Origin of the sequence: Mesorhizobium sp. B2-5-7, assembly GCF_006440875.1 — a bacterium.
In the GTDB taxonomy this organism is placed as follows: Bacteria; Pseudomonadota; Alphaproteobacteria; order Rhizobiales; family Rhizobiaceae; genus Mesorhizobium; species Mesorhizobium australicum.
This window is the reverse complement of sequence record NZ_VFUO01000004.1, coordinates 326679-557364: the sequence shown is the minus strand read 5'-3', so window position 1 is coordinate 557364 and position 230686 is coordinate 326679. Positions and strand designations below refer to the sequence as shown.

At 61.5% G+C, this 230686-nt stretch carries 192 protein-coding genes and 2 pseudogenes (2 of these 194 only partly in view); 125 read left to right on the top strand and 69 right to left on the bottom strand.

All coding sequences use genetic code 11. The features are described 5' to 3' along the window. The 3 genes from nadE to FJ543_RS20575 all read right to left on the bottom strand — a co-directional run. A protein-coding gene (gene nadE, locus FJ543_RS20585; protein ID WP_140614629.1) for an NAD(+) synthase crosses the window boundary here: on the bottom strand, positions 1–812 show its 5' portion. 172 nt of this gene lie to the left of the window's left edge; 812 of the gene's 984 nt are visible here — the first part of the coding sequence; it begins with the start codon at positions 810–812; its stop codon lies beyond the left edge, outside the window. Next, positions 809–3538, bottom strand: a complete 2730-nt coding sequence (locus tag FJ543_RS20580) for an AMP-binding protein (RefSeq protein ID WP_140876731.1) — start codon at positions 3536–3538, stop codon at positions 809–811. Before FJ543_RS20580 ends, nadE begins: the two co-directional genes overlap by 4 nt. A gap of 727 nt (positions 3539–4265) precedes the next feature. Continuing rightward, a complete protein-coding gene (locus FJ543_RS20575; protein ID WP_140876849.1) occupies positions 4266–7418 on the bottom strand; it encodes a GAF domain-containing protein in 3153 nt (1050 codons plus the stop codon). A gap of 398 nt (positions 7419–7816) precedes the next feature. On the opposite strand from FJ543_RS20575, the gene FJ543_RS20570 reads away from it, so the two are divergent. Both FJ543_RS20570 and FJ543_RS20565 read left to right on the top strand, forming a co-directional pair. Continuing rightward, a complete protein-coding gene (locus FJ543_RS20570; RefSeq protein ID WP_140876729.1) occupies positions 7817–8059 on the top strand; it encodes a hypothetical protein in 243 nt (80 codons plus the stop codon). Between the two features lie 111 nt (positions 8060–8170). Beyond that, positions 8171–8455 carry a hypothetical protein gene (locus FJ543_RS20565; RefSeq protein WP_140876727.1) on the top strand — a complete coding sequence of 95 codons (285 nt, stop codon included), beginning with the start codon at positions 8171–8173 and terminating at the stop codon, positions 8453–8455. A 16-nt stretch (positions 8456–8471) separates the two neighbouring features. Here FJ543_RS20565 and xth read toward each other — a convergent pair whose 3' ends face one another. After that, on the bottom strand, positions 8472–9257 hold the full coding sequence (xth, locus tag FJ543_RS20560; protein ID WP_015316408.1) for an exodeoxyribonuclease III: 786 nt from the start codon (positions 9255–9257) through the stop codon (positions 8472–8474). A 334-nt stretch (positions 9258–9591) separates the two neighbouring features. Here xth and FJ543_RS20555 point away from each other — a divergent pair, with 334 nt between their 5' ends. The 4 genes from FJ543_RS20555 (at position 9592) to FJ543_RS20540 (ending at position 12911) form a co-directional block, all read left to right on the top strand. After that, positions 9592–10518: an NAD(P)/FAD-dependent oxidoreductase gene (locus FJ543_RS20555; RefSeq protein WP_140660815.1), complete on the top strand. Its 927-nt coding sequence runs from the start codon at positions 9592–9594 to the stop codon at positions 10516–10518. 110 nt (positions 10519–10628) lie between these two features. Then, positions 10629–11654, top strand: coding sequence for an alpha/beta hydrolase (locus FJ543_RS20550; RefSeq protein WP_140876725.1), 1026 nt, complete (start codon positions 10629–10631; stop codon positions 11652–11654). A 43-nt stretch (positions 11655–11697) separates the two neighbouring features. Beyond that, positions 11698–12228, top strand: a complete 531-nt coding sequence (locus FJ543_RS20545; RefSeq protein WP_140725922.1) for a DUF1003 domain-containing protein — start codon at positions 11698–11700, stop codon at positions 12226–12228. Positions 12229–12518: 290 nt separating this feature from the next. After that, positions 12519–12911 carry a response regulator gene (locus FJ543_RS20540; protein ID WP_140876722.1) on the top strand — a complete coding sequence of 131 codons (393 nt, stop codon included), beginning with the start codon at positions 12519–12521 and terminating at the stop codon, positions 12909–12911. Between the two features lie 339 nt (positions 12912–13250). On the opposite strand, the gene FJ543_RS31505 is transcribed toward FJ543_RS20540, so the two are convergent. The 4 genes from FJ543_RS31505 to FJ543_RS20520 form a co-directional block, all read right to left on the bottom strand. Then, positions 13251–13427 (bottom strand): hypothetical protein, encoded by a 177-nt coding sequence (locus FJ543_RS31505; protein WP_157163632.1) that lies wholly within the window; start codon positions 13425–13427, stop codon positions 13251–13253. A gap of 173 nt (positions 13428–13600) precedes the next feature. Continuing rightward, a complete protein-coding gene (locus FJ543_RS20530) occupies positions 13601–14194 on the bottom strand; it encodes a sigma factor-like helix-turn-helix DNA-binding protein (RefSeq protein WP_140876720.1) in 594 nt (197 codons plus the stop codon). A gap of 377 nt (positions 14195–14571) precedes the next feature. Next, positions 14572–14808 carry a hypothetical protein gene (locus tag FJ543_RS20525; protein WP_015316415.1) on the bottom strand — a complete coding sequence of 79 codons (237 nt, stop codon included), beginning with the start codon at positions 14806–14808 and terminating at the stop codon, positions 14572–14574. A 19-nt stretch (positions 14809–14827) separates the two neighbouring features. Continuing rightward, complete coding sequence (locus tag FJ543_RS20520) at positions 14828–15562, bottom strand: Crp/Fnr family transcriptional regulator (protein ID WP_015316416.1); 735 nt, start codon at positions 15560–15562, stop codon at positions 14828–14830. A 73-nt stretch (positions 15563–15635) separates the two neighbouring features. Between FJ543_RS20520 and FJ543_RS31500 the strand changes: the two genes are divergently transcribed. Both FJ543_RS31500 and FJ543_RS20510 read left to right on the top strand, forming a co-directional pair. Beyond that, a complete protein-coding gene (locus tag FJ543_RS31500; protein ID WP_041163349.1) occupies positions 15636–16052 on the top strand; it encodes a hypothetical protein in 417 nt (138 codons plus the stop codon). Positions 16053–16299: 247 nt separating this feature from the next. Further along, positions 16300–19641 (top strand): DEAD/DEAH box helicase, encoded by a 3342-nt coding sequence (locus FJ543_RS20510; protein WP_181174022.1) that lies wholly within the window; start codon positions 16300–16302, stop codon positions 19639–19641. Between the two features lie 280 nt (positions 19642–19921). On the opposite strand, the gene cyoD (FJ543_RS20505) is transcribed toward FJ543_RS20510, so the two are convergent. The 5 genes from cyoD (FJ543_RS20505) to FJ543_RS20485 all read right to left on the bottom strand — a co-directional run bounded on the left by cyoD (FJ543_RS20505) (position 19922) and on the right by FJ543_RS20485 (position 25091). Beyond that, entirely contained in the window at positions 19922–20338 is a 417-nt protein-coding gene (cyoD, locus tag FJ543_RS20505; RefSeq protein ID WP_140614624.1) for a cytochrome o ubiquinol oxidase subunit IV, read from the bottom strand. Then, on the bottom strand, positions 20335–21021 hold the full coding sequence (gene cyoC / locus FJ543_RS20500; RefSeq protein ID WP_140876718.1) for a cytochrome o ubiquinol oxidase subunit III: 687 nt from the start codon (positions 21019–21021) through the stop codon (positions 20335–20337). Before cyoC (FJ543_RS20500) ends, cyoD (FJ543_RS20505) begins: the two co-directional genes overlap by 4 nt. Next, a complete protein-coding gene (gene cyoB, locus FJ543_RS20495; protein WP_181174028.1) occupies positions 21018–23021 on the bottom strand; it encodes a cytochrome o ubiquinol oxidase subunit I in 2004 nt (667 codons plus the stop codon). Before cyoB (FJ543_RS20495) ends, cyoC (FJ543_RS20500) begins: the two co-directional genes overlap by 4 nt. Before the next feature lie 2 nt (positions 23022–23023). Next, the gene (cyoA, locus tag FJ543_RS20490) at positions 23024–24040 is read right to left on the bottom strand and encodes a ubiquinol oxidase subunit II (RefSeq protein WP_140876714.1); all 1017 of its coding nucleotides are present in this window, start codon (positions 24038–24040) and stop codon (positions 23024–23026) included. A 181-nt stretch (positions 24041–24221) separates the two neighbouring features. Beyond that, positions 24222–25091 (bottom strand): MBL fold metallo-hydrolase, encoded by an 870-nt coding sequence (locus tag FJ543_RS20485; RefSeq protein WP_015316424.1) that lies wholly within the window; start codon positions 25089–25091, stop codon positions 24222–24224. Between the two features lie 313 nt (positions 25092–25404). Here FJ543_RS20485 and FJ543_RS20480 point away from each other — a divergent pair, with 313 nt between their 5' ends. Further along, positions 25405–26574 (top strand): hypothetical protein, encoded by a 1170-nt coding sequence (locus tag FJ543_RS20480; RefSeq protein ID WP_015316425.1) that lies wholly within the window; start codon positions 25405–25407, stop codon positions 26572–26574. A gap of 58 nt (positions 26575–26632) precedes the next feature. Here FJ543_RS20480 and FJ543_RS20475 read toward each other — a convergent pair whose 3' ends face one another. Genes FJ543_RS20475 through FJ543_RS20465 form a run of 3 tightly spaced genes read right to left on the bottom strand, consistent with a single transcriptional unit; the run spans position 26633 to position 29527 of the window. Next, entirely contained in the window at positions 26633–27154 is a 522-nt protein-coding gene (locus FJ543_RS20475) for a ferritin-like domain-containing protein (protein ID WP_015316426.1), read from the bottom strand. Positions 27155–27188: 34 nt separating this feature from the next. After that, on the bottom strand, positions 27189–28352 hold the full coding sequence (gene glf, locus FJ543_RS20470; protein WP_015316427.1) for a UDP-galactopyranose mutase: 1164 nt from the start codon (positions 28350–28352) through the stop codon (positions 27189–27191). Between the two features lie 2 nt (positions 28353–28354). Beyond that, the gene (locus FJ543_RS20465) at positions 28355–29527 is read right to left on the bottom strand and encodes a glycosyltransferase (protein ID WP_015316428.1); all 1173 of its coding nucleotides are present in this window, start codon (positions 29525–29527) and stop codon (positions 28355–28357) included. A 358-nt stretch (positions 29528–29885) separates the two neighbouring features. Between FJ543_RS20465 and FJ543_RS20460 the strand changes: the two genes are divergently transcribed. After that, positions 29886–30803: a hypothetical protein gene (locus FJ543_RS20460; protein WP_015316429.1), complete on the top strand. Its 918-nt coding sequence runs from the start codon at positions 29886–29888 to the stop codon at positions 30801–30803. Positions 30804–30982: 179 nt separating this feature from the next. After that, a complete protein-coding gene (locus FJ543_RS20455; protein WP_015316430.1) occupies positions 30983–31828 on the top strand; it encodes a manganese catalase family protein in 846 nt (281 codons plus the stop codon). A 65-nt stretch (positions 31829–31893) separates the two neighbouring features. Here FJ543_RS20455 and FJ543_RS20450 read toward each other — a convergent pair whose 3' ends face one another. Further along, positions 31894–33477, bottom strand: coding sequence for a M20/M25/M40 family metallo-hydrolase (locus FJ543_RS20450; RefSeq protein ID WP_210243706.1), 1584 nt, complete (start codon positions 33475–33477; stop codon positions 31894–31896). A gap of 405 nt (positions 33478–33882) precedes the next feature. Here FJ543_RS20450 and FJ543_RS20445 point away from each other — a divergent pair, with 405 nt between their 5' ends. The 3 genes from FJ543_RS20445 to FJ543_RS20435 are packed head-to-tail and all read left to right on the top strand — an operon-like array spanning position 33883 to position 35719. After that, positions 33883–34494 (top strand): hypothetical protein, encoded by a 612-nt coding sequence (locus FJ543_RS20445; protein WP_015316433.1) that lies wholly within the window; start codon positions 33883–33885, stop codon positions 34492–34494. Next, positions 34491–34883, top strand: a complete 393-nt coding sequence (locus FJ543_RS20440) for a phage holin family protein (protein WP_015316434.1) — start codon at positions 34491–34493, stop codon at positions 34881–34883. The genes FJ543_RS20445 and FJ543_RS20440 overlap by 4 nt, the downstream gene beginning before the upstream one ends. Further along, complete coding sequence (locus FJ543_RS20435) at positions 34880–35719, top strand: DUF3618 domain-containing protein (RefSeq protein ID WP_140876710.1); 840 nt, start codon at positions 34880–34882, stop codon at positions 35717–35719. Before FJ543_RS20440 ends, FJ543_RS20435 begins: the two co-directional genes overlap by 4 nt. A 168-nt stretch (positions 35720–35887) precedes the next feature. Here FJ543_RS20435 and FJ543_RS20430 read toward each other — a convergent pair whose 3' ends face one another. The 4 genes from FJ543_RS20430 to FJ543_RS20415 form a co-directional block, all read right to left on the bottom strand. Further along, entirely contained in the window at positions 35888–36364 is a 477-nt protein-coding gene (locus tag FJ543_RS20430) for a GNAT family N-acetyltransferase (protein WP_015316436.1), read from the bottom strand. A gap of 28 nt (positions 36365–36392) precedes the next feature. Next, positions 36393–37067, bottom strand: coding sequence for a LysE family translocator (locus FJ543_RS20425; protein ID WP_015316437.1), 675 nt, complete (start codon positions 37065–37067; stop codon positions 36393–36395). A gap of 229 nt (positions 37068–37296) precedes the next feature. After that, on the bottom strand, positions 37297–38151 hold the full coding sequence (locus FJ543_RS20420; protein ID WP_041163351.1) for an alpha/beta hydrolase: 855 nt from the start codon (positions 38149–38151) through the stop codon (positions 37297–37299). After that, positions 38151–39242 (bottom strand): flavodoxin family protein, encoded by a 1092-nt coding sequence (locus tag FJ543_RS20415; RefSeq protein ID WP_140614613.1) that lies wholly within the window; start codon positions 39240–39242, stop codon positions 38151–38153. Before FJ543_RS20415 ends, FJ543_RS20420 begins: the two co-directional genes overlap by 1 nt. 603 nt (positions 39243–39845) lie before the next feature. Here FJ543_RS20415 and FJ543_RS20410 point away from each other — a divergent pair. The 3 genes from FJ543_RS20410 (at position 39846) to FJ543_RS20400 (ending at position 42837) form a co-directional block, all read left to right on the top strand. After that, entirely contained in the window at positions 39846–40595 is a 750-nt protein-coding gene (locus FJ543_RS20410; protein WP_015316441.1) for a Crp/Fnr family transcriptional regulator, read from the top strand. A 467-nt stretch (positions 40596–41062) separates the two neighbouring features. Further along, positions 41063–41494 carry a DUF2231 domain-containing protein gene (locus tag FJ543_RS20405; RefSeq protein ID WP_140660832.1) on the top strand — a complete coding sequence of 144 codons (432 nt, stop codon included), beginning with the start codon at positions 41063–41065 and terminating at the stop codon, positions 41492–41494. Then, complete coding sequence (locus tag FJ543_RS20400) at positions 41491–42837, top strand: sorbosone dehydrogenase family protein (protein WP_140660833.1); 1347 nt, start codon at positions 41491–41493, stop codon at positions 42835–42837. The genes FJ543_RS20405 and FJ543_RS20400 overlap by 4 nt, the downstream gene beginning before the upstream one ends. Before the next feature lie 652 nt (positions 42838–43489). Here FJ543_RS20400 and FJ543_RS20390 read toward each other — a convergent pair. The 4 genes from FJ543_RS20390 to FJ543_RS20370 form a co-directional block, all read right to left on the bottom strand. Beyond that, positions 43490–44209, bottom strand: coding sequence for a Crp/Fnr family transcriptional regulator (locus FJ543_RS20390; protein ID WP_140790257.1), 720 nt, complete (start codon positions 44207–44209; stop codon positions 43490–43492). Between the two features lie 444 nt (positions 44210–44653). After that, positions 44654–45001 carry a hypothetical protein gene (locus FJ543_RS20380; protein WP_015316447.1) on the bottom strand — a complete coding sequence of 116 codons (348 nt, stop codon included), beginning with the start codon at positions 44999–45001 and terminating at the stop codon, positions 44654–44656. A gap of 158 nt (positions 45002–45159) precedes the next feature. Beyond that, on the bottom strand, positions 45160–45576 hold the full coding sequence (locus tag FJ543_RS20375; RefSeq protein WP_015316448.1) for an HD domain-containing protein: 417 nt from the start codon (positions 45574–45576) through the stop codon (positions 45160–45162). 49 nt (positions 45577–45625) lie between these two features. Continuing rightward, the gene (locus FJ543_RS20370) at positions 45626–45937 is read right to left on the bottom strand and encodes a GFA family protein (RefSeq protein WP_140725916.1); all 312 of its coding nucleotides are present in this window, start codon (positions 45935–45937) and stop codon (positions 45626–45628) included. A 517-nt stretch (positions 45938–46454) separates the two neighbouring features. Between FJ543_RS20370 and FJ543_RS20365 the strand changes: the two genes are divergently transcribed. From FJ543_RS20365 to FJ543_RS20355, 3 genes are all read left to right on the top strand, one after another. Beyond that, positions 46455–47438 carry an ABC transporter substrate-binding protein gene (locus FJ543_RS20365; RefSeq protein ID WP_140715593.1) on the top strand — a complete coding sequence of 328 codons (984 nt, stop codon included), beginning with the start codon at positions 46455–46457 and terminating at the stop codon, positions 47436–47438. 95 nt (positions 47439–47533) lie between these two features. Further along, entirely contained in the window at positions 47534–48337 is an 804-nt protein-coding gene (locus tag FJ543_RS20360) for an ABC transporter permease (RefSeq protein ID WP_140660837.1), read from the top strand. 122 nt (positions 48338–48459) lie between these two features. Further along, a complete protein-coding gene (locus FJ543_RS20355; RefSeq protein ID WP_167331150.1) occupies positions 48460–49218 on the top strand; it encodes an ABC transporter ATP-binding protein in 759 nt (252 codons plus the stop codon). 89 nt (positions 49219–49307) lie between these two features. Here FJ543_RS20355 and FJ543_RS20350 read toward each other — a convergent pair whose 3' ends face one another. Continuing rightward, positions 49308–50927 carry a GMC family oxidoreductase N-terminal domain-containing protein gene (locus FJ543_RS20350; RefSeq protein ID WP_140876708.1) on the bottom strand — a complete coding sequence of 540 codons (1620 nt, stop codon included), beginning with the start codon at positions 50925–50927 and terminating at the stop codon, positions 49308–49310. A 383-nt stretch (positions 50928–51310) separates the two neighbouring features. Here FJ543_RS20350 and FJ543_RS20345 point away from each other — a divergent pair, with 383 nt between their 5' ends. The 5 genes from FJ543_RS20345 to FJ543_RS20325 are packed head-to-tail and all read left to right on the top strand — an operon-like array spanning position 51311 to position 56212. Continuing rightward, positions 51311–52585 carry an NAD(P)/FAD-dependent oxidoreductase gene (locus FJ543_RS20345; protein WP_140876847.1) on the top strand — a complete coding sequence of 425 codons (1275 nt, stop codon included), beginning with the start codon at positions 51311–51313 and terminating at the stop codon, positions 52583–52585. Between the two features lie 34 nt (positions 52586–52619). Beyond that, entirely contained in the window at positions 52620–53036 is a 417-nt protein-coding gene (locus FJ543_RS20340) for a RidA family protein (protein WP_015316456.1), read from the top strand. A gap of 5 nt (positions 53037–53041) precedes the next feature. Next, positions 53042–53716, top strand: coding sequence for a DUF1028 domain-containing protein (locus FJ543_RS20335; protein ID WP_140876706.1), 675 nt, complete (start codon positions 53042–53044; stop codon positions 53714–53716). A 20-nt stretch (positions 53717–53736) separates the two neighbouring features. Then, positions 53737–55227 carry an aldehyde dehydrogenase gene (locus FJ543_RS20330; RefSeq protein ID WP_140876704.1) on the top strand — a complete coding sequence of 497 codons (1491 nt, stop codon included), beginning with the start codon at positions 53737–53739 and terminating at the stop codon, positions 55225–55227. 49 nt (positions 55228–55276) lie between these two features. Then, a complete protein-coding gene (locus FJ543_RS20325; RefSeq protein WP_015316459.1) occupies positions 55277–56212 on the top strand; it encodes a LysR family transcriptional regulator in 936 nt (311 codons plus the stop codon). Positions 56213–56227: 15 nt separating this feature from the next. On the opposite strand, the gene argE is transcribed toward FJ543_RS20325, so the two are convergent. Then, positions 56228–57385, bottom strand: a complete 1158-nt coding sequence (gene argE, locus FJ543_RS20320) for an acetylornithine deacetylase (RefSeq protein WP_140876845.1) — start codon at positions 57383–57385, stop codon at positions 56228–56230. Positions 57386–57609: 224 nt separating this feature from the next. Here argE and FJ543_RS20315 point away from each other — a divergent pair, with 224 nt between their 5' ends. Together FJ543_RS20315 and FJ543_RS32305 are read left to right on the top strand one after the other, a co-directional pair. Then, entirely contained in the window at positions 57610–59679 is a 2070-nt protein-coding gene (locus tag FJ543_RS20315; RefSeq protein WP_140876702.1) for an FAD-dependent oxidoreductase, read from the top strand. A 220-nt stretch (positions 59680–59899) separates the two neighbouring features. Further along, positions 59900–59986, top strand: a pseudogene (locus tag FJ543_RS32305) (SDR family NAD(P)-dependent oxidoreductase); the annotation flags it as partial. Between the two features lie 56 nt (positions 59987–60042). On the opposite strand, the gene FJ543_RS20305 reads toward FJ543_RS32305, so the two are convergent. Then, a complete protein-coding gene (locus FJ543_RS20305) occupies positions 60043–61365 on the bottom strand; it encodes an MFS transporter (RefSeq protein WP_041163728.1) in 1323 nt (440 codons plus the stop codon). 206 nt (positions 61366–61571) lie between these two features. Between FJ543_RS20305 and cyoA (FJ543_RS20300) the strand changes: the two genes are divergently transcribed. The 9 genes from cyoA (FJ543_RS20300) to FJ543_RS20260 all read left to right on the top strand — a co-directional run bounded on the left by cyoA (FJ543_RS20300) (position 61572) and on the right by FJ543_RS20260 (position 70621). Then, positions 61572–62753: a ubiquinol oxidase subunit II gene (cyoA, locus tag FJ543_RS20300; RefSeq protein ID WP_140876698.1), complete on the top strand. Its 1182-nt coding sequence runs from the start codon at positions 61572–61574 to the stop codon at positions 62751–62753. Positions 62754–62763: 10 nt separating this feature from the next. Continuing rightward, positions 62764–64761 (top strand): cytochrome o ubiquinol oxidase subunit I, encoded by a 1998-nt coding sequence (gene cyoB, locus FJ543_RS20295; RefSeq protein WP_140876696.1) that lies wholly within the window; start codon positions 62764–62766, stop codon positions 64759–64761. Then, on the top strand, positions 64758–65390 hold the full coding sequence (gene cyoC / locus FJ543_RS20290) for a cytochrome o ubiquinol oxidase subunit III (protein ID WP_210243705.1): 633 nt from the start codon (positions 64758–64760) through the stop codon (positions 65388–65390). The genes cyoB (FJ543_RS20295) and cyoC (FJ543_RS20290) overlap by 4 nt, the downstream gene beginning before the upstream one ends. Continuing rightward, a complete protein-coding gene (gene cyoD, locus FJ543_RS20285) occupies positions 65387–65764 on the top strand; it encodes a cytochrome o ubiquinol oxidase subunit IV (RefSeq protein ID WP_140876692.1) in 378 nt (125 codons plus the stop codon). The genes cyoC (FJ543_RS20290) and cyoD (FJ543_RS20285) overlap by 4 nt, the downstream gene beginning before the upstream one ends. Continuing rightward, positions 65761–66567, top strand: coding sequence for an SURF1 family protein (locus FJ543_RS20280; protein ID WP_140876690.1), 807 nt, complete (start codon positions 65761–65763; stop codon positions 66565–66567). The genes cyoD (FJ543_RS20285) and FJ543_RS20280 overlap by 4 nt, the downstream gene beginning before the upstream one ends. Continuing rightward, complete coding sequence (locus FJ543_RS20275; RefSeq protein WP_140876688.1) at positions 66564–67916, top strand: ATP-binding protein; 1353 nt, start codon at positions 66564–66566, stop codon at positions 67914–67916. The genes FJ543_RS20280 and FJ543_RS20275 overlap by 4 nt, the downstream gene beginning before the upstream one ends. Then, positions 67906–68442: a response regulator transcription factor gene (locus FJ543_RS20270; RefSeq protein ID WP_140793973.1), complete on the top strand. Its 537-nt coding sequence runs from the start codon at positions 67906–67908 to the stop codon at positions 68440–68442. The genes FJ543_RS20275 and FJ543_RS20270 overlap by 11 nt, the downstream gene beginning before the upstream one ends. Positions 68443–68671: 229 nt before the next feature. Next, positions 68672–69280 carry an isochorismatase family cysteine hydrolase gene (locus tag FJ543_RS20265; RefSeq protein WP_015316470.1) on the top strand — a complete coding sequence of 203 codons (609 nt, stop codon included), beginning with the start codon at positions 68672–68674 and terminating at the stop codon, positions 69278–69280. 78 nt (positions 69281–69358) lie between these two features. Beyond that, the gene (locus tag FJ543_RS20260) at positions 69359–70621 is read left to right on the top strand and encodes a DUF763 domain-containing protein (protein WP_140876686.1); all 1263 of its coding nucleotides are present in this window, start codon (positions 69359–69361) and stop codon (positions 70619–70621) included. A gap of 11 nt (positions 70622–70632) precedes the next feature. On the opposite strand, the gene FJ543_RS20255 is transcribed toward FJ543_RS20260, so the two are convergent. Both FJ543_RS20255 and FJ543_RS20250 read right to left on the bottom strand, forming a co-directional pair. Next, entirely contained in the window at positions 70633–70833 is a 201-nt protein-coding gene (locus FJ543_RS20255; RefSeq protein ID WP_015316472.1) for a KTSC domain-containing protein, read from the bottom strand. Positions 70834–70903: 70 nt separating this feature from the next. Then, positions 70904–71341 (bottom strand): GFA family protein, encoded by a 438-nt coding sequence (locus tag FJ543_RS20250; RefSeq protein WP_140876684.1) that lies wholly within the window; start codon positions 71339–71341, stop codon positions 70904–70906. 167 nt (positions 71342–71508) lie between these two features. Between FJ543_RS20250 and FJ543_RS20245 the strand changes: the two genes are divergently transcribed. Then, entirely contained in the window at positions 71509–72120 is a 612-nt protein-coding gene (locus FJ543_RS20245; protein WP_015316474.1) for an alpha-ketoglutarate-dependent dioxygenase AlkB, read from the top strand. A 160-nt stretch (positions 72121–72280) separates the two neighbouring features. On the opposite strand, the gene FJ543_RS20240 is transcribed toward FJ543_RS20245, so the two are convergent. Next, complete coding sequence (locus tag FJ543_RS20240; protein WP_140876682.1) at positions 72281–72958, bottom strand: DUF1236 domain-containing protein; 678 nt, start codon at positions 72956–72958, stop codon at positions 72281–72283. A gap of 123 nt (positions 72959–73081) precedes the next feature. Further along, positions 73082–73867: an SDR family oxidoreductase gene (locus tag FJ543_RS20235; protein WP_140614593.1), complete on the bottom strand. Its 786-nt coding sequence runs from the start codon at positions 73865–73867 to the stop codon at positions 73082–73084. Between the two features lie 98 nt (positions 73868–73965). Between FJ543_RS20235 and uxuA the strand changes: the two genes are divergently transcribed. After that, positions 73966–75150, top strand: a complete 1185-nt coding sequence (gene uxuA / locus FJ543_RS20230) for a mannonate dehydratase (RefSeq protein WP_140660852.1) — start codon at positions 73966–73968, stop codon at positions 75148–75150. Between the two features lie 319 nt (positions 75151–75469). Continuing rightward, entirely contained in the window at positions 75470–76816 is a 1347-nt protein-coding gene (locus FJ543_RS20225) for an FAD-binding oxidoreductase (RefSeq protein WP_015316478.1), read from the top strand. 162 nt (positions 76817–76978) lie between these two features. On the opposite strand, the gene FJ543_RS20220 is transcribed toward FJ543_RS20225, so the two are convergent. From FJ543_RS20220 to FJ543_RS20205, 4 genes are read right to left on the bottom strand one after another with little or no spacing between them, the layout of a single operon-like run. After that, on the bottom strand, positions 76979–77776 hold the full coding sequence (locus tag FJ543_RS20220; protein WP_140715572.1) for an N-formylglutamate amidohydrolase: 798 nt from the start codon (positions 77774–77776) through the stop codon (positions 76979–76981). Next, positions 77776–79098 carry a glutamine synthetase gene (locus tag FJ543_RS20215; RefSeq protein ID WP_140876680.1) on the bottom strand — a complete coding sequence of 441 codons (1323 nt, stop codon included), beginning with the start codon at positions 79096–79098 and terminating at the stop codon, positions 77776–77778. The genes FJ543_RS20220 and FJ543_RS20215 overlap by 1 nt, the downstream gene beginning before the upstream one ends. Further along, positions 79095–79742, bottom strand: coding sequence for an isochorismatase family cysteine hydrolase (locus tag FJ543_RS20210; protein WP_140660856.1), 648 nt, complete (start codon positions 79740–79742; stop codon positions 79095–79097). The genes FJ543_RS20215 and FJ543_RS20210 overlap by 4 nt, the downstream gene beginning before the upstream one ends. After that, positions 79739–80677 carry a MurR/RpiR family transcriptional regulator gene (locus FJ543_RS20205; RefSeq protein ID WP_140715566.1) on the bottom strand — a complete coding sequence of 313 codons (939 nt, stop codon included), beginning with the start codon at positions 80675–80677 and terminating at the stop codon, positions 79739–79741. Before FJ543_RS20205 ends, FJ543_RS20210 begins: the two co-directional genes overlap by 4 nt. A 158-nt stretch (positions 80678–80835) precedes the next feature. Here FJ543_RS20205 and FJ543_RS20200 point away from each other — a divergent pair, with 158 nt between their 5' ends. From FJ543_RS20200 to FJ543_RS20185, 4 genes are all read left to right on the top strand, one after another. After that, the gene (locus FJ543_RS20200) at positions 80836–81876 is read left to right on the top strand and encodes an ornithine cyclodeaminase (RefSeq protein ID WP_140715564.1); all 1041 of its coding nucleotides are present in this window, start codon (positions 80836–80838) and stop codon (positions 81874–81876) included. A 253-nt stretch (positions 81877–82129) separates the two neighbouring features. Next, positions 82130–83149 (top strand): isopenicillin N synthase family oxygenase, encoded by a 1020-nt coding sequence (locus FJ543_RS20195; protein WP_140876678.1) that lies wholly within the window; start codon positions 82130–82132, stop codon positions 83147–83149. Positions 83150–83433: 284 nt separating this feature from the next. Further along, on the top strand, positions 83434–84123 hold the full coding sequence (locus tag FJ543_RS20190) for an SDR family NAD(P)-dependent oxidoreductase (RefSeq protein ID WP_140614586.1): 690 nt from the start codon (positions 83434–83436) through the stop codon (positions 84121–84123). Between the two features lie 400 nt (positions 84124–84523). After that, the gene (locus FJ543_RS20185; RefSeq protein WP_015316487.1) at positions 84524–84775 is read left to right on the top strand and encodes a DUF768 domain-containing protein; all 252 of its coding nucleotides are present in this window, start codon (positions 84524–84526) and stop codon (positions 84773–84775) included. A 64-nt stretch (positions 84776–84839) separates the two neighbouring features. Here FJ543_RS20185 and FJ543_RS20180 read toward each other — a convergent pair whose 3' ends face one another. From FJ543_RS20180 to FJ543_RS20170, 3 genes are all read right to left on the bottom strand, one after another. Further along, entirely contained in the window at positions 84840–85958 is a 1119-nt protein-coding gene (locus FJ543_RS20180; protein WP_140715560.1) for a P1 family peptidase, read from the bottom strand. Between the two features lie 4 nt (positions 85959–85962). Next, positions 85963–87594, bottom strand: a complete 1632-nt coding sequence (gene xseA / locus FJ543_RS20175; protein WP_140715558.1) for an exodeoxyribonuclease VII large subunit — start codon at positions 87592–87594, stop codon at positions 85963–85965. A 72-nt stretch (positions 87595–87666) separates the two neighbouring features. After that, positions 87667–88623, bottom strand: a complete 957-nt coding sequence (locus tag FJ543_RS20170) for a LysR substrate-binding domain-containing protein (protein ID WP_140614583.1) — start codon at positions 88621–88623, stop codon at positions 87667–87669. Positions 88624–88858: 235 nt separating this feature from the next. Here FJ543_RS20170 and FJ543_RS20165 point away from each other — a divergent pair, with 235 nt between their 5' ends. Next, on the top strand, positions 88859–89149 hold the full coding sequence (locus tag FJ543_RS20165) for a DUF1127 domain-containing protein (protein ID WP_023771371.1): 291 nt from the start codon (positions 88859–88861) through the stop codon (positions 89147–89149). Between the two features lie 160 nt (positions 89150–89309). On the opposite strand, the gene FJ543_RS20160 is transcribed toward FJ543_RS20165, so the two are convergent. From FJ543_RS20160 to FJ543_RS20145, 4 genes are all read right to left on the bottom strand, one after another. Continuing rightward, positions 89310–90341 carry a DUF937 domain-containing protein gene (locus FJ543_RS20160; RefSeq protein WP_140876675.1) on the bottom strand — a complete coding sequence of 344 codons (1032 nt, stop codon included), beginning with the start codon at positions 90339–90341 and terminating at the stop codon, positions 89310–89312. 88 nt (positions 90342–90429) lie between these two features. Then, positions 90430–91803: a glutamate--cysteine ligase gene (locus FJ543_RS20155; RefSeq protein WP_140725629.1), complete on the bottom strand. Its 1374-nt coding sequence runs from the start codon at positions 91801–91803 to the stop codon at positions 90430–90432. Positions 91804–91947: 144 nt separating this feature from the next. Further along, positions 91948–92682: a 16S rRNA (uracil(1498)-N(3))-methyltransferase gene (locus FJ543_RS20150; protein WP_015316494.1), complete on the bottom strand. Its 735-nt coding sequence runs from the start codon at positions 92680–92682 to the stop codon at positions 91948–91950. Between the two features lie 31 nt (positions 92683–92713). Further along, positions 92714–93361 (bottom strand): hypothetical protein, encoded by a 648-nt coding sequence (locus FJ543_RS20145; protein WP_015316495.1) that lies wholly within the window; start codon positions 93359–93361, stop codon positions 92714–92716. Between the two features lie 87 nt (positions 93362–93448). Here FJ543_RS20145 and FJ543_RS20140 point away from each other — a divergent pair, with 87 nt between their 5' ends. Together FJ543_RS20140 and FJ543_RS32210 are read left to right on the top strand one after the other, a co-directional pair. Then, positions 93449–94147 carry a type 1 glutamine amidotransferase gene (locus tag FJ543_RS20140; RefSeq protein ID WP_140876843.1) on the top strand — a complete coding sequence of 233 codons (699 nt, stop codon included), beginning with the start codon at positions 93449–93451 and terminating at the stop codon, positions 94145–94147. Positions 94148–94436: 289 nt separating this feature from the next. Continuing rightward, entirely contained in the window at positions 94437–94568 is a 132-nt protein-coding gene (locus tag FJ543_RS32210; RefSeq protein WP_013893872.1) for a hypothetical protein, read from the top strand. Between the two features lie 66 nt (positions 94569–94634). On the opposite strand, the gene FJ543_RS20130 is transcribed toward FJ543_RS32210, so the two are convergent. Genes FJ543_RS20130 through FJ543_RS20120 form a run of 3 tightly spaced genes read right to left on the bottom strand, consistent with a single transcriptional unit; the run spans position 94635 to position 97408 of the window. Then, entirely contained in the window at positions 94635–95408 is a 774-nt protein-coding gene (locus tag FJ543_RS20130) for a metallophosphoesterase (protein WP_140876673.1), read from the bottom strand. 34 nt (positions 95409–95442) lie between these two features. Continuing rightward, positions 95443–96579 carry an alpha-hydroxy acid oxidase gene (locus tag FJ543_RS20125; RefSeq protein WP_015316498.1) on the bottom strand — a complete coding sequence of 379 codons (1137 nt, stop codon included), beginning with the start codon at positions 96577–96579 and terminating at the stop codon, positions 95443–95445. Between the two features lie 25 nt (positions 96580–96604). Continuing rightward, on the bottom strand, positions 96605–97408 hold the full coding sequence (locus tag FJ543_RS20120) for an FCD domain-containing protein (RefSeq protein ID WP_015316499.1): 804 nt from the start codon (positions 97406–97408) through the stop codon (positions 96605–96607). Between the two features lie 207 nt (positions 97409–97615). Here FJ543_RS20120 and FJ543_RS20115 point away from each other — a divergent pair, with 207 nt between their 5' ends. The 4 genes from FJ543_RS20115 (at position 97616) to glcF (ending at position 103370) form a co-directional block, all read left to right on the top strand. Further along, positions 97616–98938, top strand: coding sequence for a DUF3422 family protein (locus FJ543_RS20115; protein WP_015316500.1), 1323 nt, complete (start codon positions 97616–97618; stop codon positions 98936–98938). Between the two features lie 155 nt (positions 98939–99093). Continuing rightward, positions 99094–100590, top strand: coding sequence for an FAD-linked oxidase C-terminal domain-containing protein (locus FJ543_RS20110; protein WP_140876671.1), 1497 nt, complete (start codon positions 99094–99096; stop codon positions 100588–100590). 238 nt (positions 100591–100828) lie between these two features. Then, positions 100829–102034 carry an FAD-binding protein gene (locus FJ543_RS20100; RefSeq protein WP_140660868.1) on the top strand — a complete coding sequence of 402 codons (1206 nt, stop codon included), beginning with the start codon at positions 100829–100831 and terminating at the stop codon, positions 102032–102034. A 10-nt stretch (positions 102035–102044) separates the two neighbouring features. After that, positions 102045–103370: a glycolate oxidase subunit GlcF gene (gene glcF, locus FJ543_RS20095; RefSeq protein ID WP_140876669.1), complete on the top strand. Its 1326-nt coding sequence runs from the start codon at positions 102045–102047 to the stop codon at positions 103368–103370. An 8-nt stretch (positions 103371–103378) separates the two neighbouring features. On the opposite strand, the gene FJ543_RS20090 is transcribed toward glcF, so the two are convergent. Next, complete coding sequence (locus FJ543_RS20090; RefSeq protein WP_140715542.1) at positions 103379–104299, bottom strand: bifunctional 5,10-methylenetetrahydrofolate dehydrogenase/5,10-methenyltetrahydrofolate cyclohydrolase; 921 nt, start codon at positions 104297–104299, stop codon at positions 103379–103381. A gap of 289 nt (positions 104300–104588) precedes the next feature. After that, on the bottom strand, positions 104589–105335 hold the full coding sequence (locus FJ543_RS20085; protein ID WP_140876667.1) for a L,D-transpeptidase: 747 nt from the start codon (positions 105333–105335) through the stop codon (positions 104589–104591). 212 nt (positions 105336–105547) lie between these two features. On the opposite strand from FJ543_RS20085, the gene FJ543_RS20080 reads away from it, so the two are divergent. After that, the gene (locus tag FJ543_RS20080; RefSeq protein ID WP_015316506.1) at positions 105548–106186 is read left to right on the top strand and encodes a DNA-3-methyladenine glycosylase I; all 639 of its coding nucleotides are present in this window, start codon (positions 105548–105550) and stop codon (positions 106184–106186) included. Between the two features lie 11 nt (positions 106187–106197). Here FJ543_RS20080 and FJ543_RS20075 read toward each other — a convergent pair whose 3' ends face one another. Continuing rightward, complete coding sequence (locus FJ543_RS20075) at positions 106198–106449, bottom strand: hypothetical protein (RefSeq protein ID WP_140876665.1); 252 nt, start codon at positions 106447–106449, stop codon at positions 106198–106200. 249 nt (positions 106450–106698) lie between these two features. On the opposite strand from FJ543_RS20075, the gene hisS reads away from it, so the two are divergent. The 4 genes from hisS to FJ543_RS20050 all read left to right on the top strand — a co-directional run bounded on the left by hisS (position 106699) and on the right by FJ543_RS20050 (position 112232). After that, the gene (gene hisS / locus FJ543_RS20070) at positions 106699–108375 is read left to right on the top strand and encodes a histidine--tRNA ligase (protein ID WP_140876662.1); all 1677 of its coding nucleotides are present in this window, start codon (positions 106699–106701) and stop codon (positions 108373–108375) included. A gap of 178 nt (positions 108376–108553) precedes the next feature. Continuing rightward, on the top strand, positions 108554–109672 hold the full coding sequence (locus FJ543_RS20060; RefSeq protein ID WP_140876660.1) for an ATP phosphoribosyltransferase regulatory subunit: 1119 nt from the start codon (positions 108554–108556) through the stop codon (positions 109670–109672). Further along, positions 109669–110367 carry an ATP phosphoribosyltransferase gene (gene hisG, locus FJ543_RS20055; protein ID WP_015316510.1) on the top strand — a complete coding sequence of 233 codons (699 nt, stop codon included), beginning with the start codon at positions 109669–109671 and terminating at the stop codon, positions 110365–110367. The genes FJ543_RS20060 and hisG overlap by 4 nt, the downstream gene beginning before the upstream one ends. Before the next feature lie 92 nt (positions 110368–110459). Further along, on the top strand, positions 110460–112232 hold the full coding sequence (locus FJ543_RS20050) for an AMP-binding protein (protein ID WP_140876658.1): 1773 nt from the start codon (positions 110460–110462) through the stop codon (positions 112230–112232). Positions 112233–112239: 7 nt separating this feature from the next. Here the strand turns inward: FJ543_RS20050 and FJ543_RS20045 are convergent, their stop codons facing one another. Beyond that, the gene (locus FJ543_RS20045) at positions 112240–113784 is read right to left on the bottom strand and encodes an alpha/beta hydrolase (RefSeq protein ID WP_041163730.1); all 1545 of its coding nucleotides are present in this window, start codon (positions 113782–113784) and stop codon (positions 112240–112242) included. A gap of 174 nt (positions 113785–113958) precedes the next feature. Between FJ543_RS20045 and FJ543_RS20040 the strand changes: the two genes are divergently transcribed. Next, the gene (locus FJ543_RS20040; protein ID WP_015316513.1) at positions 113959–114600 is read left to right on the top strand and encodes a class I SAM-dependent methyltransferase; all 642 of its coding nucleotides are present in this window, start codon (positions 113959–113961) and stop codon (positions 114598–114600) included. Positions 114601–114616: 16 nt separating this feature from the next. On the opposite strand, the gene FJ543_RS20035 is transcribed toward FJ543_RS20040, so the two are convergent. Continuing rightward, complete coding sequence (locus FJ543_RS20035) at positions 114617–115291, bottom strand: TetR/AcrR family transcriptional regulator (RefSeq protein ID WP_140725594.1); 675 nt, start codon at positions 115289–115291, stop codon at positions 114617–114619. Between the two features lie 103 nt (positions 115292–115394). After that, positions 115395–116339 carry a nucleoside hydrolase gene (locus FJ543_RS20030; protein ID WP_015316515.1) on the bottom strand — a complete coding sequence of 315 codons (945 nt, stop codon included), beginning with the start codon at positions 116337–116339 and terminating at the stop codon, positions 115395–115397. 102 nt (positions 116340–116441) lie between these two features. Here FJ543_RS20030 and FJ543_RS20025 point away from each other — a divergent pair, with 102 nt between their 5' ends. The 4 genes from FJ543_RS20025 (at position 116442) to FJ543_RS20010 (ending at position 120194) form a co-directional block, all read left to right on the top strand. Continuing rightward, positions 116442–117455: a 2OG-Fe(II) oxygenase family protein gene (locus FJ543_RS20025; RefSeq protein ID WP_140876656.1), complete on the top strand. Its 1014-nt coding sequence runs from the start codon at positions 116442–116444 to the stop codon at positions 117453–117455. Between the two features lie 80 nt (positions 117456–117535). Continuing rightward, complete coding sequence (locus FJ543_RS20020) at positions 117536–118393, top strand: ABC transporter substrate-binding protein (RefSeq protein WP_140660879.1); 858 nt, start codon at positions 117536–117538, stop codon at positions 118391–118393. 56 nt (positions 118394–118449) lie between these two features. Continuing rightward, the gene (locus tag FJ543_RS20015; protein WP_140876654.1) at positions 118450–119391 is read left to right on the top strand and encodes an amino acid ABC transporter permease; all 942 of its coding nucleotides are present in this window, start codon (positions 118450–118452) and stop codon (positions 119389–119391) included. Continuing rightward, a complete protein-coding gene (locus FJ543_RS20010; RefSeq protein ID WP_140876652.1) occupies positions 119388–120194 on the top strand; it encodes an amino acid ABC transporter ATP-binding protein in 807 nt (268 codons plus the stop codon). Before FJ543_RS20015 ends, FJ543_RS20010 begins: the two co-directional genes overlap by 4 nt. A 19-nt stretch (positions 120195–120213) precedes the next feature. On the opposite strand, the gene FJ543_RS20005 is transcribed toward FJ543_RS20010, so the two are convergent. Continuing rightward, positions 120214–121122 (bottom strand): hydrogen peroxide-inducible genes activator, encoded by a 909-nt coding sequence (locus FJ543_RS20005; protein WP_140876650.1) that lies wholly within the window; start codon positions 121120–121122, stop codon positions 120214–120216. Positions 121123–121299: 177 nt separating this feature from the next. On the opposite strand from FJ543_RS20005, the gene katG reads away from it, so the two are divergent. After that, entirely contained in the window at positions 121300–123510 is a 2211-nt protein-coding gene (katG, locus tag FJ543_RS20000) for a catalase/peroxidase HPI (RefSeq protein ID WP_140876648.1), read from the top strand. Between the two features lie 69 nt (positions 123511–123579). On the opposite strand, the gene FJ543_RS19995 is transcribed toward katG, so the two are convergent. Continuing rightward, the gene (locus tag FJ543_RS19995) at positions 123580–124257 is read right to left on the bottom strand and encodes an MIP family channel protein (protein WP_140614553.1); all 678 of its coding nucleotides are present in this window, start codon (positions 124255–124257) and stop codon (positions 123580–123582) included. Positions 124258–124573: 316 nt separating this feature from the next. On the opposite strand from FJ543_RS19995, the gene FJ543_RS19990 reads away from it, so the two are divergent. The 6 genes from FJ543_RS19990 to FJ543_RS19965 all read left to right on the top strand — a co-directional run bounded on the left by FJ543_RS19990 (position 124574) and on the right by FJ543_RS19965 (position 130907). Further along, positions 124574–125863, top strand: a complete 1290-nt coding sequence (locus FJ543_RS19990) for an RsmB/NOP family class I SAM-dependent RNA methyltransferase (RefSeq protein ID WP_140876646.1) — start codon at positions 124574–124576, stop codon at positions 125861–125863. Between the two features lie 72 nt (positions 125864–125935). Next, positions 125936–126388 (top strand): TspO/MBR family protein, encoded by a 453-nt coding sequence (locus FJ543_RS19985; RefSeq protein WP_224623095.1) that lies wholly within the window; start codon positions 125936–125938, stop codon positions 126386–126388. A 98-nt stretch (positions 126389–126486) separates the two neighbouring features. Further along, the gene (locus FJ543_RS19980) at positions 126487–126945 is read left to right on the top strand and encodes a PaaI family thioesterase (protein WP_015316525.1); all 459 of its coding nucleotides are present in this window, start codon (positions 126487–126489) and stop codon (positions 126943–126945) included. 105 nt (positions 126946–127050) lie between these two features. After that, positions 127051–127719, top strand: a complete 669-nt coding sequence (locus FJ543_RS19975; protein WP_015316526.1) for a 5'-methylthioadenosine/S-adenosylhomocysteine nucleosidase — start codon at positions 127051–127053, stop codon at positions 127717–127719. 55 nt (positions 127720–127774) lie between these two features. Beyond that, positions 127775–129337, top strand: a complete 1563-nt coding sequence (gene guaA / locus FJ543_RS19970; protein ID WP_140876644.1) for a glutamine-hydrolyzing GMP synthase — start codon at positions 127775–127777, stop codon at positions 129335–129337. A 316-nt stretch (positions 129338–129653) separates the two neighbouring features. Beyond that, positions 129654–130907: a tyrosine-type recombinase/integrase gene (locus FJ543_RS19965; RefSeq protein ID WP_064994668.1), complete on the top strand. Its 1254-nt coding sequence runs from the start codon at positions 129654–129656 to the stop codon at positions 130905–130907. Here FJ543_RS19965 and FJ543_RS19960 read toward each other — a convergent pair. Continuing rightward, entirely contained in the window at positions 130888–131142 is a 255-nt protein-coding gene (locus FJ543_RS19960; protein WP_084016063.1) for an AlpA family phage regulatory protein, read from the bottom strand. The two genes, FJ543_RS19965 and FJ543_RS19960, sit on opposite strands and share 20 nt — an antisense overlap. A gap of 510 nt (positions 131143–131652) precedes the next feature. Here FJ543_RS19960 and FJ543_RS19955 point away from each other — a divergent pair. The 8 genes from FJ543_RS19955 (at position 131653) to FJ543_RS19920 (ending at position 140451) form a co-directional block, all read left to right on the top strand. Next, positions 131653–133113 carry a sugar ABC transporter substrate-binding protein gene (locus FJ543_RS19955; RefSeq protein ID WP_224655862.1) on the top strand — a complete coding sequence of 487 codons (1461 nt, stop codon included), beginning with the start codon at positions 131653–131655 and terminating at the stop codon, positions 133111–133113. 62 nt (positions 133114–133175) lie between these two features. Then, on the top strand, positions 133176–134132 hold the full coding sequence (locus FJ543_RS19950) for a sugar ABC transporter permease (protein WP_084016024.1): 957 nt from the start codon (positions 133176–133178) through the stop codon (positions 134130–134132). 11 nt (positions 134133–134143) lie between these two features. After that, on the top strand, positions 134144–135004 hold the full coding sequence (locus FJ543_RS19945) for a carbohydrate ABC transporter permease (RefSeq protein ID WP_064994671.1): 861 nt from the start codon (positions 134144–134146) through the stop codon (positions 135002–135004). Then, the gene (locus FJ543_RS19940) at positions 135001–135942 is read left to right on the top strand and encodes a ribokinase (protein ID WP_064994672.1); all 942 of its coding nucleotides are present in this window, start codon (positions 135001–135003) and stop codon (positions 135940–135942) included. Before FJ543_RS19945 ends, FJ543_RS19940 begins: the two co-directional genes overlap by 4 nt. Further along, complete coding sequence (locus FJ543_RS19935) at positions 135939–136712, top strand: glucose 1-dehydrogenase (RefSeq protein ID WP_064994673.1); 774 nt, start codon at positions 135939–135941, stop codon at positions 136710–136712. The genes FJ543_RS19940 and FJ543_RS19935 overlap by 4 nt, the downstream gene beginning before the upstream one ends. Further along, positions 136705–137499: an HAD-IIA family hydrolase gene (locus FJ543_RS19930; RefSeq protein ID WP_064994674.1), complete on the top strand. Its 795-nt coding sequence runs from the start codon at positions 136705–136707 to the stop codon at positions 137497–137499. The genes FJ543_RS19935 and FJ543_RS19930 overlap by 8 nt, the downstream gene beginning before the upstream one ends. 27 nt (positions 137500–137526) lie before the next feature. Then, positions 137527–138642 carry a sn-glycerol-3-phosphate ABC transporter ATP-binding protein UgpC gene (gene ugpC / locus FJ543_RS19925; protein ID WP_064994675.1) on the top strand — a complete coding sequence of 372 codons (1116 nt, stop codon included), beginning with the start codon at positions 137527–137529 and terminating at the stop codon, positions 138640–138642. A 39-nt stretch (positions 138643–138681) separates the two neighbouring features. Then, entirely contained in the window at positions 138682–140451 is a 1770-nt protein-coding gene (locus FJ543_RS19920; protein ID WP_064994676.1) for a phosphoenolpyruvate hydrolase family protein, read from the top strand. Here FJ543_RS19920 and FJ543_RS19915 read toward each other — a convergent pair. Beyond that, positions 140443–140898 carry a hypothetical protein gene (locus FJ543_RS19915; RefSeq protein ID WP_140692109.1) on the bottom strand — a complete coding sequence of 152 codons (456 nt, stop codon included), beginning with the start codon at positions 140896–140898 and terminating at the stop codon, positions 140443–140445. The two genes, FJ543_RS19920 and FJ543_RS19915, sit on opposite strands and share 9 nt — an antisense overlap. 336 nt (positions 140899–141234) lie before the next feature. On the opposite strand from FJ543_RS19915, the gene FJ543_RS19910 reads away from it, so the two are divergent. The 3 genes from FJ543_RS19910 to FJ543_RS19900 are packed head-to-tail and all read left to right on the top strand — an operon-like array spanning position 141235 to position 144969. Further along, positions 141235–142386: a Tm-1-like ATP-binding domain-containing protein gene (locus FJ543_RS19910; RefSeq protein WP_245322047.1), complete on the top strand. Its 1152-nt coding sequence runs from the start codon at positions 141235–141237 to the stop codon at positions 142384–142386. Beyond that, complete coding sequence (locus FJ543_RS19905; protein WP_064994677.1) at positions 142373–143206, top strand: phosphoenolpyruvate hydrolase family protein; 834 nt, start codon at positions 142373–142375, stop codon at positions 143204–143206. The genes FJ543_RS19910 and FJ543_RS19905 overlap by 14 nt, the downstream gene beginning before the upstream one ends. A 20-nt stretch (positions 143207–143226) precedes the next feature. Continuing rightward, entirely contained in the window at positions 143227–144969 is a 1743-nt protein-coding gene (locus tag FJ543_RS19900) for an FAD-dependent oxidoreductase (protein ID WP_064994678.1), read from the top strand. A gap of 143 nt (positions 144970–145112) precedes the next feature. Here FJ543_RS19900 and FJ543_RS19895 read toward each other — a convergent pair whose 3' ends face one another. The 3 genes from FJ543_RS19895 to FJ543_RS19885 all read right to left on the bottom strand — a co-directional run bounded on the left by FJ543_RS19895 (position 145113) and on the right by FJ543_RS19885 (position 149238). Beyond that, positions 145113–145793 (bottom strand): HAD hydrolase-like protein, encoded by a 681-nt coding sequence (locus FJ543_RS19895; RefSeq protein WP_064994679.1) that lies wholly within the window; start codon positions 145791–145793, stop codon positions 145113–145115. 23 nt (positions 145794–145816) lie between these two features. Beyond that, positions 145817–147397: a hypothetical protein gene (locus FJ543_RS19890; protein ID WP_224655860.1), complete on the bottom strand. Its 1581-nt coding sequence runs from the start codon at positions 147395–147397 to the stop codon at positions 145817–145819. Positions 147398–148968: 1571 nt separating this feature from the next. Beyond that, a complete protein-coding gene (locus FJ543_RS19885; protein ID WP_140876642.1) occupies positions 148969–149238 on the bottom strand; it encodes a helix-turn-helix transcriptional regulator in 270 nt (89 codons plus the stop codon). Positions 149239–149418: 180 nt separating this feature from the next. On the opposite strand from FJ543_RS19885, the gene FJ543_RS19880 reads away from it, so the two are divergent. From FJ543_RS19880 to FJ543_RS19855, 6 genes are all read left to right on the top strand, one after another. After that, entirely contained in the window at positions 149419–149760 is a 342-nt protein-coding gene (locus FJ543_RS19880) for a DUF6634 family protein (protein WP_140876641.1), read from the top strand. Then, positions 149729–151318, top strand: a complete 1590-nt coding sequence (locus FJ543_RS19875) for an AAA family ATPase (protein ID WP_140876639.1) — start codon at positions 149729–149731, stop codon at positions 151316–151318. Before FJ543_RS19880 ends, FJ543_RS19875 begins: the two co-directional genes overlap by 32 nt. A gap of 227 nt (positions 151319–151545) precedes the next feature. Continuing rightward, a complete protein-coding gene (locus FJ543_RS19870; RefSeq protein ID WP_181174019.1) occupies positions 151546–152601 on the top strand; it encodes a hypothetical protein in 1056 nt (351 codons plus the stop codon). Between the two features lie 91 nt (positions 152602–152692). After that, entirely contained in the window at positions 152693–153451 is a 759-nt protein-coding gene (locus FJ543_RS19865; protein WP_140876635.1) for a metallophosphoesterase, read from the top strand. A 515-nt stretch (positions 153452–153966) separates the two neighbouring features. After that, on the top strand, positions 153967–155898 hold the full coding sequence (locus FJ543_RS19860) for a hypothetical protein (protein WP_140876633.1): 1932 nt from the start codon (positions 153967–153969) through the stop codon (positions 155896–155898). A 51-nt stretch (positions 155899–155949) separates the two neighbouring features. Next, positions 155950–156858 carry a carbohydrate kinase gene (locus tag FJ543_RS19855; protein WP_140876631.1) on the top strand — a complete coding sequence of 303 codons (909 nt, stop codon included), beginning with the start codon at positions 155950–155952 and terminating at the stop codon, positions 156856–156858. Between the two features lie 39 nt (positions 156859–156897). On the opposite strand, the gene FJ543_RS19850 is transcribed toward FJ543_RS19855, so the two are convergent. Next, the gene (locus tag FJ543_RS19850) at positions 156898–157395 is read right to left on the bottom strand and encodes an NADAR family protein (RefSeq protein ID WP_140876629.1); all 498 of its coding nucleotides are present in this window, start codon (positions 157393–157395) and stop codon (positions 156898–156900) included. A gap of 35 nt (positions 157396–157430) precedes the next feature. Here FJ543_RS19850 and FJ543_RS19845 point away from each other — a divergent pair, with 35 nt between their 5' ends. The 6 genes and pseudogenes from FJ543_RS19845 to FJ543_RS19820 all read left to right on the top strand — a co-directional run bounded on the left by FJ543_RS19845 (position 157431) and on the right by FJ543_RS19820 (position 163974). After that, entirely contained in the window at positions 157431–157790 is a 360-nt protein-coding gene (locus FJ543_RS19845) for a helix-turn-helix transcriptional regulator (RefSeq protein ID WP_181174018.1), read from the top strand. A gap of 102 nt (positions 157791–157892) precedes the next feature. After that, complete coding sequence (locus FJ543_RS19840) at positions 157893–159011, top strand: hypothetical protein (RefSeq protein WP_140876626.1); 1119 nt, start codon at positions 157893–157895, stop codon at positions 159009–159011. Between the two features lie 18 nt (positions 159012–159029). Continuing rightward, the gene (locus FJ543_RS19835) at positions 159030–160922 is read left to right on the top strand and encodes a hypothetical protein (RefSeq protein ID WP_140876624.1); all 1893 of its coding nucleotides are present in this window, start codon (positions 159030–159032) and stop codon (positions 160920–160922) included. Positions 160923–160998: 76 nt separating this feature from the next. Beyond that, positions 160999–162093 carry a hypothetical protein gene (locus FJ543_RS19830; RefSeq protein WP_140876622.1) on the top strand — a complete coding sequence of 365 codons (1095 nt, stop codon included), beginning with the start codon at positions 160999–161001 and terminating at the stop codon, positions 162091–162093. 306 nt (positions 162094–162399) lie between these two features. Continuing rightward, a pseudogene (locus FJ543_RS19825) lies at positions 162400–163463 on the top strand (IS3 family transposase); the annotation flags it as partial. Positions 163464–163788: 325 nt separating this feature from the next. Then, positions 163789–163974, top strand: coding sequence for a hypothetical protein (locus FJ543_RS19820; protein ID WP_140876621.1), 186 nt, complete (start codon positions 163789–163791; stop codon positions 163972–163974). A 155-nt stretch (positions 163975–164129) separates the two neighbouring features. Here the strand turns inward: FJ543_RS19820 and tatA are convergent, their stop codons facing one another. Further along, positions 164130–164396, bottom strand: a complete 267-nt coding sequence (gene tatA / locus FJ543_RS19815) for a twin-arginine translocase TatA/TatE family subunit (RefSeq protein ID WP_140876619.1) — start codon at positions 164394–164396, stop codon at positions 164130–164132. Positions 164397–164745: 349 nt separating this feature from the next. Here tatA and FJ543_RS19810 point away from each other — a divergent pair, with 349 nt between their 5' ends. The 14 genes from FJ543_RS19810 to FJ543_RS19750 all read left to right on the top strand — a co-directional run bounded on the left by FJ543_RS19810 (position 164746) and on the right by FJ543_RS19750 (position 200681). Continuing rightward, positions 164746–174609 (top strand): hypothetical protein, encoded by a 9864-nt coding sequence (locus tag FJ543_RS19810; protein WP_140876617.1) that lies wholly within the window; start codon positions 164746–164748, stop codon positions 174607–174609. Further along, on the top strand, positions 174609–180107 hold the full coding sequence (locus FJ543_RS19805) for a hypothetical protein (RefSeq protein ID WP_140876615.1): 5499 nt from the start codon (positions 174609–174611) through the stop codon (positions 180105–180107). Before FJ543_RS19810 ends, FJ543_RS19805 begins: the two co-directional genes overlap by 1 nt. Before the next feature lie 188 nt (positions 180108–180295). Continuing rightward, positions 180296–180640: a hypothetical protein gene (locus FJ543_RS19800; protein WP_140876613.1), complete on the top strand. Its 345-nt coding sequence runs from the start codon at positions 180296–180298 to the stop codon at positions 180638–180640. Positions 180641–180702: 62 nt separating this feature from the next. Beyond that, positions 180703–181224: a hypothetical protein gene (locus tag FJ543_RS19795; protein WP_140876611.1), complete on the top strand. Its 522-nt coding sequence runs from the start codon at positions 180703–180705 to the stop codon at positions 181222–181224. 307 nt (positions 181225–181531) lie between these two features. Continuing rightward, positions 181532–184744, top strand: a complete 3213-nt coding sequence (gene drmD, locus FJ543_RS19790) for a DISARM system SNF2-like helicase DrmD (protein WP_140876609.1) — start codon at positions 181532–181534, stop codon at positions 184742–184744. Continuing rightward, positions 184741–187518, top strand: a complete 2778-nt coding sequence (locus tag FJ543_RS19785; protein ID WP_210243704.1) for a DNA methyltransferase — start codon at positions 184741–184743, stop codon at positions 187516–187518. Before drmD ends, FJ543_RS19785 begins: the two co-directional genes overlap by 4 nt. Then, positions 187491–188756: a type IIL restriction-modification enzyme MmeI gene (locus FJ543_RS31725; RefSeq protein ID WP_210243703.1), complete on the top strand. Its 1266-nt coding sequence runs from the start codon at positions 187491–187493 to the stop codon at positions 188754–188756. The genes FJ543_RS19785 and FJ543_RS31725 overlap by 28 nt, the downstream gene beginning before the upstream one ends. 10 nt (positions 188757–188766) lie before the next feature. Next, positions 188767–189420 carry a hypothetical protein gene (locus tag FJ543_RS19780; RefSeq protein WP_140876607.1) on the top strand — a complete coding sequence of 218 codons (654 nt, stop codon included), beginning with the start codon at positions 188767–188769 and terminating at the stop codon, positions 189418–189420. A 97-nt stretch (positions 189421–189517) separates the two neighbouring features. Then, positions 189518–191020 carry a hypothetical protein gene (locus FJ543_RS19775; protein ID WP_140876605.1) on the top strand — a complete coding sequence of 501 codons (1503 nt, stop codon included), beginning with the start codon at positions 189518–189520 and terminating at the stop codon, positions 191018–191020. After that, complete coding sequence (locus tag FJ543_RS19770; protein ID WP_140876603.1) at positions 191017–193596, top strand: hypothetical protein; 2580 nt, start codon at positions 191017–191019, stop codon at positions 193594–193596. Before FJ543_RS19775 ends, FJ543_RS19770 begins: the two co-directional genes overlap by 4 nt. Before the next feature lie 91 nt (positions 193597–193687). Next, the gene (locus tag FJ543_RS19765; RefSeq protein ID WP_181174017.1) at positions 193688–194785 is read left to right on the top strand and encodes an XRE family transcriptional regulator; all 1098 of its coding nucleotides are present in this window, start codon (positions 193688–193690) and stop codon (positions 194783–194785) included. Between the two features lie 9 nt (positions 194786–194794). Continuing rightward, positions 194795–195310 carry a hypothetical protein gene (locus FJ543_RS19760; protein ID WP_140876599.1) on the top strand — a complete coding sequence of 172 codons (516 nt, stop codon included), beginning with the start codon at positions 194795–194797 and terminating at the stop codon, positions 195308–195310. Further along, positions 195307–198825, top strand: coding sequence for a DISARM system helicase DrmA (drmA, locus tag FJ543_RS19755; protein ID WP_140876597.1), 3519 nt, complete (start codon positions 195307–195309; stop codon positions 198823–198825). The genes FJ543_RS19760 and drmA overlap by 4 nt, the downstream gene beginning before the upstream one ends. Beyond that, the gene (locus FJ543_RS19750; RefSeq protein WP_140876595.1) at positions 198822–200681 is read left to right on the top strand and encodes a DUF1998 domain-containing protein; all 1860 of its coding nucleotides are present in this window, start codon (positions 198822–198824) and stop codon (positions 200679–200681) included. Before drmA ends, FJ543_RS19750 begins: the two co-directional genes overlap by 4 nt. 215 nt (positions 200682–200896) lie before the next feature. On the opposite strand, the gene FJ543_RS19745 is transcribed toward FJ543_RS19750, so the two are convergent. Further along, a complete protein-coding gene (locus FJ543_RS19745) occupies positions 200897–201406 on the bottom strand; it encodes a hypothetical protein (protein WP_140876593.1) in 510 nt (169 codons plus the stop codon). 704 nt (positions 201407–202110) lie between these two features. Here FJ543_RS19745 and FJ543_RS19740 point away from each other — a divergent pair. The 15 genes from FJ543_RS19740 to FJ543_RS19665 all read left to right on the top strand — a co-directional run bounded on the left by FJ543_RS19740 (position 202111) and on the right by FJ543_RS19665 (position 219808). Further along, on the top strand, positions 202111–202341 hold the full coding sequence (locus FJ543_RS19740) for a hypothetical protein (RefSeq protein WP_140876591.1): 231 nt from the start codon (positions 202111–202113) through the stop codon (positions 202339–202341). A 480-nt stretch (positions 202342–202821) separates the two neighbouring features. Then, positions 202822–203652: a hypothetical protein gene (locus FJ543_RS19730; RefSeq protein ID WP_140876587.1), complete on the top strand. Its 831-nt coding sequence runs from the start codon at positions 202822–202824 to the stop codon at positions 203650–203652. Between the two features lie 10 nt (positions 203653–203662). Then, positions 203663–205963 carry a DDE-type integrase/transposase/recombinase gene (locus tag FJ543_RS19725; protein ID WP_140876585.1) on the top strand — a complete coding sequence of 767 codons (2301 nt, stop codon included), beginning with the start codon at positions 203663–203665 and terminating at the stop codon, positions 205961–205963. Then, entirely contained in the window at positions 205957–206952 is a 996-nt protein-coding gene (locus tag FJ543_RS19720; RefSeq protein ID WP_140876583.1) for an ATP-binding protein, read from the top strand. Before FJ543_RS19725 ends, FJ543_RS19720 begins: the two co-directional genes overlap by 7 nt. Continuing rightward, entirely contained in the window at positions 206949–208937 is a 1989-nt protein-coding gene (locus tag FJ543_RS19715; protein WP_140876581.1) for a hypothetical protein, read from the top strand. The genes FJ543_RS19720 and FJ543_RS19715 overlap by 4 nt, the downstream gene beginning before the upstream one ends. A gap of 226 nt (positions 208938–209163) precedes the next feature. Then, the gene (locus FJ543_RS19710; protein ID WP_140876579.1) at positions 209164–210192 is read left to right on the top strand and encodes a LacI family DNA-binding transcriptional regulator; all 1029 of its coding nucleotides are present in this window, start codon (positions 209164–209166) and stop codon (positions 210190–210192) included. Between the two features lie 188 nt (positions 210193–210380). Beyond that, the gene (locus tag FJ543_RS19705; RefSeq protein ID WP_140665925.1) at positions 210381–211394 is read left to right on the top strand and encodes an SIS domain-containing protein; all 1014 of its coding nucleotides are present in this window, start codon (positions 210381–210383) and stop codon (positions 211392–211394) included. 37 nt (positions 211395–211431) lie between these two features. Continuing rightward, complete coding sequence (locus FJ543_RS19700) at positions 211432–212754, top strand: ABC transporter substrate-binding protein (RefSeq protein WP_140727089.1); 1323 nt, start codon at positions 211432–211434, stop codon at positions 212752–212754. Between the two features lie 4 nt (positions 212755–212758). Continuing rightward, positions 212759–213718 (top strand): sugar ABC transporter permease, encoded by a 960-nt coding sequence (locus FJ543_RS19695; RefSeq protein ID WP_224527425.1) that lies wholly within the window; start codon positions 212759–212761, stop codon positions 213716–213718. Between the two features lie 5 nt (positions 213719–213723). Further along, entirely contained in the window at positions 213724–214575 is an 852-nt protein-coding gene (locus FJ543_RS19690) for a carbohydrate ABC transporter permease (RefSeq protein ID WP_140876839.1), read from the top strand. 19 nt (positions 214576–214594) lie between these two features. Beyond that, positions 214595–215449, top strand: a complete 855-nt coding sequence (locus FJ543_RS19685) for a sugar phosphate isomerase/epimerase family protein (protein ID WP_140876577.1) — start codon at positions 214595–214597, stop codon at positions 215447–215449. After that, positions 215446–216312: a PfkB family carbohydrate kinase gene (locus FJ543_RS19680; RefSeq protein WP_140713841.1), complete on the top strand. Its 867-nt coding sequence runs from the start codon at positions 215446–215448 to the stop codon at positions 216310–216312. Before FJ543_RS19685 ends, FJ543_RS19680 begins: the two co-directional genes overlap by 4 nt. Position 216313: 1 nt before the next feature. After that, positions 216314–217729, top strand: a complete 1416-nt coding sequence (locus tag FJ543_RS19675) for an FAD-dependent oxidoreductase (RefSeq protein WP_140876575.1) — start codon at positions 216314–216316, stop codon at positions 217727–217729. A gap of 156 nt (positions 217730–217885) precedes the next feature. Then, a complete protein-coding gene (locus FJ543_RS19670; RefSeq protein ID WP_140876573.1) occupies positions 217886–219382 on the top strand; it encodes an aldehyde dehydrogenase family protein in 1497 nt (498 codons plus the stop codon). Positions 219383–219532: 150 nt separating this feature from the next. Continuing rightward, positions 219533–219808 (top strand): hypothetical protein, encoded by a 276-nt coding sequence (locus tag FJ543_RS19665; protein WP_015316720.1) that lies wholly within the window; start codon positions 219533–219535, stop codon positions 219806–219808. A 159-nt stretch (positions 219809–219967) separates the two neighbouring features. On the opposite strand, the gene FJ543_RS19660 is transcribed toward FJ543_RS19665, so the two are convergent. After that, entirely contained in the window at positions 219968–220468 is a 501-nt protein-coding gene (locus FJ543_RS19660; protein ID WP_140876571.1) for a peptide deformylase, read from the bottom strand. A gap of 10 nt (positions 220469–220478) precedes the next feature. Further along, positions 220479–221555, bottom strand: coding sequence for a CaiB/BaiF CoA-transferase family protein (locus FJ543_RS19655; protein WP_140876569.1), 1077 nt, complete (start codon positions 221553–221555; stop codon positions 220479–220481). 105 nt (positions 221556–221660) lie between these two features. On the opposite strand from FJ543_RS19655, the gene FJ543_RS19650 reads away from it, so the two are divergent. Further along, on the top strand, positions 221661–222683 hold the full coding sequence (locus tag FJ543_RS19650; protein ID WP_140713849.1) for an LLM class flavin-dependent oxidoreductase: 1023 nt from the start codon (positions 221661–221663) through the stop codon (positions 222681–222683). A gap of 49 nt (positions 222684–222732) precedes the next feature. Beyond that, entirely contained in the window at positions 222733–223380 is a 648-nt protein-coding gene (locus FJ543_RS19645) for a ThuA domain-containing protein (protein WP_140617827.1), read from the top strand. 1 nt (position 223381) lies between these two features. Here the strand turns inward: FJ543_RS19645 and FJ543_RS19640 are convergent, their stop codons facing one another. Together FJ543_RS19640 and FJ543_RS19635 are read right to left on the bottom strand one after the other, a co-directional pair. Beyond that, positions 223382–223801, bottom strand: coding sequence for a VOC family protein (locus FJ543_RS19640; protein ID WP_140876567.1), 420 nt, complete (start codon positions 223799–223801; stop codon positions 223382–223384). A gap of 58 nt (positions 223802–223859) precedes the next feature. After that, positions 223860–225887: an amidase gene (locus FJ543_RS19635; RefSeq protein ID WP_140876565.1), complete on the bottom strand. Its 2028-nt coding sequence runs from the start codon at positions 225885–225887 to the stop codon at positions 223860–223862. Positions 225888–226045: 158 nt separating this feature from the next. Between FJ543_RS19635 and FJ543_RS19630 the strand changes: the two genes are divergently transcribed. Beyond that, complete coding sequence (locus tag FJ543_RS19630; RefSeq protein WP_181166341.1) at positions 226046–226279, top strand: hypothetical protein; 234 nt, start codon at positions 226046–226048, stop codon at positions 226277–226279. 74 nt (positions 226280–226353) lie between these two features. Further along, positions 226354–226554 carry a hypothetical protein gene (locus tag FJ543_RS19625; protein ID WP_140876563.1) on the top strand — a complete coding sequence of 67 codons (201 nt, stop codon included), beginning with the start codon at positions 226354–226356 and terminating at the stop codon, positions 226552–226554. A 41-nt stretch (positions 226555–226595) separates the two neighbouring features. Here FJ543_RS19625 and FJ543_RS19620 read toward each other — a convergent pair whose 3' ends face one another. After that, positions 226596–227822: an alpha-D-ribose 1-methylphosphonate 5-triphosphate diphosphatase gene (locus FJ543_RS19620; RefSeq protein WP_140876837.1), complete on the bottom strand. Its 1227-nt coding sequence runs from the start codon at positions 227820–227822 to the stop codon at positions 226596–226598. A 169-nt stretch (positions 227823–227991) separates the two neighbouring features. On the opposite strand from FJ543_RS19620, the gene FJ543_RS19615 reads away from it, so the two are divergent. Beyond that, the gene (locus FJ543_RS19615; protein ID WP_140876561.1) at positions 227992–228279 is read left to right on the top strand and encodes a hypothetical protein; all 288 of its coding nucleotides are present in this window, start codon (positions 227992–227994) and stop codon (positions 228277–228279) included. Between the two features lie 94 nt (positions 228280–228373). Here FJ543_RS19615 and FJ543_RS19610 read toward each other — a convergent pair whose 3' ends face one another. After that, positions 228374–229036 carry a hypothetical protein gene (locus FJ543_RS19610; RefSeq protein ID WP_140876559.1) on the bottom strand — a complete coding sequence of 221 codons (663 nt, stop codon included), beginning with the start codon at positions 229034–229036 and terminating at the stop codon, positions 228374–228376. 590 nt (positions 229037–229626) lie between these two features. Between FJ543_RS19610 and FJ543_RS19605 the strand changes: the two genes are divergently transcribed. Continuing rightward, positions 229627–230187, top strand: a complete 561-nt coding sequence (locus FJ543_RS19605; RefSeq protein ID WP_224622612.1) for a GNAT family N-acetyltransferase — start codon at positions 229627–229629, stop codon at positions 230185–230187. A gap of 40 nt (positions 230188–230227) precedes the next feature. Here the strand turns inward: FJ543_RS19605 and FJ543_RS19600 are convergent, their stop codons facing one another. Next, on the bottom strand, positions 230228–230686 hold the 3' end of the coding sequence (locus FJ543_RS19600) for an aminopeptidase (RefSeq protein WP_140876557.1). Its footprint extends 564 nt past the window's final position; 459 of the gene's 1023 nt are visible here — the last part of the coding sequence; its start codon lies beyond the right edge, outside the window; the stop codon is at positions 230228–230230.

Genomic DNA, 230686 nt, shown 5'->3' with positions numbered 1-230686 from the left:
TCCGTCTGATGATAGGGCAGGGCGAAGTAGAACTCCTCCTGGCTCTGCGCCATGGAGAAGGTGTCGGTCGTCGGCGGCCTGCGCCGGATCTCCCCGTCCACACCGAGATATTCCGCCAGTTGATAGACCTGCGTCTTGTAGAGGTGGACGATCGGCATCAGGTCAGCGATTCCGTCGCCTTGCTTGACGAAAAAACCCTGATCATATTCGAGGCGGTTAGGCGTACCCGCCACCGCATAGCCGAGACGGTCCGCGTGATAGTACTCAGTCATCTTGCGAATGCGCTGCTTGTAATTGGTCGCGGCCACTATCTGCAGATAGGCCGCTCCTGACAGGCGCACGGTATCGATCTTCCCCTGGGGATCCTGAACGGTGAGACGGGTGATATTGAGGCCTTTGCTCTCCAGCACCGAGGTCAGCACCAGCTTGCATTTCCACCCTTCGCCGTAGTCCGGAACAACGGTGCGAATGGCCTCTATCTGCCGGCTATAGGCACCGATGGCGTCGAGCGCCGGCGCAATGTCCTCGGCGATGGTGTCGATGCCCAGCTGACCGGCGATAACGCGCCCCAGCCTCAGCGAGTCCCCGGACGAGTCACGCTCCGGCATGAAGATCCCGAGCACCCTGTCCTTGCCGAAGGCAGCCACGCACAACGACGCGACCACCGAACTGTCGATGCCGCCTGAGAGCCCGACCACCACTCCGCGCCGGCGGAGCGTGACCAATACCTGCTCGCGCACGGATGCTACGATGCGGTCGACCTCCGCGGCCGCATCCAGTGCCAGAACATCCTTGCCGAACCGCGAAGTCACGCGAAGCTGCCTTTCATGGTTGAAGACTCGGCCGGCGAATAAGTGCGAGCGACCGCCTCCTCGATCAGCGGACGATTGACGCCGATGTGCGGCTCGACGACCAGATCAATGTGGTTGCCGGCAATCGGGATGACCTGCAGGTCCGCGAACACCCGATCCCATCCGATGGCAAGAGGCATTCCCGGTCGCGCGCAACGGAACAGCGTTCCGGTGATCGGGAGCACCGTTCTTGGCTGTTCCAACCAACGGAAGAAGGCCTGCGCACGCAAGACTTCCTGCAGCTCCAGCTTGATGCGGAAGCTGGTTGCGTTGAATTGTCCTCGGGAAAAGTGGTCGATGGCTTGGGCAAGACGAGCTTCCTGGCCGACCTTGACCGTGAGCTTCGCCAAAACACGGCAAGCCATTCGATAGGGTGACATGCGGTTGGATCGGACCCGGCGCAAGGTGCGGGTGATTGTCTCCCAGGGACGGCTCCGCTCGCCAGCCAGGCTGGTGTCGAGGATACCGACAAACTTCACGGACCTTCCCTCCTTCAGCAGGCGCACGGCAACTTCGAATGCGACGGCTCCGCCGAGCGAGTGGCCGAGTAGCCTTACATGGCCTGACGGCTGGATGCGGTTGATCTGTTCAAGCGCGGCGTCCACCATGGCGGCAAGATCGTTCTGACCGCTGAGAATCGTCGCGAGGTTGGGATATCTTATCGGACGGACCGTTGCGACTTTGCCCATGGCTGAGGCGAAGGCTGCAAGACTAGGCCCATAGCCCACGGAGCCGGGAAACAGAAAGAGAAAAGGCCGATCATGCTCCAGAACATGACCGGGCGCATTGCCGGCTTGTGCGGACGCGACCGCGTTGACCATCGCCTCGGCGCTCATCCCGACGGTAAATGCCTCAAGATCCAGTTCCTGGCCGATTTCGTTCTCGATCTCCATGACGCAGTGGAGCAGCTTCAGCGAGTCCCCTCCCGCTTCATCCCATCGCCCGACGGCTGCCCGCGTGTTGAGGACCCTGGTCCAGGCATTCTGCACTGCTTGATGGGCCTTGAGATTGCTGCCTGAAATCGGTGGATCGGCAACTTGGGTAGGCTTCTTGGCCAGAAGATCCATTTTCCCGAGTTTCGCCACATCTATTTTTCCGCCCGCCAGGCGCGGAATGTCCTCTACCCTGTGGAGCCGAAGCGGCCGCAGTGGCGGCGGTAGCGTCTTTGCAAGCAGCTGGCGAAGGTCGTCGGCGAAGGCCGGACCGGCGGAATTCCTGGGGATCGCGAAAGCGACCAGTTCGTTGGCCTCGGTCACGATCGTCACCGCATCCTCGACTGACGAGGCGGAGCGCAGGATCCTCTCGACTTCGGCCGGCTCGATGCGCCGACCGTTGATCTTTATCTGCCGCCCCTTGCGGCCGACGATCCTCAGCAGGCCCCGATTGTCCAATTGGACGAGATCGCCGGTCGCGAATATCCGTTGACTTGGATCATCGGGATCCGCCTCGGCAGGGATGACGGTGCCGTTTTCCCAGTGGCCGAGCAAGACGTAGGGGCTCTTGATGACGAGTTCCCCGCTTCCGCCCCGCGGTACGCTGTCACCGTCCTCGTTGACGATCGCAAAAGCTATTCCTGGCAAGAGCCGGCCGACCGGCACGGACGTTTGGTTCTTTGGTTGAACGCGAGGCAGAAACCATTGTGACCCGGTCGTCTCGGTTGACGAGTAGCCGATCTGTACGAGGCAATGAGCAGGAATCGCCTTTCGCAAAAGGGCAATGTCGGTCCAAAGCACTTTCTCGCCGCCGACGCGGACCACCCTGAGCGATCCGAACGCATCGGCGGGGGCATTGGCCATGAGGGCGCGAAGCAGCGCGGGCACGAGGTAAGTAAGCGTCGCGCCAACCTGCTGCATTCGCTCGCGAACCGCACGCAGACCGATCGCTTCCACGTCGACCATATGCAAAGTGGCGCCGCACAGGACCGAAGTCAGGATTTCTCGACAGCCGGCTATGGTGGCGGGCCCGGTCAAGGGGAGGAAGACATCGTCGGAATTGATGTGACACGCATCGGCATATTGGTGCACCCGCCAGAGCAGGCTGCGCTGGCTGTTGACTATACCCTTGGGAGATCCGGTGCTGCCAGACGTGTAAAGAACCATCGCCGGTGCATCGACGGACACGGCAGGCAATTGCGTTGATGACAGCCGCTCCGTCGACGCGGGGCTGGCAGTCACATCGATCCACCGTATGTCCTTGGGTAAACCCGCATGCCGGTTTCCAACGCCAAGAATGGCGCGGAGCCGCGCGACGCCCACGATCTCGTTGACACGGGCGATTGGGTCCCGGGCGTTGAGCGGGACCGAAATCCTTCCCGCCGCCATGCTTGCCAGGACAGCAACGATGTACCAGACGGAGTTTGGTTGATAAATTCCGATCGGCTGCCCCACGGGAACGACGGCAGCGATCCGGCGGGACAGGACTTCGACGGCAGTTGCAAGCTCGAAGTACGACAGTTGATTCACGCCGTCATGCACAGCGGCTTTTTCGGAATATTGGGCCGTGACTTTCTTGAGCTGATCGGCAATCCCGACATCCGCAAATGCCGGCCCCAACTTCTGATGAAGGCGCAGCGCCGGGCCACCTTGATCCAGGGCGTAGGCCGCGACGTCTATCCATCTGCGGGAGGGCCGAGAATCCTGGTGATGGTCCTGATCCGCTGCTGGTGCATTCAAATACGCCGGGAGCATGGCTTGCCTGGGTTTACGGTTGATACCCGGTTATGAGCTTGCAAGAGGGGGAATTCATCGATCATTCTGATGATGAACAAGGCACGGAAAGAGATTAGGCGTCGGGTTTCCTTGCCACGGGCGCAGCGTTGGAACCGATCCGCTGTTGATCTGTTGTTTACCCAGCGTGGAGATGTCCCCTCAACTCCTAGCCGATCGCCCGCTGCACTCCCCCGAGGCAGTGGGCTTTCTTTTTCAATTGGAAATCGCGGGCTCTCGAACAAGCCTGTCAGGCGAGATGAGCCGCTGCTGTAAATAGGATTTAGCGTCTTCCCGAGAGACCTGGAGGCTTCCGTCAGGTGCTGTCCTTGTATGACTTCGCCGCCTCATCGATCTTGCGCCAATCGTTGCCGTGGCGACGTACCAGCTCCCTTGCCTGAGCGGGCGACAGGTCATGCGTTTCGACGACATGCCGGACCTCCGCGTCCTCGCCCTTCAAGGGACGTGTACGACGCCTCTTGGTCGGTTGATCCCCCATTTCTCCATCTCGCCTTGACACGATCGTTTCCTCCGGTGTCGCAAACAAGCTGCGAGTAGGGAAAAGGTTTCACTGTTGGGTGCACGAAGCCCCAATAGCCTCTGCGGTACGGCAGTTGTCTTGCCGAAGGCATCAATTCCGCCCAAGCGCCGTGTCCCGTAAAGCAACTGAAGCGGAGAGAGGATTTGGTGTGCCTCGGGCAGTGACCATTCACTTGCGATCCAGCACCTTACGGATCTTCTCTGCCAATTCGTCAATCGTATAGGGCTTGGTCAAAAGCTCCGTTCCAAAATCAAGTGTGCCGTTGTGGACAATCGCGTTTCGTGTGTAGCCGGTGGTGTAGAGCACTTTTAGCGACGGGTGCATGCTCTTGACCTGATCCACCAGTTCCCGGCCGGACATCTCCGGCATGACGACGTCAGTGAACAGAAGCGACGGCACTTGCCCGCTTGCGACGGCCGCCAGCGCGTCCCGCGGCCCTTGCATTTCCAACACGGAATAGCCCAGTTCCCGCAGCGCCTCCGCAGCCATCAGCCGGACGCGATCTTCATCCTCGACAACCATGATGATCTCGTCCTCACTGCCGGGGTGCTCGCCCGCCACGGACTCGGCCGGGCTGTCGACCACGTCGCCGTGCGAGCGCGGCAGATAGATTTTCAAAGTGGTTCCGATACCCTGCTCGGAATAGATCTTGACGCTGCCGCCGGACTGGCGAACAAATCCATAAACCTGGCTGAGCCCCAGCCCGGTGCCTTTGCCAACCCCCTTTGTGGTGAAGAACGGATCGAAGGCTCTGGCCAACACGTCAGCAGTCATGCCGGTTCCGGTGTCCGTGACAGCTATCATCACATACTGGCCGGAGGGTATTGCGTTTTCTCTCGCATACCGGTCGTCGACATGGGCATTGGATGTCTCGATGGTCAGCCTTCCACCAGCGGGCATGGCATCCCGCGCGTTGACGCAAAGGTTGAGCAACGCGCTTTCCAGCTGCCCTGCGTCGACTTCCACATGCCAAAGTCCCGCGGCGAGCACGGTCTCGATTTGGATTGTCTCCCCAAGCGTCCGGCTCAGCAATTCACTCATATCCGAGACGAGGCGATTTGGATTCAGGCGCTTGGGCGCCAGAGGTTGCTGGCGAGAGAAGGCAAGCAGCCGCTTGGTAAGTTCTGCAGCACGTTGGGCTCCATCGATCGCGCCGGTCACGAACTGGTGGACGTTGGTATCGCCGTTTCTGAGCTTGCGCTGCACAAGGTTCAGTCCGCCGATGATGACAGCCAGCATATTGTTGAAGTCGTGCGCGATGCCACCGGTAAGCTGTCCGACAGCTTCCATCTTCTGGGCCTGCCGCAGGTGCTCTTCTGCTCTGGTGCGTTCGGCGACTTCGTCCATGACACGTTGTTCAAGGGTGCCATTGAGCGTCTGCAGCGCCTTGAACAGTCGAGAATTGTCGATTGCCGTCGCGGCATGGCCCGCAAGCCCCAGCAAGGCCTTCTCTTGCTGTTCGGCGAAGACGCCGATCTCTGCATGACCAAAGAAGAGGCCGCCCAGCACCTCTCCCGAACGCGAGACGACCGGTACCGCAAGATAGGAACGCACTGGCAGATAGCCCTCCGGCATTCCCTTGCGGGGCCAGTTCTTGCCGTAGCGGGGGTCGGCGAGGATGTCGTCGGAGCGCACCACGCTTGTCCCGCGGAAAGTGGGGTCGAACACCGCCGTGTTGCGAGGCATTGGAAATTTTTCGAACGCGGAGCGAGGTGCGCCCGACAGGGCGTAGAGCATGTAGCTGTCGCCCTTGTCGTCGATCACATTGTAGAAGAAAGCTCCGAATTGTGCGCCCGACAGCGCTACGCCGGCATCAGTTACCGTTTGAACAATCCGCTCCACGTCGAGCTCGGCCGCTACCGCGGCAGCGGTGACGTTCATCATCTGAAGCTGATGCTCCACCCGCTTTCGCGCGGTGATATCCATGACGGTACCAATGAAGCGGACCGCGCGCCCTGACTGGAAAAGCGACTCGCCCGCTGCCGCAATCCAGCGTTCCTTGCCGTCGTGCAAGCCGACCGTCCGATATTCGATGTCGTAGCGGGAAGACGTGCCCGGCGCGAGCGCCTGGCGTACGGCCTCGTCGGCGCGGGCCCGATCTTCTGGATGAATACCCGCCAGGAACGCGCTTTCATATGTTACCTCCGCGTCTGGCGGGAGGCCGAAAAGGGCTTTGCACCGGTCATCCCACCGCAGCGCCTTGGTGACGGGATCGTAGTCCCAGGTCCCGATAGCCGCTGCGTCCGTGGCAAGCCGGAGGCGCTCCTCACTGGCCCGGGCCGCCTGTTCCGAGCGAACGCGCTCGATGTGAGCCCAGGACCGCTCCGTCACCTCCGTCAGCAAGGACAGTTCGCGCTGTGACCAGACGCGGGGCTGCTTGTCGTGAATGGCCATCAGGGCGGTCAGCCGGCCCTGTTTTACCAAGGGCATGCAGATGGTTGCCGTTATGCCGATGTCCTGAAAGGTCTTTGCCTCCTCGGGTGCAATTTCCTCGAGGTTGTTGTTGATGATGAGCGGCCGATTGGCGCTGAGATTGGTGACCGCCAGGCGACCAAAATCGGTAAGACTGTAATACCCTCTGATGCTGGGCGAGCCGGGTGCGCTCCAGTCGCCACGGATGGTGAAATGGTCCCGGTCCTGCTCCATGTCGGCGTAGGCGCAAATCGAGACGGCAAGATGTTCGCCCAACAGACGAGTGGTGATCGCCATGACGGCGTCGGCGTCGGCCGCGAGGGCAATCTCCCTTCCAAGACGGTCGAGAAAAGCCAGGCGTTCGGCGTTCTCACGCAGCGCTCGCTCAGCGCGAAGCCGCTCTATGGCGGTACGCGTCCGGTCCGCCACTTCCGAAATAAGGGCGACCTCCTCCTTGGCCCAGCGTCTGGGCGCGGAGTGGTTCAGGTATAGCAGCGCCACCAAACCGCCATGCTCGGTAACCGGCATGTTGATGACGGATTGGGCGCTGATGGCTTTGAGAGCCTCTGCATGGTCCCTTGTTCGCGGGTCTGTCTCGGCATTTTCGAAGACAACGGTGTCGCCCCGCTTCAAGTCCTCGATATACGAGCCGTAGTTCCTGAAATTCAGGGTCCCAGCCAGGCTTTTGATGCCTGGCGCGTTCCAATCCCTCTCGATCGTGATGGTTTCTTTCTCAAGATCGATCGTGCCGTATCCGGCTCGGCTGACATCGAAATGTCTCCCTACCAGTTCCGCGGCTGCGTGGGCCAGTTCGGCAGGATCAGTAATCTCGCGAATCCGGTCGCCCAGCGCCGCCAACAGCTCGAAGCGTTGCAGTTCAGATTGACGATCGCCTGAAGTGACCCCCATATCGCCCCCGTTTTGCCCGGACTGGATAATGCAGTTGACGGCCAAGAGTTCCATTGCGGCCCGCACGCTTCTTTGACGGGCAGGCCGGCGGTTCGCGCGAACACCTTGAGTGACACACGACGAGACGCGGCTTGAACGGCAAGAAACATCTACGATGTCCCTTTGGTCGCCTTGAACTTTAGAACACTCGCGGTTCCAACGGTCGTGCGACTTCCATTGGGCGTAGCGATAGCCGCGTCACTATACGCAATTGGATCTTTTGTGCGCGAACTTGCCTCGGTCCATCATAGGTTAGCGACACGTCGCGCGCTGTGCCGCATAAGCGAGAGGTCAGCGGGCATGTAACGGGCTCCGCTGCTTGGGAGACCATCGCACTCTCGCTCGTTTGGAGACGCTTGATGCTTGACCGACCCATTCGCACGGATACCCTCTACCCGAATGACCTGGACACGCTTCGCGCGGTCTTCGACGCGATGTGCCAGGAGTTTGCCATTTTGCCGGACACCGCGGCGGCTCACTCCATCGCGAGAGAGCTGATCAGGCTGTTCCAGACCGGGATCACGGAATCGGCCATGCTGATGATTGCCGTGCGCGCGCGTTGGCAGGACGACCGGCAAAGGGACGCCAGCAACGCTGCCTGACCTCTGCCGATGCAGGGGCGCACAATCGGTGCATCCTTTTCGAAACGGTGGCGTTGACCGTCACCCTGCCAGCAATGGCCGATCCGTTATCACCACCGACAGGAGGGATCGATGCCGAAATTTCGTTTCGAGTTTATCGAGGTCATGTCCCAGCCTGCAATCTTCGCCGACATGGCTGATCGGGATGAGGCCATCAAAGAGGCGAAGCGCGCAGCCAAGGAGGCCATGCTTGACGGAATTATCGATGGCGCGGACCCGACCAGCTGGGTGACGAAAGTCTACGACGAGGCGGGTTATCTCGTCGTCACACTTGGATTCCAGGATCTGGTCGCCGCCCCCGAGGATTCGCAACGATTAAGAGAGGCGGACGAACCTGGCGTCATGCGGTCTGGCTGAAGCCCGATGTCTCGGTTCACCGGGGCCAGTCGAGTTCGATCCAGGCTGGCGCGTGATCGCTTGGCTTGTCCCATCCCCGTACCGTCTCATCCACGCCCGCGCCGGCCAGCCTGTTCGTGAGCGAGGGGCTCACGAGAAGATGGTCCATGCGAAGGCCGGAACTGCGGTCGTAACCGCCCCGATAGGAAAAATTCCAGTAGGTATAGACGCCTCTCTCGGGACGGATCAGCCTGACGGCGTCGGTCCAGCCATCGGCAAGCAGGTCGGCGTAAGCCTGTCGGCTCTCCGGGAAGTAGACGGCGTCGCCCAGCCATCGTGCCGGAACCGCGGCGTCGATCGGCGCCGGCACCACGTTGTAGTCGCCGCAAAGCAGGCTGGCGGGCGCGTCCTTGATCAGGAGCCGTCCGTAGTCGATCAGCCGCTCGAACCAGCGGAGCTTATAGTCGAACTTCGGACCAGGCGCCGGGTTGCCGTTGGGTAGGTATAGGCAACCAACGACGAGACCGTCGATCTCCGCCTCGATGTAACGGCTATGCGTGTCATCGGCGTCACCGGGCAACCCGCGCCGACGCTCATGCGGCTGCTTGCCCCGAGCGAGAATGGCTACGCCGTTGTACGACTTCTGTCCGTGCCATATCGCCCCGTAGCCGGCGTTGCTGATGGCATCGGCAGGAAACTTTTCGTCCGATGTTTTCAATTCCTGGAGACAGATGATGTCGTGGTGCGTCTCACCCAGCCATTTGAGCAGAACCGGCAATCGACCGTTGACGCCGTTTACGTTAAAGGTAGCGACCCGGATCATCTGAAGCCTTGAGGCATCCATTCATAAAATGGCGCTCCCCGTTTGAGCGAGTTCGGCAGCGCCCTTTGTCGGCGGCCTCAGCTCTTCACTCATATCATTCATGGCCTGCGAGCCGCCCGACGTCGTTTGAGGACGAGGTCAGCGGTTGTGTTTCGCAGGTGCTCACCTTGTCCGTCAGGATTAACCCCGAAGCGGTAAGAAGGTTTCGACGCCGAGCAGGACCGGTGTGACAACGAGATCGAAGCTCTCTGGCTGCGGCTGAAGCCGGCCGGGCTTATGCGGTCTCTCCGCGTGTCGTTCTGGAACATCGAACGAACCAGATAGTTCGCCGCTGATGGAGCAAACCTGCGGTGAAAGCCATGCCGGTCACCCGCTCGCCGACGCTGAAGATGTGCTGATCGTCGGAGGCGGGCCAGCGGGACTGACCGCGGCCCAATATCTCGCCCGTTTTCGCCATCGCGTGCTGGTGGTCGATGCCGGCCAGCCCCGTGCCGCTCTGATCCCGAAAAGCCATAACTGTCCGGGCTTTCCCGAAGGGATAAGTGGCCCCGACCTTCTCGATCGGCTTGGCCGCCACGCGAGCTTGTACGGAGCAACCTTGATGCGGGGGCAGGTGTTTTCGCTGGCCGCTGGCGAGGGAGGCTTTGATGCTGAGACCTCGATCGGCGCAATCCGCGCGCGTAAGGTTTTCCTGTCGACCGGGATTGTCGACACGACACCCGAATTGCCCCGCTTGGCGGAGGCAATTGCGGCCGGTGTCGTTCGGCTTTGTCCGGTGTGCGACGGATATGAGGTGATCGACCGGAAGATAGCGGTCGTGGGGCAGGGTGACAGAGCCTTGCACGAGGCCATTTTCCTCAGCCGATTCACACCACACGTAACGATGCTGGGGACCCACGCATCGGACTTTTCAACCAGCACGCGTCGCGCGGCGGGCGAAAGAGGGATAGTCATCCGTCACACTCTCGACAGGCTCAGCCCGGCTGCTGACGGTTGTGCGGCGATTTTGCAGGATGGAGCGACCTGGCGCTTCGATGCAGTCTACGCGGCCTTGGGATGCAAGGTGCGCTCGCACCTCGCCCTGGCCGTCGGCGCGAGATGTTGCGCGGAGGGCTACGTCACGGTCGATGAGCACCAGCAGACTTCCGTCGCCGGCATGTACGCCATCGGCGACGTTGTGAAAGCGCTGAATCAGATTGCGGTCGCGTTTGGACAAGCTGCCATCGCCGCGTCCCATGCCCATAGAGAGCTTACCGCCTAGGCCGTTTGAGCCGGCTACAAAGCGTCGTCTTTGTCCAGCGGAACAAGCCGCCACTCCGAAGGTTTGGGCAGGCAGGGCACCGGGCAGGGCAGTTGCTGGCAGGCATGGGCATGGCGTTCGACAGGGATGGACCGAAGCTATCGACCGTGCTGCTCATCGCCGCATTGTCGGCACTTGCCGGGTACAATCACGCCCGCGCCAAACGTGCGCTTGTTGGCCGGGCGCACGGCAATGTCATGGAGGTTGACGGCCTTCGCCTGCATTTTATCGAAGCCGGCACCGGCATGCCGCTCATTCTGCTGCATGGAAACGGATCCATGGCACAGGATTTCAAGTCGAGCGGCATCTTCGATCAGGCGGCAAAAACCTATCGGGTACTCGCATTTGATCGGCCGGGCTTCGGGCGAAGCACGCGGTCGCGCGGCCGGCGGTGGTCTGCCCGCGACCAAGCCGATCTCATACATGCCGCCGCCGGCAGGCTGGGTATCGAGAACTACATCGTGCTTGGACATTCGTGGGGCGCTTGGGTAGCCCTCGAATTGGCGCGCAGGCATTCTCATTCGGTTGCCGGCGTCGTGCTGGTCTCCGGCTATTACTATCCGCCGCCGCGGCTTGATCTTGCGCTGGCCGCCCTCCCGGCTCTGCCATTCGTCGGCACCGCGTTTCGCCACACCTTGCTGCCGGTGCTTGTGAGGCTTGCCTGGCCTTGGACGATGCAGAAGATCTTCCACCCAGCGGATGTCGCTGCCGACTTCGCCGTTCTCGCAAAAGATATCGCCAGCCGCCCTTCCCAACTGCGGGCGGTGTGTTCGGAATCGGCATCGATGCTGGCGGCGGCCCTGCTGACGAAGGCCAGCTACACGGACATTGGTGTCCCGACAGGCATCCTGGCGGGTTCTGGAGACCGGCTGTTCGACGCCGAGGGGGAGGCACGACGCCTGCATGCGGAGGTCGGTGGGTCCCTCCTCGACGTCGTTGAGGGCGCCGGCCATATGGTTCATCAGAGCGCCCCGGGGGCGGTGATCGCCATGGTGGACACGATTGCAGGACGGCACTCCTCGTCTGAAGAGACCGGCGGCCATGAGCCCGCGAGTTCAGGCGGTGCAGCCTCGCCGGACGTGCCAGGCGGGCGATGAGCAACGCTCGGATGACATTGGCCGCCAAACCGGGCGTTCAAAAATGAACGATCAGCATCCCGCCGACATGCAGTCGGTCCTTCAGCAGAACATACAGGCTCTGGTCGACCACAGGCGACAACAGGAGGAGCACCAAGGCGTTCAGGTGCGAATTGCCGGCATCATTTCGCGCTTCGCGGGAAGCATGCCTTTTGTCTATTTGCATCTCGCAATTCTGGTCGCCTGGATCCTTGCGAACCTTGGCCTGATACCGGCTGTCCCAGCTTGGGACCCAACTTTTGTGATCCTGGCCATGGTGGCTTCGGTCGAGGCGATCTTCCTGTCCACCTTCGTGCTGATCAACCAAAACAGAATGGCCGAACACAGCGAGCGCCGAGCGGAGCTGGATCTGCAGATCAGCCTTCTCAACGAGCACGAAACCACGAGGCTCATCGAAATGGTGGCTGCTTTGACGGAGCGCCTCAATGTCTCCACACCGGCCGATCAGGAGCTGCCGCAACTGGCCGAGAATGTCGATCCCCGGCAGGTGATGACGGAAATCCAGCAAGCTTCTGGAGATCAGGAGAAATCTTGAGCAAAAACGAAATGCCCCGCATTGGAGGCGGGCTGCCGCGGAGGCTAATCGAATAAGAGCCTACATCCAGAGGAACATTCGCTGCACTTCAAGGTTCGGTCGCGGGCCTACAATCCTCCCTTGTCTTGGCCTTCGAGGCTGTCGAAGCAGCTTCAGCCCGTCTCGGCTTTCCGAGGCGGGCTTCTCATGACTCCGCCGCGAGGTCGCGGTGACAACAGGCCGATGCGTGTCATATGGAACCAAGTTGACGCCGAGATCGTAGTAGCGGTGGCGACTTGGGGATATCCCGGATGAGCGATGGCGTTGTTCTGATCGTCGAAGACGAGACGATGATACTGCTCGACCTCGAGTCAGCTTTGGAGGAGGCTGGCTTTCAGGTCGTCGGCGTTCGAAATGCTGCCGAGGCGCTGGCGGCCTTCGACCCCGATCCCACCAGGTTCAAGGCCGTGCTCACCGACATCCGTTTGGGGCCGGGACAATCCGGGTGGGAGATCGCCCGGCATTTGCGTAGGGCCAACTCGACCATCCCAGTTGTCTATATGAGCGGCGACAGCGCGGTACACTGGGGAGCGGAAGGAGTGCCCAACAGCATTATGATCACCAAGCCCTTCTTTCTGCCGCAAATCATAACCGCCGTTTCGCAGCTTTTAAACGCTCGGCAAGCCCCAGAAACTCACACCTAGCGCTGATAAGCTTTTTCTCCTTCCACGAAAATCCATGGAACATTCTGTCCCGACCAGCGTTAGGGCGCGCCGGAGAATCCTTATTGTAGGTTTCTTGCAGCGCATGGGCGGGATGAAATGCATAGGGATGCCTATACCCCATCGGAACTTGCCGTACTGAGCCGTGTCCTTGCACGCAGCAATCTCAAGAACGAGACTGAAGCCGAGAGAGAACGGCGCGCATCGCGCATCCTTGCTTACTACCAAGCCGGGATCACGGACGAGAACGAGCTTGAACAGCTGTCCCGGCAGCCGCTGGGAAGATGACGACTGAGCGTCCGTGTCTCGGCAAGCATGCATTTATTCGTCGAGCTTTCGGTCGAGTTCGTCGAGCAACGACCGATGCTCGCGCGGCATGTCCGCATCGGTCGGTAGGTCCAGCAACTGGCGAAGCTGGCGACGGCTGGCGTCCGATGCAATCCACTGACGTATGAGACGGGCTATGGCCTTCTGTTGCGCCTTGCCGATTTCTTCCATGTTGGGAACCCGAACTTGTCCGAGGGTCGAACTCGGCGGATCCCCTCATGGTTCCCTGTCATGCATAACAAACCTGCGGTTGAGCTATGGGCCACCTCAAGGCAAGCGATGTGTGGCTGCCTGAAAGGCATCCCGAATTTTTTGCCTTGAACACGGCCGCGCTTTGCTCACCATCAATTCGATATTTCAGGCGTGGCTTCCGCCGGGACACCCGACAGGACAGCCATTCTTGTCCTCGCATCCTGTATCCGGCCCTTGATGGTGGCTGTGTCGCAATCGCAGATGTCGGCGGCGTCTTCATAGGACAGTCCGAGCATGCAAACCAGAACGATGGCCTGCCGCTCCGGATCCGCCAGGAGGTCAATGGCACGCGCCACCCTGGGGCCGGCTTCCATCTGTTCCTGTGTGTCCGTGGCAAAAGGTTCTGACAGGCAGCTCGCCGGTCCTCGAGGCTGGGGGGCTGTGCCTTCAAGCCTGGCCAAGGAAGCCCTACGCATGGTGGCGAAGATCCAGGGCTTTACCCGGCTTCCGTCAAGACCATCGAGATCTGCAATCCCTTTGACCAGTGTTTCTCGGACAAGATTGTCAGCTTCGTCGATGCTGCCGCTGAGCGAACGTGCGAATGCCCGCAATGCGGGAACAAGGTCGACCAGGTTCGTCTGTTCGCCAGAACCTGGCAAGGACGATCCGCCAGGGTCGGTAGCGGGCTGTGTCTGCTCCGCAAGCGCCGGATCGGACGCGTTGAGCTTGCGATGGTGGTCAGCCATCACACCGATCCTCCAGGGACATGGGACCTCTTTCGTGTCGGTCTGATCTGGTGGGGTGAAGGGTCCAAGAAGCGACAATTGCCATGTTTTGCTCCAGGCTGATACTCGGGCCCGTCATCAGCAGGGTCCTGCGTGCGAGCAAGGATGCATTGTCCCCCGGCACGCACAGACCCAATTAATCCGGTCGCCGACTAGGCGCACTTACATAGATTAAAGCGCCCACCCGCTTGCATTCATGGATCTACTCCATGACCGAGCGCTGAGTGATCTATGGCTCGCGGCTTTGGATATATGTCGGCTCGATGCCCGTCCGATGGGCATGTTGAAGCTGGTTGGGTGGGGGGCTGATCCGATAATGGCGCGAAAATCGGCCGAATTCATCTCATCAATTTGATCTGAAGCGAGAGGCTTAGCCGCAGAACCTTGTCGCCATTTTCATCACGCACCTCGACAAACAATTTCTGGCCGTCGACGCTTTTCAATGCGTCTCTCGTAAGATCGATAAGGCCTTCGAATCCGACTCGGCGCACCTCTTCCAGGCCAGCGCATTCGACACCTATCTCATCCTGCAAGACCAAATCGCGATCGCCGGTGTCAAAGAAAAATCGTGCCATGGGAGAGCTTCCGTCACCACTAATCTGCCGGGTTCTTTTGATGCAGGTAAGTCGTGTCGAAATCCCCTGCGTGAGTGAGGCCGGGCCAGTCGATTGCATGCATTCTCGACCCCGTGGTGGCGATCAGGCCTTCACGTCGTAGTTCCTGAAGCATTCGGTTGACGTGGACCGTTGACAGACCCAATGCGTCGCCAAGTGCGGCTTGGGTTATGGGAATATCCGCAATGTGATCTTGAATGCGTCCCACCGCCCGCAAGCGAAATATGAGTTCGCACAAAATGTGAGCCATGCGGGTGTAAGCCTCACGTCTTCCAACGTTGGTGACCCACTCCCTGTACATCGCGGCGTCGATCAGCGTCGACCGCCAGAAAGCGGTCGCGATGCGAGGGTGCTGGTCACAGATGCTGCGTAGAACATCGTGTCGCATGAAGCCCACTCGGGCCGGCGTCATGGTCGAGAAATTACAATCCATGACCGACAGATGCAGCCCGTGCAGATCGGGAATGTCCCCGGCCACGAAGAAAGACGTGATCTGTCGCTTTCCTTCGCTTGTGTATTTGGTGGACCCGACCAAACCATCCAGGACGACAAACGAGTAAACAGGATGGTCACCCTCACGCACCAGGTCGTGGTTGGCCGAAAAATCTTTCTCCTGAATCGGTATGCTTTTCAAAACCGCGATTTCGGCTTCTCGAATGTCCGAGATGGTCTGAAGCTTGCGGATAAGTACATCCGAGGACGAAGAGGGGGACAAAATGGCTACCTAGCTGATGTTGCCCACCGAACTTTTATCCCAGCCAAAAGTTCCGGATGGCGGTGAAATCCGAATGAGCAGAACCTGGTTTGCCAAAGGCGCGATCAAAACCGCAGCCCACGGAACAAACGCACCCACGGCTTTGTACGTTTTCATACCTAACGCCGCTCCGCCGGAACGTAGGGTAGGCATTCGCGGTTACGTCGGACTCTTCGGGGAGTTCGCCATGGATGAGCCTAAGACAGCTTTCATTGATCGCCTGATCAAGGAAACCAGCGTCAGCGAAAAAGACGCCCGCGAACTGATAGCCCTGCTAGGGCTCAATTGGTCGTCCTTGGTCCGGGAAGCGAAGCTCCTGAAGCCACAGGCCCACGGTGCCTCTTATATGAGCGTGGACGGCGGCGGCGTCTCTGATTTCCAAACGAATTCTAACCAGGTCTCCGAGCAAGGCGGCCATTCTAGCCCGCTGGTCGGAAAGGCTGACACGTAGCGCCCGCGCTATTACGAGTTCGTTCAAAGTCCTTGTGGAGATTCTGGAAGCATGGCCGGCTAAACGGCCATCGTCGGCGGCGGTGACTGCTGCCAACAGAAGCGGCTCATCGAGAGCCGCATCGTTGGCGCGTTGCTCCATAGAACGCAAGACCGCGCGCGCTGCCACTGCCTGCAACACTTTAATCCGCGCCTCAGGAACGGAGTGGTCCCACTGACGTTCTCGACGGTGGCAAGGTGAGACCTCAGTGAACAGACCCATTTCGCGGACGGAAATCATCGAAGAAATGGATCACCCGTCGAATGACGGGGACCTCGCGAGAGACCAGGGCGCCTCGCCTTCCGCCGCAATCGCGGCGGCGCTGGCCGACTCCCTTGAGAGCGGTCCAAACAAGCATATTGTCCATATAGCCGCCTCGGAACGCAGTGCCGAAGAGACCGCTGCGGCTTTGCGTCAGTTTCTGCCGAGCGCGGACGTCATCTTCCTGCCGTCCTGGGATTGCCTGCCTTACGACAGGGTATGGCCGACACGCGCCAATATGGGGCGGAGGCTTCGCGCTCTGCATGAGATCGCAAGCGAGCCCAAACGTCCGCGCATCGTGGTTCTGTCGATCGAGACTACTCTCCAGCGGGTGCCGCCCGCACCAGTCATTGCTGGCGGTTTTACAATTCTGGAACTCGGACAAGAGTTCGACCCGGATGGTTTCCGAACGAGAGCAGAGGCGATTGGATACGGTGTCGACGAAAGGGTCGACGAACCGGGCGAGATAGCCTTTCGGGGCGACCTCATGGACATATTCCCTGCTGGCGCCGATCACCCGGTTCGCGTCGTCATCGGTACACATAGCTGCATCCGGGAACTCAAGACCTATGACCCCATCAGCCAGCTTAGCGAACAGTCGCGCGAGTCGGTCACGGTTGGGCCAGCATCCGAGCTGATTTTCGCAACGGGGGATCATCCTGAGTTGGCAGCGATGCGCGCGACGTCGATGGAAGAACGCCTCGTCGCGTTGTACGGCAGCATGCCGTCGGTCTTCGATGTGGCATCCGGCGCCTGTGTCTCCATCGCGGAAGGTCTCGAAGGCGCGCCGCTCGACCGCTTCCTGGGCCTGATCGAAGATGCTCGTGGTGCAAGGAAGGAGGTTGCCGCGCCCGCCAAACCCTTGCCGGAACAGTTTTACCTGTCGCGTCAAGAATGGGACGTCGCAGTCCGTAAACGCCACGGCACGAGTCTCGCCGTTTCTGCCGCGCGAGTTCCCAAATTCTTCCAGCAGGCGCGATCCGGGCATCGGTTCGCCGAATTTGCGGAAAGGCAGACAAGGTCGGGTGTCACCGTGGCATTCGCGGGCGAGGCCTCCGAACTGCAGCGAGCCGATCGTCTGCTCGATCGGAAGCTTGGTCGGCGAATGGGGGAAGTGGCGGACTGGCCGCGGATCCGTTCGGCCCCAAGGGGCTCTCTTCTCAAGGCCGAGATCGTTCTCGACGAAGGCTTTGTCGACGAGCAATCTGGCATCGCGGTGGTGGCCGCGGCCGACCTGTTTGGCCACGCCTTGAAAGCAAACGGCAGCGCGGCCACCAGCATACTCGAACCCGAGTTGCGCATTGGCGACGTCGTCGTCCATGAGGACCATGGCCTCGCCATGCTGGCGGCGGTCGAACAGGTCGAGTTGGCCGGTCAGCAGCAGGATGTCGTCAGGCTGGAATATCAGGACGGAGCTTCCTTGCTGGTTCCGATCGGTGAGTTTGGGCGGATATGGCGCTACGGCTCGGAACCCGGTGCAGTGCCGCTGGATCGCTTGAACAGCGATGGGTGGCTCAACCGACGCAAGGCGGCGCTGCGCGATATCGACAGGCTGGCCAAGCGCTTGAGGGACCTTGCCAATGCCAGGTCCAGCCAGCCTGCCGCGATCATAAAACCCTCTCGCGCCGACCTTGCCCGGTTCGCGGCGCGGTTTCCCTATACCGAGACTCCCGACCAGGCTGCCGCCATCCGCGACGTGCTCGGCGACCTGTCGTCGGGGAGAACAATGAATCGCCTTGTCTGCGGCGACGTCGGCTTCGGCAAGACAGAGGTGGCCCTGCGGGCCTGCGCCGCCGCGGCCCTCTGCGGGAAGCAGGTGGCGGTGATAGCGCCAACAACGGTGTTGGCACGTCAGCACTACGAGACGTTCAGCAGAAGATTTGCGGGAACCGGCCTCGACGTCGCCCACCTCTCGAGAATGGTCGGAGCGGCGGAGGCGAGAGCGGTGAAGGAGCGGCTGCGGAGCGGTCAGGTCGCGGTGGTTGTGGGTACCCAGGCCCTGGCGGCCAAGAGCGTCAGCTTCGCCAATCTCGGGCTGCTGGTGATCGACGAGGAGCACCGGTTCGGTGTCAAGCTGAAGCAGGCGCTGCGGAACATGGCGCCCCGCCTTCATACGCTGAGCATGAGCGCCACGCCGATACCGCGGACGCTGCAATCGGCGATGTCAGGCGTCCAGGAGGTCAGCGTCCTCAACTCTCCGCCCGCCAAAAGACGTCCCGTTCGCACCATCCTAGCGCCCTTCGATCCAGCTTCGGCAAGAGCCGCCCTTTTGCGCGAGTTTCGTCGGGGCGGACAGAGCTTCCTGGTGGTTCCGCGCATCGAAGACATCGATCCGGTTCGCCTGCAGCTAAACAGACTGGTGCCGGAACTCGCGGTCAAGACGGCGCACGGCGAAATGAAAGGGAGACAACTGGACGACATCATGGTCGGGTTCGCTAACGGTGACGGCGACGTCTTGTTGAGCACTGACATCATCGAGAGCGGCCTCGACGTGCCGCGGGCCAACACCATACTGATCTGGCGAGCGGACAGGTTCGGTCTGGCACAGCTGCACCAGCTTCGCGGCCGGGTCGGAAGGGGGGCGGTGCAGGCTATTGCTCTTCTTCTGACCGAGCCTGGCATCGAACTGGCCGAAGGCACAAAAGCCCGACTTTCGACCATGATTGCGCTCGATCGGCTTGGCTCCGGCCTTGCGATCAGCCAAAGGGACCTCGACCTGCGCGGGGCAGGAGACCTTTTCGGCGAAGATCAAGCCGGACACATGAAGCTGATCGGAGCAGGCCTTTACCAACATTTTCTGCAGCGGGCGGTCTCGCTGGCTGCGGGAGGGGCCGATACCGACAAGCAGCTTGCCGACATCAACGGCGCCGGAAAAGGGGCCTTTCCCGAAAGTTACGTCAACGAGCCGACGGTGCGCGTCAGCCTCTATGCGAGGCTGTCTCGTTTAGCTGCCGAGACGGACCTCGATGCATTCGGCGAAGAGCTTGAGGACCGCTTTGGAGACATGCCCGGCGAAGTGGCGGATTTACTGGAACTGACCAGGTTGCGCATAGCCGCGGCGGACCTGGGCATCAGCAAAGTCGATGTGGGACCAGAAGGGATCGCGATTACCTTCCGCAAGAAGCCGGTGGCATCAAAATGGCGCTTTAAAAACGCACAGGGCTTCGAGTTCCGCAACGGCCGGCTGATTTTCAGGCCCCCGATCCAGTCTCGCGGCTCAGGTATCGATGCCGTACGCTCGGTGCTCGGTGCCTTGCGTGCAGCCCGGCCGGCGCGGCGCCGCCCATGATGGGTTCGCTCGGATCACCGGTTCCAGATCGTGGGGAAAGTCCGGCGCTTCGATGGGCAGTTCGTCAGCCGGCGTTCTTTCCCTTTGAGTCACGGCCGGAAGCATTTCGGCGACCTCGATGAGGATATCCTTGACGAAGTGATTGATCTGGGCGCCCATCTACCGCGAGCCTGTTGTCTCCGATGGCGTCCGAACTTGCTGCCCGAACCAAAGTTCCCGCCTGAAACGCGTGACGAGGCGAGCGAAAGTCAGCTAATGCCGTGTCCGGCGTGCGGTTCGCTCAAGGCATCACTCCGGCTTGATGGGCCGTCATGGCAGCCATGTTCTGATCCAGATGGGCCATGATCCAGACTGAGCCCAGAACCACCAGCGCCACGATCAGCACGCCGAAGGCCAGGGCCAGGACGTTGTTGGTGTTGTCCGGTCCGGTCGTCAGGTGGAGAAAGAAGACAAGATGCACCCCCATCTGCGCGACAGCGAGCACCACCAGAGCCGAAATCACCGCCGGCTGGTAGATCAGGTTGGTCTGAGCCGCCAGGAACGAAGCAATCGTCAGCAGGATGGCCAGGCCGAAGCCGAGCAGGTAGCCAGAGAGGCCCCCCGCCATTTCGTGCTCGGTTATGCGTTCCTCGCCCGGCGCTGAATCGCGGCGGTCTGGCGTCTCGCCGGCCCCGCTCTCGCCCCCGATTTCGGTCATGGCGATACTCCTAACAGATAAACCAGGGTGAAGATTGCAACCCAGATGATGTCGAGCGCGTGCCAGAAGAGCCCGAAGCAGTGGAGCCGCCGCAAAATATCGGGTCGAAAACCCTTGACCCACAGCTGCGCCATCATGGTGCCTAGCCAGAGCAGGCCAAGTGCGACGTGGGTCCCGTGGCAACCAACGAGTGCGAAAAAGGCTGAAAGAAATGCACTTCGAGACGGGCCTGCCTGCTCGCCGGCCATCGCCGCGAACTCCTGCACCTCCAGGAGCAGGAAGGCTGCCCCGAGCAGGCCCGTAACCAGCAGCCAGAACTGGGTGGCAGCCATCGATCTGCGGTGGCTCGCGAGCGTTGCCAAGCCGCAGGTGAAGCTTGAACTGAGCAGAAGGCCCGTTTGCACCGCAACGCGCGTGGGTTCGAACAGATCCTTGCCGGTCGGTCCGCCGGCGGTTGCCTTGGCGAGCACGGCATAGGCGGCGAAGAAAGCCGAGAACATGATGATGTCGGACAGCAGAAAGATCCAGAACCCGTAGGCAACGGTGACGAACTTCGACGCAGGGCCGCCCTGTCCGTGGCCCGTCGCGGATCTTGCACCATGGCTGCCGGTGCGATTGAGCCGGTATTGGTCGCGTGTCTGGCCGTCGGCGCTGATGTCGCTGGTGAAGGCGTGATCGCTCATACCGGACGTTCCCAGCTGCGCAGGAAGGCAAGCCGCGCGGCTCGGCCGTTTCGGTCTATTCGCGCGACCTCATCGGCGGGGATCTCGTAGTCGCCATGATCGCGCCAGGCGAAGACGACGAAGGTGGCGTAGGCGCCGATGAAGCCGACGATCGCCAGCCACCAAATGTGCCAGATCAGCGCGAAGCCGATCAGCGTACTGAAGAAAGCGGTGACGAAGCCCGTCGGGCTGTTGCGCGGCATCTCGATAGGCTCGTACGCGGCCTCCGTCTCCGCGCTCTGCTCCTCGATCCCCCGCTGCTTGATGGTCCAGTAGGGTTCTTCGTTCTCGACATGTGGCAGCCGCGCAAAGTTGAAGGCGGGTGGAGGGGAGGGTGTCGACCATTCCAGCGAACGCCCATCCCACGGGTCGCCGGTCTCGTCGCGAAGCTTGTCGCGATGCCGGATCGAAACCACCAGCTGCATGATCTGCAGTGCGGCGCCGATGATCATCACCAGCACGCCGAACGCGGCCACCACCAGCCACGGTGCCCAAAGATCCATGTCGATGTGCTGAAGGCGCCGCGTCATGCCAAGCAGGCCGACGATATAGAGGGGCACGAAGACCAGCATGTAGCCGACCAAGGTGACCCAAAACGCCGCCTTCCCCCAACCTTCGTGCAACCGGAAGCCGAATGCCTTGGGGAACCAGTAGGTGAAGCCGGCAAAGGCGCCGAACAGCACGCCCGAGATGATGACGTTGTGGAAATGTGCCACGAGGAAAAGCGAGTTGTGCAGCACGAAGTCGGCGGGCGGGACGGCTAGCAGAACGCCGGTCATGCCGCCGACGGTGAAGGTGGTGACGAAAGCCAGCGCCCAAAGCATGGGCGTGTCGAAGCGAACGCGCCCGCCATACATGGTGAAGAGCCAATTGTAGATTTTTACGCCGGTGCCGACGGCGATGACCGAGGTGGCGATGCCAAACGCGGCATTGACGTCGGCACCGGCGCCCATGGTGAAGAAATGGTGCAGCCAGACCATGAACGAGACGATGCAGATGAACATCGTCGCCGCGACCATCGAACGATATCCGAACAGCGGCTTTGACGAGAAGGTCGAGAAGATCTCGGAAAAAATCCCGAAGGCTGGAAGCACCAGGATGTAAACCTCGGGATGGCCCCAGGCCCAGATCAGGTTGACGAACATCATCTGATTTCCGCCGGCTTCGTTGGTGAAGAAATGGAAGCCGAGATAGCGGTCCAGCGTCAGCATCGCGAGCGTGGCGGTGAGGATCGGGAAGGCCGCGACGATGAGCAGGTTGGATGCCAGCGATGTCCAGCAGAACATCGGCATGCGCAGATACCCCATTCCCGGCGCACGCATCTTGAGGATGGTCGTCACCAGGTTCACGCCGGTCAGCAGCGTGCCGACGCCGGAGATCTGGATCGACCACAGATAATAGTCGACACCGACGCCCGGCGAGTAGGTGGTTTCCGACAAGGGCGCATAGGGCAACCAGCCGGTGCGCGCGAACTCGCCGATGACAAGCGAGATGTTGACCAGCAGGGCTCCGGTAGCCGTCAACCAGAAGCTGACTGAGTTGAGCGTCGGAAAGGCGACATCGCGGATGCCAAGCTGCAGCGGCACGACGAAATTCATCAGGCCGATGATGAAGGGCATTGCCGCGAAGAAGATCATGATCGTGCCGTGCGCCGAAAAGATCTGGTCGTAATGCTCGGGCGGAAGGTAGCCTGGACCGTGGATGGCCAGCACCTGCTGCGTGCGCATCATGATGGCATCGACGAAGCCACGCAAAAGCATGAGCATCGCGAGCACGATGTACATCACGCCGATGCGTTTGTGGTCGACCGAAGTTATCCACTCGCTCCACAGATAGGGCCAATAACCCTTGAGACTTATCCAGCAGAGCACCGCTGCCGCGGCGAGGAACACCGCGAAGGCCGCACCGAGGGGGATAGGTTGGTCGAACGGAATCGCCGACCAATCGAGCTTGCCGAGCATCGTCATTCTCCCCCTTCTGCCTGCTGGTGGTGCGCAATGGCCGCCGCTCGTAACGCCTTCGGACTGACCTGTGGCTCACCGCTGCCGCCACTTTCAGCGGGGCCGGGGCCGGGCGGCAGCGTCTGCTGAACAACCGCTTCGAACAGCCCGGGCTGCACGTGGCCGAACGAAGCCGGCGGCAGGTTTGTGCTTTGCCGGGCGAGCTCGCGGTAAGCGTCGGCGTTGAGCACGCCGCCGCCACCACGCAACGATGACGTCCAGCGGGTGAACGCATCAGGCGAAACCGCGGTCACGCTGAAGTTCATGTCCGAGAAGCCGTCGCCGCTGAAATGCGCCGACTGACCGAAATAGCTCCCCTCGCGGTCGGCCTGCAGATGCAACTCGGTCTGCATGCCGTTCATGACATAGACCATGCTGCCAAGCTGAGGCACGAAGAACGTGTTCATCACGCTGGCCGAGGTCAGCTTGAAATGCACGGGAACGCCGGCCGGGATGACCAGCTGGTTGACCGCCCCAACTCCCTGCTCGGGATAGAGGAACAGCCATTTCCAATCGAGCGCCACCACTTGGATGTCGAGCGGTGGCTGCGCCGAGGCGATCGGTTTGCGCGGATCGAGGTGATAGGAACCGTAATAGATCAGTCCGCCAAGGAAGAGGATGGTGAGCGTCGGAATCGACCAGACGATCAACTCGATCCGGCCTGAATAGGTGAATTCCGGGTCGTAACGGGCATTGCTGTTCGAGGCGCGGAATTTCCAAGCGAAGGCCAGCAGTGCGATCAGCGTCGGAATGACGATCACCAGCATCACCGCCAGCGAGTTCAAAAGGATCGTGCGATTGCCCGCGCCAATTGGCCCTTGCGGGTCGAGCACGCCCCCCGCGCAGCCGGGCAAGAATGCGGCTGCGGGTATCCAGAGCAGCGAACGCGCCGGCTTGAAGGTGGGTGGCAATAACAGTGGCTGCGCCACGCATCTCGGGGAGGACACGTCGTGAGGGCACGCGTTCTTCGCGTTTTCCATCTAAGTCTTCCCTGACGCAGAATTCGAGATACGCCCGGTGTCGCCTGCCGCCCAACGAACGCCTAACTGGCGCCTGTGACGTTTGTTCCGCCGCCGCCCGTCTTGGGCCGCCCGGGCGGCAAAGCCGGCGCGTTTTTGACAGATCTTGAGAACCGCAGCAGAGCGCTGCGCTCGGACAGGCTCAGCTATTTGGAACCGTCGCCGGCTCGCGCACGAATTTCATCTTCGGCGGCACGGCAAACTCCGTGAACCGATCAGCCAGGCTGTCAAGAGCTTGACGCATGCCCATGCCAGCCGCCGCCGCCCCATGTCCACTGATGACCATCTGCGGCTTCAGCGCGGCCAGGCGCTTCACCGATCTTTCCGCCGCATCCCAGTCCGGCGTGAAATAGCGTGGCGGACCGTGCATCTCGAGATCCTGAACGGCGACCTCATAGACCGACTCCTGGCCTGTGGTGATGAAAGCGTCCCCTACGATCAGCGAGCGGTCCTCCTCGCGCCAGAGCGAGATATGCCCCGGGGCGTGTCCTGGCGTGTGCAGCCACTGCCATCCGGGCATTCCGGGGATCGAACCGTCGGCCGGCAAGAGTTCCAGACGGTTGCCAAGATCGATCGGCCCGCGTGGAAATAGCGGTGAGAGCAGCGCCATCAGTCCACCGCCGACCCAGGGGTCCGGCGGCGGATAGGATGTGGTCCCGTCCAGATAGGGGCGCTCGAGCGGGTGCGCGAAGACAGGCACGTCCCACGTATTCGCCAGGTCCAGAACCGTTCCCACATGGTCGAAATGGCCGTGCGTCAAGATGATCGCAGCCGGCCGCGCGTCAATCCCGAAGCGCTTCTCCGCCACGGCAAGGATGCTGCTCCGGGACGTCGGCAACCCGGTATCGATCAGCACCCATTTCCGGTCTCCGCTGCCCGGTGCGCCGAAGAACACGACATTGACGATTGCCAGCCGCAAATAACCCAGATCCGGTGCGATGCTCCAAGCACCGTCGCCACGATCCTCGCGCCTGGCGTGGTCGATATCGGAAAGTTGAATTTGAACGGTCATGTGATCCCGTGCCTCTGTTGTTTGCCGGGCAGCCGGTCGAGTTAAGCGACGCCGGTGCTACATCGCCCCGAACTTGGCTCGAGCCTCCTTGTTCCTGATGTCGCCAATCGCCACCCAGCTCGCGGCTGGTCGACCACCGGAACAAAGGCTCGGCCAGTCGGTTCGGCTTTACCCCGCTCAGGCAGGATGAGGGGGCAGCTGAGCTGAGCAATGGGACGCGGCTTGCCTGATCGGATACGGCGTTTCCCCAAGGCAATTCGCGGTCCAAACAGGGCGGCCGAGTTTGAAACCGACTGCCCAAAGGAGACTTCGAATGGACGAAGTGGAACGCACGGACGGGCACGAAGTGGGTGAGTCGGCTCCGAAAGCTTCGCGCTTTGCCAGTTTTTTCATGGCGGGCTTTGAGTGCTCCTCGCATCGGCGCAAGGATGGCGTCCGCCTCGACCTTATTCGTGCGACCTCGCATAATTTGCATGCCCTCCGCGACTACCGGGCCTGCGCCGAACTCGGCCTGCGCACCATTCGCGATGGGCTACGCTGGCACCTGATCGAAACCGCTCCCGGAACCTATGACTGGTCAAGTTGGATGCCTATGGTCGAGGCAGCCCAATCGGCAGGGGTCCAGGTCATCTGGGACATCTTCCATTATGGATCCCCGGATCATGTCGATCAGGGGTCCATCCAGTTCATCGATGCCTATGCCTCGTTCGCGGCGGAAGCCGTGAGGGTGTACCGTTCGATAACCGGAACATCGCCTCTGTTGTGTCCGATCAACGAAATCTCCTTCTTCGCCTGGGCCGTCGAGGTCGGCTATTTCCCGCGCGTAGGGCCGAACAAGCGGGGATGGTTCAAGCGGCACCTCGTCAAGGCTGCCATCGCCGGTGTTCGTGCAATGCGGGAGGTCGATCCGGCATGCGGATTTGTCTGGGCCGAGCCGCTCATCCACATCGCGCCTCGCGACCGGACCCGCGGCGAACGGCGCCGCGCCGAAAACGCCCGACTGGGACAGTTCGAGGCCTACGACATGTTGCTGGGCCGCGTCGAACCCGAGTTGGGCGGCAGCGAGGATGTTGTCGACGCCGTGGGCCTGAACTTCTACCCACACAATCAATGGTACATAAATGGACCGACCATTCCGATGGGGCACCACGAGTACCGTGCTCTGTCGGAAATGCTGATCGAGGTCGCTCATCGATACGGCAAGCCGATGTTCATTGCCGAAACCGGCTCGGAGGGATCGGGCGGGGCGGCTTGGCTCCACTATGTCTGCGACGAGGTGCGTGCGGCGATAAAACTCGAAGCGCCGATCGAGGGTATTTGCCTGTATCCGATAACCGCTTACCCCGGGTGGGATAATTCCCGACATGCGGAGGTGGGATTGTTTTCCGTCATCCAGGCGGATGGCACGCGACGCCTCCGCCAGCCCGTCGCGGACGAACTGGTTCGGCAGCAAGATCTGTTCGCACCAAACCGGACGCGTTGAAGGAGCGGCCGGCAACCAGGCGGGGGCGGCGTTGTGGATGCCGCCCCTGGCCGTTGGATCAGCTTTTTGCGGTCTCCCCCGCCGCGCGCAACTTGGCGTACCGCAGGGTCACGTCGCTCAGATTTTCCTTAAGCCAATCGGCCATCGCTTCCTCTTCGCTCAGATTTTGCTTGAGGACCGTTTCGGCATCCTGGAAGCCGCCGGCCTCGGCGAGCACCAGGAGCGAATTGTAGGCAGCGATCTCGTAGTTCTCGAAGGCGAAATTCGCTAGGCTGTTCTTGATGATCTCGTCGCCTGCCATCGAGTGTCCCATGGCAGCCATGCTGCCAACCATCGACAGGGCCGTGTCCTTGAGAGTCGAGTGCTCTTCATCGAGACCCTCCAGGACCGTCTCGAGCCGAGTGATCTGGCCCTCGGTCTCTTGAATATGCCGGCGCAAGCGATCAGCCACCTCAGGATAATTCTCGATACGCTCGACCTGTGGTTTCATGATCGACAGCGCTTGGTTCTCCATGGCATGGGCGTTGCGCAAGCCAACAATGAATATCGAACGGCTCTCCGAGTTGAAGTTTGTATCCATCGCAATTCTCCTTCTGTTTTCTGCCGCGGTTAATTCAGCTCCCATGTGCGGGAGAACTCGCCACCAGTCCGGCCAGGGACGTCCTTCCAGTGCCCGCCCATTCCGGCAGACTTTTCTGGATGCGAGCGAAAGTGGCCAGAGCCTGTCCGACCACCTGGTCCATGTTGTAGTAGCGGTATGTTGCCAGGCGGCCGACAAACCACACGTCGGGACAGGCTGCGGAGAGCGCTTCGTAGCGCTTGTAGAGGGCTTCGTTTTCGGCTCGCGGCACCGGGTAGTACGGGTCGCCGATATCCGTCGGGTATTCGTAAGTCAGGCTGGTCCGCGCGTTCTGCTGGCCGGTCAGATGTTTGTACTCCGTGATGCGGGTGTAATCTTGCGTCTGCGGATAATTGACAACGGCAACCGGCTGAAACTGCTCGCGGTCCAGGGTGACGTGCTCAAAACGCAGCGAGCGATAGGGAAGATGCCCAAGCTGCCACCCGAAATATTCATCGATTGGACCGGTATAGATCATCCGCCTGAACGGAATCTTCTCACGGATTTCGCGGAAATCGGTCTGCAGCATGATCTTGATGTTCGGATGGTCGAGCATGCTTTCGAACATCCTGGTGTATCCGCCGGCCGGCATTTTCTGGAAGCTGTCGCTGAAATAGCGGTCGTCACGGTTGGTCCTGGTCGGCACTCGTGCCGTCACCGACTTGCTCAGTTGACTGGGATCGACGCCCCATTGCTTCCTGGTGTAGCCACGGAAGAATTTTTCGTAGAGCTCGCGGCCCACCGTGCTGACAACGACATCCTCGGCCGTGCGAACGTCCTCCACAGTCTCGCGTCGCGACGCGAAGAATTCCTCCAACTGGGCCGAGGTCAGTTCCAGTCCATAAAGGCTGTTGATCGTGTCGAGATTAATCGGGATGGGAACGAGTTTCCCGTCCACCGCCGCCAACACCCTGTGCTCGTATGACCGCCACTCGGTGAACTGCGACAGGTAGTCCACGATCGCCTGGCTGTTGGTGTGGAAGATGTGCGGACCGTAGCGGTGGATCAGGATGCCGGCTTCATTGTAGCAATCATACGCATTGCCGCCGACATGGCCGCGACGATCTACCAGCAGGACGCTTTCGTGACGCTGCGAGGCTATCCTTTCGGCAAGCACGCTGCCGGCAAAACCCGCCCCGACGACCAGCCAGTCGAACATGGCTAAGCGCTCCTGCGAAGAGGGACGATTTTCTTGCGTTCATGGGCGCGCTCGATGTGAGCCGCCATGGCATTCCATGTTCGCTCCCAGGAGGTATCCGCAAGGTAGGCGTCGACTTGTTGCCGGAGCATCTGGCGCGGTCGCGAAAGAGCCGAGCGGAGCTTGGTTTCCAGATCGTCGCTGTCGGCGATTTCCACCAGCCCGGCAGCGCCGTAGCTGCGCACCACGTCCACGATCGCCGTCGAGACTACCGGCAGCCCTGCCGCGAGGAACTCCGGCGTCTTGGTCGGGCTGATGAAGCGGGTCGCTTCATTGAGGGCGAACGGCATCCAGCCGGCATCCCAATGGCGCAGGTAGTCGGGCAGATCGCGGTAGGCTTTCCCGCCCAGCCAGTGAAGGTTCTCGGCGCGCGGCAGGCTTGCAGCGTCGATCTTGACCACCGGGCCGAGCATGACGAAATGCACGTCCGGCATGGTCTCCGCCGCCTGGGCCACGAGATCGACGTCCAGCCGCTCGTCGATGACGCCGAAATAGCCGACCCTCGGGTGAGGAATGCCGGCCTGATCGGCCGGGTCTTTTCCCGGCTTCCTGGCCTTGTGAAAGTGGTTCACGTCGATGCTGCTCGGAAAGGGATAGATCGCGTGATGCAGGTGGCGCTTGGTCTCGAACAAGCTCAGGCCGCCGGTGAAAACAAGATCGGCGCGGTGCAGAAGCGCCTTTTCCATCTGCCTCAATTCAGGCGGCGCATTCTTGAACGCCGAGAGTTCGTCCATGCAATCATAGACACATATGTCAGGCTCAAGGTACTCCGTGAAGCGGAGAGCCATTGGCGTATAATACCAAGCGATCAGCCGGCTGTGCGGCATAGAAGCGATTGTCTGCTGAACAAATCTGCGCTGCGTGGCATCTGATTTCGCGGCCGACGTGCCGACCGGGAGCACTGGTGTCACAATCAGAATGTTTGGCGAGGCCTCGCTCGTCCGCATTAGCGGCTGCGGCAGTTCTTCAAAGACAGGTTCTTCAAAGTAGACAACCCTCTGCTGCATGGATGCGAGTGTGAGGATATGCTGCGGGCGTTGATGAACGAAGTTCCACCTTAAATGAGAGAAGCAAACCAGTAGATTTTGCCTGCCAGCCTGTTTACTGACGGTGACCCTGCCCAAGGCTGCTTCCATTGAGATATTCCTTTTATAGACGGTGGTTTGTGTTTCGACTAACATTTGTTAATCGGGGATGAGGGAGAACTAGACTTCGGTTTCAGCTCCTAACTTTCGGGTAGGTGAGTTGTTCCAAGGTGAAACGGAGAGCCTCGGTCGCCGCTTCGGATTGGACGAATGCAAAGCGCCGGCTGCGCGGAGGCAGACTGGCTGTCTCAAATGGCGGTCATCGAAACTGCCCCGACCAAGTTTGCTGGTGGAGAACCGCCTTCGCCGTATTTGCGTTGAACTTGCTGGCTATAAAATGTGCCGGACATCAACTTGATTCGCCCGCGGCTTGGGCGGGTCCGGGGCAAGGGCAAATTCCGGGGCTAAGATGAAGATCGACTTCGATACCAACGTGTTTCCGCTGTTCCATCCGCAAAGCGTGGATGATCTCAAGGACCCATGCCCCGTCTTCGATGGCAGGCTGTGGCATGTGTTCGGCTCAAGCGGGACGGTGACGACCGAGACGTGGAGGATCCTGCACGCCACGGCCCCCGACCTCTATGGGCCTTGGACCGAGCACGAAGCGATCGAGCTTCCCATCAACGGGACCGGGGTCGCGGCTCCGGGCGTCATCCACGAAAGTGGCGTCTTCCATATGTTCATCCAGACCGAGTTCATGAAATCCGGGGGCCGCTGCGAGCATGCGGTTTCCAACGACGGCTTCCATTGGGTGGTTCTCAGCCCGGCCATTCTCGCCATCCCCGACACGGAAGAGGATGGCATCTACGATCCGCATCCGGCGGTCATTGGTGGCAGGCGCTATCTCGTTTACTCTGCCATGCCGAAATTCAACAGGGTGCCGCAGCCCGACATCTATCTCGCACGCAGCCAGTCCGACTCGTGGTTCGGGCCGTGGAAGCGGATCGGCAAGATCCTCGATCATGCTGATGTCCCTCATCACAATACGAGAGAGGACCCCGACTATGAATGGGGCATAGAAGGTGCCCAACTGGTCGAGTTGCCGGATGGCCGAGTACTTCTGAACGCCACTTGCTTTCTTCCAAATGGCCTTCGTGGGAATCGCCAGCGCGTGTTTTTTGCCATCGCTGACGAGGTTGCCGGACCTTACGTGTCGATAGGCCCGGTACTCGAACCAGGCCAGCCGGGCGAGAACGGTCATTCAACGGTGATGATCGAAGGCAGCCAGCTTTCCCTGTTTTACCAAAGCCGGGTTGCCGCGACCGACCACCGGTGGCGCTACGGCTTGGCCCGATGTGACGTGGCTCTGTTTTCCAAGGTTGCATGATCCTGGTCTGCCGGCCGGCACGACTGCGTTCGACCGGCCGGAGCGGCTGTCGTCGTCGTGCAATTGAGTTCCGTTGACACGAGGCGATCCGTTGCCAGTTCTTTCCAAATTAAACGCCTACCCGGGCGGAACAATGCTTCCGGGCTGAGGTTCGGCTGACTTCAAACGGAGAGTCAGCCATGTATTACACCGACAAGAAATTGCAGTTCCCGGTTCGAGTCGAGACGCCGAACCCAATCTTTGCACGCGCCTTACAGCAGGCCATAGGCGGAGTGGAAGGCGAAATTCGTGTCGCCTTGCAGTATTTCTTTCAGGCGTGGGGGTGCCGTGGACCGGCCAAGTACCGCGACCTGCTGTTGAACACAGCCACCGAGGAGCTCGCCCATATCGAGATGCTGGCGACCGCGGTCGCGCTCAATCTCGAAGGGGCACCGCTTTCGCTGCAGGAGGACGTGTCGTCCGATGCGGTCGGCGGCTCTGTCCTCAACGGGATGAATTTCCGTCATATCTTGTCGACTGGGCTCGCCGCCCTGCCGGAAAACTCCAACGGTGTTCCCTTCAATGCTTCGCATGTTTATGCCAGCGGCAATCTTGCCGCCGATATGGTCGCCAACGTAACCGCGGAAGGAAGCGGACGCGTGCTTGCGACCCGCCTCTACAACATGACCAACGATGCTGGAATGAAGGACATGCTGTCATTCCTCATTGCGCGCGACACCATGCATCAGCAGCAGTGGCTGGCGGCGATCGAGGACATGGGGGGCCTGACCGCGTCTCTGCCGGTGCCCAATTCCTTCCCGCAGGAGAAAGAGCGTCAGGACGTATCCTATGCCTTCATCAACTGTTTCATCGAAGGTGTAGCACCGGCGCAGGGACGCTGGAGCGAAGGCCCGTCGATGGACGGCAAGGGCGAGTTCTCCCTGGTGCCCGGCGCACCGATGGGCGAGGAGCCAATGCTTTCGCCGCCACGGCCAAGCTCTGGTGCGCAGAGTGAGCAGATGTTCGACAGGAAGGCAGCCGAATAGTCATAGTCGCAGCCGAAGGCGGCGGCCAAATGGGGGCCGCTTCCGCTTTGTGCCGTTCGTACTTGTCAGGTCGCGTCGGGCCGAAGGATCCTGGCGCAGACATCGCGAATGAGCTGCGGCAGGACGTCGAACGCATAGCCGACATGCAATCGTTCGAGCGGCGTGTGATAATCGCGTCCCCACGGACCGATGTTGATTGTCGGTATGTTGGCCAGGGCTCGCGTGAGGGGCCAGCGCACGCTGTCTTTCCAGGCTGGTGTGTTGCGGGCGACGACGTCGAGGGAGGACTCGGCCGCTTCGCCAAAGAAGCTCATGTCCGAAATCCCGGCGAAATAGTCCGCGCAGGTGACCACGTTGCCATAGCGAGCCGCTGCCTCGTCGGCCACCTCGACGGCAGCGGCTCGCAGCCTGGCGGCTGCCGGCTGCGCGGAAAGGTTCGTCGGCAGATAGGGAATGGATCCGAAGCCCGTCACGATGGCTGGTCCGGCCAAGCGGCTGAGTTTCCAGGCCTGCTCGGTTATCAATCGGCACTTCTCGGGCAGGGGCTGGTCGCCGGCGGCGATCGAAGCGGAAACAGCTTCGAGCCGCATCCGCTCCGGTTCTTCGAGACGCGCCAGCAGAGTCTCATACCGATGGACCGGGATCGATTGCACCATCTCCAGCAGACCTGTTTCGTGCTGAGCGGAGACGCGCCGCCGGAGCTCCTGTAAAAGACGCGAGGCCGCTTCGGCGCATAGGCTGTCGAACCGGTCGAGCACCTCACTGGGCGCCCGGCGATAACTCAGCACATTGAAAGTGGCATGGGCGGTCCGCGGTGTCGTGACATCATACCCCGTCTTTCCGTCCCGAATCCCGAGCAGGCTGGGCGGGGTGCCGGGTTCGGTGCCGCACATGTCGGTGAGCTCGGGCGCCCATTCGATCCGCGCGGCGATTGCCGCGGCGATCGCGCCGGCATTGAGGCCATTCAAGGGAAAGCCGCTATGTGTGGGAACACCAACCACGCAGGCGGCCGGAAGCAGCTTGCCGACGGTTCCCAGAGCGATGACGCGACCCTTGCTGCCGTCGCCATCATCCGCGATCGCATCGAGATTGATCACCGCGAGCAAATCGAGGTCGCGCTCTTTACAGAGTCCAGGCAGCATCTGCGCCGCCTCGCGGGCGCCGGCGGAATTGTTCTCCTCGTCCGGCACTGCGATAAAAAGCAGATTTCCAGCCGGCTTTGCGCTTTCGGCAAATTCGGCGCATACGGCCAGCCCGGCTGCAAGGCCCGTCTTCATGTCCAGAAGACCGCGCCCGGCAAGGAACTCCCCGCCCCCGAAATCATGGTGGGCCAGAATGGCGGCTGGAGCGTTCGCGGCGACGAGGGAACCGTGCAACGCCTTTGTCAACGCGTCGGGCCGAGTGGCCAGAGGCTCCAACTGTCCGTAGTCGCTTGTCCCGACGGTGTCGTAGTGACCGGTCAAGAGCACGGTCGAGCGACCAGTGCCGCGCAGGAGCATCGCCACGCAGTGACGGCCGTCCTGAGGTCCGACCTCGATCGTCCAGACCTCCGCGTTCTGAAATGCCGTCTCCTCTCGGAGTTCCGCCGCCAGCCACGGGCCGAAGGCAGCCTCGCCGTCCGTGCCGGTGACGCTCTTCTGCTCGGTCAACCCGATTGCCCATCGCCGCGCGCGACTGGACAGCGTCTCGATAGGGTTGCGGGTCATTGCGATCCTGCCATTCGGGTGGGAACGGTGGATCCTATCCTGGTCAAGCGATTTCTCTCAAGCACACTTCGGCGGTGGCTCAGTGGAATCCACTTGGAAGGTATTCGTGCTCAGAGGGGAACTCCCGGGCCGGGCAGCTCGTCTCGATGACGGACTGGCGACGCTCTGGACCGGTTCTTCCTGCATTGCTCTTGGATCGCAAAAAGCTCTTCGCCGACGGAACATCGCAGGGTCCATGAAGTTGGGCTGCCAAGGAGGAACGTGCCATGAACGGTGTCATTTATCTTATCGGCCTCGTCGTTGTCGTGCTCGCGGTCCTCTCCTTCCTCGGTTTTCACTAGGTGACCCATGCAACGTAATGACGGCCAGGGCCGTAAACACACTGATTTCGACAAGGCGACAAGCGACGTCTCCGACAGACTTGGCCGGGAAAAAGAGCGCGCGAGCGAGTTGCTTCACGATGCTCGCGACGGACTGACCCGCAAGGCTGGCGACTACGCGACAGAAGCCACGCAGGTTATTTCGGACAAGGCGGAGGAGGCGCAGCGCGACATAGGATCGAGCTTGGCGGCGTTGGGCGGCGCGTTGCGCGCGGCCAGCGAGCATCTGGCCAACAATGATGAAAGGACCGCGTCGAAATTTGCCCTGGACGCCGCTGGCGGGCTGGAGCGGCTTTCCTCCTCGTTGAAACAAAAGCCGTTTGGCCAGGTGCTTGAGGATGTGCAGTCTTTCGGCCGGCAAAACCCCGGTGTCCTGCTTGCCGGGTCTGTACTGGCCGGATTGGCGCTGGGTCGGTTCATCAAGGCTTCCCCGCCCAGAAGCCCCGAAGCATCTCGAAGTGCCTCGGGTGGTGCAAATTCGCAGACCGGCGAAGCTGCTGGTTGGTCGGCCGATGGGGCGCAAGGATTCGGCGGCGGTGTTGACGATCTGGCCACGCAGTATGGGGAGCAAGACAGATGAACACTCAAGATAATCCCAGCCTCGCGACCCTGGTGACCGACTTGGCGCAAAACGTCACCACGCTGGTGCAAACCGAAGCCAGGCTTCTGCGGGCGGAGCTCTCTGAAAAGTTTACCAAGACGGGAGCTGGCGCCGCCGAGGTGCTGGGCGGGGCCATCTGCCTGCTCGCGGCTCTGCTCGTGCTGCTTCAGGCACTGGTCATCGCATTGACGCGGGCAGGGCTGGGGGCCGGGTGGTCCTCCCTGTTGGTCGGCGTGGTGGTGGCAATTCTTGGCGTCATTCTGCTGCGCACCGGCATGGCAAGCATGGCGCCTTCCGAACTTACTCCCGACCGAACCCAGGAACAGCTCAGGCGCGACGCGACTGTGATCAAGGAACAAGTGAGATGACCGAGAAATCCGCAGCCGAACTCGAACGCGAGGCCGAGGCCGCGCGCGCCAGGGTGGTGGAGACCGCCGAATCCATTCGAGGCAAAATGACACCGGGACAATTGCTGGACGAATTCACCGGCATCTTCTCTGGAGGAGAGAGTTCGGCAATGCTCAACAACCTGAGAACGCAGGTCAGGGACAATCCCTTGCCCGTGACCATGGTGGGCGCCGGTCTGGCTTGGCTGATGCTGGGCAGCGGTCCGTCGAACGGCAGCCGTCGCCCGGCCGGCTATACGGCGCCAACCCCGCCCAGCGGGGATGACGAGGCGGAGGGCGGCGGCTTGGGCAGCACGCTCTCCGGAACCGCTGAATCGCTCACGTCGGCCGCAAGCAGCGCTGGCGCAGCCATATCGGGCGCAGCAAGCGGCGTCGCCGAAGGGCTGACGAGCAACGCCGCCAGCGCAGGATCGACGGCTGGCGACATGGCTGCGAAAGCCAGCCGCTCGGCACAGGAGCTGTTGAACGATCAGCCCCTCGCCGTTGCGGCGGTCGGTCTCGCCATCGGCGCCGCGATAGGCGCCATGTTGCCCCATACCGCAATGGAGGATGAGCAGCTGGGCGGCTATGGCGAGAAGCTTCGCAACACCTCGGAGACCATGCTCGAGCAAGGCCTCGATCAGGCCAGGCAGGTTGCCGCGGACGCCTATGAGACGATCAAGCAGGAAGCTGGACGGCAGGACACACAAGCAGGCACGGTGGCCGACCAGATTGGTGAAATCGTCAAGTCCGCGGCCGACACGACGGAGCAGTCCGTACGGGAACGGCTCTCTCTCCCGTCGGAACAAAAATCCTAGCCGAGGATACTGGAGCCACCGCAACGATGGGCGATTCTCGCAAGGCAAGGCGGGAGCTTCAACCCGATTGGCAGTGGGGGCTCCGCCACTTCAGCAACCACGATCGGGCGCTTCGAATGAAGCGCCGCCTTCGATACAACAGCTCGCCAAAGGGTTGTAGCGCCATTTTCAGAGCTCTTTTCGCAGGAAGATGCGCGCCGCGCCAGGAATGCCAAATTCAACCCTGCCAAATTCCTCGTATCCGTGGCGAACATAGAAGCCAGGTGCTTGGAAGCTGCTGGTCTCGACCACGGCGCGGGCGCAGCCACGCTTTCTTGCCTCTGTTTCAACGGCTGACAGGAGCCGGCTGCCATACGACTTTCCTCGTACATCCTCAGCCACGAAAAACATGTCCAGGAACAACAGTCCAAGCTCAGTCCTGCCCCACAAACCCCCAAGGACCTTTCCCGAGGCATCCCGCACTATGGCGCCGATCGGCATTCGATCCGCGACGCCGGACTTGGCCACATTGTAGCGATAGAGCGCAGCGCCCGCTTCTGCCTTGGCATCCCCGCCGGTTTCAACCAACTCGATCAGGAGATCCGGCTTCCGTGCTGCGCGGCTCGCTGAACATGCCCAGTCTGAAACCTGCTTCGATCTTGTCATCGTTGGATCTGCGGAGGAGACTTTGGCTTCACTTGCCGGCCCCGCCGCCCACGGCCATTCGAATGCCAAGGCCGACAATGAAGCAGCCCGCTATCCGTTGTTGCCAAAGTCTCACGCGGGGTCGACGCATGACCCATTCGCCGAGCACACCAGAAGCAACCGCATAGGTCCCCAGGACCAAGACGCCAGTCAATTTCTGGGTCGCGCCGAGCATCAGCATCTGGAACCAGACAGAGCCACGGTTCGGATCGACGAACTGAGGCAGGAAGGCGATCATGAAGGTCATGGGCCAAGGATTGATGAGGTTGGCTATCATACCTTCCCGCATCGCGGCGAGCGGCCCGACGCGCTCGACGCAATCGAGATCCAGATCGCTTTTCGTGTCCGAGAGCAAACTTATGCCCAACCAGACCAGATAGGCTGCTCCAGCCCAACGGAGCGTGTCAAATGCCAATGGCGATGCACGCAAGAGCGAGGAGACACCCAGGGCGACCAGCGGCAGTTGCACCATGCCTGCGCCCAATGTCATTCCCACGACCGTGAACAACGCCACGCCACGGCCTTGCCCGATGCCACGTGCCATGACCAGCATGCTGTCGGGCCCAGGCGGCATCTGCAACAGGATCACGGTGCCGAGAAAGGCGAACCACAGATTGGGATCGATCTTACACCTCCTTGGCCCAAGCCTATTTGGTGCGTTCAATGGTGGCCCCCTGTCCCGGCAAGCGGCGACATCCTTGCCGGCGCGATCGCCCCTGGCGCCGTCTGGCCGGCCTTGTCAGACCGTATGGCGAGCCCCTGCTCGATGAGAACTCCGTCGCAAGGCGATATTTCCGGCCCGGAGCATGCGGCATTTTTCTCGGCGTCACAATTTTCCAAAGGGAGATTTGTTCCCGGGGAACGAACGCTGCGTGTCATCCGGCAGCGGCTGTTCAAGCAAGGAAGTCCAGGATCGCCTTTGCCAACAGGTCCGGTGCTTCTTCGGCGACATGGTGGCCGCTGTCGATGCCTCGGCCCTGCAGGTGCCGGGCCCATGGGCGCCAGATCGCCAGCACATCACCATAGAGCCGTTCAAGATCGTCGCGCAGCGACCACAGGACAAGCGTTGGGCATTCGACCCGGAGCCCTCGGGCGCGATCCTCCGCATCGTGCCGGCGATCGATCGTGAGCCCGGCCCGGTAGTCTTCCAGCATGCCATGCACGACATGCGGACTGCTGATCGCCGCCTGATAGTCCTCGAAGTTTTCTCTGCCCATCGCCTCGGCCGATCCGCCATACCAGGCCTGCGGATCGACATTGATGGCGCGCTCGGGCTTGTCTGGCTGGGCAAAGAAGAACCAATGCCACCACTCTGTCGCAAAGCGGCTGTCGCAACGCTCCAGATGCTCAAGGACCGGAATGCCATCGATTTCGACAAGGTGCGAAATACTGGCAGGATGATCCATCGCCATCCTGAACGCGGTAAGGGCGCCACGGTCATGCCCGGCGACGGCGAAACGATCAAAACCAAGCCTGTGCATGAGAGCCACGCAAATGCCGGCCTTTGCCCGCTTTGAAGATCCCGCGCTTTCCCAGGCATCGGCCGGGACGGACGATTGCCCGAACCCCGGCAGGTCCGGGCAAATGACGGTGTGATGTCTTGCCAGGATCGGCGCGACGCGATGCCATGTGGTGTGGGTTCGCGGGTGCCCATGCAGGAGCAACACTGGCGGGCCAGCCCCACCATGGCGCACGCGCAATGTCGCATCCGCAAGCTTGACGATCTCCAGGCTAAAGCCGTCGAACATCATTTTTGCCGAGGATCGGTCAGCGACTGTCCAGCGGCGACGAAAGTGCCCTCCTTCCGAGCGACCGCAGCGGCCAGAAGCGTACGCGCCGCGTTTCGGACTTCTTCCTGCAGGTCCATGTCGTCGTCGAGCTCGTTGTGGCTGGTAGCGTATGGCTTCCAATAACCGGTGTAGCGGTCGAGTTCGGCCTTCGGCCCCGCCGGGACCATTTCGATCGATTTCAGCCAATCCGATAAAGAGCGCCGGACGTTTTCGGCTCCCTCGGTATCGCCGTGCACGATTACCGAGAAGAGCCGGCCGGCAAGGTGCCGGGGATAGTCCCATCCCTCGAGTTCCAGCGCCTTCGCCTCCCGCGCCTCCTTGCCGTGCGTGGAACTAGGATCGGGATTGCCGCCATCGGCGCATACCAGACGGTCCATCATCAGCTTCAGCGGCGAGGTGGCCTGATACCAGTGGACAGGCGTTATGATCATCACCGCATGGGCGGCAACCCACATTGGATAGATCTCGTTCATCCAGTCCTGCGTCTGGCCGAGCGAATGATTTGGATAGCAGGAGCAAGGCCAGTGACAAAGCGCGGCAGCGGTGGAGAAGCAGGCCTTGCAAGGATAGATTTTGCGGCCGTATTCGGCGGCCAGCCGGGACAAATCCAGGATCTCGACTTCCGCGCCGCCGGCCTTGAAAATCTTCCGGGCGATTTCGACAAAACGATAGGATTTGGACATCTCGCCGGGGCAGGTGTGCTCGCTGCGCGGCGATCCGTTCACGATCAGGACGCGGCGTCGTTTGCCCAGCTCGTTCATGCGCTTTGCGCGCTCGATTGCTTGTCTGGCCTCGAGCCAATCGACCGCCAGATCGTAATCGGGATCGGCGAAGCCACGGCCCGCCTTTCGGGTCCGCGGGCTCTTCCTGGAATCCCTGTAGGCCTGCCAGGCGACCTCCGTTATCCGCTCGATGTCGGCGGCCAGGGGCTCGAACGCCGGATCATTGAACTGTTCGCCATAGCGACGCTTGAAAGCCTGTTCGTCCAGGCGGGGGCTGGGCATGCCCTTGCGCGGTTCTGGCGCGCCGCGCTTCAGCCAATCGAACATGGGGTTTCACCTCTGCATGGAAAGCGATCCAAGCTCAAACGCGGCAAACAGGCACGGCGTTCCGAACGCGCCATAGCCATGATCTGCAAGGACTTTTGGGCGAGTACAAAACAAGGCGCGCCGGAATCACCCGAGCCGGCGTGTTTCGAATTGATTCGCCAAGTTCGGTACGAAGGCGTACACAAAGAGGTCGTCAGCAGCACGATCCGGGCGTTGACGCTTGGGAGCGACCATCGCACTCCTGCCCCAGCGTGAGGCTAGGATGTCATGACGAAAGACCCTGAGCGCCCCGGTCTGGCGCCCGAAGCCGTTCGTACACTTGCCCGGGAATCGGGCGCTACGGAACAGCAGATACGTGACATAGTGTTGCTGGTAGGGTTCGACCGCTCTTCGATCCTCAGGGAAGCTCGTCTTCTGGCGAAGGATGGATAGCCGACAAAACTTGCGATTTGTCCACAGCAGCTATTGTCGGTTTCATACCGACGCGGCCGCCTGCCTAGTGCTGGCCGGGTGGGACAGTTTATGTTTTGCCACCGTCCCCTCGTTCGAGGGGCGCGGCCGGCCGAGAGATCCCAGTGCTCTTGCCCAAGTGGAGAGCGTCTCGTGGATCCCAAGATTCTGCAGGCCAAGAGCGAGTTGTTGCGCCGAATGAGCGTGGCCGATTTCGAGCGGCTGCGGCCGCATCTCGAAAGTGTTTTTCTGGAGTTGCGCTCGCCGTTGGAGATCGAAGGCCAAAAGATCGAAGCTGTCTATTTCCTGGAGAGTGGCATCGCATCGGTCGTCGCCAAGACTGCGGGAACGGCTGAATCAGAGGTGGGAATAATCGGCTTCGAAGGCATGACCGGTTCGGCGCTGATCATGGGCGACGATCTGGCAAGCTTCGATTGCTACATCCAGTCGACGAGCGAAGCGATACGGATGAGCGCCGCGCCGTTCGTCGAAGCCTTGGAAGAGAGCCCTACCTTGCGGCCGTTCCTGTTGCGCTACGTCCAGTACCTCCATGTCCAGACCAGCTACACGGCGTCGATCAACGCGCGGCACAGCCTGGAGGTCAGGCTGGCGAGATGGCTTCTGATGTGCAGCGACCGAACCGTCGGCGACAGGCTTATGATAACCCACGAATTCCTTTCCGTCATGCTGGGCGTCAGGCGCCCCGGGGTTACAGTGGGGCTTCAGACAATCGAGAGCCATGGCTACATCCGTGCCCGCCGCGGCGAAATCACGATCCGGGATCGGAAAGGTCTCGTGGCGCTGGCACGGGAATCTTACGGCCCTCCCGAACTGCAATACCGTCGGCTGGTCGGGGACCTCGGTTCAAAGAACCCTTCGAGGCAGGACCGCCCGCCCAGCTGACCGCCATCATGCCGGCATTGCAGGGCGAGGATCGCGGAAGTGGCCGACGCGACGATGCCGGTGACGGCACATTGCCTAAGCCCGCATCGGCCACTGCGGCATGATTTGGGGATGCCGCCTGGTTAATCTAGTCATCTGCCAATGACTGACAATAAAGGGCCAAGGCTCGGTAAGAAACGTACGAAGCCGAACCTAATCTCACTGACGGGAGGCGATACGGGCCCTGCTCATCTCGCACACGGAATGGAACTGGCGTCCCACCGCTTGCCAGGCAATGTTACTCGCGCTGCGGACATTGCGAACTTGAATTCCCGGAGCACACCGCGCTTCGCGCCATTCACCGGCGACAGCGATCGGCATTGGTCAGGGCAATCACAAGTCCTTGAACGCGAACAGTTCCCGGAACATCTCAACTTCAGGTTTGTTTGAAGCCCAGATGCCATCTGGAGCAGGGGCGGAGAAGATCCGTGGCCAATTCGCGATCGATACCGGTGGTCGTCGGCCGTCCGATCCATCGGACACCGATGGCGGTCGCCAATGCCTGTTTCATCGGCACGCTGCTGACCGACCTCACCTATTGGCGAACGGCGGAGATGATGTGGGCCGATTTTTCCGCATGGCTGCTGTTTGCCGGCCTCGTGATGGGCGCTCTTGCGGTGCTTGCGGCGCTTTTCGATCTCTTCACCCGTCGAATTCTCCGTACGCACGGAGCCTATCTGCTCGGCAGCCTGGTGGTGCTTGTGCTGTCGTTCTTCAACGCGCTGGTGCACAGCCGTGACGCCTGGACGTCGGTCGTGCCGACAGGGCTCATCCTCTCCGCGGCGGCCGTGATCGTCTTGGTTCTCGTGTGGTTGCTGGAATGGAGCACCGGCCGCAGCCGCGTCGAGGTGCTCGAATGAACGCCCTGCGGGTTTCGAACACTCACATCCGGCGTGCCCTTGGGTTCGGTCTCATGTGCGGATCGCTTTTGGCATTGCCCGCCTGCAGCAACGACGACCCAGACCCAAGCGGCCAGGTCGGGCCAAATCCGACACTGCCTGAACCAACGCAATATCTTGTTCCGCCCATGCATGTCGCTTCGGTCGTCGGCTGGAAGCAGGACGAGAAACCAACGGTCGCGAAGGGTTTGCAGATCCAGGCATTCGCCAAGGGATTGAAGCATCCACGCTCGCTCTACACCTTGCCGAACGGTGACGTTCTGGTGGTCGAGTCCGTGGCGCCGCCCGGCGCCGCGATCAAGCGTCCGAAGGACCTGATCATGGGCTGGATCGAGTCCATGGCGACGTCGGGCGGCGGCACCGAGGGAAGCAACCGCATCACGCTGTTGCGTGATACGAACGGCGACGGCGTGCCCGACGTGCAGGATGTCTTCCTCGATCATCTCAATTCGCCCTTCGGCGTAGCCCTGGTCGGCAACGATCTCTACGTCGCCAACACGGATGCGATCGTGCGTTATCCCTACACATCCGGCGAGACCAAGATCACCGCGCCAGGCACCGTGCTGACGCCACTGCCCGGCGGCCCGATCGATCATCACTGGACCAAGTCTCTCGTCGCCAGTCCGGACGGATCGCTGCTTTATGTCGGTGTCGGCTCCAACAGCAACGTCACCGAGAACGGCGTCCAGGCGGAAAAGGATCGCGCCGCGATCTGGGAGGTCGACAGGGCGACAGGCCGTTCGCGCATTTTCGCAAGCGGGCTGCGCAATCCCAACGGCTTGAGCTGGGAGCCGCAGAGCGGAGCGCTGTGGGCCGTCATCAACGAGCGCGACGAACTCGGCCCCAATCTGGTTCCCGACTACATGACTTCGGTCAAGGACGGCGCGTTTTATGGCTGGCCCTACAGCTACTATGGCCAGCATGTCGATCCGCGGGTGATGCCGCGGCGGCCGGACCTGGTCGCCAAGGCCATCCCTCCGGACTATGCACTGAGTTCCCATGTCGCGCCCCTGGGACTGGCATTTTACACCGGCACCAACCTGCCCGAATCCTATCGCAATGGCGCCTTTGTCGGCGAACATGGCAGTTGGAACCGCAAGCGCTTCAACGGCTATAAGGTCGTTTTCATACCGTTCAATGGAGGTCATCCTGACGGTAAGCCTCAGGACGTCGTCACCGGTTTCCTTGACAATGACAACAAGGCACATGGGCGGCCAGTGGGCGTTGCCGTCGACAAGGCGGGCGCGCTGTTGATTGCGGACGATGTCGGAAACACGGTCTGGCGCGTGACCGCAGCTCGGTAGTTATCGGATTGTATGCGCAGGAAGCCCGGTAGTGAAACTGATCCTCACGCTGTTATCGGCGGCGTAACCTATACTGAGGACTCAAAGCATGCGTTACCCGGCACTCGCGATAAGTCGAGAGGAACAAAGGTCGCGCCGCCTTGTTACCGATGATGGCGCGCTATTATTTTGATCTAGTCGACAACGGAACCTCCTACCCGGACACTGAAGGAACCGAGCTTCCGAGCTTGGGGGCAGCTGAGGATGAGGCGGCAAAGGCGTTGCTCGAAATAGCAAAGGACCAGATGCCTGAAGGCAATTTCCGAGAGGTTGCCCTGCATGTCCGTGCTGGTGCTAGCAAACCCCACGTATGGTAAAGGTAACGTTCGAACTGGTGCGCAACGGATCTGATCGCGATGGACCCGTGGGAACCTGACTACTTCCTCAATGAAAGTGCGCGCCTATATCAACGGAGGGCGGCGGCACAGATTGCCGATCTTCGCTCGAATATTGAAGACACGCGGCGCGTAATCGAGGAATCGCGCAAGCTGCTGGACCGGCTTTCCGCCAAATCAGGCGCTATCCACCCGTAGGGAATGACAAGGCCCGCTCGTAACGCGGGCCGCTTGAGTTGTGGTGGAGCAATCCGCCTCATAACTGAGTTCAAGGCTGCTCATCTCGGTTCGTTGTTGATGCTCAGATAGGTAGGGTCGAACTCGGCAAGCCTGGCAAGCTGGTCCCAGTCCAGAATGGTGACCATATGGTTCGTCCAGGTGATTACCTTGATCTTCTTCAAGCCTCCGATCACCCGGTTCATGTGCACGACCGACAACCCAAGCACGTCGGCCATTTCAGTCTGTGACAGCGGTAGATGGAAACTCATGCCGCTGGTGCGTTTCACCGCCTGCAGACGTACGAACAGTTCGCAGATGAGATGGGCCAGATGCGAGGTCCTGGAGCGGCGGCCCATTGCCACGATCCATTCGCGATGTATGGCCCCATCGACCAGCGTATCGAGCCACAACAGCCGGGTCAGGTGAGGGGCCTGTTCCGTAATGGCTTTCAGCTTGTTGTGGTCCGCGTACATCACCCGGCAAGGCGACAGCGCGACGATACCGTGATCCATGGTCTTGAGCAAAAAGGCGTGGAGATCGACGAAGTCGCCGGGCACCTGCAAGGACGTGAACTGCCGGCCGCCGTCCTCGAGCACCTTGTAGCGTGCCGCCAGGCCATCCAGCAGCATGGTGCTATAGGTTGGCCGGGACCCCGCTTTGACCACATCTTGCCCCTTTTCGAACTCGCGTCCGAAAACAACCGTTTCGGCCAGCAAGACCTTCTCGACGTCCGACAGAGTGTCGTGCTGGCCGAGTTGCAGATAGAGGGACTCTAACATCATAGCCTCGAGGCGATCGGGGTTGAAACGCCGATCGCCAGATGTCCTGGACGCAAGGATAGCAGCCGGACCTTAGGCCTTCGGAAGATGGCGGACCCTATCATCGGCAGCCTGCGCGTATTCTGGCGCAAGCGCCGGAGCGGGAACCACCAGTGTCGCTGGGTATTAGCACGCCAGAGGTGTCCAAGGCTGCCCCGAAAATGAAACGGTGTCATTTCGATCTCTATAACGGTCATGGCCCCGTACCCAACGACGGCCAGCCATTTGAATCGCGAGAACAGGCGAGGGCAGAAGCCATTCGCATCTCGCAGGAAGTCGCTCGCGATGAAATGCCGGATCGCGACCTGGTCAACATACCGGCAAGGTGCGCAATGAGGCGGGCGCCCAGGTGTTCGAGGCATCGCTTTTCCTGACCGCCGGGTGGAGCGCGTGACCTTGATGCGGTCAGCGTAGGAGTCGCTGTGGAATTTGCACCACATTTTCCGATCCGGGCAGCTCAAAGGCCATGGCGAACCGACGCAAGGAAGCCATTTCCACGATCAACTCTTCGATCGAACGATCCGGCAATCCCGTCTTCACTTTCTGCCTTACCCTTGCTGTGAGTTCATGAACGCGGACAGGCACGAAAAGCGCGCTGTCGTCCAGCAATCTGCTGATTTCGATCACCACATCGGCGTCAATGTCTTTCGGCAATTCCCGCATGGGCGTCACCTTGGTCTCGAAGCGATCCGAAGGCAGCCAGGCATTGCGCATCAGAGGGCATGCCGGACGCGGATCGATCATCGGATTCATAAAACCACCCACCCAGCGTGTCACTAAAAACGTTGGTACGAAAATTACCAAACGGGTTGGTTCCCGTAATCCATGTATTTTGGCATCGCGCGACTACAGGCACCGTCCAGTGGCGCTTGTCGCATGCCAGGACGCGATTGCCGCCAGCATCCCGGCACTCACTTGGTGAACTCGTCGTCAAGAATGCGCAATGCTTCTTCATACTTGGCCGTGGATGCTCCGATCTGCTTTGATTGCCAGATATTGTCGGCCAGATCCGCCCGTTTTACCGGCAGCGCCAATGGGTTCGAGGCGGCCCGGCGTACGAATGCGAAATAGTCCTCGCCTTCTCTGCGTGTCATGGCGTCGACCGCGGCGGCAATCGTCGGTCCAAAGCCCGCCTCTTCGAGCTTGGCCCGGCTCCAGCCTTCGCTTTTTTCCAGGACATCGTGCAGATAGGCGACGACTTTCTGATCTATCGTTTCGACGGCGTCGACCACTCGACGGCAATGATCGATATAGGGGCCTCCTGTCTTGTCATGCTGCGATGCATGCGCCTGCTCCGCAATCTTGGCCGCCCGATAGAAAATACTCATCACATCCATCTCCGCCTTTTCGCCAGCGAGCCGCGTTGCTTTCAGGCACCTACCAGCGTTCCTCGGTTTCGCGGTGCGGCAAGTCCACGCCGCAGCAGACCCAGCCAAGCCGCTGCCCTGATCCGTAGTTGTAGCGAGGCTCCAGCCGCGCTGGATCGTCGAATGTGCCGACATGCAGCGCGATTTCCCCCGGCGAGACGTCATAGGCAAGGCTGAGCGGTGATCCGCAGGCGGGACAGAACCCCCTTTGGGCGATTGGCGAAGATCGGCGATAGGCGGGAGTTGCGTCGATCCAGGTCAGGTCTGGCGAAGGGACCCACGCCAGGACCGCAAATGCACTGCCGGTCGCGCGCCGGCACATATCGCAATGGCAATAGTGCACTCTCGGTTCGCTTGTGACGTTGAAGCGAATCCGGCCGCAAAGACATCCGCCGTTCAGTTCCACCTTGGCTCCAGTCCGATGAGCCTGCGTTTCGGCAGGCTCTCCAATCGCGTGTGGGCAGCTTCGTTCATCTGGCGAAAACGTCGGCCGCCCTCGTCGGTTCCTGTGCCCCGCAGGAGGGGGTTCGCGCACGGGGCTCTCGTTTTCTCGAGCGCTGCGGCATTGAGGCCGCTTCTGTCGGCGACCCTGCGGAAAATGGCCAGCCAGGTCCAGAGCCAGGCCGCCGATCGGCTATCGAGCCGCTTCGGTTTCGACGAAGCAATGGGCAGAAAAAGACTTCTTTTTGCGATCCGGCCCGGATGCTCTGTTGCAAACCTTAGAACACGCAAGGCTCGCTGGGAGGCGACGCCCAAACAAGAGCGGCTGCCGAAACGCAACCGGCATAGGCCGCGAGAATGAGGCCGATGCCGGCAACAGCCATAGGGGAACCACGACAATGAAGACATTTCGAAACTGCCTGATGGGCGCGGTCGGCGCAGGCCTGCTGGGCCTGGGGCTTGCAGCTCCCGCCAATGCGGGCGCCATCCGTCTCGGCATGACGACCTGGGTAGGTTACGGGCCGCTGTTTCTTGCCCGCGACCTCGGTTACTTCAAGGAGGCCGGCGTCGACGTCGACCTGAAGGTCATAGAAGAATCAGCGCTTTACATGGCTGCGGTCGCCGGCGGCGATCTCGATGGCGCCGCCTCCACCGTAGACGAGCTGATGAAGTACCGCTCGGACGACCTCTGCTTCAAATACGTCCTTGCACTCGACGACAGCCACGGCGGTGATGGCGTCGTCACGCAGCCCGACATCAAGTCCCTCAAGGATCTGAAGGGCCAGCAGGTGGCCTTGAACGAGGGCTCCGTTTCCGAATTCTGGTTCAACGTGCTCCTGAAAAAGGAAGGCATGACCGAGGACGACGTTACCATTACCAACATGACCGCCGATGACGCGGCGACCGCCTTCATCGCCGGCCAGGTTCCCGCCGCCGTGACGTGGGAGCCGCACCTCACCGAGGTCCGCAAGGGCGGCAAGGGAAAGGTGTTGATCGATTCCACGACCACCCCTGGCTTGATCGTCGACGTGATCGCCCTCAAATGCGATCTGATCGAAAAACATCCCGAGGACGTAAAGGCCCTCGTCAAGGGCTATTACAAAGCGGTTGAATACATCAAGACCAATCCGGAAAAGGCCTATGAGATCATGGCCAAGGGCATTGGCGGCTATCTCGAAAAGCCCGAGGATTTCGCCGCCGGTGCCAAGGGCGTGCGCTATTACGATCGCGATCGCAACCTGGAATTCTTCGGTATGCCGGAAAAGAGCGAGGCGTCCGAGCTGGTGAATTTCGCGCAGGACATCTGGGGCAAGGCCGGCAAGCTCAAGATGACGATCGACGCGAAAACCATCCTCGATACCGACTTCATCAGGGAACAATGAGCCTTCGAGAAACCGGGGTCGGTCCGCTTGGGCCGACCCCTGTTTACCGACAGGCCGGAGCCTTCTCGCTTCAGAAAATCAACGGAGGCCATGCCATGGCACAGAGGCGGACGGCGTGGACACGCCTGACGACCCCATTCGCCAACATTCCCGCCAGCACGGCAACGACACTCGCGCTGGCGATGTGGGTGGTCGTGATCGGCGGCTGGGCGCTGCTGTCCTATGGCCGCGTCGTGCCGAACATGTTCCTGCCGACGCCCGGAACCGTGCTGCAGACGACCTATCGCATGTCCCAGGACGGCAGCCTTTTTTACCACACTTTCACCAGCGCCAAGGTGGTGATCCTGGGCTTCATCGTCTCCTCGCTGATCTCGGTGCCGCTGGGGCTGTGGATGGGGACCTATCGGGTGGTGCAGGCGCCGCTGGAGCCCTTGGTCAACTTCATCCGCTACCTCCCTGTGACCTCCTTCGTGCCCCTGTTCATCCTTTGGATCGGCATCGGTATCGAACAGCGCATAGCGGTCATCTTCTTCGGCACCTTCTTCCAGCAGCTCGTGATGATTTCGGACTGTGCGCGCAGCGTCTCCAGGGACCTGGTCAACGCCTCCTACACTTTGGGCACCAAGCGCAGCGAAGCGGTGTGGCACGTCATTTTCCCGGCCGCGCTTCCAGCCATCCTCGACACGCTTCGCGTCACCATGGGCTGGGCCTGGACCTATCTGGTCGTGGCCGAACTCGTCGCCGCGTCGAGCGGCCTCGGCTATATCAGCCTGAAGGCGATGCGAGGCTTCCAGGTCGATGTGATCTTCATGGCAATCGCCGCGATCGGGCTTCTGGGCCTTATCACCGACACGGCGTTCCGCATCATCCGGGCCAGGGTCGCGCCATGGGCATCCTGATTTTGAACGCAAGCTCGCAAACCGCAGTCGGATCAAGGGTAGCAATGAGCGAGACCATAAAGGCGAACGATCTGGCCGGCACGGCCGCGACGACCGGCGATCCGCGCTCGACCGGCACGACGATGGCCGTTGAGGACGTGACATTGCGTTACGGCGACGCCAACGGCGTGCTGGCGCTGGACGATGTGTCGCTGAAGGTGGCCAAGAACGAATTCTGCGTCATCGTCGGCCCCTCGGGATGCGGCAAATCGAGCCTGCTCTACCTTGCGGCCGGCCTCAACGACGCGACTTCAGGCAGCATCAAGGTCGATGGCAGGGAAGTGATCGAACCGGGTCCAGACAGAGGCATGGTGTTCCAGAGCTACACCTTGTTTCCCTGGCTCACCGTGCGCGCCAACATCGAGTATGGACCCAAGCGCAAAGGCCTGCCGGCGGGGCGGCGCAAGCAGATCGTCGACCAGTATCTCGACGAAGTCGGCCTCGCGCCGTTTGCCGACCACTACCCCGCCCAGCTTTCCGGCGGCATGAAGCAGCGCGTGGCGATCGCGCGCGCCCTTGCCAACGATCCGGCCGTTCTGTTGATGGATGAGCCCTTCGGCGCCCTCGACAGCCAGACGCGCGGCACCATGCAGAAACTGCTTTTGCGCGTCTGGGAGCGGCAGCAAAAGACGGTGCTGTTCGTTACTCACGATATAGACGAGGCGCTGGTCCTGGGCGATCGCGTCCTGGTGATGACGGCCCGGCCCGGCAAGATCAAGGCGGAGATCAAGGTCGACATCCCAAGGCCGCGTTCGATGGATGTGATCCTCGAACCCGAGTTCATCGCCCTCAAGCGCCGCATCCTCGGCCTCTTGCACGACGAGATCGATGAGGATCATTGAGAGCAATCTCGAGGAAACACAAACGGTCGTCGGCAGGTCGGCGTTGCCAACGCTGAACTGCCGACAATGTTGAAAGGCGGGGCGGGTCCTTACCTTTCGCCGCGATACGCCGAGCCCAGGATCATCTCCGAGCACTTCTGTCCGATCATCATGCTTGGCGCGTTCGTGTTGCCGCCGATCAGCTTCGGCATGACTGACGCATCGGCGACCCGGAGACCGTCCACGCCTCGCACTTTCAGCGTCGCCGGATTAACGACCGCCATCGCGTCCGTCCCCATCTTGCAGGTTCCGACAGGGTGGTAGACGGTCAGAGCTTCGGCGCGCAGATAGGCCAGGATCTCGTCGTCGCTTCGAACATCCTTGCCGGGAAGCATCTCCTTGCCACGAATGTTATCGAACTCCGGCGCGGCGAGAATCCTGCGCGCGATCTTGATGCCTTCGACAAGCACTATGGCGTCGTCCTCGTCCGCGAAGAAGCGGTGGTCGATGAGAACGTCACGGCGAGAACTGTCCCGTGACAATTTGATCTCGCCAACGCTTTTAGGCCTGAGAACGCAGGTGTGAACGGCGTAGCCGTGGCCATATTCGATGAGCCTGCCGCGATGGCTGCGATAGCCCGGCACGAAGTGGAACTGAATGTCGGGCAGGCCGTTCGCATGCCTGGTTTTGGCAAAGCCACCGGCTTCGACATAGTTGGTGGTGAGGATTCCCTTGCGGCGCGCGAAATACTGGAAAGGCGCTGCCGCAATGCGGGGCAGGTTGGCAAACGACAGGCCGAGCGTCCTGATGCTCCTGGAGCGCACGGTGATCATGCCGTCGACATGGTCCTGCAGGTTCTTGCCGACACCTGGTAGATCGAGAATCGGCGTGATGCCGATCTGCCGCAGCTCGTCCGCGGGGCCAATGCCGGATGCCATCAGGATCTTGGGCGAGTTGATGGCCCCGGCACAGAGCACGATCTCGCGGCCAGCCGCGAGTATTTTTTGCTCGCCGTCGTGGCGCACCCGCAGGCCGGTGGCGCGCCCTTCGGCGATGACAAGGTCGACCACCTCGCATGCACTGAGCAGCGTCAGGTTCCCGCGATGGAGCACCGGACGCATGAAGGCGGTAAAGCTGCTGAAGCGCTGGCCCCGGTTCTGGGTGACGTTGTAGATGCCGAGGCCGAACTGGCTCTCGGCGTTGAAGTCGTCGTTGGCGGGCAGGCCGGCATTTTTGCCGGCCTTGACGAACATGCTGGAAAGCATGTTCGGATCGCGCGGATTGTCGACCATGAGCTCGCCGTCCGTGCCGTGATAGTGTGGGTCCTGGGCGATCAGGTTGCGCTCCAGCTTCCTGAACACCGGCAGCACGTCGCTGTAAGCCCAGCCGGTGCAGCCGAGCCCGGCCCACTCGTCATAGTCCTGCGCGGCACCGCGAATATAGACCATCGAGTTGATCGAACTCGATCCGCCCAGCGCCTTGCCCCGGTTGACCGGAATGCGGCGGTTGTTGAGATGGGGCTGCGGCACGCCGACGAAACAATAGTCGTAGTTCGGGTTGCCATAGAGCGACAGAATGCCCGCCGGAATCCTTACCCGCAGGCTGTTGTCGCTGCCGCCTGCCTCTACCAGGCACACCCTGACCGACGGATCGGCGCTCAGCCGATTGGCCACCACGCATCCGGCCGAACCCGCGCCGACGACAATGTAATCATAGCTCTCAGTCTTCATGCCAGCCCCTCGAGAATGCCGGCTCGTGGCATTGCCGAACGGGCCGCTGCGAGGCTGCATCCTGTTCCGCAACAATTCCGTGCCGACACGTGCCCGGCTTCGCGGCCAGCTCATGCGGCGCTGCGGATCCGGCCGCTGAAACTGTAGATGCGTCCATCGGCACGAGAAATTCGGAAATGGTTACGCGTGACTTCGGAGATTCGTTATGGGCGCCCACGGGCACGTGCTGCTACTTGTGAGCGCCAATGGGGAGGCGACCGGATGGCGCACGGCCTGTCCGGAACACGGCGAAATGGATCTCCCGGGGCTGCGTTTGCCGGCCGGCGGAAATCGGTTTCATCGCGTGCGGCGGGAGCTGTCGGATGGTCAGAAAAGGACTGGGCATGTCGGTTGAGACGATAGACACGCTTGTCGTTGGTGGCGGCCAGGCTGGGGTGGCCATGAGCGAGCACCTGAGCAAATGCGGGGTGCCGCATCTCGTTCTCGAACGCGGCCGCATCGCCGAGCGCTGGCGCTCGCAGCGGTGGGACTCCCTGGTTGCCAATGGCCCGGCCTGGCACGACCGCTTCCCGGGCATGGAATTTCCTGTGACAGGCCCCGATGGCTTTCCCTCCAAGGAAGAGGTCGCCGACTATTTTGTCGCCTACGCAAAGCAGATCAATGCGCCGGTCCGCTGCGGCGTCGAGGTCAGGCTTGTGCAAAGAAACATCGGGCGGCCCGGATTCCGTGTCGAGACGTCCGATGGCGTGATCGAGGCCAACAGCGTTATCGCGGCGACCGGGCCTTTCCAGGTCCCGGTCATCCCGTCGGTCGTTCCTGCCGATGCCGCCATCCTGCAAATCCACTCCAGCGCCTACCGCAACCCGGCGCAGTTGCCGAAAGGGGCGGTGCTGGTGGTCGGCGCGGGATCCTCGGGCGTCCAGATTGCGGACGAACTCCAGCGTGCTGGCAAACGCGTCTATCTCTCGGTCGGCGCGCACGACCGCCCGCCGCGCGCCTATCGCGGCCGCGACTTCTGCTGGTGGCTGGGCGTTCTCGGCAAATGGGACCTCGAAACTCCGGGACCCGGCACGGAGCATGTCACGATCGCGGTGAGCGGTGCGCGGGGCGGAGAAACGATCGATTTTCGCCGTCTGGCGGCGCAGGGGCTTACGCTCGTCGGCATGACGAGGGCCTACCAGGACGGTGCCATGACCTTCGCGCCCGATCTTGCCAAAAACATTGCCCGCGGTGATGCCAATCTGATGGCATTGCTGGACGAGGCCGACGCCTATGTCGCGCGCAACGGTCTCGACCTTCCCGAAGAACCCGCGGCCCGCCGGATCGGCCCTGACCCGGACTGCGTGACCAATCCGATCCTCGAGCTCGATCTGACCGAAGCCGGGATAAGTTCGATCATCTGGGCGACGGGCTTTGCCGTCGATTACAGCTGGCTGAAGGTCGACGCCTTTGACGAGCAGGGCCGGCCGAGGCACCAGCGCGGCGTCTCGACCGAGCCAGGGATCTATTTCCTGGGCCTCCCCTGGCAGTCGCGAAGGGGTTCCAGCTTCATCTGGGGCGTATGGCACGATGCCAAGCACGTGGCCGACCGTATTTCGACGCAGCGCAAATATCTCGCTTATCACGCCGCCGCTAAGCGCGAGACCGTGGACGCCTGACCGCCGCCGCAAGCCCGACCTGATGGAGATCAAGATGAAGCATACCCGAATTCGTACCTTCAATACGAAGGACACTTATCCCGAGCAGAAGCTCGACAACGATCTGTGCCAGGCGGTCGTCACACGGGGTGGCCGGACGATCTATCTGCGCGGGCAGTGCCCGCAGGATCTCGACACCGCCAAGAATATCGCCAGCCACGATCCGGTCGAGCAGACCCACAAGGTGATGCAGAATATCAAGCAGCTCATCGAGGAATGCGGCGGCACCATGGAGCATCTGGTGAAAGTGGTGGTCTACATCACCGATGTCCGCCATCGCGAAGCCGTTTACCGGACGATGGGCGAATACATCAAGGGCGTCTATCCGGTTTCGACCGGCCTTGTCGTGTCGGCCCTGGCAAGGCCGGAATGGCTGGTCGAGATCGACGGCACGGCCGTAATTCCGGACTGAGCGCCATGACCTTCTCCATCGTCGCACGGTGCCGGCGCACCGGCATGTTCGGAGTGGCGGTATCCTCGTCATCCCCCGCGGTCGCGGCCCGCTGCGCCTATGCACAGGCCGGCGTCGGCGCCGTTGCCAGCCAGAATGTCACGGACCCGACGCTCGGGCCACGGGCGCTGGAGCTGATGGCGCGAGGCGCCTCCGCCGCCGAAGCCGTCGCGATCCTGAAGCGCACGGCTGCTTTCAGCGAATACCGGCAGGTCCTGGCGGTCGACAAGGCCGGCGGCAGCGCGATCCATTCGGGACCGAAAGCGCTTGGCATCTGGAGCGAGGCACGCGGCGAGGACGTCGCCTGCGGCGGCAACCTGCTTGCCAGCGATAGGGTTCCGCAAGCCATGGTGGACGCCTTTCTCGCTTCCGAAGGCGATCTTGGCGACCGGCTGATCGCCACCATGCGAGCCGCGCTCGAGGCCGGCGGCGAGGCGGGGCCTGTCCGCTCCGCCGGTATGAAACTGGTACGCGATGTGTCATGGCCGGTCGCCGACCTGCGTTGCGACTGGACCGAAGGGTGTCCGGTCGAGCAGCTGGCAATGCTGTGGGACATCTATAAGCCCCAACTCGATGCTTATGTCACGCGCGCCCTCAACCCGTCCGGTGCGCCAAGCTACGGCGTTCCCGGTGATGAGTAGTTCGACAATCTGGAGCCGGCATGAGCGAACTCAGTCATAAGGATTGGATCAGCAAAGCCTCGGCTATCCGTTTTCGCGACAGGGCGTTCATCGACGGCAATGCAATGCCCGCGCGTTCCGGCAGAACATTTACCAGCATCAATCCGGCCACCGGAGCAACGCTCGCTGAGGTGGCTTCCTGCGGCGAAGAGGACATCGACCTTGCCGTCGCCGCGGCGCGCCGCAGTTTTGAGGCCGGCGTCTGGTCGAGAGCGAGCCCTCAGCATCGCAAGCAGGTGCTGCTGCGGCTAGCGGAATTGCTGCGCGAGAACCTGCAGGAGCTCGCGCTGCTGGAATCTCTTGATATGGGCAAGCTGGTCAAGGACGCAGCGACCGTCGACGTGCCGGGGTCGGCGGCGATCTTCCAGTGGTATGGCGAAGCGATAGACAAGGTCTACGACGAGGTGGCGCCGACGGCCCGAGGTGACCTTGCTTTGGTACGGCGGGAGCCGCTTGGGGTCGTGGGCGCCGTGGTGCCGTGGAACTTTCCGCTCGACATGGCGACCTGGAAATGCGCGCCCGCGCTGGCTGCTGGCAATTCGGTGGTGCTCAAACCCGCCGAGCAGTCGCCTTTCTCGGCGCTCAGGCTGGCCGAGCTTGCCATGGAGGCTGGCCTGCCCGCCGGCGTGCTCAATGTGGTGCCCGGCCTCGGCGAGACGGCCGGCCAGGCGCTTGGCCGCCATATGGACGTGGATTGCCTTGCCTTCACTGGATCGACCGCTGTCGGCAAGATGTTCCTGCAATATTCCGGCCAGTCGAACATGAAGCAGGTCTGGCTGGAGACCGGTGGCAAGAGCCCCAATCTGGTGTTCGCCGATTGCGGTGATCTGGACGCGGCAGCCGACATGGCCGCCTTCAGCATCTTCTTCAACCAGGGACAGGTATGCTCGGCCAACTCCCGGCTTCTGGTGGAGCGCGGCATCAAGGATACGCTCGTCGAGAAACTGGCGCAGCGCGCGACGGCGACCCAGCCCGGCGATCCGCTCGACCCTGCATCCAGGATGGGTGCGATGGTGGACGCGCGCCACGCCGCGACCGTCATGCGTTTCGTCGATGGCGGCAAGAAGTCGGCACGGCTGGTGACCGGCGGCGACCGGGTTACCGTCGACGGGCGCGGCAGTTTTGTGCAGCCCACGATCTTCGACGACGTCTCGCCCGACGACCCGCTTGCGCGCGACGAGATATTCGGTCCGGTCCTGTCGGTGATCGCCTTCGACACCGAAGACGAGGCGCTTCGCATCGCCAACGACAGCGTCTACGGCCTGGCCGCATCTCTGTGGACCGACAGCCTGTCGCGGGCGCATCGTCTCGCGGAAGGGCTGCGCGTCGGCACGGTTTCCGTGAACACCGTCGACGCGCTGAGCCCGATGACTCCCTTCGGCGGTTTCAAGCAGTCCGGCTTCGGGCGCGACCTGTCGCTGCACGCGCTCGACAAGTACACCGCGCTGAAGACTACCTGGATAAAATATTGAGAAGCGGCCGCGACTTGATCGCCGGCTGCAAACCGGCAACATAGCCACCATGCCGCTTCGCTTCACGCTGAGACAACTCGAATATTTCGTCGCCGTTGGCGAAGCGGGTTCGATCGCCAAGGCGGCCGAGCAGGTGAATGTCTCGCCGCCATCGATCTCGGCGTCGATCGCTCAGCTCGAAGCCGAGTTCGGCGTGCAGCTTTTCGTGCGCAAGCATTCGCACGCGCTGGCGCTGACGGCGGGCGGGCGCCTGTTCCTCAAGGAAGCAGCGCGTCTGCTTAACGACGCGGATGCGCTGCACGACATTGCCGGGGATATCGCCGAAAAGGTGCGCGGACCGCTGGCGATCGGCTGCCTGCTCACTTTCGCCCAGATCGTGCTGCCGGCACTGCGCAAGAAATTCGAGGACGCCTATCCCGATGTGCGGGTCAGGCAATTCGAGCGCAACCAGGGGCAATTGTTCGAGATGCTCCAACGTGGCGAAATAGACGCCGCGCTGACCTACGATCTGGAGCTGTCGCAAGACATGACTTTCGAGCCGCTGATGCAGTTGCCGGCCTATGTCATGCTGCCGGCCGCGCATCGCCTGGCGGCGAAGGCAGGTATCACGCCCGAGGAGCTGGTCGATGAGCCGATGGTGCTGCTTGACCTGCCCTACAGCAGGGAATATTTCCTGTCGGCTTTCCAGCCCAGGGGCCTGCGGCCCAAGATCGTCGAGCGCACCGGCGACATCGCCGTGATGCGCTCGATGGTCGCCAACGGCTTCGGCTACGGCATCGCCAATATGCGGCCGCTCAACACCATGTCGCCGGACGGCAAATTGCTGGTCTTTGTGCCTTTGTTGGGCGACCTCCGGCCGCTGACTATAGGAATTGCCCTGCCGAACGCCGAGCATCGCACGCTGACGGTGCAGGCCTTCATCGACCACTGTCGCCGCTTCGTCGTCGAGCAGGGCGTCTTCGGTACCGAGCGCATCGTGAAGTGAGGCCTGCCATGCGGCTCACGGCCAGCCGTCCGTGAGCCGTTCCAGCAATCTGTCCAGCATCGCGTCGCAACGACGCAGCTGTTCGACGCTGACAAATTCGTCGGGCTTGTGGCCCTGCGCCATGGAGCCCGGCCCGCAGACGACGGCAGGTGTGCCGAGATCGCGGCTGAACAATCCGCCCTCCGTGCCGAAGGCGACTTTCATCGTGTCGTTGGCACCGGTCAGCGACTTGACGAAGGCCACCGCCTCCGATGCGGCCGGCGTGTCGAGGCCCGGATAGGTGTTGGTGATCTCGATGTCGATCGCTGCCTCTGCCGCGATCGAAGCGGCGTCCCCGGCAATGCGCACCGCGGCGGCGCGCAGCCTGTCGAGAATGCTGGCGGCATCGTCGGCGGCAATGTTGCGGATCTCGAAATCGACGTGGCAGAGGTTGGGCACGATGTTGAGCGCGACACCGGCGTTGATCTTGCCGACATGAACCGTCGTGTAGGGAATGTCGTAGTCGCCGTCGCGGGCGCCGTCGCGGGCCAGCCGTTCCTGTTCGTCACGCAAGGCGCGCACGAAATCGCACCCGAGGTGGATCGCATTGAGCGCCAGCGGGGCGAGCGCCGAATGGCCTTCGCGTCCCCTGCAGACGGCGCGAGCGGCAAGCTTGCCCTTGTGCCCGGTCGCCACCTGCATGTTGGTCGGCTCCCCGACGATGCACAGCAGCGGGCGTTGCGGCGCCGCACGCAGCATTTCGATCAGGTCGCGCACGCCCAGGCAGCCGACTTCCTCGTCACAGGAGAGCGCCAGATGCAACGGCGTCCGAACCGCGATCCTGGAGGCCTTGATGCAGATCGCGAGCGCAGAGGCCACAAAACCCTTCATATCCGCCGCGCCGCGCCCATAGAGCTTGCCGTCGCGCTCGGTCATTTCGAATGGGGGCAGCGTCCAGTTCTGGCCGTCCACGGGAACGACGTCGGTGTGGCCGGACAGCATGACACCGGGTCTGCCTGCCGGGCCAATGGTGGCAAAGAGGTTGGCCTTGTGCCTGTCCGCGCCGTGGACGATCTGGCAGGCAACGCCGCTCGCTTCGAGCAAGTCGGCCGCATAGCCGATCAGGTCGAGGTTCGAGTCGCGGCTCACCGTGGGGAATGCGATCAGCCGTTCGAGAATCCTGATGCTGTCCATTTTCTGTCTCTCGGTCGGGTTCTGGCTGTCTAGCATCATGCCGCCGATGCTCTGAAGTCGCATTTCGCTCAGCCCCGGTTCAACGCAGACTAATTCGCGCCGGCGCGCGCGATTAGGCGCGTCCTAATCGGCACAGAAGAAATCCGTAGTTTTCCCGCGCCGGCTCGAACTTATGAGTAGTCTCGGCAGCACCGGCGGTGCCGAGCCGGCAGGGAGGAAGCTACATGCGCGACCCACGCTACGACATCCTGTTCGAGCCGATGAAGATAGGTCCGGTGACGGCCAAGAACCGCTTCTATCAGGTTCCGCACTGCAATGGCGGTGGCTATCGCGATCCATCGGCGGCGGCAGAGATGCGCCGCATCAAGTCGGAAGGCGGCTGGGGCGTGATCTTCACCGAGCAGACGGAGATGCACCATACCTCCGAGATCACGCCCTTCATCGAACTGCGGCTATGGGATGACGCCGACATTCCGGCTTTGGCCAAGATGGCCGAGGCCATGCACGAGCACGGGGCGCTGGCTGGCATCCAGCTCGCCTATTCCGGGATCAACGGTCCCAACCTCTACACCAAGGAGGTGCCGCGCGGGCCGTCGGCCTTGCCGATCCGCACCTTCACCAATGATCCGGTGCAGGCGCGCGCCATGGACAGAGAGGACATACGCGACCTGCGCCGCTGGCACCGCAATGCCTTCAAACGCGCCAAGCAGGCGGGTTTCGACCTTGTCTGCCTCTATGGCGCGCATGGCTTCGGCATCATCCAGCATTTCCTATCGACGGCCACCAACCAGCGCGGTGACGAATATGGCGGCTCGCTGGAAAACCGTTCGCGGCTGATGCGCGAGCTGATCGAGGAAGGGCGCGACGCGATTGGCGACACGTGCGGCCTGACGCTCAGGCTGTCGCTGGACGAGATGATCGGTGAACTCGGCTTCGCCAATTCGGAAGTCCGCGACATGATCGAGATGCATGCCGAACTGCCCGATCTTTGGGATCTCGCGCACGGCGCTTGGGAGGATTGCTCGGGTCCGTCACGCTTCAAGGACGAGGCGGCGCAGGAAAGCCTGGTGTCGGGCATCAAGAAGCTGACCTCGAAGCCGGTCGTCGGCGTCGGCCGCTTCACCTCGCCCGACGTGATGGTCAGGATGATCCGGTCGGGCACGCTCGACTTCATCGGCTGCGCGCGCCCGTCGATCGCCGATCCTTTCCTGCCGAGGAAGGTCGAGGAGGGCCGCATCGAGGACATCCGCGAATGCATTGGCTGCAACATCTGCATCACCGGCGACATGACCATGTCGATCTCACGCTGCACGCAGAACCCGACCTTCATGGAGGAATGGCGCAAAGGCTGGCATCCGGAGCGCATGCAGGCGAAAGGCGACAGCGACAGCGTGCTGATCGTCGGCGCCGGGCCCGCCGGACTGGAGGCCGCGCGTGCGCTCGGCCTGCGCGGCTATAAAGTGGCCATCGCGGAAGCGGGCACTGAGCTTGGCGGACGCGTGGCGCGCGAAAGCAAACTTCCAGGCCTGTCGGCCTGGGGCAGGGTGCGCGACTATCGGCAGTATCAGCTCAGCCAGATGCCCGATGTCGACATCTATTTCGAAAGCCGGCTGTCGGCCGGTGACATCCTCTCGTTCGGCTTCCAGAACGTCGCCATTGCCACCGGATCGACCTGGCGCCGCGACGGCGTCGCGCGTGCCCATGTCGTGCCGATGCCGATCGACGCCGCGATGCCGGTCTACTCACCCGACGATCTGATGGCCGGCAAGGTTCCGGCCGGCAAGGTCGTGCTGTTCGACGACGACCACTATTACATGGGCGGCGTTCTCGCCGAGCTGATGGCGCTTCGGGGAACGAAGGTGACCCTGGTGACGCCATCGGCTTATGTCTCGGACTGGACCCGCAACACGCTGGAGCAAGGGGCCATTCACCGCCGCCTGGCTGAACTCGGCGTCGATATCGTCCTCAACAGGACCGTCACGAGTGTCGCTTCAGGTGGCGTCGTGACGGCCTGCGTCTACACCGGCGCTAAACAGGATCTGGCGGCCGATGCCGTCGTCCTGGTCACGTCACGCAATCAGGACGACGCCGTTTGGCGCGAGCTCAAGGCGCGGGAAAACGAGTGGGCCGACAACGGCATCCGTTCGGTCAAGGTCATTGGCGACGCCGAAGCACCGGGGCCGATCGCCTGGGCAACCTATGCCGGCCATCGCTTCGCCCGGGAGCTGGACGAACCTGACATCGGCGACGCATTGCCATTTCGGCGGGAAGTCGCCGCACTGGCGGCGGAATAGAACGCCGGGGCGCGGCGGATCAGATCGCCCGCCCTTCCTGGTCGAAGAAGTGCAGATGCCCGGGTTCGGCCCGCAGGCCGAGCTCGGCGCCGGTTTCGGGCGCCGGTCCTTGATTGTGGCCGGTCCTTGATTGTGGAGACGAGGCAGGTCTGACCACTGTCCAGCTCGACATGGAGGAGCGTGACGGCGCCGGTGTATTCGGCGAGCCTTACCTTGCCGCGCAGCGATCCTGTTCCTCTGCTCCGACGCCGCGAGCTTCGTCTACGGCGCCGCGCTCGACGTGGATGGCGGCTCGATGTTCCGCTGACCGGGAGGGCAGCGGCTCCGGCGACGCTCGCTGACCCTTCCCGCCATTTATAGAGTTCAGTCGGTCGGACGGTCCGCGACCGAACGCCGCCCGTCGATCCACAAGGCAAGCAAGGTGCAGGCCGCGCCCGAGAGCAGGTAGGCGCCCGCCGCGATGAGGCCGAAATTGCCGGCCAAAAGCAGGGCTGCGAGCGGCGCGAAGCCGGCGCCGAACATCCATGCAAGATCTGAGGTTATTGCCGAGCCGGTATAGCGATAGTGCCGCGAAAAGCTCGATGCGACGACGCCCGACGATTGCCCGAAACTCAGCCCCAGCAGGATGAAGCCCAGCACCATGAACAGGGCCTCCCCAACGGTGCCGCCATCCAGAAGCTGCGGGGCAAAGCCGCTGAACGTCGCGATGGCGATCGCCGAACCGCCGAGCAGCGCACGGCGTCCGACACGATCGGCCAGTGGCCCCGACGCGACGATGGCCGCGATGCCGAACAGCGCGCTCACCGCCTCGATCGTCAGGAAGCGCGCCGGCCCCTCATTGGTGAACAGGAACACCCAGGAGAGCGGAAACACCGTCACCATGTGGAACAGGGCGAAACTCGCCAGCGGCGCGAAGGCGCCGATGACGACATTGCGGCCTTCGGCCCTGACCGTATCCCTGATGCGCGTCGGCTGCAGGTCGCCGCTCTCGTATAATCTTGAAAATTCGGGCGTCACCACAATGCGCAGCCTGGCAAACAGGGCCACGACATTGATGGCGAAGGCGACGAAGAAAGGATAGCGCCAGCCCCAGGCAAGGAAGTCGTCGGCCGACAGGTTGGCGACGAAGAAAGCGAAGAGGGAACTCGCCACGATGAGGCCGATTGGCGCGCCGAGTTGCGGGATCATGGCGTAGAAGCCGCGCCGGTTCCGAGGCGCGTTCAGCGCCAGCAGCGAGGGAAGTCCGTCCCAGGTTCCGCCGAGCGCCACGCCTTGCCCGATGCGGGCCAGCGCCAGAAGCCAGATCGCAAGCGCGCCGATATCGCCATAGGCGGGAAGGAACGCGATGGCGACGGTCGAGGTGCCGAGCAGGAACAGCGCGATCGTCAATTTCGCCCCGCGGCCATAGGCGCGATCGACGGCCATGAACAGAACGGAGCCGAACGGACGGGCGATGAAGGCCAGTGCGAAAATGGCGAAGGAGTAGAGCGTTCCGACGAGCGGGTCGTGCGTCGGAAACACCAGCTTTGGGAACACGATGACGGACGCGATCGCATAGACGAAGAAGTCGAAGAATTCCGACGTCCTGCCCACGATCACGCCGACCGCGATATCGCCCGCGCTGACCTGGCCGTGGTCCGAGCCGATCAGCCCGCTGTTTGTTTCGGCAGTCGAAGTCTGAGCCATCTTGTCCGTCGCCACCGCGTGGAATGAAATATCTGGGACCCAATCACAGGGATTCCATTGTGCGCTGCACACTGTGCCAGACCCACCCCGGCTGGGCATTGGACAAATTGTCCAATGTCAGCGCGCCGCCGCCGGCAGTAGCCCTTTGTTGATACCGCACCGCAACATCCCTCCACGTTGCGGCGGTCCATCGAGGGCAGCATCTGATGAAACGATTTGGGGCCTTGCTTCTGTTTCCCCTGACCGGGCTGTTGAGCGGCTGCGATATGGTCGTGCTCGCGCCGGCAGGCGATGTCGCGGCCCAGCAGCGCGACCTGCTGGTGGTCTCGACCTTGCTGATGCTGATCATCATCGTTCCGGTCATGGCGCTGACTGTCTTTTTCGCCTGGCGCTACCGGCACTCCAATGCCTCGGCGACCTATGCGCCGGATTGGGATCATTCGACGAAACTCGAACTGGTGATCTGGGCAGCACCGCTTCTCATCATTATATGCCTTGGCGCGCTGACCTGGCTCGGCACGCATTTGCTCGACCCGTACCGCCGGATCGACAGGATCGAACCCGGCCAGCCCGTCACCCAGTTGCACAAGCCGCTCAGGGTCGAGGCCGTGGCGCTCGACTGGAAATGGCTGTTCATCTATCCCGATTACGGCATCGCTGCCGTCAACGAGCTGGCGGCGCCGGTCAACCAGCCGATCGACTTCCGCATCACCTCCTCGGCGGTGATGAATTCCTTCTACATTCCAGCCCTCGCCGGGCAGATCTATGCCATGCCGGGCATGGAGACGAAGCTGCACGCCGTCATCAACCGGCCGGGCACCTATAGCGGTTTCTCCGCCAATTATAGCGGCGCCGGCTTTTCGGGCATGCGCTTTGCCTTCCACGGCCTATCCGATGATGCCTTCAGCCAGTGGGTGGCACAGGCCAGGACCGCATCCGCGGCTCTCAACCGCGACAGTTATCTCGAACTCGAAAAGCCGAGCGAGAACGAACCCGTCCGCCACTACGCCTCCGTCGATCCCGATCTCTATGGCGCCATCCTCAATCTGTGCGTCGAGCGCGGCAAGATGTGCATGGACGAGATGATGTCGATCGACGCCAAGGGCGGTCTCGGCCTTGCGGGCGTGCGCAACACCTTGCCGCTGCAATATGACAAGCTCGCGTGGCGCGGCGCGGTGTTCGGAAACGAACCCTCCTATGTCGCCAGCATCTGCACGGCGGAGGAGGCCGCTGCCGTCTCGCGCGCGTCGCGCGAGGCCCGGCCGACCTATTGGCCGGCGAAGAACCTGTCCCCGCTGCGCGGGGCGGGACTGCTCCGGCCCCGGACAGACAGCCGCAGCGCGGAGGCCGATACGCCGGCCCTCGGCCTGCTGCGGCGCGAATTGTGAGAGACTTGCGATGCCCGATACGCTGACCAAATTCATTTTCGGCCGCCTCACCTGGGACTCGCTGCCGCTGCATGAGCCGATCGTTGTCGCCACCTTCGCCGCGGTGGCGCTCGGCGGCATCGCGCTTCTCGGCGTCATCACCTATTTCAAGCTGTGGGGCTACCTGTGGCGTGAATGGTTCACCAGCGTCGACCACAAGAAGATCGGCATCATGTACATGGTGCTGGGGCTGGTTATGCTGCTGCGCGGCTTCTCGGACGCCATCATGATGCGCCTCCAGCAGGCCATCGCCTTCAATGGCTCCGAGGGCTACCTGAACTCACATCACTACGACCAGATCTTCACCGCCCATGGCGTCATCATGATCTTCTTCGTGGCGATGCCCTTCGTCACCGGGTTGATGAATTTCGTCGTGCCGCTGCAGATCGGCGCCCGCGACGTCTCCTTTCCGTTCCTCAACAATTTCTCCTTCTGGATGACGGTCGGCGGCGCCATCCTCGTCATGGCCTCGCTGTTCGTCGGCGAATTCGCCCGCACCGGCTGGCTCGCCTATCCGCCGCTCTCCGGCATAGGCTACAGTCCCGACGTCGGCGTCGACTATTATATCTGGGCGCTGCAGGTGGCGGGTGTCGGCACGACGCTGTCGGGCATCAACCTGATCTGCACCATCATCAAGATGCGCGCGCCCGGCATGACGATGATGCGCATGCCCGTATTCACTTGGACGTCGCTCTGCACCAACGTGCTGATCGTCGCCTCCTTCCCGGTGCTGACGGCGGTGCTCTCGCTGCTGGCGCTCGACCGCTATGTCGGCACCAACTTCTTCACCAATGACTTCGGCGGCAATCCGATGATGTATGTCAACCTCATCTGGATATGGGGTCACCCGGAAGTCTACATCCTCATCCTGCCGCTGTTCGGCGTCTTCTCCGAGGTCACCTCGACCTTCTCCGGCAAGCGCCTGTTCGGCTACACCTCGATGGTCTACGCCACAGTGGTCATCACCATCCTGTCCTATCTCGTCTGGCTGCACCACTTCTTCACCATGGGCTCCGGCGCCAGCGTCAATTCCTTCTTCGGCATTACGACGATGATCATCTCGATCCCGACGGGAGCGAAGATCTTCAACTGGCTGTTCACAATGTACCGGGGCCGCATCCGCTTCGAATTGCCGATGATGTGGACGGTGGCTTTCATGCTCACCTTCACCGTCGGCGGCATGACCGGCGTGCTGCTTGCCGTGCCGCCGGCGGATTTCGTGCTGCACAACAGCCTGTTCCTGATCGCGCACTTCCATAACGTCATCATCGGCGGCGTGCTGTTCGGGCTGTTCGCCGGCATTGCCTACTGGTGGCCCAAGGCCTTCGGGTTCAAGCTCGACCCGTTCTGGGGCAAGGTCTCGTTCTGGTGCTGGGTGGTCGGCTTCTGGTTCGCCTTCATGCCACTCTACGTGCTCGGCCTGATGGGCGTGACACGCCGCATGCGCGTGTTCGATGATCCCTCCCTGCAGATATGGTTCGTCATCGCCGCCTTCGGCGCGGTGCTGATCGCCTGCGGCATCGCCGCCTTCCTGATCCAGATCTTCGTCTCCATCCGCAGGCGCGAGGCGCTTGCCGATCCGACCGGCGATCCATGGGACGGCCGCACGCTCGAATGGTCGACCTCCTCGCCGCCGCCTGCCTACAATTTCGCCTTCACACCTGTCATTCGCGACAACGATGCCTGGTTTGACATGAAGCAGGCCGGCTATACCAGGCCGCTCGCCGGCTTCAAGCCGATCCACATGCCCAGCAATACCGGCACCGGTGTCATCCTGGCCGCCTTCAGCGTCGCGCTCGGCTTCGCCCTGATCTGGTACATCTGGTGGCTGGCGGCGCTGAGCTTCGTTTGCCTCATCGCCACCGCGATCGGCCACACCTTCAACTATCACCGCGACTTCCACATTCCGGCAGCCGAAGTCACTCGGACGGAAGAGGCGAGGACGACGCTCCTCGGGGCTGGGGTTTGAGCATGGCATCGACAGCAATCACAGCCGGCACCGAACCGCTGTTTCACCTGGAAGAGGAGCATGCGCACGCCGAAGGCGGCTCCACCATGCTCGGCTTCTGGCTCTATCTCATGAGCGACTGCCTGATCTTCGCGATGCTGTTCGCCGCCTATGGCGTGCTTGGCGGCAACTACGCGGCCGGGCCGGCACCCAAGGACCTGTTCGACCTCGATCTGGTGGCGGTCAACACCGCCATGCTGCTCTTCTCGTCGATCACCTATGGCTTCGCCATGCTGACCATGGACAGGGGTCGCGTGGGGGCGACGCAAGCCTGGCTCGCCGTCACCGGCCTGTTCGGCCTGGCGTTCCTGTCGATCGAGCTCTATGAATTCTCGCACATGATCCATGAAGGCGCGACACCGCAGCGCAGCGCCTTCCTGTCGTCTTTCTTCACCCTGGTCGGTACGCACGGCCTGCATGTCACCTTCGGCATCGTCTGGCTGGTGACGCTGATGACCCAGGTCGCACGATTTGGCCTCGTCGAGGCGAACCGCCGCCGGCTGATGTGCCTCTCGATGTTCTGGCACTTCCTCGACGTCGTCTGGATCGGCGTCTTCACCTTCGTCTATTTGATGGGAATGTTGCGATGAGCGCTCATGATCATGCCGAGGGTCACGGCCACGCCCATGGTGGAGCAGCACACGGATCGTTCCAGAGCTATCTGACCGGCTTCATCCTGTCGGTGATCCTGACCGCCATCCCGTTCTGGCTGGTCATGAGCGGCGCCATCGACGACAAGCAGGCGACGGCCATCGTCATCATGGCCTTCGCGGTCGCGCAGATCGTCGTCCACATGGTCTTCTTCCTGCATATGAACACCACCTCGGAAGGCGGATGGTCGATGCTGGCGCTGATCTTCACGCTGATCCTGGTCGTGATCGTACTGACCGGCTCGCTCTGGGTGATGTATCATCTCAACGCCAACATGATGCCGGGGCTGCACGACATGCGCGAGATGCCATGAGCCCGGTTGCGGGCTCTGGGAGAACCAACACCGAGGCGACGGGCATCGGTCCGCGGCCCGCGTCGCAAGAGGGCGCCGGCCGGTCGTCCGCATCGCGCCTTGTCCTTGTGCTGCTCGGGCTCCTCGGCGTGCTGGTGTTTGTCGGGCTCGGCATATGGCAGCTGGAGAGGCGGGCCTGGAAGCTCGACCTGATCGCCCGTGTCGACCAACGCATTCATGCCCCGGTTTTCGAAGCGCCTGGCCCGGAGAGCTGGAACGGCATCACCGCGGCCCGCTACGAATACAGCCATGTGCGATTGGCCGGACGCTTCCTGGGCGGCGCCAACACGCTGGTCCAGGCGGTGACGGAGCTTGGCGGCGGCTATTGGGTGCTGGCGCCGATGCGGACCGACAGTGGCTTCGTCGTGCTGGTCAATCGCGGCTTCATTCCCCCGGAGCGCAAGGCCGAGTTCGGACAAGAGAGCGGCGGCTCAACCGCGCCGGTCATCATCGATGGACTGTTGCGCATGAGCGAGCCAGGCGGTGGCTTCCTGCGCAAGAATGACACCACGGGCAATCGCTGGTATTCGCGGGATGTCGCTGCCATCGCAACCGCGCGCGGCCTGACGGATGTCGCACCCTATTTTGTCGATGCTGAGGCATCCGGCATCGACGGCTGGCCACACGGCGGGCTGACCGTCGTGACTTTCCGCAACAGCCACCTCATCTATGCTTTGACCTGGTTCACGCTCGCTGCGATGCTTGCCCTCGCCCTGGCCAGGCCGATGACCGGCCGCCCCCAGCGGCAAGGACCAGCAAGATGAGCGTTCCCACGCAAGCGCTCCGCCGCGACAAATCGCTGGTGACGGCGTCCCTTGCCGCCAACAATGGCGCGGTACCAAATCCCGAAGCAACGAACAGGAAGAACTTGTTCCTGCTCATCCAACTGCGTTGGCTGGCGGTGGCGGGTCAGGTGCTCACCATTCTGGCGACGCAATACTGGTTCGAGATCCCGCTGCCGCTGGCGAAGATGGCCGGCGTTGTGCTTTTCCTGGTTGGCCTCAACATCTTCAGCTTGCTGGTCCTGCGCGGTATCAGGCCGATCACCAACACCCAGCTCTTCGTCGCGCTCATCTTCGACATGGCGGCACTGACGACGCAGCTTTACCTGAGCGGCGGCGCGTCCAATCCGTTCGTATCGCTCTACCTTCTGCAGATCACGCTCGGCGCGGCACTGCTGACCCCAAGGTTTACCTGGATCCTGGTGGCGGCCGCGTCGGCCTGCTTCGTCTTCCTCATCTTCCTTTTCCAGCCGATCGCCATCCCGCATCATGGCGGCAGCGATCTCCTGTCCCTGCATATCAGGGGCATGTTCATCTGCTTCGTGCTGGCCGCCGGCCTGATCGTGATCTTCATGACGCGCATCGACCGCAACCTGCGCGAACGTGATGCATATCTCGCCGACCTGCGCCAGCGCTCGGCCGAGGAGGACCACATCGTGCGCATGGGCCTGCTGGCCTCCGGCGCCGCGCACGAATTGGGTACGCCGCTTGCCACGATATCCGTCATCCTGTCCGACTGGCGCCAGATGCGCACCCTTGCACGCAACCGCGAACTGGCGGCCGACATGGCCGAAATGCGGGCGCAGATCGAGCGCTGCAAGCGCATCGTGTCCGGCATTCTGATGTCTTCCGGCCAGGCCAGGGGCGAGGGAACGATACGCACCACCATTCGCGGTTTCCTCGACGATCTGGTCGAGGAATGGCGCATCAGTCGCCAGCCATTCAAGCTGGAATACACGAACGATTTCGACCCGGACGAGCAGATCGTGTCCGACACGGCGCTGAAGCAGGTCATCTTCAACGTGTTCGACAACGCCCAGGAAGCGTCGCAGGCTTGGGTCGGCGTCACTGCCGAGCGGCAGGGCGACAAGCTGGTGATCGCCGTGCGCGATCGCGGGCCGGGTTTCGACGAGACTATTCTGGCGGCGCTTGGCCAGCCCTATATGTCGAGCAAGGGACGGCCAGGGGGCGGTCTTGGTCTTTTCCTTGTCGTGAACGTGGTCCGGAAACTGGGAGGTGATTTTTCCGCGCGCAACATGGAGCAGGGCGCCTGTGTTACGCTTTCGCTGCCGCTCGCGGCGCTGACCGACGGAGATGATCATGAGGCCTGATCGATCCCTCTTTATCGTCGAGGACGACGCGACCTTCGCCAAGACGCTGAAGCGCTCCTTCGAAAAGCGCGACTACGACGTCATGGTCTGCCATGACAGGGAAGCCTTGCTCGGCGCCCTCGAAAAAGCCGTTCCGGCTTATGCCGTGGTCGATCTCAAGCTTGGAGCCGGCGGTTCCGGGCTGGAGTGCGTCAAGCTGCTCAGCGCCCGCGATGCGTCGATCAGGATCGTCGTGCTGACAGGGTTTGCCAGCATCGCCACGGCGGTCGAGGCGATCAAGCTCGGCGCCAGCCATTACCTGGCCAAACCCGCCAATACCGATGACATCGAAGCCGCCTTCGGCCGTGCCGAGGGCGACGTTTCCGTACCGCTTTCCAGCCGGCCCACCTCGATCAAGAACCTGGAGTGGGAGCGCATCCACGAAACCCTGGTCGAAACCGGCTTCAACATCTCCGAGACGGCGCGCCGGCTTGGCCTGCACCGGCGCACCCTGGCCCGCAAGCTCGAGAAGCGTGTGGTGAGATAGCGGGAAGGTCCGGCGAGCCGCGGTGCCGCTCTCGGCACAGCCTTAAAAGAGGACCGCCCCACAGCTCCGACAGTTTTATGCGAGCGCCTCCGTTCACCGCGGCGGAGACGCCGGCCATCCGCGTCGGTTCCTGCCGGCGGCTCAGGAACGAGTTCCCGCATGCGGCGTTGCGTATCCGGATGGCAGTGCCGGAAGTCATGAGAACGCACCGCCGGTCGGAGATGCGTTGATGTCGATGCCAGGCTTGGCTTATGGCCCATTGGGCGACCGGTGCATGCATGTCTGTGTGGATATGCAGAAGCTGTTTGCCGAACCGTCGCCTTGGGCGACACCCTGGATAACCCGTGTCTTGCCTCAAATTGAGAGGTTGGTCGAAAGGCGTGCGGAACAGACGGTTTTCACGCGCTTCCTGCCTGCGCAAAGGCCGGGACAAGGCGCTGGTACATGGAAGCGCTATTATGAGCGCTGGGCCTCGATGGCGATCGACAATATCGGGCCGGAGATGATCGAATTGTTGCCGGCGCTCGCCGCTTACTGTCCGCCGGCGGCAGTCATCGACAAGCACATCTATTCCCCCTGGTTCGAAGGGCGCCTCAGGGCCTTTCTGATGGAACGCGAGATCGACACGCTGGTCGTCACGGGAGGCGAAACCGATGTATGCGTCCTAGCCACCGTGCTCGGCGCCATCGATTTCGGCTATCGCGTGGTGCTCGTCACCGACGCATTGTGCAGCTCTTCCGACGCAACGCATGACGCACTGCTTACCGTCTATCACCAGCGCTTCGCGCAGCAGGTCGAGACAGTCGAGATGGAAACGGTTCTCTCGAACTGGACTTGACGCCAGTGTAGCGTCAGCCTTCCCTGCGGGGTCTGTAGTGCTTATCTGTCCCAATTGCGGACATTGGAGCAGGCAAACGTGGCGCAACGATCGGGCAGTGCTGATCTTCCCCTTCACGGTGGACGCGTGCCGAAATGGCTGGGCGACCGCATGACGCGTCTCGGTGCCGTCATGTGCGAGGCGATCATCCATCACTATGGCCGCAACGAATTGCTGCGGCGTCTGGCGCATCCGTTCTGGTTCCAGTCCTTCGGCGCGGTCATGGGCATGGATTGGCATTCGTCCGGCATCACCACCAGCGTCGTCGGCGCCTTGAAACGCGGCCTCACGCCGCTGTCGGGCGAACTCGGCATCCACGTCTGCGGCGGCCGTGGCGCGCATTCGCGCAAAACCCCCCACGAGCTTGCCGCCATTGGTGAGCGCATCGGCTTCGACGGAGCCCGCCTTGCGACCGCCAGCCGGCTTGTCGCCAAGGTGGACAGCGCCGCCGTTCAGGACGGGTTCGACCTCTATCTGCATGGCTTCATCGTCACCGACGACGGCGACTGGGTGGTGGTGCAGCAAGGCATGAACGGCGACAGCAAGGTGGCGCGCCGCTACCATTGGCTGTCCGAAGGTTTGAAGAGCTTTGTCGACCACCTGCATGCTGCCATCGAAGGCGCCAACCAGGGCGAGATCGTCAACCTGACTGACCGCCGCGCCGAAGCCTCGCGCCAGGGACAGCTTGATCTCCTCCAGGATCTTGGGCCGGACCGCATCCTTCGGGAGTTCGCCGCGCTGGAGCCTGGTACGGCACCGGCTCCGGTGCAGCCCCTGCTGCCGCATTTGATCATGCCGGCTCATCACGACGTCCGCGAAAGCGACGTCGTGATGCATCGCCTTCATGGCAACATGGCCGCCGCCGCCGAGCGAGGTCCAGCCGATTTTGCCGAGCTTCTCCTGGTTCCGGGCGTAGGCGCCCGCACGGTGAGGGCACTCGCTCTCGTTGCCGAAGTGGTGCATGGCGCGCCTTGCCGATTTTCGGACCCGGGTCGTTTTTCGCTGGCGCATGGCGGCAAGGACAGGCATCCGTTCCCTGTACCGCTCAAGGTCTATGACGAGACGATCGGCGTGCTGAAGTCCGCCGTGCAAAAGGCCAGGCTCGGTCGCGAAGAGGAAATCGGCGCTCTGAGGCGGCTCGACCATCAGTCGCGGCAGGTCGAGCGATACGTCACGGGTCCCAGCCTCAAGGAAATTGTCGCCGGCGAATTCGACCAGTCGCATCTGCTTGGCGGCCGCAGTGTCTTTGGTTGGGAACCGGCGCCGGATGAGTTGAGCGCCGACGAGAACAGGAAGGCGTGACGGGCCGGGCATCACGCCACGCGACGGTACCTGTGGTGGTCCTTGATGAATTTATTGAAGAAGCGGCCTTTCGAAGGAGCGCGCATGAACGCCGCATAGGTAGCCGGGGCGACGTCCTCATAGTCATAGCGGTTGCCGTGCGGCACGAACCAGACCGAGAGGATCCTGGTCGCGGGATCGTATTGCGTGTTTCGAATGACGGTCGATGGCATGCTGGCACCTGACGGCTCAGCCAAATAACCCGCCAGGCGTGGTGCGGTTCCGTGCCGCCATCCGACATTGCTACCTGTCGCTTGGGTTGCCGAACTTCGCATCGCGTTTCCTCGAATATCGATCGATGCGCGGCAGCTTGTCGGCAAAGTCGACCCAAGGCAGCCTGAGGTCCCAATAGGCATGGGCCTGTGGCCGCAGCCCTTCGGGTTTGTCGAAGAATCCGATCGTCAGATAAAGCTCGTCCGGCAGCCCTTCGTCGCTATAGCCTATCGAACTCCCGCAGTCGGGACAGAAAGTGCGGATAACACCCGGCGTCTTGGAAAAGGCCTTTGGCGTCCCCCTCAAAAGATTGAATTGGCTCGGCCGATACCCGACCCAGACGGTGAGTGGACTGCCGATGGCCCGTCGGCAATCGTCATCGTGATCGTAGCATATCCAGAAAGGCTCACCGTCCATGGTGGCGGCGATCGCCCCGCAAAAGCAGGCCCCGGTTTCAACGCGCGTCATCCGGCACTCCAAGGCTAGAACGTGCCCGGCGGCCCCCGACGGAACCGCCGTTGCTAAACTTTCACGCTCCTCCCGCGGTTCCGTTGCGCCGGTTTTGGGACGTATCCAGGGCGGGCAAGCGCGGTTCCCATATTGCCTTGTGGTCCGGCCTTCACCATCTAGGCAAAATGTCGCCGCTCAAACCGAAAACAGCCGGCCGTGTGGCCCAGCACGATCTCTTCGGTGCCGCTCAGGATGATCTGCCGGAGGGTTTCGCCTACCAGACCGGACTGATCACGCCACAGGACGAAATCGAACTCGTCCATCATCTAGAGGCACTGCCCTTCAAGGCCTTCGACTTCCATGGCCATCTGGCAAACCGGCGTGTCGTCGGTTTTGGCCTTCGCTACGATTATGACCGGCGCGAGGTGGTCGAGGCACCGCCGATACCTGATTTTCTGCTGCCCTTGCGCGAAAAGGTCGCGGCTTTTGCGCGCCGGCCGGCCGAAACCTTCGCGCAGGTCTTGATCAACGAGTACCGGCCCGGCGCCGGTATCGGCTGGCACCGCGACAAGCCGCATTTCGAGGATGTCGCGGGCGTTTCGCTGCTGGCGCCCTGCGATTTTCGCCTTCGGCGCAAGAATGGGTCTAAATGGGAGCGTCGGACCATCACTGTCGAGCCGAGATCGGCCTATCTCATGACGGGGCCGTCGCGGTCGCAATGGGAGCACAGCATCCCGCCGCTTGCCGAGCACCGCTACTCGATTACCTTGAGGACATTGCGGCCTCGCAATCCCTGAGCATGCGCAGAGGTTTGCACGGGAAGTTCCGCATCATCTCGCCATAGTGCTCAACCCGACCCGCGTGCAGCGGGGCGGGTTGAACGATCCTGTGCTCTAACTCTTTGTTTTTACGCAATTCCGAACGGAAAACCGCTACGCACTTTTCCCTGGAATTGCCCTAGGTCAGCACCAGCACGATTTTGTATGTATCCGGATCGACGATCACGATCCGGCCGTCGGCGAGAACGAAATACTCGTACGCCTCGTAGGCCGGAACGATCTTCACGATGCGAGCCGGCAAGCGATGCAGCCTGACCTTGTGCCGCGGAACTTCGATGCCGACGGAGACGTCGAAGTCGACGTTCGTGACCGGCTCGACCTTGGTTTCCCTGATCACATGAGTGATCTGGGTCTTCTGTTCAACCGTCACATTGTTGATGGAAGCGGTCGAGGTCTTGTCCTGCGTGGAGGCCTTGCCTTGGGCCTGCTGATCGGTCTGGACCTTTGTCTTGTCCTGAGCCTGCTGGTCGGTCTTGGTGCCAGCCTTGCCCTGCGCCTGCTGGTCCGTCTGGATCTTCGTCTTGCCCTGGGCCTGCTGGTCCGTGGTGGTGCCGGCCTTGCCCTGGGCCTGCTCCTCTGTCTTGGCCTTGGTCTTGTCCTGAACCTGCTGATCAGTCTGGGACTTGGTGCCCTGTGCCTGCTCCTTCATCTTCGAGCCCTTCTGGCAGTTGGTCGTGCCGGAAGCGCAATTTGTGTCCGCTCCTGATTGGCTATCGGCGGGCTGCTGCGTCTGAGCCATCGCCGTCCCGCAGCCTAGCCCGATCGCCAGCATGCTGGTAATGAGAACATGTTTCATAGGAAATCTCCTTCGGAGAGTTCGTCCCTTCAAGGGGTAAAACTTCGGCCAAAAAAGATTGTTCCGAACTGGCTGCGTTAATGCACCACTCCCGATTGGGTCTCGAGATCGATCTTCACGGTCTTACTTCACGCCGATGCCGGCGGTGAGGCCGCCATCTATCTTGTAGTCGGCGCCTGTGCAGAAGCCGGCCTTCGACGAGCACAGGAAAGCGATGAGTTCCGCCACTTCCTCCGGTTCCCCGATGCGGCCGAGCGGATGGGCCGCGCCGAAGCGCCTGTAGGCCTCTTCCACGTCGGCATCGCTGCCGCCGTCGCCACGCGCGGCCTTTTCGAGGATCGGTGTGCGGATCGAGCCCGGGCTGACCGAATTGACCCTTATGCCGGACGCGGCATAGTCGAGTGCCAGCGAACGCGTCAGCGTATGAATGGCGCCCTTGGTCGTGGCATAGGCGGCAACGTTCTGCTGACAGGCGAAGCCCTGCACCGAAGCGACGTTGACGATGGCGCCGCCGCCACGCTTGATCATTTCCGGGATGCCGAAATGGGCGGTCAGATAGATCGAGCCGACATTGACCGTCATAGCGCGGTTCCACGTTTCCCAGTCGGTTGTCGTCGCCGTTCCGTAGGGATGCACCGCCGCCGAATTGACGATGACGTCTATGCCGCCGAATTTCGCCACGCCGGCCACGACCGCGTCGCGAACCTGCTCGGAAACGGAGACGTCAACCGTTTGCACCAGCGCATCGGCTCCGGACTTGGCGAGGCTTTCCTGCATGGCGGCGTTGGCCGCGCTGTCGATCCCGCAGGCGACGATCGCGGCGCCCCCAGCCGCCAGGCGTTTGGCGGCTGCCAGGCCGATACCGGTCGTTCCTGTCACCAATGCCACCTTGCCGTCAAAATCCTTCATTGCGGAAGCTCCTTCATTGCTATCGAAACCGGCTCTTAGTTTGACACTCATCGTGGTCAAACAATAGGTTGCCGGTCTCTCGCAGAAAGGAAGTGGCAATGGAACAGTGTTGGCGTTGGTACGGTCCCGATGATCCGGTGACGCTTGAACATGTCAAACAGGCTGGCGCCACCGGCGTGGTTTCAGCGCTTCACCATATCTATGATGGCAGGGCCTGGCCTGAGGCCGATGTGCTCGAACGCAAGCGCATCATCGAGGCGGCTGGGTTGACCTGGTCGGTCGTCGAGAGCATTCCGGTTCACAATTCCTTCAAGATCGGCGCGCCGGAGCGCGAGCGCTATGCCGGCTATTATCGCGACAGCATCCGCGCGCTCGCGAAGGCCGGAATCCAGACGATCTGCTATAATTTCATGCCTGTGGTCGACTGGACTCGCACCGACCTGGCCTACCGGCTGCCGACGACCGGTTATGCCTTGCGCTTCGACGCCATCGACTTCGCTGCCTATGATCTCTTTGTCTTGCAGCGCAAGAACGGCGCGGCAAGCTATACGCCGTCACGTATTGCCCAGGCCGAGGAGCGCCTGAAGGCGCTGACACCGGAGCAGATCGGCCAGATCGAGCGCAATCTGATCGCCGGCCTGCCGGCTACCGAGCGTAGCTATAACAGGGACAGTTTCCGCGAGGCGCTGGCGGAATACGACGCGATTGGGCCTAAGGAACTGCGCGACAATCTTGCCTGGTTCCTGCGCGAGATCATCCCGGCGGCCGAAGAGGCGGGTGTGCGTATGTGCATCCACCCCGACGATCCGCCCTTCTCGCTTTATGGCCTGCCGCGCGTCGTTTCGACGGCCGAGGATGCGCGTTTCATCCTCGAGACGGTCGGCAGCCCGGCCAATGGTTTGACCTTCTGCACCGGCTCCTACGGTACGCGCGCCGACAACGACATTGTCGCCATGGTCAAGGAATTCGCCGACCGCATCCATTTCGTCCATCTGCGCAACATCACCATCGAGGAGGACGGTTCGTTCTACGAGGCCGAGCATCTCGAGGGCGGCACGGACATGGCGCATGTCATCCTCGCTTTGATGCAGGAAGAGAAGCGCCGTCGCGGAGAAGGCCGAGCCGACTGGCAAATTCCGATGCGGCCCGATCATGGCCATCTGCTTGCCGACGACATCGGCAAGAAGAAGATCAACCCCGGCTATTCGCTCATCGGCCGGCTGAAAGGCCTGGCGGAGCTGCGCGGCATCATGCGTGCGGTGGAGCGGTTCGGGCTGGCCTGAAGCCATCGGGCGGCAAGCTAACGTTTGCGATCTTCCGCCGGAATGTCGCGACAGGTCTGAGCGAGCGCTTCGCTTCGTCCGGCATCCGCGTGCCCTAGCCACCCGATTGTCGATGAAGCCGGGGCTGCCCTGCGACGAGAAGTGGCCTCGACGGGTGGTCAACAATTTCATCGAGCTGGCACGCAAATTTTCGAGGCCGGTCGTGTAGTGCTCGTCGGCGCACTTCATGCTTGGCCAGTGTCCGATGAAAGCGGGCGACTTTCGCGCCACTGGGACCAGCCATCGGCGCGGGGCACGCTTATGAGAAAAGGACAGTCCTTTGACGATCTTCCCTTTCACCGAAGCCAGTCCGATCCAGTTCCAGGCGCCGCTGCCGAAGACGTCGGATGTGGTCATTGTCGGCGGTGGCATCATCGGCGTGACCGCAGCCTTGTTCCTGGCCCGTCGCAACATACCTGTGACCTTGCTGGAGAAGGGACGCATCGCCGCGGAGCAGTCCTCGCGCAATTGGGGCTGGATTCGCCAGCAGGGCCGCGACGCGGACGAATTGCCCATCGTCATCGAAGCGCAGCGTCTCTGGCGCCAACTGGCCGAGGAGTGCGGCGAGGACATAGGCTTGACGCAGACGGGCGTGACCTATCTTGCGCGGACCGACAAGGAGATGGCCGGTTTCGCCAAGTTCCTGAAGATCGCCGAGGCCCATGGCGTCGACACGCGCCTCCTCGACCAGGGCGAGACCGCCAAGCTGATCCCGGCCATGTCACGCCCCTTCAAGGGCGCCATGACCACGCCGTCGGACATGCGTGCCGAGCCCTGGGTCGCCGTGCCGGCGCTTGCCCGCCTGGCCGCTCGCCAGGGTGTCACAATCATCGAGAACTGTGCGGCACGCATGCTCGACATCTCAGCAGGGCGTATCAGCGGTGTCTGGACCGAACGAGGCCGCATCGCCACCTCGAACGTGCTTGTCGCCAGCGGCGCCTGGACGTCGCTGTTCCTGCGCGCGCATGGCGTCTCGATCCCGCAGCTCAGTGTCCGCACGACCGTCGCGGCGACCGCGCCTATGCCAGAAATCCATGCCGGCGCTGCCGCGGACGAACGCATCGCCTTCCGGCGTAGAAAGGACGGCGGGTACACGCTCGCGGCGGGAGGCAGCCACCTGCTCTATGTCGGGCCGGATGCATTGCGTCACGCACCGAAATACCTGCCTGCCCTGAAGGCAAATCCTTTCGGCACGCGCTACCTGCCGGCGGCGCCGCGTGCATATCCGGACAGCTGGTCCACCCCGCGCAAATGGGATGCCGACAAGGAAAGCCCGTTCGAACGCATGCGCGTTCTCAATCCTGCCCCGGAACCCAGGGCCCTTCGCGCCATCGATCATGGGTTCAAGGCGCTTTTTCCGCAATTCGAGGCGGTGCCGCTCAGGGCAAGCTGGGCCGGCATGATAGATGCGATGCCGGATGTCGTGCCTGTGGTCGATCGCGCCGTGACGGTCGATGGCCTCGTCATCGCCACCGGGATGAGCGGCCATGGCTTCGGCATAGGGCCTGGCATGGGCCGCGTCCTGTCCGACTTGATCCAGGGCAACGAGACTGGGCACAACCTTCACAGGTTCCGTCAATCCCGGTTCAGCGACGGCAGCCCTATCCGGATGGGACCATCGCTTTAGGCGAAATTGCCCTGACGCCGGTTGGGGCGGCAGGTCAGGTCGGGCGACCTGATTGTAAGCTTTCGAGAGGTTGTCCATTTGGACCGGACCGTTCCCCGCTCACGCGAGCGCCGCGCTGATGGCGAGAAGCGCGGCTTGCCGACCTGCGCCGTGGTCGCGGCGTCACCTCCGCACCGGCTGAGATGCCTCCGTCTCGTGCGCCGGCAGCGCCGCCGCCAGCCGGTCCGCCCATTCCTTGATGCCCGACCGTGTCGACAACAAGTCCTGCCTGATCTCGACAAGGACGGCGGGGATGCCGCGATCATCGCCATGGATGGGTACGGCGTAGTCGGCATCGCGGCTGATCACATAGGGTACGTTGGCCGCGACGTTGAGTGCGGCGTCGGTGCGCAGGCCCGAAAGGATCGCCGCTGCGAGATCGGCTGCATGACCATGCAGCACACCCGCATGCCAAGGCCTGGCGACACCCAGGAACACCGGTGTGAAGGAATGGATCGTCACGATCCGCGTCGGCCGGCCCTCGGCCACACGGCGATCGAGGTGCGCGGCCACCCGCTCATGGAACGGCGAAAACATGATTTCCGCGCGCCGGTCTCGTTCCGCTCCGTCGACGCCGGCATTGCCGGGAATGTCAGTGTCTTCCGACAGCACCGGAATGCTGCCCAGGCTGCCCAGTGGCCGGTTGAGATCGATCAGCAGTCGGGAATAGCCGCTGAGAAAGGCCGCTGCATCAAGCCGTGCCGATAACAGGCGCGTCACCTCCGCGGCGCCGATGTCCCATGCGATGTGGCGCTGCAGATGACTGGCATCGAGCCCGAGCCGGCGGTACTCCGCCGGCATATGGTTGGACGCATGCTCGCACAGCAGCACGATCTCGCAACGGCCATGCTCGTTGAGCACCTCGACGGCTTCGGGCCAATCTCCTTGAGGGCGCGAGCTTTTTTCGGCCTGCGCAGTCATCAATAAAGCGTCCGGTAGAGATCGCAGATGGCAGCCGGATCAAGGCCTGCCAGGCGCTCGGCTTCATGCTGCTTCAACCCGACGAAGGTCTCGATGAAGATCGGGGCGAACCATCCCGTAACGGTCTTGTCGGCCAGGAGCGCATCCAGTGCCGCCGGCAAGGTCTCGGGAAGCCGCACCAGACCGAGTTCCGCCCGTTCCGTCTCGCTCATCAGCGTCGGGTCGCCAGTGACCAGCGGCGGTGATGGCAAGTCCGCCTTCAGCCCCTCCAGCCCGGCGCGGATGATCGCCGCCAGCGACAGATAGGGATTGCCGGTGGCGTCGGCCGCCCGGTACTCGACATTATACTGCCGTGCCGGATCGCGTCCGCCGATCGTCACCGTCGGACAGATGCGGAGCGACGCCTCGCGGTCGCGGTCGGCGAGCCAGGTGTAGGACGAACTCCAGCTGTGCGGCTTAAGGCGATAGAAGGACGACACGCTCGACGCCGTCATGGCGGTCATCGCAGGCAGATGGCGCAGCACGCCGGCGCAGAAGGCGCCAGCCTTGGCGGACAGGCCTCCGGGACGCGCCGGATCGTAAGTTGCCGGCTTGTCGGCTTCGTCGACGAAGCTGAAATGGATGTGCACGCCGTTGCCGACGGCATCCGGGGCGACCTTGGGCGCGAAGCTCGCGCGCCAGCCGGCATTGCGTGCCACTTCGCGCGTGATTTCGCGGATGGCGACGGCGCGATCTGCTGCCGTGAGCGCATCGGCCGGCTCGTGCGTCACTTCGAATTGCTCACTGCCGAATTCGGCGATGACCACTTCGGGGCCGACACCTGCCTCTTCGAGTGCCGCCATCAGATTGGGGGCGAACGGGTCGGTGCGGCGCAGGGCGGCAAAGGACATCGAATGTGCCGGCGCGAAGCTGCCGCCGGCAATGTTGAATTCGTGCTCGAAGGCGGCGATGACGGAAAGGCCGGTGGCCGCCTTCAATTCCGCCAGCGCATCCCGGAGCATGGTCCGCGTGCAGCCAAGCCACGGGCTGCCATCGAGCTCGACGATGTCGCCGGCCACCATGTCGAAGGGCGTCGCCGATCCCGTCCGCTCGGTGCGGAAGCGCGCCTTGAGATCCGGGATCAGCCGAAGGTCACCGGACGAACCCCAGGGATTGGGATCGACGATCGAATTGAACGGCGTCATCGACAGATTGGCCTGCAGCCAGCCGACCCCTGTCGCGGCGGTCTTTTGCAATCTACTTTCGACCACGAAGCGGCCCCGCGTAATGGCGGAGAGATCCGTGGTGACGACGGCGACGAGAGGCTCGACGGCAGATGTCATGCCTTTTTTCCCAGAGCGTTGAAGCGGTCGACGACGGTGTCGGTGTCCGTGACCCAGCAATAGCCGCCAAAGGCCTTCAGCGCGATGTCGTGGCGCTCCTGGGTAATGGTGGCGCAGGCATCCGATACGCAGGTGACGAGATAGCCGCGGTCGGCGCCGTCGCGCACTGTCATGTCGACGCACTGGTCGGTCAGCACGCCGACCACGACGAGATAGCGGATGCCAAGGTTTTTCAGCAGGTAGTCGACATTGGTCGAGTTGAAGATGCCCGACGAGGTTTTCGGCAGCGTGATCTCGTCGCCGACTGGCGCCAGCGATGGCACTGGCAGGCCTTCGGGGAGGCTGGGCGCAACATGGATCGGCGTCAGCTTGTGGTCAAGCGAGCGGTCGCGGCCGTCTTCGGTCAGGCTCTGGATGATGGTGTGCAGCACTTCGACGCCATTGGCCCTCGCCGCCGCCAGCAGGCGCTCCTGGTTGGGGATCGTCTGCGAGCATGTCTGCCGGTAGAAATAATGATCGGGTCCGCGTTCTGGATGCGAAGGATCGGCACCCGGCTCCAACCAGATGCGTTGCATGTCGACCAGCAGCAGCGCTGTCTCGCCGGTACGAAAAGCTTCGTCTCGCTTGGGTAGGGCTTGGGTCATGCCTTCTCGTCCTGCTTTGCTGCTTTGGGTCCAGGTATCTTGCGCGGTCCTGATGTCTTGCGCATGCCGCTCCCTTCCGCATCGCTGTCGAGCGTCACCGCATTGGCGTGCCGCACTTTCTCGATCCTCTCGATGCGAGCCCGAGCGTCGTCGCCCAGCGTTGAAACGATCTGGGCCGTCAGCGCCTCCATCTGTGCGATCGCCGGCGCCAGCGTGTCATAGGGCGAGGCGACTTCGAGCGGGCTGACGATCGTGACTTCGGCAAGATCCGATATCGGTGACAGCCATTGGTCGGTGAACAGAAGAATGCGTACATCGAGCGCGGCGGCTTGGCGCGCATAGGCCATCACGTCGAACTGGTAGCGGCGATAGTCGAAGACGACGAGCACGTCGCGACGACCGAGGTCGGCCAGCGTGTCGAACGACTGCGGAGAGAGCACGCCGAGATCGCGGACCCCGGTGCGGAACTGCACGAGATATCCAGCCAGCATCCCGGCGATGTGGCGGCTGAACCGGCCGCCGACCAGCAAGATTTCGCCCTTGGCCTCCATCAAAAGGCGGGCGGCACGCTCGTAGGTCTGGACCGGTGTCGCCGCGGTGGCTTTCTGCAGGGCCGTGGTAACGGAATCGAGATAGGCAAGCACCGCGCTGTCGCTGGAACCGCTTTGCCGCTTGGTCTCCATCATCAACAGCGGCGAATGCAGCCTGGCCTCGACCTCGGCGAGCAGCTTTGCCTGAAAGTCCGGGAACCCTTCATAGCCGAGCTTGACGACCAGCCGGACAACAGTGGGATCGCTGACGCCGGCGCGTCGCGCAAGCGACGATGCGGTACCGAGGCCCGAGGTCGGATAGTCCGTCAGCAGCAGCCTGACGATCTTCTCTTCCGACGGCGTCAGCGCCAGATCCCCGCGCATCAGAACATCGCGTATCGCCATAGGCCTCCCCTGAAATATATGCTGTGTCGAGTCTATTTCAGATATTTTAATTATGGTCAATAATGAAGAGGTATTGACATACTTTCCGAGACTGCCGACGATGATGAAGGCGTACAACCCGCATCGCCAGGGCTGACTGGTGTACCGGCAAGGAACAAATGATACCCAATCTCAACATCGTGCCGTTCGTCAGCGTCGACAATATGATGAAGCTCGTGCTCAGGATCGGCGTCGAGCGGTTCCTGGTTGAGCTCGCCGGCTATATCGAGGACGACTTCCGCCGCTGGGAGCTGTTCGACAAGACCCCGCGCGTCGCTTCGCACAGCGCCGAGGGCGTTATCGAGCTGATGCCGACCAGCGACGGCGAGGTCTATGGTTTCAAATATGTCAATGGTCATCCCAAGAACATGCGCGAGGGCCGCCAGACCGTGACTGCCTTCGGCATGCTGGCCGACGTCCACAACGGCTATCCCGTGTTGCTGTCCGAGATGACCATTCTGACCGCACTGCGCACGGCGGCCATGTCGGCCCTTGCCGCGAAGCACTTGGCGCCGGCCGAGTCCTGCTGCATGGCGCTGATAGGCAACGGCGCCCAGGCTGAGTTCCAGGCGCTGGCCTTCAAGGCACTGCTCGGCGTCGACAGGCTGCGGCTTTACGACATCGACCGTTCGGCAACACAGAAATGCATTCACAATCTCGCCGGCCTCGGCTTCGACATGACGGCCTGCACGAGCGCGCAGGAAGCGGTTGAGGGTGCGGACATCATCACCACCGTCACCGCCGACAAGCAGTACGCCACCATCCTGACCGACAACATGATCGGCTCGGGCGTACATATCAACGCCGTTGGCGGCGACTGCCCCGGCAAGACCGAACTGCACCGCGACATCCTGCTGCGCTCCGACATTTTCGTCGAATACCCGCCGCAGACCCGCATCGAAGGCGAGATCCAGCAGCTCGCGCCGGATCATCGGGTGACTGAGCTGTGGCAGGTGGTCACCGGCGCCGTTGAGGGCCGGCGCGACGCCGGCCAGATCACGCTGTTCGATTCGGTGGGTTTCGCTATCGAGGACTTTTCGGCGTTGCGCTATGTCAGGGATCAACTGAGGTCGACCGGCCTGTACCAGGAGCTCGATATGCTCGCCGACCCCGACGAGCCACGCGACCTGTTCGGCATGCTGCTCAGGGCAGCGCAATAGCGTGGAGGTCGCGCGCCTGCTGGCGGTCCGTATCCGCCGGAATGATCGCGGTCATTGTCAGCTTGCCGGCGCGCGCGCAAAAATTGTTCATCGCGGCGGGCTTGAAGGGCCGATCGTTTCTTTCTTGGCAATCTGGAGTCGATGACACTTGCATGCATTCTTGGCGGGTGTGACCGCCGAAAAGTGCACGCCTGTCCAACAGTCCCGGTTTGCGGACGGTAACATCCGCACAAAGCCGGGAAAGGAGCCTGATATGCCCAGAATAGTACCCGTGCTCGACTTGAGCCGCTTTGAACAAGGCGCGTCGGAACGCCGGACATTTCTGGCGGATCTGCGTTCCGCGTCGCGCGACATCGGCTTTTTCTACCTGGCCGGACATGGCATTTCGTGGGCGGAAATCAGTGAAGTGCTCACCGCGTCGCGCCGCTTCTTTGCCTTGGCCGAGGCCGACAAGCTCGCGATCGAAATGGTCAAATCCTCGCAGTTCCGTGGCTATACCCGCGCCGGCGGCGAGCTGACCAAGGGCAAGCCCGATTGGCGCGAACAGCTCGACATCGGCGTCGAGCGTCAGCCCATAGCGCAAGGGCCAGGAATTCCCGCCTGGACGCGGCTGCAGGGGCCGAACCAGTGGCCCGCTGCGTTGCCGGAACTCAAACCCGCCCTGCTGGCATGGCAGGCCAAGGCAACAGCAGTGGCCATCAGGCTGTTGAAAGCCTTCGCGCTGTCGCTCGATCAACCCGAGGACGCTTTCGACCCGATCTACCGCGAGCAGCCAAACCACCGCATGAAAATCGTGCGCTATCCCGGCCGAGAGGCGACCGGCGATGACCAGGGTGTCGGCGCGCACAAGGATGGCGGTTTCCTGACGTTGTTGCTTCAGGATGACAATAAGGGGCTGCAGGTCGACTATGACGGAAGCTGGGTGGATGTGGACCCCATTCCCGGTACGCTCGTCGTCAACATCGGCGAATTGCTCGAACTGGCCTCAAACGGCTATTTGCGGGCGACCGTGCATCGTGTCGTGACGCCGGCGGCCGGCATTGAACGCATTTCGGTGCCGTTCTTCTTCAGCGCCAGGCTCGATGCGACGATACCGCTGCTTAGCCTTTCCGAGGATCTGGCGGCGCAGGCGCGCGGGCCGGCCAGCGATCCGGACAATCCGCTGTTTCGCGATGTCGGAACCAATGTGCTGAAAAGCCGGCTGCGCTCGCATCCCGACGTCGCTCGGCGCCATTATGTGGATCTGCTCGAGCCGGAAAGCCGGGCCGGCTGAGTCTTGGACGAGAAAGAACGGGATTTTTGCCATCCCGACCGATTCTTAGAAAATCATTCGTCGTATTCGTCGGGGAATCGGCTCAAAAAGGAAAAACCGTTCGGTGTTTTCCTCCCATTTCACCGAGCGGTGTTCCCCTCTGAAGGTTATGACCTTCTTTTTTGGCCGGGCCGTTTCGCGCCCGGCCGTTTTTCTTTCCGCCCTGCGTGTTGCCGGTGCGGAGCCGATCCGGCAGAGTTCAACATCCGCCGGCGGTTGCAATCACTGGAAGAGGAGAGGATCTCATGACATCCAACGTCGCCGTGATTGCCGGGGCGGGCTCCGGATTGAGCGCCTCGCTCGCGCGTCTTCTCGCCAGGGAAGGGTTCCATGTCGTCCTGGCCGCCCGAAACATCGAGAAGCTCGATGCCTTGCAAGCGCAAACGGGCGCGCAAGCCGTGGCGACGGATGTCTCGGATCCAGCATCGGTCGAGCATCTGTTCGATATCGCGGACAAGGCTGGACCACTTTCCCTCGTGATTTTCAACGCCGGCGGCCGCGCTCGCGGTCCAATAGCCGAACTCGATCCCGAGGCTGTCCGACAGGCTTTGCTGGTCGGGGCCTATGGCGGGTTCCTGGTAGCTCAACAGGCGGCCCGCCGGCTGATCGCTCAAGGGGCGGGGTCGATCCTCTTCACCGGAGCGACAGCAAGTGTGAAGGGGTTCGCCGGCTCCGCCGGCTTTGCGATGCCCAAATTCGGATTGCGCGGGCTGGCGCAATCCATGGCCCGCGAACTGGCGCCCAAGAACATCCACGTTGCGCATTTCATCATCGACGGCGCCATTGCTTCGGCCGCTTCCGGACAGGAGCCCGGGCCGCAGGATCGCCGGCTGTCTCCGGATGCGATCGCAGAGGCCTATCTCGCCATCCACCGCCAGCACCGCAGCGCCTGGACCTGGGAAATGGAACTCAGGCCGTGGGTTGAAAATTTCTGACTGGATCAGCGATCTATGCGACTTTTGCATGGCTCGTCTGCACGGGCCTTGAGGAGAGTCGACATCGGATGTGGATGTCACTATATAGCGGCGGCTTCGCGGGCTCACGCCTTGAAGCGCAACGTCATAGGCGGCTGTAGTGACAGCCAGTGAGATTAAGAAACGGACTGGAAGCCGTAAAAGGTAGAAGCAATTGCTCGGAGCGGGAAGACCCCGCCAACGGTACAGTCCTTCAGAATCAGAAAATGTTCTTCACCCCTCGATTTCCTTCGGCTCTGTGGACCCTGGACGGCTTCGGCTTGCCGGCTGGCCGCGACTCGGCTCGAATGGGAACATGCATCCTTCGCGGGATGCCGACGCTTATGATTACCAACCGGCTTTGCCGCCAGGGAACAGCAGTATGAGTGAACACGCGATCGAGTTCTTGCGGGGATGGATCGGCGAAAAGGTCCATTGCCAGTCCCACGCCAGGATCGAGAAGCAGGCCGAGACGTTGGCCCGCGAATGCGCCGCCAAGGCGGCCGAGGTCGGCATACCGCTGGAGGACATCCAGGAGGAAGTCGGCGACATCCAGGAATTGATCGCTTCCCGGCTCGAGGAAGCGGCCGAGGCCGACGAAAACCAGCAGGCCTCAAGCAAAGCCGCGGAATAACTACGGGTCAAACCTGTTCGAAACGCGCGGGCTTCGGCCCGCGTTTTCGTCTCAGCCATCCCTCTCAGCCAAACTTTTCTTCCAGCCACGCCTTTGGCAGCGCCGGCACGAAATTGCCGTCGCGCCCAGTCATGTCGTCATTGGCGATAAGAGCGTTGAGGATGGATTCCTCCACCGTCTGGATCACCGCATCGAAGAACGGGTCGATGTCTGTATCGGGAATGAAATCGGCGCTGGCGATGCGGCCGGACAACCCCAGCGCCGCGGCGGGATTAGCCGTCGAGAAGGCGAGGAAGATATCGCCCGAACTGTGATAGCCGAAGCCGCCCGTCAAGGCGACGCCGAGCGGCACACGGCGCGCCAATCGCTTCATCTGATGCGGCAGGAAAGGCGCGTCGGTCGCGATGACGGCGATGATTGAGCCCTTTTCCGCGCGCGACGTGGCTTCGCGGATCGCCGGTTCGGTGAGTTCGGGCCCGGCGCGCAGGCCGCGAATGGTGAAATTATGCCGCTTGCCGAAATTCGACTGCACGAAGGCGCCGACCGTGTAGGTGCGCCCCTGCCATGCGACGATGCGCGAGGCCGTGCCGGACCCTGCCTTGAAGCCGAAGGTGATCATGCCGGTGCCGCCGCCGACGCTGCCTTCCTCGACCGGTCCGCCGGCGGCGCCGTCAAGGGCTTCGGCGACGTGCTCCGACGTTAGATGGTGGCCGTTGATGTCGTTGAGAAATCCGTCATAAGTCTCCGCCGCCACCGGCAGCCCCCAGGCGCTGTCGATCGCGGCCGGCAGCACCCGGTTCATCCAGCGCAGCGTGCCGTCACGCGAAACACCGCAGGAATGCGTGTTGGTGATGGTGATCGGGAAGTTGAAGGCGCCGGTTTCCTCGATGATGTGCGAGCCGGTCATCTCGCCATTGCCGTTCTGGCTGAAAATGCCGGCGAAGACCGGGGTGGCCAATTCGGCGCGCGGCCTCGGCAGGATTGCGGTCACGCCGGTGCGCACCGGCCCCTTGCCGACGATAAGCGGACCATCGCCCGATATCAGCGTCGCATAGCCTACAGCGACGCCGGGCACGTCGGTGATCGCGTTGAACGGCCCGGGCGTTCCGTCGAAGCCGATAGCGAAGCTTCGCGCGCGCGGCTTGCCGGACGGCGTTGCCAGATGGTGCGGATTGTCGATCATGCTCTTAGAACAAGGATCCCTGATTGCCGGGTTCCTTTGCCTTTGCCGCCGGTCTGGCCACGGGCTTTGGCCGCGCCGCGCCACTGGTTGCCACCGCATCCGCCGTGCCATCGGCGAACTCCAGCGACAGCGCCATCCCCGACGCCACCTCGGCGGCCTGCTTGATGACCGCGCCGTCGGCATCCTTCACCAGCGCGAAGCCGCGCGCCAGGACGGCCTTGTGCGAAAGCGTCGCCATCAGCCGGTCGGCCTGGACGATGCGGCCGCGCAACCGCTCCAGCCTGAGCAGCATCGCCTGGCCGCCGCGTCTCGTCAAAGCCGTCAGAAGATCCCTCTGCACACGTTGGCGCCGGGCTGTCGGCTCGATCGTGATGCGGCCCTGCAGCAAAGCCAATTGCTGTCTGTGCCGCTGCAGCGATGCCTTGGCGCATTTTGGCAACTGATCCGCGGCACGATTGAGCTCCGCGCGCCGGCTTCTGGCCAGAGTGCGCAGCGCCCCTTGCGCCCGCAAAAGGCTACGGTCGTTGGTGCGCCGCGCTTCGGCAATCCGCTGCGACAGCATTGCCGGCGTCAATTTTACAGCGAAGAATCGCGCCCGCTTGCGCTCGGTGGAAACCATCAGGCCACGACCGAGCCTCGATGTCGCCTCGTCCAGGCGCCGGCGCGGCAGCGCCAGCAATTGATCGGGCGAGGGCATCGCACGCGCCGCCGCACGGGCTGCCTGCCGCTTGCGCTCGAAATTGCGCAAGACGGCGGCCTTGAGCCGCGCGCCGAGGCTGGCCAGCGTCGCTTCGAGGTCAGCCTTCACCGGCACGGCGATTTCGGCCGCGCCCGTCGGTGTCGGCGCCCGCACATCCGCGACAAGGTCGATCAGCGTCCAGTCGGTTTCGTGGCCGACAGCCGAAATCACCGGAATGCCCGAGGCGGCGACCGCGCGGGCGAGTGCCTCGTCGTTGAAGCCCCACAGATCTTCCAGGCTGCCGCCGCCGCGCGCCACGATCAGCAGATCGGGGCGCTGAATGGGGCTGTCCCATGCCAGCGCGTTGAAACCGGTGACGGCATTGGTCACTTCCGCACTCGCCGTGTCGCCTTGAACCCGCACGGGCCAGACCAGCACATGCAGTGGAAAGCGGTCCTTGATGCGATGGATGATGTCGCGGATGACCGAGCCGGTCGGCGAGGTGACCACGCCGATGACGCGTGGCATGAACGGCAGCCGGCGTTTGCGCACCGCATCGAAAAGGCCCTCCGCCTGCAGCCGGCGTTTGCGTTCCTCCAGCAGCGCCATCAGCGCCCCGGCGCCGGCCGGCTCGAGATTGTCGATGACGATCTGGTAATTGGACTTGCCGGGATAGGTGGTGAGCTTGCCGGTGGCGATCACCTCCATCCCTTCCTCGGGACGAAATTTCAGCCGGCTCATCGTGCCTTTCCAGACCACGGCGTCGAGCCGCGCACGGTCGTCCTTGAGCGCGAAATAAGCATGGCCGGAGGAATGCGGCCCACGATAACCTGAGATTTCGCCGCGCACCCGCACATTGCCGAAGACGTCCTCGACCGTGCGCTTCAGCGCGCCTGATATTTCGCTCACCGTGTATTCGGTGGCGTTGGTGCGTGATTCGGATGCTGCTTCGCTCATCGGTCGATTGGGGGCCGGTTGGACGCCGACGTCAAGGCGGCCGTGTCAGGCCCGATAGTCATGACCCGCTTTTTACCAGCCCGGCAGGATCTGGTTCGGCTTGCTTCGCTTCATCTTGGCAAAGGCGAGGGCCGCGAAATCGAACGTCCCCGTCTCCTCGCCGAGCGGCACGGAGATGTTGTCCAGGCTTTCCGAGATGTGGCGGGCAAGCGCATCGACGATCTCCGGCCGCGAGGTCTGGCCGCGCATGATGCCGATGCGGCAGTCGGGCAGGGCGCCGAAGCCGTCGGCCTCGCCCAGCACCCGCATGCCGGGCCTGAGCGCGCATTCCGGCAGCACCGAGATCGCCAGCCCCGACAGCACGGCGGCGGTGATCACGGTCGCCGAGAAACTGGTGAACAGGATCCGGTAGTCGCGGTTCTGCTGGTCCAACACGTCGACCGCGGCGCGCCTCCAGATGCAGTTCGGCCGGCCGAAGGCCATCGGCAGCGTCTCCTGTTCATGCGTCGCATGGTTGGCCGAGGAGACCCAGAGCAGCGGTTCACGCCGCACCACCTCCGACTGGCCGCGCACATCATTGTGCGTCACCAGCGCCAGGTCGAGATTGCCGCGCTTGATGTGCTCGACCAGCCCCGGGGTCGGTTCGCAGATGACGGTCAGTTCGACGCGCGGATTGGAGCGCGTGAACCGTGCCATGATCTCGGGCAGGAAACGGTCCGCATAATCGTCAGGCGTGCCGATGCGGATCGTGCCTTCGAGCCTCTGGTCATCGAAGGCTGCGAGCGTTTCGCGGTTGAGATAGAGCAATCGCCTTGCGTAGGAGAGCAGTTTGTCGCCTTCCTCCGTCAGCCTGTTCGAGCGCCCCTCCTTCTCGAACAGCGGCTTGCCGATCCGCTCCTCCAGCCGGCGCATCTGCATCGACACCGCCGACTGGGTGCGGTGCACTTCTTCCGCAGCGCGGGTGAAGCTGCCGGTATCGGCAATCGAGATGAAGGTCTGCAATTGATCGAGATCGAGCGGCGCTTTCATCGGTCCAATCCATCACTGCTGTTGATATTAAAGATTAGAAACATTCGTTGGATTAATCAATCGGTCGATGGCAAATTGGCATTGTCCAAATGAAAGCCCATGCATGTCGCCTAAAAGTGGACACCGGTTTTGGGACGACGACATGCATTTCTAAAATTGTATTTGAGACCGGAACGGCCGCTGTCGCCAGCGCCGATCGTCGGGTTTCGTCCGTTCGAGTCTGAAGGAGACCGATATGACCACGATCGATTTCGCCACCGAGACCTCGCGCATCACCTCGCGTCCGGCTGTTGCGACGCGCGTGGCCAACATTGTCTCCAACGCCTACCGCGCCTGGAAAAACCGCCGGGCCTTCTACCGCCTTGGCGAGATGTCGGACGCAGAACTCGCCGATATCGGCCTCACGCGCGCCGACCTGCATGTCGCAATCGACGTGCCGTTTGGCCGTGACCCGACGGCAATCCTGCGTGAGATCGCCAGCGATCGCGTGGAAACGATCGAGGAAATCGCTCGCAAGGTGGCCTGATTGGTTCAGCTTCGGTTGCGTTGAACCCTTTCACGGTTCAGCGCGACCAAGGTTCTGCAGGCTCCCCACTCCCTGCCGGTTCCCCGCCGGCCTGCCTGCACGCTGCCCGGTCCTCCCAAGGACCGGGCTTTTCCTTTAAGGTTTACCGAAGGCCGGGCGACTACCGCCGGTCCATGTCCCGCTTGAACTGGTCGAAGATCGTTTCCACGCCCTTCTGGTATTCGTCGCGCTGCTGGGCTCCGGTCTGGAACATCTTGCCGAAAATGTCGTCGAACGGGTTCCGTGGCCGTCCGCTCGGATTGGCTTGGGGCTGTGGTGCTTGGCGCTGCTGCGGTTGCGGCGCTTGAGGTTGCGGCGCCGGCTGCCCGCCGGGCATCCCGAGGCCGCCGCCTCCACCTTGCCGCAGCATCTCCTCGAAGATTTTCCCCAGCGGGTTGTCGCCGTAGGGGCTCTGTGTCTGCTGGGGCTGGGGCCGGCTTTGTGGTTGCTGCGGCGCGCCGCCACCGAACATGTCCTGCAGCACCTTGCCGAGCGGATTGTCGCCATAGGGATTGGGCGCCGGCTGCGGCTGGCTTTGCGGCTGCGGTGAGCCGCCGCCGAACATGTCCTGCAAGACCTTGCCGAGCGGGTTGTCCATGGGGTTCTGAGGCGGTGGCGCCTGGCGCTGTTGCGGCGCTGGCGCCTGCATGCCGCCTTGCCGCATCATCTGCTCGATGATCTCGCCCAGTGGATTGTTGCCGCCGCCGCCAAGACCAGCCGCTGCCTGCATCTGGTTTGTCGTCTGCTTGAACAGTCCGCCCATTACCATCGAGGCGATAGCAGGCAGCATCTGCTGCAAGATCTGCTGGCTGACGCCGCTCGCCTGCGCGGCCTGGCTGGCCACGGCGCGCGACAGGTCTTTCGAACCGAACAGATGTCCCAGAATGCCGTTGCCCTCGTCGACGCCTTGCGGCGAGAAGGCGCACGTGGCGTCCTCGAAATATTTGGCGTGCTGGCCGCTTGCCATCGCCGTCATGAAGGCGCCGAGCCCATAGGGATCGGCGGTGTTGCGTTGCAACCCTTGTGAAAAGGCTGGCAGCAGTGCGGCGACCGCCGCCTGCGTCTGCTGCAGCGAAAGCCCGTATTGCTGGGCAAGCGCCTGCATGCCGTTGCCGTTCTGGGCCTGCGCCAGCATGTCGAACAAGGTAGGCATCGGCTTCTCCTCCGGGATCCTCGAAAGAGAGCCTAATTCGTTTCAGCGCCCGATTGAAGTTACTTTTGCCACCCGCCATGGCTCGCGGTTAATAGGCATACTCCATGAACACCGGCTCGATCGAGCCGCCCCAGCGCGTGTGGTAGGCCGACAGCATCTCCTCCGCACTGGTGGTGCCGCGCGCCACGACCTCGTCGAGCGTGTTGAGGAACGAGGTTTCGTCGTAGCCGTCACGGTTCTTCTTGCCGCGGTTCCTCAACCCCGTGCGCGAAATGGCCATGACGTCGCGGGCGACCTCGCGCAACGTCGTGTTGCGGAAGGGCGCGGCAATGCCGAGCTCCGGCACGGCGTTGCGCATGGCCAGGACTTCCTTGTAGGTCCAGCTCGACGTCAACGCCTCGGCCGCGTCGAGTGCCACCTCGTCGTAGAGCAGCCCGACCCAGAAGGCCGGCAGCGCGCAGATGCGCCGCCAGGGACCGCCATCGGCGCCGCGCATTTCAAGGAAACGCTTGAGCCGCACGTCCGGGAACAGCGTCGACAGATGGTTCGCCCAGTCGCCCATCGTCGGCAGCCCGTCCGGCACTTCATTGCGCGCGGCCCCGGCCATGAACTGGCGGAAGGTGATATGCGTCATGTCGTGATAACGGCCATCGCGAATGACGAAATACATCGGCACGTCGAGTGCCCATTCGACATAGTCGGCGAAACCGAAATCGGGCGAGAAGCAGAATTCGAGCAGGCCCGAGCGCTGGTTGTCGGTGTCGCGCCAGATGTCGCCGCGCCAGCTCTGCAGCCCGTTCGGCCGGCTGTCGGTGAAGGGCGAGTTGGCGAACAGTGCGGTCGACAGCGGCTGCAGCTTCAGCGACACCTGCATCTTGCGGCGCATGTCGGCCTCGCTCTCGAAGTCGAGGTTCACCTGGATCGTGCAGGTGCGGTACATCATGTCGAGGCCCTTGGTGCCGACCTTGGGCATGTAGCGCGTCATGATCTCATAGCGCGACTTCGGCATTTTCGGTGTCTCGGCCAACGACCATTTCGGGCTGCCGCCGAGGCCGAGGAAGCGGATGCCCATCGGCTCGGCGATCTCGCGCACCTGCGCCAGATGGGCGTTGCCCTCGCGGCAGGTCTGGTGGATCGTCTCCAGCGGCGCGCCGGAAAGCTCGAACTGGCCGCCGGGCTCGAGCGAAATTGCCCCCTGGCCCGTCGGTTCGACCAAGCCGATGATGCGGCCGTCATCCATGATCGGATCCCAGCCAAGCTTGTTCTGCATGCCTTCAAGGATGGCGCGGATGCCGCGCTCACCACCATAGGGCACCGGTGCGTTGCCATCGACATAGAACGGGAATTTCTCGTGCTCGGTGCCGATGCGCCATTTTTCGCGCGGCTTGTTGCCTTCGGCCAGGTGCTCGACAAGCTCGTCTATGCCTTCGATGGGCCGGAAATCGGTTGTGTCGCGCGCCATTCTCAAGCCCTCAAAGGCGGTTGGACCACCGCCGGCGCTAAATGGACGAAATGTCAGTAGCCGATCAAGCGAAAAATCCTGAGCCACAGGTCAAGAGGAATTGAAGGCCACGCCCAGCAAACACCTCTTGCAAGAGACAGAGCACTACCAGTCGCCGATTGTTGCCTGCATCACCGCAAGCGCTGCCACGGCCGCCGTGTCGGCACGCAGGATACGCGGCCCGAGCGGAATGGCGGTCACGAAGGGAAGCGCGCGCAGCATCTTGCGCTCCTCGTCGGAAAAGCCGCCCTCGGGCCCGACCAGCAGGGCGAGCTTCTTCTCCTTCACCGTCTGCAATGCTGGCAGTGGGTTGTTGGTCGAGGCGTCCTCGTCGCAGAAGATCAACCGGCGTTCCTTGTCCCAGCCGGTCAGCAGGCGCTCGAATTTTTCCGCGTCGCGCACTTCTGGCACCGCCAGGATGCCGCATTGTTCGGCAGCCTCGACGACATTGGCGCGCAGGCGATCGAGCGACGGCTTGGCCACCTGCGTGTGCTGGGTGATGACCGGCTGCAGGACGCCGGCGCCCATCTCGACCGCCTTCTGCACGAGATAATCCAGCCGGCCCTGCTTCAGCGGTGCGAAGCAATAGACCAGGTCAGGCAAAGGCGGCTGCGGCCTTTGCAGCGCCAGCACTTTCAGCCGCACCGAGCGCTTCGATTTCGCTGATATCGCGGCCGACCACTCGCCGTCGCGGCCATTGAAGACAAGGATCTCGGCGCCTTCGGCGAGCCGCAGCACATGCAGGAGATAATGGCTCTGCTGCTGGCCGGGTTCGACCTCGATGTCCAGTCCGAGGTCGTCGGGCACGAACAGACGTTGCATCTTGTAGTTGGCGCGCATGGCCGAGGAATGGGCGAGGCGGCCGCCGGCGTCAAGCCTTGGCGGAGGGATGCCACACAGGCTGAAAGCCGTGACGCAGGATGGCAACCGTCGTTTCCGGGGTCAGCAGCACCAGCGTCTCGTCCTCGAACCGACCCAGGCTGGTAGGCGGGCCGTATCCGGCAAAAGACCATGGCAACGCCTTGCCGTGGCACAAGGCGTAGGTGCTGCCGCCGGTTGCGATCATCGCGCCGTCGGGCAGGCGGGCAAGCGCGTCCATCGCGACGGCAGGCCGTTTGCCACCCGACGCCAACCGCTCCTTGTGCAGCCGTTTGTCCACCTGCGGCGCGCGCGGCTCGGCAATGACGAAGGCTTGGCCGAAGCGCCTGACAAAATCCCTGGCTCGTTCGCGCTGGCAAAAGAAGCAGGGACGATGCCCGGCGGCGAGCGCCGTCACCTCGTCGAGGAAGAACAGTTCGGTCCAGCCGGCCTTGCCATCGGCCCGGTTGCGGCCCATCGGCTCGCGCCGCACATTGCGGAATTGGCACACGCAGATGATCCAGGCCTGAAGCGCCCAGCGCTTTTTCAGGAGCGTCTTTGTCGCGGGGTCGTGGATGATGCCGCGATTGCCGGTGAACAGGCCGCGCTCCGGCACGGCATGAATGGCGCCGAACGGATCGACCCGGTTCTGCAGTGGCATGGTTTTCTCCTGGGATACGCATCTTGGCTGCGATACTGGCGGCATGATATCGCTGGTTTCCTCGTTTTCATGTCAGCAGGGTTTGCCATGCGGGTGCTGGTGGTCCAGAACTTCGACAATACCGGCCTTGGCCAGGTTGGCGCGGCGCTCGCGGAAGCGGGTGCCGATCTCGATGTGCGCCTTCCCTACAAGGGTGATGCGCTGCCACGGGACGCAACCCGCCATGATGCCATGGTGGTGCTCGGCGGTGGCCAGAATGCACTGGACGACGAAGACTATCCCTATTTCCCGGCGCTGCTGGAACTGACCCGCGATTTTGCCGGCAAGGACCGCGCAGTGCTCGGCATCTGTCTCGGGGGTCAACTCGTCGCCCGCGCCTTTGGCGGCGAAAACCGCATTGGCGGCGCCAATGAATTCGGCTGGCGCGGCGTGTCGTTGACCCCGGATGCCAAGGCCGACCCAGTGCTGTCTGCACTGCCGGAAACATTCCCGATCTTCCAGTGGCATGACGATACATTCGAGCTGCCGGACGACGCCGTGCGGCTCGCCGGCAACGATGTCGCCGAAAACCAGGCGTTTCGGGTCGGCCGCGCCGTCTACGGCTTCCAGTTCCATTTCGAGGCCGACCGGCCGCTGGTGAAGGACTGGAGTTCCTCCTTCGCGCCGACCATTGCCGCGCGCCATCCCGACTGGGCCGGCGAGCTCGAGGACGAAATGGCCCGCAACGGCCCTGATGCCGATGCTGCCGGCCTCGCCATCGCCCGCGCCTGGGTGGCGACGATCTAAGCATTCGCTTCCGCGTCCTACCGCGTGACATAATTGGCACGTGGGCCGGAATCCGTCTGGGGAAAACCCTTTCATCCTTGGCTTGTGTCCGCCCGCTATCCTAGAAGGCGCGCGCTATATCGGCTGTGCAACCGGGATGAACCTTTTGTGTGACCCGTGCGACACACCATCGATACAGAACACGCCTAGAAGCGCGAAATCGTCGAAACTTTGAAGCGATTTTTCCGTTTCAACGCATTGGTAACCGCCTCGTGCACAGATGCAGAAAGCTCAACAAGAGATGACGTCCGTGAAAGCAGCTCTTCTGTCCTTTGCCATGCTGTCCGCCATCGTGCTTTGCGGCCTTGGCATCTATGCCGCCGATGCCGCCAACAACCACAATGCGGTCGACGGCTACGGCGTCACCGCCTCCCTGCGCTAAAGCCCAGGCATCGCTCGCGCGAGTATCCCTCGCGCCAGTATCCTCGCGTCCTTGGGCGCCGGGGCCTCAAGGTTCCTTTATCGACATTTCCAGGATGCGTTTGTCCGCGCCGTCCACGACGAGCGCGGTAAGCTTGCCTGACTGCCAGGCAAGCGTGTCGACATTGACGCGGTTGGCCATCACTTCCGCCTCGGGGACCGGCGTGTGGCCATGCACCACGATCTTCGGGAGGAGACCGGTGTGATCGTGGAAGACGTCACGGATCCAGATCAGGTCCTGGATATTCTGTTTCTCCAGCGCAATGCCTGGCCTTATGCCGGCATGGCAGAAGAAGAAGTCGCCTGACGTCACCGAGAACGGCAGCGACCGCAGGAAGTCGATATGGCTTTGCGGCACGGCTGCGAGCAAGGCTTGGTGGCCCTTGCGCATGGCTGACTCGGCCTTGCCGAACCAAATGCCGCTGCCGTTGTTGATCGTCACCCCATAGGATTGCGCGGTCTGGATGCCGCCAAAACGGAGGAAGAGCCCTTCGGGGTCGGGTGTCTCGAGAAAGTCGAGAAAGCCGAGGTCGTGGTTGCCGGCCAGCATCATGTTTCGCTGATCGCGTTCGCGCGCTTCGATCAGGAAGTCGATGACGCCCTTGGAGTCGGGCCCTCGATCGACATAGTCGCCAAGATGGATGATGCGCCAGTCCGCGACCAGGTCCCTGGCGATCTCGGCCTCGATCTGTCCGTGCATGGCGGCCAGCAGGTCGAGCCGGCCATGCACGTCGCCGATCGCGTAGAGACGCACGCCGTCCGGCCCGCGTGCGTCGAGGAAATGGATGCCGGGTTCCACCAAGGTTCTGGTATCTCCGTGGTCAGATGTCACGGCCTTAGCGCCGGAGTTGGTCCTTGCCCATGTCGGTGACCAGACGTTTTCCGCACAGCGCCAGCGTGATGTCCATCTCCTTGCGGATGATTTCCAATGCCTTGGTAACCCCTTCCTTGCCGAGCGCGCCCAGGCCGTAAAGAAATGGCCGGCCGATATAGGTGCCCTTGGCGCCCAGGCAGAGCGCTTTCAACACATCCTGGCCGGAGCGGATGCCGCCGTCCATATGCACTTCTATTCTGTCGCCGACCGCATCCGCGATCTCTTCCAGCGCCATGATGGAGGACGATGCGCCGTCGAGTTGGCGGCCGCCATGATTGGAAACGATGATGGCATCGGCGCCGGTGTTGGCTGCCATCAGCGCGTCCTCCTTGTCGAGGATGCCCTTGAGGATCAGTTTGCCGCCCCAGCGCTCCTTGATCCAGGCGACGTCCTTCCACGACAGGTGCGGATCGAACTGTTCGGTCGTCCATGACGACAACGAAGCCACATCGCCGACGCCCTTGGCATGGCCGACGATGTTACGGAAGGTACGGCGCTTCGTGCCAGCCATGCCCATCCACCAGCCAGGCCGCACAGCGATGTTGGCGATGTTGGCGAGCGTCATCTTGGGCGGCGCCGAAAGCCCATTGCGGACGTCCTTGTGGCGCTGGCCGAGGACCTGCAGGTCGAGCGTCAGCACCAGCGCCGAGCACTTCGCCGCCTTCGCCCGGTCGATCAAATTGAGGACGAAATCCTTGTCGCGCAGTACATAGAGCTGGAACCAGAACGGTTTCTTCGTCACCGACGCGACATCCTCGATCGAGCAGATGCTCATCGTCGAAAGCGTGAACGGCACGCCGAATTCCTCAGCCGCCTGCGCTGCCAGCATCTCGCCGTCGGCGTGCTGCATGCCGGTCAGGCCTGTCGGCGCAAGCGCCACCGGCATCGACACTTTCTGGCCGATCATGGTCGATTCCAGCGAGCGGTTGCTCATGTCGACCAGCACGCGCTGGCGGAACTTGATCTTCTGGAAGTCTTCCTCGTTTGCCCGGTAGGTGCTCTCGGTCCAGGCGCCGGAGTCGGCATAGTCGAAGAACATCTTGGGCACGCGCCGGCGCGCGAGATCCTTGAGGTCTGCAATGGTGAGAATGTCGCTCATGATGGTCCCCGCTTGATCGAATTAACTAGGAGCGGCTGCGCGCTGGTTCGCTGCCGCCGGTTTCCGAGCGCTGCCTTAGCCTCAGCCGCGACACGCGTTGCCAGTCGCCGCTGCGCTCGGCTTCCGCCATCGAGCGCTCGACATAGGTCATGTGGTCCATCGCCGCCTGGCGGGCGGCGGCCGGATCGCCAGCCCTGACCGCGGTGTGGATCGCCCGGTGCTGCGCCAGCAGCGCCTCTCGCGCGCCCGGCACGGTGAACACCAGCAGCCGGTTCTGGAACACGCCTTCCGATAAGAGGCGGTAGCAGGAGCGCAGCGTGTGCAAGAGCAGGATGTTGTGCGCGCATTCGCAGATCGCGTGGTGGAATTCAACGTCGATTTCCGCCTCGTCGTCGAAGTCGCCGGTGCGATGCGCCTCATCCATGCGCGCCATGATGCGGTCGAGCAGGGCGAGGTCTTCGGGTGTGGCACGCCGTGCCGCGTATTCGGCGGCTATGCCCTCGACCTCGCGGCGATACTCCAGATAGTCCGTCACCGCCTTGCGATGCGTCGAGATCAGGTCCGCCACCGGCTTGGTAAACAACTGGCCGATAATGTCGGCGACATGCGTGCCGCCGCCGGCCTTGGTCGTCAGCAACCCACGTCCTTCGAGCGCCTTCAGCGCATCGCGCAGGATGGGCCGCGACACATCGAACTGGCGCGCCAGTTCGCGCTCGCCGGGCAGCCGGTCGCCGGTGCGCAGGACGCCTTCGAGGATGAGGCTTTCGATCTGCTGCACGACTTCGTCGGCGGTGCGCGAATGCTCGATCCTGGAGAAAATATCGCTCAAAGGAAGCGCCTGGGGACGGAATGAATGTCGCGCAGATTAAAGCGTCTGTCGCCAACTGGTCAAATTATTTATCCAATTCGCCTGGTTCGGTCGATTTTCGCATCGCGCCGGCACGTCGCCTCGCGCTAAACTTTGCTGTTTACGTCCCTTGTCGATTGCCGCAAGACGGCACCATTGCACGAAGGGTCGAAACCAGGGGGACCAGACGTGTCGGACGAGACGTCCAATCTTGAATTCCAGTCGCGCAGCCAAGGCAGCGTCATGGGCTTTCCGGCGCATGAAGGCCGGCCCGGCGCGCTCGGCGAGGTTCATGCCCGTCCGCATCCGCTCGTCGAGAAGCCGCGCGTCCTCGTCCAGCTCTCCTTCATGACCGAAGGAGGCTCCGCGGTCGACCATGCCGTGCTTTCGGAACTGTCGCGCCGCCTCGGCATCGCCGCCCCCGAGCGTCATGCCCGCCACCACGCCATGAAATGGGGCAAGGGCACGCTGCGCTGGGAGCGGCATACGGAGTTCTCGACCTATCTCTGGGAAGGACCGCTGGCGGAGAATGGCTGGGGGCAAGAGGATTCGCCGTTCGGCAATGGCTTTTCGCCGCCGGGAACCGTCATCTCGGGCATCCGGCTCGAGATCCGCAAGTGGACGCAGGCGAACGAGAGGCTGATCGCCGGCTTCGACCCGACCAGCCTCTGTCACTCGCTCGTCGAGCGCGGCAGCGCGGCTATTGTCACCGACTTCCGCCAGGATGGCGATGGCATGACCCGCATGCTGGTGCTTGATCGTGGTCTGACCCCGGCCAGCACCGGCGCGCTGTCGCAGCGGCTGATCGACATCGAGACCTACCGCACGCTTGCCATGCTCGGCTTGCCGCTGGCGCTCACCTTGTCCAGCCGCGCCCGCCGCATCGAGGATCGCTTGGCACAGACGACCCTGGAAATGAAAGTTGCCGAGACCCGCGACAGCCAGACGCTGCTCGCCGACCTGACGGAGCTTGCCGCCGAACTGGAGGCTGATGCCGCTTCCAGCCTTTACCGCTTCGGCGCCAGTCGCGCTTATGACGGCATCGTCACTGAAAGGCTCGAGGCACTGGATGAGGAGCCAGTGCTGGGCTACGACACCTGGTCGGGCTTTCTGCTGCGGCGCATGGCGCCAGCCATGCGCACCTGCCGCTCGGTCGAGGAGCGCCAGGCCAACCTGTCGCGAAAGCTGACCCGTGCCACCACGCTGTTGCGCACCTGGGTCGATGTCGAGGTCGAGAAGCAGAACCGCGACCTGCTCGCCTCGATGAACAACCGCGCCCGGCTGCAACTGCGCCTGCAGCAGACCGTCGAAGGGCTCTCGGTCGCCGCCGTCTCCTACTATGTGGTGGGCCTCATAGGCTATGTCGCCAAGGGCGCGTCGGTCTTTGGCCACGCCTTCGCGCCGGAGGTCGTTACCGCCGCATCGGTGCCGATCGCCATCCTGCTGGTCTGGTGGGGCGTGCGCAGGGTGCGACAGATGCATTCCGAGCCGGCGAAGCATCCGGCCGAATAGACCGCGCCAAGCTTCGAAGCGCGATGGATGTGCAGCGGCAGATTGCCGCTGCGGAAGCCTTGCCTGCATCCGCCCCGGATGCCATCAAAGCAAGATTTGCAACAAATGTCGCTAGCTGGTAAATCATTTTTACCAGTTGAGTGGAGGAAGCGCCGATGTCTGGCCTTGCCATGCCCAAGCCAGACGCCGAGACGCTGCGCCGGCGCAGCGAAATCGTCGCCGACATGCGCATCATCGTGCCGGGCGAGGGCGTGGTCGACGCGGCCAATGAAATGCGGGTCTTCGAGAGTGATGGCCTGACTGCCTACCGGCAAGTGCCGCTGGTCGTGGTCCTGCCGGAGACGGTGGCGCAGGTTTCCCGTCTGCTGAAATACTGCAACGACCGCAACATTCGCGTCGTGCCGCGGGGATCCGGCACCTCGCTGTCGGGCGGTGCGCTGCCGCTGGAAGACGCGGTGCTGCTGGTCATGAGCCGGTTCAACCGGATACTCGAGATCGATTTTCCCAACCGCATCGTCGTCGCCCAGCCCGGCGTCACCAATCTCGGCATCACGACAGCCGTCGAGCAGGAGGGCTTTTACTACGCCCCCGATCCATCCTCCCAGATCGCCTGCTCGATCGGCGGCAACGTGGCGGAGAATTCCGGCGGCGTGCACTGCCTGAAATATGGCCTCACCGCCAACAATGTGCTTGGCATCGAGATGGTGCTGATGAATGGCGAGGTGGTGCGGCTCGGCGGCGGCCACCTCGACGCGGAAGGCTATGACCTGCTCGGCGTCATGACCGGTTCGGAAGGTCTGCTCGGCGTCGTCACCGAGGTCACCGTGCGCATCCTGAAGAAACCGGAGACGGCGCGGGCGCTGCTGATCGGCTTCCCGACCAGCGAGCAGGGCGGCCAATGCGTCGCCGACATTATCGGCGCCGGCATCATTCCCGGTGGCATGGAGATGATGGACCGTCCGGCGATCCACGCGGCGGAAGATTTCGTCCATGCCGGATATCCCCTGGATGTCGAGGCACTGCTGATCGTCGAGCTCGATGGGCCGGGCGTCGAGGTCGATCATCTCATCACCGCGGTCGAGGCGATCGCCATCCGCAACGGCTCGACCACCTGCCGCATCTCGCAGTCCGAGCAGGAGCGGCTGAGTTTTTGGGCCGGCCGCAAGGCGGCATTCCCCGCCGTTGGCCGCATCTCGCCCGATTACTACTGCATGGACGGCACGATCCCACGCAAGGAGTTGCCGCGCGTGCTGGCCGGCATGCGCGAGCTGTCGGAAAAATACGGCCTCGGAGTCGCCAATGTCTTTCACGCCGGCGACGGCAATCTGCATCCCCTGATCCTTTATGACGCCAACGTGCCTGGTGAACTCGACAAGGCCGAAAGCTTTGGCGCTGACATTCTGAGGCTTTGCGTCAAGGTTGGTGGCGTGCTCACCGGCGAACATGGCGTCGGGGTCGAGAAGCGCGACCTGATGCCGGAAATGTTCAACCAGGTCGACCTCGACCAGCAAATGCGCGTCAAGTGCGCCTTCGATCCCAACCATCTGCTCAATCCCGGAAAGGTGTTCCCGCAACTGCGCCGCTGCGCCGAACTGGGGCGCATGCATGTGCATCGCGGGCAGGTGGCGTTTCCCGACATTCCGAGGTTTTGAGGGACATGTTGGCGCTTGAACACCCCCCTCTGTCCTGCCGGACATCTCCCCCGCAAGGGGGGAGATTAGCAGTTCCGGCGTCTCGCCGTTCAACAGACATTGGATGTTGGCGAAATCCGATGCGGCATCTGATCTCCCCCCTTGCGGGGGAGATGTCCGGCAGGACAGAGGGGGGTGTGAAGAAACGCGACCTATCACTTCTCGCCCGCTTTGCGGGGCAGAGGAAGGGCACGCGTGCATGACCATCTTCACCCCCACCACCTCAGCCGAAGTCCTCTCCACTGTTGCCTGGGCGACGGCAGAAGAAGCATCGCTCGAAATTCTCGGCCACGGCTCCAAGCGCGGCATCGGCCGTCCGTTGCAGACCGAGCATACGCTCGACCTGTCGAAACTCTCGGGCGTGACCCTCTATGAACGCGCAGAACTGGTGCTGTCGGCCAAGTCAGGCACGCCGCTGGCCGAGATCGAAAGGCTGCTGGCTGAAAACGGCCAGCAGCTTGCCTTCGAGCCGATGGACTACGGCCCGCTGCTCGGCGGCGAGCCGGGCAAAGGCACCATCGGCGGCGTGCTCGGCGCCAACCTGTCCGGTCCGCGCCGGCTGAAGGCGGGCGCCGCGCGCGATCATATCCTGGGCATCAACGTCGTCTCCGGCCGGGGGGAAGCTTTCAAGTCGGGCGGCCGCGTGGTCAAGAACGTCACCGGCTACGATATGTCGAAGCTGATGGCCAACAGCTGGGGCACGCTGGCCGTCTTTACCGACGTCACCTTCAAGGTGCTGCCCGCGGCCGAGACCGAAGTCACGCTCGCTGTCCGTGGCCTGCTCGATGATGCAGCCTGCGCCGCCATGGCCTTGGCCCTTGGTTCCAGCGCGGAAGTATCGAGTGCTGCCCATCTGCCGGAGCGCATCGCCGCCCGCGTTGCCGGCGGGATGCTCGGCAGTGAAGCCGCCACGCTGCTGCGCGTCGAGGGCTTTGGCCCGTCGGTTGCCTATCGCATCACCGCGCTGAAGACCCTGCTCGGCAAGGCCGGGCCGCTGGAAGAGATTTCCGGTGAGACCTCCAAGGCAATCTGGCGCGACGTGCGCGATATCAGGCCCTTCGTTGACGGCAGCGAGAAGCCGGTCTGGCGGGTCTCGATGACGCCCGCACAGGGGCACCAGATGGTTCTGACCCTACGCATGCAAGCCGCCGTCAGTGCCTTCTACGACTGGCAGGGCGGGCTGGTGTGGCTGCGCATGGAGGAGGGCGATCCCGAAGCCACCCTGCTTCGAGGGCTGTTGCGGAAACATGGCGGCGGCCACGCGACGTTGGTGCGCGCCGCTCCCGCCCATCGTGTCGCGCTGCCAGTGTTCGAGCCGCAGGCGCCGGCATTGGCGGCGCTCAGCCAGCGCCTGAAACAGGAATTCGACCCGAAGAACATCCTCAATCCCGGCCGCATGGCCTAGGACATCAGAGATGCAGACCAATTTTTCGCCCGCCCAGCTTGCCGACCCTGATGTCGCCGAGTCCGAAAAGATCCTGCGCAAATGCGTGCATTGCGGTTTCTGCACCGCCACCTGCCCAACTTATGTAACGCTTGGCAACGAGCTCGATTCGCCGCGCGGGCGCATCTACCTGATCAAGGACATGCTGGAAAACGGCCGTCCCGCCGATAAGGAAATCGTCACTCATATCGACCGCTGCCTGTCCTGCCTGGCCTGCATGACCACCTGTCCGTCGGGCGTCAATTACATGCATCTGGTCGACCATGCTCGTGCCCATATCGAGGAAACCTACAAGCGGCCGCTGCTCGACCGACTGACTCGCGCTATGCTGGCTTTCGTGCTGCCTTATCCCCAGCGCTTCCGCGCCGCTCTCAAGCTTGCGGGGCTGGGCAAGCCTTTCATTGGCCTGTTCGAGAAGATTCCTGCACTGAAGCCGCTCGCCGCGATGCTCAAGCTCGCGCCTGCATCGATCCCGGCGGCCTCGCCGATGGCCTTGCCGGGTGTCCATGCCGGGCAGGGGACGAAAAAGGGCCGCGTCGCCATCCTGCGCGGCTGCGCGCAATCGGTGCTTGACCCCGCCATCAACGACACCACCATCTCGCTGCTGACGCGGCTCGGTGTCGAGGTCGTGGTGCCACCGGGCGAGGGCTGCTGCGGCGCCCTGGTTCATCACATGGGGCGGGAAGAAGCCGCCCTTGCCTCGGCCAGGCAAAATGTCGATGCCTGGACACGCTCCATCGAGCAGGGCGGGCTCGACGCCATTGTCATCACCGCATCGGGCTGCGGCACGACGATCAAGGACTACGGCTTCATGCTGCGGCTCGATCCGGCCTATGCCGACAAGGCCGCGCGCGTGTCGGCGCTGGCCAAGGACATCACCGAATATCTGGCAAGTCTCAAGCTCCCTGAACCGGTGCGCAAGCCCGGCACTGTCGTTGCGTATCACTCGGCCTGCTCGATGCAGCACGGCCAGAAGATCACCCGGCAGCCGAAGGAGCTGCTCGCCAAGGCCGGTTTCATTGTGCGCGAGCCGCGCGAGGGCCATCTCTGCTGCGGCTCGGCCGGCACCTACAACATCCTGCAGCCCGAGATTTCGGCCAGGCTGCGCGATCGTAAGGTGAAAAACATCGAGGCGACGGGCGCCTCGATCGTCGCCACCGGCAATATCGGTTGCATCACGCAGATCGCATCCGCCGCCAGCATGCCGGTGGTGCACACGATCAAACTGCTCGACTGGGCCTATGGCGGGCCGAGGCCGGATGGCATTTTGGATGGGAGCCCGGTCGCGGCGGAGTAGGCCGGGCGCTATTCCGCCGCAAGCCTGTCGGCCGTGCCGTAGGTCGCCTCGTAGAGCGCGCGCTGGCGGCTGAGCGCGACCATGGTATTGCGCAGCAGGATCGCCACCGTCAGCGGACCGACGCCTCCCGGCACCGGCGTGATCCACGAGGCCACTTCCTTGACGCTGTCGGTGTCGACGTCGCCGACGATGCGGCTCGTGCCGTCCGGTCCGACCTCCGAATTGATGCCGATGTCGATGACGGCGGCACCCGGCTTGACCATGTCGGCCTTGATCAGCCGTGGCTTGCCAACGGCGACGAACAGCGCATCGGCGCGCCGCGCATGGGCGGCGACCGACCGTGTCATATGATGGCAGACCGTCACCGTCGCGCCTTCGCTCATCAGCAGGAAGGCGATTGGCTTGCCGACGATTTCCGAATGGCCGACGATCACCACTTCCAGCCCCTTGAGGTCGAGGCCGGTTTCCTTAAGCAGTTCGACCGAGGCGGCCGCCGTGCAAGGCGCGAGATCGAGCTGGTTGTAGACGATGTTGCCGATCGAGGCCGGATGCATGCCCTCGACGTCCTTTAGCGGATGCACAGCCGCCTGCAGCATTTTGATCGGGATATGCGCCGGCACCGGCCGCTGGATGATGATGCCGGTGACACGCGGATCGGCATTCAGCCCATGGATGGCTGCTTCGAGTTCACCTGAGGTGATCGTCGCGGGAAAGCGCCGTTCCTCGAAATCGATGCCGGCGAGTTGAGCCTTGGCACGCTGGTTGCGCACATAGACGTCGACGGCGTCGGTATCGCCGACGGTGATCGAGATCAGCTTGGGCGGAAAGCCCTCGGCCTTGGCAATGGTCGCGTCCTCGCGCACGGCGGCGATGATGCGCTGGGCAACCGGGCCGCCCCTGAGATAGCGGCTGTCGTCGGACAGGGACATGGTTCGAACCTTTGGTGGGGAAATTGTGCACTGCAATAGCAGAGCATGGCCCGGAAATCAGCCCTGAAAACGAAACACCGTGCCTCCGGGGCGACCTGTCGCACCGTGAAACGAAAAGGGCAGCCCGGTTACCCGTGCTGCCCTCTCGTGACTGGCCGTATCCCCACACGGCCCGTCCCCCGTTAACTCGTTGCCAGTCTAAGCACGTCTTCCAAAAGTACGCTATGACTTAAGGGCAACAGCGCGCCAAAACCTGCTCAGCACTGCTTAACCGGCTGATTCGCTGCCACTATATCACCTCGACGGTGGTTCCGACATTGACCCGCTCATAAAGGTCGACCACGTCCTCGTTGCGCATCCGGATGCAGCCCGATGATACCGCGCCGCCGATCGTCCAGGGCTGGTTGGTGCCATGGATGCGGTACTCGGTCGTGCCGAGATAGAGAGCGCGCGCGCCGAGCGGGTTTTCCATGCCGCCGGCCAGATAGGTCGGCAGGTATCGGCCCTTGGCCGCTTCGCGCTTGATCATCTCGGCCGGTGGACGCCAGTCCGGCCAGACGCGCTTGTTGGTGATCTTGTGGGTGCCCGACCATTCGAAGCCGGGTTTGCCGGTGCCGACGCCGTAGCGCCGCGCCTTGCCGTTCTTCTCGACCAGATAGAGGAAATTCTGCGTGGTATCGATGACGATGGTGCCCGGCTTCTGGCCGCCGTCATAGGCAACTTCCTGCGGCAGGTAGACGGGGTTGATCTGCCGGCGCATGACCATGCGTTTGGCCGGCGCCTGCACGGCGGCCGTTTGCACGCGGTCGGGCTGTGCCGGCTGCGCGGTGCGCTGGCGCGGCTGCTGCTGCACGGCCTGTCGGTTCTGCCGCACGATTCCGGGCGCATGGCCGAGCTGCAGCACCCAGGGCGCGGAAAGGTCGGGGCTCACCATCACCGGCGGCCTGTCGGCATAACGGTCGTTGGCGATTGAGGGTGTGACGCCGGCGGCAAACACAGCCACGGCGCCGAGCAAGGGAAACAGAACTCTTTTCATCGGGAACGCACCTTGATCGTCTAATACGCCGGGCAAGAACGCTCCCGGCTTGCGCGATCATTGGCGGCGAGCAGCAACCGAAACATGAATCGGAATGCGTAAAATGCGGTTCTGCCGGTAAACTCTTTGGTGTGGTTACCGCCCGGTTCAGGAATCTGGTAAAGCCACGGTAAAGACAGCGCGCAAGCGCGTTAACGGATGGATTTCTTGGGATGAGCAATGAAAACACCGGCCTGCTTGCCGGTCCTGACGGTGTCGTGCGCTGCTTCTGGCACGGCAATCTGCCCGATTATCTGCATTACCATGACCATGAATGGGGCCGGCCGGTGGCCGACGACCGCAGGCTGTTCGAGAAGATCTGCTTGGAAGGGTTTCAGTCGGGCCTGTCCTGGCTGACCATTTTGCGCAAGCGGGAGAATTTTCGCGAAGCCTTCGCTGGCTTCGACTTCGACAAGGTCGCCGCCTTCAACGAAAGGGATGTCGAGCGCCTGCTCGGCAACGCCGGCATCATCCGCCATCGCGGCAAGATCGTCTCGACCATCAACAACGCCAAACGCGCCCGCGAGATGGTGGATGAGTTCGGCTCGCTGGCCGCCTGGTTCTGGAAGTTCGAACCCGGCAAGGAGGAGCGGCCGAAGATCGTCGACCTCGCCCATCTGCGCGCCAACCCGACCACCGCGGTTTCCGTTCGGATTTCGAAGGACCTGAAAAAGCGCGGCTGGACTTTCGTCGGCCCGACCACCGTGTACGCCTTCATGCAAGCCATGGGCCTGGTCAACGACCATCTCGAAGGCTGCGTGTGCCGTAAGGAGGTCGAGCAGCAGCGGAAGGCTTTCCAGCGGCCGAAATAGCCGGGGGCAGCTCAGGTGCCGTTGGCGCTGGCCAGGAACAGCCCGGCGACGATTGCGGCCACCGTGGCGACCGTCGGATAGATCACCAGCAGACCGGTCACCAACGCGTCGCGCAGGGAAGGATCCTTGCTGGTGCCTGCCGGCACATTGAACGGCCCGGCAGCCCGGCCAACCATTTGCGGTGCATGGGTGCCCGCCGGGCGCAGGCGCGTCGGCACTTCGCCGGCCTCGCTGTTGGCCTCAAATTCCGTTGCGCTGGTCATGTCCCGAACCCCTTCGTTTCGGTGCGCTATATCGGCCGCGATTGTGTCGGCACGATGCCGCGCCCGTGGCGGCATTGTTTCATTTCTGGTGTGTTTTTGTTTCAGGGGGTTTCGATTCTTCCTGATCTTGTCGGGTGCGCTCCGGGGCGCCAACCCTTGCCGCTCCCGGCTTCATCGGTTAGGAAACGCGCGCTGTGAACGCGCTAGATTTGCCGCGTCACGAAGTCATGAACATCGGGTGCCCAGATTATGGCCGACAAATCGGAAAAGACGAAAGCGCGGCTGCCGCGCGGGTTTGCCGACCGCGGCGCCGAGGATATCCGCGCCGTCGAGAAGATGATGGCGACGATCCGCTCGGTTTATGAGCTCTATGGCTTCGAACCGGCCGACCAGCCGCTGATCGAATATACCGATGCGTTGGGCAAATTCCTGCCCGACCAGGACCGGCCGAACGAAGGCGTGTTCTCTTTCCAGGACGACGACGACCAGTGGCTGTCGCTGCGCTACGACCTGACCGCGCCGACCGCGCGCTTCGTTGCCGAGAATTTCGAACGCCTGCCAAAACCCTACCGCAGCTACCGTTCCGGCTGGGTGTTCCGCAACGAAAAGCCCGGGCCCGGGCGCTTCCGCCAGTTCATGCAGTTCGATGCCGACACGATCGGCACGCCGGGCGTCGCGGCCGACGCCGAGATGGCGATGATGATGGCCGACGTCATGGAAGCGCTCGGTATCAAGCGCGGCGACTACGTCATCCGCGTCAACAGCCGCAAGGTGCTGGACGGTGTGCTCGAGGCGATCGGCCTTGGCGGCGAGGAGAATGCCGGACGAAGGCTGACCGTGCTGCGGGCAATCGACAAGCTGGACAAGCTGGGGCCGGAAGGCGTGAGGCTTCTGCTTGGTCCGGGGCGCTGGGATGGCGGCAAGGAAGGCGAAGGCGACTTCACCAAAGGTGCCGGCCTTACTGAGCACTTGATCTCTGTTCTGGAACCAATTTTGCTGTTTCGGCGCAATGCCGAAACAATAACAATTGCGATAGAAGGCGACGAACCTAATAGCCCACGATTTGAGGAAATCACAAGGGAGCAGCTTCAGGCGAAGAAACACACTGCCAAGGCTCAGGAGATTATCGATCTCTTTGGAGCCGAGAACGCGAGCGCCCTTGGATATATCAGGGCGGTTTTCTTTAAGGTTGGAGGTGACTTCTCTGCGAACATGCCATCGTACGACGGATACCGAGAGTTATGTGACATAGCTGCGATGGCCCATGCTGCCGGGTATGGTGCGGATCGTGTCCTAATCGACCCCTCCGTCGTGCGTGGCCTCGAATACTACACCGGCCCCGTCTTCGAGGCCGAACTCCTGGCCGAAATCCCCAATGAAGATGGCCAGATTGTGCGCTTCGGCTCGGTCGGCGGCGGTGGCCGCTATGATGGGCTGGTCTCGCGCTTTCGCGGCGAGCCGGTGCCGGCGACCGGTTTTTCCATCGGCGTCTCGCGACTGATGACGGCGCTGAAGAACCTCGGCAAGCTGGACGTATCGGAAGTGATCGCGCCGGTCGTCGTGCTGGTCATGGACAAGGACACTGAAAGCCTCGGCCGCTATCAGAAGATGGTCTCGGAATTGCGCGCCGCCGGCATTCGCTCCGAAATGTATCTCGGCGGCGCCGGCATGAAGGCGCAGCTCAAATATGCCGACCGGCGCGGTTGTCCCATCGCCGTCATCCAGGGCGGCGACGAGCGGGCCAAGGGCGAATTGCAGATCAAGGACCTGATCGAAGGCGCGCGCATGTCGGCGGAGATCACCGACAATGCGGAATGGCGCGCCGCGCGTCCGGCCCAGGTGACAGTAGCGGAAAGCGAACTGGTCGCCGAAGTGAAGAAGATTTTGGCGGCGCAGGCCGCTGATCGCGCCAAGGGTGGCGCTTGAGCACCCCCCTCTGGCCTGCCGGCCATCTCCCCCGAAAGGGGGGAGATGGGATGTCGCGTAGGTTTTCGCCAATCTCCGATGTTGGGAAAAACGTGCCGAGCCCGAAGCTGCCGATCTCCCCCCTTGCGGGGGAGATGGCCGGCAGGCCAGAGGGGGGTGCCTCGCGCCCAACCTGTCTATGACCTCCCGCCCCGCCATCGCCACCGACATCATCACCCTCTTCGCCGCGCGCAACACGCATGCGGTGGAAGTCGCGGTGCTGCAGCCGGCCGATCCCTTCCTCGACATGGCCGGCGAGGATCTGCGCCGCCGCATTTTCCTGACCGAAAGCGAAACCGGGCAGACGCTCTGCCTGCGGCCCGAATTCACCATTCCCGTCTGCCTCGACCACATAGCCAGCCAGGCCGGCACGCCGCGCCGCTATTCCTATCTGGGCGAAGTGTTTCGCCAGCGCCGCGAGGGCGGCAATGAGTTCTTCCAGGCCGGCATCGAGGATCTCGGCGACCGCGACACGGCCGAAGCCGATGCCCGCTCGGTCGCCGACGCGCATGCGCTGCTGTCGCTGGTGCTGCCCGGCCAGCCGCTGGCGGTCACGCTTGGCGACCAGGCGATTTTCGAGGCGGTGCTGGCGGCGCTCGGCTTGCCGCGCGGCTGGCGCATGCGGCTGGCCCGCGCCTTCGGCTCGGCGCCTATGCTGGAGACAGCACTCGCCGATCTCGCCAACCCGCCGCGCAACAGCCAGCTCTCCGGGCCGGTCGCGGCGCTTGTCCTCGATGGCGATCTGGACCGTCTTTCCCAGCATATTGCCGGCGGCATGGAGGAAGCCGGCTTGTCGGCATCGGCCGGGCGCGCGCCGTCGGATATCGCGCGGCGGCTGATCGAGAAAGCCGAGTTGCGCAGCGTGCGGCTGTCGAACGAGGCTTTCGCGGCGCTGAAAGATTTTCTGGCGATCGACGTGCCGCTCGATGGCGCGGCCCAGGCATTGGAAACCTTCGCGGCCGGCGCCGGACTTTCGCTGGGTGCGGCGCTGGAAAAATTCTCGGCCCGCGCCAAGGCGATCGAGGCGCATGGCTTGCCCTCCGAAAAAATCCGCTACGACGCCGCTTTCGGCCGTCCGCTCGACTACTACACCGGTGTCGTCTTCGAAATCGCGGCCGCCAACGGCGAGCGCGCCCTGGCCGGTGGCGGGCGCTACGACCGGTTGCTGACGCTGCTCGGTGCCAAGACCGCGATCCCCGGCGTCGGCTTTTCGGTGTGGCTCGACCGCATCGAGGCGCTGCGGGGGGCGGCATCATGATCACGCTCGCCGTTCCCTCTAAGGGTAGGCTCAAGGAGCAGGCGCTGGAGGTGTTGGCCAAGGCCGGCCTCGCCGTCAGCCTGCCCGGCGACGAGCGTAAGTATCATGCCCGCGTCGAGGGCCTGGACAATGTCGAAGTGCTCTTCCTGTCGGCTTCCGAAATATCGGGCGAAATAGGCCAAGGCGCGGTCGATCTCGGCATCACCGGCGAGGACCTGGTGCGGGAAAATCTCGCTGACTGGGAAGCGCGGGCCGAGATCGTCGCCCGCCTCGGCTTCGGCCATGCCGATGTGGTGGTCGCGGTGCCCGAGATCTGGCTCGATGTCGACACCATGGCCGATCTCGACGATGTCGCCGCCGATTTCCGCCAGCGCCATGGCCGCAGGCTGCGGATTGCCACCAAATACTGGCGGCTGACGCAGCAGTTCTTCTCCCAAAAGCACGGCATTCAGGTCTATCGCATCGTCGAGAGCCTCGGCGCCACCGAGGGCGCGCCGGCGGCCGGCCTCGCCGACGTCATCGTCGACATCACCAGCACGGGCTCGACGCTGCGCGCCAACCATCTCAAGGTGCTGGCCGACGGCGTCGTGCTGAAGTCGCAGGCCTGTCTGGTCGCGTCGAGGAAGACACGTGCAGCGGCCGACGACGCCGTTTTGCGCGACATCGTCGCGAAAATGGCGGCAGCGGTCGCATAGCGACCTCCAGGGAAGGGGCTCCAGTACCATCGACGGGATTTCCAGCGTCCCGGCAGGCTGATAGGTTCGGCCAGTCTTGGGAGGAGACAGCGATGCCGGTCAATCTCGACGAGCTGAAGAATGCCACCAATCTGCGCGGACGCGGCGCGCGCGCCGGCAGCGTCTTTATTGCACCGGTCGATGGCAGGGCGCATGTCTCGGGCGACCGCAAAGTGCCGCTGCTCGACAAGACCATTCCCGCGCTGTTCTCCGACACCGTCGGCAAATACGGCACGCTCGATGCCGCCGTGTTCGTTGGCCAGGACAAGCGCTTCACGTGGAGCGAACTGTCGGACACGGTGGATGCACTGGCCGCCGGCTTTCTGGCGCTCGGCCTCCGGAAGGGCGACCGGGTCGGCATCTGGTCGCCCAACCGCTGGGAATGGCTGGTGACGCAATTCGCCACCGCCCGCATCGGCCTGATCCTGGTCAACATCAATCCGGCCTACCGGCTGACCGAGCTGGAATATGCCCTGAACAAGGTTGGCTGCAAGGCACTGGTGACGGCGGCGAGCTTCAAGACATCGGACTATCTCGGCATGATCGAGACTCTGGCGCCGGAGATCGCGACGGCGACACCCGGCAAGCTGAAGGCTGCGAAATTGCCGGCGCTCAGGATCGTCATCCGTATGGGCGAGGAGAACTCGCCAGGCATGTTCAATTTCGGCGACGTGCTGGCCATGGCCGGTCGCGACGAGCATGATAGCCTCGACCGCATCTCGGAAGGGCTGAAGCCTGGCGATGCGATCAACATCCAGTTCACCTCAGGCACGACGGGCGCACCCAAGGGCGCGACGCTCACCCATCTCAACATCGTCAACAACGGCAATTTCGTCACCTCGGCTATCAAGCTCACCGTCGACGATCGGCTCTGCATCCCGGTGCCGCTCTATCACTGCTTCGGCATGTCGATGGGCACCATGGGTTGTGTGTCGAAGGGCGCGACCATGGTTTTCCCGTGCGAGGGGTTCGATCCGGGCCTGACGCTGAAGGCGATCGCGCGGGAGCGCTGCACCGGCCTCTACGGCGTGCCGACCATGTTCGTCGGCATGCTCGATCATCCGGATTTCCCGACCTTCGATCTCTCCAGCCTGCGCACCGGCATCATGGCCGGTTCGCCCTGCCCGATCGAGGTGATGAAGAAGGTGGTCTCGCTCATGCACATGGCTGAAGTGACCATCGCCTACGGCATGACCGAGACCAGTCCGGTCTCGTTCCAGAGCAGCACCGACGATCCGTTGGAAAAGCGTGTCTCGACTGTCGGGCGCATCCACCCGCATGTCGAGGTCAAGGCGATCGCCGTCGACGGCGCCACCGTTGCGGTCGGCGCGCCGGGCGAGCTTTGTACGCGCGGCTATTCGGTGATGAAGGGCTATTGGGACGACGACGAAAAGACTCGCGAGGCGATCGATAGCGACGGCTGGATGCACACCGGCGACCTCGCCACCATCGACGCCGAGGGCTATTGCAACATTGTCGGCCGCGTCAAGGACATGGTCATTCGCGGCGGTGAGAACGTCTATCCCAGAGAGGTCGAGGAATTCCTCTACCGCCATCCCAAGGTGCGGGAAGTGCAGGTCTTCGGCATCCCGGACGCCAAATATGGCGAGGAGCTGTGCGCCTGGATCGTGCTCAAACCCGGCCAGGTCGCCACCGAGCAGGAGATCAAGGCGTTCTGCGCGGGCCAGATCGCCCACTACAAGGTGCCGCGCCATATTCGCTTCCGCACGGAATTGCCGATGACGGTGACCGGCAAACCGCAGAAATTCCTGATGCGTCAGGCGATGGCCGAGGAACTCGGGCTGGTGGCGCAGAAGACGGCGTGAGGCCGGATCAGCCGTGTCGCACAAGCGCGCCGATACCGTCGAGCAGCGCCTGCTGGTCGCCGACCCAGAACCAGTGGTCGTCGCCATCGACCTCCATAAACCGCGCGCCTGGAATCTTGGTCGCTAGGAACCGCCCCGCCTCGATGCGCACGGCGCGGTCGCCGGAACGGTGTAGGATCATCGTCGGGGCGGAGACGTTTGCCAGGAGGTGACGGACATCGGTGTCCCGCAACGCGTCGAGCAGCCCGGCGACCGCACCCGGGCTGGAGGCTGCCCTGAGCAATCCGGCCCACCAGGTCCTCGCCTGGCGGTCGCCAGCGAGGCTCGGTGCGAAGGTGTCGATTTCCGCCGCGCCACCCCAGCCCGCCAGCAGCCGTTGCTTCCACAGATCATACTGCGCGATGGTCAAGGCGTGGGGATAGTCAGGTGCACGGCTGCCTTTGGCGAGCGAGCCCCACAAGACAAGGCCCGTCAGCCGATCTGGATGCTGGACCGCAAAACGGATACAGCCCGGCCCACCCTCCGACGCGCCGACCAGCAAGGCCCTGCGGCTGCCGGCCGCGTTCATGACCGCCAGAATATCCTGCGCCGTCGCCTCGACCGTGGGGCGGGCACCGACGCGGTCGGAAAGCCCCATGCCGCGCCGGTCGAAGAGGATCAGGCGACCCAGGCGCGAAACCGCGGTCAGCCAGGCGCGGCAACCCGGGTCTTCCCAGATACGCTCGACATGTGAAATGAAGCCGGGAACAAGCACGATGTCCGTCGGGCCGCTGCCAAAGATCTGGTACGCGATGTGGATGCCGCCCACCGCGACATAGCGCGTCCTGGGCACATCCAGGGCGGCGTCCTGAGTTGGCTGGCTCAGCAAGGCAAGCGTGGCGGGGTCCGGCACTACGCCGAGTTCGTCCCGCAAGAGCCGGATGCACGTGTCGATCTGCCGCTCGGCCGCCGCCCTGTCCCCGGCCGCCAGATGGGCACGGATCAGATGTCGGTGCGCGCTTTCGCTCAAGGGGTCGAGTGCCGCCAGCCGTGTCGCGTGAACGACCGCGCCACGAGGCTGGCTGTCGGCGATCTTGGCGTCGATGAGCCGCTCCAGCGCCTGCACCAGCCGGCCACGCAACGTCTCTCGCCGAAAGAAGACCCATTCCTCGAATTGCGGACAGTCCGGCAGCAAGAAGCCGGCGAGATAATCGTCTTTGTAGATCTCGGCTGCCTTGTCGAGAGCGCCGGAATTGCAGGCCTGCTCGAAAATCCTGGTGTCGATCTCGGCGGACAACGCCGGGTGCAGGCTTAGCGAGACGCCTGTGGCGGCGATGATCTCGTTGCCGAACGCGATGCGGATTTTGTACAGCGTACGCCGAAGGCGGGCGCGTGCGGCCTGCTCGTCGGCTTCCGGCCACAATAGCGTGGCGGCGACCTCGCGCGCCACCGGCCCGCTGGCCTCGGCGAGATAGATGAGGAGGGCTGCCGCCTTGCGCAGGGCGAGTTCCACCCGCCGGCCGTTCAACCGGAACTCCGGAAAGCCCAGAAATCGGAATTCCAATCGCTCCATCGATCCGACCACGGCCATGCAGGGACGTTGAGGGGACGCCGGCCTTCTATCCATTCCCACGACGTCGGGCCGATCGGGCCCGATCACGGGACTCCCTTGGAGCGAGAAATGTCACTGGTCAATACTCTCACCCGCCCTGTCGGTGCCGCCAACACACGGCAAGGAGGCTGAGACATGTGCCAATCCTGTCTCTCCTGGTACGCGCGCTGCATTGCTCCCTACCTCGTCCACGCCGGCTGTTCGGCCAACGCTTTCACGGACATGCGAAGGCGTCTGATCCCGCGGGCAGGGGGCGTCGTCGTCGAAGTCGGCTTCGGCTCCGGCCTGAACCTTCCCCATTACGACGCCGCCAGGGTGAAGCGGCTGGTCGGCGTCGATCCCGACGGCACGATGCTGGGCCTTGCCGAACCGAAGAGCCGTTCCCTGCCATTCGATGTCGACTGCATCAGGGCCAGCGGTGAAAGGCTGCCCTTGGCCGACAGCTTCGCCGACACGGTGGTCGTCACCTATGCCTTCTGCACCATTCCGGACCCCGAGGCGGCGCTGACCGAGATCCGGCGCATCCTCAAGCCCACGGGCCGGCTGATCTTCATCGAGCACGGCCAGGCCGAAGGGCCGCGTTGCCGCCGGTGGCAAGAGCGTCTGAACCTGATATGGGGCCGGCTCGCCGGCGGCTGCCACCTCAATCGCGATCCATTGCACCTGATCCGGACGGCGGGCTTTCATATCGTCGAAGCGCAGCGCGAGCGGTTCCAGCTACCCTTCTGGCAGTTGGGAAGTCACCATGCCGGCATCGCGATACCCCTAACGGGTTGACGGGATGCCTCGTCCGCTAACGCCGCCCGCGCCGTATTTCCGCCGGCCGTGGCGCCGAACCCGGCTCCTGCACCAGCGGCCCCAGCAGCACCTCGCCGAACAGTGGCTGGTAGCTGCGGCGCACCGCCGGGTCCTCCTTGAAGGACAGCGCATATTGCCCGATCTGGTGGAAATAGGTGATGCGGGCCCTGACCAGGCTTTCGTCCTCGGGATAACCCATGGCGCGGAAGGAGCGGGTCAGGAGTTCGATGCGCAGGTCATCGATATCCTTGACCTCCTGCGCCAGCTTTTTCGACGTTCGTGACCAGTCGCGCACGGCGAGGTCGAGCAGGGGACTAAACGGCGCCTCGTCGACCCAAACATGCACGATGTCGGTGAAGAACTGCAGGCCGTCTATATCCAGCATCTCGCGCATTGCCCAGAAGGGCTCGCAATTGATATCTCGCCATTCTTGCAGCAGGCCGTCGCGAAGATCGGCCAGGCTGGTGAAATGGAAATAGAAGCTGCCGCGCGTCACCTTGAATTGCTTGGCGAGGCGGTCGATCTTGACCTCGCCAATGCCGTGCTTCTCCAGCACCTTGCGCGCCGCTGCGATCCAGGCCTCGCGACTCAGCGTCTGCCGTGCCGCCTTCCCGGGTGCCGCGGCTTTGGCTGGTCTCCTGCCTTTGGCCGGGGCGCTGTCCGATTTCATCCGATCAAGACCTTCATCGCACACGCAACGCCCACAAAACCGTTCGCCGGCTCCGATGCGCTTCGCGACTCATCAAGTGTCCATCTATCGCGGAAGGCGCAACTCAGGGCAATGCGCTGATCCGCTCCAGCATGAGTTCGAAGAACGGCGCGGGATCGATGCGCCGCAGGACGTTGCAGTTCTTGCGCCGGCCGGTGACGTGCCACCAGTCGACGACGGTCATGCCGATTGTCTCAGGCGAGACAATGTCGACCGTCACCGCGCACTGGCGCTGTTCATAGATTTGCGGTGCCAGGAGATAACCGGTGACGCAGGCGTCGTGGATGGGGCGTGCCGGCGTCTCGAATTTGTGGGTGCCATACTGGCGGTAGAAGTCGGCCAGGTTCGCGGCCTCGATCGCCGCGCGGCTGCCGCTTGCGCGCAGGCGGTCGAGCCACTCAGGCGTCATCAGCGCCGTGTAGGTGCAATCGATGCCCGCCATGGTCACCGGCGCGCCGCTGTCGAACACCTTGTGCGCGGCATGCGGGTCGACGAAGATGTTGAACTCAGCGGCCGGCGTCGCGTTGCCACCCTGGAAGAAGCCGCCGCCCATCAGCACCACTTCGCGCAGACGGGGCACGATCCTCGGCTCCATGGTCATGGCCATGGCCAGATTCGTCATTGGCCCGAGCGTGCAAACGGTCAATTCGCCTTCCGGCGCGTCCATGATGGTGCGCACCATGTAGTTCACCGCGTGTTCGCCCCGCAGCGGCGTCACCGGTTCGGCAAGGTCGGCGCCGTCGAGGCCGGTTTCCCCATGGACATATTCGGCGGTGATCAGCTTGCGCACCATCGGCGCCGGGCAGCCGGCATAAACGGGCACATCGGGCCGCCCGGCGAGTTCGACGACTTTCAGCGCATTCTTCGAGGTCAGGGCAAGCGGCACGTTGCCGCCGACCGTGGTGATGCCGACCACGTCGAGTTCATCAGGCGACCCCAGTGCGAAGAGGATGGCGAAGGCGTCGTCCTGGCCCGGATCGGTATCGATGATGATCTTGCGTGGTGCCATGATGCCGCGTCCTTCCTTTTGCGATCGAAAGCCTATTGATGAGGCCGTTCGGATGTGTAGAAATACAGTACTGTATCTTATGTTCAAGACAGGGTGTTCGAAATGGATGCACAAAAGCGCGGCGATTTTTCCGAAATTCCGATCCTCGACGTTTCGCCGCTCTATGGCGACGACGAAGGCGCGATCAGGGAAACGGCAGCGACACTGCGCCGCTATCTCGAGACGATCGGCTTCCTCTATGTCACCGGCCACCCCATTCCGCGCACCGATGTCGAAGCGGTCCGCGAGGCCTCCAAGCGTTTCTTCGCCTTGCCCGAGGAGGAGAAGGCGAAGCTGAAGATCGACAAGAATTTCCGCGGCTACTTGCCCTTTGCCGGCTCGACCATCGTGACCTCGTCCGTGGCGGCCGTCAGCAAGCCGAACCAGAGCGAATCGATCTTCTTCATGCACGAGGTCGGCGCCGACGACCCCCGGGCCTTGGCCGGCAAGCCGCTGCAAGGCCCCAACCAGTGGCCTGACGAGGCCGCCCTTGCCGGCTTCAGGGAGACCATCGAGCGCTATGTCCAGGAGATGGGCACGCTCGCCCGCAAGATGGTGCGCGCCATCGCGCTTTCGCTCGGGCTGCCCTCCGACAGTCTCGACCGCTATTTCGAGCAGCCGACGACTTTCCTGCGGCTGCTGCACTATCCGACGCAGCCCCAGGAAGAGGGGCTTTTCGGTTCGGCGCCGCACACCGACTACGGCTTCATCACGCTGCTAGCCCAGGACAATGTCGGCGGCCTCGAGGTCAAGAACAAGGCGGGCGACTGGGTTCCCGCGCCGCCGGTTCCGGATTCCTTCGTCATGAATGTCGGCGACATCCTGGCGCGTTGGTCGAATGACCAGTTCGTCTCGACGCCGCACCGCGTCATCAACCGCTCCGGACGCGAGCGCTATTCGCAGCCCTTCTTCTTCGATCCCTCAATGGACGAGACGATCGCCGCACTTTCGGTCTGTGTGCCGGCCGGCACACAGCCGAAATACGAGCCAGTGCTCTATGGCGATTACCTGATGGAGCGCATCGACAAGAATTATCATTATCGAAAGAAGAAGGCGGCCGAAGCAGCCGCTTCCTAAGGGACACCGAGCCCGTGCCGGCCACTGGCCCGGGCTCTGCCGGAAAGACTGCAAACAAGGACAAGAAAAGGGGAACAGCAATGAACAGATATCTGCGAATGACCAGCCTTGCACTGGCGCTCTCCACCACCGTCGGGGGCGGGGTTTCCAAAGCCGCCGACGTGCCGAAATCGGCTGAGGTGAAAGAGAGCGGAACGCTCGCCGTCGCCAACACTCTGGACTTCGCGCCGTTCGAATATCTCGACGCCGACGGCAAGCAGACCGGCATCATCGTCGAACTCGCCGGCGAGGTGGCCAAGCTCGTCGACGCCAAGCTCGATATCCAGCGCACGCCGTTCCCGTCGATGATCCCGGGTCTTGCGGCGGGCCGCTTCAAGATCGCCTGGGAGACCTTCTCGGCCACGCCGGAGCGCCTGAAGCAGGTCGATTTCATCATGTTCCTGAAGGCAGGGCTCGCCGTCTCGACATCGCCTGACAAGAAGGCGAGCTTCAGCGGCGACATGCCGCTCTGTGGCAAGCGCATCGGCGTCTCGGCCGGCAGCGCCTCGGATTTCCTGGTCGACAAGCTCGGTAAGGAATGCACCGACAAGGGCCAAAAGGCTATCGAGAAATCGGTGTTCAACTCCTCCACCGATATCGTCCAGGCCGTGCTTTCGGACCGCGTCGACGCGCGTATGGACGATGCCACCGCATCGAGCTATTTCGAGGTGACGAGCAAGGGCCAGTTGGTGGTCCTGCCGACGCTTTACGAGGTCGCGCCGCTCGGCATGGCGATCGCCAAGGACGACAAGCAGACCGCCGACATGATGGTGGCGGCACTTGCCGAACTGTTCAAGAACGGCACGTACAAAGCTATCCTGGAGAAATACGGCATGGGCGCCTATGCGATCAAGGAACCCTACTTCGTCGGCACCATGGACGCGCTTCGCGCCGAATAGAGACCATCCGGCGCCTGATGAACGTCAGGCGCCGGCCCGCAAGCTGGAGACATCCGATGGGCGTTGCCCTCCCGACCGACATCGGCGTCGAGCCAAGCGTTTCCGCCGCCGTGTCACGACTGACCGTCGTGCCGCAGCGCCGCTATGGCATCTGGGTCGGTACGGCGTTCGCCCTGCTGCTGGCCTTCCTCATCATTCGTGCTTTCGCCAGCAACCCGGCCTTTGCCTGGGGCACGGCAGCCGGATACCTGTTCCATCCCTCGATCATGCGAGGCCTCGGCAACACGCTGATGCTCACCGTCATCATCATGGTGCTGGCGATCATTGTCGGCACCATCATCGCGATCATGCGGGTGTCGCCGAGCCCGGTGCTGCGCGCCTTTTCCGGCGTCTATGTCTGGTTCTTTCGGGGTGTCCCAGCCCTGATCCAGCTGATCTTCTGGTTCAACCTGTCGCTGCTGGTGCGCGAAATCTCGCTGACTTTGCCGTTCATAGGCACGCTGTTTTCCGTGCGCACCAATGATTTCATGACGCCGTTCTTCTCCGCCGTGGTGGCGCTTTCGCTGTGCGAGGCCGGCTACATGGCCGAGATCATCCGGGCCGGCATCAAGTCGGTGCCGTCTGGCCAGTCAGAGGCGGCGAGCGCGCTCGGCATGCCCTACCGCATGATCCTGAAGCGCATCACCTTGCCGCAGGCCATGCGCTTCGTGCTGCCGCCGACCGGCAATGAGGCGATCAACCTCCTGAAGATGACGTCGCTGGTGACGTTCATCGCCGTCGACGACCTGTTCTATACCGCGCAGAGCATCTATGCGCGCACCTTCGAGACCATTCCGCTGCTGATCGTGGTCGCCTTCTGGTATCTCGCGGTGGTCAGCATCATGTCGGTGGGGCAGCATTTCCTGGAGCGCCATTTCGGCCGCAGCGATGTCAGACGCGACGCCCTGACGATGCGCACCTTGCGCAACTTGATCAGCCTGCGCGGCGTTGCTCGATGAGTGATGTGAAGTCCGAAAATCGTGCCCGCTTCGGGGTGCCCGCCAACTCCATGGTGTTCGCGCGCGGCGTGCGCAAAACCTATGGCCAGCTTGAAGTTCTCAAAGGTGTCGACCTCGATGTACCGGAGGGATCGGTCGCCTGCATCATCGGCCCGTCGGGATCGGGCAAGAGCACGTTCCTGCGCTGCATCAACCATTTGGAAAAACTCAGCGGCGGCATCCTGCTCGTCGACAGCCAGTTCGTCGGCTACGACCTCCAGGGCGACAAGCTCTATGAGGTGAAGGACGATCTTCTGTGCCGGCGCCGCGCCGAGATCGGCATGCTGTTCCAGTCGTTCAACCTGTTCTCGCACATGACGGTGATGGAGAACCTGATCGAGGCGCCGATGCAGGTGCGGCGCATTCCAGTCGACCAGGCAAAGACCGAGGCGGAGGTGCTGCTGCGGCGTGTCGGCCTGGCCGACAAGGTCGACCGCTATCCCCGCGAACTGTCCGGGGGCCAGCAGCAGCGTGTCGCGATCGCGCGCGCCCTGGCGATGAAGCCCAAGGTGCTGCTCTTCGACGAGCCGACCTCGGCGCTCGATCCGGAACTGGTCGGCGAAGTCCTGCAGGTTATGCGCGACCTTGCCGAGAGCGGCATGACGATGGTCGTCGTCACCCACGAGGTCGGCTTTGCCCGCGAGATCGGCGACCAGCTCGTGTTCATGGACGGCGGCGTGATCGTCGAACGCGGCGCGCCGCGCGAGATGATCGCCAACCCGGTGTCGCCGCGCACCCGCGAGTTCCTGTCGCGGGTGCTGTAACGAGCGTTAGGGCCACCTCTCAGGCCGCCAACAGCGCCGGGCCTAGCCCCCGTATAATCTTGGCGAGCTCGACGCATTCCCCGTGCCGCGCATTGTTGCGTCGCCAGGCCAGGCAGATCATGCGCTGCGGCATCGGTTCCTGAAACGGCACGATCTTGAGGTCGGGGATGGTGCCGGCGGGGCCGGTCGCCATTTCGGGGATGAGCGTGACGCCGAGCCCGTGCGCCACCATCTGCAGGACCGTGGTCAGGCTGGTCGCGCCATAGCTTGCCATCGCCACCGGCCGCACATTGCCGCAGACGGCCAGCGCCTGTTCGCGCAGGCAATGGCCTTCTTCCAGCAGCATCAGTCTTTCCAGCGCCGGGCTCTCGGGTGGAACCGGCGGCGAGGCAAAGGCCGGATCGTCCGACGGCACGGCCAGGAAGAACCGGTCGGGAAAGAGCGCCTCGGTGATCAGTCCTGGATGGTCGAGCGGAAGTGCCGCGATGAAGGCGTCGAGTTTTCGCGATGCGGTGTCTTCGACCAGGGAGGTGGTGACCGCCTCGCGCAATTCGAGCAGCAAGGCCGGGAAATGCTTCTTCAGTTCGGGCAAGGCGCGCGGCAGAAGATAGGGCGCGACAGTCGGGATGATGCCCAGCCGGAAGCGTCCCTCCATGGCCGTGCGGCCGCGCCGGGCCGTCGTTTCCACGTCACGTATGTCAGCCAGGATGCGCTCGATACGCGGCAACAGGGCGATCGCCTCGTCCGTCATGCGCACCGACTTGCCGCCGCGTTCGAACAGCCGGCAGTTCAGCCGTTGCTCCATTTCGGCGATCTGCGAGGACAGCGCCGGCTGGCTGACACCGGCAAGTTTCGCCGCACGCCCGAAATGCAGCGTCTGCGCCAGCGCGTCGAAATAATGCATCTGGCGAACTGTCAGTCCGATCATGCGGTCAAGGCCATCATAAGAAAATCCTATCGAAATAAACAGGAAAGACAATTTGTTTTTATCGACGGTCTGGCCTAGGCTGGAATGGTTCCAGATTGGCGCGGGCCGCTGGCCGCCCCCAAAATCTCGGCAAAAATCAACCTCGGCAAGTCAAACCTCGGCAAATTGGAGTGAGAGATGGACGCGAAAACCGACGACAGCAGCGCGGGCAAATGCCCTGTCGCGCATGGATCCGCCGGCCGGACCAACCGTGACTGGTGGCCGAACCAGCTTGACCTTGGCGTTCTCCATCAGCAGTCGAACCTGTCGGACCCGATGGGCGAGGACTTCGACTATGCCAAGGAATTCGCCAGCCTCGATCTCGATGCGGTCATCAAGGACCTGCACCAAGTGATGACGGATTCGCAGGATTGGTGGCCCGCCGACTTCGGCCATTACGGGCCGCTGTTCATCCGCATGGCCTGGCACAGCGCCGGCACCTACCGCATCGGTGATGGCCGCGGCGGTGCCGGAGCCGGCCAGCAGCGTTTCGCGCCGCTCAACAGCTGGCCTGACAACGCCAATCTCGACAAGGCGCGCCGCCTGCTCTGGCCGGTCAAGCAGAAATATGGCCGCAAGATTTCCTGGGCCGACCTGTTGATCCTCACCGGCAACGTCGCGCTGGAATCGATGGGCTTCAAGACCTTCGGCTTCGCCGGCGGCCGCGCCGACGTCTGGGAGCCCGAGCAGGACGTGGACTGGGGTTCGGAAACCAAGTGGCTGGGCGACGAGCGCTACTCGGGCGATCGTGAGCTTCGCGGCCATCTCGGCGCCGTGCAGATGGGCCTGATCTACGTCAATCCGGAAGGGCCGAACGGCAAGCCCGATCCGCTGGCCTCGGCCCGTGATATCCGGGAAACCTTCGCGCGCATGGCGATGAACGACGAAGAAACCGTGGCGCTGATCGCCGGCGGCCACACTTTCGGCAAGACCCACGGCGCCGGCGATGCCTCGCTGGTGGGCGCGGAGCCGGAAGGTGCCGGCATCGAGGCGCAGGGCCTCGGCTGGTCGAGCAAACATGCGTCAGGTATTGCCGGCGACGCCATCACCTCGGGTCTCGAAGTCACCTGGACCACGACGCCGACCAAGTGGAGCAACAACTTCTTCGACAATCTGTTCAATTTCGAATGGGAGCTGACGAAGAGCCCGGCGGGCGCCCATCAGTGGACGCCGAAGGGTGGCGCCGGTGCCGGCACGGTGCCGGATGCGCACAACCCCTCGAAGCATCACGCGCCGGCCATGCTGACCACCGACCTCGCGCTGCGGGCCGACCCGGCCTATGAGAAGGTCTCGCGGCGTTTCCATGAACATCCGGATCAGTTCGCCGATGCCTTCGCCCGCGCCTGGTTCAAGCTGACCCATCGCGACATGGGTCCGGCGGTGCGCTATCTCGGCCCGTTGGTGCCCAAGGAAGAGCTGATCTGGCAGGACCCGATCCCGGCGCTCGACCATGAACTGGTCAACGAGCAGGACATCGCATCGCTGAAGGCCAAGATCCTGGCCTCCGGCCTGTCGGTTTCCGAACTGGTCTCGACGGCCTGGGCCTCGGCTTCGACCTTCCGCAACTCCGACAAGCGCGGCGGCGCCAATGGCGCACGCATCCGGCTGGCGCCGCAGAAGGACTGGGAGGTCAACCAGCCTGCCGAACTGGCCAAGGTGCTTGCCAGGCTCGAAGGCATCCAGACGGAGTTCAACACCGCGCAGACCGGCGACAAGAAGGTCTCGCTGGCCGACCTGATCGTGCTCGGCGGTATCGCCGCGGTCGAGAAGGCCGCGAAGGATGGCGGCAACGACGTGAAGGTGCCGTTCACGCCCGGCCGCATGGATGCATCGCAGGAGCAGACGGACGTCCACTCCTTTGCCGCGCTCGAGCCGAAAGTCGACGGCTTCCGCAACTATGTCAGGGGCAAGCAGCCCATGTCGGTTGAAGCCATGCTGGTCGACCGCGCGCAGTTGCTGGGCCTGACGGCGCCGGAACTGACGGTGCTTGTTGGGGGCTTGCGGGTGCTCGGCGCCAACACCGGGCACTCAAAGCACGGCGTGTTCACCGACAGGCCGGGTAGGCTGACCAACGACTTTTTCGTCAACCTGCTCAGCATGAGCACGGTCTGGGATCCGGCTGCCGGTTCTGTTCCGGGTTCGGAAGATGTGTACGAAGCGCGCGACCGCAAAACCAAGGCAGTCAGGTGGACCGGCACCCGTGCCGACCTGATCTTCGGTTCGCATGCGCAGCTGCGGGCATTGGCCGAGGTCTACGGATCGGCGGACGCCGGGCGGAAATTCGCCCGGGATTTCGTTGCGGCATGGACCAAGGTGATGAACGCCGACCGCTTTGACATCGCGGCCTGACCCGAGCTTGAGGACCTACGAAAAGAGGCGCGGGCCACGGCCCGCGCCTCTTGCATTCAGGCTCTGGAATCAATCCTTCTCGAAGACACGCACCTTGGCGACGACGCCGGCAATGGCGCCGCCGATCAGCGGTGCGACGATGAACAACCAGAGCTGGCTGAGTGCGGCACCGCCGGTAAACAGCGCCGGGCCGATCGAGCGCGCTGGATTGACCGAGGTACCGGTGACCGGGATCATGGCGAAGTGAATGCCCGCCAGCGTCAGGCCGATGACCAGGCCGGCAAACGCCGTCGAGTGCTTTTCAGCGGTAACGCCAAGGATCACCGTGACGAAGGTGAAGGTGCCGATCAGCTCCCACAGGAACGCCGAGCTCATGCCCCATTTCGTCTCGTCCCAGCCATTGGCGCCGAAGCCGCCGGTATGGCCGCCGGTCTGGCCGGAAACGATGATCCACAACGCCAGCGAGGCGATGATGGCACCGATGATCTGCGCGATCCAATAGGGGATGACGTCCTTGGCCGGCAGCCGGCCAGCCAGGAACACGCCGAGCGTCACCGCCGGATTGAGATGCGCGCCCGAAATCGGGCCGATCGCATAGGCCGCCGCGATGAGGCCGATGCCGAATGCCAGACCGATGCCTTCCTGGCCAAGCGGCAGCGCGCCGCCGAAGCCCCCCGTCACCACGGACGCCGTACCGATGAACACCAACAGAAATGTGCCTAGAACTTCCGCCAGATAAATCTTCATTGCCCTCTCCTCGTGACGATCCGCCGGTCCACGTTTTCCGCGCCGCGAATCATGACGGCAAGAGTATTCCCAACCGAAAAACTTGGAAAGCAGAGCTGTAGCGCCACACGCCTTCCTTCCGGCCGCCAGTTAAGAACATTAGAGATCTTGTATCTACTAGTCCGCCTGCTTCTAACCGCCGCGAAGATTTACCGGTCGGACAGGTTTCGCCGATCACCGCCAGCTTGCGCTCGCGGCGAAGCCGGGCGGGGTTCAATCCGGACGTGAAAGGCTTTAAGAGCAGACCGGATAATGTGCTCGATTGATGGAATGACGAATGCGACTGGGCGGACGGCTGGCTGCGGCCATTGAAGTGCTGGAGGACATTGGTCGGCGTCACCGGCCGGTGGCCGACGCGCTGAAGGATTGGGGCCTGTCCCATCGCTTCGCCGGCGGTGGGGATCGCGCCGCGATCGGCAACATCGTCTACGACGCGCTGCGCCGCAAGCGCTCCGCCGGCTGGTTGCTGGGCGAAGACACGCCGCGTGCCATCGGCTTCGGGGCGCTGCTGCTCGAATGGAGCCAGACGGCGCAGTCGCTCAACGCAGCGCTCGAAGGTGACAAATTCGCGCCGCCGCTGCTGAGCGCCACGGAACTCCAGGCAATGGCGGAACGCCGGCTTGCCGACGCGCCGCCCGCTGTTCGCGCCGACATTCCCGATTGGTGCGAACCGCTTTTCGAGCGAGCCTTCGGCGAGACATGGGTCGAGGAGGGCGCGGCGCTCGCCACACGTCCGCCGCTCGACATCCGGGTCAACACGCTGCAGGCCAATCGCGCCAAGGTGTTGGCCGAACTCGCGCAGACCGGTGCCAGTGCCGCACGGATCGCACCCTACGGCATCCGCATCCCGCCGATCGACGGTGACGGCCGGCATCCGAACGTGCAAGCCGAGCCGGCCTTTCAGAAAGGCTGGTTCGAGGTCCAGGACGAGGGGTCGCAAATTGCGGCGGCGCTTGCCGGCGCGACGGCTGGCATGCAGGTGCTCGATTTCTGCGCCGGCGCAGGCGGCAAGACGCTGGCGTTGTCGGCGGCGATGGACAACCACGGTCAAATCTTCGCTCACGATGCCGAAAAGGCGCGGCTGGCGCCAATCTTCGACCGCATTCGCCGCTCGGAAAACCGCAATGTGCAGGTCACCACCAAGCCGGCCGAGCTTGCCCCATTGACCGGCCACATGGACATCGTGCTGGTCGACGCGCCCTGCACCGGCAGCGGCACCTGGCGGCGGCGTCCCGAGGCCAAATGGCGGCTGACGCAGAGACAGCTTGATGCCCGCAAGGGCGAGCAGGCGACGATCCTCGATGCCGCCAGAACCTACGTCAAACCCGGTGGCCTGCTGGTCTACGTAACCTGCTCCGTGTTCGACGAGGAGAACGGTGAACAAATCGCCGCGTTTCGCGAGCGGCACGGCGGCTTTGCCCCGGTCGATCATCGCCAGCTCTGGGACAGCCGTTTTCCCGGCCATACCGCCGCGATGCGGATCGGTGCCCTGGGTGGCATTTCGCTCTCGCCGGCGTTGAGCGGCACAGACGGATTTTATTTTTGCGCCTTGCGCCGGGCGAACTGACGCTGTCGTTGACAGCTGCCCGCAGCGCCCCAATTGCAGATGCGCGGCGTTGCGCCGCCACAGGGTGAGTGCTTGCAAAGATATCTGTCGCTTCTGCTGTTCCTCGTCCTGGTGCTGGGCGGAGGCCTGCTGATCGGTTTCGCCACCTTGCCAGGTGCCTGGTATGCATCGCTGGCCAAGCCTTCCTTCAATCCGCCCAACTGGATTTTCGCGCCTGCCTGGACACTGCTCTATGTGCTGATCGCCGTGGCCGGCTGGCGGACATGGTTGCGGGACCCGGCCGGCACCGCGATGAAGATCTGGGGCGCTCAGCTCGTCCTGAATTTCGTGTGGTCGCCAATCTTCTTCGGCGCAAAAATGATGGGGCCTGCTCTGGTCATCATCGTGCTTCTTCTGGCCGTCATCGCGCTGTTTATCGCAAGCGTCTGGACCCGCGATCGGCTCGCCGCCTGGCTTTTCGTGCCCTACGCGGCGTGGGTGGCGTTCGCCACCTTGCTCAACGCCTCGCTTCTTTGGCTGAACTAGGTGGCGTTCGATGCGGTTTGCTGCAGTGCAGCAAAAGCATTTGCCTGCCGCTCATGCCTCTGCGATAAGCTTTCCCGTCAAACGTGAAGGCAACGGCGATGGCAGCAAAGATCGTACCGGCTCCGGACTATGAGGATCGCGTCAGGGCGTCCTTCGCCCGCCAGCAGGCGATGGCGACGATCGGCGCCGAACTGACATTGGTGACCCCCGGCATCATCGAGATCGAGATGCCTTATTCGGCGGCGCTGACCCAGCAGCATGGGTTCCTGCATGCCGGCGTCATTTCGACGGCGCTGGACTCGGCTTGCGGCTATGCGGCGTTCTCGCTCATGCCGGAGAATTCCGGCGTGCTGACCATCGAATTCAAGGTCAACCTTCTGGCGCCGGGCCGGGGCGAGCGTTTTTTGTTCCGCGGTTCGGTGACCAAACCCGGCCGTACCATCATCGTTGCCGACGGCCAGGCCTATGCCTTCGCCGCCGACGGCGAGGCCAAGCTGATCGCCACCATGACCGGGACGATGATGACGGTGCTAGGCCGCGATGGTATCGCTGGGTGAGTGGCCGGTTCGCCGCGGGCGAATTTAATCGTGCCGGCGGCACGGAGCTGCCGCCGGCAGCGGCCATGCCGTTGGCCATAATGTAGCGCAAGCAGGAGGATCGCCATGACTGGCAACGTCGTGCGCATTGGCGGCAAGGATGTCCTCTTCGTCATGGCGGCGCGGGCCGAATATGGCCAGCATCTGCAGCGACTGTTCACGCCGCTGATGACGGGTGTGGGCCCGGTCGAGGCCGGCGTCAGGCTGGGCGCCGAACTGTCCTGGTTGAAGTCGGACAAGGCATTGCCCGATCTGGTGGTATCGCTCGGCTCTGCTGGCAGCCGGACCCTGGAGCAGACCGAAATCTACCAGGCCGTCTCCGTCAGCTATCGCGACATCGATGCCTCGCCGCTGGGCTTCGAAAAAGGCGCGACGCCGTTTCTCGACCTGCCGGTGATCGTACCGTTGCCGTTGCGTATTCCCGAAATCAAGGAGGCGACACTGTCGACCGGCGGCGCCGTCATTACCGGCGCGGCGTACGAAGCGATCGCCGCCGACATGGTCGACATGGAGACCTTCGCCTGCTTGCGCGCCTGTCAGCTTTTCGACATCCCGCTCATCGGGCTGCGCGGTATTTCCGACGGCGCGGCTGATCTCAGGCACGTCGGCGACTGGACCGAATATCTGCACGTCATCGATGAAAAGCTGGCCGACGCCGTCATGCGGCTCGAACAGGCGATCGGTTCGGGCTTGCTCCGGCCGGATTCACCTGGTGACGAGGCGATACCGCTCTGAAAGTCAGGCGACGCAACCCATTGCGCAGACTCGTTTCTTTCTCTAAAGGCTCGCCATGACGACAGCCAATCACACCGACACCGTCCTGATTGTCGATTTCGGCAGCCAGTTTACGCAGCTCATCGCCCGCCGCATCCGCGAGGCCGGCGTGTTTTCCGAGATCGTGCCGTTCCAGTCGGCCGAGGCGGCATTCAAGCGCATCAACCCGAAAGCGGTCATCCTGTCCGGCGGCCCGGCTTCGACGTCCGATATCGGCAGCCCGCGCGCGCCGCAGATCGTCTTCGATGCCGGCGTGCCTGTGCTTGGCATCTGCTATGGCCAGATGGCCATGTGCGTGCAGATGGGTGGCGTCGCCGAAAGCTCCAACCATCGCGAATTCGGCCGCGCCTTTGTCGAGATCGAGAAGGACAGCCCGCTATTCGAGGGCCTGTGGGCCACAGGCCAGCGCCATCAGGTGTGGATGAGTCATGGCGATCGCGTCATCGCCCTGCCGCCTGGCTTCGAGGTGTTCGGCAAATCGGAAAGCTCGCCCTTCGCCATCTTCGGCAATGTCGAACGCAGGATGTACGGCATCATGTTCCACCCCGAGGTGGTGCATACGCCGGATGGTGCGAGGCTGCTCAGGAACTTCGTCCACAACATCGCCGGCATCGAAGGCGACTGGACGATGCGCGCCTATCGCGAGCACGCGGTCGAGGCGATCCGCAAGCAGGTCGGCAAGGGCAAGGTCATCTGCGCGCTGTCGGGCGGCGTGGATTCCTCGGTGGCTGCCCTTCTGATCCACGAGGCGGTCGGCGACCAGCTCACCTGCATTCTTGTCGACCATGGCCTGATGCGCAAGGACGAGGCCGCTGGTGTGGTGGCGATGTTCCGCCAGCACTACAATCTGCCTTTGATCCTGGTCGACGCCTCGGACAAGTTCATCTCGCAGTTGGAAGGCGAGTCCGACCCGGAAAAGAAGCGCAAGACCATTGGCCGGTTGTTCATCGAAGTGTTCGAGGACGAGGCCAAGAAGCTCGGCGGCGCCGATTTCCTGGCGCAAGGCACGCTCTATCCCGACGTCATCGAGAGCGTCTCCTTCACCGGCGGCCCCTCGGTCACCATCAAGTCCCACCACAATGTCGGCGGCCTGCCCGAGCGCATGAACATGCAACTGGTCGAGCCGTTGCGCGAATTGTTCAAGGACGAGGTGAGGGCGCTGGGCAAGGAACTCGGCCTGCCCGAAAGCTTCATCGGACGCCATCCGTTCCCAGGCCCCGGCCTCGCCATCCGCTGCCCGGGCGGCATCACGCGGGAAAAGCTGGAGATCCTGCGCGAGGCCGACGCCATCTATCTCGACGAAATCCGCAAGGCCGGCCTCTATGACGCGATCTGGCAGGCCTTCGCCGTGCTGCTGCCGGTGCAGACTGTCGGCGTCATGGGCGACGGCCGCACCTACGAATTCGTCTGTGCGCTACGCGCCGTGACCTCCGTCGACGGCATGACGGCTGATTTCTATCACTACGACATGGCCTTCCTGGGCGCCGCCGCCACCCGCATCATCAATGAAGTCCGCGGCATCAACCGCGTGGTGTATGACGTCACGTCGAAGCCGCCTGGCACAATCGAGTGGGAATAAAGGTCGGTCGTTCGCCAGCATTCGGCGACTATCGAAGAAACTTCATTAAACCTCTGAATCTTATCTTCTTTTCTCTCTAGGTCTATCGCTGACTATCGCCCCTAAGCGGAATCATTTGACGGTATATCTGACGGCATTCCTTTTCGCGTCATCTTCGCTGCAGACTGATGCCGTCAGTGCGCCGGACTCAAGCATGTTGGCATCTTTCGAGGTAAGGCATTGAATCCAATGGGCTCTCGCAGAGCCTTGACGGTAAAACGAATGACGGTAAAATTAGGCGTTTCACAATCCTAGATGCGCCCGTCCGTCTCCTCCTATGCTCACAGATATCGCACTTAAGAAGCTGAAACCAAAAGATAAAATATACAAAGTCACTGATCGTGACGGTATGTACGCGACCGTGGCTCCCACAGGGCAGATATCATTCCGATACGACTACCGAGTAAATGGTCGGCGAGAGACAGTGACGCTTGGCCGCTATGGGGAGGGAGGCATCTCGCTTGCAGAGGCGCGTGACCGCTGTCTTGCCGCACGAAAAATGGTTGCAGCCGGAAAATCGCCAGCCCAGGAAAAGCAGCGTGACAAGCGGCGCCTGTCTGGGACGGCCACGTTCGGCGATGCTGGCAGAAGATGGTTTAAAGAGGCGAAGATGGCGGACAGCACGCGCTCGATGCGCAAAGCCGTCTTTGATCGCGACATCTTGCCGATTTGGGACAAAAGGGTCCTCGCAGAAATAACATCGGACGATTTGCGGGCGCTGTGCGCAAAGGTGAGGGACCGTGGCGCACCGGCAACGGCCATTCATGTCCGGGATATCGTTAAGCAGGTCTATGGTTATGCCATTCTGCACGGCGAGAAGATCGCCAATCCGGCGGACGAGGTAGGGCCAGCTTCCATAGCCACCTTCGAGGCGAAAGACCGGGCGTTGTCACCCGCAGAAATTCGACTCATGCTGAAAGAGTTGGAAAATGTGCCGACGTTGTCGACCATTCGGCTGGGCGTAAAGCTGATCCTGCTCACGATGGTTCGGAAAAGTGAGCTTCTGGACGCGACGTGGGATGAGGTTGACTTCGAGAACGCGCTATGGAGCATTCCCAAAGAGCGAATGAAACGGAAGAAGCCACATAACGTCTACCTGTCCCGCCAATCCCTCGACATCATGATTGCGCTTAAGACTTGCGCCGCGAACTCTCGATACGTGCTTCCATCTCGCTACGACGCCGACGAACCCATGTCGCGCGCGACCTTCAATCGGATTACGATGGCGATTGTGGAACGCGCAAAACAACAAAATCTGCCGCTAGCTCCCTTTACCGTGCACGATCTACGGCGGACCGGGTCCACGCTCCTAAACGAGATCGGATTCAATCGCGATTGGATCGAAAAATGCCTTGCCCACGAAGACAGTCGCTCCTCCCGGGGCGTCTATAACAAGGCTGAATACGAACCGCAGCGGCGCCACATGCTGCAGGAATGGGCCGACATGATTGAAGCGTGGGCGGCTGGCAATAAACACGCACCCACACTGCAGCCGATTTCCGGGGCAGCCGTCATCCTCGATCCGATTTGACGGGCCTTCTCTTCCGTGACCGCACGTCTGGTCCTGGGGCCAGTTCGATTGAACCGGCAGAGGACGCGTTCCGCCGTTCCTGAATCCAGGCTTCGACTTCTCCCAGGTCCCAAACGACGCAGCGGGGGGTCAGATTGAACCGTCGTGGGAACTCGCCTCGTTGTTCCATTTCATAAATGGTCGTGTCCGATAGCGGGACGATTTCTCGCAACTGTGATCGGCGAACAGTTCGCACGACCTGTCGCGCCGCAATGTGAGGTAGAACCGGAAGGGAGCGATCCGCTGGCGCGGCCTCTATGCCTTGGCAGCTTTCGTGTTGAGTTTGCTTCTCCCGTTTGACCATTTGCATACCAAGGGCTCCTTCGGGCCAATGATCGCGCATCTGCTTCAATCTGAGTATAGCTCTCAACTACGATCGCATCGTCTCGTTTGACCAACCGGCGAGCTTTGCGATGGTCGAAAAGCCTAGGTCTTGCTCAGGAGCACACCCACTTCGCGAGCCTCAATGACAGTTTATTACGCGCCGATCCGCAAGAATGAACGGCGGCAATGGGGTACCTCCCTACGGCCTGCTGGTAGTTGTCGTCACCGGGCAGCGTCCCGATCGCACGGAAGGGCGCGGGCAAAGACCAGCACCACGGAGGCAGTATTCCTGATGGGGATACTGCAACACCTTTAGATTCCGGTTACCCGTTTTTACCCAGTTCGCCTGGTGCATTCAGAGCGAGGTATTTGGAAATCGCTTATGGTGGCTTTGGGCGAACTCGGGATGGAGGAGTGGACCCAGAAATTGGCAAAATGCCCCAGGGAGGATTACATGGGTCGCTCATTCGCCGTACTCTTTACAGGTGCCCGTCGCTACGCAAACAGCTTGCTTTTGACTTCAGCGTTTTTTGCCGTCTCGGCATCGCTCTCCAATTCGGCCGCTGCCGAAACCATGAACTGGCGCCAATTCGAAGGGACCAGCATAACTTGGGCCTACGACATCCACCCGTATGCCGATGCTCTGGCCGCGCAACTTCCCGAGTTTGAGAAGCTGACCGGCATCAAGGTCACGCCGGAACTGTACCCGGACGACTCCTACTGGAGCAAGATGACGATCCAACTGACGACGAAGTCGCCAGCATGGGATGTGTTCGGCACTGGCATTCAGCCCGCGTGGGACCTCGCTCCGAGTGGCGCTCTGGAGCCGCTGGACAAATACCTCGGCGATCCGAAGCTTACCGATGCTGGATATGACTTCAACGACTTCTTCCCGAGCCTACGCTCGGCGCTTACCTGGAAGCTGGAAGATGGCCAAGTCGCAACGGGGGATGGTGGCCAAATCTGGGCAATCCCGCACGCATTTGAGAACATCCAGCTGTTCTACCGCAAGGATATCTTGGACAAATACAACATCGCGGTTCCGACGACTCCGCCGGAAATGGCAAACGCGTGCGAAGAACTCAAAGCCGCCGATCCTTCCATCACGCCGTTGGGCGTCCGAGGCGTGCGTTTCTGGAGCAGTATCCACACCGCCGCAGTCTCGATCGCCCGCTCTTACGGTGTCCACGATTTCGTCGTCAAGGACGGCAAGCTCGACACGGGACTGGATTCGCCGGAATCGATCGCGTTCCACAAGGATTACGTGGACATGATCAAAAAGTGCGCGGCTCCTTCCTTCGCCAATGATAACTGGTACCAGGTCGTGGACGGCATCTCGTCTGGCCGCACCGCGATGGCGATCGACTCAAACATGTTCGGCTTCTGGAACGATGTTGCGGGAAAGCCGGCATCCGGCAAGATCGCCTTCGCTCCGCCGCTTCGCGCACCGAACGCCACGAGCTTCGATTCCAACATCTGGATCTGGGCTCTCGCCATGAACGCGGCTTCCGAAAAGAAGGGCGCGGCCTGGCTGTTCATGCAGTGGGCCACCTCCAAGCAGGTGGCCCTCAAGGGTGCCGTTGCCGGCCAGCTCGTCAATCCGCCGCGCACGTCGACCTGGCAGGACGAGACCTGGACTAAGTACGCTTCGCAGCCCGAGTTCAACAATTTCGTTGACAGCTTCAAAAAGACACAGGACCACGCCGCGCTGGCTTTCACACCGCGTGTCGGCTTCGGCGAAGCTATGAACGCATGGGCTGTGGCGATGCAGAAGATGGTAAACGGCGATGACGTCGAGACAACGTTGAGGGCGCTTGCCGAAGAAATCCGCGCTGGTCTCTGATCAAAAGGAACAGGGCAGTATTATTGCACTGCCCTGTTCCCGCCAACGACGGAGACCACGCCGTGTCATCCCAAGCACTTAAACCCATCGTGCCGGTGGCAGCCGAAGGACCTGGCGCGTGCGCTTCGTCCGGTTCGGATTCGCTGGAGGGGCGTTCCATCGACTGGTTCAGCCTTGCAATCATTCTTCCTGCCGTCCTTATCCTGTTCGGCTTCCTTCTTCTGTTCTTCTATGGTGTCTACCAATCTCTGACTGACCTTCGCCTGGGCAGGCCGATCGCTAAGTTCGTCGGCTTCGCCAACTTTATAGCGCTCGGCAGGACGGCTGATTTCTGGAACAGTGTTCGCGTCACCGTAACTTACGCGCTCTCGTCGGTCGTGATGGAGGCTCTGCTGGGCCTAGCAGTCGCGAAACTGTTCGCCTCCGGCGTGTTCATGGCCAGGGCTTTGCGTCCGGTCATCCTACTTCCCCTCGTCCTTCCACCCATGAGTGTCGCGTTGATGTGGACGACGATGATGAACCCGCAGAGCGGCATCATGAACTATCTTTTGTCCCTGATCGGGCTGGCGCCTTTCGCCTGGATTTCGGATACCAGGACCGCACTGCTTTCGGTGATAATGATTGATGTCTGGACCTACACCCCATTCTTCGCGCTCATCATCTTCGCAGGGCTCCAGGGCATCACGGACGATATTCGCGAGGCCGCCCGCATCAACGGCGGGAAGGCATGGGCCACATTTGTCAACATCGAGCTGCCGCTGGTCGCGCCCCACATCCTGATCGCCGCGATCTTTCGGCTTATCGAGTCCCTGAACCAGTTTGACATCATCTTCGGAACCACGCAGGGCGGTCCGGGAAACTCGACCTCGGCGCTTTCCGTGCAAGCCTACATCACGGCTTTTCAGAACCTTACATTCGGCCGCGGCGCGGCCTTGATGGTCGTCAACTGGCTCATCGTGTTGATCGGCGCGTTCTTTACCGTGAAACTCTGGCGGGCGGTTCGCCGCCGCGTGCAATAGGAGCCAGACCCATGGATTTCACGCGCTCCCTCACGACCAGGATCGTGCTCAACGCAATGGTTCTGATCTGCGTCGCCGTGCTCGCATTTCCGCTCGTGTGGATCGTCATGATGGCGTTGAAGCAGCAGAGCGACGTCATGGCCTGGCCTCCGAGCTTCGTCTTCACTCCCACAATGGACAATTTCCGCGTCCTGTTCGATGCGGCCCAGGCGGGCGCCACGAGCTATGGAACCATCAAGGTCGACTTCCTCAAACCCGTGATAAACAGCGTCGTCATCGCCCTCGGCGCAGTTGTGGTTTCGCTGATCGCGGGAGTCCCTGCCGGCTATGTATTGGCCAGACGCGACATCCCCTACAAGGAAGACATCGCGTTCTTCATCCTTGGGTTTCGCTTCGCTCCCGTTCTCTTGGTGGTGATCCCGCTCTTTAGCTTGTTTCAGTCCCTGGGCCTTTATGACACCTATATAGGCATGATCTGGGTCTACCAGGTCGTGACGCTGCCGATGATCGTCTGGCTGACACGATCCTATGTCGAGGACATCCCGAAAGACATCGAGGAGGCTGCGGCAATCGACGGCGCGAAACCGTTTCGTGTCGTCCTGCACATAGTCCTTCCGTTGCTGAAGCCCGGCCTCATCGGCGCGTCCCTGCTGGTATTCCTCCTTGCCTGGCACAACTTCGCGCTCGGACTGATGCTGAGTTCAACCAAGGCGCCTGTCACCGTCGCGCTGCTGAAACTCCTCAATCCCGGTATCCAATTCTATCCCGTCATGGCCGCCGGGCTGGTCGTTACCATGATCGTGCCGGTTATCCTGATCGTCATAGGACAGCGCCATCTTGAGCGCGGGCTGACCTTCGGAGCTGTTAAATGAACCCTTGCCCCCTGATCTTCTTTGGCACCACGAATCTCGACTTGTGCTTCAATGTGGAACGGCTACCCACGATAGGTGAAAGCTTGATCGGCTCTCTTGTCCGTCACCCCGGAGGCAAGGGTGCCAATCAAGCCGTGGCCGCGGCGAAGCTTGGCATGCGGCCAAAGTTCTTCACGCGCCTCGGCGATGATGAGGCGGGAGACGTCTTAATGCGCGCCCTGTCAGACGCCGGGGTCCTGACCGAGGCGGTCCAGATCGCGTCGGGCGAGGCCTCGGGGTCAGCGCTCGTCATGGTGGCAGACGACGGTAGCAACATGATCATCATCGATCCTGGCGCAAACGCGAATGTCACCGCGGCCGTGATCGACGAAGTCGCGCATCACATAGAGCCCAGGTCCATCGTGGTCGCCGAAATGGGCCTCCCCGTGAATGCGCTGGAGCGGCTTTTCGCGCTGAAGCCCAGGCTCGGCTTTCGCCTTATCTTCAATCCGGCCCCCGTGCGCACCGGGCTCTCTCGCAAGGCCTGGTCCCAGGTCGATTTCGTCACCCCCAACGAGTCAGAGACCTTCGAACTCACAGGAGTGGAAGTCGTCGATCCACAGAGCGCAGCCCGAGCTGCGACGATTCTACTCGAACTGGGGGCCAGGGCAGCCCTCATTACCCTGGGAGAGCGCGGGGCGTTCTATTCGAACGGCGAGGAAAGCTTTCTCCTTCCTTCGTTCCCTGTGGTCGTGGTGGATGCCACGGCGGCAGGCGATGCTTTCAACGGAGGGTTCGCGGCAGCGCTCGCCAGGAATGTGCCTGTCCGCGAAGCGGTCCGCCAGGCCATGGCCGTTGCGGCGCTCTGCGTCACGAGAAGGGGCGCACAGCCGTCAATGCCCACCGCCGCAGCTGTCGACGAGTTCCTGAACCACAGAACATTACTGGAGATACGATGACATCACCAATTTTCACGATGTCCGGCAAGACGGTTCTCGTCACCGGCGCGGGCGGCGGTATCGGTGCCGCCATCGTCAACGCCTTTCTGGCGAGCGGTGCCAATGTCGTGGCGACCGATGCGAGCAGTGAGGCGCTCACCCGGACCTACGGCATGGTTGAAGCCAACGGCCAACCGCTCACGCTCGCCATGGACGTGACGAGCGAACAGGACATCGTCCGCGTCCTCGACATCGTCGCCGAGCGCTTCGGACGACTGGATGTTCTCGTCAACAACGCCGGGATCAAATCGGCGGAGTCGCTTCTTTGCGGCGACAAGGCCAAGATCGACCGCACGATGCTGATTAATTCTGACGCGGTGCTCCTCTGCTCCAAGTCGGTCGTGCAACGATTTCTTCGTGACGGCGGCGGACGCATCGTCAACATCGGATCATCCCTGTCGTCGCAGGGCGCCGTATTCAACTATCAGGCAGGCGGAGCCGACTACTGTTTCTCCAAGGCCGTAGTCCACGATCTCACAAAACTTCTCGCCTATGAATGCGCACCCATGGGCGTCAACGTGAATGCCGTCGCGCCGGGCATAATTGATACGCCCATGCATGGCCGCCCAAAGGAGGAGACCGAAGCAAGGCATGCGGGTCGCATCCCGCTGGGACGGGTCGGATCGCCGGAAGACGTCGCCGGACTGGCGGTGTTCCTGGCGAGCCCCGCGGCCGCCTACATTACCGGTCAGATCGTTCATGTAAACGGCGGGATGTTGATGAATGGCTGATATGGTTTCAACGCTTGCGTGGCCGCGCATAACGGGGATCGTCTCCGACCTCGACGGCGTCGTCTATCGTGGCAAGAATGCGATCGAAGATGCTGTCGAGGCATTCAAGGCCTGGCAGGCCGAGCGGATCCCATTCTGCTTCGTCACCAACAACTCGACCCACACGGCCGGCGACGTCGTCTCGAAGCTGCGCGGCTTTGGCCTGGAGGCGGGGGAGGAGAACGTCGTCACATCCGCAGTCACCGCCGCGAAGATGATCCGGCAAACCTATCCCGCGGGGACGCGGACCTATGTCATCGGAGCGCCTTCGCTGAAGAAGGCCATCACCGATGCGGAGCTCGAGATCACCGACAAGCAACCGTGCGTCGTGGTCATGGGGCTCGACCGGGAAATCACGTACGAGAAGCTCACGATCGCAGTCGACGCGATCCTCAAAGGCGCGGTGCTGATTGGAACCAATCCGGACCTCCTGCTGCCCACCCAGACCGGTTTCGAGCCCGGGGCAGGTGCCTGTCTGACCGCAGTCTCGGCTGCCGCACGTGTGAAGCCCATCATCGTGGGAAAGCCGGAAGTGCACATGATCGAAGCTGCACTATCGCAGCTCGGCACAGATCGAGCCTCGACGCTGATGATCGGCGACCAGATACCAACCGACATACAGGCCGGGAAACGCGCCGGGCTATGCTCAGTCCTGGTGACCACGGGCGTTCCGCCGATCGACGATCCGTCGCTGCTGGCGCCGGATTTTACCGTATCGAGCCTGAAACAAATATTTTTGAAGCGCTGATGCGCGCCGGCACCTTGGGAGGAAATCATGGCTGAGGTTCGCCTCGAAGGGATCAGGAAGGCCTATGGCAACCTTGAGATCCTGCGCGATATCGACCTCGACATTCGGCATGGCGAGTTCGTGGTTTTTGTGGGTCCCTCCGGATCCGGCAAGTCGACATTGCTGCGCATGATCGGCGGACTGGAGAAGATCACCGGTGGAACGCTCAGGATCGACGACAAGGTGGTAAACAAGATTGATGCCGCGGACCGCAATCTAGGCATGGTCTTCCAGTCCTATGCGCTCTACCCGCATCTGTCCGTCCGCAACAATCTCGCGTTCCCGCTTAAGATGGCAAAGATGAAGAAGGACGAGATCGCCGACCGCGTCCAAGCCGCCGCCGCACTGCTCCAGATCGAGCACCTTCTCGACCGAAAACCAAGGCAGCTGTCCGGCGGACAACGTCAGCGCGTGGCGATCGGAAGGGCAATCGTCCGAGAGCCCAAGGTGTTCCTGTTCGACGAGCCGCTATCCAATCTGGATACCGAGCTGCGTGTCCAGATGCGAGTGCAGATAGCCAAGCTTCATAAGCAGCTGGGCAACACCATGATTTATGTGACGCATGATCAGGTCGAGGCGATGACCATGGCCGACAAGATCGTGATCCTAAAGGACGGGCGCATAGAACAGGTCGGGTCGCCGCACGATCTCTACCATCGGCCCGCCTCAAAGTTCGTGGCGGGTTTCATAGGGTCGCCAAGAATGAACTTTCTGCCCTGCAAGGAGAAAGGCTCCGACCAGGCAAGGACCGAGATTACCTTGAGCGATAAGATGTCCCGTTGGCTGCCGATACAGACGACATCGTCGAAAGGCGGCCGCGCGCTGACACTCGGCATCCGCCCCGACGATTTCGTGGCGCCAACCGGCATGCCGGGCGAGCTCGTCATCGAGATCGACGTCGACTTCGTTGAACATCTGGGAAGTGCGACATATCTCTATGGGACCGCTCTCGGCGACCATGTCGTCGCCCGATCGCCCAACCACCACTTTCCCGCCGGCAACGCCGGGCGGGTATCGCTCGCCGTCTCCGCTGCCGACTGTCACCTCTTCGACCCCGAAGGGAAGGCACTGACGAGGCTGGAGGCGCCCGGGAGCTGGAATTGAACATTGGATCCGCAAACGTGCTAGGATCGCGGCATTCCAATGGGAAAGCCTGAGATAACGGACTTCAAGCAAATCCTCGGCAACTCGCGTTCATTTATCCTGGGAGCCGCGATCGGCTCCGGCATGACAGCGCGGGCCGCCGAGCGCGCGGGGGCGGACTTCGTGCTAGCGCTCAACGCCGGCCGGTTCCGTGCGATGGGGGGGTCGTCTCCGGCGTCGATCTTTCCCATCCGCAACAGCAACGAATTCGTTGCCGGTTTCGCCCGCTCCGAAATCCTCAGGAGCACAAAACTCCCGGTGTTCTTCGGCGCCTGTACGTTCGACCCTCGGCTCGACCTCGATCGCTTCCTCGACAACATCACCCGATGGGGGTTTGCAGGGATCACGAATTTTCCGTCCGTGATCCATGTGGACGAGGCGCGCAGGTCGATTCTCGAGGGCTGCGGCCTCGGATATGCGCGCGAGGTCGAACTACTCATCAACGCCGCGGCGCGGGGGCTGATGACGATCGCCTACACCCGCACGCAGGCTGAGGCCCGCCGAATGGTCGAAGCGGGCGTGGGCGCGATCTGCATGAATTTTAATCTCAACCCTGCTGAAACTGCCGTGTCGTCGTCGTCCATCGGCCTGGCGGAACTCGCCGCCCGAACGGGAGACATCGCCCGGGCGGCTCACGGTATCAACAGGAATGTCGTCTGTCTGCTCGGAGGCGGCCCGATCACGAAGCCCCAGGAGTTGATGGACGTCTGCCGCGAGACAGGAACGCAGGGGTTCATAGGCGGTTCTTCCCTCGACCGGGTGCCGCTCGAAATGTCGGTGCTGGAGATGACCTCGGGGTTCAAGACCATCAACGTTCTGCGGGAAAAGGTCGATCTTATGGAGCGGCAGCTCCAGCTGAACGGCTACCGCCATGGCGTGATCGCGCAATCGGCGTTGATGAATCAGGCGCTTGACGCGGCAAAGCGTCTTTCGACGGGCACGAACCCGGTTCTGATCGTCGGCGAACCGGGCACGGGGAAGCGTCGCGTCGCGTCCCTGGTGCATGCCTTCGGCGCGAGAAAGCACCGCAAGCCGGTTACCTTCCCCTGCCGCAAGGCGCCCGGCAACCAGAACGAGATGGCGCTCTTCGGCATGGAAGCGGAAAAGGACGCACGGCGCCGGCTGTCGCTGCTGGAGATGTCAACGGAGACCTCCCTGGTCATTCTTCACCTCAACACACTTTCTGAAGACGGCCAGGAGCAGCTTGCCGATTATCTGGAGCGCGGCACCTTCAGCGCCGTAAACGGCGCGGTTGCGACGCGATCGGAAGCAAAGATCATCGCCACCTGCACCGTGCCGGCCGGAGCAAGCCTGGAAGCGCTGCCCCTATCGCCACGATTGAGAAGCGTCTTCGCCGGACTGGAAATTATCCTTCCTCCCATGCGGGACCGTCTGGAAGACCTTCCTGCGCTCATCCATCATTTCACAGTGGAGACCAAGGGCGATGCGGATGCAAAGGCGCTGACGATCGAAAACTCCGCCTTTTTGGCGCTGGCCAGCCATGCCTGGCCAGGCAATGTCAGGGAGCTTCGCCATGTCGTCGAACAGCTGGCCACCTTGCCCTCGAACACGTCGATCACGGCGGAACGGGTCCTTCCGGTCCTTGGAGCCAAACCGGCAACCAAAGCGACCACTACCCTTTCGGAGAGAGAATGGATCATCGACGCCTTGCGCCGGAACAAGCTTCACCGCGGCAAAGCTGCCGCCGCGCTCGGCATTACCCGCAAAACCTTATACAACAAGATCAAGAAGCACCGCATCCTAGAATGACGTCTCAGCCTTGGCGAGCGAGGGCGCCGGCAGCGACCAAACAGGCAGTTCACTACCCGTTTCGCCCAGACGCACAAGCGACGTGATCGGCGCTATCGGACAGGAAAGGGCCGTCGCCGGTAGATAGAGCATGGCTTCCGGCTGTTTCTCGAACAGGTTCCCTGCCGCGGCTGCGTCTCGATTAGTCGATGTCAGAGCTAAGCCCAAGCCATTCTCCGCGAACCATCTCATGCGCTCCAGCTCAATTGAATTCAGATGGTCTTCGGCCCCCGCCTCCGAGCTGGTTTGTATGAGAGAGGCTGGCGGAAGGTTCACCACGCCGCAGAAACCTTTCTCCGTCAGAGCATCCGCGACGTCCTCCCAAAGCGCGAACGGGTCGATCATCAAGATCGCTGCGTAGCAACGAGCGCCTGCAACGGGCTCGATCTCGTTGAGGCCGCGCAGCAACTCGCCATTCCAGTCGCAAACGGGAAGCGTCGCGATTACAAGGGGAAACCCAGCGGGCAAGGCGCGAAGGCTCGGCGCAAACACGTAGGCGTCATCGGCGCTCGGGGCATCGGTCCAGATCGGTCGGTCTACGATTACCCACCTACCCATATTTACCCATCTCTCCTTCGGCAGCCGATTATCCAGCCTGCCCGAAGCGTTTACTAGTCCTGGGCAACAAAGCAAGAGCGGTGCCTTGGAGGGCGAAGACATGGGAGCTCAAGGTTCGACGTCCCCTCCATCCCCTGCAGGAAGGTACGGAACATCGTGATCGCAGAGACAACCGTTGATAACTCCGTGGCCATTGTCGCGACGATGGACACGAAGCAAGTCGAGGCTTCGTTCGTGGCCGACATCGTCAGGGGCGCGGGACGCAGCGTCTTATTCGTCGATGTGGGCACCTCAAAGGACGGAAGGTTCCGGTCCAATGATCCGGCGGTTCTGCTTGCGGGAATCGCGCGCGAGGCCCGCAAGTCGGTGAACGGACTTTTCGAGACCGGCAAGGTCTCCGCCGTGATTGGCATCGGCGGCGGCAAGGGGAGCGGCGTGTTCGGCGAAGTCGTCGCCGACCTGCCATACGGTTTTCCCAAGCTGCTAGTCTCCAGCGCACGCCCGGCCCTGCTTGCCGAACTGGCCGGGAAGCTGGATGTCCTGCTCTATCCCACGCTGGTCGATCTCTTCGGCGTGAACGGGTTCACTTCGCGGGTGCTTGAAAACGCGGCGCGGGCAATCGCCGCCATGCATTACCTTCCCAAAGCGAAATCACGGCGAAAGATCGTAGCCATCACGTCGTTTGGCGTGACGACCCCCGCGGCCAATGCATGCGTCCGGCTTCTTGGGGACAAGAAGATGGAGGCGATCGTTTTTCCGGCGAATGGCGCTGGCGGTCGAAAGATGGAATCGCTGGTCGACGCGGGTGAATTCGATGCCGTAATAGATCTCACCACGACCGAGCTGGCCGACGAGCTCCTGGGCGGCACCGCCAGCGCCGGACCGGATCGGCTGACTGCAGCCGGGCGGTGCGGGATTCCGCAATTGATCGCTCCCGGCGCCGTGGACATGGTAAACTTCGGTGTCCTCTCCTCGGTGCCGCCCGAGTTCGCCGAGCGCAGGCTGTACGCGCACACACCGTATACGACCCTGCTGCGCACGACGCCTGAAGAGACGAACGCGATCGGACGTCTTACGGCGCAAAAGCTGTCGGCGTCGAGAGGACCCGCGCAAGTCCTGTGGCCCTCGAAAGGTGTATCGGATTACGACCGCGAAGGCGGGCCGTTTCACGACCCCGAGGCGAACCGCGCATGGCTCTCAGGCCTGCGCGCCGCGCTTCCCGGGAACATCCCCGTCCGGGAACTCAATTGCCACATCAACGATCCCGAATTCGCAAGTGCCGCGGTCGAATGGGTACTTGACCACATTGATACGGAGACCGCCGATGAGAATGTTTGACCGCAACGAAATCCTGGCCCGGATCGCCGAGCAGTCCGTAAAAGGCGCCGCGATCCTGGCTGCCGGTAGCAGCTGCGGCCTTGTCGCCAAATGTGCCGCGCTTGGCGGTGCGGACATGCTTGTCGTCTACAGCACGGGCCTCTCGCGGCTCATGGGCCTGCCGACCAGCCGGATTGGGGATTCGAACGCGCGGACCATAGAAATGGCCGACGAGATCCGCAATGTCATCTCCGACGTTCCGGTGATTGGTGGCGTTGAAGCGTGGGACCCGGTCCGGCTCGATCTCGACAGGCTTCTCGACAAGTTTTGGGCCGCTGGCTACTCCGGCGTGATCAACTACCCGACGATTTCGACGATGGGCGACAAGTGGCGCGACCGCCGTGGCCGCGTAGGCCTTGGCTTCGCGCGCGAAGTCGAGATGATCGCCACGGCGCGGAAGAAGGACATTTTCTCAATGGCCTATGTCGCCTCAGCGAACGACGCGGCGGACATGGCCAAAGCAGGCGCGGACTGCATCGTTCCTCATGTCGGCGCCACACGTGGCGGACTGGTCGGCCATGACGAGGGTCAGGCGATCGGCGAGGCGATCGAACGGATTAACCGGATCAACAACGCGGCGCGCACTGTCCGCGGCGACGTCATCCTTCTTGCCCATGGCGGCGCGATAGCCGAACCGCAGGACACCGAAGAAGTCTACAGGTCCACCGATTGCATCGGCTTTGTCGGCGCGTCCTCGATCGAGCGCATTCCGATCGAGCGGGCCGTGAAATCGGCTGCCGAAGCCTTCAAGGCCGTCCCCCTGAACCGCAAGAAACCCTAAGCACGACTGCCGAGGAATCCATGGCCGACACTGTAACCCCACTCGTGACCAAGCAGGAGGACCCCACACACTGGGACGCGGCCTACGACATGGTCGCGATTGGAAGCGGCGCGGCGGGCTTGTCTGCGGCCCTTTATGCTTCCCAGTCGGGACTAAGTGTGCTGGTGACCGAAAAATCCCCAAAGCTGGGCGGCACGACCGCCCTGTCGAACGGAATGATATGGGTACCCTGCTCGCCGCAGGCCTTAGCTGCGAAGGTCGAAGACAGCATCGACAATGCTCGCACGTATCTGAAGGGAGAACTCGGGAATTACTACCGGAAGGAGTTCGTCGAAGCCTATCTGGCGGATGGACCCGAGGCACTCATCGAGATCCAGAAGCACTCCGAGGTCAGGTTCACGCTCGCCGCGGCTCCCGATTACCACTCAAGCCGGCCCGGCGGGATGAACTCAGGCCGCGCGTTGAGCCCCGCTCCGTACGATGGCCGCCTGCTGGACAAGGACTTCGATCTGGTTGGCGATCCCATTCGCGTGGTTCTCGGAGGCATGATGATCTCTTCCGGCGAGGTTGGAAGATTCCTCAATCCCTTCAAGTCGGGGGATTCCACGAAGCATGTCCTGAGGCGCCTGGGGCGCTACATCGGCGACCGGATGCGCTACAGGCGCGGCACCGAGTTCAGCGGCGGAAACGCATTGATTGCGAGGTTCATCAAGAGCCTGAGACAGCTGCAGGTGGATATCTGGACCAGCGCGCCAGCCACCGGACTGATCATAGATCAGGGCAAGGTGGTTGGGGCGGTCATACGCAAGGACGGCAGGGACATGCGCGTGCGGGCAACTCACGGCGTTGTGCTCGCAACCGGGGGGTTCCCCCATGATGCCGGACTTCGCAGTGCTCTCAGCGGCGATCACCAGCATGACCAAAGCCTGGCCCATGCGGACGCCACGGGCGACGGCATCAAGATTGGACTGCAAGCGGGCGGCAAGATCGACAACGAGGTCGCGAGTGCCGGCTTCTGGACACCCGTGTCGCTGCTGCGCGAGAAAGGCGGGCGAATGCAGACGGTTCCTTACGGCTGGCTGGACCGCGGCCGCCCTGGCGTGATCGCCGTCGGCCCGGACGCGCGGCGTTTCGTCAACGAGTCGAACCCGTATCACGACATCTGCATGGCGATGTTCGAGAACGGCTACCCGAAGGATAAGCACTTCTACTTCATCTGCGATCATGAATTTCTCAAAAAGCGCGGAATGGGCCAAGTTCTTCCGTGGCCGTGGACCCTCAGCACGAAATCCTATGAGCGTGCCGGGTACATCCAGGTGGCGGATACCCTCGCGGCGCTGGCCGTGAAGATCGGCCTCGATCCCAAGGCGCTCGCACAGACGATTCAGGAGCATAACGAGCATGCCCGAACGGGTGTCGACCCGTATTTCCAGCGAGGTGAATCCGCGTTCAACCAAACGCTCGGTGATCCTTCCGTTGGCAAGCCGAATTCAAACCTCGGTCAAATCAAGACCCGTCCTTTTGTTGCCTTGCGGATCGTTCCAGCCACCTTGGGGACGGCTACCGGTCTTGCGACAGACACCTATAGCCGGGTGCTCGACCAGTGGGGAAAGCCGATCGATGGGTTATACGCCTGCGGCAATGACGCGACTTCAGTCATGCGAGGGGTCTATCCCGGCGCGGGCATCACAATCGGCCCTGGGATTGTGTTCGCATTCCGCGCGATCAAGTTCATCCGCGACAGCGCATTGCGCGGGCTTTGATATGCAGTTCGGTACCAGGACGTAAAAGACTGGGTCATACCAGTTCCCCATGTCTCCTGCGCCGACCAGGCCGATCTTTTGTCCTGTGTCGTACGCGTTGCGGGTGATGCCGGATCTCCGGTCAGGTCTATTGCATAACTCATTTACGCATTCCGAAAGAAGCCGTACTTTCTCAGAATGGGCAGCAGCTTGTGATGGTCATCGATGATGTAGTCTGGCTGCGCCGCCTGCAAACGTGATTCGGAAACAAATCCGCCTGTAATAGATATGCTGATCAGCCCGAGGTTACGTGCAATATCAGTTTCGATCGGCATGTCGCCAATGATGAAGGTCGACTCGGCACTCAGATTGTTCGTTTGCATGTACACGCCAAGCCGGTCGCCCTTACTCATAGATTTATATTGAGTGGCGCGGCTTTCAAATGCCAGAACCTCGGTAACACAATCGTCGATTCGGAGCCTTCGCAGTTGGGTACGAAGGGGCTCGACTATATGGTTGCTGAGAATGATGGTTGAGACAGCTTGTTGACGCGCCGTTTCCAAAATGAGGCGCGCGCCTTCGCGTAGATCGGCTTTGCTCGCCAGCGGTTCGTACATGTCGTGAAAAAAAGCGCTGTCATCGTTTTCCACTTCTGCGACCTCGCGCTCCGACATTCCAAGATTGCGGTAAAGGATAGAAAGTGGAACCTCGCACTGTTCCCGAAGAGTATGCATATCGATGGCAGCGCGACCGAAGCGGCTCAGAATAGCGTTGGTTGTTTGTAGAAATGCCTCGGCATCGTCAAGCAGGGTCCCGTTCCAATCGAATACAAGAGTAGGTTTCATTATGTGACCTCAGGCAGGCATAGTCAGGTTAAGGCGAGATTGATAGTCGATCTATTCAAATTCTTATTCGCGCGTTTTTCTCCTTCTGGAGTTGGCATGTCGAACGTAAACGGAGATAGATCAATCCCATCGGACCCTCCAGGCAGCAACGATATCAGAGCCTTAAAGGGCAGAAAGGTGATGGACGCAGCGTTGATTGATAGGGCTATTTTGCTTTCGATCATCCTGAGGATTTGCGGTTCGGTTTTATGAAAGCTAAGGCTTTCTTTCCGCTTTTTGGATGGCAGTGTTTTCCATACCTTCCAGAACGCCAGCTCGTCGATCGTCTCGATGCCCATGCCGTAGTAATTCGGTGCGACGATAGGCGGCGAACCGATCGCCCAATGCACAGCCTTCGCTCCGGCAGCATGGAGCATTGCTGTTACAGCCCGGCTTGTATCCCCCCGAATTAGTGCTTCGTCCACCATCATGACAACTCTGCCCCTAACATCGCTCTCTGCATTGACACAGTATTTCTGCGCGATAAGCGAGTTGCGAGTGCCAACGATACCTATAAGCGTCCGCTGCTGAAGTTGTGTTGCGATTACTTCACGTCGCTGGACGAAAGCGCCGTGTTTCTCGGCCAGAGACGCGAACAAGCCGTCGGCGTACGGGCCCCCGGTATGCGGCATGGAGGAAACGACAATAGGGGCAGAGCCCATCTGTGCCGCCACTTTCGGCGAAATAGTTCCACCGAGACTCGCGCCTATATTGTGCCGCGTGGCCAGGTGAGATTGACCTCGTATGGACGTTTCGAGATTTCCGATGTAAAGCGTTTCGTAGACGCAAAGCTTAGGGCTGTATCGGGTATGGCCAACGAAGCTGTCAATGCATTCTCCTGTTTTTCCATCCAAATACTTGATGTGGCCTGGCGAAACTTCCTCCGTGGTGCCTTGTAATCCGGCAAAAGCTGAATTTTCAGAAGCAAAAAGTATATCACCATCTTCCGTTTGCATAAATTCCAGCGGACGTAAACCGCTACTATTGCGGAAAGCGATCAGATTTCCTTCGCCATCTAATACAAGTGCACTCACGGCTCCATCAATCCGATCATCGATATCACGAAAGACATTTTCGTAGTTGACCGGGAGAGCATGCTGCCAAAAAGCTCTTTGGCAAATGTGCTCAATAAGCTTGAGCAGAAGCTCTGCATCCGTTTGGCCGTCGAAGCTATGCCCTCGCGCGTGCAATTCTTTCCGAAGTTCATTAGCGTTGACTAAAGCCCCATTCAACGAAAGGGCCAAATGGCGGCAGCCTGCTTTATGGTTATCAACAGGCTGGGCGACGTTGCCATCGTTTTCCAGGGAAGATGGACTTCGAATATGTGCAATCGCTACATGAGGCCTGAAATTCGCGTCCTGCCCATCGCAATCGATGGTTACCAATTCGCGTGGTGGCCGACACGACCTTATATGTCGAATTCCTTTTGCGTGCATGAACGCTGCAAGACCGAACCCAGCTTGTCCACGATTGTCAAGCTTCGGAACCATGTGCTTGAGCCGATTATAAACCGTCTGCTGTGAATGACTTGAAGGCAACACAAATGCGCCCGCAATACCGGACATCCGACTTTTCCTTCAATGCGGCTCAGCGCGAGCTCGTGGTTTGTTTCCACTTACGCAAGGCTCGTGCCAAGGTCTTGAAGGCACGCCTGACGATGCGCCACATCGTCTACGCGCCCGACGATCGGGATGTCGTCAAGCGGCCCTGATCCGGATGGTGGGACTTGCGATTCGCTGTCCTCGTCAGACGCCAGCTTAGGACTTGTCGCAGAATCGGTGGGTTTGCGGCATTAACACCGCGATTGTCGGCCACATGCGCCATCGGTCGCTTCAGGCGTGTGGTCGGAGAAATGCTGCTGGATTGCGGGATCGCGGTTTCTTATGGGACCATCCGCCGTGGCGTTCAAAAGTGTCCGGTTGAAGACGTTCATGTCTGAAGGCCGACAACAAAGCGGATGCACTCGGTTAGCTTGAATTCTTCGCAGGCAGCATGGGCGACGACAGCAATGATTACGGGGAGCGAGGGCGGTGGACCGAGGCGTGCCGGCGCGAAGAGGCAATCCGCGAATTCCTGGAGCGGTATCTACAAAGTTTGGGCGGTCAGGAACTGGACCTCAGCCCGGTCACCGCAAGCGCGGTCGACGCCAGGGACATCGCGCCCTCGACAAAGATCGAGAAGCCCTCGTGCGTCGAACGATGGAAGGCTTTTATCTCAAGCCGACACCCCCCCTTTCGCGCAGTTGGTTCGCCAAGTCCAAATCGCTTGCGCAAGCGGCCGGCCTTGCTCCACCAAACTGGCTCTCCATCAAATCCCGGGTTGAAGATGTCGATCTACGGGTGAGGGGTGTAAGCGCGAGAGCGAGGTCATCAAAGCTACAACCACGCCAGGTGCCCTTTCGGTGCCGCGGCGGCTTGAACTTGTGCAACCGATCATAGTTGACGTATTCGTTGTCGACGAAGAAACGCGTCTACCGCTCGGACGGCCTTGGCCTTGGCTGAAATTGGCGTTGGACATCTCTTCTCGCATGGTGACGGGCCTCTATCTAACCATGGAGGCGCCATCGCGAGTTTCGATAAGCCCATGCATACTGCACTCCGTGTTCGACAAGACCCCATGGTTCCAGGAGAGGGGTAGGCACTGCAGCTCTTCTGCGAGCGATTCTCCAGAAGAGCTGCTTTCACGCCTAATGTGCTGATTCTGAAGCATGGCTCTGAAACTTTCGCAAACTTAGTTGGAACGGACCAAATGGCGTCACGGGAGCATACGGAACGATATGGGAAGCTTTCCGTTTCTGGCCCACGAAAAACTCAATACAATCAACGATCTTAAGACGCCCTCCGGGCCCACCATTGTTGTTATTTTTGAGGCGGCAAATCACGGCTGCTTCATGCCACAATTATTCTCTGACGCATCTGCGGAATAGAGAAGTGAGCGACCTCTAACTGACTGACAAAGCTTGGAATTTTGTCCTGCCTGTTGCAGGGGTAAATGTGGCTGCCCCAAAAATGCCACACAATTGCCGCGGTCCCCTCGACCGTTAAACAATTAAATCTGATTCATTCACAACTCGCGCAGATTCACAGCGGAGACCACTCGGCGCTCAACAAAGAGCACACCATCTCCACCCATCGGCTTACCTGTCCGGGAACTGAAACCCGATTTTCTTAACCAGACCCTTCCGAACGCGCATCGCGGGTCCATTGGATTTCGTTTCGGGAAGGAACTCAACGCCAAGCTCTTCCAATGCCGCCTGAACGCGCAGACTGATCTCCAGGCCTACTGGCTCCCGTGCCTCGATCCGGACAATTGAGCGAGTGCTCACACGCGCCTTGTCGGCGAGTTCTTTCGGGGTGATGTCCAGGAGCGCGCGGGCCGCGCGAAGGAAGTCGTATGATGCCTGCATGCCAGAAGTTCTACCCGTAGCGAAACGTGAAGACCAGCTATCCTGTTGATAGGCGTCGCGACGCCGGTAAAGGCGTATGGACGCCTGATCCCGGGCGCCGTATCTATCGGGCCATTGATTCCGCGAATTGAAGGATTCGAACCCACGCGGGATCCTGGATCGGAGCATGGAGGCACCCCAATGTTGCTGTTTGGCCGCGCAACGCCGACCGACGAGATGTTGATCTTCCAGATCGACCGCCTTCTCGCATTGGCTGCTGATTTGGAGCGCGTGCGCCGCGGCGTGCCACCGGAGTCAATGGCCGATGAGGAAGCCCCCATCCTCGATCGGTGGATCCTTGCCCAAAGGATTGTTCCCTCCCTCGCCGGGCTCTCGACCGGCCATCCCAAACTCGGCGGCGCGAACCGACTGATCGGCACGTCGGATTTGTGGCTGCTGTCCGAAGATCGGACTTGGGCGCGAACGCTGAGCAGGTGGTACAGACTCGGTCGTGCTGCCGAACAATCCGGCCTCGATTCCTGACTGCCCGGCCATGACATTCAGGGATTCGACTGACCGTCATTTCGACCGACGCCAGAAGGCTGCGAAAGCAGGTTTGCATCTTCCGAGTGAGGATGAGTTGCTGCGCGGCATGAATTTCTTTGGCGATCGTCTCGAAGACGATATCCGGGAATATTCAAGCCGCCTGTCACGACGAATGAGGAAACGCGGTCGCGTCGAACTTTTGCCCCTTGCCAGTTGTCTTGATGATCTTGCTGTCGAGCAATCCGAGGAGGGCATCAAAAGTGTCGAGGCCGCGCTCGTCGTTGCCGAAGCCGTAAAGGGAATCCCGGCCGAGGCCTGCCGCCTGCGCTGTCAATTCTACCTTGCCTCGTTTGGCGATCCCCAGGCGGCAGCTGCGGTAGCCGGCGAAACGGCGTCGATGGCGATGCGTGATGTCAATGAGAGCAGAGGTCCCCAAATGCTTTGGCGCGCGCTCGCGTGGAGCATGCTGTCACGTACTCTTTTCTTTTCGCGCTGCGTCGACGTCTTCCATATCCCGCGGCATTCGCTGTTCCGGATGCTTCTGAATTATGAAGCCGAGTTCGAGTCTGCGATCCTAAACGCACGGCCCGAGGACGAACGAACGAACAAGGAGGCGTCGGCGAAGAAGGCGTCTAGAGATGACGACATCAAGGACCTCTCCGAAGACGACGCGGAAGCCGAACCCGCGCCGAATAATTCGGTGGTTGTCATTCGCTCCATCGGCAACTCGACCACATCGGAAGGAAAGCGCGTATCGGTCGAGTTCCAAAAATTCGTGCAGCGCGGACTGCCGCTTCCAGCTGCGTCTGACCTGCCCATTGCTCGCATGCAGCTTGTATCCGAATTCCCGTGGGTCGCATCGGTGGCCGACGACATCCTGACCCGCCTCGTCGGCAGGGGAGATGTGCACCTGCGACCAACCATCCTGGTCGGCTCGCCTGGATGCGGCAAGACTCGTTTTGCCAGGCGGCTGGTTGAGGAACTTGGGATTCCGTACGAGTTGGTTTCCTGCGGCGGCTTGAGCGACAGTGCCGTCGGCGGTACCGCGCGGCGATGGTCGTCGGGTGAACCGAGCCTGGCCATTATGGCGGTGCGCCGGCACGAATGCGCTGGGCCAGCGATCATCCTCGACGAGATCGAGAAGGTAGGCACCAGCCGCCACAACGGCAATGTGCACGACGTCCTGATCGGTTTGCTCGAGAAGGAATCATCGTCGCGCTGGTTCGATCCCTACGTCGAGGCGAACTGCGATCTCTCGCATGTGTCCTGGCTGATGACGGCGAATGAGGTTGCAAGCGTCTCGGCGGTGCTGAAGGACAGATGTCGGATCCTGCGATTTCCGGAGCCAGGCCCCGACCAGTTGCCGTTCCTGGCGTCCCGCATTCTCGAACGGCTCTACGTCGAGGCGGGGCACGACCCGCGCTGGGCAAGGCCGCTGGAAGGATTCGAGCTCACTGCGCTGGCCAATAACTGGCCGGGCGGGTCGATCAGGAAACTGGAGCGGCTCCTCGAGAAGCTTATCGAGGCGCGTGAACGCTATTGGGGCCGGCAATGAGCTGCGCCGGCAACACGATCGGCGGCGATAGGGGCTGACACGGGAGGCAACTGATGAAAGGTCGCGGCAAGAGACTTTCTGCAGGGTCCCGCATTGAGGTGGAAGGATCATCGCGCGTAGATCATCCGCCCGGGGGGCAATCAAAACAGAACTTGATCGAGTGCGAGATTCCCATGAGGAAACCCTCGGCGCCTGCATCACAGCGGCCACTCGCGTTCGGCAGGTACATGGCCAGCGAAGCGCTGCTCGGGCTTCTTGGCCATACTGAAAGCTGCATCGCCCTCATCAAGGCCGGCCCTATCGCTTCCTGTGACTGCAGAACCGCGCACGTGGAGGATCCAGCGATGGCCGTCGAGGTGACAAGACATTATGCCCGCACAGCGATCGCGACCGGGACGCCGATCCCAACGGTGATCCTCGAATTGCTGACCTGCCACGTCATGGACGCAAACCCTCCCTGCATCGAGTTGGCGGAATGGCTTGATGCGGCTGGTCTTCTCGACCTCCCGCCGCAGGCGAACAATCACCAGGGTGCGGTCGGGCGCGGCAACGATCGAAAGGATTGGAAGATGAAAAAGCGTCGCATACCACGTTTCTCGCGACAGCATCGTAATACGAAGACCAGAGCTGTCGAGGCTGCGGGTGACTCCGGCATTTCTGCTGAAAGGGCTGCCGACGCGGTTGGCAGCGCGGACAGTTTTATCGGGGATGCTCTGCTCTTGCGATCGCTGCAGCTCCAGTTCCGCATGTCGGTTCATGAATCCGCTCATGCGGTAGCGCGCCTCCATCTGGATCTTGGAACCATCGTGAAGATAACGATCGAGGCTCCGGAAGGCGGATATGTCACCGGAGCTATGCCGGGAGAGCAGACCGAGGCGGTGCTAACCGGCGTTCTCATCGCAGCACTCGCCGGCCGAGCGGCGGAGGAAGTGATCGTGGGGTCGGTCGCCGCCGGATCCGGCTCTGAGTCCTGCGATCTAGCGGCTGCGACCGCATTGGCGTTCGACATGGAGACCGTGATGGGCTTTTCGAAGAAATGGCCACTGCTTTACCGCAAGGTTGAGGACCGGACATTGCTTCTCGCGACCGACCACGATCTTGCGGCGCGGGTGAATGCCCGGCTGGAGAGCGCCTATGCCGCCGCCCGAAAAATGGTTGTCAACCAGGAGATCGCGATCGATTTCCTTGGCGAGATATTGCTGGGGCGAAAGACGTTGGAGGGACCCGAACTCGATGCCGTGCTCCAGCAAGTGAAGCAGCGGATCGTTGCGACGCCAGAGTGATCGAAAAACGGTCGCAAAATACCGCGGTCACGTCTGCAGGATTCGTGGAGCTTTGGCGCGCCTGAGTGAATGAAATCGAGGTTTCGATCCTATGAAGCTATGGTTATTCTCTGACTTGCATCTTGAATTTGCCGATCTGCGGCAGCCGATGACCATCCCGGATGCAGACGTCTGCGTCGTCGCGGGAGATTTATGCCGCGCCCCCGCCAACGGTGTTCACTGGTTGGGCAAAAACGTCGCTCATGCGATGCCGTGCATCTATGTCGCGGGCAACCACGAATTCTATAAGGGTTCGATCAAAGAGGGGCTGGAAGACGGGCGCGCCGCGGCCGCGCAGTTCCCGAACGTGCATTTCCTGGAGAACGATGCTGTCGTTATCGACGGTGTTCGGTTCGTCGGCGCGACGCTGTGGACAGATTACCGGATTGAGGGGCACCCACATGTCGCAATGATCCATGCTCGCGAGCGCATGAACGACTTCAAGCTGATCGCGGAACAAAGGAATCCGTGGCACCGTTTCGTGCCCGAGACAGCATTCCGAATGCATCAGGAATCCCGTCTGTTCCTCGCTTCCGTTCTGAAGGCTGATCCAATCGAGACCGTCGTCGTCACCCACCACCTCCCCCACGCGAAATCTATTCCTTCGAGGTTCAAGGGCGACCTGCTGAATGCCGCCTTTGCGTCAGACCTGTCCGAGGTGATCGAGAGTGGTCGACCCGCTCTATGGGTGCACGGGCATACTCACGACAGCTGCGACTATCGGGTCGGAAGCACGCGCATCATCTGTAATCCGCGCGGCTACGATAACGAGAACATCGCATTTGATCCGGCGCTGGTCGTGAGGATATAGCCTATGGATGAAGGCGAACAATGACCCGAAGCTGACTCTTGAACGCCAGATCGCCTCATCTCGGACTAGATCGAGTTTTTTCTGCAGCTTCTAAGCGGACATGCGAAGTCAATGCTCGACTGGCGTTGGCGCCAAAGCGCGGTACGAGCTTCTCCGGGCTCTCATATTTTGTTCACCGTCGCCTTTGCACTCATGGTGTTACGGGGGGCGCTGATCCCTTCTCGGCAATATGGCAGCCAAAGAACGAGCGAGACTTGAGAATCATCGCCGAACCGAACATAACAGGAACAAACTGGTAAAGTGGTGTGAGGAAGCTGGCGTTTTTATGCGCTTCATCTGGAAGATGGGTGCCATCATACGTTGGCAGAAAATAGCGTGCGGCCCGGCTCTGGATATGCGATGTTTCTTAGGCACGGGCCGGTGAGATTGCTCGCCCCGCCGCGTTCGCGAACGATCCGTTCTCGTGAACTACAGCGTCCGCTTGATCCGAGTCCGTTTGAAGTTAGGCGAGCAGAATGACTGTCTTCTCCGAAAAATTGCGTCGGCTGCCTGAGACAATCGAGTTGGCGAGCGCGCACGGAGTTGGCGACATTGCTTTCACTCTCTCACAAGGGAAAGGACGGCTCGCCGTCGCTATTGCCTCGGGGGGATCCGTAGTTACAGCAGAATTCTTCTCGCGCTGCCGGACAACACTGCAATTGGGTCCGACGATGGTGATGACACCCATGCAGTTCGTCCTATCGATGGAGAATTGGGATGGATGCGATATCTGGCTGTTCAGCGCCGGAGCGAACAATCCTGACATCGCGGCAGCCTTCCGTGTCGCAAATTCATCCAGCTGCAAATCGATCCAGTTGATGACAGTTCAGTCGGAAGGCGCGACATCCATTGTGGCCTCAAATAGTCCTCGCGCCAAAGTGATTGTTACGCCAGTTGCTGATCTCAAGGATGGGTTTCTCGCGACGCATTCAATGGTTTCGATGGTGACCGCCTTGTTGATCGCGTCAGATCTCACCACGGAGCAGCCGCAACGCGGGAGATTGGCCGAAGAATTCCGAAAGCGCGCGGCAGAGGTGCTAAGTGCACCTCAAAGCCCAGACTTCGGTTTCAAGGGTGGGGATACTCTGTTCGTTCTGCACGATCCGCAAAACGCAGCAGCTGCAACGTTGATTGAAACTTCTCTTTGGGAGACCGGAATAGCGCCAGTACAGAGGACTGATTTCAGAAACTTCGCTCACGGTCGTCATGTTTGGGCGGCAAAGCATCCAGAGACCATGTACGTGCTGGCTTTGACAACCACGGAAAGTGGCGATGTTTGGGAGCCCATCCGGGCAGCACTTCCTTCCCAGACCCGGATTCAAGATGCTGAGTTCGATCACGGTGGCCGATTGGCCAATGCGGTCAGCATTTTGTGGGGTCTATCCTTCGTTCAGCACCTCGGAAACGCGACGAGTATCGATCCGGGACGCCCGGGGAGAGGCGCGTTTGCCGAGGCGATATATGACAATCCCGCGCTCGACGCGCTTTCGCGAGATTTGACTTCATCGGTTCGACACAAGGCGTCCGCGCGGATGCACTTTGATCCCATTGATGAGCGATCAGCATCACTTTGTTCCGTTGGGCGAGAGAGGCTGCTTAGTTTGGGAGGCGCGAGCTTTGTCGGTCTCGCGCTCGATTATGATGGGACTGTCGTCCCGAACGATCCGCGTGAAGCCCGGCTCGGTCCTCCTCCCAAAGCGATTATGCACGAACTGGTCAGGCTTGTTGATGACGGCATCCAGGTGGGCTTTGCGACAGGACGCGGCGGCTCCGCCGGCGAAAAATTGCGAGACGCCCTTCCGCAGCGCATACATAGAAATGTCCTCATGGGTTACTATAATGGCGCCCACATCCGAACGCTCGACGTCGACATAGCTGAAGATCCCCCGCAACGAAATCCGAACATTGCCGAGGTCACCCTGTGGCTGGCGGGCTCAGGCCTGCTCCGCGATGGCGTCGAGATCAAGGCGCGTGCAATTCAGGTGTCGATTGACTATGCCGATGTCATCGACATCGAGCGTTTTGCGGAGAGTCTAGCTGCTTGCCCTCAGATAGTCGAAGGCAGCGTGAAGGTGCTGAGATCTCACCATAGCGTCGATATCGTCTTGGCATCTACGTCAAAGCTCCGCGTTGTAGAGGAGCTCGCCCGTCGATCCGGCGATGCGAGCAAGGCCGTTCTCGGCATCGGAGATAGTGGCTCGCCATTGGGAAATGATCGGGAGCTATTATCTGGACCGCATTGTCTAAGCGTTGGCAGTGTTTGCGGCGCTTCAGGCGGCGTTTGGACGCTGTTTGGATCAAAGTTGCGCGGTCCGGATGCTGTCCTGCGCATTTTGCAGGCCGCTCGTGCTAAGGGATGCGAAATGATGATTGATCTTTCTGCTCTGAAGCTCGATCAGCACTCTTGAAATGCTGACCGAGAAAAAAAGAGTGGGCCTGCTTGTGACCGGGAGAGTTCGATGAGTGCAGTCGACGTGGTCGGCACAGGATTTACCGTTCTCGACCGCATCTACGCGGGCTCGTTGGCGGTGTCGTCCGAGGATCTTGGTGGCTCTTGCGGGAACGTTTTGATTTCGCTCGCCATGCTTCAGCGGAATGTGGCGCCGGTTTTGAGCCTCGGTGAAGATGAGGTTGGAATCCGTCTTGTGGTCGCATTCCGGCACGCGGGAGCCGAGACGCGATACATCCGCCAAACAGAACACATCCGCTCGCCGATCCTTGCTCAGCGTCTGCATGCGCCCGGGGTACATACATTCGAATTTAGGTGTCCAGAAACTTCCATCGATCTTCCGCGATATGAGCCGATAGACTGGGAAGATGTGAGCCGGGCTCTGCCGGCGATCAAGAATTGCAATGTCTTCTATACGGATCGATTATCCGGAGCGATCGTCGATGCGATGGAGGCTGCGGCCGACTCAGGGTCCATCGTTTATTTCGAGCCATCTGCGATTGGCGATAAAGAGCTTTTCAGTCGCGCAGTCGCTGCAGCGTCCGTTCTCAAGTTCTCAGCAGAGCGTCTGACAACACTGGCGGGGCAGGTCGCCCCCCACGACGCCCTTTTCTTAATTGTGACGCACGGAGAAGCTGGTCTGGAGGTACGACGGGGAGCTGAGAAAGCGTGGTGCAAATCCTACCCGGCACCCGAATTGCGCGACACCTGTGGTTCTGGCGATATGGTAAGCGTCGGCGTGATTGATTGGCTGCTGACCCGACGCGAACGCGCGACCACGAAGATATCAATTGACGAATTCGTTGTCGGAATCGAAGCCGGACAACGCCTAGCTGCCGAGAACTGCGCCTATGTCGGTGCTCGCGGCATCTTCCGCGAGCGTGGTGCAGAATACGCGCGGTCTGTCTTGCGGGGGTGAACCCGATGTCGGGCAGTTTCAGATTTGCATTGGCTCGTCTTACGCCGCCTTCGAGACGTCGTCACTCTGAAGCTTTGCACGGAGTTCCATCAGTAGCTCTCCAAGCATATTGCGGCCCTGACCATTCACTTCTCCCCAGAGCCGATTCACTTCATTGTCGACGGTCGCAGTTTCAATCAGTCGAGCTGAGCCCGTCGATACAAGCAATTCGCGAAGATCTTCATGCTGGGTGAACTTGGCTTGGAGCACGCACCTCATCCTGTCAAACTTTGTCCGTGACCAGCCTGGGCTGACATCCCAGTAATATAGCCCGTGCGCCGCCATCGCCAGAAGCGCGGGAGACGGTGCCGCCATAAGCCATGCTTTCACTTCCGGCTTACGCGCCTTGCCGGCCTGATAGGCGTGCTCGCTCGTCGCAAAGCGCTCGCCTTCGAATTCAATCTCGCGCCGGAATAGATTGCTGAAAGCCCCGTAAGGCTTCTCGCTGGCACGATAGAACCGGATTTCCTGGCCAACATCCGTCACGAAAAACTCCATTGAAAATTTGCATCTTTTAGTGCATGCAAATTTACATGAAGCCGAAGCAAATTGAAAGAGCGGAGTTGGTCCGCCATATCAATGAAAAGCGCCTGGAAGCAGGCCTTTCCTACGCGGAACTGGCCGATATCGCTGATGTCGACGCTAGCCAAGTTTCGCGTATTTGTCGGGGGCAATTCATTACGTTCGGAGCAAGCGTCGTGCGAATTTGCACGACTCTCGGGCTGCAAAATACGCGGGGTGAAGGAACGACATGGAAACGCAGTCGGCGCGCATCCGATCCGAACTGGGCAAAGCTGGAGCGCTCAATTCGGCGTGCTTGGGATAATACACCGGCTGGTGCGGAGCGGCTTGCAAAAGTCATAGCTGCGGTTGGCGAAATCACCCGTAAGTGAATCCCGTGAATTAAGGTTAGGACAGGTTGATTTCGCTGGACGAACGCACTCCTCCCTGCGGTATATCGCAGCGGTCGGGTAGAGGTGTCATGGGGAATTCTGATGAGGAAGGATTTGGCGGAAAGCCTGCTGGCAAAAATCATGGAATGGTCTGACGAGGAAAAGGCAGCGGAACGCGCTTATCTCGAAAGCTTTGCCAGCTACAAATACGACGAATATCAGCAGTTCTCGCCAGGCAAGCGGTTCATCGAGAGTCTGGCGCTCTGGCTTGGGCAGTTCACCGGGGGTGAAGAGCGTCGCGCGGCTTACAACTTCGTGCGAAACAGGCTGCTTTTCATATCCACAGATGAAATGAATCATCTGGTGGAGCTTACCTTCCCGACGATCATTCGCCCAATCCTAATCGCTGACACTGCGACTGAACTTGGGGTCGATCCACATAAAGTGAAGGCAATCGTCGACACGGTGGAGTATCGAACGCGCCTTCGCCAGACACTGGTCCTGGGCCTGAGCGACGGTGCGCGAACAGACTGGTTTCGTCGCGCGAATCCGCAAGAGATGTCCAATGAGCAAGTTTTTCATGCCTATGACGTTTCGGACCCGAAAAGCGAGGGCATGGTCCAGGACCTTCGGAAGCACCTAGCGAAAATCTTGGGTCGAGAACCCCATGATCATGAGGCGCGGTTCCGGTACATCGTACTGCTCGATGATTTCACTGGCAGCGGTAGGAGTTTCATTCGAGAGGATGGTAAAGGTGGTTGGACCGGGAAGATAGCGAAGATCGTTGGCGGCTTGATGAAAGCAGGAAACCTTGGAGACGCGATAGCGGATTCCGGCGTCAAGATAATCATCATTCTCTATGTCGCCGGCGATCAGGCAATCGAGCACATTGAAAGCCGTTTGCCCAAGTTGACCTTCGGAAAGGGCACAATCGAATTCGAGGTGGTTCACAAACTGGGCGAAACTACGCCGCTCGATGATGCAAGCGACAGCCCAATCCTGGGGCTGGTCGCAGATGATCGATATTTTGATGACGATGCCGACGATGAGCATTCTAAAGTAGGCGGTACAAGCAAGCGCTACGGTTTCGCCAATTGCAGGCTACCGCTCGTGCTAGCTCACAACACTCCCAACAACTCGATCTATCTGCTCTGGGCAGAGGACGACCAATCGGTTCGTGGCCTGTTTCCGAGAGTTAGCCGCCACAGAAAGCTACAGTAGGTGAGAAATCCATTCCGAATGCGCGCATCCCAGCGCTCGACGAGTGACGATGAGTTTGTTCGTCTTTTCGGCGTGGGTGCTTTGGAGGTCATCAAGTCCTTCGACGACCCTTGGAACGGTCTCGTCTTTCTTCGAAGTGCACCTGGCGGCGGAAAGACTACGTTTCTGCGTATCCTTACACCGCGTCCGCTGAAGCTCACTGACAACCTCGCTGATCAGCATCTGCAGGTGAAGGCGACGCGCGACGCGCTGAGAGAGGTCGGCGCCATCGGTCGCGACGGACCGCAATTGCTTGGTGCGATGGTCGTCTTCACCAGTGAGTACAAGGAACTGAGTGCCTTTGACCGCGGCAACATACTCTTTCGAGAGCTATTGAATTCTCGAATTGTGGTCGCGACACTCAGGTCGGTGCTGGAACGAGCAGAACGTCAATTTCCCGACGATCTCGACCAGTTCAGCTTTGAATGGGAGCCGGAATCAGACGCGACTATTCCGGGCCGCGCTACAGGAAAGGAGCTTTTTACCTGGGCGTCGCGCATCGAAAGAGATTTCTATGATCGAATGGACGATCTCGGTTCACCTGCGTCGATCAAAGGTGGCCACGCGCGCTTGGATGGGCTCAAGTGGTTTGCGCATGTTCGCATAAGCGACAAGCAGGGCGATATGGACGTCAAGCGCGTCCTTCTCATGGACGAACTCCAGACGCTGGCTCCTCCACAGCGTGCAAGCCTGATTGAATTCATAACCAATGCGCGGGAGCAGTGCGGAGTATGGATCGCTGAAAGGCTGGAGGCTCTTACGCATAAAGATCTGCTGTCCGAGGGCGCGCTCCGCAAACGAGATTACGAGAACGTCGTGCAACTGGAAGAACGTTGGTCTGGAACAAGAACCAAGTCCTATACCAAATTTGTGGAAACGATCGCCAATCTTCGGGCGGCCAAGGCTGATGGTTTCGAAGGGCGCGAGCTGTTTCCGCTCATTGGTGAAACCGACGATATACCGAGCTTGGAGACCGCTCTCACTAGCCGTATTGCGGAGATCGAGGCCGAAATTGTTAAGATAGCCGGCGCTGGCCCTCGTTATTCGAATTGGCTTGCCAATGCTCGCGGGCTAAGCGGCAACCTTCTCGAACGCGCCTTCAAATGGCAGTTGCTCAAAATTCTGGTCGTAAGAGATACGAGACGAACCCAGACAAGCTTCGACTTCGATTCATTGACATTGGATGAGTTCGGAGCACGATCAGGCAGCGGCACGGACCGAGCAGCAGAACACTTTCTGCGAACAGATGTGGGAGCCCCAATCTATTTCGGCCGTGAGTCTTTGAGCGCCGTATCATCCTCCAATGTGGACCAGTATCTGGAGGTGGCAGGCGCATTGTTTGAAGAAATCTCTGCGAAAATCCGGTTTCACCGAGATCAGCCGGTGCCACTCACGGCAGCGCGACAGGACGCACTGATCCGGGGCGTTGCGAAGGATCGGTGGGATGGGCTTCCGCGCCGCCTTCCGCGTGGTGTCGAGGCGCGCCGCCTGCTCGAAGCAATCGGCGAATACTGTCGCCAACAGACTTTCAGAGACAGCGCCCCCTACGCACCCGGCGTAACTGGAATTGCGATCACGATGGACGATCGAAAACTGATAATTGACAGCGAGGACGCTGAAATCTCGCATTTTATTCGACTTCGAGATGTCATGACGTCTCTCGTGTCGCATAACCTGCTGATGCCACGTCTCGACCATAGAAATAATGGTCGGGAATATGTCGTGTTCTATCTGAACCGTCTTCTCTGCGTACATTTCGGCCTGCCACTTGGTTATGGCGGCTGGAGACATCAAACACTGAAGAGCTTGCTTCACTGGCAAGAAGCAGGAGCGAAGGCAATCGCGGTGGCCGAGGAGGCAACTCTTGTCTAGTCCGAGCCCGGCAATGCGATGGGATCCCTACTCCCTCACACTCGACTCCGATTTCACCACCTTCTGGCAACGGCGCTTGTCGGCCAAGAAGCGTAAGGTCCTTCTCGTGATTGGTCGCGGTTTCGACATCAGAACTCTTGAAACTGCTCGACGCTTGCATGCCCTGGACGCCGATATATCGGTATGGCAGCTGGTGTTCGACAACGGATTGGGCGACAGCCCGAAGCGATCGGAACTCACGGCGACCAACCATGAAGGACTGTTGAAACTCGTTCCCGCGGAAAAGATCGTTGCTGTGCCGATCGAGATCGGGGGGCCCGTAGGCGCTGCTGTAACTCCACGAAATACCAAAGCTTCATTGGACAGAGCGGGAGATTGTCGCGACTTTGACGATGTGATTGTTGACATCAGCGCTATGCCGCGCATGGTGGCACTTACCGCTGTCAGTGTGCTTCTCTTCAAACTTGATAAGCTGGCCGAAGCAAAAGGCCCAAGTGTAAATCTTCACGTGACCACATCCGAAAGTGTTTCTGCGGACCTCGGCGCAGCAAAAGGCAGTCTCAGGGACAGCGTAACCTTCGTTCTTGGCTTCTCCGGACATCTTGAAGAGCAGACTACTCAGAATTGGCCGCGGGTGTGGTTTCCTGTTTTGGGTGAGGGTCAGCGTGACCGACTGCATCTCATACAAGACCATGTGAATCCGGATGAGATTTGCCCGGTTATCCCTTTTCCTACGAGAAAGCCACGGCGAGGGGACGAGGTGGTCGGTGAGCACCGTGACACGCTGTTCGACGACTTCAAGGTCGAGCCGGCAAACATCTTGCTCGCAAGCGAATACAATCCGTTCGAGGCTTACCGCCAAATATTCACGGCGATGGAACGATACAAAAAAGCCCTCAAACCTATGGGTGGCTGTAAGCTGTTTGTGTCGCCTCTCTCATCAAAGCTGCTTTCGATTGGCGTGTTGCTCGCGTGTTACGATCATAAATTTGGAAAGAGCTCTAGCGAAGGCTTTGACGTAGGCATCCCCTATGTCGAGACAGCTGTATACGGAGATCCGGAGCAAAATGCTGAAGCTGCCGACTTCGAACTTCACTCGTTGTGGATACGCGGGGAATGGGAGGAGCCGATTCCAGCCGCCGCGTCGGCAGCAGTGACGGCGGCAACATAACACATAGCACCGTTTTGTCGGCTTTCCCGTCATTCTACCTCATAAGCGAACAGTCTGCTTGATCGGGCACCCGATGGCCGCTCCTGACGCAAGCTAATCCTTGCCAGAGGTGAACGCGGTGGGTTCGAATTCTTGCCGGAAAGGCAAGCCTGCGTTCTCAATGGGGTTCGTGGCGCGGAAGTCCTTCTCAGAAGCTAAGCTTGTAAAATTGCGACGCCGTCCGCTTTGACGTGCTCCCGCTGTTTCGGACCGTTTTGATCTGGGATTTTCCAATTATGATCCCTCGATCGGGAGATGGAGAATCCGATGAAAGCATCGAAGTTTTCAGAGGCGCAGATTGCGTTCGTGCTGAAGCAGGCTGAGGACGGCACGGCGATCGGCGAAGTATGCCGCAAGGCCGGAATATCTGAGGCGACGTTTTACAATTGGCGCAAGCGCTATGCCGGTCTGATGCCCTCCGAGATGAAGCGTCTGCGTCAGCTCGAGGAGGAGAACGCCAAGCTCAAACGGCTTGTCGCTGACCTGAGCCTGGACAAAGCCATGCTGCAGGACGTCCTGCAAAAAAAGCTCTGAGGCCTGCCCGCCGGCGCCAGCTTGTGGATCAGATGCGGGAGACCTGGAAAGCGTCGGTTCGCAAGGCATGTGAAGTATTGCGGATCGACCGGTCCCTCTACACCTACAAGCCCAGGCACGGTGAGCAGGCCGGATTGAAGCAGCGGATCAAGGAGATCAGTGAGGTACGGGTACGCTATGGCTACCGTGTCCTTTTGCTTCGAGAGGGCTGGACGATCAACATGAAGCGAACGCACAGGCTTTACAATGAGTTAGGGCTGCAATTGCGCAACAAGACCCCGAAGCGGCGGGTGAAGGCCAAGCTCAGGGAAGACCGAACCGATGCAACGCATTCCAACGAGATCTGGGCGATGGATTCTGTTCATGACCGATTGGCCACCGGCAGGAAGCTGCGCATCCTGACCATCGTCGATACCCACTCTCGCTACGCGCCCGCGACCGACCCGCGCTTCAGCTATCGCGGCGAAGATGTTGTGCAAACCCTTGATCGGGTCTGTCGGGAGGTGGGCTATCCGAAGACGATCAGGGTAGACAATGGCAGCGAGTTTATCTCCCGCGACCTCGACCTGTGGGCCTATCAGAGGGACGTCACGCTCGACTTCTCCCGACCCGGCAAACCCACGGACAACGCCTACATCGAGTCGTTCAACGGCAAGTTCCGGGCCGAGTGCCTGAACCAGCACTGGTTCCTGACGCTTGACGACGCCCGCCAGAAAATGGAGGAATGGCGTATAGACCACAACGAGGTTCGTCCTCACAGCGCCATCGGCAACAAGTCGCCGATATCGCTCATGAACGCCCCGGCGCATCCGGTCCGCCGTGAGTGTCACCCCGGGAAATTCCCCAGCCGGGCGGTCCAAAATCGGGGAGCACGTCAAACAGCCGGAAAACTCCACCTTCCGGCGGTCCAAAGAATGGTATCGGATCAGAAATGGTCGCGGCTCTAATCGCCACTGGATGACAGTTCAGTGGCAGGTCACCGAGGGCAAGCCCAAACGGAAACGAGGCCGCCCCCTTAAGGGCAGCGCTCCGATGTCCCCAGCCGAACGCCAGCGGCGGCGTCGCCAGCGACTCATTGAAGCCGCACGGCTGGGATCCTTGGTACGCCTATAGGCAGAGCGGATGGCGGGACGGCTTGAAAGGGCGGAGGAACAAATCCACGAGTTGACAATCGCGCTGCAAGCGAAGGATCGCCCAGCCTATCCTGGTCTGGTGGCCAAGATCGAATTCTCGATTGAAGTTCTGAGGGAGAACCTGACGCTGCTCCAGAAGGCGCTCCCACCAGACGGAAAACGCTCTCCGACTTGAATTTCGTAGCGGGTCACGGCATCGCAAACAGATGAGCCGCTTTTTGGCCATCACCGCGCTGCGGCGACTGCATGATGCGATCGCGCTATTCGCGTCGATGACTGAGGACGAGAATGAAGCGCCACCTTCCGGATGGGAGCGAGCCTCGACCTGATCTAGGGCGCGGACAACGGTCCGTCAGCCGACGCCCCGTCGTTGCTTGCGGCCGGATTCCCTCCGGGATGAACAGGAGCCGGCGAGGCCATGGCAGCCGAGACTCTGCGCGGGGCGTCCTGGCCGCTCGAGAGTTCGCGCACCTCGCGGCGAAAGCCACCAATACCTTTTCCTATATCGGCCAGGAGCGCCGAAATACGGCCTCGTCCGAAGAGCAAAATGATGACGGCAAAGACGATCAGCCAATGCCAGGCACTAAGTGATCCCATGATTATTTCAATCCACTACCCGTATCTCGTGAAAATGCTGCCAGCCGTACCCTCATTTAGCCAATATTGAGTGGATATTGTCGAATACGCCCTTTTTGTTAGCTGAAAACGTCGAAAGTTATTCAACGCACCAACGGCGCAAAAGAAGTAACCAGGGTGGCGCGCTGCTGCGCGGCAACCCCTCTTCTTCCTTGTAGAAACAGTATGCTCTAGTATTGCAAGAATGCAATGAAATAATTTTTAATGACTTTATTCTTGCAAATAATTCGTATTGACGAGCGCCACCGGATGCATCAATTTGAATATCAAAGCCGGCGACTGCGATCGCAACGGCCAATAGGGGGGCGTCTTGGCCCGTTTGCTTGATAGCAGCGGATTGCTGCTGCGTGGGAATTTGCCTGTTGGTTGGCAGGAGATTGTCAATCCCAAGCTTACTCGACGTGCATTGCTTGGTGGGCTGGTTGCTTCTCCTATCGTGCTCTATTCTGGCATTGTATCCGCAGCGGCACAATACAGTTCGAGCTGGTACGATCTTGAACTGGTCATCTCTGAGGACCAGTCGTCCGTCACTGTTCGCGAGATCAAGGTCGACATATACAAGGAGATCCTCGACAGGGATGGCAAGCCCACAGAGGTACTTTCCGAAGTTCGCTGCGTCGCGTGCTCGTGGGACGTGCCCGCCGGGGCATTCGGCAGAGACGCCTTTTTCGACATGGCCCAGCCGGACGCGCGCCCAGTCGATGCTAAAAATGCCTATGAACTAGTCCTCTATGTCAGGCAGGTCCAATATGGTCTGCGTTTCAGCAGACAGGACCCAGATGGCAAGACGTCCACCATCAAGGATGGCAAGGTCAACAAAGCCGGTTATGTCGCATTCCGGTTCACACGATCCGGACTGCGCTGGAAGATAGCATATGAGACGGATTTATGGCTCCGATCCAGCGGCAGCACCGAGTCGATCGTCAGCAGTAGCTCCGTTGAGTTGGAGCATTTCATCGGCGAGACACAAACGCAGCCTGACAAGGCGCTGACTAATGGCAATCCGACAATGTCGACCGCCCGGCTGCGTCCCGCTGAATTCGTCGAGGCGGGCCGGGTCGGCAAAACGCTGCAAGTCACGTTCGGTCAACTGCTCTATGCGGCCGCACCGTCGAGGAGCGTCTTCGACGTATCCCTTGACCGCCATCTCGTATGGCATATCGAGGCGCTCGACTCGGCGAGACTGCTCGCCCATGAAGGAAAGATTAGGACGTCCAGGCTGAGCTTTGCCTGGCGGCGGCTCAAGCAGCAGGAACCGAAACCGGGAAATTCCGACGGCAAAGAGCCGGGTGACAAAGCCCCCGACGGCAAAACGCCAGTCGACGTGGGAGGCGATGCCAAGCCAGCCCCCGGCGTCGCGATAGGCGACGTGGAGGCGGGAGCGCCGGACATCGTGTATTTCTCAGGCGAAGCGGAGGGAGAAGGCCTCTCGCTTGCCGCAACGGACGGACTATACCGCCACGGCAATGCCGGTGCTCACCATCTCGCAATAAGGTTGCCGCAAGGCAACACGTTAAGGCTCGACGTCATCGTTGGCGCCGCGACCTTCCTGCCGTCGCAATCGCAGGCAGTTTGCGCGCTGACCCTGACGGCGGCTGCCCTGGCCGTCCGCTCCGGCGAGACCGCGCTCGTGGATCGCGTCGCGGCGGACAGCCTGACGATCGCCCAGACCATCACTCCGGGCGCACGCGGCTTGAAGCGTGTCGTGCGTACGGTGCTTTGGGGTAATGCGAACGGCACCGGCGAACCTCTTGTCCTTCGGCCCGAGCTGCCGGAAAAAGTTGCGCCGAAGCCGAAAGAGGAGGGGCCGGAAAAGGAATTTGGTGGGGCGGGAACGATCGATTCTCCGATCGGCCCCCTTTCCGTCGACAAGCCCGTCCTGCGTCTTGACCTGGAGAAGGATCCCGGGCCCCCTAAAAAGGTGCCGACGGCAACCAGCAAGGACGCGCAAACGGCTGCCGGGCAACCCGCTGATGATGCGTGCAAGCCTCCCAAGATCGGCGAGGAGGTGCCACGTGCTGAAGAGCAGGATCGCAATCGGCTGGCTCGCTTTTTCCAAGCTGCGAACGGCGATCGCGGCGGCGTGCCCGAAGCCTCGATCCATGCGCTGGCCGACCGTGACCTGCCGAGCGCGGGCGACTCGCGCCTGAGACGCATCCATATTGACCTGACGCTGCTCGGCGTTGCCACGGCATTGCCGGACGCCAGCTTCAGCAGGCTGGCTTTTAAGCGAACGGAACTGCGCCTGGCCTTTGAGGACGGCGAACCGATTAAGGAACTGTCGGGCGGCGAATACCCGCGCTCATTGTCGACCAGCTTCGTGTGGATCGGCGCTCCCGCCGCGCTTGCGAAGCCGCTTGCGGTGATTGATCTTTCGCGCGCAACGTTGACCTGCGCCCGCGATTACGACCTGATGAAGGTGCGCCTGCGCTTCCACGATCTGCTGCTGCACTACAGTCCCAATCCAAGTATCAGGCCTGCCCGAGACGACGCCCGGGTGCGCGTGGGCGAGGACGGCGCGGTTCAGGATAGCCGTCCTATCCTCATCGCGGAGTTTGATCCGCAACACGTCATGGAGGAGGCGGTATTTCTCCCGGAGACCCCGCAACTGCCCGATATCGATCTTGAGCCCGGAGATAGTTCCGACATCGGGGACAAATGTTCGCGCCAGCAGATCCTGGACCATCTCGCAAGCCTCGCGGACGAGCAGGCCCGGGTCGAATACCGAACAATGGTGCAGAGCGCCAAGAAGAATAAGGAGGGGACGCAGGGTCCATTCCATGAGATTGCCGAGGGGTTGCCCGGCGAGATCGGAAAGTTGCCCAAGTCCTCGCCTCCGCCAGCGGACCAGCAGGTCTATATCGGCCCCTTCGCTCTCGATCCCGACGCCATGGGCGCCGCGCGCCGGCTGATGCGGGACAAGGGCAAGGCCGGTGTCAAGCAAAGCCTCGAGGACATGCTCGAGCGCGTGAAGGCGCAGATTGCCGGGCCGCTGGCACCGCGGCTGGAGAAAATTGACAAGGTCAACGAGGTCAATCTCCCTGACAACCAGGAAAACTTTGCGAATGCACTGCGCAACGAGGCGCTGCTCGAGTCGCTCGAGCCATTCTATGGCGTTTTCCGCGCCTTCTGGCGAGAAGCCGTTTCAGGAGATCCTTCCGCCGTTCCGGGCGGCATTCCGCAGTTCGATCCAAAACTCTGGATGCAATGCGAATATCTGAGCGACAGAAACCGACCGGCAAGCTACGGCGACATCAGCGCACTCTATGGCAGGATCGTGGAGGCCTTCCTCGATCGTGCATTGAGCCGAGATCCGCTGAAAGACCTGATGAACGCACGTTTGTCGGGTCCAAGCCGTCTGGCGTTCCGCGTCAATGGAGAGGCGCAGATCGGCGTCGATGCGCGCGAAGCAGGCACGTTACCTTCAAGCGGCGATGGTCCGGCCGGTGCTGGCGCGGGCAACACGCAGTTCAGGCCCATCCCGTTCACCTTCGAGGGCCTGACGGAATGGTCCCGGTTCGAGCCGGCGGTGACGAAACGTGCGCGCAAGCTGTTCCAGACCCTGCCGTCCGGGACGCTGCCACGACCCGGCAACCGTGCGGTGAACCCGAGCGACCAGGCGATGATGCGCTTCCAGGGCTTCGCCGAGGCGCCGACCACTGGTGAAGCGCGAATGGCAGAAGTCCGCAGCGCGCTCAAGAGCGAGCGCATTGCGTCGCTCGAAGACGGCCACGACCGTCCCTTTCCGGGCGAGCCGTTGGATTTTGAAACAGCTATCGAACTGCCTTCTCGGCTGATCCTGTCCACAGCGCAGGATGCGGTGTGGTACACAAACCGACGAATGCCGAAATCGGTCTTCGGCTCCGACAAGACGACGCCTGTCGAGGTGCCGCCGGCCAACGAGGCCCTGCCCGAGCTTGAGAATGGCGCTTCCGTCGCTGGCAACCCTCTCACCAACGAACTTCCCTACGACCTTTGGTCTGTACGGCTTGCAACCCAGGGCCAGAACCCGTGGGTCCGCGCCGTTTCCTCGCCGGACCTGCGTACGACGGCGCTGACCCCGCGCAGGCTCGACACCATTCCAAGGCTTCCCGGTGAAGGCCCGCCGCCGCGTGGCCCCTATGCCCCTTGGTTCATCGGCCTCGAACAGCTCGAAAACCAGACCCTCAACGAGATTGTCGCGCCGAAATTTCCTGGCTCGCGGCTAGCGCGCTGGCTCATGGAGCGCATGAAATTTCGCAAGGATATTCAGAAAAGCGGATACACCTATTTCCGGACATCGCTTGACGCGTTCGACAGGCATCAACTCGTCCTGCTGACCTCCGCCTATGGCCTACCGGTTATCGGCAAGCGGCTGCCGGGCCCGGACAAGGACTCTGACAATGGCGGCGGACTGATTGCGGAATCTGGCCAGATCGAACCAGGGGAAAGGTTCGTGCTGCTGGACGCGACCGACGACCAGGCTTTGCACAAGCCCGCGCCACTGGATGTGAAGGCTTTGTCGCTGACGGCACTCGGTGGGTCGTTCCTCCACGAAACGGCCTTCAAGCCCTCGGCCGGGGCAAACGACATCTTCGGCCGCAAGATTTTTGAAGGCTTCTCCATCGACACCCTGCAGCAGGACATCGTGCTGGGACGCGATATCCGCACCGAGGTGGTCTACAAGGGCTATCTTTTGCCCCTCGGTCATAAGGCGTCGTTCGTCAAATTGACGGAGCGCATCTTCTTGCGTGTTGAGGGCCACGGCATCAAGGCCATCCTGCGGCAACGCATGTTCCTGCGCATGGCGGACCCGGCAAAGCTCTACGGGGCCATGGGACAGCCGCATGGCGGGCGCTTGTGGTGCGCAAAGAAAGTGCGTCTGACGACGGACAAGACACCGGACATCCTTGACCCGACATTCCCGATTGATGGCGAGGTGAACAGTGCCAACCAGGTCAGCCTCAGCGGAAAAATATGGTTGAACAACGGCCCCGGCCTGGCGTTCTGGCCACGCACGGACGTTACGGACCAGGGCGTTTTCCGTTTTCCTGTCACCATAGACGGCGCATCGACCGAACTGCCGATGCTGTTCCTCGACAACATCGCGGCGACGTCGTCCCAATCGCTGAAAGCCGCGTGTGACTACTACAACAGCCTCGTGCCGGAGGCCGATGTCCAGGCGGGCGTGTTGCGTCCGCCCTACACTCGCACGCTCCGGCTGGCTGGCCGCAAGATCGACTACGCGCCGAACAGCAAGAGCGGCGAGGCGCAGTTCGAAACCGAGAAGATCGTTGTGCGCGCGCAAGGCCGCCTGCTGTCTGCAAGCAGCGATAGCTGGACCGGCCAACTCGAAGCCGAGGATAATTTCGCCACAACCGGCGTGCTCGAAGGCGCAAGCCAGCCTCCCTTTTATCCGACGATGCAATTCGCCAGGATCAGATTGGGCCAGGTTGAGCGCTTGAGCGCCGGCATACCGGCGTCGGTCGAGGTGCAGTATGACGGCCACTATGTCCTCTATGGCTTTCCCGGAGAGGAGCCGCCCAAGGGGCATTCGAAGCCGGAAGGAAAGGACGCGAATCCGCAGGAAGTGTTCCTGGTGCTGCGTCACGTGTACAAGCTCGACATGGGCAACAGCGGCGACCGCTCCGGCGGTATTGCGCGCCCCAACTCCAACATCGTCGGCATCAGCCGTAGCAAAGGCCCGCTCGGCGGTGATGAGGCCACGTGGTGGAGCACGGCGCCGGGACAAAAAGCGCCGGATGACCTGACGCTGCCTCCCTCAAGCAAAGCCGGTGAGCCCGACCAGAAAACACTCGATGGGCTCGTGGAGCGTGGCGTGCTCGTCTCGCTGGCGCCGTATTTCAATGTTGCGCTTCCGCGTCCGGGCATCAAGAACCCACCTCCGCTGGCGGACGAGGACAAGGATCCCTACGACGCCATCGACGTATCGGATACCATCAAGCAGGTCCAATCCTTCTTCAGCATGGACGCCAAGCTGCTTGGCACCATAAAGCTGAAACACCTGATGCGGTTGCTGGGCCTGTCGTTTGATAGCATCCCGGTGCTCAAAGAATTGCAGGAGTTCGGCACCGCCGCGCTTCGTGAGGCTAACGAACTGAGCGGCGACATACGCACCCGGGTGCTTGTTCCCCTGCGCGACGCCGTCGCCCTTTTGCGGCGAGAGTGGGATCTCTTCGACGAGAGGGTGCAACGAACCTCATCCAACCTGCAAAGCGGGCTGGAGGAGTTGGGCGGGAACAATCCGCTCAGCCTCAAGTCCATCTACCCTGAGGTCGATGGCGGGCTCACCAAGCTCGAGGCGGCGCTCGACGACGCGCTGGCGACCGAAGACGCAGCCAGCCTCATCCCCAAGCTTGCCGCCGTGCATGCGGCCGCCAAGCAGCTTATCCGTGGCCTTGCGATCATAGCGTCCAACCCGATCGAACGCCTGGAGGAGGCTGTAACCGCGAATCTGCGGGAAAAGATCGCTTCTCTCGAAGCAATTCTGAAAGAACTCAAGGGGCTTGCGGCCACGTTCAAGCTACTTGTCGATCAGTTCGCCAAGGCAGCACCCGACACAGCCGCCGAGTTCGTCACCAATTGGATATTCGAGAAGCTTGCGCGCAGTTCCGAGCCGAGCGTCCGGGATACAAAGGGTCCTTCAGAACTGGCCAGCCTTATGCCGCTGGCGTCTCTGCCTCCGGATCTGCGAGAATTGACGAAGCTGCTGGTCGTCGACGTTCAGAACACTGCCAAGGCCTTCTGGAACGCCGTTTCGAAGCAAGATGGCATTGCCGACACACTGGTTCTCGAAATTCGGAAGGTATCTGAGGACGCGCTCAAGTCGACCTTGACCAGCGCGCTCGCCAAGGTGTTCCGCGGGGAGGATCCTGTTCCCGCCCTAGAGGAGGGCCTGAAAACCTACCGTGACGCGGTCAAGGCCAAGGCCAAGAACGCGGTCGCCACCACCAAGCTAGCGCTCGACATGGCTGCAGCCGACGCCGACGCCGTGGTCAAGAGTGCCGTCACGCAATTGAAAGCTGCGCTCGAGACCTATCTCCGGCAACTCGAAGAGCAGGTGCTGGATGCTGTCTTCGATATCGTTGGCCAGTACCCCGATGAATTGAACGCCATCGTGACCGGTATCGATAGGCTCAACGTCACAGTTCGCGAAGGCAAGGCGTTCGCGAAGGCGCTCGAAGGAGGCGACAGCGAGACGATCCTGAAAGCAAGCGGCGCATTCGCCCAAAACGTGCTCGGTATGGACATCGCGGCGGTCCAGGCAGAGGCCGAAGGCATCGAGCAGAAACTGGTCATGGAAATCGCTACCCGGGCCAAGGTCGTCTTCAAGGAAGGCACTTTCGCGATCGTTCCAAACGACGGCCAGGGCGCTGTCCTTGCCAAGGAACGCGACGCGCTCGACAAGCTGCGGGCTCCAGACTACGTGCCCGCAACGCCGGGTCCATTGCCGCTAAAGAACAGCCAGAACTCGTCAATTGTCATTGCCAGCAACGAGTTGCTGGCTGCCATCGGCAGACAACTAAGCGAACTGGACAGCCTTCTCCTTCAGCCGTCCGAGTCTACGAGCTCGCTCGACATCCTCAGATTGCTGATCGAGGACAACAGAAGCCAAATTGACGATGCGGCCCAGAAAGCCGGCGAGACCGCGCTCGGCGCCGACGGTCTCTTGAATTTCGTCGCCGAGGTCCGTTACCTCGCCCAGGGTATAAAACTTGACAGAAAAGATTGCCTGATCGCCGACCTGGAAGGCCTCTACGGCGATGTCGTCGATATCGTCGTTGCGACCCGTGCCTTACAGAATTTCCCCGATCCGAACCCGAAAACCGTGCGCGCGCTGCAGACGGAACTCGGCGAACTCATGCGTCGGCTTCGCCAACTCGGTGAGAGGCTTGGCAGCGGGCTGGAGAGCATTGTCAAGCGTCTGGCGCAGTTTGCAAACAAGCCTAGCAACAAACTCATCATGGCGGCCGGCGGGATTGTCGGTGGCGCCGCAGTCGTTCTCCAGGCCTATCTGGACAAGAACCAGCTAGAGAACATATCCGACGACGTCAGGCAGGCGATCACCAAGGCCAAGGCCGCATTTGAGAAGACGGAAAAGGAGATCGTTACCCAGCTCACGACGGTCACGAACTTTGCGCTTGGGCTCGTCGGCGCCTCGGTGCTCGGCGCTGCTGACGCGGTCGAGCAAGTCGAGCAAGCCTTACCAAAGCTGGTAGGGGCCGCTGCTCGTTTCGGGTTCGACCTCGGGAAGGAAACACAGGCGCTGACCGAAGCAATCGCGCGGCTCCGGATCAAGTTGCTTGGCTTCAAGGATGCGTCCGTTCCCACCGGCCTTTCCACACTCAAGGAATTCATCGTCGCTTCAGTCGGTCCTGACGGCGCCAAGGCGAGGGTCTTGGAACTGTTCAATCCAGACGGTGTGGCCAAGAGCTATCATGCGGTGGAAGCAGCGCTGAGAGACGAAGAGAGCGCCGTCATACGCGAGTGGCGAAAGCTCGAGGAGCGCGTCGCCGGAGCACCGGAGAGGCTGCGACAGGAGGCCGAAAAAGCTCTCCTCTCAACTGGCGTCTTTTCTGCCCTCGACGCTGCTTATGGCGAGATCAAGAAGCAACGAAACGAACTGCTCGATTTGGCCGAGAGCGTTCCGGTCTTCAACGTCGCGGCGCGCAAGGCGCTGCTTGTCACACCCGTCCACGTGCTGGCCCGCGACGAGAACGAGAGCCTTGACCAGTGCAAGATAGACGATGCGACATCCGTCAACCCGATGACAGATTGCGACCGGCTGGCACAAGAGGCCAGCGTGGCCGAAGATGTTGCGGCGATCAAGGACGGCAAGCTTGAGCAAAGCCACCGCCGCCGTTTGGTGGCGCTTCTAAGCGGCTGGTCGGCCAAGACGGCGGCGCCGCTGGTGATCCTGTCCCAGGCCGATGACATGGCCAAGGACCTGATGCGTGGCGATGTGCTGGCCGCGATCGACTTCGGGGCATTCCGTGACCAGATCGAGGACGCGATCTCCAGCCTTATCCCCACCAAGGTCAACCTCAGTTACGATTTCAATTCAACGGTGGACAAGGACCCCGGCGCCCAAGCGATCTTCCGGCCTCTGGTGGGCTCGTCTTTCGGCATCACCATGCGGGCAACCATCGACCTTCTGAAACAGAAGTCCGATTTCAGTGCCACGGCAAGCCTCGGCCCGTTCGAAATCTACCTGATCGGCGGAGTGGTCGACGCGCTGCGGCTCAAATTCGGTGGCGCAGCCTTCACCGTGGCGAGCAACACAAGTGCTCGATTCGATGTCGTTTACCAGGATTTCGTGATCGGGCGAGACCTTGAATTCGCACAGAAGCTGCAGAGCTACCTGTCGCCAAAGGACGGCAACGGCGTCTTCATCCAACCGATGACACGCACGGCAGGCATTGAGGCCGGCTACGGCATCAATCTGGGAACGATCGGCATCGGCGTGACATCCTTCTTCAACGTCTCGCTCAATGTGTCGGCCGAGCTTCCCTTCGGCAACGAGGAATCGCTGTTCAAGGTGTCGCTTGGGCGTCGGCTTTCGCCATTTACCATGGGCGTCTTCCCCTTTGTCGGCTCGGGCTATTTCGCCATCTACGCAGCCGCCGACGGCGTCAGGGGCTTCGAGGCATCGTTCGAATATGGCGGCGGTGCGGCCATCGGCTACGGTCCGTTTCAGGCCAGCTGCCGCATCCAGGTCGGTGTCTTCGTGCGGGTCATCAAGGCCGACGGCAAGAAGACGACTGAGCTATACGGCACGTTCTTCGCGGGTGGTTCGGCCAGCATCTGGATATTTCACTTCGCCACGTCGCTCTATGTGAGGCTGGGGACGGCGGCGGGCGGCGAGATGTATGGCGAAGCGATTTACTCGTTCTCATTCTCGATTGGCATCGCCGATTATGACTACTCGATCACGGCGTACAAGAAAGAGAATGCGCTTGGCAAACAGACATCGTTGTCCAGCGGCAAGACCCGCTTCGCCGCGCTTGACGCGGACATTGACTTCACGACGACCGGTTCGATCGACCCAGCCGGCACAGCCGCCTTCAGTGCGCCGGACGTCTCCGCGATCCTGATCAAAGCCGCCGACCAGGCGCGCGACTGGAAAACCTACGCAACCTATTTTGATACCAGCCTGACCAAGGAGTTCATGTGATGAGTGGTTCCACGGTCAAGCCGCTGTTCCGCGTCGTGGCAAACGGCGTCAAGGACGCAAAGACCCTGCGCCTGACGGTGATCGCCACGCCTCAGCAGAGTGCCGAGGCAGGGGCATTCGAACTGGCGGATTGGCCAAAAGCGATGGCGCAGGGATTGAGGGACGGGGTTTCACCGTTTCCGCATGGCGGACTGGTGCTTTGGGTCCGCGAGATCGGAGGCAAGATTCCCAAGATCGCGGAACATGACTGGACGAAGGTGACGATGCGACCGAGCCGAGCGGCTGCGTACTCAAAACCTTCGGATTGGCTGAAGATCAACGAACTGTGGAACAAAGCGCTCGTCGACCCGGGCGCAACTTGGGAGGAACTCGCGGCGGACATCGCCAGATCGCTCGAGGGATCAAAGCACGCGGCCGATTTGAAGGACAGCTATTCAGGTAAAGAAGGCACTGATCGGCAAATCGAAGAAGCAGACGAGGCAGCTGCCAGAGCCACCCTGGCCGACGACGGCTCCATCGCCGTGCATCGGCCGAAGTCAGAAGATGCGTTGACGGTAGGCGCGGTCCTGCCGATCCGGCAAAGCGACATCGCTGTGGAGGAGGAGACAGTGCGCGCGGCCCGTATTCTGGCAAAGCAATATGCGGGGCCGTTTTCAGTGCTCGATGAGCGCAAAGTGGATCTCGGGGCCGTCGGCTCGGCGAAAGACCGCTTCGCGGCGGCAATCAAGGCTACCCGAGACGAGCGCATTTACTCCAAGAATACCTACGACAAGATCAAGGAGGCGCTTAGTTCCGAAACCGCCACCGGGGTCGCGGACGGCGCACCCGTGCGGCCGTCCCTAATCCCAGAGGTTGCCGATGTGGTCGCTCCCGAGGCGGAGGAGGAGGACGATGGCAAATCCCCGCGCAAGAAGCGCCGAGCCACGCAGGAATATGGCGGCTGGCTGCAGCGCCGCTATGGCCTCACCGGCAAGAAGGATGAAAACCGCAAGGAGGGCGGCGCAATCATCCCGCCCGTCATCGACGATCAAGCCCTAAAGGACGATGACAAAACGGCCGCGCTGATGGCGATCCGAGGCACTTATTTCGCCATGCAGGGCGATCCTATGCTTTCGCGCCTTTTCGGCCTTGCGTTCGATTTCGAAGCGCCGCTCGACAAATTTCCTTCAAGCGCCTCCCTTTCGAAGCCCGGCTTCGAACTGCGACTGCACCTTGCCGTCTCGGCGGACGCGGGCGCGTTGTCTGATACGTGCCAGGTGGCGACGGCCGCGAAGCTCCACCTCCACGGCTTCTGGCCCGTCTCGGTATTCGACATCAAGGCGCCCGGGCAAGAAAACAAACAGGCGCACCTGGTGGAGCAGTCGGACGGTGTCTGGAAGCTTGGCGCAACGACCGTAGACGGACCACGCTACGAACTTGCTTCACTGGACATTCGTCGGTCCGTGGATTCCAAGTCGCAGGGACGAGACCGAGGCGAAGCCCATCGAACGGGCGGGTTCACCATCCTGGATCGCGGCAGGTCGGAACAGATCGTCCGCGATATAGCCCTCGCCGATATCAATCGCGACAAACTTGGCCGGTATGAACCTGTTGTCGTCCTCCATGCCGAGGAATTGACTATAGGGCGGCGGATCGACGTGGCCGTGGCCTCTGCGAACAAGCCGCTCGATAGGCTTGTCTGGCGAAGTCTCATGCAGCGCTTCGTGGATCTGGATTTCGGCAAGAACGACAAACTCGTCGAGTCAGTGCTCTATGCGCTGATGGGGACAAAGACCAACAGCAAGGGCCTTCTTGAGGAAACCTCGTTCCAGACCGCCGCCCGCTTCCTGCCGAAGACCTCAGACGACGGCAAGATTTCCGGATTCGAAGCTGTGGCCGATGAAGCCATATTCCTGTGGGACGGCACACCGGCCAGTGTCCTCACCGACGGCCGCCCAGGCAACGAGTCAATACCCAGCGGCTTGCCTTTCGGCCGTACACTCGACCTGCCAGGGTCGGGCGCCGGCGAAGCGGGGTTGCGTCCTCCGCCACTCCGCTTCGGCGTGCCTTACCTGTTCCGCTTCCGCTCCATGTTCTTGGGTGGCGGTTCGCCGTCACCGTCAACTCCGACCGAGCATGGAACGTTCGTTCCGGCCGAGCGACACGTCATGAAAGACGGACACTACGTCAAGGCGGTCACGCCCCGGCGGTATCTGCGCCATGAATCCATCGGTGCGCCGATCCTGCTGCTGCCACGGCATCTGGCCGACTATTGGTTGAAGCAGATGGGATACGAGCTGGTCGACCAGGCGATCGTCCGTTCCTGGAACGATGAGAATTCGAAACTTACGGACATCCTGCTTCCGGACGATATCAAGGGCGAATATGTCGGGAAGGACATCCGCACGAACCCGACGGAAACGATCCGCGTCTTCATCGCACCGGAGGCCCCGCACGACCTTGTTTCGGCCCATGGGAGGCTCGACAATCCCGATGCCGTTGAAGTCCGGAAGGGAGGCCTGCGCGATGTAAGCTACACGCCGCGCAAGAACCACGGCGGTGCCGTAACCCCTCAGGACGAAAGCGAAAGGCCGAGCGGGTTTCCTGTTGCGGTCAGCACGCGGCGCGATTCCCTTGACGACGAGGGCGTCATCTATCCGCGAACTGTCTTTCCGGTGAAAGACGGCACCCCGCGCGGCATCCCGGTGTTCGAACCCGGCGGCCATAACACCGCCCAAACGGGTGAGGTCGGGTATCTCCCCGACCCGGCCATTGTGGAATACAGCCTTAGGGCCAAGATAACTGGTAGCGACAAGTACCTGAAAGGTGCGCAGGCCGTCCCGCTCTATCAAGGAAATAGCTATCCCCACGCACTGCCTTTGGCTGTGAAAGTCGTTCGTGTCGCCGCCGTCCGCATTTCTCCACCGGGCTCGATATCTGACATAGCCAAGGCGCCGCAGCTGACCTCAATGGACCTAGCCGGCATGATTCCGGCCAAGGATGCGAGACGTGCCCGTGTTCAGTTCGTCGAGATCACGTTGTATCAGGGCGAGGACTTCGAACTCGAGGTGAGCTGCCTGCCAGATGTCGCCACGCTCGCCGACCGGTTCTCGGTACCCGAGACGATGGCGATGCAACTAAGCCGCGCCGCCAGCGATGAGGAAGCTCGGGGACGTCTTCGGGAAATCTGCGGCGACTCGGTGCTTGCCGCGTGCACCCCAGGCGGGGCAGACAGCCTCACCGGATTGGGCGGACAGCAGGTACCCGTCCCAAGCTATCGGCGCAAGGTCGCCGAAGCGCTGCTCGACGCTATGAAGTCGAAATGGCCGGTCGAGGAAATCGCAGCGGTCAAGAGCCTTCGTGTTCATCACGCGCTCAACAAGCCGCTGGCAAAGGCGATACGCTGGCTGTCGGACGATCCAAAGCTTCGATCCATCCGCACGCAAAATGCGTCAGTTTGCGTCAACATCTCCAACAAGAATAGCGATGAGCCGGATGCAACCGACCTCATTATCGACGGCACGGTTGAACTCGACCTCGATTTGGTCGAGTCCTTCCACGTCATAGCCACCACCGTCGCCACTAGCGGCTTCCAAATCGATGCACCTGAGAGGGGACGCAGTCTGACCTCCAGACGTTCCGGAAGATGGCCTGTCGTGACAAACCCCGATGGCGCCGACGCCTACGCTATGCCCACTGACGTCGTCGGCTTCGCCGTCGCCGAGGACGGCAGGGTGACGCTGCCGCGCGAGCCGGTGACGCTGCTGAGTCTCGGGAACCTGCCATCGACCAAGGCTATCGGCCCACTCTCACCGGTAAACGGCGATACCTGCGCGGCAAACGTTTTCACCTTGCCGAAGGACGGGGCGCGGCTGGCAGGAGTGTCGCTGTTGCCGCTATTTGCCGCCGCGATCAGCGGAACGTCAATTGAACAGTCCGTCGCCATGCTGCCCGAAGGCCGCGACCAAACAAAAAGGAAAAAAGCGCTGCAGATTAAGCGTCCGCATGTTTTCAAGGACACATTGGCCCGCAGGTTGACGCTGGATCTCGTCGCGGTGTCGCGCGGCGCGGCAGCCTTCGAAACCGCACCGACCTATATCCAGGGCAAGGAGCAGACCTTGTTTCGCCGCCAGCCCCTCAGGCGCATCGATCAGGCGACGCGGTCCGCCACGCCCGTCGAACTTTGGATGAAGTCGACGAAGGCGCCCGCCTCTCCAGAGGCCCGCCGGCCAGAGCCTTCCTTCATCTTCCGACGGTCGGCCACGGCGGTCACAGGCAAGACTACGATCGAACACGTCGTGCAGCGCCATGCGTTGGCGCGCATTTATCTCGGTCGCGGCTGGTTCAGTTCCGGCGAGGGGGAGCGTCTGGGCATCGTGCTCTGGCCGCCGCGATACGACGAGCTCAACTGGCAGGAACTGGACAACAACCTGGTCCTGAACGGTGGGCGCACTATGGAACTCAAGGACTTCCAGGACCGCGATCTGGGAGCCGCCGGGGCCTATGTCACACGCTGGGGCGGGGACCCCATCCGCCTCGACAAGAGCGTCCAGGAGGGCAACTTCATTCCGCCCAACGCCTTCGCCGACATGCCGCTGGTGGACAAGTCCGCCGGCTCGAAGCACGGCGACGATGTATCGTCTCTCAGCGAGGTTACATCCAACCCGCATCGACCAAAATTCGTTTCGGAAGCGCGCATGCCCGTCCCAAAAGCCGCTCCGCCGAAGAAGGACGACGAGAAGCAGAAGTCTGCGCCGCAGGGTGGAGAACGCGAGTTCCTTGCCGTGTCACTCCTGACTTATGAGCCGTGTTTCGACCTCGATCGCGAGGAATGGTATGTCGATGTCGATCTAAGGGCCAACCGAGCCTCGGAGCCGTTCGTTCGCTTCGGCCTCGTGCGCTATCAGGAAAATGCCATTTCGCCGGACCTGATGACGTCCGAGCCCGTCGCACTGCAACTGCAACTCCTGCCGAAGCGCAAAGTTAGCGTTAACGTGGAACTGTTGAATGACCCCGCGACTGCCGGCCGCAAAGTGACAGTCGAGGTTTCGGGTCGTGGTTCGCGCGGCATCAAGGAGCTCAAATTCGACGATCTGCCTGCGGAGACGGCTAAAAAGCAGCCAGAATGGAAAAACAGTTTTGACAGGCTGAAACTGCCGAAGATCCGAGCCGTCGTGTTCCACGAAAGCGGCGATGCCGGCAACCGCATCCGTAAGCCGATTAAGCCGGAGGGGTGGCCCATTGCCTTTCCGGAAGGCGATCTTCCGCTGGAAATGCCGGAGGCGAATGTCGACGGGGACCCTGACCTGGTTTGGAAGCAGTGTTTCGACCTGTCTGGTTCGGCGCTAGGCGAACTGGGGAAGGGGCAGTTGGTCATCTATCTCGAGGAAATAGATCTTCGCATGCCAGCGGCTTATCGCGAAGAGCCGGTCACGCTCGACAAGATGTTCGACAAGACGACCTTCGTGACATCAGGCCCCCGTTTCAGCGCCAGAGTGCCGTTCCTGGAGTTGTCGTAGTTAGATTAAAGCCGCGGATGTCCTCGAAGAAAAACAAGAAAATGAAGTTCTTATGAATGTAAGCTGTCAAGAATTGCTATGGACGTCAACGCTTAGCATTATAGACGCTTATTTGCTAAATATAAAATAGTTGACAGTGTCTATAAAAAACTGATATACTGAAAAATTCTGGAAAACGGAGGTTCTTCATGTCGAAGATAATTAATATTTCATTTTTGAGCAGAGCGTCCTTCTTCGTGGCAGCATGCGTCTTGGTCGGACTTGGCATTTCGGTCTCACCAGCCCAAGCAGCAAATACATGCGTTGGGGGGCAATCCAAAATAACCAACAAAACTTGCGACGCGATTCTCTATGTTTTTGCATGTTACGGTGATGGCGGTGCTTCGGGGCATGGGGCGCAGAGTTTGCAAAAAGGCCAAAGCGCAGACTTCAATTTTGCACCCAATTCCACATTCGCGGCAGTGTGTGGTACTCCTCCTGCAGAAAAGTGCGATGCGACTTGGTGCGCGGACGGAAAAGACCACGAATATTAGCCATGCTCGCTCCGCCCTTGAGCTGGCTCGTTGTAGAATGACGAGATCACTGGAGGTCATACATGCGTAGTTTTACTGTAAACCTTGTAGCGCTCCTGATAGCTGTTTCCACAGTACCATCCGTCGCTGCCGAAAAGAAATACATTGATAAGAAAGTCCGCTCGGAGAGCACCGAATACGCGGTCTCGCTTGCTGCGCAGGCCGGCGATCTCGGCCACGCCTTCGTGATCTGGAATAAGGGGGACAGCGCAGCGAACATGACCGCCCAGCAGGTCGTAGGTTTCTATCCGCAGGCCGATAAGTCCAAATACGAAGCAGTCTTCGGGTTGTCGCCGGGGCAGATATTGGACGACTCAAGGGAGAAGTCGGATTATGTGGTCATCGTCTCGGTGAACTCGGATGCTTACGAGAAGGCGAGGACGGTATTCGAAAGATGGAAGTCGTCCGGGAACTACATGCTAGGCTTCAGCGACTGCACCACCTTCGCAGCCGAAATAGGTGCGGCAATTGGCTTGAACATGCCAAGCCGCATTTTCGCACCTTATCCAATCGAGTACATCAAAGAGGTTGGGGAGAGCAACTAAGCTCGATTCTTTAAGTCTACCGAAATGGCCTAGTGAACTTTGGAGCCTGTGAACGATCGGCGCATGTACGGCGCCAGGATGAGGCACCAAACGTCACCCCGCATGGTGTCTATCAAATATTGCGATGGTTGCGGAGGCTGAGTTGGGTTGTGGATGATCGGCTGGCCTGGGCGCTTTCCAACAATCATCAGCGCATCTCGGCAAGATTTGTAAGCTGGCGCAGCTGAACGAGGACATCGTAACTGGAGAATGTACCGCCCATTCTGTTAGAACCCGATGGGGAATCGAAAAATGATCGGGGTTCACGATGGCGGGAGCAACCGCGGGGATATTTGAGAGCGGCGATCTTGTTCGTCTGAGAGGCCGGGAATGGGCGATCGAGGCCGTCCCGGACGGTTCCTCACCACTGCAAGCGTTCGATCTCGCCTGCATTGACGACGATGCTCAGGGCGAGCGCCTGCGCGCAATCCTTGAAACCGAGCTCGACCTCAGTCGCGTCGAGGATGACGTCTGGCAACGGATCGGTGAAAACGGAACCAACGATCCCGAAGTATTCGCCGCCCACCTCCGCGCCGTGACGTGGCGGTCGGCAACCGCCGCCGACCGAGATCTGTTCCAAGCGCCGTTCAGGGCTGGAATCCGGCTCGATCCGTACCAACTGTTGCCGCTTGCCAAGGCGCTCCGCCTGCCGCGCGTAAACCTACTCATTGCAGACGACGTAGGCCTCGGCAAAACCGTGGAAGCAGGACTCGTTCTGAGAGAGATGCTGCTGCGCCGTCGGGTCGACTATGTCGTCGTATCGAGTCCCGCAGCCATGACCGCGCAATGGCAGGACGAGTTGGCCCAGAAATTCGGCCTCGGCTTCACCATCATTGATCGTGACTATCTGGCGGCCGTGCGCCGGAACTATGGCTTCTCCGCCAATCCTTGGTCGGTCGGATCGCGCTTCATCATCTCGCACAGCCTGCTGGCGGACGAGTCCTATTCCGACGGTTTAATCCAGCTGTTCGGCAACTTCCGGCCGCGCGCCATGCTGATTCTCGACGAAGCACATCACGCTGCCCCGTCGAGTGGCATGGCATACGCCACGGACAGTCAGTTCACCCGCGCCGTGCGCAACCTGGCGGAACGGTTCGAGCATCGGCTGTTCCTTTCAGCCACCCCGCATAATGGCCATTCCAACAGCTTCTCCTCGCTCCTTGAGATCCTTGACCCGCAGCGCTTCACGCGTGGCGTGCCGGTCGAGCCGGATCATCTCGAACCAATCATGGTCCGCCGCCTGAAGAGCGATCTTCTCGAGCTGAACGTCTCCAGATTTCCCAGACGCAAGGTCGAACCGGTCATCCTCTCAAATCTGCCGCCAGACACGCCGGAACTGGTTCTCTCGAACCTGTTTGAGGATTATCGTGCATGGTGCGAGTCCGGGCTGCAGGGCACATCTCTGGCAAAGGCCAGGTTGGTGATGTCCGGCCTGCAGCAGCGGCTGCTATCATCGGTTCCTGCATTCACTCGCAGCCTACGCAAGCATCTCGAGACCCTGAAGCGGCATCGGGACAAGGCAGAGAAATCTCCTTCTGACAGGTCTGCGTCTCTGATGGCCGACATGCCGGACCTCGAATTCAACGAGGAGGCAAGCGAAGACAACTTGCTGAAGCTTGTCCAAGAGCAGGAGGAAGACGTCGCCGAGGCTGCTACCGATTCCATGGCGTCGATTGTCCGGAATTTCGACGAGGCGATCTCCCGGGTCGAAGCGATGCTGGAGATCGCGCGGCGCAACGAGCGCAAGCCGGATGCGCGGGTCGAATGGCTCGTCGACTGGATCGAGAAGAACATGATGTCCTCGGTGGGCAGGTGGAATGATCGCCGGCTCCTGATCTTCACCGAGTGGGAGGACACGCGGCTCTGGCTGGAGCGCCGTCTCAAGGAGGCCTTCGAGGATACGGATCGCAGCGACGAACGCATTGCCACCTTCACTGGCATTACGGGCCAGGACCGGCGCGAGCAGGTGAAGTTCGCGTTCAACGCCGACCCAGCGAAGGAGTCGCTGCGAATCCTTTTGTGTACCGACGCCGCCCGAGAAGGCATCAACCTGCAGACCCGTTGCCATGACCTCGTTCATTTCGACCTGCCGTGGAATCCTTCCCGCCTCGAACAGCGCAACGGCCGCATCGATCGCAAGCTGCAGCCCGCCGACACTGTGACCTGTCGCTATTTCGTCTATGCCCAGCGAGCCGAGGATCAGGTGCTGGCCGCTCTCGTCCGTAAGACCGAAACCATCCGCAGCCAGCTCGGCTCAGCCGGACAGGTCCTTGGAGAGCGCATCCACAAGAGACTCTCGAGCACCGGTATCACCCGGCAATCCGCGGCAGCGATGGCTCGCGAGATTGAGGCCGAGGATGGCGACGCTTTCGTCCGCCGCGCCCGCCGCGATATGGCCGACGAGAAGGACAAGCGCCTTGCCCGTCTGTCTCGCGAGCTTGGCGTGCTTGATCGCGATCTCACCGAGGCGCGCGAGCGCGTTGGCATCGAGCCGGACGAACTGCAATCGGTCATCCGGACGGCGCTCTCGCGTGACGGCGTGCCACTGACGCCTGCCGCAGACCTTGGCGTCGGTGGCGCGTTCCGACTAGACCCGACCCTGCCGGTATTCGCCAAGGACTCGTCCTGGAGCGATCTGTTCGACGAACTTCGCGAAGGTAGACCGCCGAAACGAAAGCAGCTGGCCGAATGGCGCGCGAAGAAGCCAGTGCGTGCAATCACGTTCGAGGCTCCGGTCCTTCCTGACGGCCGCGATGCCGACGGCGTAGTCCACGTGCATCTCGAACATCGGTTGGTGCGCCGTCTCCTGTCGCGGTTCATCTCCCACGGATTTCAGGCGAGCCTCAACCGTGCGAGCGTCATCTACGGACCCGGTACACAGGCGCGTGTCGTCCTCATCGGACGTCTTGCTCTGTTTGGTCCGGCCGCGGCTCGGTTACACGAAGAAATTCTGCCGGTGACGGCGTTCTGGAGTGAGGCTGCCCGCTCGGGTCAGCGCCTCAAGGCGTTCGGCGCAGTGGGTGAAGAAACAACGCTGGCTGAATTGCAAGAGGCGCTGAAGGCCGCGACCATGCCGCCGCAGGAGATCGTCGAAAAACTGCTCGCGGGCGTGCAGAAGGACCTCACGGACCTGCGCCCCTCGCTCGTGGAACGTTCGAAGGCAGCCGCCGCCGGGGCGAAGAAAGATCTGGCAGATATCGCCTTGAAGGAGTCCGCCGCGCTCGCCGGCCTGCTCGAGGCACAGCGTGACAGGATACGCAAGGCAGCGGATACGAAGGACTCTGATCAATTCGAGCTGGACCTTTCCGACCCCGTCGAACGTCGGCAGCGCGAGGCTGATCGCCGCCACTGGCAGCGGCGTCTTGACAGCCTGGAGCGGGAATTGATCGAGGAGCCCCGTCGGGTCGCGGAATCCTATGAAGTGCGGGCGGAGCGGCTGGAACCGATCGGCATCGTCTATCTCTGGCCGAGGCAGTCATGAGCGTCATGTTCGACAGCGCAATCGATCCGCAGCTCGAATGGCTCTACCATGTCGGGCCTGTCGGGCTGGTCATCGGCCCCAATGTTATTCGCGACGAAGACCTCAATTCGCCGCGCCAGACCGCTGTGGCCACCCTGGCGGTCGCCGAACTCCTGGACGCGGACGGCGATGGACCGGTCCTGCCAGATCCCTGGGCCTTCTTTGAACGAATTCTTGGTTGGGAAGCGCGCTATGTGGCCGGGGCGCCTGGCGGGCCGGCGCTGCCGACGAAACTCGCGGCCCGGGTCGACGAGCACGACGTGGTCCTGTCGCCCGACTGGGCGGTGCGTGATCTCGGCGGTGCCGGTCTGGAGTCTTTCCAAGTTCTCGTGAAGCTCCACACCGATCTGGAGGCCGACAAGCGCGGTGCGCTCGACGGCTGGGAGGCGACGCCGCATCAGCAGTTCGAGCGACTGCTCCGTGAGACCGGCGTGCCCATCGGCGTGCTGGTCGACCGCTCGCACCTCAGACTGATCTACGCGCCGCGCGGCGAGACATCGGGCTGGTTGTCCTTCCCACTTCGCAGCCTTGCCACCGTTGCGGGTCGCGCGATGCTCGGTGGCGTGAAGCTGATGCTCGGTCATGCGCGCCTGTTCACGGAGCCGGAACACCGCCGCCTGCCGAAACTGCTCGCGCGGTCGCGCGAGGCGCAGAACAAGGTTTCCGCCGAACTCGCCGAACAAGTGCTGGGCGCACTGCATGAGCTTCTGCGCGCCCTCCATGCCGCCGACCGGGAGCGCATCGAGCATCTGGCCGCGACGCAGCCGCACCATCTTTACGAGGGCCTGCTCACGACGCTGATGCGGCTTGTCTTCCTGCTCTATGCCGAGGATCGCGACCTGATCCCGACCATGCGCACCGGCGAGGCGGTGGAGATCTACGAGCAAGGGTATTCGGTCCGCAGTCTCTTCGCCCGGCTCATCGAGGATCGCGCGCTAAATCCCGACACGATGGACGAGCGTGTCGGCGGCTGGGGCCGGCTGCTGGCACTGTTCCGGCTGGTGCATGGCGGCCATCGTTCCGGCTGGATCACGGCTCGCGGCGGTAAACTGTTCGACCCGAAGGTGTTTTCCTTCTTGGAAGGCCGCGATGAGGGGGACCCGCTGACGGCAGCGAAGGTGCTGCCTGTCCGCGATGGCGCAATCTTGCGAATTCTCGAACTGCTGATGACAATCGAGGCGCGCGCGGTTACCGGCGAGCGGGTGCGCGAGCGGCTCTCCTACCGTTCTCTCGACGTCGAGCAGATCGGCTCGGTCTACGAGACTATCATGGGTTTTACTGTGCTTCGCGCGCCAAGCCGGATGATCGCGGTGAAGGGCGAGAAGAACCTGCCCGTTTTTGTCGAGATCGAATGCCTGGAGGCGAAAAGGAGCGCCGACCGCCAGAAGCTCCTGAAGGAATCCGGCGTTTCGCCGACGGCCAAGCGGCTGGAGGCGATCAAGAAGGCCGAGGGCGTCCAGGAACTCACCGAGGCTCTGGCGGCGATTGCCGACCCGCGCGGCTCGCCGGGCGGCCATGTGACAGCCGAGGGCAGCCCGATCCTGCAGCCGACCGACGAGCGCCGGCGCTCCGGCAGCCATTACACGCCGCGCTCACTCACCGAGCCGATCGTACGCCATGCGCTGGAGCCAGCCTTCGAGCGCATCGGAGCGGAGGCGACGCCGGATCAGGTGCTGGAGATCAAGGTCTGCGACCCGGCCTGTGGCTCGGGCGCCTTCCTGGTCGAATCCTGTCGCCAACTCGGCGAGCGGCTGGAGAAGGCCTGGGGCCATCACCCGGACCTGAAGCCGAGGATTCCGGCGGACGAGGATGAGGCGCTGCATGCCCGTCGGCTTGTCGCACAGCGCTCCCTCTACGGCGTCGACAAGAACCCGCTCGCCGTCGACCTTGCCCGCCTATCGCTGTGGCTGGCGACGCTGGCGCGCGAGCACGAATTCACCTTCCTGGATCACGCGATCAAGTCCGGCGACAGCCTTGTCGGACTAACGCGCGCGCAGATCGAGGCGGCGCATTGGGATCTGTCGAAAGATAGTGCTCCGCTTTTCCGTGGGCTCATTCGTGACCGCGTCAATGAGGTCGTTTCGGGCAGGCGCGACATCCAGTTCGCGCCGGACGACGTGGCGCGAGCGACACAGGAGGCAAGGCACCGTATTGTCGAGAAGAAGCTCGACCAGCCGCGCACCTATGGCGATGCCATCGTTGCCGCCTTCTTCTCCGCCGATAAGCCGCGGAAAAGAGAAGCCTTGAGGGTGGAAGTTGCAAAGTTGCTATCTGGTCTTGGCACAAGTGAGAAGGAGGACCGATTGGCGACCATCGCCAAAACGCTACGGCATGGCGAGCACCCGATCCGGCCGTTCCACTGGGAACTGGAGTTCCCCGAGGTGTTCTCTCGCGACAATCCAGGTTTCGATGGCATTGTCGGCAATCCTCCATTTCTCGGAGGCAGTCGAATCTCCAGTGAAATGGGAGACACGTATCGCGACTGGCTCAAAATCGTGCATGTGGGAGCACACGGGAATGCCGACTTAGTTGCTCATTTCTTCCGTCGGGTCTTTGCGCTGCTGCGTTCTGGTGGCTGTTCTGGATTGATTGCCACCAACACTATTCGGCAGGGGACACGCGCGCGACAGCGCTGGAAAATATTCTCTCTGCTGGCGGATCAATTGGCCGCGCTATCCGACGGCTTCAATGGCCAGGAGAAGCTGCAGTGGTGGTCTCAGTGGTACATATTGTGAAAGGAGCTTCACCAACTCCTGTATTGCAGCACAAGAGGGTGAGAAGAATATCGGCTTACCTTACGGTCGGAGATTTCGATGCGTCCCCTGAACGTCTGACGACCAACTCGCGTCAAGCGTTCGAAGGTTCCAAAGTGTATGGGGCTGGTTTCATTTTCGACGATTCAGCCGCAGAAAAAGGCGACTCTGAGCCACTTGATGTCATGAAAGCTCTTATCGCCAAGGATACCGCTAACTCTGAGCGCGTGAAGCGCTACATCGGCGGGGAGGAATTAAATAACAGCCCATCGCACGAAAATAGTCGGTTTGTTATCGACTTCGAAGACTTCCCACTTCTCCGTGACGCCTCATTAAAGTCCTGGAAGTCCATGATGGAGGTGGAGCGTCGAGCGGCTGTCTCTTCGGGAATAGTCCCAGCAGATTATCAACATCCTGTTGCTGCGGATTGGCCAGATCTGTTGTCAATTGCCGAAAGTCGAGTCAAACCGCAGCGCTCAAAGGATAAACGAAAAGCTCGGCGTGAGCGCTGGTGGCGATTTGGCGATCGGCAGCCAGGTCTATACCAAGCCATTGATGGCATGGGAAACGTACTTGGGCTGTCACGTGTTTCGCCCCAATTCGCAATCGCCCGTCTAGATAGCGGGATGGTTTACGCTGACAGCTGCGATATCATTGCTTTTTCAAATTTAGCTCCTTTCGCTGTCATTCATTCCCGGGCGCATGAACTATGGGCCCGACTGTTCTCTTCTTCGATGAAGGACGACCTCCGCTATGCGCCCTCCGACTGCTTCGAGACCTTCCCCTTCCCCAAAGCTTTTGACTCTGAGCCGGCGCTCGAATCAGCCGGACAGGCCTATCACGACTTCCGCGCCGAACTCATGGTCGCCCGCGACGAGGGCATGACCAAGACCTACAACCGCTTCCACGACGCCAACGAGACCTCAGCCGACATCGCGCGGCTGCGCGAACTCCATGGCGAAATGGACCGCGCGGTGCTGCGCGCTTATGGCTGGGACGATCTCGCCGACCGGGCGCAGCCGCAATTCCTGACCGAGGAGACCGAGGACGACTACACCTATCAAGATCGGCTGTTCTGGCCGTCCGAGTTCCGCGACGAGGTCCTTGCCCGCCTGCTGAAGCTCAATGCCGAACGTCACGAGGAGGAGGTGCAGCTGGGGCTGGTGAAGGCGGGGAAAGTGACGGCACGGGACGACGAGGACGAAGAACTCGATATCTGAGGGGGGGTCAATGGGAGGGATTTCAAATGCACAGGTTGAATGGGCGCTTATCAATCGCCTTAAGGCGATGTTGGACGATCCGCCGAAGACCAAGTTCAACATAACGCAGACATTCTCGCTCTTCAGCACGATTCTGCTTTGGAGCAAGAACCGCGCATGGGTTGGCGGATACAATCCGCCCCCGGCTTGGCCAGATCCGATCGATGCTCGCGCACATGCGGTCCGGCAACAGCTTCAGAATGAACGCATCGTCGATCCGCCTTGGTTGCTTTCTTTGCATGAGCCGGCGCTTGTTTCGGTGAAGAAGGATCAGGGAGCGGCGCTCGCCGCCGCCGAGGTCAACGCGGACTTCCAGAACATGTCCGCCGATCAATTCGTCAAATGGCTTCGCGATGCGTTCGGGCATGGTGATGGCCGGACCATCAGGCCGCTGCATCGGCACAAGGGCGACGCCGAGAAGACCTGGTTAATTGGCTTTGAAATCCGCTTCCAAGCATCAATCAACTCGCCGAACATACTGCATCTTCACCTCTATGAAGCAGATATGCGGAGGATTGGCTCTAGGCTTGCCGATCTCTTCTGTACGTCGCTAAGCGGCGGCAACAAGTATTTCGAGGAAGAGATCGGCACCAAAGAGCGGGTGACAGAAGCGAAGACCGCCTGAGGCAGAGGGGATCCGCTCAACTCGTGAGTGAGGATCGCCAAGGCGGAGATGCATCGACGTTGGTAGTGGACGTGACCATTGTCGAATTGGGGGGGCCATGATTTTCTGGAACGAGGACGTGCTCGACGATACGCAAGGCCTGGACATATTGGGTATCAGGGCTTTGGACCAAGGTTTGGAAGCCAACTTGGTCAACGGCATCACCACGATTTCGGCACGCGGCAGATATTTTTCGATTCTGCCTTGGGCAATCAAGCAATTTTATGTGGAGCATCTCAAAGCTGGAAAGCTGTTCGTCGCCGGCGAGCTCGGAGCGTATCTGCATCGCGTCGAGTTTCTCGTCATCGCAGCTTCCCTAAATGATCCTGGCGGTAAGCCTGGCGGTGCGATCCTGGGCAGCGACGTCTATTCGGACGACATGAAAAGGTTGAAATCGGGTCAGGTGATTTCGTTTCCCGATACGAAAGGCAGTAGGATGCTCAATACCTACTACAATCCTTGCAAAGCAATCGGTCTCCTCGATGATGGCCGGACGGGTAATCTCCCCTATAAACTCACACCGCGCGGCGATGAAATCTGGGCGGCCCGAAACAAAGTCTTGGAAGGATCAGAGATTCTGGCAGCACTTTATACCCAGAACTGCCTAGACGGCGAAATGGTCAAGAAGGCGGTCCCCCATTTCTCACTGGCCAGTCTCGATCCATCGAGCTCGGAGGCAATATCGCTGTGCGAGGCCTTTCATACGCCGTGGAAAGCGTCACCTGGCCACGAGCAGACCGTTCAAACAAGATACATGCGCTTCTCGGAAACGCGCGAATGGATCAATGCACGGCTTTCCGAGGGAGAAACCTCCGCCAACAAAATTCTCAGCGGGAACTTCAAATCCTGCAGTCAGGCGGATCAATCGGCCCACGCGTCGGTCGCGTGGGCCGAATTCGAATGGCGCCGCCGTCAGCACTACGGGTTGGAACTACTGCTTTCATCCGTCTGTGGAGTTTTGAAACTAGCCGGGGATTCGTCTATCGACGGGGTGTTGGCCGTGGTCAGGGAACAAACCGAAAAGGCCGATGACCTCTCCGAGTTGTGGCCCGAGGCGAGGCAGTCCTGGGGCGGATCGAGCCGGAATGCCGCCGATTCCGTTCCGGAAGATTTGATGCTCGGTAAGCCGCTGCCATTTTCGTCTTTCAACCAACTCAAATCTTCACAGCAAATGCTCGGCGCCTTCGCTCTGCTTTCTGCGCTCGAAAAACAGACCCAAAATTTCCGCACCGTCGATCTCACTAGGACTCAAACCTCGACAAGCGATCTGGCGTTGAAGCTGATCGTCGGCGCCGGCGCCGAGCCTTTCGAGACCCTGTTGCGGAAATTGGTCGAGACCTGCGCCGTGCTACCGCATCTCAAAGTGACTTTGAGAAAAATGTCGAACGGACAAAAATGCTCATTGAGATTTTTCCCTGACGGCAACCTGCTGAGACTTACCGCAAATCAAACGGGGGCCGGATTCAGCGGCAGCCGGCTCGACAACACGCTTGGAATTTTGGTCGATATTGGGGTGCTCACTCGCGAGTCCGATGGCTCTTTCGCAAAGAGGGCAGCGTGAAGCACGTCAACGTCATCGAGCAGATGTGCAAGGCGGTAGACAAAGCCACGACCGCGATCGTTCTCACCCACAATATCGACTTTCTTTTCGTGGAATCTCTTCTGCTTCCGCGGCTTCGCGGCATCGGACATCCCCAGTTGACCATATTCGCCGATGCCGCCTGCGCAGCGGGCTCGTATCGGGATCAATATGGACTGATCGAGCGATTGGGCATTCGTTACCGCGTCGTTCCAGTCGACCTGGGCGGCGCGCGGCGGTTTCACCCAAAGGCATTTTTCCTTTGTAGTGAGACCAAGGCCGCCCTTGCGGTCGGGAGTGGCAATACGACACATGGCGGATGGAGTGCGAACCAAGAAATCTGGTCCGACTTTTCACATCCAGGGAATGGTGGCGGCTCGGAAATCGCGGCGTTTCGCGAATACCTCGAAGCGATCTTAAGATATGTGCCCGATTCGGAAAACATCCGAAAAGATACGTTTGCGGCATTTACTTACGAGAAGAATTTATGGCTCGGCGATCTACCGGAACCAGGTGGATTGGCGTGGACCCCAAACTCAACCCCGATGCTGACGCAGATCACCAACTTCGCCGCCAGCGATGTTCGATCTGTCGACGTCTTGAGCCCTTATTTCGATCCGACGGGTGAGGCGCTCACAACGATAGCCGGTATCGCAACAGGTAATGTAAACGTCCTGCTTCAGCCTCGACGCGCAGGTCTTTCGAAAGACATCGCGGTCAAGCTACCCGGCACCGTCAAGCTTCGTGGCATCGACGACATGGCCGAGGACCGGCGATACAAGTTCATCCACGCCAAAGCATATGTCCTTCATACGGATGCGGACAACGTCATTGCGGCAGGGAGCGCGAATTGCTCAATGGCTGCGCTGTTAGCGGACAGCCACTGGGGAAACGCCGAATTGATGGCGCTCAGCCGCGCTCCTCGAGATGTTTCGGATGACTTGCTATCGAATTTCTCGATCTCGGATGTCGCGCCCGAACTGCCGGACACTCATCCCGCTGATGATTGGGGGATCGAAACACCTGATCTTCGGATACTGGCAGCGAGGAAAGATGGGCCGCATCTCGAAATTCATTACAAGTCGGTAGCCCCGCTGACTCGGTTGGTACTGTGTTCGTCCGACAAGGAATTCGGTGCCCGCGATTTCGACAGTGAAAAGGCCAGCTTCACTGTTGAAGGGGTCATAGGCACGATCTGGTTGAAGGGCGTGTCCACGGGAGGTGCAGAAATCCTTTCATCCCCCAGTTGGGTCGATGACGAAAGGTCGCTCCGAATGGCGGGACCAGAGCGGCAAATCCGGGAGAAGCTTGACGATGCCGCTGCACGGGGCAGTTTGACTGGCGTGGAGTTTCTTCAAATCCTTGAACTCTTCGATCAACATGTCCAAAGACCGGTAGCCACGGGTACAGCTACGAAAAGAAGCAGCACCGAAGAGTTGGCAGCCCCGATCCGCTTTACCGAGGACGACATTTATTCCGACGGGTTCGGCAAACCGCCTTCGCTCTTCAATGCGGCAGTGCCGGCCGGATTCAGCGAGACCGATACGCTAGCTTTGTTCCTTTCGTTCTTTCAAACAAAGCAGGAAGCGACGAGGCGTTATTCGTCTGCGCCGAGACATAGCGATGAAGAGAACGAAGACGAAAACAAAGAAGAGCAGGTCCAAGACATCCGCGTTAACGAGAGCGAAAAGGCCAAGCTTGGCGCCAAAATCTTACGCGTCTTGAAGAAAATCGAGTTGGCGTTGGCGCGTCCCGAATTTATCGCAGGACGGCCGGCTTCGCGCCTGTCCGCGGATATCGCCTTCATATCGCTTCTCATGACCAAATCCCGGTCGGACGGATATATCTCTCCAGAGGAGTTCCGCCTGCAGACACTTCAGATTTGGAAGGTACTGTTTTTTGGAAGCGACGGCTTCAGCGGAATCGTTCCACGTCAGCTCGAAAGTCTCACTGGTGCGGACAAAGACGCGTTCTTGGCAGAATTAAGCGGCCCTAAACTTAGTGCGGCCATGGCGCTTTGGTGCATGATGGAGTGGGATAGCACGGCGCTCGATGCGCGTAATTTCCGGTTCGCCTCGGCGTCGCTCGCCGCCCGCTATTTCTGGCTCGCACAGGGAGGAACAGTCGACGAGATCAATGCGGAACTCGATCGGATAGCAACCAAAATTCTGCCTTTGCGGGAGCGCGAACGTCTTTTCCGTGTCTGGGCAGATTGGGTCAAAGATGGCCAGGCATTGGAAACATTGACGAACGCTCTTGCTTCGAAGGACCAAAAGGAACTTGCCGACATTTGTCTGCGCACCACGTTCGAAGAAGACGAATTGGCTTGGCAAAACGGCAAGGGTTTTTGTTCCGTCGCTTCAACTGTCGATCGAAGGAGCCGCGACAGAGCAGAACTCATCCCAGTTAATCAATCAGTACGGCTCAAAGTGAAGACAACTTATATCGCGCCAGTTAGAGAAATTCTTGCAGCTGATATCGGCGTCTCGGAAAACGTGAAACGCCATGTGTTCGTCTTGATCCACGCCGCCGGCTTCGATTTAAGCGAAGCGGCTTGAAGTCTCAGTCGTACCCCCACATCAGCAGATTTCGCAATGAAATCTTGCATTCTCTAATTTGCAAGATTATATGGCGCGGGACGGAGCCGCCATGACCACTGCAACAATCAGTGCACGCCTTAAAGCCATTCGAGAGCAGCGCCGGCTCTCGCAGGAAGAGGTCTCGCGCCTATTCGGCTTCAAGGATCGCCAGACACTTTCCGCCATCGAAACAGGGGAGCGTCGCCTATCCGCTGAAGAATTGGTTCGCGCCGTCGAGATCTTCGGCGTGCCGCTGGATTTCTTTACCGATCCGTTCCTGCTTGTAGGTGAGGGCAAGTTCTCCTGGCGTCAGACGGGCATCATTGGCCGCGGGCTTGTCGAGTATGAGCGCGATGCCGGCCGCATGATCGCAGCGTTCCGAATGCTTGCCCCGCAAGTGGGAAAGGCGGCGCCGCTGCTCCGACGCGCACTCGGCCTTTCCAAGGATTCCAGTTTCGAGGATGCATCCGCAGCCGGCGAGCGTTTTGCCGCCGAATTCCGGCTGGGCGATGTGCCTGCCGCTCGGCTCGCCGAGATCATGGAGCAAGAGCTTGGTATGCTCGTGCTGATGGTCGATCCGATCGAGGGAGCGTCGGGAGCGGCGTGCCGTCTTCCAGAGCTCGATGTCGTGCTGATCAATCGGCGCGAGGTTCCAGGCCGCCGCCATTTCGACCTGGCCCATGAACTGTTCCACATTCTGACCTGGGATGCGATGCCGCCAGATCATGTCGAGGATGTCGTGCCGAAACGGCGCAACCGCGTTGAGCAACTCGCTGACAATTTTGCATCCGCAGTTCTGATGCCCTCGGATGTCCTCAGTAGGTATGGTGACTGGTCCAAGTTGGAGGGCGAGGAACTTGTCACTCGGCTCAACATGGCAGCCGACGAGTTACGGGTGACAGCATCCGCGTTGCGATGGCGTTTGGTTGGCCTCGGCTGGATCGGAAAAGGCCTCGCCGAGGACCGCTTGCGCAACAATGGCCGGGCCAAGCCTGCGGAAGAACGGCTTCCACATCTGTTTTCCAAGTCGTTCGTTGAAGTGATTGCGAAGGCCACCCAAGAAGGCCGAGTGGCGATACGGAGGGTTTCGTACCTGCTCGGCCTGTCTATCGACGATCTCGCGGAGCTCTTCATGGTTCATGGCGTGGAAGCGCCCTACGAGCTGTGAGGCGCGAAGATGGCCCGGCACCATGGTCCTGTCCTGGTCGATACCAACGTCATCATCGAATGCTGGCGTGTGTCGGCCTGGAAGGCTTTGACGAGCGGGTATGCGGTCGAGACCATCCAGATGTGTGAGATCGAAACTCAGACAGGGCTCCAGCGGCGGCGTCCAGAGCAGCAAATCGACGCCAAGGTTCTGAGGGACACGCTTAAAGCGGTACATCCGGTTAACGACGTTGAACGCGCGAGCGCGCTGTTGCGCGACGATCATATGCGCTTTCTGGACGCCGGAGAGCAGATGCTCTGGGCACACGCCATCACGCGCGGCGACGCCTGGGTCCTTTGCGGTCCGGATAAGGCTAGTCTTCGCATGGGACTGCGCCTCGGCTTGCGCGACAGGCTGGTCTCGTTGGAGCGACTCCTTGCCGATATCGGCCATCGTCCGAAGGTGGCCCTAAGAGAGGCCCATACCCAAAAATGGCTCGACCAGGCGCTGGTGCAGCTTTCTAACCTTGAGAGACCGACACCATGACGAACTCGCTCGAGGTACGAAACAAGCTGATCGACATCCTGCGCCGAGACCTAGTCGGCCCGAATCCTGGCCTCGACCAAGATCTTGCACGAGAGGTGCTGACGGAGAAACCATCGCGCTGGTACGTCGGAGGCTTTATCGTTCCCGCCTACGACGGTGTCGCGCCTGTGATACCTGACGACGAGCAAACCGCCGAAGAAACCGCCGACGATCTTCTCGCCAACGAGACGCTGGACTCCGCTGTTGAGGGGGAGGTCGACGAGAAGGATTCGACTGACCAACCGCCGCGGGACAGGTTTCTTCCGTCGTCGATAGGGTTGACGGTGGTTCTTCCGGAAACGGTGAGTCAGGTCACGCTGCACGCTACATGGGGGAACTACAAGACTGAGCCCCCATTGCCCGATGCGCTCCTCATTCCGGAACTCTCGGAAAAGGGCAAGCCAAAGCCAGAAAAGCCCGAGAACCTCCGTTGGGTTCGGGTTCCCGGCCAAGCCGCGATTGTCCTCGACGTCACTCGGAACCAACCCGGAATCCCGCTGTCGGAAAGCGCTGCCCCTCAGAGGCCGGGCGGCGGCATCGAAGTCACCGTTCACCAGCGTGTGCTTCGTCAGAAGACCCCGGAAGGGACTGAAGAGCGCCTACGCGTCATCACGGTCTTCTTGGTAAACCGTCGACGGAGCACAAAGGCTCCGTACAAGGACGTGGCCTACGCGTTCCAGACCCGGATCGAGCTCGAATGTGCGGATGGATTCTATCCGCGCAGCGACCTGTCTACCTACCAGTCCGATGATTTCGACCTTAGGCTCGGCGATCTTCATTATCGCGACGTCCGCGAATATGCCGTTGGTCGCAATACATCTGCAGGCTGGCAAGAACGGCGTGACGCGACGAACAATCCACTCCCTGTGACGCGTGTTTGGACCGATTTTCTTCCACAGCAGGAGGTGGAGCGTGTCGTCCCGGCAAGGATCGATGGCGTCGAGTTCGGCATGGAGGCTCTCGCTCGGGCTGCCATTTCCGGTGCCGAGGCGGTCAGTGCCGCCCTGGATTCACTGCCTGACCTTTACGCTGAGTGGCGGCGGGGTCAGGAAGGATTGATGACAGGGCTTGCGCCGAGACGGCTAGAGACAGGCAATGCACTTCTGGAAAATGTTGACACCGCCGGCAGCAGGATTCGCGACGGGATAGATCTCCTTAAGCGTGACCCGATGGCGCGTGAAGCATTCGGCCTGATGAACACAGCGATGGCTATGGCCAACCGCCAGCGCGAGGCAGTGATTCAGAAGAAGAAGCCGGTCGATGTAGACCCGCCAACATGGCGGCCGTTCCAGCTAGCCTTCGTCCTCCTCAACCTGGTTGGCATGACCGACCGCAACAGTGGTGAGCGCGAGATCGTCGACCTGCTTTTTTTCCCTACGGGCGGCGGCAAGACGGAAGCGTACCTCGGACTTGCTGCCTATGCGATTGTGCTGAGGCGGCTCCGGGGGTCTGGCGTGCTGGGTGCGGGCATCAGCGTCATCATGCGCTATACGTTACGCCTGCTCACTCTGGACCAGCTCTCCCGGGCCGCTGGTCTCGTCTGCGCGCTCGAACTCCTGCGGACGCGTGATGACAATGGCCGGAAGACGCTTGGCGAATGGCCAATCGAGATTGGACTCTGGGTGGGTGGCGCAGCCTCGCCGAACAATCTCAAGCCGCGAAATTCTTCCGACAAGGACGCCGCGACGACCTGGCTGAAGCGGTACCAAAACAGACCGAAGACAAAATCCCCGGTGCCACTGAAGGCATGTCCGTGGTGCGGTGAGCCCTTCAAGCCAGAGAGCTTCCACTTCACGCCCAACAGGATGGCTCCGCAAAACCTCGTTCTCAAATGCGAGAACGCCGAATGTGAATTCACGCGGGATCGGCACCTGCCGGTGCTCGTGGTGGACGAACCAATTTACCGCCGTCTTCCCGCATTTCTCATCGCCACGGTGGACAAATTTGCCTCCCTTCCATGGATTGGCAAGAGCGGCGCATTCTTTGGACACGTGGATCGGTATGATCCGGACAAGGGGTTCTTCGGCGCGTCTGAGCTAGGCGAAGGTCGCCCCTTGGGAAACGGGCATCGGCTCGATCCGCCGGATCTTGTCATCCAGGACGAACTGCACCTGATCTCTGGCCCGCTGGGAACGGTGGCAGCACTCTACGAAACAGCGATCGACCTGCTGTCGTCTCGGCCGGGTCTTCATGGGTTCATTCGTCCAAAAATCGTTGCTTCGACCGCGACTGTCCGACGGGCCGAGAAACAGATCGCAGCGTTGTTCGATCGTTCGGAGACGGCCGTGTTTCCGCCGCCCGGCATCCACCGCACCGACAGCTTCTTCGCCAAGACTGTGCCATCGACACGAGAGCCAGCCCGCCTCTACGTCGGCGTGGCGAGTCAGGGCCGCGGGCCCAAACTTCTCTTTCTTCGGAGCATGCAGACCCTGCTAGCAGGCGCGCAGGCATTGACTTCCGGCCCGACGCAAGAAGGGGACGATCCCGCCGATCCCTATCTGACCGTGCTCACGTATTTCAATGCGCTTCGCGAACTTGGAGGCGCTCGTCGCATCGTAGAGGACGAAATCCGCGAGCATGTGGCGAGCTATGGCGACAAGCGGCAACGCATCGTGCCTGCGGGCCCAGAATTTGCCAACCGACAGATGCGTCAACCGATCGAACTCACGTCGCGCGTGACGACGGACGAGGTGGCGTTGGCGAAAGAACGTCTCGGCAAGGCCCTGACGGAGGACGGCGCTCTCAACGACGACAGTATCGACGTGGCGTTGGCAACGAACATGATATCGGTCGGACTGGACATCAGCCGCCTTGGGCTGATGCTCGTTCAGGGGCAGCCGAAGACCGCAGCCGAGTACATCCAGGCGACTAGCCGCGTTGGACGGGCGAGCGGCAAGCCCGGATTGGTGGTCACGCTCCTCAACCTTCACAAGCCACGTGACCGAACGCACTACGAGCAGTTCAGGGCGTTTCACGCGTCTTTCTATCGCGCGGTGGAAGCGACCAGCGTGACGCCGTTCGCCCCGAGGGCGCTGGACCGGGCGCTAGCCGCCGTTATCGTTGCCGCAGCCCGACACTACGATCCGGCGCTTTCGCCATCCGCCGCCGTTAACAGGCTGGAAGACCATCCCGGTGTCCGTGACACGGTCGACGCTGCCCTACGGCGCAGGGCACTCAACGCTGGCGTGGACGAGGCTTCGATCGAACGCGCGGCCTCGCGTGCGCAAGAACTCTTCGACATGTGGGAAGAGGTTGCGGAAGCCCAGACGGCAACCGGTGGCACATTCACCTATGACGGCTCCGGCGTGGAAAAACGGCTTCTTCAATATCCGCTCGACCGGAGGGCCGAAACGCTCGATCCGGTCCACCAGCGTTTCGTGGCGGCGCGCTCAATGCGTGATGTTGAGTATTCCGTCTTCCTGAAGACATGCGATCCTTTCGGCCGCCCATTGCAGGAATCGGAGCACGATCAATGAGCCGACCGAAACAGAGCTTAAGCCAGCTGTTCACGTCTTTCGGCCCGGGCGCGATGCTGGACCTTCCAACCCGCTCGGTCATTGTCGCAGGGCTCGATCACTGGGACGGAAACAAGGGGGCCTTCAAGCGGATCGAGGAGCCCAGGCTGACGACGCTTCTTCAGACTGTTCTTTCGGGTACAGGACGCTGGGACCCGGCCAAGCCGGTCCAACTGCGGACACCGCCGATCGCACAGGACAGCCAAAACGAGACTGACCCAGCGAGCGTCGCTGTCAGGGTGTTTCCGACATGGTTCACCTGTGAGGGGATTGCCGAAGACGGGTCAGCGAGCGCACGCCGCAGGCGTCTCGCGCGATGGAACGAATTGGACGCGGGCAGCGGTCGGAAGAAATTCCAGCGCGACGACGGCAAGAAGGTCGATGTCACGCCGATCCGCTTTGTCGGCGCCTGCAAAAAGGGACACCTCCAGGACATCGATTGGAAATGGTTGGTACACCGCGGCGAAAAGTGCAGCGAGGCGCTGTGGATCGAAGAACAGGGAACCAGCGCCGATCCCTCTAACATTCGTATCGGCTGCCATTGCGGCCGGCCGTCGGTGTCGCTTGCCGACGCTTTCAAGCCCGGCTTCCTTGGAAGCTGCAAGGGGAGACGTCCGTGGCTCGACACGGAAGAACCCGGATGCACCGAGCTGTTGCATTTCCTGTCGCGCTCGGCGACGAATACCTACTTTCCCCAGGCGGTAACGATCATCTCGCTGCCCATCCACGAGGATGCGCTGAGCGACGCCATCCGCAAGCATTGGTCGAGCCTGCAATCCGCCTCGGATCCGAATTTCATTGGCGTGCTGAAAAACGTTCCCGAAATCGGATCGATGCTAGCGGCCTACAGTAATGAGGAAATCTATCAGCGGATCGTGCGCATGCGCGAAGCTGTCGTGCGCGAAGCCGCACAGGATCCGAAGATGGCCGAATATGATCTGCTCGCCAGTGGCGACAGGTTTATTGGCGCCGACGCGTCGGCAGAGCCTCTATTCGCGGAGACGATCGATGTTGCGGATATCGATCGTTGTGTCACGACGGACGGTAAGCCTCTGCTGGACGCAGTCGTTGCCGTGCATCGGTTAAAGGCGGTGACCTGCCTCTATGGCTTCACGCGACTGGAACCCGCGCCCACGCTTACGGACGAAATGCTCGACGACGTGCAACTTGCCGTGGACGGAGCGCCTTTGGCCGAGGCGACGGACTGGTTGCCCGCCATGGAGCAGACCGGCGAGGGTGTCTTCTTCAGCGTCACGCCCGTTGCGATACGGGAATGGCTGCAACGGAAACCAGTCGTAGAGCGGGCTCGAATTTTGTCGCGCGGAGCCAAAAACTACGAAAATCGTCACAACGTGAAGCAGCCGTTCAAGGGTATGCCGTACATTCTGCTCCATTCGCTTTCGCATGCCATCATGGAGGAGATTTCCCTGGACTGCGGCTATCCTCTGAGTTCGTTGAAGGAGCGGGTCTACGCCATGACCGGGAACGGCTCGGATCGGCCCGATCGTTTCGGAATCCTGATCTACACGGCCAGCGCCGGCGCGCAGGGAACGCTAGGGGGTCTAACCGAGATCGCGGCAAGGATTCCGCGTTTGATCGAAAGCAGCCTCGATCGTCTCCGACTCTGTTCCAACGATCCTGTGTGTGCCGACCACGATCCATCCGTCGCGGGGGACGAGCGCTCATTGATCGGCGCAGCATGTCACGCCTGTGCCTTGGTGTCCGAGACGAGTTGCGAGAGCCGCAACAACTTTCTGGACCGTACGCTGCTTATCGACACGGTGGCAGGAAACGACGCCCACTTCTTCGGTGCTTAAATTCTGACATGGGATCGGCGCGCCAGTGTCCAACGGCGGGGCCGGCTTGAGAACTTGGTGAGGATTCAGTCCGGTTGCGGCTTTCATGCCCCACATGAACGCAATCAAGCGGCCCGGATATCAAGTCCACCAGTGACGCATTGCGTACAAACCGCAGGACCGAACAACTTCATGCGGTTGTTAGAGTGGATGCTCACGTGGCAGCCTTGTCTGGCCTATGTAGGGGAATCGGGGATGGGCTCTCCGGCAAACCAGTACCCGTCGCCGACACTGACGAACTCCGGAGAGCTCCACATGACCTTCGCTATCCGCTTGACCGGCACCTTGGCGTCGATCTTGATGCTGGCGCGGTCCAATCGTTCGAGAATCTCCGATCTGGTCAATGGGTGACCGGTCTCCGTTAGTTCACGACGAACAAAGGAGCGGATGATGCTGGCTGCGCTGCCTTCGCGTTCCTTGTATATTCTTCCCCGTGATTTTCTGGGCCGCGGGGGGCGGGCGGGCTCGCCTAGCTGTGGCGTTTGTTTTGTAAACTGAGAGACCGGCTTCTGTCTGCGCAGTAGCCGCAGGGCTTCTTTAAGACGCGCCAGGTCTTCGACCCCCTGACGGATGTCGTCTTCACAAGCTGCAATCGCTGCAATGAGCTGCTCCTCAACCTTCTTGACGGCGAGTCCTGTCGAAGCTGAAACCGATCCGCTAGACGTGCTACCCTCGTTCGCTTCCATTCTTGTCTCCGTGAATTGACATGGAGTCGCGAATCAGATCTCTTACGCAGCCATGCACCTGCTGTGTAGCGGTGCGGAGTGCCCGGTACAGCGTTCAAAGTCAGAACCGCCAAAGAGGGCAGACCGATGAAATCCTTATCTCCTCAGTAGCACCGAGCACGAATGCTTCAAAGGACTCCTTCCGCAGGAGTCCTTCGAAACTTCAGGTTTCCACAGATGTAACCCGGTTTCGCGCTCGATGAGCGTGGATGGAGCTATGAATGTACGAACGCACCGAAGAGGACGGCCGTAGGGATCGGGCCATAATATGGCACCCCATTATCCTGGCGCTCAGGCAGGAGATGATAGCCTTCTGCTGGTCCTCCCCCCACGCAACGGGACGCGATTCATGCGCTTTGTTTTATGCGCGGTTACGGAAGAAAGAGCAGAAGCTGCCCCCGTCGGAGGTGGAACCGCTAATATGGCCTTCGAAGCCCACGCTCTCACGATGGATTCGAACTGCCGAAACCTTCGAAACACTCAGCGCACGCTACGGGCGGCGGATTGCCGGGCGTCGATACCGCGCAAGTCGGGATCCTTCGAGGCCTCCATTAACCTAACGATCTCGACGTTGTTCGCTTCCCGCACTTGCTCGGCCCATGGAAACGCTAAGGCTCCTCTCACGCTTAAATCCCCAACCGTCTGACGAAATGGAGAAAGGAATCATGAAAAGGAATCCAGACCCCCGAGACGTCGTGTCAATAGCGGCTGATACCCTCTCACAGAGCTTGACAGCGCAACTGCGTGAGGCGGGGATCATCATGCTTTTCATCGATGAGTTCAACGAGAGGGTTACAGCAACTCGCTCCCAGGGTGGAGAGCTGAAAAGCCTCCTGAATTCCGCCGCATGCTTACAATCCATTCTGTTGGGGGGCGAGCTGCGCGATGAACATTGAGGACCTTCAATGGCGGCTTGACAGCATTCGGCATGGATCGGGCCGCGACCACGGACTGTGGGGCTCGATCTCCACGAGTTTGGCCCAGCGCCTTGTAGCGAACAAACCTTCTAAGTTCGCTGAGGTGCGTCTGCTGCCCGACTCGACAGTCAGATCGCTCGCTCTGACGCTCCTTGACGGTTTCAAGAGGCCTGAATTAGCCGGAATCCCCACGTCACGACTGTGGACCACGATACTATCACATTTCCGCCGCGAGCGCTCCCGATTGCTGATCGTGGATGGCGTTCACCATCTCGATGGCAACGGTGAGAGGAAGCTCAGAAGTTCGACTGAAATACGTGATTTGCTAAAGTCGCTTCTCCTTCACGGCATACCTTTTATGTGCGTTGGGCCTGAATCGGGTGCACGTTTCCTCCTGGAGGACGTTCAAATTCGGGCGCGCTATCTAGGCTCGGTGAGCCCGTCAAAGGGATACCCGACATGACCAGGCACATCGGAAAATTCTGCGACAACGGTGTGGTCGCGAGAATCGTGAGATCCGTGGATGGAGGACCCATCCGGCAAATGGTGACGACTGGATCGACAAAGCCCACAGGAACGTTCGTTTCTCTGAAGGGCGGTAGCAGGGCGATGCCTTGGGAATCCATGAAGTGCGAGCTACCAGCCCTGGAATTGGCGGAAGTCGCCAGCCCGGTCGTCAGTCTGATGGCGCAGCCGCACCGGTTGGAACTGTTCGTTCGCCGGAGGCGCGATCCGCTGATCTATTTTCCTGATCTGGAACTGACGGTCGAATCCAGTCTCTACAGCCGGCTGATGGCGCCGCGGCCGTTCGCAGAAGCCCTGCTCCAATGGCGTCCTGATCCAGGCCGGTCGACCGGGTATCGGACCGTGGTGGTCGAGGTTAAGGACGACGACGATCCCAGGAACGACGATCCGGAGTACCAGAGAAAACTCAGCCTTGCCGCGAAGGTGTATCGGGGGCTCGGCTTCGGCTTCTTGGTGATCGTGCGATCACATGATCTCGCTTGTGTCGACCTCGATCTCGTACACAACGTTGCCCTCGAAAATTATACCAAGGTGTCACCCATCGACGTGGATGTTTGCATGCGATGGTTATCCAGCTCGGGAGGCGTCGGCCGTTTGGGCGGTCTCGTTATGAGGCTGGGAGGCGGTGCTACTGGACGAGAGAAGGCAGCGGCGTTGCACGTGAGGCGCGTGATCTCGGTGGATCTAAGTCAAGGGTTCCTACCCAGCACACCGGTCTCTCTTCTGCACCCCATGTCTTCGCCGGGCCTATCGAAGGCTGCGTAAGGGTTTTGATATGGACGCTGGTCTCGATATCCACCCAGGGGAACTCTACATCTTCCCGCAGCGGTCCTCCAAGGCGATTTACGAATATCTCGGCGTTGAGGATGACGAACGCCTTCTCTTCGTCTGCAAGTCCGGCACATCAACGTTCCGGCCAGATCGGGACCAGTTTCTGGAACTCCGCAATAGACCAGGCGGTGCAGTTCGGGTCCGCACCAGTGCGCCCGACCAGGCTGATGGCTTTGTTTATACAGACCCGGCCACATTCCTCGATCCCGACGCGGATGGGTTCTCTTCGCGAGAGCGTCAACGGATCAGAACACTTAAGAAGGACCGTCTGTGGGCACTGACGGTCCAGTTCTTTACTATCAAGTTCGACGATACGCCCGGAGTCGGGCTTACAGAGGCAAGGCTCGCGAAGTTCATCGGCGAACATGCTTCGGAGGCAGAGAGCGTTGGGCTAAAACGTTCGATCTCGGCAAGCACACTGCGCCGTGCCATTCACGATTGTGGAGCGTCTGGGGACCGGGGACTCCATCATTTTCTTCCGGACAAGGAGCGGGAGCGCGGGCCCTTCTGGGATCCGTTTATCCTTCAACTGAAGGCAGAACTGATCGATGAGTTCTGGTCTCCAGACCAACCGCGCCTCACAGAAGTTCAGGAAGCATTCCGCCTTAAGCTGCGTGAAAAGAACGAGGCGCTCCGACGTTTAGATGCCGATCTCTTGACCCAGCCTACAGGCGAAATCATGCGGCTGTGGATCAAGGGAGCCGAATGTTATTACCGCTACAAGGCGCGGTACGGTGTTCGTGCGGCGGGCCGCCGCTATAGAGGCCAAAATCGAGCAATCCAAGCACGCCGACCACTCGAGTACGTAATGTTCGACCATACGCGGGTCGACGCGTGGGCAAACGTCGAACACGAAAACGGGAAGACAATTCTTCAGGAGCGGCCATGGCTGATGCTGGTCGTTGATGTGTTCTCTCAAGTCATTCTGGCGGCGATTCTCACATATGAACCCCCCTCCATCTACACCGTTGTCATGGGCCTCAAGCAGATGGTCCGGCCAAAGGATTTCCTTCCCCCGGAATTGTTACGATTCAAGAATTTCGGTGATTTCTGGGGAAAGCCGAGTTTTGTCATCGTCGATCGCGCCTGGGAGAATACCGGAACGGCCTTTCAAACTATGTGCGAGAGCGTCGGCATACGCATCATCTGGGCCCCGGTTCGAACCCCAGAATTCAAGTGCCACGCCGAGCACGGCTTTCATCTCCTGAATTCGATTTACTGGCACCGGCTACCAAGCGGCATACCGCACAAGCCCCACGTCATGAAGCAACTGGGGCTCGATCCTCAGAAGAAGGCCGATAGGAACATCCAGCAAATGAATGATGGTCTCTGGTATGCGATTCGGAAGCACGCTTTCAGGGTCAATGATGGTCTCGGGATGGCCCCCGCGCGCGCTTGGCAAGAGGGGTTCCGGAACCACAACCGGCCGATGATGGACGACGTGACGGCGTTCGACACTTTCCTTGGAAAGGTTTGTCAGTGCCAGCTTTCAACATCAGGGGTAAAATTGGATCACCAGCGGTTCCACGATCCGAAGATCACCAGCGCGCTGCTCAATGATCTTCTGCGCTATGCCAAAGCATCGAAACAACGGAGGGCGCCCAACTCGAGTGGGACAGTGTCTGTGCATGCCACGATGGACTGGACCTGCGAGTCCATCCATGTGTGGAACCCGAAGGCTCGGCGGAACATCAAGCTCCCCAATATCCTGTCTCGCTTTTCGGCTGGGCTATCTTGGGAGGATGCAAAGGCATGCCGGGAGTTCGCACAGAAGGAGAACCTCTCATTCTGCACCGAGGACGAAATGCTCGAAGTCTCCGCCGCTCTGATGGCGACGTACAAGACCCAGGTGAAAGATCAGCCTTTCCGAGAAGCTCGAAAGGCGGCTCGTCGCTATCGCCCCCGTCCCCAGCTCGTACGGGGCTCGACGATCGAGGAGGCGTGGGAAGAACCTTCCGCTACAGGGATGGGGGGCACGAGCATCTCCCATACGCTCCCAGCGGCGGAGCGTATGGATGGTAGAAAAGTGATCAAATCCGCCCGCCGTGGCGGTAAGAAGGCCAGCGAGAAGGCCGCCAAGGCACGAAAGGCGAAAAAGGAGCAAAAAAGTCAGGCTTCCAACTTCCCTGAACCACCACGCCCAAAACCCGCCAACAAACAGGAACCTGCTGTTTGGGCTTCAATAGACGATTCAGCGGCTCGTCTTAAGCGGCTCGCAGAAGCGCTGGGGGTGGCTCAATGCTGATGGTCGATGGTCGAGTGCAGGCCGAATTCCTCAAGATGTGTATCCCGCATCCACGAATGTCGAAAGCACATCGCATTTACGACAACTTGCGTCAGATGAAGATATTGGCGCCAAACAAGCCACAGCGATGCGCGTGCCTTTTCGCCCCAACCCAATCCGGAAAATCGAAAACGGTTGAGACGTACATCGAGACGCAGATCGTGGATGAACTCATAGCAGAGGGATTGTTCCCGCCTGATATGGATCGTGATGAGATAGTTAAGCAACAACGGCGGGCGCTGTATGTGACGTTGGACGGCGCAGCGACTGTCAAATCTGCGGTCTCGGACATTCTCTTGGAGTTCAAGGATCCTCGAGCAACCCTGGGAACTGCGACCTCTTTGCTCGGCCGCGTATACGATTATATGAGGCGATGCGGCACCCAGATACTCTTCTTGGATGAGATCCAGCATTTGGACGACAGGCAAACGGAAAAGGACAAAAAGCCAAAGCGGGCAGCGATGTACGAAAGTACGGCAGTCACCGACACCCTCAAGACAATGCTCATCCGCGGATTAGTCCCGATCGTCTTCATAGGAGTAGACGACGCGGAAAGCATGATTTTGGGTGATCCTCAGCTCAGCGCCAGGTGTGTATCAAAGATAGAGTTTGAATCACTACGCGATGACGTTCCTGAAGAAAGAGACATTTTCTTAGACTACTGTGGAATGCTTGGCATTAAGCTGCATCAGCATGGGCTTTTTGATGAAGCATCAAACCTGATCGAAGGAGATCTGCCTGCAGTCATCCACAGGGTTGCATCAGGCCGATTGGGCATGGCTAGCAACCTCATTGCTGCAGCATGTTCGATTGCCAGAGAGCAGCGGGCGCCACGCGTCCTGAGGGAGCATGTATCCGGAGCCATAGATGAATGGGCAATTCCGATGGGGCATATTGATTACAATCCGCTCGCGCAGGGACTTCGCGATTATGAACGGAGGGCAGCATGACCTGCATCGGCCCCTCATCATCCGACCAAAGCGCCTTTTCACCCGCTGCGCCATTGGTTTTCTCGTCAACTCCCATTCCCGGTCAATCTATCGCAGAAGTCGTGTTGGAAGCAGCAGCGAACAACTGCTACCGCAACGCCGCCCATGTCCTGTCCGCCGCCGGAATCGAGTACCAGGGCGATCCTTCGATCTTCTCTCGATCACGGGGTAGAGAGGATAGCTTGGCGACTACCCTCCGCCTTCCGGATGGGAGTGATCTCCTTCATGCGATAACCCCGTACCCTGTCGCTGGGCGGCCAGGTTGGTCAGAGTTCTTCGGCGTTCCTTTAAGGAATGTTCATCGCGACATGAAGTATCGCCGGGTGTCGCCCAGGAGCTTGGCGCAATTGCTTCGTTTGAAAGCGATGTGGTCTGTTCGGGTCTTCTCTTTCGATCCCCTTACGAAGGAATGCCTACTCGACAGATGCCCAGAGTGCGCACGACGACCGACCTATCTCCGCACGTATGGAATACAGTACTGTGAATTCTGCTGCCAATCGGATGAGGAAGGATTTCCGCGCGGGAAGGTCGATTTTCGCGATTTCCCACAGCCCGTTGTCGAAATCGACGACATGGAGGCGCTAGGTTTTGCGGTCGGTCTGATCGACCCCGAACGCGGGGACATTCGGAAGCTGTACGACCGCTTGCACCCGGATTTGGCTGCGTTCGATACCGCTGATCTCTTTGAACTGACAATCGCCGCTGCGTGCGCATTGACCACCAGTTCCTCCTGGGAAGCAACCACGCTTGATAGACCCGCTCGACAGGAGGAGTACGTTCGTTTCACACCAGAGGTCCTTTCGAGAGCCGCGCGGATGCTTCTCGACTGGCCGGAAGGTTTCCACAAGGTAGCTGCCGAAGTGAGAGCGAGCGGGACGAGAAGGAGAGGGCACTTCGGGGTCCGCAAGGAACTGGGTCCCCTGGTCGCAATGAGCATGGATGCGCACCTCCTGCCCAGGATCCAGCGCCTCGTGAAACACAGGATCAAGCTGGACATGACCCTGACATCCGGGGTGACACCAACTGTGCGGCGAGCCGAGCATCGTAGTTCATCGGATTTCATCCCCATCCAGGAAGCCGCCCGAGATTACGGCCTATCTCGCCGAAGGATCTCACGCCTAGCAAAGCGAGGTCGGATATCTTCAATCAGAGTGTCGAAGGCCATTAAGGCACCCGTCCTTGTCGATTCGAGGGAACTGGCCGAAATCGTCGGGTCCCAAGTGCTCGGCGTCGGATCTCAGTCTGTCGCGGTGGAGCTGGGAATCCCCAGAGCCTGTCTAGGTTCCCTTGCTGACGCAGGCCATCTTGCTCGAATAGTGCAGGGACCATTTGGCCGACCTGGTGGCGAATTCTATCGTAAGGACTCAGTCGATGACTTGAGGCGCCGCTGCGAAATTATGGCAAGTGATGGACCCCGGCCTGAAGGGTGGGTCCGCATCACCAAAGCCGTGAACCGGTTGGGCCTCGTCGATGCGAATCCTTGGCCTCGCATCGTTGAGCGAATCCTTGCAGGTGAACTCCGGATATGGCGGGTTGAGGGCAGACTTACGGCTCTCATGACGTCCCACGCGGTGAAAGACGTGCACGAACTTGCATTCATGGATTCCTCGCAGGATCATAGGATTGACGAGGATGTGGTATTTACTCAGACTGAGGCTGCCGACTTCTTGAAAACCACATCCGTCACGATCAACGGGCTCATCCGGCTCGGTCTGCTGTCCGCGCAACCGACGGCCAGCGACCTGAGAGAATTCGCGAGGGCGTTCGTCATGACCGCCGAGATCACCGAGCAACTTGCTTCCAAAGGGAGGCGGCTCAGGTGGCGCGACGTCCCGAGTTTGCTGCGGGCATCGGGTGTGGAACCGGTAGCCACCTTGAACGGAAAGCTGGGGCTCGTTTGGGGAAGGGCCGAAGTCGAGGGCGTCATCGGGCGGGGGATCGAGTAGCTTTACCGAACCGCAAGATTTTTCATGCAAATTGCCGTCTTTCGAGGCGGTTTTTTTGTTTTGGGCTTGATGAATCAGACAGAGTTGCCGATTTTGAATCATGGCCATTTGCGTGCCATTGTAAAATCAATAGCTTAGCTGAATCATTCAAGCTTTGGCGGCTCAAGCGTACGGGCAAGTTCGCCCGCGGGTTCGCCAAACGGGATATTACCGTCCCGGGAGCACAATGATCGTGACGCAGAAAGGGATCACCCTGAAAGACGTGGCCGCCGCGGCCAACGTTTCGCGCGCCACGGCGGCGCGGGCGCTCAACAGTTACGGTTACGTCGGCGACGGGACGGCTTTGCGGGTGCTGGAAGCCGCCGAGCGACTGGGCTATCGCGCCAACCTCGTCGCGCAGGCCCTGCGCAGCGGGCAGCTGCCGATCGTCGGCTTCATTCCCGGCGACATCCAGAATCCGTTCTTCGCGCGCATTGCCCATGATATCGAGGCGGAACTGCGCAGGCACCGCCACAATCTTCTGATCGCCAGCAGCGAAGAGAATGTCGAACAGGAAAAGGAACTGCTCGAAAGCCTGCGTTCGCTCAGCATCCGTGGCTTCATTCTTGCGCCGACCTCGGCGACGGACAGCCAGCATATCGTGCAGCTCGCCCGTGAGGGCACGCCGGTCGTGCTGATCGACCGTGTCGTCAAGGAAGTGCACTGCGACAGCGTCGTCGTCGACAATGAAGGCGGTGCGCGCGCGGCCGTGGACTACCTGGTTGCCAATGGCCATGAGCGCATCGGCCTGTTGCGGGACGAATCGCGCATCTTCACCGCGCAGGAGCGCCTTGCCGGCTACCAGAACTCGCTTGCGGCGCATGGCATTGCCCTCGACCCGTCGCTGGTCAGCGTGTCACGCTCGACCGTGGAACATGCTGTCGAAGCCACCATTCGACTGTTCAGCCGCCGCGATCGTCCGACCGCCCTGTTCACCGTGGACAGCCTGATGACCCAAGGCGCGTTGCTCGGCCTGCGCTCGATGGGACTGTCGATCCCGCATGATGTTTCGCTGGTCGGCTTCGACGATTTCAACCTCGCCACCTTCACCGATCCCCAGATCACCGTCATTGCGCAGCCGACAGCCGAAATAGGGCCGCTTGCCGCCAAAATGCTGCTCGACCGCCTGGCCGGCAAGAAGCTGGTCCCGCGCCACACGCGCTTCCCGACCCGTCTCATCGTTCGCGGCTCGGTCTCGCGGCTGCACGGGCGCTGATCGCCCGATCCAAATAGGCTCTTCCGCGAATTCGTCCGGCAGGGGACTTGCCAACCTCTGAAATGCGTGCGTTAAATATGTGAGATCGATCTCACAATCAGCCGGATCGATGGTGGCCGTGGCGATCCGACGGCGGTGCCTGCAACGAGCGGACGCCCTGCCGCAGCGAAAATACGAGGAAGACCTGCATGCTCAACTTTGACAAAGACCGCTTCATCAAGATCCAGGGCGGAGCCGTCTCCTTCGCCGGAGAGGCGAGGGCGCTCATGCACCGGCTGCTCGGCGAGGGCGTCGAGCGGCTCTATTTCATGGGGACCGGTGGCGTGCAGCTTCTGACCCTTCCAGCGATCGAGCTGGCCGAGCGTCGTACGAGCTTCCCGGTGCGGGGAGAATATCCGGCGCAGGTCGTGCTTGATCCGCCCGCCGGGCTGGACCGGAAGTCGCTCGTGGTCATCCCGTCGCTGTCGGGCACGACCAGGGAAAGCGTGCAGCTGCTTTCCTTCCTGAAGCAGAGAGGCGTGCGCACGCTCTCGCTCACCGGCCATTCCGACACGCCACTTGCCAGGGAAGCCGATTTCACCTTCACGAACTTCGCGGAGGACGACACCTCTTCGGAGTCCTTCTATCTGCAGTCGCTGCTGATCGTGCTGGCACTGCTGGCGGAGCGCGGCGAATACGAGGACTTCGACGCCACGGTGGCCGAGCTCAAGAGACTGCCGGAACTGCTGGTTGGGGCAAAGGCGGCCTATGAAGACAGCGCGGCGAAACTCGCCGACACGATCAAGAACGAAACCTATCACATCTTCACCGGCGCCGGCTCCGTCTGGCCGCAAGCCTACTATTACGGCATGTGCATTCTGGAAGAGATGCAGTGGATCAGGACCAGACCGGTCCATGCCGCCGACTTCTTCCACGGCACGCTGGAGCTGGTCGAACCGGGTGTGAGCGTATTCCTCTTCAAGGGGGAAGATGCCAGCCGTCCGCTGGGTGATCGCGTCGAAAATTTCATCAAACGATACACCGACAAGGTGCACGTTCTCGATGCCGCGTCGGTCGAACTGCCCGGTATCTCGCCTGCTGTCCGCAAGCTGATCTCGCCGATCGTGCTTGCGACGTTGCTGGAACGGGTGAGCGCGCATCTGGAAGTGTTGCGCAATCACCCGCTGACGACGCGCCGCTACTACAAGCGCGTCGAATACTGATCACCTCACCTCATAAAAACGAAGAAGGGAACTGATCATGAAATATTCAACACAGGCGGCAATCGCCGCGCTTGCCGCGGCATCGGCACTGGGTCTGACAATGGGACAGGGTATCGGCGCCGAGGCGGTCCAGGCCGATCCGAACGCTAAGGTCGATTACCAGGGAACGCTGTCGGTCTTGACGAAATTCGGCGCGCAGCAGCTCGCGCCGTATTTTGTCGGCGTCGCCCAGGACTATGAGAAGCTTCATCCCGGCGTGAAGGTCGAACTCATCCAGGAAAGCGACGACAGCGTCAAGGACAAGACCAAAACGCTGGTCGCGTCGAACTCGCTCCCGGACATCTACTTTTCCTGGACCGGCAGCTGGGGCGGAAATTTCGTGCGCGGCCATCGCGCCGTCGACCTGACCCCGGTCATCGGGCCCGATACCGAGTGGGGCAAGACACTGACGCCGGCGGCCGTTCAGGCCTTCATGTACAATGGCAAATACTACGGCATTCCGCTCTATCTCGACGCAAAATTCATGGGCTACAACAAGCAGGCGTTCTCCAAGCTCGGCCTGAGCGCGCCCAAGACCTTCGAGGAGCTCCTGTCGTCCTGCGAGACGATCCGGAAATCGGGCATGACGCCGATCTCTTTCGGCAACAAGGAAGCCTGGCCGGCAATCCACTATGTGGGGCAGCTGCTCGCCTACGACGTTCCGCAGGCGGTACTCGAGAAGGATTTCGACCCCGGCACGGCGGACTATAGCGACCCGGGCTATGTCGCCGCGCTCACCCAGTACAAGCAGCTCATCGACAGTTGCACGGATGGCGGCGCCTCGGTGAACGGCACCTCCTATTCGTCGGCCATCCAGACCTTCAGCAACACGAAATCGGCCATGTACTACCAGGAAATCATCGAGTTCGATCAGAGCGCGTCGGCGGATTCCGCTTTGAAAGTATCCGATCTGGGCTTCTTCACCCTGCCTGTGCCGAACGGCGCGAAGGGCGACGCGAAAGCGATCGAAGGCGCGCCGGAAGGCTACATGATCAGTTCCGCCTCCACCAACATCCCGCTGGCGATCGACTTCATGAAATTCGTCACGTCCAAGCAGAATGGCCAGGTGCTCTCGGCTCCGCCCTACGGGCAGCCCAGCGCGACCATCGGCGGGGCGTCGGAAGCCAACATGAACCCTTCCGTCGTGGCCGGCCTCAAGGAGATCGCCTCCGCTTCCTACCTGATGCCGTGGCTGGACACGGTGAACCCGCCGCGCGTGGCCTCCGCCTGGCTGTCCAGCCTCCAGGCCCTCACCGGCGGCTCGATGACGCCGGAACAGGTCATGGAGCAGGTCAAGCAGGCGGCCGCGGCATCGAAATAGGCCAATGGCGAATCCCGGTCTGGCCAGAATGGAAGGCGCTGCCTTGAGCAACGCCAAGGGCGAGCCGGCGGCGAAAGCCGGCCGCCGGTTCCGCCACTGGGGCTCGCTCCGGTGGGTCGCCGTTGCGGTGATCCTGGTCGGCTGGTTCGTGTATTACCCGATCGTCGACAACTTCATCGTCAGCACCACCGACGAGGATATTTTTACCGGCGAGACCACGAATATCGGCCTCGCCAACTATGAGCGGCTGCTGCACGACCCGGTCGTCTGGGTGGCGTTGTGGAACAACACGCTCTACGCGTTGATCTCCATCGTCTTCCAGGTCGGCGGCGCCTTCGTGCTGGCGGCGCTGATCGAGGGGCTGGGCAGCGAGCGGCAAAGGCGCTTCTGGCGGGCGATTTATTTCATTCCGTCCGCGATCTCGATCACCGTGACCGGCCTGCTGTTTTATTTCATCTACCAGCCGGATATCGGGCTCTTGAACGCCGGGCTCAGGCGCATTGGCCTGGAACAACTCATCCAGCCCTGGCTCGGCGGCGAGCACACGGCGATCTACGCGATCATCGCGATGAGCCAGTGGCAGGGCTTCGGCTATTCGACGCTCCTGTTCGCGATCGCGATCCAGAAGATTCCGCGCGATCTCTATGATGCCGCGGTCATGGACGGAGCCGGGCCGCTGCGCAGGCTGTGGAGCGTGACGCTGCCACTGACCCGCGAGATGACCGGCCTGATGATCATCGTCACCATCACCGGCGCGTTCCAGGTGTTCAACGAAGTCATGGTCATGACCGCCGGCGGCCCCAACAACCGCAGCCAGGTGCTTGGCACATGGCTTTACCAGCAGGGCTTCATCCAGAACAATTTCGGCTACGGCGCCGCGATCGCGGCCGTGATCTTCGCCGTGACCATGATCACCGGAGCGGCCCAGCTTTGGTACACCAGGCGCCGGAGGGTCGAGCTGTGACGGTGATGGCGGCCAGCGAGCGGACCGCGCGCCCGACCTTCGGGAGCGCTCTTGCGAAAGCCTTTCTATACTCGTTCCTGATCTGTCTCGGCATCGTCGTGCTTTATCCGCTGGTCTGGATGGCGCTCAACGGCTTCAAGGATAATGGGCAGATCTTCGGCGACCCCTTCGCGCTGCCGTCGCGGTGGACCTGGGCCAATTATGTGCAGGCCTGGAACCGGGGCGTCCGCGACTATTTGGTCTCAAGCCTGCTGGTGACCGTCGCTTCAGCGATCTGCACGGTGCTGATCAGCGCCTGGACCGCCTACGGGCTGACGCGAACGCCAATGCCCGGCAAGCCGCTTATCGTCGGTCTGGTTCTTGGCGGCCTCATGCTCAGTCCGACCGTGGCGCTGATCCCGCTGGTGCGGATGCTGCAGGCCATCGGCCTCTACAACACCTACTGGGCGCTGATCATCCTCTACACGGCGTTCCGGATTCCGTTCAGCACCTTCCTGATCCGCGCCTACATGCTTGGGCTGCCGAAGGATCTCGACGAGGCGGCCCGCATCGACGGCGCCAGCGAGGGGCAGATCTTCTGGCGCATCATCCTGCCGCTGTGCCAGCCGATCATCATCTCCTGCATCATCCTGCACGTGCTGTTCGCCTGGAACGAGTATTTGTTCGCGATGGTCTTCACCAATGGATCGGCGGTGCAGACGCTGCCCGTCGGCCTCACCTCGCTGATGTCCAAGAACGGCACCAATTACGGCGTCGTCTTCGCGGCGATGACGATCTCGGCCCTGCCGATCGTCCTGCTTTTCTTCGCCGCACAGCGGTACTTCATCCGCGGCCTCTCCGAAGGCATCGGCAAATAAATCACCGGGAAGGACATCCATGCCGCAATTCAAGGTCGACCAGCTGATTGGGGCCAACTTCGCCTTCCAGCATTACGCATTCGAGCGCGTTGCCGAGATCCTTCGCGGCTTCGGCTTCAAGGAGATCGAGCTTTGGGGCATCGCGCCGCATCTCGACCTGTTTCATGCGACAGACGCGCATGTTCGATCGGTTCGCGAGATACTTGCGCAGAACGGCCTGACGGTCTGGTGCTTCACGCCCGAGCAGGTGATCTATCCGATCAACATCGCGTCGGGCGACGGCGCATATCGCCGCGACAGCGTCAGGCGGTTCTGCCGCGCGGCGGACATATGCGCCGAACTGGGCGCCCGATATTTGTTCCTGACGTCCGGGCGTGGATATGAACACGACCCGCCGCAAGAGGCGTGGGCACGGTCGGCCCAGTCGCTTGCGGAGATCGCCGCCCATGCGTCCTCGCTCGGCGTGCGCTGCCTGCTCGAGCCGCTGCAACGCGTCGAAACCAACGTCGTCACCAATGCGGCGGGCCTGCGCGAAATGCTCGACCAGATCGGCGCCGACACCATGGACGTGGTCCTGGACACCGTCGGCATGGCCACTGCCGGCGATACCGTGGCCGACTATGTCAGGCTGTTCGGGCCGCGCCTCGCGCATGTTCAGATCGTCGACGGGCTGCCGGCGGGGCATCTTGTCTGGGGCGACGGCAAGCTTCCGATCGGCCGGTATCTCGACGACCTCGCTGCATCGGGCTATCGGGGGAAACTGACCTTCGAGCCGTTCGGAAATGGCTCCTATGCTCTGGACCCGGTCGCGGCGTGGACACGCAATCTCAAGGCCGTCGAGCCCCACATGACGCGGGCGCCGACAGCAGCATGACCGGAGGAGCACCGCCCAATCTGGTCGCCGTCGGTGACAACTGCCTCGACGTCTATCTCAACAAGGACCTCCTGACCGTGGGCGGGAACGCCCTCAACGTGGCCGTTCAATGGCGCCGCAATGGCTGGAGCGCACGCTATTTCGGCGCCGTTGGTGATGATCCTGAAGGTGAGATAACGCTCCGCGAGATCGAGACCGCCGGGCTGTCCCGCAACGATGTCGAGATGATCTCCGGCGATACTGCGGTGACCTTGCTGCGCGACCAGTCGGGCGACCGTACTTTCCTGTTCGAATCCTTCGGGGTCGGCGAGAATTACATGCCCGCGCCGCGCAACTGGCAGGTCATTTCGAAAGCCGACTGGGTGCATCTGGGCACCAATGCCAACGAGGATCTCGTGCGCCGCCTGGTTCGCGAGCGCGTGCCGTTCAGTCTCGACGTCTCGACCGCGCATCTGGCCTTGCCACTGGAGGGCGTGCCTCTGGTCTTCGCGTCCGGTCCAGACGAGCCGAGCGTGCCGGTCGAGCCCCTCATGACCGCGCTGCGGTCGGCCGGGGCGCGCCAGGTCGTGCTCACCTGCGGCAGCCGCGGCGCCTATTTCCGCGACAGTCAAGGCGTTCGCCATGTCGAGGCGTCGCCGACCGCCGTCGTGGACACGTGCGGTGCGGGAGACAGCTTTATCGCCACCTTCATCACCGCGTTCTGCTTCGCGGGTCTCGATGCCGACGATGCCATGCGAAAAGCCTCTCTCGACGCCAGCAGGACCTGCACGCATCTCGGCGGCTTCCCGCAGGAACCGCGCCCCATCCCCGACTGGCTGCCGCTGAAATATGCCGACGTGATCAATCGCGAGACGAGGGTCTGACATGGCCACTTTACGGATGAGACAGCCGGCGGTCGCGGCGACAGCCGATCGGTCGTTCTGGCTGCAGGACGTTGCCGCTGCCCCGGCGACCCAACCCCTGGTCGGCGGCGAGCAGGCCGACGTGGCAATCGTCGGCGGCGGCTACACCGGGCTGTGGACGGCGTTGCGGATCCGCGACCTGGCTCCCGAAACCCGCGTCATGGTGCTCGAGGCCGATCAGTGCGGCTCCGGCGCTTCGGGGCGCAATGGCGGACAGGTGCATTCCTGGTTCGCCGAGCTCGATCAGATCAGCGCCGTCGTCGGCGAGGAGGAGGGGCGGGCGCTTTGCGCCGATAGCGTCGATGCCATCGCGGAGCTGGAGAAACTTCAGCGCGACGGCACGATCGATATGGATCTCCGGCTTGACGGCTGGCTGTGGACGGCCAGCTCCACGGCCCAGGAGGGAGCCTGGAACCGCGCTGTCGCGATGACCAAGGCAGCCGGGGCCAACCGCTTTCGGCAGCTGACCGGCGAGGAGATCAAGCAGCGGACCGGGTCTTCCGCCTCCTATGCCGGCGTCGTCGAGGCGAATGCCGGAACCGTGCATCCAGCCAAGCTGGCCACCGGCCTGCGCGACCTGGCGATCGCTCGCGGCGTCGTCGTCCATGAGCGCAGTCCCGTCACCGAAATCGTGCCCGGCAGGACCTGTGTGGTCCGGACCGCGCAAGGCGCGGTGCGGGCCGAGAAGGTCGTGCTGGCGGCCAATGCCTGGCTGTCGGCGTTGCCCGAACTGCGACGGCATCTTTACGTGGTCGCGAGCCAGGTGGTCGCGACCGCGGAAATCCCTGACTTGCTCGACCGGATCGGCTGGCGAGACGGAGCCTCCATCTGCGACGCGCAGCGCCAGGTCCTCTATTATCAGCGCACCCCGAAAGGCCGGGTGGTCTTCGGCCGCGGCAGCGGCAACATCGCCTATGCGGGCAATTTCGGCCAAAGCTTCAACCGCAGCCCCGAACACGGACGGGACAATATCCGCGAACTGGCCCGCGTCTACCCCGAACTGCGAGGAGTGCCGATCGACTATGATTGGGCGGGCCCGATCGACTGCGTGCCGGAGCATGTTCCCGTCTTCGATCACTTGAAGGGTCATCCCAACATTTTCTTTGGCATGGGCTACAACGGGACCGGCATTGCCCAGACCCCAATCGGCGGCCGCGTCCTCGCCAGCCTTGTTCTGGAACGGAAGGATCGCTGGAGCGGCAGTGGGCTGGTGGGGCTCGATCGGCGCAAGACGATGCCGCCGGAACCGTTCCGCTATCTCGGCGCCAAGCTTGTGCGCGCCGCGATCGCGCGCCGGAACGACGTCGAGATCCGCAACGGGACGCCAGGCGCTCTAACGCGATTCCTGTCGGAACGCACGCCGGGCGGCGGGGGCTAGGCATCTTTAGACCCGCAAGGACCTGTTGTTGCGCCTTTCTGGTGAACACGGGCGCGGACGCTGGCGGTCCGATTATCCGAACGCCCTTCAGCTTTCCTTGTTGAGGTCGCCCGCGCCGGGAGTAATAGTTGCCCGGAAATTCGCGAGGAGGAAGGGATGACGGTGAATTTCGACCCGAGGGCGAAGGCCACGTCGCTCTACCATGGCGAATTCCGGCCGATGTTCATCGACGGCAAGTGGGTCGCAGCGCAGTCCGGCGAGGTGATGCAGGCGCTGAATCCGGCGACCGGCGAGGTGCTGGCGACGGTGCCGCGTGGCGGAGCCGCCGATGTCGATGCAGCGGTCGCGGCGGCGCGCGCGGCTTTCGAAGGTCCATGGTCGAAATTCTCGCCCTATGAGCGGCAATGCGTGCTGCTCAGGATCGCCGACCTGTTCGAGACACATTGGGAAGAGCTCAGCGTTTGCGACACGCTCGACATGGGGCTGCCGATCACGCGCACGCTGGCCAACCGGCGCCGCGTCATCGGCATGCTGCGCTTCTATGCAGGCATGGCGACGGCGCTGCATGGCGAGGCGATCGACAATTCCATTCCGGGCGAAATCGTCACCTTCACAAGGCGCGAGCCGGTTGGCGTCGTTGGCGCGATCATTCCCTGGAACGCGCCGACCGCGGCCTCGATCTGGAAGATCGCGCCGGCGCTCGCCACGGGCTGTACCATCGTGCTGAAACCGTCCGAGGAGGCATCGCTGACGCCGCTGCTGATCGCCCGGCTGATGCAGGAAGCCGGCGTGCCCGACGGCGTCGTCAACATCGTCACCGGTACCGGAGCCGAAGCGGGCGCGCGGCTCGCCGAACATCCCGACGTCAACAAGATCGTCTTCACCGGCTCGACGCTGACAGGTCAAGCGATCGCGCGGGCTGCTGTCACCAACCTCAAGCGCGTCTCGCTTGAGCTTGGCGGCAAGTCACCGATCATTGTCTGCCGCGACGCCGACATCGACAAGGCTGTCCCAATCGCGGCGATGGCGGTGTTCGTGCATTCGGGCCAGATCTGCATTGCCGGCTCGCGCCTGTTCGTGGCGCGCGAGATCCATGACGAATTCGTGCGCCGGCTGGCGGAGTTCGCCGGAAAACTGCGCATCGGCCACGGCATCGAGGCGGAGACCGAAATCGGGCCGCTCATCAATGCCAGGCAGGCCGGCAAAGTGGAAGGCTACATCAAGGCCGGCAGCGACGAAGGCGCCCAACTGGTCGTCGGCGGGGCGCGGCTGACAGGCGAACTCTATGATGGCGGCAACTTCATCGCGCCGACCGTTTTCGGCGCGGTGTCGGACACCATGACCATCGCGCGGGAGGAGATTTTCGGACCCGTTATTTCGGCGATGCCGTTCGACACGCTGGACGAGGCCGTCGCGCGCGCCAACGCGACGCCCTACGGGCTTGCAGCCGGCGTCTTCACCACCCACCTCGGCACCGCGCACAAGCTAGCCCGCCGCATCAAGGCCGGCTCGGTCTGGGTCAACATGTACCACGCCATCGATCCGGCCGTGCCTTTCGGCGGGATGAAGATGTCCGGCCATGGCCGCGAGGGCGGCATCGAGCATCTGCACGAGTATCTGGAGACCAAATCCGTCTGGATCCAGACGGATTGAGGGCGTGGCGATGTTCAGGTGAGGGCGCCCGCGGTCCGGGCCCGTCGCCGACTGCCGCGCATCGGCCGGAGCAAGGCCCTTGTTCAGGAACTTTTCGTCATCTGGCGATTTTCGATATAAGATCGAATCCCGAACAGAAGGGTGTTTGCGATGACGACGAAACGATTGGCGATCTGCGCTCTTGCTCTCGCGATGGGCTTCGGCATGTCCTCGTTGGCTTTCGCGGGCGCCAAGCACCGTCATCACCAGGACGAACAGGAGCGCTACGTTCCCGCCAATGACGATCTCATCGACTTCCTCTTCGGCGGCCCGCGCTACTACGACCAGCAGTTGTTCACAACCGCTGCTGGAGCCTGCTCCTACCACCGGACTGGTCCGGACGGTTTTGCGATAAACAAGATCAACGATCACCACTGCGGAAAATGACCGGCAGGCGTGACACGGCTCCCCGGCGCGGACACGCGCCCGGCGTTAACATCGCAATCTGCCCAATCAAAGGTTCGACGACATTCCAGGAGTCTGAAGGCTAGGCGTGGCAAGACGTTCCCCAGTCCAATGTCGTTCCTCCCATGCTTGCCGCGGCGTCTACGAGGCTCGCGTCAGCTTGCTATAGCGCTTGATCAGCCGGTCGCGCTTGAGGCGGGTCAGCCTGTGCGTCCAGAACAGCCCGTCGAGCTGATCGATCTCATGCTGATGGCAAACCGCCAGCAGGCCCTCGGCGTCCTCGAACCGCTCATTGCCATCCAGATCCTGATAGCGAACGCGGATGAGGGCGTGCCGTTCGATGTCCTCGGTGACACCGGGCATCGAAACGCTGCCTTCCTCATGTCGGATCATTTCGGTCGAGGCCTGGACGACGGCCGGATTTACATAGATCGCCGGTTTTGCCGCGGAAGGGAGCTGGATGATGACCAGGCGCTTCAAGATGCCGATATGCGGGGCGGTGATACCGATTCCGGGGGCCGCGCGCATGGTGTCGATGAGGTCGCTGGCCAAGGCCTGCAGATCGCCGTCGAACAGCTCCACGGGTCCGGCCACGGCGCGAAGGAGGGGATTGGGGAATTTTACGATCGACCGAACCGCCATGGACCTCGTCTCAACTCGGCAAGCCTGCACGGATTTCTGCGTCATGTTCGCCGCGCATGGGGCTTTTGGCCGGTGTCTTTTGTTCCCATCCCGAAAAGCGCGGCGCGGCCGCCGTCTGCAGGACACCGTCCACCGTCAGCCATGTGCCGCGCGCGGCCATGTGCGGATGCAGGGCCGCTTCATGGGGGCTGAAGACCGGACCGACACAGGCGTCCGAGCCCGCGAACAACTTGACCCACTCGTCGCGAGGTCGCGTGGCGAAAATCGCCGCCAGCCGGTCGCAAAGCCCGGGCCACACGTCGCGATCGAACTGGCTGGCGAATTGCGGATCGGCGGTCAAGCCAAGCCTGTCGAGGAAGAGCGCGTAGAATTTCGGCTCGACGCACTGGACGCTGATAAAGCCGCCATCCGATGTCCGGTAGACGCGGCACCAATGCGGTCCGTCGAGAAGGCTGCGGCCGCGGTCGGCGGCAAGCGCGCCGGACTGTGCGAGCGACATCAGCAGGTTCATCATATGGGCCGAGCCGTCGACGATCGCCGCGTCGACGACGATGCCCTGACCGCCGGCGCGCGCGTTCATCATGGCGGCCAGCATGCCGATCACCAGATAGAGCGCCCCGCCGCCGACGTCGCCGACGAGCGTCGGTGGCGCCATGGGCGGCTCTCCCGGCAAGGAGCCGTACCAGAGCGCGCCGGACAGGCCGATATAGTTCATGTCGTGGCCGGCGGTGCCGGCCAGCGGACCGTCCTGGCCCCAGCCGGTCATGCGGCCGTAGACCAGGCGCGGATTGGCCGCGATACAGACCTCCGGGCCAAGCCCGAGACGCTCCATGACGCCGGGCCGGAACCCCTCGATCAACCCGTCGGCGGTGGCGATGAGGCGCGTCAGCAGGGCCACGTCGTCCGTATTCTTCAGGTCGAGCGCGATGGAGCGCTTGCCGCGATCGAGCAGCGAGCGCGTGGCCGGCACGGACGGCTCCCTGCGGTGGACGACAATGACATCGGCGCCGAGGTCGGCGAAAAGCATGCCGGCGAAGGGCGCCGGTCCCAGCCCCTCGATCTCGACGATGCGGATTCCCCTGAGCATCCATCCTCTCTGGTGTTGCGCGTTTAAGCTATTGCGGAGGGCGACGGTGTGTAACCCTGTTCTTTCGCCATTGAAGCATGTGCTGCCCGCATATACTTCAGGACCATGAAAAAAATTGGTTTCCTGTCATTCGGGCACTGGTCGCCCTCTTCGCAATCGCAGGTGCGTTCGGCATCCGACGCGCTGTTGCAATCGATCGATCTCGCCGTCGCCGCCGAGCAGCTCGGCGCGGACGGGGCCTATTTCCGCGTGCATCACTTCGCCCGCCAGCTCGCCTCGCCATTCCCGCTGCTGGCGGCCGTCGGCGCCAAGACCAGCCGCATCGAGATCGGCACGGCCGTCATCGACATGCGCTACGAGAATCCGCTCTACATGGCCGAGGATGCGGGCGCGGCCGACATCATCGCCGGCGGCCGGCTGCAACTCGGCATCAGCCGCGGCTCGCCCGAGCAGGTGATCGATGGCTGGCGCTATTTCGGCTATGTGCCGCAGGAAGGCAAAAGCGACGCCGACATGGCGCGGCATCACGCCGAGGTGTTCCTCGATACGCTGCGCGGCGAAGGCTTCGCGCAGCCCAATCCACGGCCGATGTTCCCCAACCCGCCCGGCTTGCTCAGGCTCGAGCCGCATTCGGAGGGCTTGCGCGAGCGCATCTGGTGGGGCGCGGCGACCAACGCCACCTCTGAATGGGCGGCGAAGCTCGGCATGAATTTGCAGAGCTCGACGCTGAAATTCGACGAGAGCGGCAAGCCGTTCCATGTCCAGCAGGCCGAGCAGATCCGCATCTATCGCGAAGCCTGGAAGGCGGCCGGGCATGAACGCGAACCGCGCGTCTCGGTCAGCCGCAGCATCTTCGCGCTGGTCGACGACCGCGACCGCGCCTATTTCGGGCGCGGCAATGAGAGCCGCGACCAGATCGGCTTTATCGAGGAAAATACCAGGGCGATCTTCGGCCGCAGCTACGCCGCCGAGCCGGACGTGCTGATCAAGGAGCTGGCGCAGGACGAGGCGATCGCCGAGGCCGACACGCTTTTGCTCACGGTTCCCAACCAGCTCGGCGTCGACTACAACGCCCATGTCATCGAGGCGATCCTCACCCATGTCGCGCCGGCGCTAGGCTGGCGCTGACCGGTGCGGGGAGCGGTCGTCGGTCTAATGGATCGAGGGAGGTTGCCGCATGTCCAGGAAAGCCCTGATTGCCTGGGGAGGCTGGGAAGGCCACACGCCAGAGCGCAGCGCCAACATCATCCGCGACATGCTGGAGCGTAACGGCTTCGCGGTCACGCTCGGCGAGGGGACAGCGATGTTCGCCGATCCGAACCTTGCATCATTCGATCTCATCGTGCCTGTCATCACCATGTCGACGATCGAAAAGGCAGAGCTGAACAACCTGACGCAGGCGGTTCGCCTAGGGAGCGGGCTCGGCGGCTTTCACGGCACGATGGGCGACAGTTTTCGCGCGGAGCCCGACTACCAGTTCATGACCGGCGGCCAGTGGGTCGCGCATCCCGGCAACATCATCGACTACCATGTCGTCATCACCCGGCCGGACGATCCGGTCACGACAGGCGTCAGCGATTTCGCCTACCGGTCGGAGCAATATTACATGCATGTCGACCCGGGCAACGAGGTGCTGGCGACCACCACCTTTACCGACGCGCATTTTCCCGGAATTGGCGGCGTCGTCATGCCGGTCGTCTGGAAGCGCCGCTATGGCGCGGGCAAGGTTTTTTACAGTTCCCTTGGCCATACGGCGGACGAGTTCGCGGTGCCGGAAATGGCGCTAATCACGGAGCGCGGTTTGCTGTGGGCCGCGCGCGACTAGCCTACCAGTCCGCGACGCGGTCGCCGCCGGTGAATTGCGCGCTTTTGCCGGTGTATTCAAACAGTTCGATCTTCACCCCGTTGGGATCGCGCAGCCAGGCCTGGTACGTGTCGTCGCAGGCGCGTTTCTTGGCGGTGACGTCAATGCCCATGGACGCGATGTGGGCGATCGCGGCGTCGATGTCTTCGACTTCCAGGCAGAAATGGTTGATCTGGTCCGTCTCGCTGAACCGCGCGCCCTCTTTCTGGAAAACCTCGACATGGCTGCGGCCACCGCAATTGAGGTAGAAGCCGAAAACCGTGCCATCGCGCAGGAAATTGAACTGTATGTCCATGGCAAGGACATTTTCGTAGAAGCGCCGTGTTTCTTCCAGGTCGTTGGCGAAAATGCAGACATGGGCGAGTTGCTTGACTTTGATCATGGCTGGGTTCCGTGGCTTGGCCCGTTGTGCATGGTAAGGCGGCTCGTACGGCGCATCATCACTCGATTCCGCCGGTGACCACATAGGCGCCGGCGCTGCGTCCATCCTGTAGCCGCACCACCGCCGTGACGATCGAACCGTATGAGCCGCGCCAGACGCTGTGAAAGCGCCGATGCTCGACGGCAGGGACGAGCGCCCGCCCGCTGAGCCGCGTGCCGGCTTGGTGCATGTCAATCGCCTGGCCGTTGACATGCACGTTGAGGCTGGCGTGCTCCGCTTCGCTTGCCTCGACAGCCAGGTCGATTGTGACCGTGATCTCGTCGTGATCACCGGACGCGCGCGTTTCAGCTGTTAGCGCGATTTCCACTATCGGCGCCTTGCCATTGCCGGCTTGAGTACGCTGGCGCGAAAAGACATCATCAGGCAATTCAGGCGTGCGCGGCGGCTGGGTGCGGCGCTGCGTGGAACGTTCGAAGTCGCCGGCCATGCAAAGCAGCCTTTCATCGTCATAGGCCTTGCCTGCGAAGGTCAGGCCGACCGGCATGCCGATGTCGGCCATTGTGCCCATCGGCACGGTGACGGTCGGGATGCCGAAATGGCGCCAGACCAGATTGCCGTTGGCGACCCAGGTGCCGTTGCGCCAGGCCAGATCGGCTGACGCCTCGTTGACGTCGGCGTCGGCCGGGCCGACATCGGCGGCGGCCGGCAGGACCACGGCATCGAGGCCTTGTGCGTCCAGCCAGTCCTCGAAGTCGATGCGTCTTGTTGCTTCGAGTCCCTTGATGCCATCTGCGATCGTGGGAATGTGGGCCAAGGGCGCGACGCCGAGCTTTGCCCGCTCGACATACTCGGCCAGATCGAAGCCGCCTTCATAGCGGTCGGGCAGCGTGCCCGGTGGCTGCGGGAAGATTTTTGGGCCGTCGACCGAGGCGAGATCGGGCAGAGCAGGGTCGGCGTTGGCCCGCAGGAAATCGTCCCAGCCCCAGATGCAGAGATCCCAGATTTCGCGGTCGGCGAAGTCCCCGGGCACCAGCCCACGCTCGACCATGGTCCGCGCGCCTGGGCGGTCGCGCTCATAGTTGGAGACGAGGGGAAAGTCGACCTCGACCACTTCGGCGCCGAGCCGCCGCAGATCCGCGGCCGCCTGTTCCCAGAGATCAAGTACCGAGGCGCGGGTTTCGATCGGGCGATCTATTTCTGCGTCGCGGCCGATATACATTCTGGGTACGCCGAGCCGCTTGCCCTTCAGCGAACCCGCAAGCGTCAGGTCGGTATAACGTGGTGGCCGCATCCCGGAGCTTTTCGGCAGCGCCACCCAAGGCTGGGCGCGCCAGAAATCGCCTCGCGTTTCCGGATCGTCGGCGACGATGACGTCAAGCAGTTCCAGCATGTCGGGCACGCTGCGGGTGTGCGGCACCACGACATCCATGGTCGGCACCAAGGGCCAGTTGCCGCGCACCGAAATGACGCCGCGCGAGGGCGTGTAGGCGACCAGCGCGTTGTTGGTGGCCGGCGCACGGCCGGACGACCACGTCTCTTCGCCGAGCCCGAAGGCGCAGAAGCTGGCCGCCGTCGCGGTGCCCGAGCCGTTGGAGGAGCCCGACGCGAACGCGGCGGTCAGATAGTCGCCATTGTAGGGGCTTTCAGCGCGGCCATAGACGCCGCGCTGCATGCCGCCATTGGCCATGGGCGGCATGTTGGTGAGGCCGATCAGCACCGCGCCGCCGGCGCGCAGCCGGGCGATGGTGAAGGCGTCCTCATTGGCGACGAGATGCTCGAAGGCGGGCGAGCCGGCAGCCACCGTCAGGCCTTTGACCTTGTAGCTGTCCTTGGCGGTGTAGGGGATGCCGTCGAGCGGGCCAAGCGTCTTTCCTTGCCGGCGCCGCTCGTCGGAAGCGGCGGCATCCTCGAACATTTCAGGGTTGAGCACCGGCACGGCGTTCAGCGCGATGCCGTGCCGGTCGAAATACGCGATCCGCCTGACATAGGCCGCGACCAGTTCGACGCTGGTGATGGCGCCGTTGTCGAGCGCTTGGCGCAATTGGTCGATCGACGCTTCGACGAGGTGAAGGCTGGTCTCGGTCATCATTGGCCCCAGTGTCTGTACGCCATGGATGAGCGAGGCCGCCGGCTTCGGCAAGAGCCAATTGGAACTCTTTCGCGCCTCCCCGAAAAAATCGTTTTTTTAGGCAACCTCCGATGGACGCGTGCGTTACTGCGTTCCGGGGAAGGTTGAGGTTTGCATTGGACCGTTTCGAGATTTTGAATGAGCCGACAGGCACGTATTCCATTTTCGACAGATACACCGAATTGCCGGTGACGGTGCAAGGCAGGATTTTGATCGGGCTCTGCCGGCACGAAGTGCCGCTTGCCCTGCTCCGCGCCATGGAAGACGACGACGCGGGATGCCGTCGCTCTCCCCGTTGGGCGGCTGTCGATCATACGAACATCAACGAGACGACTTGCAAGGGTGAATGAATGCTCGCATAAGTTGCGGCAAGGCATACAGCATGAAGAAAATGGTGCCGTTATCGTAGCATGAAAGGGGAATCATGCCTGACCAGATTGCGCTTGTCCGCGCGGCCATCGCGCGGCTGCTTTCGGAAAAAACCGGGGCTCCCGTGATTTCGATGAGGGAGAGTATCGCTGAACTGCCGGCGGTATCGGGTGCGCCGCTGACCACCGAAAGCCTGCAGGATCTGCTGCTGGAAATGGCGGAGGTGCGCGGGATGATGGTGGTGCTCGATCTTTAGCAACTACTGGTGAAGCGCCACGCGCTTTTCCCAGAGAACCGCTAGTCCTGGGATTGCCCTCGGTCGGCTGGCAGCGGCCGGTCGCGGCCTCCCTCGATCGCCCTGTTCCGCGCCGGTTCAAGCGTACCGTCGCCGTAGATCATGCGGCCGGCGCGGAAGGTGGCTCGCACACGTGGCACCGGCTGGCGGTCGGCCACGACGAGATCGGCCAGGAGCCCAGCTTCGATGGCGCCGCGATCGGTGAGCCCGAGTGCGGCGGCCGGGTTGGCGCTCGTCAGCGCCGCCGCCTTCGCCAGGCCACCGTCGCTCAGTTTCGCCAGGCCGAGGACGGCCGGCAGGATCGAGGCCGGGTGATAGTCGCTGGCCAGCATGTCGAGCAACCCGGCCTCATAGGCCTGGCGAGCGGAAAGATTGCCGGAATAGGATTCTCCGCGCAGCGCATTGGGCGCGCCCATGGCCGTATACATGCCCAGCCGGCGGGCTTCCCGCGCCGCCTCCAGCGTCACCGGGAATTCGCTGAGCACGGTTCCCAGGCCGTGGACGAATTCCACCTTTTCCGGCGTGTCGTCATCGTGCGAGGCGAGCACGATGCCGCGGGCGCGGGCAAACGCCGACAGGCCCTGCAGCGTGCCGAGCACACCGCCATGCCCGTTCCGATCGGCCATGCGCTTGCCGACGACCTCGGATACGTCGGCAATGGACATGCCGCGCTCCTTGGCCAGGCGGGCGATATACAGTTCGACGTCGCGGTATTGTCCCTGGCCGGGCGTGTGATCCATCAGCGAAATCAAATGCAGCTTGCCGGCATCCATCAATCTTTCCAGCACGCCGACAGCCGCGCCGAACGTCACCTCGAAGCGGGCATGGATGCGGTGATCGACCAGAAGGTGGTCTTTCAGCCCGGCGATGGTCTCGATGATGGACGATGTGTGTTCTTCCGAGCGCAGCAAGGCGGCTGTGGCGCTGTTGCCGATGAAGGAGAGCGCGGCATAGGCGGTGGTCACGCCGCAGGAGGCCAGCCGCTTGTCGAGCTCGGCGATGCCGACTTCCATCGGCACGTGGACCCCGCTGCGCGGCTCCACTTCCCGTTCCACCATGTCGCCGTGCATGTCGATGAAACCAGGCAGCAGCAGGCGGCCGCCGCCGACGAAGTCGGCATTCTCGACAGGCCGGTCGCGGATCTCGGCGATCAGGCCGTCTTCGATCCTGGCCGCGCCATTGGCAATGACACGGTCGCGCAGCACAATCTCGAATTCGCTCAACCACAGATCGTGTTTCTTCGGCTGATCCCGATGGGGTGCGGCCCTGTCCGTCCGTTCAAGCATGGTCGTCTCCGAAAACAGCATTCCCGATCGCCCTCCGGCCGGGCGGTTTCAAGGCGTGTCGTGTGGATGGTTCATTCCCCAGGATCGGATAAGCTCAGTTGGTGACAGATGGATGAACCGGAACGACAGCGCGGCCGCGAAACAGGCGGTTAGGGACGAGTTCACCCACAATAGGATCCGGAAGCACATTAAGGCTGCGGCCGCGACCGTCGGCAGCCAGTTCGAACGCCTTTACGAAATGCTCATCGACTTCGGGGCGCACCCGAATGAGCGGGGGTTCTCCATCAATTCCGCTATCCGCAGGGACGGCGAGAACGTCCACTTTGCCACGATTTACCTACAGGCCGATGGGATGCCTCCCGACATGGGGCTGAAGATGGTCGGGCAGGTGGGACTATGAAGCTTGCATATCATGCAGCTGATCTACGCGGAGCGTTTCGAGTTACAGGTCATACGTGGGAGACCTCGAGGAAATTCGCACGCTTTTCTGACGCTCATCCTTCGACGATGATCTTGATCGCCGAAGGGTCGACCCCGAACGTCATGGCCAGGCGCCGCTTCGCCTCGGCGATCGTCAGCGGAACCTCGTCCGCGTTCCCGGACCCTTCAGCCTCGTCGGCGTCGGTTTCTTCGGCGTCCCACTGGCCGGCCTCGATGCTGGAGAGGGGGATGCGCCCCACGGCAGGGTTGTCCAGCCCGATCCCGGCTCCGACGAGCGTCACCGGGCTCTTGGCCTCGAGATCGTACATCGACAGCCAGATGCCGCGGCCGACAGGCATCTTGTAACCGGCCGCCTTCCGGGCAGCGTAGGCGCGGTCGAAACGCCCCCTCATTTCGTCACCTTCGACGAAGTGGACTTGCGCGAAGCGCGGTGAATCCTTCTCATCGACCGAGACGGCGACGACCACGTCGGTGCCTTCGAGCGTGCCCCATGCCGTGTCGGACTTGTTCCGCGGGAAGGCGACCCACGTATTCTGCGTCGTCCGGATCGAAGCGACCTTGCTCTCTCCGTCCTTGGTGATGCGCCGGACGCTGGACTTGCCTGTTCCCTTGATGCGGCTGACTTCCCAGCCCTCTTTCTCCAGCGTCATCAGGGCCGCCTTGAACAGCTTGTCGCGGTTGATCACCTTGTCTGGAGTTGAAAACACGTTGGTCATTTGGGTATTCCTCTCTGGTTAGGTTAGCCCTCTCTCTAGAAGCTAGCGACAGTGGTGTCAATGTTGTGCGTAAAAGGCTTCAGAGAGAAGCTGAGAGAGAAGCTGAGAGAGAAGCAGACGGGCAAAGAGCCTCTAGCCCGCAAACGCGCTGCGAACACCTTCTCGGTCCCTCCGGTAGGTGTTTCTCGGCCACTGCCCAAGACTCGGCGACGAATCCATGATCGGCTCGTGATCTGTGCGGTTCTCGTGGATGCGCGGCTATGGCAATGGAGACCAACTACAAGCGGCCGCACTCGTCGAGGCCGGAGCTTCGTCGCCGTCCGCCACTTCGCTCCACCCCGCGGCGCTCTCATAATTCGGCACAGAAATGCCCCAGCCCGCCCTAGGGTGGGCTGGCTACATCACCAAATCTCACGCCACTCGTTGACCGGCGGAGCCGGATCGTCCCGGAGTGATTGAAGAAGTGCTGGATGTGATTGAAGCGCACGGCGCTGAGGCTGAACGCGGTTGGGCGCACCTTGGGGTTCCGGCCTGGCGGTCAGCCGCCGCGGCCTTCCGCGCCGTTGCATTGGCGCTACCCCGGGGCGAAAATGCTCTCCATGAAAGCAGTTCCCAGGCTCACCGCACCAAGGCTCGTGCTTCGGGCGCCGGGCGAGCGGGATATCCCGGCTTGGTTCGCGCGCGCGAGCGATGTCGGATCCGCCTCCCTTGCCGGCGATCTCGTTGCCGACGACATCGGCGCGGGCGAGCGATGGCTCGCCCTTGCGCGTCAGCGGTTCGCCGACGGCCGGGCGATCAAATGGTCGATAGACCAGCCAGGCGTGGCGGACGCGATCGGGACGATAACCCTGTCCTTTGGCGCGGACGACGCCAGGTCGGCCGCATTGGGATTTGTGGTGGGGCGTGCGCATTGGGGGCAGGGGCTGGGCTCCGAGGCGGCCCGCGAGGTCATTCGCTACGCCTTCGAGACCCTGGCGCTCGCACAGGTGACGGCCGAGGCGGCGGCGCGCAATGTCGCGTCGCTGCGGATACTGGCGAAGCTCGGCTTCAAACATGTCGACAGCTTCATCGATGAGTCCGACGGCGAGCAATGCGAGCGTTTCGTGCTCGCCGCGCACATAGGACCGTTGGTCCTGGCGAACCAGGCTTAGAGCTATCGGAGCACGCCAAAGGCCGCCGTGTTTGCTCAGGTCAATCGCAGCTGGTCGCCGCCTTGAGCGCTTCGGCACGGGCCGGTTCGCGCAGGTCAGCGATCCGTCGAACGGAAGCGTAGAATCTCGGATAGTCGCTGGAGCACAGCTCGAACAGGCGAATAAACGCAGGAACCTGTTCGCCATAGACAGACGTCGCGGCGAGCTTTGCGTTGTTGATCGGCGCATTGAACCAGGCGTCGTATCCCCGGTATCCGGCCCAGCTTCCGTCGCGCATTTGCCGGTAGCGCGTCCGCAACCTGTCGAGCGTGGCTGCCTTGGCCGCCGCCATCCCGTCGGGGGGCCGGGAGCTTTCATAGACCTGCCGCAACTCGTCGCGGGTTTTCGACACCAGTGCGAGAAAATCGGCGCTGCGCTTGCGATCGGCCTCGTAGCGGCGCAATCCGGCGCGATCGCCGGCGGCGCGGAGCCATTTTCTCGTGCCGGTGGTTTCGACGGC

Excerpts from the sequence above, each read along its gene's own strand:
- FJ543_RS20075 (WP_140876665.1), bottom strand. The coding sequence starts at position 106,449 with ATGACCAGCGCAACGGAATTTGAGGCCAACAGCGAGGCCGGCGAAGTG.
- FJ543_RS20455 (WP_015316430.1), top strand. The coding sequence starts at position 30,983 with ATGTATTACACCGACAAGAAATTGCAGTTCCCGGTTCGAGTCGAGACG.
- FJ543_RS20360 (WP_140660837.1), top strand. The coding sequence starts at position 47,534 with ATGGCACAGAGGCGGACGGCGTGGACACGCCTGACGACCCCATTCGCC.
- cyoD (WP_140876692.1), top strand. The coding sequence starts at position 65,387 with ATGAGCGCTCATGATCATGCCGAGGGTCACGGCCACGCCCATGGTGGA.
- FJ543_RS20390 (WP_140790257.1), bottom strand. The coding sequence starts at position 44,209 with ATGTTAGAGTCCCTCTATCTGCAACTCGGCCAGCACGACACTCTGTCG.
- FJ543_RS19890 (WP_224655860.1), bottom strand. The coding sequence starts at position 147,397 with ATGTCCGGTATTGCGGGCGCATTTGTGTTGCCTTCAAGTCATTCACAG.
- FJ543_RS20255 (WP_015316472.1), bottom strand. The coding sequence starts at position 70,833 with ATGCCATCGACCGTCATTCGAAACACGCAATACGATCCCGCGACCAGG.
- FJ543_RS19670 (WP_140876573.1), top strand. The coding sequence starts at position 217,886 with ATGACGGTGAATTTCGACCCGAGGGCGAAGGCCACGTCGCTCTACCAT.
- FJ543_RS20575 (WP_140876849.1), bottom strand. The coding sequence starts at position 7,418 with ATGGGGGTCACTTCAGGCGATCGTCAATCTGAACTGCAACGCTTCGAG.
- FJ543_RS19665 (WP_015316720.1), top strand. The coding sequence starts at position 219,533 with ATGACGACGAAACGATTGGCGATCTGCGCTCTTGCTCTCGCGATGGGC.
- FJ543_RS20040 (WP_015316513.1), top strand. The coding sequence starts at position 113,959 with ATGTGCCAATCCTGTCTCTCCTGGTACGCGCGCTGCATTGCTCCCTAC.
- FJ543_RS20170 (WP_140614583.1), bottom strand. The coding sequence starts at position 88,623 with ATGAAAGCGCCGCTCGATCTCGATCAATTGCAGACCTTCATCTCGATT.
- FJ543_RS20045 (WP_041163730.1), bottom strand. The coding sequence starts at position 113,784 with ATGGAGCGATTGGAATTCCGATTTCTGGGCTTTCCGGAGTTCCGGTTG.
- FJ543_RS20545 (WP_140725922.1), top strand. The coding sequence starts at position 11,698 with ATGAACGATCAGCATCCCGCCGACATGCAGTCGGTCCTTCAGCAGAAC.
- FJ543_RS19930 (WP_064994674.1), top strand. The coding sequence starts at position 136,705 with ATGGCTGATATGGTTTCAACGCTTGCGTGGCCGCGCATAACGGGGATC.
- FJ543_RS20315 (WP_140876702.1), top strand. The coding sequence starts at position 57,610 with ATGCGCGACCCACGCTACGACATCCTGTTCGAGCCGATGAAGATAGGT.
- FJ543_RS19675 (WP_140876575.1), top strand. The coding sequence starts at position 216,314 with ATGGCCACTTTACGGATGAGACAGCCGGCGGTCGCGGCGACAGCCGAT.
- katG (WP_140876648.1), top strand. The coding sequence starts at position 121,300 with ATGGACGCGAAAACCGACGACAGCAGCGCGGGCAAATGCCCTGTCGCG.
- FJ543_RS19640 (WP_140876567.1), bottom strand. The coding sequence starts at position 223,801 with ATGATCAAAGTCAAGCAACTCGCCCATGTCTGCATTTTCGCCAACGAC.
- FJ543_RS20150 (WP_015316494.1), bottom strand. The coding sequence starts at position 92,682 with ATGCGCGCCAACTACAAGATGCAACGTCTGTTCGTGCCCGACGACCTC.
- FJ543_RS19870 (WP_181174019.1), top strand. The coding sequence starts at position 151,546 with ATGGCCAGCGAAGCGCTGCTCGGGCTTCTTGGCCATACTGAAAGCTGC.
- FJ543_RS20485 (WP_015316424.1), bottom strand. The coding sequence starts at position 25,091 with ATGACCGTTCAAATTCAACTTTCCGATATCGACCACGCCAGGCGCGAG.
- FJ543_RS19730 (WP_140876587.1), top strand. The coding sequence starts at position 202,822 with ATGACCAGGCACATCGGAAAATTCTGCGACAACGGTGTGGTCGCGAGA.
- xth (WP_015316408.1), bottom strand. The coding sequence starts at position 9,257 with ATGATCCGGGTCGCTACCTTTAACGTAAACGGCGTCAACGGTCGATTG.
- FJ543_RS20090 (WP_140715542.1), bottom strand. The coding sequence starts at position 104,299 with ATGTCCCTGTCCGACGACAGCCGCTATCTCAGGGGCGGCCCGGTTGCC.
- FJ543_RS20540 (WP_140876722.1), top strand. The coding sequence starts at position 12,519 with ATGAGCGATGGCGTTGTTCTGATCGTCGAAGACGAGACGATGATACTG.
- FJ543_RS20200 (WP_140715564.1), top strand. The coding sequence starts at position 80,836 with ATGATACCCAATCTCAACATCGTGCCGTTCGTCAGCGTCGACAATATG.
- FJ543_RS19840 (WP_140876626.1), top strand. The coding sequence starts at position 157,893 with ATGAGGAAGGATTTGGCGGAAAGCCTGCTGGCAAAAATCATGGAATGG.
- FJ543_RS19635 (WP_140876565.1), bottom strand. The coding sequence starts at position 225,887 with ATGACCGAGACCAGCCTTCACCTCGTCGAAGCGTCGATCGACCAATTG.
- FJ543_RS19990 (WP_140876646.1), top strand. The coding sequence starts at position 124,574 with ATGCGACTGGGCGGACGGCTGGCTGCGGCCATTGAAGTGCTGGAGGAC.
- cyoB (WP_140876696.1), top strand. The coding sequence starts at position 62,764 with ATGCCCGATACGCTGACCAAATTCATTTTCGGCCGCCTCACCTGGGAC.
- FJ543_RS19860 (WP_140876633.1), top strand. The coding sequence starts at position 153,967 with ATGACTGTCTTCTCCGAAAAATTGCGTCGGCTGCCTGAGACAATCGAG.
- FJ543_RS20020 (WP_140660879.1), top strand. The coding sequence starts at position 117,536 with ATGAACAGATATCTGCGAATGACCAGCCTTGCACTGGCGCTCTCCACC.
- FJ543_RS20280 (WP_140876690.1), top strand. The coding sequence starts at position 65,761 with ATGAGCCCGGTTGCGGGCTCTGGGAGAACCAACACCGAGGCGACGGGC.
- FJ543_RS20190 (WP_140614586.1), top strand. The coding sequence starts at position 83,434 with ATGACATCCAACGTCGCCGTGATTGCCGGGGCGGGCTCCGGATTGAGC.
- FJ543_RS20305 (WP_041163728.1), bottom strand. The coding sequence starts at position 61,365 with ATGGCTCAGACTTCGACTGCCGAAACAAACAGCGGGCTGATCGGCTCG.
- cyoA (WP_140876714.1), bottom strand. The coding sequence starts at position 24,040 with ATGGAAAACGCGAAGAACGCGTGCCCTCACGACGTGTCCTCCCCGAGA.
- FJ543_RS19780 (WP_140876607.1), top strand. The coding sequence starts at position 188,767 with ATGGGAGGGATTTCAAATGCACAGGTTGAATGGGCGCTTATCAATCGC.
- FJ543_RS19760 (WP_140876599.1), top strand. The coding sequence starts at position 194,795 with ATGGCCCGGCACCATGGTCCTGTCCTGGTCGATACCAACGTCATCATC.
- FJ543_RS20220 (WP_140715572.1), bottom strand. The coding sequence starts at position 77,776 with ATGACTGCGCAGGCCGAAAAAAGCTCGCGCCCTCAAGGAGATTGGCCC.
- FJ543_RS19945 (WP_064994671.1), top strand. The coding sequence starts at position 134,144 with ATGGATTTCACGCGCTCCCTCACGACCAGGATCGTGCTCAACGCAATG.
- FJ543_RS19895 (WP_064994679.1), bottom strand. The coding sequence starts at position 145,793 with ATGAAACCTACTCTTGTATTCGATTGGAACGGGACCCTGCTTGACGAT.
- FJ543_RS20080 (WP_015316506.1), top strand. The coding sequence starts at position 105,548 with ATGAGCAATGAAAACACCGGCCTGCTTGCCGGTCCTGACGGTGTCGTG.
- FJ543_RS20345 (WP_140876847.1), top strand. The coding sequence starts at position 51,311 with ATGTCGGTTGAGACGATAGACACGCTTGTCGTTGGTGGCGGCCAGGCT.
- tatA (WP_140876619.1), bottom strand. The coding sequence starts at position 164,396 with ATGGGATCACTTAGTGCCTGGCATTGGCTGATCGTCTTTGCCGTCATC.
- uxuA (WP_140660852.1), top strand. The coding sequence starts at position 73,966 with ATGGAACAGTGTTGGCGTTGGTACGGTCCCGATGATCCGGTGACGCTT.
- FJ543_RS20580 (WP_140876731.1), bottom strand. The coding sequence starts at position 3,538 with ATGCTCCCGGCGTATTTGAATGCACCAGCAGCGGATCAGGACCATCAC.
- FJ543_RS19720 (WP_140876583.1), top strand. The coding sequence starts at position 205,957 with ATGCTGATGGTCGATGGTCGAGTGCAGGCCGAATTCCTCAAGATGTGT.
- FJ543_RS19900 (WP_064994678.1), top strand. The coding sequence starts at position 143,227 with ATGGCCGACACTGTAACCCCACTCGTGACCAAGCAGGAGGACCCCACA.
- FJ543_RS20570 (WP_140876729.1), top strand. The coding sequence starts at position 7,817 with ATGCTTGACCGACCCATTCGCACGGATACCCTCTACCCGAATGACCTG.
- FJ543_RS19680 (WP_140713841.1), top strand. The coding sequence starts at position 215,446 with ATGACCGGAGGAGCACCGCCCAATCTGGTCGCCGTCGGTGACAACTGC.
- FJ543_RS20015 (WP_140876654.1), top strand. The coding sequence starts at position 118,450 with ATGGGCGTTGCCCTCCCGACCGACATCGGCGTCGAGCCAAGCGTTTCC.
- FJ543_RS20235 (WP_140614593.1), bottom strand. The coding sequence starts at position 73,867 with ATGAAGGATTTTGACGGCAAGGTGGCATTGGTGACAGGAACGACCGGT.
- FJ543_RS19940 (WP_064994672.1), top strand. The coding sequence starts at position 135,001 with ATGAACCCTTGCCCCCTGATCTTCTTTGGCACCACGAATCTCGACTTG.
- FJ543_RS19995 (WP_140614553.1), bottom strand. The coding sequence starts at position 124,257 with ATGAAGATTTATCTGGCGGAAGTTCTAGGCACATTTCTGTTGGTGTTC.
- FJ543_RS20460 (WP_015316429.1), top strand. The coding sequence starts at position 29,886 with ATGAAGATCGACTTCGATACCAACGTGTTTCCGCTGTTCCATCCGCAA.
- FJ543_RS19975 (WP_015316526.1), top strand. The coding sequence starts at position 127,051 with ATGACTGGCAACGTCGTGCGCATTGGCGGCAAGGATGTCCTCTTCGTC.
- FJ543_RS19700 (WP_140727089.1), top strand. The coding sequence starts at position 211,432 with ATGAAATATTCAACACAGGCGGCAATCGCCGCGCTTGCCGCGGCATCG.
- FJ543_RS20275 (WP_140876688.1), top strand. The coding sequence starts at position 66,564 with ATGAGCGTTCCCACGCAAGCGCTCCGCCGCGACAAATCGCTGGTGACG.
- FJ543_RS20025 (WP_140876656.1), top strand. The coding sequence starts at position 116,442 with ATGGATGCACAAAAGCGCGGCGATTTTTCCGAAATTCCGATCCTCGAC.
- FJ543_RS20340 (WP_015316456.1), top strand. The coding sequence starts at position 52,620 with ATGAAGCATACCCGAATTCGTACCTTCAATACGAAGGACACTTATCCC.
- FJ543_RS20240 (WP_140876682.1), bottom strand. The coding sequence starts at position 72,958 with ATGAAACATGTTCTCATTACCAGCATGCTGGCGATCGGGCTAGGCTGC.
- FJ543_RS19935 (WP_064994673.1), top strand. The coding sequence starts at position 135,939 with ATGACATCACCAATTTTCACGATGTCCGGCAAGACGGTTCTCGTCACC.
- FJ543_RS20335 (WP_140876706.1), top strand. The coding sequence starts at position 53,042 with ATGACCTTCTCCATCGTCGCACGGTGCCGGCGCACCGGCATGTTCGGA.
- FJ543_RS20140 (WP_140876843.1), top strand. The coding sequence starts at position 93,449 with ATGCGGGTGCTGGTGGTCCAGAACTTCGACAATACCGGCCTTGGCCAG.
- FJ543_RS20565 (WP_140876727.1), top strand. The coding sequence starts at position 8,171 with ATGCCGAAATTTCGTTTCGAGTTTATCGAGGTCATGTCCCAGCCTGCA.
- glf (WP_015316427.1), bottom strand. The coding sequence starts at position 28,352 with ATGTTCGACTGGCTGGTCGTCGGGGCGGGTTTTGCCGGCAGCGTGCTT.
- cyoB (WP_181174028.1), bottom strand. The coding sequence starts at position 23,021 with ATGCTCGGCAAGCTCGATTGGTCGGCGATTCCGTTCGACCAACCTATC.
- FJ543_RS20430 (WP_015316436.1), bottom strand. The coding sequence starts at position 36,364 with ATGACAAGATCGAAGCAGGTTTCAGACTGGGCATGTTCAGCGAGCCGC.
- FJ543_RS20435 (WP_140876710.1), top strand. The coding sequence starts at position 34,880 with ATGACCGAGAAATCCGCAGCCGAACTCGAACGCGAGGCCGAGGCCGCG.
- FJ543_RS20110 (WP_140876671.1), top strand. The coding sequence starts at position 99,094 with ATGTCTGGCCTTGCCATGCCCAAGCCAGACGCCGAGACGCTGCGCCGG.
- FJ543_RS19690 (WP_140876839.1), top strand. The coding sequence starts at position 213,724 with ATGGCGGCCAGCGAGCGGACCGCGCGCCCGACCTTCGGGAGCGCTCTT.
- FJ543_RS19920 (WP_064994676.1), top strand. The coding sequence starts at position 138,682 with ATGGGAAAGCCTGAGATAACGGACTTCAAGCAAATCCTCGGCAACTCG.
- FJ543_RS20085 (WP_140876667.1), bottom strand. The coding sequence starts at position 105,335 with ATGAAAAGAGTTCTGTTTCCCTTGCTCGGCGCCGTGGCTGTGTTTGCC.
- FJ543_RS19740 (WP_140876591.1), top strand. The coding sequence starts at position 202,111 with ATGAAAAGGAATCCAGACCCCCGAGACGTCGTGTCAATAGCGGCTGAT.
- FJ543_RS20245 (WP_015316474.1), top strand. The coding sequence starts at position 71,509 with ATGTCGCCGCTCAAACCGAAAACAGCCGGCCGTGTGGCCCAGCACGAT.
- FJ543_RS19955 (WP_224655862.1), top strand. The coding sequence starts at position 131,653 with ATGGTGGCTTTGGGCGAACTCGGGATGGAGGAGTGGACCCAGAAATTG.
- FJ543_RS20195 (WP_140876678.1), top strand. The coding sequence starts at position 82,130 with ATGCCCAGAATAGTACCCGTGCTCGACTTGAGCCGCTTTGAACAAGGC.
- FJ543_RS20555 (WP_140660815.1), top strand. The coding sequence starts at position 9,592 with ATGGAGCAAACCTGCGGTGAAAGCCATGCCGGTCACCCGCTCGCCGAC.
- FJ543_RS19660 (WP_140876571.1), bottom strand. The coding sequence starts at position 220,468 with ATGGCGGTTCGGTCGATCGTAAAATTCCCCAATCCCCTCCTTCGCGCC.
- FJ543_RS19805 (WP_140876615.1), top strand. The coding sequence starts at position 174,609 with ATGAGTGGTTCCACGGTCAAGCCGCTGTTCCGCGTCGTGGCAAACGGC.
- xseA (WP_140715558.1), bottom strand. The coding sequence starts at position 87,594 with ATGAGCGAAGCAGCATCCGAATCACGCACCAACGCCACCGAATACACG.
- FJ543_RS19785 (WP_210243704.1), top strand. The coding sequence starts at position 184,741 with ATGAGCGTCATGTTCGACAGCGCAATCGATCCGCAGCTCGAATGGCTC.
- FJ543_RS20050 (WP_140876658.1), top strand. The coding sequence starts at position 110,460 with ATGCCGGTCAATCTCGACGAGCTGAAGAATGCCACCAATCTGCGCGGA.
- FJ543_RS20165 (WP_023771371.1), top strand. The coding sequence starts at position 88,859 with ATGACCACGATCGATTTCGCCACCGAGACCTCGCGCATCACCTCGCGT.
- FJ543_RS20100 (WP_140660868.1), top strand. The coding sequence starts at position 100,829 with ATGACCATCTTCACCCCCACCACCTCAGCCGAAGTCCTCTCCACTGTT.
- FJ543_RS19715 (WP_140876581.1), top strand. The coding sequence starts at position 206,949 with ATGACCTGCATCGGCCCCTCATCATCCGACCAAAGCGCCTTTTCACCC.
- FJ543_RS20355 (WP_167331150.1), top strand. The coding sequence starts at position 48,460 with ATGGCCGTTGAGGACGTGACATTGCGTTACGGCGACGCCAACGGCGTG.
- FJ543_RS20155 (WP_140725629.1), bottom strand. The coding sequence starts at position 91,803 with ATGGCGCGCGACACAACCGATTTCCGGCCCATCGAAGGCATAGACGAG.
- FJ543_RS20350 (WP_140876708.1), bottom strand. The coding sequence starts at position 50,927 with ATGAAGACTGAGAGCTATGATTACATTGTCGTCGGCGCGGGTTCGGCC.
- FJ543_RS19845 (WP_181174018.1), top strand. The coding sequence starts at position 157,431 with ATGAAGCCGAAGCAAATTGAAAGAGCGGAGTTGGTCCGCCATATCAAT.
- FJ543_RS20330 (WP_140876704.1), top strand. The coding sequence starts at position 53,737 with ATGAGCGAACTCAGTCATAAGGATTGGATCAGCAAAGCCTCGGCTATC.
- FJ543_RS19835 (WP_140876624.1), top strand. The coding sequence starts at position 159,030 with ATGCGCGCATCCCAGCGCTCGACGAGTGACGATGAGTTTGTTCGTCTT.
- FJ543_RS20205 (WP_140715566.1), bottom strand. The coding sequence starts at position 80,677 with ATGGCGATACGCGATGTTCTGATGCGCGGGGATCTGGCGCTGACGCCG.
- FJ543_RS20125 (WP_015316498.1), bottom strand. The coding sequence starts at position 96,579 with ATGAGCGACATTCTCACCATTGCAGACCTCAAGGATCTCGCGCGCCGG.
- FJ543_RS20445 (WP_015316433.1), top strand. The coding sequence starts at position 33,883 with ATGCAACGTAATGACGGCCAGGGCCGTAAACACACTGATTTCGACAAG.
- FJ543_RS19965 (WP_064994668.1), top strand. The coding sequence starts at position 129,654 with ATGCTCACAGATATCGCACTTAAGAAGCTGAAACCAAAAGATAAAATA.
- argE (WP_140876845.1), bottom strand. The coding sequence starts at position 57,385 with ATGGACAGCATCAGGATTCTCGAACGGCTGATCGCATTCCCCACGGTG.
- FJ543_RS31500 (WP_041163349.1), top strand. The coding sequence starts at position 15,636 with ATGAGCAGAACCTGGTTTGCCAAAGGCGCGATCAAAACCGCAGCCCAC.
- FJ543_RS20185 (WP_015316487.1), top strand. The coding sequence starts at position 84,524 with ATGAGTGAACACGCGATCGAGTTCTTGCGGGGATGGATCGGCGAAAAG.
- FJ543_RS20375 (WP_015316448.1), bottom strand. The coding sequence starts at position 45,576 with ATGAGTATTTTCTATCGGGCGGCCAAGATTGCGGAGCAGGCGCATGCA.
- FJ543_RS19880 (WP_140876641.1), top strand. The coding sequence starts at position 149,419 with ATGTTGCTGTTTGGCCGCGCAACGCCGACCGACGAGATGTTGATCTTC.
- FJ543_RS20550 (WP_140876725.1), top strand. The coding sequence starts at position 10,629 with ATGGCGTTCGACAGGGATGGACCGAAGCTATCGACCGTGCTGCTCATC.
- cyoA (WP_140876698.1), top strand. The coding sequence starts at position 61,572 with ATGAAACGATTTGGGGCCTTGCTTCTGTTTCCCCTGACCGGGCTGTTG.
- FJ543_RS20480 (WP_015316425.1), top strand. The coding sequence starts at position 25,405 with ATGGACGAAGTGGAACGCACGGACGGGCACGAAGTGGGTGAGTCGGCT.
- FJ543_RS19655 (WP_140876569.1), bottom strand. The coding sequence starts at position 221,555 with ATGCTCAGGGGAATCCGCATCGTCGAGATCGAGGGGCTGGGACCGGCG.
- FJ543_RS19775 (WP_140876605.1), top strand. The coding sequence starts at position 189,518 with ATGATTTTCTGGAACGAGGACGTGCTCGACGATACGCAAGGCCTGGAC.
- FJ543_RS19820 (WP_140876621.1), top strand. The coding sequence starts at position 163,789 with ATGGCGGGACGGCTTGAAAGGGCGGAGGAACAAATCCACGAGTTGACA.
- FJ543_RS20525 (WP_015316415.1), bottom strand. The coding sequence starts at position 14,808 with ATGGCACGATTTTTCTTTGACACCGGCGATCGCGATTTGGTCTTGCAG.
- FJ543_RS20465 (WP_015316428.1), bottom strand. The coding sequence starts at position 29,527 with ATGGAAGCAGCCTTGGGCAGGGTCACCGTCAGTAAACAGGCTGGCAGG.
- FJ543_RS20060 (WP_140876660.1), top strand. The coding sequence starts at position 108,554 with ATGACCTCCCGCCCCGCCATCGCCACCGACATCATCACCCTCTTCGCC.
- FJ543_RS20420 (WP_041163351.1), bottom strand. The coding sequence starts at position 38,151 with ATGTTCGACGGCTTTAGCCTGGAGATCGTCAAGCTTGCGGATGCGACA.
- FJ543_RS19645 (WP_140617827.1), top strand. The coding sequence starts at position 222,733 with ATGTCCAGGAAAGCCCTGATTGCCTGGGGAGGCTGGGAAGGCCACACG.
- drmD (WP_140876609.1), top strand. The coding sequence starts at position 181,532 with ATGGCGGGAGCAACCGCGGGGATATTTGAGAGCGGCGATCTTGTTCGT.
- FJ543_RS19725 (WP_140876585.1), top strand. The coding sequence starts at position 203,663 with ATGGACGCTGGTCTCGATATCCACCCAGGGGAACTCTACATCTTCCCG.
- FJ543_RS31505 (WP_157163632.1), bottom strand. The coding sequence starts at position 13,427 with ATGGAAGAAATCGGCAAGGCGCAACAGAAGGCCATAGCCCGTCTCATA.
- FJ543_RS19800 (WP_140876613.1), top strand. The coding sequence starts at position 180,296 with ATGTCGAAGATAATTAATATTTCATTTTTGAGCAGAGCGTCCTTCTTC.
- FJ543_RS20250 (WP_140876684.1), bottom strand. The coding sequence starts at position 71,341 with ATGACGCGCGTTGAAACCGGGGCCTGCTTTTGCGGGGCGATCGCCGCC.
- FJ543_RS20415 (WP_140614613.1), bottom strand. The coding sequence starts at position 39,242 with ATGTTCGATTGGCTGAAGCGCGGCGCGCCAGAACCGCGCAAGGGCATG.
- FJ543_RS20160 (WP_140876675.1), bottom strand. The coding sequence starts at position 90,341 with ATGCCTACCTTGTTCGACATGCTGGCGCAGGCCCAGAACGGCAACGGC.
- FJ543_RS19695 (WP_224527425.1), top strand. The coding sequence starts at position 212,759 with ATGGCGAATCCCGGTCTGGCCAGAATGGAAGGCGCTGCCTTGAGCAAC.
- glcF (WP_140876669.1), top strand. The coding sequence starts at position 102,045 with ATGCAGACCAATTTTTCGCCCGCCCAGCTTGCCGACCCTGATGTCGCC.
- FJ543_RS19625 (WP_140876563.1), top strand. The coding sequence starts at position 226,354 with ATGCCTGACCAGATTGCGCTTGTCCGCGCGGCCATCGCGCGGCTGCTT.
- drmA (WP_140876597.1), top strand. The coding sequence starts at position 195,307 with ATGACGAACTCGCTCGAGGTACGAAACAAGCTGATCGACATCCTGCGC.
- ugpC (WP_064994675.1), top strand. The coding sequence starts at position 137,527 with ATGGCTGAGGTTCGCCTCGAAGGGATCAGGAAGGCCTATGGCAACCTT.
- hisG (WP_015316510.1), top strand. The coding sequence starts at position 109,669 with ATGATCACGCTCGCCGTTCCCTCTAAGGGTAGGCTCAAGGAGCAGGCG.
- FJ543_RS20010 (WP_140876652.1), top strand. The coding sequence starts at position 119,388 with ATGAGTGATGTGAAGTCCGAAAATCGTGCCCGCTTCGGGGTGCCCGCC.
- FJ543_RS20145 (WP_015316495.1), bottom strand. The coding sequence starts at position 93,361 with ATGCCACTGCAGAACCGGGTCGATCCGTTCGGCGCCATTCATGCCGTG.
- FJ543_RS20400 (WP_140660833.1), top strand. The coding sequence starts at position 41,491 with ATGAACGCCCTGCGGGTTTCGAACACTCACATCCGGCGTGCCCTTGGG.
- FJ543_RS19615 (WP_140876561.1), top strand. The coding sequence starts at position 227,992 with ATGAACCGGAACGACAGCGCGGCCGCGAAACAGGCGGTTAGGGACGAG.
- FJ543_RS20365 (WP_140715593.1), top strand. The coding sequence starts at position 46,455 with ATGAAGACATTTCGAAACTGCCTGATGGGCGCGGTCGGCGCAGGCCTG.
- FJ543_RS20530 (WP_140876720.1), bottom strand. The coding sequence starts at position 14,194 with ATGGCTGACCACCATCGCAAGCTCAACGCGTCCGATCCGGCGCTTGCG.
- FJ543_RS20030 (WP_015316515.1), bottom strand. The coding sequence starts at position 116,339 with ATGGCACCACGCAAGATCATCATCGATACCGATCCGGGCCAGGACGAC.
- FJ543_RS19865 (WP_140876635.1), top strand. The coding sequence starts at position 152,693 with ATGAAGCTATGGTTATTCTCTGACTTGCATCTTGAATTTGCCGATCTG.
- FJ543_RS20270 (WP_140793973.1), top strand. The coding sequence starts at position 67,906 with ATGAGGCCTGATCGATCCCTCTTTATCGTCGAGGACGACGCGACCTTC.
- guaA (WP_140876644.1), top strand. The coding sequence starts at position 127,775 with ATGACGACAGCCAATCACACCGACACCGTCCTGATTGTCGATTTCGGC.
- FJ543_RS19605 (WP_224622612.1), top strand. The coding sequence starts at position 229,627 with ATGCTCTCCATGAAAGCAGTTCCCAGGCTCACCGCACCAAGGCTCGTG.
- FJ543_RS20370 (WP_140725916.1), bottom strand. The coding sequence starts at position 45,937 with ATGTGCCGGCGCGCGACCGGCAGTGCATTTGCGGTCCTGGCGTGGGTC.
- FJ543_RS19705 (WP_140665925.1), top strand. The coding sequence starts at position 210,381 with ATGCTCAACTTTGACAAAGACCGCTTCATCAAGATCCAGGGCGGAGCC.
- FJ543_RS19650 (WP_140713849.1), top strand. The coding sequence starts at position 221,661 with ATGAAAAAAATTGGTTTCCTGTCATTCGGGCACTGGTCGCCCTCTTCG.
- FJ543_RS19685 (WP_140876577.1), top strand. The coding sequence starts at position 214,595 with ATGCCGCAATTCAAGGTCGACCAGCTGATTGGGGCCAACTTCGCCTTC.
- FJ543_RS19850 (WP_140876629.1), bottom strand. The coding sequence starts at position 157,395 with ATGGAGTTTTTCGTGACGGATGTTGGCCAGGAAATCCGGTTCTATCGT.
- FJ543_RS20380 (WP_015316447.1), bottom strand. The coding sequence starts at position 45,001 with ATGAATCCGATGATCGATCCGCGTCCGGCATGCCCTCTGATGCGCAAT.
- hisS (WP_140876662.1), top strand. The coding sequence starts at position 106,699 with ATGGCCGACAAATCGGAAAAGACGAAAGCGCGGCTGCCGCGCGGGTTT.
- FJ543_RS20475 (WP_015316426.1), bottom strand. The coding sequence starts at position 27,154 with ATGGATACAAACTTCAACTCGGAGAGCCGTTCGATATTCATTGTTGGC.
- FJ543_RS20210 (WP_140660856.1), bottom strand. The coding sequence starts at position 79,742 with ATGACCCAAGCCCTACCCAAGCGAGACGAAGCTTTTCGTACCGGCGAG.
- cyoC (WP_140876718.1), bottom strand. The coding sequence starts at position 21,021 with ATGAGCGATCACGCCTTCACCAGCGACATCAGCGCCGACGGCCAGACA.
- FJ543_RS20265 (WP_015316470.1), top strand. The coding sequence starts at position 68,672 with ATGTCGATGCCAGGCTTGGCTTATGGCCCATTGGGCGACCGGTGCATG.
- FJ543_RS19980 (WP_015316525.1), top strand. The coding sequence starts at position 126,487 with ATGGCAGCAAAGATCGTACCGGCTCCGGACTATGAGGATCGCGTCAGG.
- FJ543_RS20215 (WP_140876680.1), bottom strand. The coding sequence starts at position 79,098 with ATGACATCTGCCGTCGAGCCTCTCGTCGCCGTCGTCACCACGGATCTC.
- FJ543_RS19855 (WP_140876631.1), top strand. The coding sequence starts at position 155,950 with ATGAGTGCAGTCGACGTGGTCGGCACAGGATTTACCGTTCTCGACCGC.
- FJ543_RS20035 (WP_140725594.1), bottom strand. The coding sequence starts at position 115,291 with ATGAAATCGGACAGCGCCCCGGCCAAAGGCAGGAGACCAGCCAAAGCC.
- FJ543_RS19905 (WP_064994677.1), top strand. The coding sequence starts at position 142,373 with ATGAGAATGTTTGACCGCAACGAAATCCTGGCCCGGATCGCCGAGCAG.
- FJ543_RS19610 (WP_140876559.1), bottom strand. The coding sequence starts at position 229,036 with ATGACCAACGTGTTTTCAACTCCAGACAAGGTGATCAACCGCGACAAG.
- FJ543_RS19795 (WP_140876611.1), top strand. The coding sequence starts at position 180,703 with ATGCGTAGTTTTACTGTAAACCTTGTAGCGCTCCTGATAGCTGTTTCC.
- FJ543_RS20005 (WP_140876650.1), bottom strand. The coding sequence starts at position 121,122 with ATGATCGGACTGACAGTTCGCCAGATGCATTATTTCGACGCGCTGGCG.
- FJ543_RS19745 (WP_140876593.1), bottom strand. The coding sequence starts at position 201,406 with ATGGAAGCGAACGAGGGTAGCACGTCTAGCGGATCGGTTTCAGCTTCG.
- FJ543_RS19750 (WP_140876595.1), top strand. The coding sequence starts at position 198,822 with ATGAGCCGACCGAAACAGAGCTTAAGCCAGCTGTTCACGTCTTTCGGC.
- cyoD (WP_140614624.1), bottom strand. The coding sequence starts at position 20,338 with ATGACCGAAATCGGGGGCGAGAGCGGGGCCGGCGAGACGCCAGACCGC.
- FJ543_RS20325 (WP_015316459.1), top strand. The coding sequence starts at position 55,277 with ATGCCGCTTCGCTTCACGCTGAGACAACTCGAATATTTCGTCGCCGTT.
- FJ543_RS19710 (WP_140876579.1), top strand. The coding sequence starts at position 209,164 with ATGATCGTGACGCAGAAAGGGATCACCCTGAAAGACGTGGCCGCCGCG.
- FJ543_RS20440 (WP_015316434.1), top strand. The coding sequence starts at position 34,491 with ATGAACACTCAAGATAATCCCAGCCTCGCGACCCTGGTGACCGACTTG.
- FJ543_RS20180 (WP_140715560.1), bottom strand. The coding sequence starts at position 85,958 with ATGATCGACAATCCGCACCATCTGGCAACGCCGTCCGGCAAGCCGCGC.
- FJ543_RS19765 (WP_181174017.1), top strand. The coding sequence starts at position 193,688 with ATGACCACTGCAACAATCAGTGCACGCCTTAAAGCCATTCGAGAGCAG.
- FJ543_RS19885 (WP_140876642.1), bottom strand. The coding sequence starts at position 149,238 with ATGCAGGCATCATACGACTTCCTTCGCGCGGCCCGCGCGCTCCTGGAC.